Genomic DNA, 226,004 nt, shown 5'->3' on the forward strand with positions numbered 1-226,004 from the left:
CTGACATAGGGCTGCGGGAGAATGCCCGCATGCCCATCCTCAACGCCTTCTACGCCCAGTCGGGCGGCGTCACTTCGGTCATCAATGCGTCGGCCTGCGGCGTGATCGAGACGGCACGAAAACACCCGGACCGCATCGGCAAGCTCTACGCCGGACGCAACGGCATCATCGGCGCGCTGACCGAAGAGTTGATCGACACGGGCGCCGAATCGGCCGAAGCCATCGCGGCGCTGCGCACCACGCCTTCGGGCGCGTTCGGTTCGTGCCGCTACAAGCTCAAGTCCCTTGAAAAAAACCGGCGCGAATACGAGCGGCTCATCGAAGTGTTCAAGGCGCACGGCATCGGCTATTTCTTCTACAACGGCGGCGGCGATTCGGCCGACACCTGCTTCAAGGTGAGCCAGCTGTCGCAATCGCTCGGCTATCCGCTGCAGGCGATCCACGTGCCCAAGACCATCGACAACGACCTGCCGCTGACCGACTGCTGCCCGGGCTTCGGCTCGGTCGCGAAATACGTGGCGGTGTCCACGCTCGAAGCCTCGTTCGACGTGCGCTCGATGGCGGCCACCTCGACCAAGGTGTTCGTGCTCGAGGTGATGGGCCGGCATGCGGGATGGATCGCCGCGGCCGGCGGGCTCGCCGCGGACCAGGGCATTCCGGTGGTGGTGCTGTTCCCCGAGATCGAGTTCGACAAGGCGCGTTTTCTCGCGCGCGTCGATGCGCTGGTCAAGCAGCACGGCTACTGCTCGGTCGTGGTGTCCGAGGGGTGCCACTACCCCGACGGCACCTTCCTCGCGGAACAGGGCACGCGCGATGCGTTCGGCCATGCGCAGCTCGGCGGCGCCGCGCCGGTGGTGGCGCAGATGATCAAGGACGCGCACGGCCACAAGTTCCATTGGGCCGTGGCCGACTACCTGCAGCGCGCGGCGCGGCACATCGCCTCGGCCACCGACGTGAAGCAGGCCTACGAGCTGGGCCAGCGCGCGGTCGAGCTCGCGCTCGAAGGCCGCAACGCGGTGATGCCGACGATCGAGCGCACCTCCGACGTGCCCTACGCGTACACCCTCGGCAGCGCGCCGCTCGAATCGGTGGCCAATGTCGAGAAGCCGATGCCGCGCGATTTCATCTCGGACGACGGCTACGGCATCACCGAGAAATGCCGGCGCTACCTGCTGCCGCTGATCGAGGGCGAGGACTACCCCGCATACCGCGATGGCTTGCCGGTGTATGTGACGTTGCAGAACGTCGCGGTGGCCAAAAAGCTGCCGGCTTTCGAACTCGCATGACGACAGCCACCACCGCCGCGGTCATCGACGCCACACGCTGCCCGCTGTGCGGCGAATCGAACCGCTGCGCGATGGAAGTCGAACGCGAGACGGGCCAGGCGCAGCCGCCTTGCTGGTGCATGCAGGTCGACTTCAGCAACGCGCCGCTCGCCAAACTGCCGGAGGCGATGCGCGGCTTGGCTTGCATCTGCGCACGCTGCGCCGCGGGAACGCCGCCTCAGGACTGAACGCCGCCCTGGGATTGCGATTGCGATTGCGTTTGGGATTGCGACTGCCCCTGTTCGGGCGCAGTCTCGACCGGCTCGGCTGCCGCCACATCGCTGGCCACCACCATCGTCGGCGCCGATCCGGGCCGCTGCTCGGTGATCACGCGGTGGATGAACTGCAGCTTGCCCACCGCCGCGCGCGGCAGCACGAAGGGGTAGTAGTCGGGCTGCCCCATGCTGCGCGACAGTTCGTTGAGCACGTTGGTCAGCAGCACCCAGCCGTTGATGAAGTCCAGGAATTTCGCGGCATCGGGATGCTCGGGCTGCCAGAGGTCTTCGGCGGTGAAGAGGTCGCTCGTCAACTCGACGTTCGTCGCATCGACGCCGAAGCTCATCGCGGTATCCGCGGTGTCGGCCATGTGCAGGTAGTGGGCCCAGGTCTCGGCCCAGTCTTCCCACGGATGCGTGCTCGCGTAGCTGCTCACGAAACGGTCGGCCCAGTCGGGCGGCGGGCCCTGTTCGTAGTGGGTCTGCAGCGCGGCGGCGTAGTCGGCGCGGTCGTCGCCGAAGAGCGCGCGGAAGTCGTCGATCCATGGCGTGGGCAGCACCAGGAGGTCCCAGTAGTAGTGGCCGATCTCGTGGCGGAAGTGCCCCAGCAGCGTGCGGTAGGGCTCGCGCATCTCGGCGCGGATGCGTTCGCGCACGGCGTCTTCGGCCTCCTCGGCATTGAGCGTGATCACGCCGTGCTCGTGGCCGGTCATGACGTGCGGGCCGCCGGGCATGTTGCTCAAGAAATCGAACGCGAGGCCGTGCACCGGATCGGCATGGCGGCTCACCACCGGCAGGCCGAGCGCGAGCAATTGCGAGACGAGGCGGCGCTTGGCGGTCTCCAGCTTGCGCCAGAGTTCGCCGTTGCTCTCCACCGAGAGGTCGGGAATGGTGCGGGTGACGCTGCACGCGAGGCAGTAGCCGGGCGCGAGGCCCTGGTCGTCGGGGGGAATGGTCTCGCCTTCGCGCGGCACTTCGATCATCCAGCTGCAGGCGGCGGGCGTCATGAGGTTCGCGCAGCGGTGGTAGGTCTTGCCGTGCGGATCGCCGAAGACGGTGAAGGTGTCGGGCAGCGCCCCCTCGCCGTCGGCCGGCGCGAGCGGCATGACGCCCAGGCGATCGATCACGTAGCCGAGCGGCGTGTGGCAGGCCAGGCACTCGCTGTTGCGCAGGAACACGGGACGGCCGCACTGGCAGCGGTAGGCGCGGCTCACGGTCGGCGCGGCGAGCTCGGTCGCGAGCGTGGGCGCGGCTTCCGGCTCGCCGTTGGCGGGCTGTTCGTTGACGGGATCGTTGATCGGGGAGTCCATGTTGTTGTCTTCTTGGCGCTGACGCGGAGGGGACAGCCGCTGCATTGTGCGACCGCCCGTTGCGGCCTTCGCCGCGCAAACACCGATATGCTTGTAGGACGACGGACCCCGAGACATTCCGCCGCCCCATGACCGCCCCACCCACGCCCGAAACCGCGCCCACGCCGGCGCCGCCCTCCATGGGCATCCTGCGCGAACGCTACGGCGAGCGCTACCGCTGGTATCTGCTGATGTCGGTGATGGTGGGGACGATGGCCTCGATCATGTCCTCGACCATCGTGAACGTCGCGATCCCCGGCATGAGCCACCACTTCTCGCTCGGCCAGGAGCGTGCGCAGTGGGTGAGCTCGGGTTTCATGGTGGCGATGACGGTCTCGATGCTCACCACGCCGTGGCTGCTTTCGCGCTACGGCTACCGCCGCACCTACGTGGGCACGATGCTGCTGCTGCTCGTGGGCGGCATCGTGGGCGGGCTGGCCAACAACTTCTCGCTGGTGCTGTTCGCGCGCGTGGCCGAAGGGCTCGCGGCGGGCGTGGTGCAGCCCATTCCGGCCATCATCATCCTGCGCGCCTTCGAGCCGCACGAGCAGGGGCGCGCGAGCGGCATCTTCGGCATGGGCGTGGTGCTGGCGCCGGCCATCGGGCCGAGCATCGGCGGGGTGCTGGTCGACCTGTTCGGCTGGCGCTCGATCTTCTTCATGGTGGTGCCGTTCTGCCTGGCCTCGATCTGGCTGGCCTACAAGTTCGTGCCCAGGACGGCGCCGGGCGGCGTGGCCGCGGTGCGCGGCGGCGGGCTCGATGCGCGCGGCCTCGCGCTGGGCACGGTCGGCACGCTGTGCCTCCTGAACGGGCTGGTCGAGCTGCGCGGGGATTCGCCGCTGCAGGCCGCACTGCTGCTGGGCGGCGCGCTGGTGTCGTTCGCCGCCTTCGTCTGGTGGCAGCGCCGGCTCGCGGCCTCGGGCGGCACGCCGCTCATGAACCTCGCGCTCTTCAAGTACCGCCAGTTCGCGATGGGGAGCGTGGTGGCGTTCATCTACGGCACGGCGCTCTTCGGCTCGACCTACCTGTTGCCGGTGTACATGCAGGTGGGGCTGAGCCTGTCGGCGTCGCACGTGGGCACCATTCTTCTGCCGGCCGGCATCGTGCTGGCCGTGACCATCGCCGGCGTGGGCCGGCTGGCCGACCGGCAGCCGACGTGGGTGCTGGTGACCGTGGGCCTTGCGCTGCTGGCCGCCTCGTTCGCGCTGATGATGGTGCTCAGGCTGGACAGCGCGATGTGGCTCCTGGTGGCGTTCGCGATCATCGGGCGCATCGGGCTGGGGTTCATCCTGCCGTCGCTCAACCTGGGCTCGATGCGTCCGTTGGCCAAGCCGCTGATTCCGCAGGGCGCGAGCGCGATCAACTTCGTGCGCATGCTGGGCGGCGCGGCCGGCGTGAGCCTGTGCGCGATCGTGCTCGAGTGGCGCATTGCCGCGCATGGCGATTCGCTGGCCAATCCGGTGAGCAGCCCGGCGCGGCTGGCGGCGTTCGACGAGGTGTTCGCGATGCTGGCGGGGCTGTGCGCGCTGGCGATCTGCGCGGCGTGGCAGCTGCGCGAAGGACCGAAACAGGCCGACGGGACAGCACGCAACACGGGGTAAACACCGGCGGACCTGGAAGGCGCTTTCGCATTCAATTGTTATCAGTTGTATCTGATAACGAAACGGTTCCATGCATCGCAGAAATTTCATTGCCGCCTCGGCTGCGGCAGCGGCCGGACTCGGCCCTCTTTCCTTTTCGGCCCATGCCGCCGAGAGCGGCGTCACCGACGGCGAGATCGTCCTGGGCCACACCGGCATCCTGAGCGGTCCGCTCGGCGTGCCGGTCAAGGTGGTGATGGCCGGCGCCGGCCTGGCCTTCGATGCGGTCAATGCGCAGGGCGGGCTGTCGGGCCGCAAGATCCGGGTGGTTTCGCTCGACGACGAGCTCAAGCCCGAGAAGGCCCTGGCCAACTACGAGAAGCTGCTGGCGGAGCACCGCGTCTTCGCGTTCTTCGGCTGCGTGGGCTCGGGCACCACCGCCGCGGGCGCCAAGGTCGTGAACCAGAGCGGCGCGCCGACGGTGGGCGGCTATGCGGTGTCGGATTCGGCCCGCGAGAAGATGGGCGCCGCCGGCTATTTCGTGCGCGCCACCTTCGCGCGCGAAGCCCAGGCGCTGGTGCAGCACCTGACGACCATCGGCGTGTCGCGCATCGCCGTGGCCTACCTGGACAACCCCGGCGGTGCGGAAGTCGCCAAGCTGGTCGAAGCCGCGCTGGACACGCTCAAGCTCAAGCCCGAGGCCGCGGTGGCCGTCAAGGGCGACGGCTCGGGCAACGAGGCATCCGGCAAGGCGCTGGCGGACAGCAAGGCGCAGGCCGTGATCATGTACCTGGGCGGCGGCATCGGCGGCGAGGTGATGAAAGCCGCCTGGGCGGCCGGCGGGCGGCAGATGTTCTACGGCATGTCGATCGTGCCGGGCGACGTCACCGCCAAGCTCGTGGGCGACAAGACCAGCGGGCTGGCCATCTCGCAGATCGTGCCGTACCCGTGGAGCGAGGTCGATGCCACCGCGCGCGAATTCCGCCAGCTGGCCGAACGCGCCAAGGTGGACCTGGGCTACCTGAGCTACGAGGGCTATGTGAACGCGCTCGTGATGATCGAGGGCCTGCGCCGCACCGGCCGCGACCTGACGCGCGCCAAGCTGCACGCGGCGCTCAAGGCGATGAAGCTGCGCATCGGCGGCATGGAGATCGACTTCACCGGCGCGAGCAACACGGGCTCGCGCTTCATCGAGATGGTGCGCGTGACCAAGGAGGGCAAGTTCATCCGCTAGCTGCGCGCGAGGGCGGCGCGAATCGCGGTCTAATCGCCTGCATGTGTCAATTGCTAGGGATGAACTGCAACACGCCGACCGACGTGACCTTCAGCTTCACGGGGTTCGCGCAGCGCGGTGGCCGTACCGACCACCATGCCGACGGCTGGGGCATCGCGTTCTTCGAGGACCGGGGCCTGCGCCATTTCGTGGACCACCAGCCAGCCAGCGAATCGCCGGTGGCGGAGCTGATCCGGCGCTATCCGATCCAGAGCCGCAACGTCATCGCGCACATCCGCAAGGCCACGCAGGGCGAGGTCAACCTGCAGAACTGCCACCCGTTCGTGCGCGAGCTGTGGGGGCGCTACTGGGTGTTTGCGCACAACGGCGACCTGAAGGATTTCCGGCCGCGCCTGCATGGCAATTTCCATCCCGTGGGCAACACCGACAGCGAGCACGCCTTCTGCTGGCTGATGCAGGAGCTGGCCAAGTCGCACGCGGGCGTGCCGAGCATCGAGGAGCTGACGCTCACGCTGCGCGAACTGGCGCCGCAGCTCGCGAGCCACGGCACCTTCAACTTCATGCTGTCGAACGGGCAGGCGCTCTGGGCGCATGCGTCGACCAACCTCTGGTACGTGGAGCGGCGGCATCCGTTCGTGACGGCGCAGCTGTCCGACGAAGACCTGGAGATCGACTTCGCCCAGCACACCACGCCGACCGACCGTGTGGCCGTGGTGGTGACCACGCCGCTCACCACCAACGAGACGTGGACGCCCTTCGCGCCGGGCGAACTGCATGTGTTCGTGGACGGGCAGCGGGCGGTCCGCTGAAGACTTGACGAAGACTTTTTACTGACACTTTTTTGCAACAGTGCAAGAAAGTATCGATGGCGGGGCTGCGCGAGAGAATAATAACGGTTCTCATTTGCGCACATCCGACCCTCCATGCCCGCTCCATTTTTCCCTCTTCGCCCGACCGCGATCGCGTCGCTCCTCGCCCTCAATGCCCTGACGGCGATGGCCCAGACCCCCGCGGCCGAGCCTGCACCGAGCGCTGCCCTGGCCCCCATCACCGTCGAAGCCAGCGCCGACGCCTCGGCCGAAGGCCTCGCCAAACCCTTCGCCGGCGGCCAGGTGGCGCGCGGCGGGCGGGTAGGCATCCTCGGCAACCAGGACATGATGAGCACGCCGTTCTCCAGCACCAACTACACCAACGAGCTGATCCAGGACCAGCAGGCCAAGAGCGTGGCCGACGTGCTGCTCAACGATCCGTCGGTGCGACAGGCGCGCGGCTTCGGCAACTTCCAGGAGCTGTACGTGGTGCGCGGCTTCCCCGTGTATTCGGACGACGTCTCCTACAACGGCCTCTACGGCATGCTGCCGCGCCAGTACATCGCCTCTGAATTCTTCGAGCGCGTGGAAGTGTTCCGTGGCGCCAACACCTTCCTGAACGGTGCCGCGCCCGGCGGGAGTGGCATCGGCGGCGCGATCAACCTGCTGCCCAAGCGCGCGCCCAACGACCCGCTCACCCGTGTCGGCTTCGGCGTGCAGAGCGGCGGCCAGGGCTTCGTCAACCTCGACCTGGCGCGCCGCTTCGGTCCCGACGACAGCCTGGGCGTTCGCGTGAACGCCGTGCGCCGCGAAGGCGGCACCGGCGTCTTCAAGGAAAGCCAGCAGCTGAGCGCCTTCGGCGTCGGCCTGGACTGGCACAGCCGCAACGTGCGCCTGTCGGCCGACTTCGGCTACCAGGACTTCGACCTGAAGGACGGCCGCCCGAGCCTCACGCCCTCCTCGACGCTGCCGATCCCACGCGCGCCCGACGCGAAGAGCAACTTCGCCCAGCCCTGGACCTACTCGAAGGAAAAGGACAAGTTCGCCACCTTCCGCGGCGAGGTCGACATCACCGACAACATCACGGCCTGGGCCGCCGGCGGCGTGCGCCGCAGCGACGAAGACAACGTGCTGTCGAACCCGACGCTGGTCAATTCGTTCGGCAACACCAGCAACACGCGCTTCAGCAACACGCGCAAGGACCGCATCGGCACCGCCGAGATCGGCGTGCGCGGCAACTTCACCACCGGCCCGGTGAAGCACACCGTGGTGGCCTCGGCCGCCACGTACAGCAACGACCGCGACAACGCCTACACGATCTCGCGCGGCGCCGTTCTCAACAACATCTACGCGCCCTTCTTCTCGCCCTACCCGGTCGCCAACAACTTCACCGGCAACACGCTCGAAGACCCGCGCCTGACCGACAAGATCGACACCTCGAGCATCGCCGTCGCCGACACCATGTCCTTCATGGAAGACCGTCTGCTGGTCACGCTCGGCGCGCGCCGCCAGACCATCAAGCAGACGAGCTTTGCCTACAACACGATCACGGAATCGAGCGCCTACGACAAGAGCAAGACCACGCCGGTGGCCGGCGTCGTGTTCAAGATCACGCCGACCGTGTCGGCCTACGCCAACTACATCGAAGCCCTGGTCAAGGGCAACGTGGCACCCGGCACGGTGAACAACCGGCCGGTCACCAACGCCGGCGAGGTGTTCGCGCCGTACCAGGCCAAGCAGAAGGAAATCGGCGTGAAGTACGACGGCGGCACGCTGGGCGCGAGCGCCGCGTTCTTCACCACCGACCAGCCGGTCTACCAGTACTCGGGCCAGTCCTACGGCCTGTACGGCAAGCAGCGCAACCAGGGCCTGGAGTTCTCGGTGTTCGGCCAGCCGGCCAAGGGCCTGCGCCTCCTGGGCGGCCTGACGCTGCTCGATGCCAAGCAGAAGAACACGCAAGGCGGCGCCACCGACGGCCTCACCGCCATCGGCGTGGCCAAGCAGCAGGCCAACCTGGGCGCCGAGTGGGATGTGCCGGGCGTGCGCAACCTGTCGCTGAATGCGCGCCTGCTGTACACCTCCAAGCAGTACGCCAACGCCGCCAACACGCAGCAGATTCCGGGCTGGACGCGCTTCGACATCGGCGCGCGCTACCTGGTCGATCTGGGCAACGGCCGCGCGCTCACGCTGCGCGCGCGCATCGACAACCTGTTCAACAAGTCGTACTGGGGCTCGGTGGGCGGCACGCAGGGCTCCAACTACCTGGTGATGGGCGCACCGCGCACCGTCTCGGTGAGCGGCACCATCGACTTCTGATGCGTGCGTTCGCGACGGCCATTCACCGCTGGGCGGGCCTGGCGGTCGCGCTGTTCCTCATCGTCTCGGGCCTGACCGGCGCCGTCATCTCGTGGGACCACGAGATCGACGGCTGGCTCAACCGCAAGCTCTACGACACGCAGAGCCGCGGCCCTTTCAGGGACCCGTTCGCGCTGGCCGCCGCGGTCGAGGCGAATGACCCGCGCGCGCGGGTCGCCTACATGCCGCTCGGCTTCGAGGAAGGCCACACGGCCGGCTACTTCGTGCAGCCGCGAACCGATCCAGCCACGGGCAAGCCCTTCAAGCTCGGCTACAACCAGGTCTTCGTCGATTCGGTCACCGCCGAGGTGCGCGGGCGCCGCGACTCGACAGCGATCTCGCTCAAGCCCGAGACGCTGATGCCGTTCCTGCGCAAGCTGCACTACATGCTGCACGTGCCCGCGATGTGGGGCACCGACCGCATCGGCTGGTGGATCATGGGCACGGTGGCGCTGGTGTGGCTCATCGACAGCTTCGTTGCGCTCTACCTCACGATGCCCCGGCGCCTGCGCAAGACCGTGCAGCCGGCGCACCGGCCTGCAACCGCCTGGTGGCAGCGCTGGAAGCCGGCGTGGACGGTGCGCTGGGCCGCAGGCGGCTACAAGCTCAACTTCGACCTGCACCGCGCGGGCGGGCTGTGGATCTGGGGGCTGATCATCGTCGTGGCCTTCACCTCGTTCTCGCTGAACCTCTACAAGGAGGTGTTCCACCCGATGCTCTCGCTGGTCTCCAAGACCACGCCGGGCCCCTCGGCGCTGGTGCCGCTCGCACCGCTGGGCACGCGCATCGAGCCCACCATCGGCTTTCGCGAGATCGTGGCGCAGGCCGAGGCCGAGGCGCGCCGCCGCGGCTGGACGACGCCGCCGGGCGGCGCGTTCTACAACGCGCGCGGCGGCTTCTACAACATCTCTTTCTTCGACCACGCCACGCACGACGACAGCGACGGCATGGGCCTGTCGAACCTCTACCTGGACGGGCGCGACGGCCACCTCATCGGCAGCAACCGGCCATGGCACGGCACGGCGGCCGACGTGTTCGCGCAGCTGCAACTGCCGCTGCACGGCGGGCGCATCCTGGGCATGCCGGGCCGCATCATGATGTCGGCGCTCGGGCTGGTGGTGGCGATGCTGTCGATCACCGGCATCGTCATCTGGGCGCGCAAGCTGCGCTCACGGCGGCTGCAGGCCCGGCGCGAGCGCGAAGCCCGCGCGGCGGCGCCTGTGCTCGCGTCCGCCTCCGAGCTCAGGCAGGACGCAGCGCTTTCTCCAGCGCGTCGATGAACATCTTCGGCACATCGAAGCCGGTCTGTTCCGTGATTTCCTGAAAGCACGTCGGGCTGGTCACGTTGATCTCGGTGACCGCGTCGCCGATCACGTCCAGCCCGATCAGGAGCAGCCCGCGCGGTGCCAGCACCTTGCCGATCGCCTCGGCGATCTCGCGGTTGCGCGCGGTCAGCGGCTGCGCCACGCCCTTGCCGCCCGCGGCCAGGTTGCCGCGCACTTCGGTGCCCTGCGGAATGCGCGCCAGCACGAAGGGCGCCGGCTCGCCCGCGATGATCAGGATGCGCTTGTCGCCCTGCACCACCTCGGGCACGAAGCGCTGCACCATGATCGTCTCGGCGCCGTCCTTGTTGAGCGTCTCGACGATGGAGCCCAGGTTCAGCGCGTCCTGCTTCACGCGGAAGATGCCCATGCCGCCCATGCCGTCGAGGGGCTTCAAGATGATGTCGCCGTGCTCCGCATGGAAGTCGCGCACGGCCTGCGCGCTGCGCGTGACCAGCGTGGGCGTCACGAACTGCGGAAACTCCATGATCGCGAGCTTCTCGGGGTGGTCGCGCAGCGCGCGCGGCGAGTTGACCACCTGCGCGCCCTCGCGCTCGGCCTGCTGCAGGAGGTGCGTCGAATAGATGTACTCGGCGTCGAAAGGCGGGTCCTTGCGCATCAGCACCGCGTCGAAGTCCTTCAGCGCCTTCGACTCGGTGATGTCGACGGTGTACCAGTCCTTGGCGTCTCCCGTGAGCGTGATCTGCTGCACCGTGGCCGTGACCAGCCCGCCCGACTTCCACTGGATGTCCTGCGGCAGGCAGGCCGCAATGCGGTGGCCGCGCCGCTGGGCCTCGCGCATCATCGAGAAGGTGGTGTCCTTGTAGATCTTGAAGTGATCGAGCGGGTCGGCGACGAAGAGGATGTTTTTCACGGGACGTTCTTTCCGGCGCCGGGTGCGGCGGCCACATTGGTTTCTGGGGCGATGTTGCCGGAAGCGGCCATCTCTTTGCCGACAGGGGCTTTTTGCTGTCGCCCCACCTGCTGCACGGCCAGCGCCACCGCCCCGGCCACCACGCCCCAGAAGGCCGAGCCGATGCCTGCCAGCGTGATGCCCGAGAGCGTGACCAGGAAGGTGATCAGCGCCGCCTCGCGGTGTGTTTCGTCGCGCACCGCGGCCGCGAGCCCGCCGCCGATGGTGCCCAGCAGCGCGAGGCCCGCGATGGCCGCGACCAGCTCTTTCGGAAACGCCGTGAGCAGCCCCGTGACCGCCGCGCCGAAGAGCCCGATCACCACGTAGATCGCACCGCAGGTCACCGCCGCCGTATAGCGCCGCGCCGGGTCTTCGTGGGCTTCGCGGCCCATGCACATGGCGGCCGTGATCGCGCTCAGATTCAGCGCGAACGCGCCGAAGGGCGCGAGCACCAGCGTCGCGAGGCCGCTGAGGGTGATGAGCTTGCTGACCGGTAAATCGCTGTAGCCGCTCGCGCGGATCGCCGCCACGCCGGGCAGGTTCTGCGAGGCCATGGTCACGACGAAGAGCGGCAGCGCCAGGCTCACGACCGCCTGCCAGCTGAAGACCGGCATCGTGAACACCGGCCAGGTCAGCGAGAAATGCACCGACGACCACGCGAGTTCGCCGCGCGCCGCCACGAAGACGATGGCCACGAGCAGCGTCAGCGGCACCGCATAGCGCGGCAGCAGCCGCCTGCCGACCAGGTAGGTGCCCAGCATCAGCAGCACCAGCGGCAAGGCCGTCTGCGCCGCGACGAAGGCCGAGATGCCGAAGCGCGCCAGCACGCCGGCCAGGAGCGCCGAGGCGATCGCCATCGGAATCCGGTTCATCACGCGCTCGAACCATCCGGTGGCGCCGGCCAGCACGATCAGCACCGCGCAGACGATGAATGCGCCCACCGCCTCGCCCATGCTGTGGCCGACGCCCGCGACCGCCAGCACGGCGGCGCCCGGCGTGCTCCAGGCGATCATCACCGGCTTCTTCCACCAGAGCGAAGGCAGCACCGAGGCCAGCCCCATGCCGATGCCCAGCGCCCACATCCACGAGGCCGCCATCTCCGGCGTGGCGCCGAAGGCCTGCGCGGCCTGGAACACGATGGCCACCGAACTCGTGAAACCCACGAGCACGGCGACGAAGCCCGCGGTGAAGGCCGAAAGGCTCAGGTCCTTGAAAAATGACATCGCGCGATTGTGCCGGGCGCCCGAAGGCCCGGGCGAGGCCCGTTCGGCACAGGAATTGCGGAGGTTTCCACCATGCACCGCCACGCACTGCCATGCACCGCCGTGGCCTCAACGATGGAGAACCCCATGAACACTTCAGCTCCCCCCAACCCCGCCGCCCCCGCCGCGGTGGTCGACGAATTCCTCCGGCTCGTGATGATTCCCGACCCGCAATCGGCCTCGCGCTTCACCGCGCCCGACATCCGCATCCGCTTCACCGGCAACCGCGCGATGCACGCGCCCGGCGACACCTCGGCCTTCAACGCGAAGCGCTACGCCTGGGTGAAGAAGAAGATCGAACGCACCGAAACGGTGGCCGGCGGCACGCCCGAGGCCACCGTGGTCTACAGCCTGGGCACGCTCTACGGCGCCTGGCCCGACGGCACGGCCTTCGAAGGCAACCGGTACGTCGACCGCTATGTGGTGAGCCACGGGCTCATCGTGCAGATGGACGTGTGGAACGACAGCGCCGAATGGCTGCTGGTGCGCGCCGGCCTCGCGGTGCTGTGAGGCACAACGCATGACGACACGCTGGCCCGACCTCCTGCCCTCGCACGATCGCTTCGACTACCGCCCGATCACGCGGCGCCCCGACTACGCTTGGCCGAACGGCGCGCGGCTGGCTGTGTACCTGGGTTTCAACATCGAGCACTTCGTCTTCGGCGACGGCCTGGGCGCCTGCATCGGCCCGGCCTCGCCGCAGCCCGATGTGCTCAACCACGGCTGGCGCGAATACGGCAACCGCGTGGGTGCGTGGCGCTGCCTCGAGCTGTTCGATGCGCTGGCGCTGCCGACCGGCGCGCTCATCAACACCGCGCTCTACGACCACTGCCCGGAACTGGTCGAGGCCTGCGTGGCGCGCGGCGACGAACTCATCGGCCACGGCCACAGCAACGCGGAGCGCCAGGGCGCGCTCGACGAAGAAAACGAGCGCGCCCTGCTGCTGCGCTGCCGCGAACGCATGCTGCGCGAAAGCGGCCAGGCGCCCGCGGGCTGGCTGTCGCCGTGGATCTCGGAAAGCGCCACGACGCCCGACCTGCTCGGCGAAACCGGCTACGGCTACACGCTCAACTGGTGCCACGACGACCAGCCGGTGCGCATGCGAACGCGCGGCGGCTCGATCTGGTCGGTGCCGTATCCGCAGGAGCTCAACGACATCCCGATGATCGTGGGCCGCCTGATGGACGCGAAGGATTTCAGCGCGATGGTGGTCGACAACTTCGACGAGATGCTCGCGCAGTCGCGTGCCCAGCCGTTGGTGATGGGGCTGGCGCTGCACCCGTACATCGTGGGCCAGCCGTACCGGGTGCGCCACCTGCGCACGGCGCTCGCACACCTGGCGCGGGCGCGGGACCGGGGGGATATCTGGTTCACGACGCCGGGGGCGATCGCGGGGCACATGACGAAACTGGCGGCGGAGCGGCCGGAAGACTTCGGCTGAAGAGGCGGCGGCCCTTTCCTCCGCTTCAGATCTCGATCTTCGACCCCAACTCCACCACCGCATTGTTCGGCAGCCCCAGGAACGCCGCCGCCCCGCTCGCGTTGTGGTGCATCTGCGCGAAGAGCTTCTCGCGCCATGGCGCCATGCCGCTGCCCAGCGTCGGGATCACGACGTCGCGGGAGAGAAAGTAGCTCGTGGCCATCGGCTCCAGCTGGCAGCCGCGCAGGCGTGCATGTTCGAGCGCACGCGGCAGGTCGATGTCGTTCTTGAAGCCGTAGTGCACGATGACCTGCCAGCAGTGGTGGCCGAGCGCCTCGATCTCGATGCGCTTGTCCATCGGGATCCAGGGCACCTCGTGGTTGCGCACGGTGACGAACATGTTCTGCTCGTGCAGCACCTTGTTGTGCTTCAAGTTGTGCAGGAGCGCGTTGGGCACGACGCCCGGCTCCGCGGTGAGGAACACGGCCGTGCCGTCCACGCGCGCCGGCGGGCTCACGAACACGGAATCGAGGAACGACTTGAGGTCGATGGCGTCGGCGTGCTGCGCCTCGCCCATGAGGCGCCGGCCTTCCTTCCACGTGATCATCAGCGTGAACACGAAGCCGCCGATCAGCAGCGGGAACCAGCCGCCCTCGAACAGCTTGAGCAGGTTCGAGGCGAAGAACAGGAAGTCGACCACGAAGAAGACTGCGGTCGATGCAATGCACAGTGCCAGCGGCAGCTTCCACGCGTAGCGGATCACGAAGAAGGTGAGGATCGTGGTGATCAGCATGTCGGTCGTTACCGCGATGCCGTAGGCCGCGGCCAGGCTGCTCGAGGTGCGGAACATCACCACCGCCAGCACGATGGCCACGAACAAGCCCCAGTTGACCAGCGGGATGTAGATCTGCCCGGCCGTGCGCACGCTGGTGTGCTCGATGTTCAGGCGCGGCAGGTAGCCCAGCTGGATCACCTGGCGCGTCACGCTGAACGCGCCGGTGATGAGTGCCTGCGAGGCGATCACCGTGGACAGCGTGGCCAGCATCACCAGCGGAACGAGCGCCCACTCGGGCGCCATCATGAAGAAGGGGTTCTTCACCGCCTCGGGGTTCTCCAGCAGCAGCGCGCCCTGGCCGAGGTAGTTGAGCGTCAGCGCCGGCATCACGACCGAGAACCACGCGATGCGGATCGGCTTCTTGCCGAAGTGGCCGAGGTCGGCGTACAGCGCCTCGGCGCCGGTCACGCACAGCACCATCGCGCCCAGCAGGATGAAGCTGGTGCCCGGGTTGTCCCAGATGAACTTGAGCGCATACCAGGGGTTGAGCGCCTTGACGATTTCGGGGTGGTGCAGGATCTGCCACACGCCCAGCACCGCGATGGCCGCGAACCACGCCAGCGTGACCGGCCCGAAGAATTTGCCGATGCCCGCGGTGCCGCGCTTTTGCACGGCGAAGAGGCAGAACAGCACGACCAGGGTGATCGGGATCACGTAGTGCTTGAAGTGCGGCGACACCACCTCCAGGCCCTCGACCGCCGACAGCACCGAGATGGCCGGCGTGATGACGCCGTCGCCGTAGAAGAGCGAGGTGCCGAAGATGCCGATCACCAGGAGCACGTGGCGAAGGCGCGGCCTGTCGGCCACCGCCCGGGAGGCCAGCGCGAGCATGGCAACGAGGCCGCCCTCGCCTTCGTTGTCGGCGCGCAGCACCAGCACCACGTACTTGATCGAGACGATGACGGTGAGCGTCCAGAAGAACATCGACAGGATGCCGTAGACGTTCTGGACGGTGAACGGCACGTGCCCGTGGCCGAACACTTCCTTGACCGCGTACAGCACGCTGGTGCCGATGTCGCCATAGACGACGCCGATGGCGCCGACGATCAGGCCGGCAGAGATTGATTTGGGGGCTGACACGAAGTCGATGGGGAAAAGGGCTGGCCGTTGGGGATCGACGCGTCAGACACGCGGGGGCGTCGTGGCGGCGGAACATTCGTTCCACCACGCGCCGCCCCTCCCGCCCTTTTGTTTCCGTTGCTGTGGGGCCGCTATTTTGCCGTTGCCGGGTGACCCCGCAACCCGACAACCCCAATCATTCGTAGATTTCGGCGTCCGGGTCGGTCGCTTCCATCTCGTAGCTGGCCGCGACCATGGCCAGGCGGCCGACCACGCCATACATGTAAAAACGGTTCGGGGCGCTCGCGCCGGGCTTGGCGCCGGGCTGGGGCATGTGCGTGCTTTCCGAGAAAGCCAGCGGCACGTAGCTCGCGCCCGGCAGCTTCAGGTTCTCGTCGGCCGCCTGCTCGGCGTGCACCCGGTAGAAGCCGCCGACCACATAGCGGTCCATCATGTAGACGACCGGCTCGGCCACGCCGTTGTGCACGCGCTCGTTGGTCAGCACGCCTTCCTGGACGATCAGCTCGGTGGGTTCGCGCAGATCGCGCCCGGCGGAGGTCTTGGCCGCCGACGACGTGCTGGTGCGCGACTTGCCGATCAGCGCCTCGACCTCCTTGGCATCGCGCACCGTCACCACGCCCGGGCTGCCGCTGCCGCTGTGGCCGCCCTTGACGACGACGAACGGCTTCTCGTTGATGCCGTATTCCTTGTACTTGCGGCGCACCTTGGTGAGCACCGCATCGACGTGACTGGTCAGCACGTCGATGCCACGGCCCTCGGCGATGTCCACGCCTTCGGCGCGCGCGTAGATGGGGTTGATGAGCCAGGGGTCGATGCCCAGGAGCTTGCCCAAGCGCTTGGACAGCTCTTCATAGCTGTGCAGGTGATTGCTCTTGCGGCGCACCGACCAGCCGGCGTGCAGCGGCGGCAGCAGGTATTGCTCGTGCAAATCCTCGAGGATGCCGGGCGTTCCTGCAGAAAGCTCGTTGTTGAGCAAAATTGTGCAGGGATCGAAGTTTTTCAGGCCCAGCCGGCGCTTGCCGCGCACCACCGGCTCGAGGGTCACGGTCTCTCCGTTGGGCAGTTCGATCTTCTTGGGCGACTTGATGGCCGGATCGACGGAGCCGATTCGCACGTTCAGCCCCGCCATGTGGAAGATGCGCACAAGTTGCGCGATGTTGGCGAGATAAAAGGTGTTTTTGGAGTGATTTTCCGGAATGACGAGCAGGTTGCGCGCCTCTGGACAGATCTTCTCGATGGCCGCCTGCGCGGCCTGCACCGCCAGCGGCAGCATTTCCTTGGTGAGGTTGTTCCAGCCACCCGGGAACAGGTTGGTGTCGACCGGAGCGAGCTTGAAGCCCGCGTTGCGGATGTCGACCGAGCTGTAGAACGGCGGCGTGTGCTCCATCCATTCAAGGCGGAACCAGCGCTCGATGGCTGGCATCGAGTCGAGCACCCGCTGCTCCAATTCGTTGATCGGGCCGGTCAGGGCGGTGACGAGATGCGGAACCATGCGGCGGCCTTCTTCGATTTTTACTTAAAGGTGGAGCGGAATTGTAGGAATTGGGGGTGCATGCCCCGATGACAAGACCGCGGGAGCAGCACGCATCAGCTTCGCACTTCGCCCTGGCCGAGCACCACGTACTTGAGCGAAGTCAGCCCTTCGATGCCGACCGGGCCGCGCGCGTGGAACTTGTCGGTGCTGATGCCGATTTCGGCACCCAGCCCGAACTCGAAGCCATCGGCGAAGCGGGTGCTCGCATTGACCATGACGCTGGCCGAATCGACCTCGCGCAAAAAGCGCTGTGCATGCACGTGGTCGCGCGTGACGATGGCGTCGGTGTGGTGGCTCGAATAGCGGTTGATGTGCGCAATGGCCTCATCGACGCCGGCCACGACCTTGATGCTGATCACCGCGGCCAGGTATTCCTCGGACCAATCGGATTCGACCGCGTCGACCACCCTGGCGGCCGGATCGGCAGCGCCGCTGGCCCGCAGGATCTGCGCCGCGGCCGGATCGCAGCGCATCTCGACGCCCTTGGCGGCAAAGATGGCGGCAATCTGCGGCAGGAAGTCTTCCGCGACCGTCTCGGACACCAGCAGGCCTTCGGCCGCATTGCAGGGGCTGTACTTCTGGGTCTTGGCGTTGTCCACGATGCGCAGCGCCATGCCGAATTCGGCCGTGTCGTCCACATAGACGTGGCAGTTGCCGTCCAGGTGCTTGATGACCGGCACCTTGGCGTCGCGGCTGATGCGCTCGATCAGCCCCTTGCCGCCGCGCGGAATGATCACATCCACGAATTCGGGCATGGCGATGAGCTGGCCCACGGCCTCGCGGTCGGTGGTCTGCACCAGCTGCACCGCCTCGACCGGCAGGCCCGCTTCGGCCAGCGCCTCGGACACCAGCAGCGCCAGCGCCTTGTTCGACTCGATCGCTTCGGAGCCACCACGCAGGATGGCCGCGTTGCCGCTCTTGATCGCCAGGCTCGCGGCCTCGATGGTCACGTTGGGCCGGCTCTCGTAGATCATGCCGAAGACACCGATCGGCACCCGCATCTGGCCCACGCGAATGCCGCTGGGTTGCTGCTTCATGCCGATGATTTCGCCGATCACATCGGCCATGCCGGCCAGCTGCTCGCAGCCCAGGGCCACGGTCTCGATGACCTTCGGGGTGAGCTTGAGGCGATCGACCATCGGGGCCGAGAGGCCGGCGGCGGTGGCGCGTTCCAGGTCTTTCTCGTTGGCGACCGCCAGCACCGGGCCGGCTTCGCGCAGGCGCCGCGCGAGCGCCTTCAACGCTATGTTTTTGGTAGCTGCATCCGCACGGGCCATGAGGAAAGCAGCGGTCTTTGCCTGCAGCCCGAGGGCCTGCATGTGCTCGCTGACGTTGAACGCATTCATGTCGGCATTTTCCCACGCGGACCTGTAGCCCGGCTTACGCAAGCCTTTTGGTGCCTGGAGCCATCAAATCAGGCGCGGCGCGCGGCAGCCGGCGCACTGCTGCACGCGCGGCACAGCATCAGCGCCAGCCGTTGCAGCGCTTGCCAGCCGCTGGCGGGCCAGTCGGGTTGCTTCAGGCCCTTGCAGATGCCGTCCACCAGGTGGGCGGCGCGCAGCAGGCGCGCCAGCATGCGGTCGTCCAGCCGCGGCAGCACGCGCTCGAAGGCGCGCTCGCGCGGGCCCCAGATGCGGTTCTCGCGCAGCGCCATCGGCAACGGCCGGCCGGCGGCCATGGCGTCCTTCACGCGCTTCAATGCGCGGATGTCCTCGGCGATCGTGTAGTGCACCAGCACCTCGGCCTCGCCCTCGGCCTGCAGGCCGTCGAGCATGCGCGCCACGCGCTGCGGGTTGCCCGCCAGCACCGCTTCGGAGAGCTTGAACACGTCGTAGCGCGCCACGTTGTTGACCGCGCCCTCGACCTGCTCCCAGCTCAGCTCGCCCGCCGGGTGCAGCAGCGCGAGCTTCTGGATTTCCTGGTGCGCGGCCAGGAGATTGCCCTCGACGCGGTCGGCAAAGAACTGCAGCGTGCGCTGGCCTTCGTCGCCCGGCATCACGCGCTGGCCCTGGAGCCCCAGGCGCTGCGCGATCCACTGCGGCAGCGCGGCGCGCTCGATCGGGTCGACCTGCAGGCTCACGCCGTTGTTCTCCAGCGCCGAGAACCATGCGCCGGTGCGCGTGGCCTTGTCCAGGCGCGGCAGCATCACCAGCGTGAGCGTGCTGTCGTTGCCGGGCGCGGCCTCGGCCAGCTGCTGCAGGGCGGTGCTGCCGTCCTTGCCGGGCTTGCCCGAGGGGATGCGGATCTCCACGATCTGCTTGTCGGCGAAGAGCGAGAGCGAGCCGCCCGCCGCCAGCACCGCGCTCCAGTCGAAATGCGCGCCGGCCACGGTGTACGAGCTGCGCTCGGTGTAGCCCTGCGTGCGCGCGGCGGCGCGGATGGCATCGGCCGCCTCCTGCGCGAGCAGCGGCTCGTCGCCGTGGATCGTGTAGAGCGGCTTGAGCCCCTTCTGCAGGTGGGCCCCGAGTTGGGCGCTGGCAAGTTGCATGAAAAACGCTGGCGCGGGCGCCTAGAGTTCCTTGACGGCCGCCAGCCGGCGCATCAGCTGCTGCGCGATGTCGGACTGCATGTCGCGGAACAGCAGTTCGGCCTCGCCTTCCTTGGCGAGCGCATTGGTTTCGTTGAAGCTCAGGTCGCGCGTCTGCGACACCTCGGAGGCCGAGAGCAGCTCCTTGCCGCCGGGCGTCTTCAGGCTGAAGCGCACGCGCAGGCGCAGCTGCAATTCGCGCAGCGCGCCGGCCGAATTGGTCGAGATCACGAAGCGGTCACGGTCTTCGCCGAGCACCACCAGCACCGCGTCGGCGGTCTTGGCGTCTTCCTTGGGCACCAGCGTCACCGTGCCGGCCGCGCGCAGCTCGCGCCGCACCTGGTTGATCAGCGCGGAATTGCCCTCGACCGACAGCGTCTTGAACGCGAAGACCGGCGCCTTGCGCAGCTCGAAGCCGCAGCCGGCCAGGCCCACGCTGGCGCCCACGGCCGTCAAACCGAGGAGAAAGCCGCGGCGCGGCAACGAGGCATTGCGTTTGTTCATGCTTCTATCGTTCAAAGGACCACGTTGACCAGACGGCCGGGAACCACGATCACGCGCTTGGGCGGCGCGCCCTCGGCGAAGGCGACGAAGTCGTCGCAGGCGAGCGCGAGCTTCTCGATCTCGTCCTTGGAGGCGCCCGCCGGCACCAGCAGCTTGCCGCGCAGCTTGCCGTTGACCTGCAGCATGAGCTCGATCTCGTCCTGCACCAGCGCCTGCACGTCGACCGTCGGCCAGGCCGCGTCGAGCAGGCCGCCCAGGTCCTTGTCGTAGCCGAGCTCGCTCCACAACTGCTGGGCGATGTGCGGGGTGGCGGGGTACAGGCAGCGCAGCAGGATGCCGAAGCCCTCGCGCAGCGCGGCCGCATCGCCCGCGCTGCCGTCGGGCTTGAAGCCCTCGAGCGCGTTCAGGAGCTTCATTGCGCCCGACACCACGGTGTTGTATTGCATGCGCTGGTAGTCGTAGTCGACCTGGCGCAGCACCGTGTGCACCTCGCGGCGCAGCGCCTGGGCGCCCTTGCCGAACGTCTGCCCGCCCGCCTTGGCCGGCGCCACGTCCGCCTGCGCCACGCCGAAGTTCCACACCCGGCGCAGGAACCGGTAGCTGCCTTCGACGGCCGCGTCGTTCCACTCGAGCGTGGCCTCGGGCGGCGCGGTGAACATGGTGTACAGGCGCGCGGTGTCGGCGCCGTACTTCTCGATCAGGTCCTGCGGATCGACCCCGTTGCGTTCGCTCTTGCCCATCTTGCCGACGCCGCCGTATTCGACCTTCGTGCCGTCGGCCGTGGTGCCGCCGGTGATGCGGCCCTGCGCGTCGAGCACGGGCGTGACTTCCGACGGCGGGAAGTAGTCCTTGCCGCCCTTCTCGCTGCGCTTGTAGAAGATGTGGTTGAGCACCATCCCCTGCGTCAGCAGCTTGCTGAAAGGCTCGTCGGCCTTCACCAGGCCCATGTCGCGCATCACCTTGGTCCAGAAGCGCGCGTAGAGCAAATGCAGGATCGCGTGCTCGATGCCGCCGATGTACTGGTCCATCGGCATCCAGTAGTCCGCGCCCTCGGCGACCATGGCCTGGTCGTTCTTCGGGTCGCAGTAGCGCATGAAGTACCACGACGAATCCACGAAGGTGTCCATCGTGTCGGTCTCGCGGCGCGCCGCCTTGCCGCAGACCGGGCACACCACGCCGGCGTGAAAGCCCTCGTGCTTGTTCAGCGGGTTGCCGGAGCCGTCGGGCACGCAGTCGGTGGGCAGCACCACGGGCAGGTCCTTCTCGGGGACCGGCACCGCGCCGTGCTCGTCGCAATGGATGATCGGGATCGGCGTGCCCCAGTAGCGCTGGCGGCTCACGCCCCAGTCGCGCAGGCGCCAGGTGGTCTGCAGCTCGCCCAGGCCCTTCTGGCCCAGCGCATGCGCCACGGCGGCCACGGCCTCCTTGTAGGTCATGCCGCTGAAGTTGTCGGAGTTGATGGTCACGCCGCGTTGCTTGTCGCCGTACCAGTCCTGCCACTTGTGATAGTCGAAGTGCGGCTCGTCATCGACCAGCACGACCTGGATGATCTCGATGCCGTACTTGTTGGCGAAGGCGAAGTCGCGCTCGTCGTGCGCGGGCACGCCCATCACGGCGCCGTCGCCGTAGCCGATGAGCACGTAGTTGCCCACCCACACCGGCACCTGCTCCTCGGTGATCGGGTGCTTGACCGTGAGGCCCGTGGGCACGCCCTTCTTCTCCTGCGTGGCCAGTTCGGCCTCGGTGGTGCCGCCGTTCTTGCATTCCTCGATGAAGGCCGCGACCTTCGGATCGAGCGTGGCCGCGTGCGCGGCCAGCGGATGCTCGGGCGCCACGGCGCAGAAAGTGACGCCCATGATGGTGTCGGCGCGCGTGGTGAACACGTACATGCGCCCGTCCTGGATGAGCTTGCCGCTCGCGTCCTGGATGTCGTGGGTGAAGGCGAAGCGCACGCCTTCGCTCTTGCCGATCCAGTTCTCCTGCATGAGCTTCACGCGCTCGGGCCAGCCCGGCAGCTTGTGCTGGGTGTGATCGAGCAGCTCCTCGGCGTAGTCGCTGATCTTCAGGTAGTAGCCCGGGATCTCGCGGCGCTCGACCGTGGCGCCGGTGCGCCAGCCCTTGCCGTCGATCACCTGCTCGTTGGCCAGCACGGTCTGGTCGACCGGGTCCCAGTTCACCACCTGGGTCTTGCGGTAGGCGATGCCCTTCTCGAGCATCTTCAGGAACAGCCACTGGTTCCACTTGTAGTAGCTCGGATCGCAGGTGGCGATCTCGCGGCTCCAGTCGATCGCCAGGCCCATGGCCTGGAGCTGGCCGCGCATGTAGTCGATGTTCTCGTAGGTCCACTTGGCCGGCGGCACGCCGTTTTTCAGCGCCGCGTTCTCGGCCGGCAGGCCGAAGGCGTCCCAGCCCATGGGCATCAGCACGTTGTAGCCGCTCATGCGCAGGTACCGCGTGAGCATGTCGTTGATCGTGTAGTTGCGCACATGGCCCATGTGCAGCTTGCCGCTGGGGTACGGCAGCATGGAGCAGGCGTAGTACTTCTTGCGGCTCGCGTCCTCGGTGACGCGGTAGGCATCGGCGGCGCTCCATTGCGCCTGGGCAGCGGACTCGACGTCGCTGGGTTTGTAGCTGGGGTTCATAACGGCTCGGCAAGGCCCGGCGCGGGCTGGCCGGGGAAGGCGGATTATCGCGCCCGGCCGATGCCCTCCGCGCGGCAGACCCTAGACTTGGGGCACGCAACCTGCATGTTGCCTGGGTAACGTCTGCTTTCGTACTGCCTGAACGCCATGAAACTGCTCTGGAAACACCTCGCCCTGGGCCTCGCGGCCACCCTTGCCACCGCCACGCCGCTGTGGGCGCAACAGGCGAGCGACAAGCCCCTGCGCATGGTCGTGCCCTTCGCCCCGGGCGGCGCGCAGGACGTCATCGCCCGCTACCTGGGCGCCAAGCTCACCGACAGGCTCGGCACGCCGGTGATCATCGACAACAAGGCCGGCGCCGGCGGCATCGTCGCCGCCGACGCGGTGGCCAAGGCGACCGACGGGGCCACCGTGCTGCTGGCCACGGGCGGCGCGGTCACCATCGCGCCCCACCTGCAGTCCAAGCTCCCTTACGACCCGGTGCACGAACTGGTGCCCGTGGCGCTGGTCGCCGACACGCCGATGACGCTGTCCGTGCGCGCCGAAAGCCCCTACAAGACCATCGCCGACGTGCTGCGCGACGCCAAGGCGCGGCCGGGCCAGGTCACCTACGCCTCGACCGGCAACGGCACGGTGTCGCACCTCACCGGCGCACTGCTCGCGCAGGCGAGCGGCGTGAACCTGCTGCACGTGCCCTACCGCGGCGCGGCGCCGGCGCTGACCGACCTGCTGGGCGGGCAGGTGGCGACGATCGTCACCAGCGTCGCCTCGATCGAGCCCATGGTCGCGACCGGCAAGGCGCGCGTGCTCGGCACTTTCTCGCGCGCGGCGCTGGCCAGCATGGGCTCGGCGCCGACCGTCGGCGAGGCCACGGGCCTCGCGGGCATGGAAGTGCCGGTGTGGGTCGGCGTGATGGCCCCGGCGCGCATGCCGGCCGCGGGCATCGACAAGCTCTCCGCCGCGCTGGTCGAGGTGTGCAACCTGCCGGAGACGAAGCAGCGCTTCGCGCAGCTGGGTGCGGTCAACACCTGCGGCAACGCGGCGGCGCTCGGCAAGGTGGTGACGGAAGACAGCCAGCGCTGGGCGAAAGTGATCAAGCAAGGCGGAATCAAGGTTGACTGAGGCTTCCACGGAAAAGTACCGCGTCGGTATCGCGGGCACCGGCGCCATCGCGCTCGCCAGCGCCGCATGGCTGCGCCAGGCGGGCCACGGCGTCACGCTCTGGTCGCCGGGTGGCCGGGGCGCCGAGGCCCTGCGCACGCAGCCGCTCGAAGCTGGCGGCGTGCAGCCCTGCACCGTGACGGTCGAGGTGGCCGACGACGCGGCGCAGCTGTGTCACGCCTCCGACGTGCTGCTGCTCGCCCTGCCGGTCAACGGCCACAAGCAGGTGATGGACGCGCTCCTGCCCTCCTTGCGCGACGGCCAGACCGTGATCGTCAGCTCGATGGCCTCGCTGTCGTCTCTTTATCTTCACGAAGCCGCGCGGCGCGCCGGCAAGCAGGTGACTGTCGCGAGCTTCGGCACGACCGTGCTGACCGCGCGCCGCGAATCGGGCACGCAGGTCCGCGTGATGACGCGGCGCAAGGCCGTCGGCGTCTCGGCGCTGCCGGGCGCGAACGTCGCCGAGGCCGTGGCGCTTTGCACCGCGCTGTTCGGCGACAGCTTCTTCCCGCAGCACAGCGTGCTCGCGAGCGCGCTCGCCAACGTCAACCCGCAGTCGCACGGCCCGCTCGCGGTCTTCAACTGGACCCGCATCGAGCGCGCGGAAAACTGGCCGCAGTACCACTGCATGACGCCCGGCGTGTCGCGCGCGATCGAGGCGCTGGACCTGGAACGGCGCGCCGTGGCGCAGGCCTTCGGCATCGCGCTCGGCCCCATCGAGGAGCACTTCGCGCGCTCCTTCGGCACCGCGTCGGCGCGGCTCGAAGACATCGCGGCCGAACTGCATGCCCAGCGCGGCGGCCCGCCCGGGCCGATGCGCACCGACACCCGCTACGTGACCGAGGACATGCCCTACGGCCTGGCTTTCGTGGAGGCGCTGGGGCAGATCGCGGGCGTGCCCACGCCCGCGACCCGCACCATCGTCGATGCTGCCTCGCTGGTCAACGGCGTCGACTTTCGCGCGCAGAACGACCTGCTCGCGCCGCTGGGCCTCACGGGCGAAACCGTCGAAGGCCTGCTCGCGCGCCTATGACCCGTCCGCGGGAAAGACCGGCTCGCCCAGGTTGAGCATCAGCCGGTTGGCCCAGGCGAAGAGGGCCACCGAATGGACCAGGTCGAGGATCTCCAGTTCGTCCAGCCCGACCGCCTTCAGCGCGCGAACGTCCTCGGCCGAGACCGTGTCCGGCTCGGCGCCGAGCTTGATCGAGAACGCGACGATCGCCTTCTCGCGCGGCGTGGTACCGGCCGATGCGGGCGCCTCGAACACCTGTTCGATCACGTCGCTGCGCTTGGCCAGCTGCTCGAAGCGCTGCGCATGCACCGAGGCGCAGTACACGCAGCCGTTGACGCGCGACTCCACCGTGGCGCCCAGCTCGCGTTCGGCGCGCGGCATGCCGCCCGGCGCGAACATGATCGCGTTGAAGGCGATGGAGCGCTGCAGCAAGATCTCCGGCTGGTGCGCGAGCACGAGGAAATACGGCGAGCTGCGCGCCTGGGGGCTCATCTCGTCCAGCGCGGCCAGCTGGGCCGGCGTGGCGGTGTCGACGTTCACCATGTCGAGCCACGGCTTCCACTTCAGCACCTCGTTGGTGAAGCCCTGGATGCGGATCGGGAGCGTCATGCCGAAGCCTCCGCAGCGGCCAGCGCCTTGAGCCCCGCGACGACGCGGACCTGGTAGGAGAGAAAGGCGATCAACTGGCTCAACGCCACGAGCGCGGGCGTCGAGAGTCCGTGGGCCGCCAGCGCCTCGATGGCGGCGCGGTCGCCATCGATCGGGCGCGCGATGAGCTTGCCCGCGAAGTCCAGCATCGCGCGCAACCGCGCATCGGCGAGCGAGGCGATGTCGCCGCGCTCCACGGCGTCGGCCACCGCAGCGTCGGCGTTCTCGGCCGCCAGTTCCTCGCGGTAGTGCGCGGCGAGGTTCGGCGCGTTCGAGACGCGGCAGGCATGCAGCGCGACCAGCAGGCGCTCGGTGCGGGTCAGCCCCTCCACCGCGTGCGAGAACATCGCGTCGTGGCTGCTCTGGGTGGCGGCCACGATCTTGTCGCGGCGCTGGCGCAGCGCCCAGGTCGGCTGGTTCGGCGCGAGGGGCACGGCGTCATCGACCACGTCGATGGCCGGCAGCGCCACGGAAAGATTCGTCATGCGGGTCCTTGAAGAAGAAGGTTCAGCTGCGCTCGCCGGGCGGCGGCGCGGGCGTCCACTCGTCGCCGAACAATTCGGGCTCGCTGTAGGCCTCGAGATTCGCGAAGTGATGGTCGAAATCCTCGCGATAAAAGAGGCTCGCGATGCCGCTCGCCAGGCGCTTGGCGCCGTCGCTGATCGCGGGAATGTCACCCGACACCGTGCCGTGCGAGAGCGCCGCCGGGTAGCAGAAGCAGTGAATGCGATCGAGCCCCGGGCACTCGCCCGCCGTGCGCGCCTGGAATTCGAAGACGGGACCGAGGTCGGGCGAATCGGCCAGCTCCTGGTCTTCATCGCCGGGCGCGGGCACGAAGCGGTCCTTCCACGTGAGGATGTGGGGGGCGATGGCGTCGAACTCGGGCCGGTTCGGCCAATCGACCTTGAAGCCGGTCGAGACGATCAGGAAGTCGAATTCGAAATCGCCCTTGGGCGTCGTGACGCGCATCGCATCGCCCTGCGGCGCGACCGCAAGGACCGGGCAGCCGAAGTTGAAGAACGCGTTCGCAAATGCCGACACCCGCAGCGTGCTGCCATGCGGCGGCGGCACGTTCAGCGCGTTGATGTAGTGACGGATGCGCCACTTGCGTTCGTCGGACAGATCGAAATGCCCCTGCGTGAGCCCCGGCACGCCCGCGCCCTTGCCCTTGTTGACGCGTGGCAGGTCGGGCCGGCGGATCAGCAGTTCGACGCTGCGCGCGCCCGCCTCCAGCGCGGTGGCCGCGCTGTCCATCGCCGACGAGCCCGCGCCGATCACGCCGACACGCAGGCCCGCGAGCCGGCCGTAGTCCATCTCGTCGGACGAGTGCGCCCATTGCGAACGCGGCAGCGCATCGACGAACGCCGGCACCGCCGGGCCGCCGAGGCCGTCGCGGCCGGTGGCCAGCACGACGCGGCGCGCCAGCACGCTGCTGGCGCCGGCCGGCGTGCGCAGATCGAGCCGCACCGCCGTGCCATCGGGCAGCGGCTGGATGCGGGTGACCGCGGTGTCGTTGCGCACGTCCACGTTCATCACGCGGCGGTACCAGCCGAGGTAATCCATCCACTGCAGGCGCGGGATCTTGTCCAGCGCCGCCCACGCCCGGCGCCCGAACTGCGCCTCGAACCACGCGCGGAAGGTGAGCGCCGGCAGGCCCAGCGCGGGGCCGGTGAGCTCCTTGGGCGAGCGCAGCGTTTCCATGCGCGCGGTGGTGGCCCAGGGGCCTTCGCGGCCGGCGGGCGAGCGGTCGAACACCACGGCGCGAATGCCCTGCTGCGCGAGCGCCACCCAGGCCGCAAGGCCGGCCTGCCCGCCGCCGATCACGGCCACGTCGAGCAACGCCTGGCCGTCCTTCTGCCGCACGGGCATCCATTGCTTGCCGGGGAATCCAAGGTACTCGAGGTCCTGGGCGAGCCGCGCCTCGAGCACGGCGAGGGAGGAAACGGAATCTGATGTCATTTGGAGAGCCGGAAACAGCGCCCAGTGTAGAAAGCTTCGCGGCCTGCCGAATCGCGCACGGTCGCCCGCAAGCGCGTATGACTGGCCCGAATCTCGCATGCCACAATGAATTCCGACCACAGGGGCAGGCATGGGCAGCAGCATCGACAGCACTGACAACACCGACAACGCCGACGGAATCAAGGGCGAATGGTGGCGCGGCGCGGTGATCTACCAGATCTACCCGCGCAGCTTCATGGACAGCAACGGCGACGGCATCGGCGACCTGCCGGGCATCACCGCCCGGCTCGACCACGTGGCCAGCCTCGGGGTCGATGCGGTCTGGGTCTCGCCCTTCTTCCGCTCGCCGATGAAGGACTTCGGCTACGACGTCTCGGACTACCGCGCGGTCGATCCACTCTTCGGCACGCTCGCCGACTTCGACGCGATGCTCGCGCGCATGCATGCGCTGGACCTGAAGCTCATCATCGACCAGGTGCTCTCGCACACCTCCGACCAGCACGCGTGGTTCGCCGAAAGCCGCAGCTCCCGCGACAACCCCAAGGCCGACTGGTACGTCTGGGCCGACCCCAGGCCCGACGGCACGCCGCCCACCAACTGGCTCTCGGTCTTCGGCGGCTCGGCCTGGCAGTGGGATTCGCGCCGCAGGCAGTACTACCTGCACAGCTTTCTCGCCGAGCAGCCCGACCTCAACTTCCACTGCGCCGCCGTGCAGGACGCCCTGCTCGGCGAGGTGCGTTTCTGGTGCGAGCGCGGCGTGGACGGCTTTCGCTTCGACGCCTGCAACCACCAGTTCCACGACGCGCTGCTGCGCGACAACCCGCCGGCCTCGCTCGCGTCGATCGACGAGGTCAGCACGGTGCGCGCCGACAACCCCTATGCGATGCAGCAGCACCTGTACGACAAGAGCCAGCAGGAGAACCTCGTGTTCCTGGAGCGCCTGCGCCAGCTGCTCGACGGCTACGGCGCAGTCGCGCTGGGCGAGGTCGGCGACGAGAACGCGCCGCCCGTCATGGCGCAGTACACCGAGCTCGGCAAGCGCCTGCACCTGGCCTACAGCTTCAGCCTGCTGACGGCCGAGCACAGCGCCAGGCACCTGCGCCACCAGGTCGAGACGCTCGACCTCGCGCTCGCGCCCACGGGCGGCTGGGGCTGCTGGGCGGTGTCGAACCACGACGTGCCGCGCGTGGCCACGCGCTGGAGCGACGGCCGCGCGCCCGACACGCGGCGCGACCGGCTCTGGCTCGCCCTGCTGCTCACGCTGCGCGGCAGCGCCAGCATCTACCAGGGCGAAGAGCTCGGCCTGCCCGAAGCCGAGGTGCCCTTCGAACTGCTGCAGGACCCCTACGGCCGCGCCTTCTGGCCCGAGTTCAAGGGCCGCGACGGCTGCCGCACGCCGATCCCGTGGCAGGCCGATGCGCCGCAGGGCGGCTTCACCACCGGCACGCCATGGCTGCCGGTGTATGGCGCGCACCTGCCGCTGGCCATCGACAACCAGGCCGACGATCCGCACTCGATGCTGGCCTTCAGCCGTGCGCTGCTGCGCTGGCGGCGCACGCAGCCGCTGCTGCGCACCGGCGGCATCGTGTTCCTCGATGCGCCCGAGCCCGTGCTGTGGTTCGAGCGGCACGACGGAAAGCGATCGCTGCAGGCCGTCTTCAACATGGGGAGCGAGCCCGTTGCGATCCCGTTGCGCGAAGCGCTGTTGCCGCTGCCGGGCCATCCGCTGGCCGGCGCCGCCACCGTGCAGGGCGATGGCGATAAGCGCATGCTGGCCCTGGCGCCCTACGGCGTCTTTTTCGGAACACCCGCCGACGACGAAGGACAAAGCTGATCACCATGCCGCCGAACTCCCTGCCCGCCTCCGAAGTCCACGCGCTGATGCGCGCCGAACACGGCGATCCGTTCGCCGTGCTCGGGCCGCACGAAACGCGCGAGGGGCTGGAAGTGCGCGCGCTGATGCCCGGCGCACAGGGCGTGGCGGTGATGCATTCGCGCACCGGCTGGCCGCTGGCGATGCTCACGCGGCAGGAGGGCTCCGACCTGTTCAGCGGCCTGGTGCCGGCCGCGGAAGCGCGCCTGGGCTATTCGTTCCAGGTCGAGTGGGGCTCGCACACTTCGCGGCTGGAAGACCCGTACCGTTTTCCGTTCGTGCTCGGCGAGACCGACGTGTGGCTGCTGGCCGAAGGCACGCACCTGCGGCCCTGGGAGCAACTGGGCGCGCACCTGCGCGAGATCGACGGCGTCAAGGGCGTGGCCTTTGCGGTCTGGGCGCCGAATGCGCGGCGCGTGTCGGTGGTCGGCGACTTCAACAACTGGGACGGCCGGCGCCACATGATGCGGCTGCGCCGCGAATGCGGCGTGTGGGAAATCTTCGCGCCGCACGTGGCCACCGGCGACAGCTACGAGTTCGAGATTCTTTCGGCACAGGGCGAGGTGTTGCGCAAGGCCGACCCGTTCGCGTTCTCCTCGCGGCTGCGGCCCGAGACGGCCTGCGTGGTGGCGCCGCTGCCGGCCGCGGTGAAGCTGCCCGAGGGCCGCGCCGAGGCCAACGAGCGCCATGCGCCCATCAGCATCTACGAAGTGCACCTGGGCTCGTGGCGCCGCAAGAACAACGGCCACGAGTGGCTCGACTACCGCGAACTGGCCGACACGCTCGTGCCGTATGCGCGCGACATGGGCTTCACGCACATCGAGCTGCTGCCGATCAGCGAGCACCCGTTCGACGGCTCGTGGGGTTACCAGCCGATCGGCCTCTACGCACCGACCTCGCGCTTCGGAACGCCCGGCGACTTCCGCCATTTCGTGGAGGCCGCGCATGCGGCGGGCCTCGGGGTGATCCTGGACTGGGTGCCCGCGCACTTTCCGACCGATGCGCACGGCCTTGGAAATTTCGACGGAACGGCGCTGTACGAGTACGCCGATCCGCGCGAGGGCTTTCACAACGATTGGCAGACGCTGATCTTCAACTTCGCGCGCACGGAGGTGCGCAACTACCTCGTGGGCAATGCGCTGTACTGGCTGGAGCGCTATGGCGTCGATGGCCTGCGCGTGGACGCGGTGGCGTCGATGCTGTACCGCGACTACAGCCGCAAGGCCGGCGAGTGGGTGCCGAATGCGCAGGGCGGACGCGAGAACCTGGAGGCCATCGACTTCCTTCGCCGCATGAACCGCGTGGTGGGCATCGAGCGACCCGGCGCGGTGACGCTGGCCGAGGAATCGACGAGCTTTCCCGGCGTGACGCGGCCACCCGAGCACGGCGGCCTGGGCTTTCACTACAAGTGGAACATGGGCTGGATGAACGACACGCTCGCCTACGCGGGCACCGACCCGGTCTATCGCAAGCACCAACACCAGCAGATCACCTTCGGGCTGATGTACGCGCACACCGAGAACTTCGTGCTGCCGCTCTCGCACGACGAGGTGGTGCACGGCAAGGGCTCGATGATCGGGCGCATGCCGGGCGACGAGTGGCAGAAGTTCGCGGGCTTGCGCAACCTGTACGGCTACCTCTGGGGGTATCCGGGGAAGAAGCTGCTGTTCATGGGGGGCGAGTTCGCGCAGGTGGCCGAGTGGAATGCGGACCGCAGCCTGGACTGGCACCTGCTGGAACATGCGCCGCACCAGGGCATGCGGCGGCTGGTGCGCGATTTGAACAATGTGTACCGGCACTTTCCGGCGTTGCATGAGCTGGACAACGATGCGGGCGGGTTCGAGTGGATCGTGCATGACGATGCGGACCAGTCGGTGTTTGCCTTTGTGCGCAGGGCGCGGGATGGGGCGTTCGTTGTCGTCGTGTGCAACTTCACGCCGCTGCCTCGGCATTCGTACCGGCTGGGCGTGCCGGTTGCGGGGGCTTACCGCGAGATCATCAATACGGATGGTGCCGTGTATGGCGGGAGTGGTGTGGGGAACGGGATCGTCGAAAGCTCGCCTGTCTCCTGGCATGGGAAGGCGGACTCGGTTGTTGTCAGCGTGCCGCCACTGGCTACCGTGATGTGGGTGGTTGTTTGATGGGGCTTGAATCGTTTTGCTTTCCGAGGCCGGGTCTCGCCCCGGCGGGCGACTCACTTTCTTTTGCTTCGCCAAAAGAAAGTAAGCAAAGAAAAGGCGACCCTGCTGTCTGCGACCCTTCGCTTCGCTGCGGGCAACCTGCGGTGCTCGCGTTTCGCGGGGTCTCGCCCAAACTCGCTTCGCTCAAACAAGGGCGAGCCCTGATCCGCGAAACGCTCCGCTCCTCGGCGCATACAGAAGGGCTTTCGGGCGCGCCATCGCTGCGCTCGGCGTTCAAGACATCACGGGCCATCGCTTTGCTCGGCCTCGGTGCATCCAACAAATCACAACCCGAACTGCCGATGCATGGCGGACACGCTGCGCGTGTCCGCCCTTCGTGCCGAGCGGAGCAATGGCCCGTTGGTTGCCCCCTCCCCTCTGGCTGCGCCGAGGAGCGCAGCGTTTCGCGGATCAGGGCTCGCCGCTGTCTGAGCGAAGCGAGTTCGGCGAGACCCCGCGAAACGCGAGCACCGCAGGTTGCCCGTAGCGCAGCGAAGGGTCGCAGACAGTGGGGTCGCCTTTCTTTTGCCTACCTTTCTTTGGCGAAGCAAAGAAAAGTAGGTCGCCTGCCGGGGCGAGACCCGGCCTCGGGAAAAAAACCAATTCAAGGGCAACAAGAATGCTGAGCCCAGGCACGCCATTCCCCTTGGGCACAACCCCATCAAAAGAAGGCATCAACTTCGCCATCGCAGCCCCCACGGCCGAGTCCGTAGAACTCTGCCTTTTCGACAACACAGGGCAGAACGAACAGCAACGCCTGCAGCTACCTGCGTGCACCGATGGCGTCTGGCACGGCCTGCTGCCAAGCGGGCGCGAAGGCTTGGTCTACGGTTATCGGGTGCACGGCCCGTGGGCGCCGTGTGAAGGCCAGCGCTTCAATCCCGCAAAGCTGCTGCTCGATCCGTATGCGCGAGAGATCGTCGGGCGGTACGACGGCGGCGACCTGTTCCTAGGCCACGATCCGGCAAATCCCGATCGGCCCGACGGGCGCGACAACGGCGCGGTCGCGCTCAAGGCGCGCGTGACGGCGAACGCGAATGCCGCCGCATCGCCAGGCCACGTCCGCATCGCACCGGGCGACCGCGTGCTCTACGAACTGCACGTCCGCGGCCAGACCCACCTGCACCCCGGCGTCCCCGCCGCGCTGCGCGGCACCTACGCCGGCCTCGCCGAGCCCGCCGTGCTCGACCACCTGCAGCGCCTGGGCGTCACCACGCTGAGCCTCATGCCCGTGCAGCACCGCGCCGACGAACAGCGCCTGCTCGCCAGGGGCCTCACGAACTACTGGGGCTACAACACCATCGGCTGGTTCGCGCCCGAGGCGCGCTACTGGAGCGGCCGCCCCGGCACCACGCCCGCGAGCGAGTTCCGCGCGATGGCCGACGCGGTGCATGCGCGCGGCATGGAACTGGTGATCGACGTGGTCTACAACCACAGCGCCGAGAGCGACGAGGACGGCCCGACGCTCTCGATGCGCGGCATCGACAACGCCCTGTACTACCACCTGCGCGAAGACGACCGCGCGCTCTACGAGAACTGGACCGGCACCGGCAACTGCCTGAACCTCGGCGAGCCGCGCGTGCTGCAGCTGGTGATGGACAGCCTGCGCTTCTGGGCTTGCGAGATGGGCGTCGACGGCTTCCGCTTCGACCTCGCGCCGGTGCTCGGGCGCGATGCGAAGACGGGGTTCGACCCGCGCGCGCCCTTCTTCGCGGCCATCGCGCAGGACCCGGTGCTCTCGCGCACGCTCTTGATCGCCGAGCCGTGGGACATCGGCCCCGGCGGCTACCGCCTCGGTGAATTCCCGCCCGGCTGGCTCGAATGGAACGACCGCTACCGCGACACGCAGCGCGGTTTCTGGCTGCGGCAAGGGCGCGATGGCGCTGCGGGCCTGGGCGATTTCGCGCACCGCTTCACGGCCTCCAGCACGCAGTTCGCCCACCACGGCCGCGCGCCGGTGGCGAGCGTCAACTTCATCACCGCGCACGACGGCTTCACGCTGCGCGACCTCGTGAGCTACGAAGAGCGCCACAACCTCGCCAACGGCGAGAACAACCGCGACGGCCATGCCCACAACCTGAGCAACAACTGCGGCGCCGAAGGCCCGAGCGACGACGCGGCCGTGCTGGCGAAACGCAGCCGCCTGCAGCGCGCGCTGCTCGCGGTGCTGCTGCTCTCGCAGGGCACGCCGATGCTGCTGGCGGGCGACGAACTGGGCCACAGCCAGCAGGGCAACAACAACGCCTACTGCCAGGACAACGAGACCACCTGGCTCGCATGGATCGGCGCCTCCGACCCCACAAGCGACATGGCGCGCACGAGCGATTTCGTCGCGCGGCTCACGGCGTTGCGCCGCGAAGCGCCCGTGCTGCGCAGCACGCGCTGGTGGCCGGCCGATCCGTCCGGGGGTGCACCGTCCGTCCGCTGGCTGCGCCCCGACGGCCAGCCGATGACGCCGGACGACTGGCACGCGGGCACGGCCCTTGCGATCCACTTCTGCGAAGGCGCGGATGCATCGTCATGGCTCGTGCTGGTGAATTCGGGCGCGGAGACGGTGAATTTCGCGCTGCCCCCGGGCGCCTGGCGCAGTTGTCTCTCGACCGATCCCGCGCAGGACCACGGCGCCTCGCCACAGGCGCTCGGGTATGCGGCAGAAGTGCCTTTTTCGAGCATCCGGGTTGCAAGAACGTAGGAGCCACGCGCACGGCGCGGTGCTAGTCTCGATGCAGAAACTCTGACGGCGCATTCCAACAAACGAACGGAGACACAGGATGGACAACCAACCCGGCACGCCCGCCTCACCGGCACCCCTGCAGGCCCCTCTTCAGGCGCCTTTGCAAGCCCATCAACTGGTACGCCGCACCATCGCGCTGGTGCTGGCCGGCGGCCGGGGCTCACGCTTGAAGCAACTGACCGACCGGCGGGCCAAGCCGGCGGTGTACTTCGGCGGCAAGTTCCGCATCATCGATTTCGCGCTCTCCAATTGCCTCAATTCCGGCATCCGGCGCATGGCGGTGGTCACGCAGTACAAGTCGCATTCGCTCATGCGCCACCTGCAGCGCGGCTGGAGCTTCCTGCGCGCAGAGCTCAACGAGATGGTCGACGTGCTGCCCGCGCAGCAGCGCGTGGGCGACGAGCACTGGTACCGCGGCACGGCCGATGCGGTGTTCCAGAACCTGGACATCATCCAGACCCGCTCCACGCCGCACGACTACGTGGTGGTGCTGGCCGGCGACCACATCTACAAGATGGACTACTCGATCATGGTGAAGGACCATGCCGAGCGAGGCCTGGGCTGCACGGTCGGCTGCATCGAGGTGCCGCGCATGGAAGCCACCGCCTTCGGCGTGATGGCCATCGACGACGGGCGGCAGATCACCGCCTTTCTCGAGAAGCCCGCCGACCCGCCCGCCATGCCCGGCAACCCCGACGTGGCGCTGGCCAGCATGGGCATCTACGTGTTCGACTCCGCCTACCTCTACCAGCTGCTGGAGGAAGACAACGCCAACCCCGATTCGAGCCACGACTTCGGCAAGGACATCATTCCGCGCGCCGTGGCGCAGGGCCGGGCGCTGGCGCATCCCTTCGGCATGTCGTGCGTCACGCGGGCCTCGCGCGGGCCCGACGCCAAGGCCTACTGGCGCGACGTGGGCACGATTGATGCATTCTGGGCAGCCAACCTCGACCTGGCCTCGATCACCCCGGAGCTCGACATCTATGACACGGACTGGCCCATCTGGACCTACCAGCGGCAACTGCCCCCGGCCAAGTTCGTGCTCGACCGCCATGGGCAACACGGCATGACGGTCAACACCATCGTCTCGGGCGGCTGCATCGTCTCGGGCTCCAAGGTGAGCAGCTCGGTGCTGTTCTCGGGCGTGCGCATCCACTCCTTCTGCGAGATCAACGAGGCCGTGCTGCTGCCCGACGTGGAAGTGGGCCGCGGCGCCCGGCTCAACCGGGTGGTGATCGACCGCGCCTGCGTCATTCCCGACGAAATGGTGATCGGCGAAGATCCGGTCGCCGACGCCGCGCGCTTCGAGCGCACCGAGAATGGCGTGGTGCTGGTCACGCGCGAAATGCTGAAAAGGCTGGCCGCCTGAGGCCGCACCCCCCCACGATGCGAATCCTCCAGGTCAGCGCCGAACTCTTTCCCCTCCTGAAGACCGGCGGACTGGCGGACATCGCCGGCGCCCTGCCCCTGGCGCTCATGGCCGCGGGGCAGGACGCGCGCGTGCTGCTGCCGGGCTTTCCGGCCATCGTGGCCGGCGTGCGCGACCTGGCGCCGGTGGCCGATTTCAATGCGCCCTGGGGCGAGCGCTTCAGTCTCCGCGCAGGGCACATCGCCACCGAGGGTGCGCCGTCGATCCGCGCCTACGTGATCGACGCGCCGGCGCTGTACGACCGGCCCGGCAATCCTTATGAAGACACCGCGCGCCAGCCCTACGCCGACAACCACCGGCGCTTCGCGCTGCTCGGCTGGGCCGCGGCGCAGCTGGCGCAAGGGCTCGACCCGGCGTGGCGGCCCGAGGTCGTGCATGCGCACGACTGGCATGCGGCGCTGGCACCCGCTTACATCGCCTTTGCGCGCGAGGCTGGAGGGCCGCGCGTGGGCAGCGTGTTCACGGTGCACAACCTGGCCTACCAGGGCATCTTCGCGCCGTGGAATTTCACCGACCTGGGCTTGCCGGGTCCCGCCTTCCACATGAACGGGCTCGAGTACCACGGGCAGGTCTCGTTCATGAAGGCCGGCCTGTATTTCGCCGACCGGCTCACCACCGTGAGCCCGACCTACGCGCTGGAGATCCAGACGCCCGAGCAGGGCTGCGGCCTCGATGGCCTGCTGCGCCAGCGCAGCGGCGCGCTCACCGGCATCCTGAACGCGGTGGACGACAAGGTCTGGAACCCGGCCTCCGACGCCGCGCTGGTGCAGGGCTATCACACGCCCGAAGGCCGCCACATGGCGGGCAAGGCGCGCTGCAAGGCGGTGCTGCAGCACCAGCTGGGCTTGGCGGAGCGGCCCGATGCGCCGCTCTTCGTCCTGGTGAGCCGGCTCACCGAGCAGAAGGGCCTGCACCTCGTGCTCGGCAGCATCGACGCGCTGCTCGCCCAGGGCGGCCAGCTCGCGCTGCTGGGCAGCGGCGAGGCGTGGCTCGAAGAGGCCTTTCGCCAGCGCGCGGCGGCGGCGCCCGAATCGGTCAGCGTCACCATCGGCTACAACGAGACGCTCGCGCACCAGCTCTTCGGCGGCGGCGACGTGACGCTGGTGCCCTCGCTCTTCGAGCCCTGCGGCCTCACGCAGATGTATGGCCTCAAATACGGCTGCCTGCCGCTGGTGCGCAGCGTGGGCGGCCTCGCCGACACGGTGGTCGACAGCACGCTGGAAGACCTGGCCAGCGGCGAGGCCACCGGCTTCGTGTTCGACCGCTTCGACGCCCACGACTACGAACGCGCGCTGCGCCGCGCCTTCGCCCTCTACCAGCGCGCGCCCGACTGGCGGCGCGTGCGCGGCAACGCCATGCGGCGGCCGGCCGACTGGGCCACCGCGGCCGCGCAGTACATCGACGTCTACCAACAAGCATCGGCCCCCGCCTGACCCACGCACGGCCGACACCACACCACTCACCCGAGAGCGCCACAACCATGACGATCAAAGACTTCGCCTACGACCACCCCGACCGCGACGTCGCGGCCTTCAAGCGCGCCGTGGCCAACAAGCTGATCTACGCGGTCGGCAAGGACCCGGTCGCCGCCAGCCAGGACGACTGGCTCAACGCCACCTCGCAGGCCGTGCGCGACCAGCTGGTCGAGCGCTGGATGATGACCACGCGCGCCAACTACGCGCAGGACCTGAAGCGCGTCTACTACCTCTCGATGGAGTTCCTCATCGGGCGCACCTTCACCAACGCGCTGCTCGCGGTGGACCTGTACGACACGGTGCGCGAAGCCCTGGCCGACTTCGGTGTGGACATGGCGGCGCTCGCAGAGCGCGAGCCCGATGCGGCACTCGGCAACGGCGGCCTCGGGCGGCTCGCGGCCTGCTTCCTCGATTCGATGGCCACGCTCGGCGTGCCGGGCATGGGCTACGGCATCCGCTACGAGTACGGCATGTTCCGCCAGCGCATCGTCGACGGCCAGCAGGTGGAAACGCCCGACTACTGGCTCACGCGCGGCAACCCGTGGGAGTTCCAGCGGCCCGAGGTGAACTACCGCGTGCGCTTCGGCGGCCGCGTGCAAAAGCGCGAGGGCCTGAATGCACCCTACGGCGCGGCCGACTGGGTCGACACGCACGACGTGCTGGCCGTGGCCTACGACACCATCATTCCCGGCTACGGCACGCAGGCCACCAACACGCTCAGGCTCTGGTCGGCGCGCGCCACGGAGGAGATAGACCTCTCGGCCTTCAACCGCGGCAACTACATGGGCGCGGTGGAAAGCAAGAACCAGTCGGAGAACGTCTCGCGCGTGCTCTACCCCGACGACTCCACGCCCTCGGGCCGCGAGTTGCGGCTGCATCAGGAGTATTTTTTCTGCAGCGCGAGCGTGCAGGATTTGCTGCGCCGGTACCTGCGCAGCCACAAGACCTTCGACCAACTCTCCGAGAAGGTCAGCATCCACCTGAACGACACGCACCCGGTGCTCGCGGTGCCCGAGCTCATGCGCCTTCTGCTCGACGAGCACGGCCTTGCGTGGGACGAGGCCTGGGCGCACACGCAGAAGGTGTTCAGCTACACCAACCACACGCTGATGCACGAGGCGCTGGAGACCTGGCCGGTGGAGATGCTGGGGCGCATATTGCCGCGGCACCTGCAGATCATCTACGACATGAACGCGAAGTTCCTGGCCACCGTGACGCAGAAGGTGGGCAACGACGTGGAGCTGATGCGCCGGCTTTCGCTGGTGGACGAATCGGGCGAGCGGCGCGTGCGCATGGCGTACGTGGCGGTGCTCGCGAGCCACTCGATCAACGGCGTCTCGGGGCTGCATTCGGAGCTGATGAAGCAGTCGATCTTCGCGGACTTCGACAAGATCTTTCCCGAGCGCTTCAACAACAAGACCAACGGCGTCACGCCGCGCCGCTGGCTCGCGCAGGCCAACCCGCCGCTGGCCGGGCTGCTGGACCAGCGCATCGGCAAGGGCTGGCGGCGCGACCTGTCGCAGCTGGAGGCGCTGAAACCAATGACCGCGCAACCCGCCTTCGTGCGCGCGTTCCGCCACGCCAAGCGCGAGAACAAGCTGCGGCTGGCCAACTGGGTCGGCGAGCACCTGAAGATCGACCTGGACACCGACGCGATGTTCGACGTGCAGGTCAAGCGCATCCACGAATACAAGCGGCAACTGCTCAACGTGCTGCACGTGGTGGCGCGCTACCACCGCATCCTGGACGCGCAGGCCGCCGGTACGCCCATCGACATCGTGCCGCGCGTGGTGGTGTTCGCGGGCAAGGCGGCGTCGGCCTACGTGATGGCCAAGCTGGTGATCCGGCTCATCAACGATGTGGCCAGCACCATCAACGCCGATGCGCGCGTGGGCAAGCTGCTGAAGGTGGTGTTTTTGCCGAACTACAGCGTGAGCCTGGCGGAAATCATCATGCCGGCAGCGGACCTCTCGGAGCAGATTTCCACCGCGGGCACCGAGGCCTCGGGCACCGGCAACATGAAGTTTGCGCTGAACGGCGCGCTCACCATCGGCACGCTGGACGGCGCCAACGTGGAGATGCGCGAGAACGTGGGGCCGGAGAACATCTTCATCTTCGGCAACACGACGCCGGAGGTGGCGGACATTCGCGCCCGTGGCTACCAGCCGCGCGAGATCTACGAGGAGAACGCGGAATTGAAGCGCGTGCTCGACGCGATCCGCGACGGCGCGTTCTCGCCCGGGGAGCCCTCGCGCTTCCAGGGCATCTACGACGCGCTGGTGAACTGGGGCGACCACTACCTGCTGCTGGCGGACTACGCGAGCTATGTCGCCAAGCAAGCCGAGGTGGATGCGCTGTACCGCGATTCGGACGCGTGGACCCGGATGGCGATTCTCAATGTGGCGGGGATGGGGGCGTTTTCGTCGGACCGGACGATCGCGCAGTACGCGCACGAGATCTGGAACACGAAGCCCGTGGTCCTCGGCTGAGTCTTCGGTATTTCTCCCTCCCCTTCCGGGGGAGGGCCGGGGTGGGGGCACGCGGCGGCTGATGAAGCCTTGCGCTGAACGAACGCCGCTTGCCCCCATCCCAACCTTCCCCCAAAGGGGGAAGGAGCAAGACAAGTTCAGCGCGGCTTTTCGGGGGCCGCTTCAGCCTCTGTCACGAAGCCGATGCGGCTCAGCCCCGCCTTGTTCGCGATGCCCATGAGCGCCACCACCTTGCCGTAGGGCACGGTCTGGTCGGCGCGCAGCTGCACTTCGGTGTCCTTGCTGTCCGCGGCGGCCTTTTCGAGTTGGGCGGCCAGCTCTTCGTCGGTCACGGGCTTGTCGTTCAGGAAGACCTTGCCCGATGCATCGACCGAGAGGCTCACGAACTTGGGCGTGTCGTTGGGCTGGCCCGCATCGGTCTGCGGCAGGTCGAGCTTGATCGAGCTGGCCATCAGCGGCGCCGTGATGATGAAGATCACCAGCAGCACCAGCATCACGTCGACCAGCGGGGTGACGTTGATGTCCGAGAGCGGTCGCTGCCCGCCGGCACCCGTGGCGCGCCCGCCGCCTGCCGCGCTGCTGCCGAGCGAAGTGCGTCCGAAGGCCATGGTGCGTGCGCTCCCCGGTCAGACGGGCATCGGCCGCGCCGGCGGCGGCGCGGCGGGTGCCGGTGCGTCGCCGAAGCTGCCGAGCAGGTCGTGCGCGAAGCCTTCGAGCTCGGCCTCGATGCGGCCGATGACGCGGCCGAAGACGTTGTAGGCCAGCACGGCCGGAATCGCGACCGCGAGGCCGAATGCCGTCATGACGAGCGCCTCGCCGACGGGGCCGGCCACCTTGTCGATGGTGAAGCCGCCGGTCTGGCCCGCGATACCCGTGAGCGCACCATAGATGCCCCAGACCGTGCCCAAAAGGCCGACGAAGGGCGCAGTGGCGCCGACCGTCGCGAGAAGAATTTGCCCGGCCTGCAGGCGCCGCAGCGCGCCGTGCAAGGCATCGCGCAGCGCGCGCGTCAGGCGCTGGTTGCGGTCGCCCGTCGCACCGAGCGTGCCATTGACGTTGGCGGCCGCCGCGTTCTTGAGGGCAATGACCGCCGGCAGCACCAGCGTGGCCCGGTCGAAGGCCTTGAGCTTCTGCTCGGCATCGGCCAGCGTGGCCGACTGCCAGAACGCCGCGATGCCACGCAGCACGTCGCGTGTGCCGCCGCGCAAGAGCCACGCCTTCCAGAGGATCACCACCCAGCTGGCGATCGACATCGCCAGCAGCAGCGCCGCCACCGAACGGCTGACGCCGTCGCCCTGGGTCAGCAGTTGGAGCACGCTCATCGGCAGTCCTTAGCGCAGGCCGAGCACGTCGTACATGTCGAAGAGGCCGGACTTTTGACCGGCCAGGAAGCGCACCGCGCGCAGGGCGCCCTGTGCGTAGGTCACGCGGCTGGACGACTTGTGCGTGATCTCGATGCGCTCGCCGATGCCGGCGAAGAGCACCGTGTGGTCGCCCACGATGTCGCCGCCCCGGATGGCCGAGAAGCCGATGGTCGAGGGGTCGCGCTCGCCGGTGATGCCCTCGCGGGCATAGACGGCGCAGTCCTTCAGGTCGCGGCCGAGCGCATCGGCGATCACTTCGCCCATCTTGAGCGCGGTGCCCGAGGGCGCATCGACCTTGTGGCGGTGGTGGGCCTCGATGATCTCGATGTCGTAGCCGGTCGACATCGCCTTGGCGGCCATCTCGAGCAGCTTGAAGGTGACGTTGACGCCCACGCTCATGTTGGGGGCCAGCATGATCGCGACGTCCTTGGCGATCTCGGCGATCTCGGCCTTCTGCGCATCGCTGAAGCCGGTGGTGCCGATGACCGCCTGCACGCCGAGCTCGCGGCAGATCGCCAAGTGCGCGAGCGTGCCTTCGGGGCGGGTGAAGTCGATGACCACCTGCGCGTCCGCAAGGCCCGTGCGCAGGTCCGCCACGATGGGCACGCCGCTCGTGAAGCCCAGGAAGGCCGCGGCGTCGGCGCCGATGGCCTCGCTGCCGGCGATGTCCAGGGCGCCGGCCAGGCGGCAGTCGGGGGCGTTGCGCACGGCCTCGATCAGCATGTGGCCCATGCGGCCCGAGGCGCCGGCGATGGCGATGCGGCGCAGCGCGGGGGTGGCGGAAAGAGAGGAAGAGGTAGGTTCGGTCACGCGGATTCAGTCTTCAAGGTGGCCCGCAGGCCACTGGGAACCAAGAAGGGCACCGGACGGACGCCGCCTGACTCGGCGGGCGCCGCCCGCTCCTGCTGCGCTCAGCGCGCGGCTTCGAGCGGGGGGTAGGCGGCCGGCAGCGGCGGCACGGCGGCCGATGCTGCGGCGTCGGCTTTCTCGTCCTTGGCCGGCGCGAATTTCTTGAGCTCGTCTTCGCTGGCCTCCAGCGGGGGCACCTTGCCGGATTTCTTGCGGGTATCGAGCGTGGCGACGAATTCTTCTTCGCTGGGCATCTCGCCGCCTTCGAAGCGGTCCAGCAGCTCGCCGTTGAAGAACACCGTCAGGCGCCGTTCCTGGGGCTCGACGCCCTGGCGGCGGATGGTGAACACGTAGTCCCAGCGGTTGGCGTGGAACACGTCGCTCAGCAGCGAAGTGCCGAGGATTTCACGCACCTGCTGGCGGGACATGCCGGGCTTGAGCGCCGCGACCTGTTCCTTCGACACGAAATTGCCCTGGACCACTTCGACCTTGTAGGGCGTGATCGCGGACAGCGCGCCCCGCGTGCGATCGCTGAAACCGCTGCAGGCACCGAGGCAGAGCGTCGCGGCGACGGCAGCAGCCAGCAGCCAGGGACGGCGTTGGAGAATGGCAGGCATGGGAGGAAAAGGGGGTAGCGATATGATCGGCCATTGTAGCGGCTGACCTTTTCAGGACCTGACCGCAGCACAGGGCGCAGGAACCATCAATGGCCAATATCGACGAACTCAAGAATACCGGCCTCAAGGCCACCTTGCCACGCCTGAAGATTCTGGAAATCTTCCAGACCGGCAGCCAGCGGCACATGACGGCCGAAGACGTGTTTCGCGTGCTGCTCAACGAGCATTCCGACATCGGCCTGGCCACCGTCTACCGCGTGCTCACGCAGTTCGAGCAGGCCGGCATCCTGGAGCGCAGCCATTTCGAGAGCGGCAAGGCCGTCTACGAGCTCAACGAAGGCACCCACCACGACCACCTGATCTGCACCTCGTGCGGCAAGGTCGAGGAGTTCTACGACGCCGAGATCGAGCGCCGCCAGCAGATGATTTCCAAGGACAAGGGCTGGATCCTGCAGGACCACGCCATGTCGCTCTATGGCCTTTGCGGCGACTGCGTAGCGAAGCGCTGAACGGTCGACGAAAACGGCGTCAGTCGCCGTCGCGCCCGCTTTCCATCGCCTTGTGGTGGCGCGCCACGAAATCCGCATAGGTGTCGATGCCCCGCAGCTGCAGGATCGAATTGCGCACGGCCGCCTCGACCAGCACGGCGATGTTTCGCCCCGCCACCACCTGGATGATGACCTTGCGCACCGGAATGCCCAGCACGTCCTGCGTGAGGGGCGCCGAGGGCATGCGCTCGTAGTCGCGCTCGAAGCTGTCGCGCCGCACCAGGTGCACGATGAGCTTCAGGCGCATTTTCCGGCGCACCGCCGTCTCGCCGAAGATCGCACGGATGTCCAGGAGGCCGATGCCGCGCACTTCCAGCAGGTTCAGCAGCAGATCCGGGCAACGCCCTTCGATAGTGTTTTGGTTGATGCGGTAGAGGTCGACGGCATCGTCGGCCACCAGGCCGTTGCCGCGCGAAATCAACTCCAGGCCGAGCTCGCTTTTGCCGAGGCCCGACTCGCCCGTGATCATCACGCCCATGCCCAGGATGTCCATGAACACGCCGTGCATCGAGGTGCGCTCGGCGAAGTGCTTGGACAGGTACGCGCGCAGCAGGTCGATCACGAAGGCCGACGATTCGCGCGTGGCGAAGAGCGGCAGCTGCGCGCGCTCGCAGATCGACAGCAGTTCGTCCGGCGGCGCCTGGCCGTCGGCCAGCACCAGCATCGGCGGCTCCAGCGTGACGATGCGGGCGATGCGGCGCGCGCAGTCGTCGGGGCTTCCGCGCGTGAGGTAGGCCACCTCGCGGGCGCCCAGGATCTGCACGCGGTACGGGTGGATGTAGTTGAGGTAGCCGACCAGGTCGGCGGCCGACTGGGCGCGGCTGATGACTTCGGGATCGAACTGGCGCTCCGAAGCACCGAGCCCCGCGAGCCATTCCCAGCGGAGCGACCCGCGGAACTCCTCGAACATGGCATCGGCGCTGATGACGGTCGGCTTCATGCGTTCAGGAGGCGGCGCGGGGCGCCTAGTTGGAAGCAGGCCAGAATACCGCGGAACCGGCTTTGCCGGGCCGCTGGTATTGCCCCGGAAGGGGGTTGGCGAAGCGACACGAAGTGCGCGAAGCCTGGGGGCGAGTCACCTTTATGCGACTTGGGTCGACTGCCAGCCGGCGATCAGGCCGTGGAGCGCGGCTGCATCGGTGCTGGACTTGATCTGTTCGCGCAGGCTGGCATCGCTCAGCAGCTCGGCGATTTCAGAGAGGATTTCCAGGTGCTTCTGCGTGGCCGCTTCGGGCACCAGGAGGAAGATCAGGAGGGCGACGGGCTGCTCGTCAGGCGCATCGAAACCGATGGGGTTGGCCAACTGGAACACCGCGGCCATCGGCGCCTTCAGGCCCTTGATGCGGCCATGTGGAATCGCAACGCCGTGGCCCAGGCCGGTGGAGCCGAGGCGCTCGCGCGCAAAGAGGCTGTCGGTGATCAGGGCGCGTCCCAGGCCGTGAAGGCTTTCGAACAGAAGGCCAGCTTCTTCGAAAGCACGTTTCTTGCTGGTAGCGTCAACGCTCACAAGCACTTGGGCGGGCGGCAGGATGGACGCGAGGCGATTCATGGTGGGGGCAGAGCGGGGGCGATTATGCACCCGGTTGGTAAAAACCCCCAGTCGCCCTACCTACTTTCTGTTTACATGTTGCCCGGAGGCCTCGCTGCGCCTAGGCAGAAGCCAGAAAGAAACCCCAAAGTCCCACGGCCACAGTCGGAAAAGCAAAAGGCCGCCCGAAGGCGGCCTTTGGTGCGAGCGGCCCCAAGAAGGGCCTCGCCCGGTGCTCACATCACGCGCTTGGGCGCCATGTGATGGTGGTCCTGCAGGCGGTCCTTGTGGCGAACCACCTGGCGGTCGAGCTTGTCGACCAGTTCATCGACCGCAGCGTAGAGATCAGCGTGGCTCGACTCCGCGAACATGTCATTGCCCTTGACGTGAATGTTGCACTCCGCCCTTTGGCGGCGTTCCTTTTCCTTCTGCTTTTCCACCGTGAGGATCACCTTCACATCGACCACCTGGTCGAAATGCCGTGTGATCCGGTCCAGCTTGCTCGTGACGTAGGTGCGCAAGGCAGGGGTGACGTCGAGGTGATGACCGCTGATCGTCAAATTCATGAATGACCTCCTGAGAATTGACGGTTGGGGAAATGACCCCGCTCCAGGATGGAGCGTGGCCGGCGAAACGAGAGGTGTGGTGCGGGGGAGAGGGAGAGAAGAAGAGGAGAAAGAGGGGGCGTTCGATTCACTATGCCCAAGCTGTCACGGTATTGCAATACCTGGGTTCTCCGGGTGGCGAGCGTGCATGGAGCCTGCTTCAATCCGCTATGGATTCCATAGCTGCCCGCGCATGTTGGCCCGCCTTCGTGGCGCTTTGCCAGCAAGTGTTAACGAGCTTCTTGCCCGGTGACCCTGCCGGGCGAAGGGCCAGCCGCTTCAGCGCCAGGCCGCGCGCATGCGGTTGCGCAGGTCGATCACGGCGGTAGGCGGCGGCACGGCGGGCGCGCGCACCGGCGGTGGCGGCCAGGTCTGCTGCTCGAACCCCGCCAGATCCGATTCGGTGATGAAGCGCGTGCGGTTCGCATACAGGTGCCGGTCGCCCCGCACCGCCTGCTGCGTGATGTAGAAGCGCTGCGGCACCAAGAGGTGCAGGTGGTCGCGGGCCCGCGTCATCGCGACATAGAGCAGGCGCCGTTCTTCCTCCAGTTCGTGCGCGCTCTGCGCCACGTCGGCCGGCAGGCAGCCGTCGACCACGTTGATCACATGCACCGAGTTCCACTCCTGCCCCTTGGCCGAATGGATGGTGGAGAGGATCAGGTAGTCCTCGTCCAGGAGCGGCGGCCCGGGGCGATCGCTCGTGGCCTCGGGCGGATCGAGCGTGAGTTCGGTCAGGAAGCGCTCGCGCGAGCCGTAGCCCACGGCCAGGCGCACCAGTTGCTCCACGTCCTGGCGGCGCACGCCGGAGGTGTCGTCGTAGAGGCGCTCCAGATGCGGCAAATACCAGTCCATCGCCAGCTCGACATCGGCCGGCCACGCCAGCGACGGCGCGCGCAGCGCGGCATAAGTCTCGGCAAAGCCCACCCATTGCTCGCGCGCCGCGGACGGCGGCACGAAGTCGCGCACGGCCGCGGCCGGGTCGGCCGCCTGGTCCATCGCATCGAGCAACCGCGTGCCCGTGACGGGCCCGATGCCCGGAATCAACTGCGTGACGCGAAACCCCGCCATGCGCCCGCGCGGGTTCTCGGCGAAGCGCAGCACCGCGAGCAGGTCCTTCACATGCGACGCCTCGAGAAACTTGAGGCCGCCGAACTTCACGAACGGGATGTTGCGGCGCGCGAGCTCCAGCTCGAGCGCCGCGCTGTGCGACGAGGTGCGAAACAGCACCGCCTGCGACTTGAGCGCAAGCCCACCCTCGCGGTGCGCGAGCACCTTGTCGGCCACCCAGCGCGCCTGCCCCGCTTCGTCGGGCACCAGCACGATTTGCGGCTTGCCGGCGGAGGGCTTGTCGGTCCAGAGCGTCTTGGCGTGCCGCTCGGCCGCCTGCGCGATCACGCGGTTCGATACATCGAGGATCGGCTGCGTCGAGCGGTAGTTGCGCTCCAGCGTGACCACCCGCGCGGCCTGGCTGAACTGCGCCGGAAAGTCCAGGATGTTGCGCACCGTCGCGCCGCGGAACGAGTAGATCGACTGCGCGTCGTCCCCCACCACCGTGACGCCGCGCCCGTCGGGCTTCATCGCGAGAAGGATCGAGGCCTGCAGCAGGTTGGTGTCCTGGTACTCGTCGACCAGCACATGGTCGAAGCGCGCGCCCACGGCCTCGGCCAGCGCGGGCTCCGCGACCATCTCGGCCCAGTAGAGCAGCAGGTCGTCGTAGTCGAGCACGTTCTGCTGCTGCTTGGCCTCGACGTAGGCACTGAACAGCCTCTTGAGCTCGGCCTCCCATTCGCCGCACCACGGAAAGGCCTCCTTCAGCACCTCGGCCACCGAGGCGCGCGTGTTCACGCAGCGCGAGTAGATCGACAGGCACGTGCCCTTGCGCGGGAAGCGGTTCACCGTGGACGACAGGCCCAGCTCGTGGCGCACCAGCCCCATCAGGTCCTCGGCGTCGCCGCGGTCGTGGATCGTGAAGCTCTCGTCCAGGCCGATCTGCGGCGCGTACTCGCGCAAGAGGCGCGCTCCGATGCCATGGAAGGTGCCGGCCCACGGCAACGCGGGCGGCCGCTCCGACTTGAGGCCGAGCACGCGCGCCAGCACCTGGCCCGCGCGGCGTTCCATCTCCTGTGCGGCGCGGCGCGAGAAGGTCAGCAGCAGCAGCCGCTGCGGATCGACGCCGTCCGCGATCAGGTGCGCCACGCGGTGCGCCAGCGTGCTGGTCTTGCCGGAGCCGGCGCCGGCAATCACCAGCAGCGGGCGGTGATCGTCGGCCACCGCAGCGCCCACGCCGTGCTCAACCGCCGCGCGCTGGTCGTCGTTGAGCGTGGCCAACGCCGCGGCCAGGCGCTCGGCTTGCGTCTTTGGCGCAGCGGAAAAAACGGGGGTCGCAGCGGTCTGCATGGGACACGACTTTACTGTATGTCCGTCCAGTTCGGTCAGGTTTCCGCCTTGTGGCCGGTGACATAATCGCGCCTCGCTGCAACCGGAGACTCCCCATGGAAACCGCCCCGTCTCGGCAGCTTTCAACTCCCCTCTGACGCGCTCGCGCCGGGCCCGGGAATTGAAAGCGCCCCTCCCTCGCCCACCGTTCAGTCATCCCCGGGAGTGAGCCCATGCTCAATATCTTTACGCTCGCCAACGGCCGCCTCGTCCAGGAAGAGATCGAGTCGCTGGAAGAGCTCTCCAAGTTCCAGCCGATCTGGGTCGATCTCGAATCGCCCACGCTCGAAGAAAAGCGCTGGATCAAGCAGTACTACGGCCTCTCGATTCCCGAAGACGCGATGGACGAGGACATCGAGGAATCCGCCCGCTTCTACGAGGAAGACAACGGCGAGCTGCACATCCGCTCCGACTTTTTGATCGACGACGACGAAGACCCGCGCACGGTGCGCGTGGCGTTCATCCTCAACCAGCACAACACCGATTTGCGCAGCCGCGGCGTGCTGTTCTCGATCCACGACGAGGACGTGCCGGTGTTCCGTCTGCTGCGCATGCGCGCGCGTCGCGCGCCGGGGCTCATCGAAGACGCGAAGGAAGTGATGCTCAAGCTCTTCGACGCCGACGCCGAATACTCGGCCGACACGCTGGAGAACATCTACGACGAGCTCGAAGTGGCCGGCAAGAAAGTGCTCTCGGGCAACGTCACCGACGAGCTGGCCGGCGAAGTGCTCGGCCTCATCGCGCGGCAGGAAGACTTGAACGGCCGCATCCGCCGCAACGTGATGGACACGCGCCGCGCGGTCAGCTTCATGATGCGCAGCAAGATGCTCAACGCCGAGCAGTTCGAGGAAGCGCGGCAGATCCTGCGCGACATCGAATCGCTGGACAACCACACGGCGTTCCTTTTCGACAAGATCAACTTCCTGATGGATGCGACCGTTGGTTTCATCAACATCAACCAGAACAAGACCATCAAGATCTTCTCGGTGGCGAGCGTGGCGCTCTTGCCGCCCACGCTGATCGCGAGCATCTACGGCATGAACTTCAAGTTCATGCCCGAGCTCGACTGGGCCATGGGCTATCCGTACGCCATCGTGCTGATGGCCGCGAGCGCGCTGGTGCCGATGTGGTATTTCCGCCGGCGCGGCTGGCTCAAGTAGCCGGTTGCCGCGCGAGCCACGCGCCGACCAGCGCGAGGCTGTAGCGGCTCGCGACCTCGGCGACGAAGCGCGCGAAGTCGCCATGGGCTTCGTCGTCGGCGCGGTCTGAAATCGTCCGCATCGCCGCGAAGGGCACGCCGTAGTCGTGGCACACCTGCGCCACCGCGGCGCCTTCCATTTCCACGGCGAGCGCATCGGGCAGTTGGCGACGCAGCGCTTCGCTCTCGGCAGCGGTCGAGACGAAACGATCACCACTGATCAGCAAACCGCGATGCACCTTCGGTGAACGAAGGCCGAACTCATCGACGGCGCCCTGCCCCACCAACGCCACCGGATCGCGCAGCGCCTCTTCGGCCACGGCAACCAGCGAATCGCTGATCGCAGCGTCGGTCGCGAAACGCGAAAGGCCCATCAACGGCACTTCGTATTTCGGAAAGAGGGGCGAGGCGTCCATGTCGTGCTGAAGCAGTTCGGTCGCCACGACCACATCGCCCACATTCACGCCCGGCGCGAGCCCGCCCGCAACACCGCTGAACACGATGCCCCGCACGGCGAAGCGTTCGAGCAGCATCGTCGCCGTGACCGCCGCCGCCACCTTGCCGATGCGCGACAGCACCGCGACCACGGGCTGGCCATGCAGATGGCCCACCCAGAAGTCGCGCCCGGCGATGCGCACGCGTTGCTCGTCGGGCATCTGCGCGAGGAGCGCCTTCAGTTCCTCGTGCATCGCCGCGACGATGGCGATGGGCGCAGCCACCGTTTACTACTTGATATCCACGCCGTAGAAGGTGTGGCGCCCGAACGGGCTGAGCTTGAAGTCGATCACTTCCTTGCGCACGGGCTTGAGTTGCACCGCGTGCGCGATGGTGAACCACGGCGCCTGCTCCTTGAAGATGACCTGCGCCTTCTTGTAGAGCGCATCGCGGTCGGCCTGCTTGACCGTGCTCTTGGCCTTCACCACGAGGTCTTCGTAGGGCTGGTAGCAGAACTTGGAGATGTTGCTGCCGCTGGCCGACTTGGCCGAAGCGCAGCCCAGGAGCGTGTAGAGGAAGTTGTCCGGATCGCCGTTGTCGCCGGTCCAGCCCAGCATGCCCATCTGGTGCTCGCCGGCCTGCAGGCGCTTGCGGTACTCGCCCCATTCGAAGCTCTTGATCTCGGCCTTCACGTTGATCTTGGCCAGGTCCGCCTGCATCAGCTCGGCGATGCGCTTGGCGTTCGGGTTGTACGGGCGCTGCACCGGCATGGCCCACAGGTCGGTCGAGAAGCCGTCGGGGAAGCCCGCCTGCGCGAGCAGCTTCTTGGCGGCTTCGGGGTCGTACGGATCGTCCTTGATCGCGTCGTTGTAGGACCACATGGTCGGCGGGATCGGGTTCTTCGCGGCCACGCCGGTCGTGAGGTACACGCCGTCGATGATGGCCTTCTTGTTGATCGCCATGTTGATGGCCTTGCGCACGCGCACGTCGTCGAAGGGCTTCTTGGTCGTGTTGTACGAGAGGTAGCCCACATTCAGGCCCGGCTGCTCCAGCACCTGCACGTTCGGGTCCTTGCGGATCGCGTCCAGGTCGGCCGGGTTCGGGTACGGCATCACGTGGCACTCGCCCTTCTGCAGCTTGGCCCAGCGCACCGACGCATCGGGCGTGATCGCGAACACGAGGTCGTCGATCTTCGCCTTGCCGCCCCAGTACTGCGGGAAGGCCTTGAAGCGGATGATCGCGTCCTTCTGGTATTGCACGAGGTAGAAGGGGCCGGTGCCGATCGGGTCCTGGTCCACCTTCTCGGGCGTGCCGGCCTTGAGCATCGCGATCGCGTATTCCTTGGACTGGATGCCCGCGTACTGCATCGCCAGGTTGGCCAGGAACGGCGCCTCGGCCTGGTTGAGCGTGATCTTCACGGTGAAGTCGTCGATGCGGTCCACCGACTTCAGGAGCTTGGGCATGCCCATGTCGTTGAAGTACGAGTGGTTCTGGCTCGTCACCTTGAAGAACGGATCGCTCTCCTTCCACTGGCGCTCGAGCATGAAGATGAAGTCGTCGGCGTTGAAGTCGCGCGTGGGCTTGAAGCTCTTGCTCGTGGTGTGCCACTTCACGCCCTTGCGCAGGTGGAATGTGTAGACCGTGCCGTCGGCCGAGATGTCCCACTTTTCTGCGAGGCCCGGGGTGATCTTGGTGCCGCCGCGCTCGAACTCCACGATGGTGTTGTAGACCTGCGTGGTCACGTCGAACGACGTGCCGGTGGTGTTCATGCCCGGATAGAAATTCTCCGGGCTTCCTTCGGAGCAATACACCAGCGTCTTGGCCGACACCGCGCCCGCAGCCAGGGTAAGGGCCGCAAGCGCTGTCGGTGCCAGGAGCGCCAGCAGTCGTGAGCGGCGCGAAACGGAGGGTTGGGTCTTCATGAGGACTCCTTCAGACACGGTTGAAAAAAAGGGAAAACGAACTCAGGGATTCGCCGCCGCCGCAGCGGCGAGCACGGGACCATCGGCGCGCACGGGCGGCGCGCCATCGAGAAACTTCTCCGCGTAGTGGCAGGCCACGAGCCGCTCGTCGAGCGCGCGCAGCAGCGGACGCTCTTCGCGGCAGCGCTGCTGCACGTGCTGGCAGCGCGTGTTGAAGACGCAGCCCGTGGGCGGATTCAGCGGCGACGGCAGCTCGCCCTTGAGCACGATGCGCTGGCTGCTGAGCCCGGGCGTCGAGGCCAGCAGCGCCTGCGTGTACGGATGCAGCGGCCGCGCGAAGATGCGCCCCTTCGGGCCCTGCTCCACCGCGTGGCCCAGGTACATCACGAGCACGTCGTGCGCGATGTGGCGCACCACGCCCAGGTCGTGCGAGATGAAGAGGTACGCGAGCCCGAGCTCCGCCTGCAGGTCGGCCAGCAGGTTCAGCACCTGCGCCTGGATCGACACGTCCAGCGCCGACACCGGCTCGTCGGCCACCAAGAGGCGCGGCGACAGCATGAGCGCGCGCGCGATCGCGATGCGCTGGCGCTGGCCGCCCGAGAACATGTGCGGATAGCGGTTCGCGTACTCGGGGCGCAGGCCCACGCGCGCGAGCATTTCGCGCGCCTTGGCGGCACGCTCCGCCTTGCCCAGCGTGGTGTTGATCGCGAGCGGATCTTCGAGCACGGCCGAAATCTTCTTGCGCGGATTGAGCGAGCCGTAGGGGTTCTGGAACACCAGCTGCACGGCCTGGCGCAGCTCGCGCTTGCGCTCGGCCGGCGGGTTCACCGCATCGGCGCCGACGAGCGTGAGCTGCCCCGCCGTCGGCTTCTCGATCAGCGCGACCATGCGCGCGAGCGTCGATTTGCCGCAGCCCGATTCGCCGACCACCGCCAGCGTCCGGCCGCGCTCGAGGCGGAACGAGATGTCGCCCACCGCGCGCAGATGCGCCGGCGCGCGAAAGAGCCCGCGCCGCACGTCGTAGGTGCGCTGCAGGTTGGTGGCCTCGACCACGATGTCGCCGGGCGCGCCCTTGTCGTTGTTCATTGCAGCGCCTCCGCCGCGGGCACCTGCTGCGGCCGGTCCTGCTCGATGGCCACGATGCGGCCCGGCTCGCCGAGCGGATAGTGGCAGCGCACCTCCGCGCCCTGCCACTCGCGCAATGCGGGGCGCACGTTGCAGGCGCGCGTGGTGACGTAGCTGCAGCGCGGCGCGAACAGGCAGCCCGAGGGCCGGTCGTGCACGCCGGGCACCACGCCGCTGATGGTGGCAAGCCGCCCTTCAGGCGCGGCGCGTTCAGGCAATGCCGCGAGCAAGGCCTCGGTGTACGGGTGCTGCGGCGATGCGAAGAGCCGGTCGACGCGCTGGTGCTCCATCACCTGGCCCGCGTACATCACGGCGATGCGCTGCGCCATCTCGCTCACCACGCCCATGTTGTGCGTGATGAGCACCAGCGCCATGCCGCGCTCCTTCTGCAGGTCGCGCAGCAGGTCCAGGATCTGTGCCTGGATGGTCACGTCCAGCGCGGTGGTCGGCTCGTCGGCGATCAAAAGGCGCGGGTTGCAGGCGATGGCCATCGCGATCATCACGCGCTGGTTCATGCCGCCCGAGAGCTGGTGCGGATAGCTTGCGAGGCGCGACGATGCGGCGGGAATGCCCACCTGCTCCAGCAGCTCGGTCGCGCGTTTCTTCGCGGTGCGCTTGTCCAGGTTCAGATGGAGACGCAGCACTTCCATCAGCTGGAAGCCGATGGTGAAGCAGGGGTTCAGGCTGGTGGTCGGCTCCTGGAAGATCATCGCGACCTCCTTGCCGACCAGCGAGCGGCGCGCCTTGTCGGAGATGCCCAAGAGGTCCTTGCCCGCGAAGCGCATGTGGTCCGCGCGCACGCGGCCCGGAAAGCCGACCAGGCCCATGAGCGCCATCATCGTGACGCTCTTGCCCGAGCCCGATTCGCCGACGATGCCGAGCACCTCGCCTTCTTCGAGCGTGAGGCTCACGCCGTCGACGGCGTGCAGCACGCCACCTTGCGTGGGAAATTCCACGTGCAAATTCTTGATGTCCAGCAAAGGCATCGTTTCTCTCCTTTGCATTGAATCAGCGCTTGAGCTTGGGGTCCAGCGCATCGCGCAGACCGTCGCCCAGCAAATTGAAAGCCAGCACCGCCGCGAGGATCGCCAGACCCGGGAAGGTCACGACCCACCACGCGCGCAGCACGAACTCGCGCGCATCGGCCAGCATCGTTCCCCACTCGGGCGATGGCGGCTGCGCGCCGAGACCCAGGAACCCGAGCGCGGCCGCATCGAGGATGGCGGTGGAAATGCCGAGCGAGGCCTGCACGATCAGCGGTGCCGCGCAGTTGGGCAGCACCTCGCGGAACATGAGGCGCAGCGTACCGGCGCCGCTCACGCGGGCCGCGGTCACGTAGTCGCGCGAGACCTCGGCGATGACCGCGGCCCGCGTGATGCGCACATAGTGCGGCAGCACCACGATGGCCACTGCGAGCATCGCGTTGACGAGCCCCGGGCCGAGGATCGCGACGATCACGATGGCGAGCAAGAGGCTCGGCAGCGTGAGCACGATGTCCATGAGCCGCATGATCGCGATCTCGAGCACGCCGCGGAAAAATCCCGCGATGAGGCCGAGCACCACGCCCGCCACGACCGACAGCGCCACCACGGCCACGCCGATCGACAGCGAAAGCCGCGCGCCGTACATGAGGCGCGACAGGATGTCGCGGCCGATGGCGTCGGTGCCCAGCAGGTAGCGCCACGTTCCGCCCTGCTGCCATGCGGGCGGCTGCAGGAAAACGGCGCTGTTGGTTTCGTTGGGCGCGTGCGGTGCGATCCACGGCGCGAGGAGCGCGACGAGCAGCAGCACGACGATGGTCACGAGCCCGATGACCGCGCCGCGATTCGCCGAGAAGGCGGTCCAGAACTCGCGCCAGGGGCCGGGCGGCGCGGCGCCCGCGCCGGTCGTCGGAATGATGGGAGTCGAGGTAGTGTTCATCAGCGTCGGATACGGGGGTTGATGACGCCGTAGGCAACGTCGACCAGAAGATTCACGAGCATCACGATGCCGCCCAGCAGCAGCATGCCGCCCTGCAGCACCGGATAGTCGCGCCGGCCGATGGCCTCGATGAGCCACTTGCCGACACCGGGCCAGGAGAAGATCGTCTCGGTGAGGATCGCGCCGGTGAAGAGCACACCCACCTGCAGGCCGATCACGGTGACGACCGGGATCAGCGCATTGCGCAACGCATGCAGGCCCACCACGCGAAAGCGCGACAGGCCCTTGGCGCGCGCGGTGCGGATGTAGTCCTCGCCGAGCACCTCGAGCATGGCCGAGCGCGTCATGCGCGCGATCACCGCGAGCGGCACGGTGCCCAGCACGATGGCCGGAAGAATCAGGTGGTGCAGCGCCGACCAGAAGGCATCGGTGTCGCCGGCGCGCAGCGAGTCGATCAAGAGGAAGCCGGTCTCGGGCTCGATGAAGTACTGCACCGCGATGCGCCCGGAAACGGGCGTCCATCCGAGCTGCACCGAGAAGAACAGGATCAGCAGCAGCCCCCACCAGAAGATCGGCATCGAGTAGCCGGTGAGCGAGGTGGCCATCACGCCGTGGTCGAAGATGGAGTTGCGCCGCACGGCCGCGAGGATGCCGGCGGGCAGGCCGAGCAAGAGCGCGAAAAGAATCGCGCACACGCCGAGCTCGACCGTGGCCGGGAAGAGCGCGAGGAACTCGCTCATCACCTTGTCCTGCGTGATGATCGACTTGCCGAGATCGCCATGCAGCACGCGGCCGATGTAGATGCCGTACTGCACGAGGATCGGCTTGTCGAAGCCGTAGGCGGTGCGCAGTTCGGCATGGCGCGCAGGATCGATCCCGCGCTCGCCGGCCATGGTTTCAATGGGGTCGCCCGGCACCAGCCGGATGAGGAAGAAGGCCAGCAGCGTCATGCCGATGAAGGTCGGCACGAGCAAACTTAAACGAACGCAAATGAACTTAAACATCGACCCGCGAATATGCAAGATCGATGCCGCGGCCCTACCCGGGCCGAACCCTTACTTCTTGGCGTCGCGCAATTCGCGTCGGAGGATTTTTCCGACCGGTGTTTTCGGCAGGTCCGTACGAAACTCTACGATTCGCGGCTGCTTGTAACCCGTAAGGTTTGCTCTGCAGTATTCGCGCACCTGCGCCTCGGTGAGCGACTCGTCTTTCTTCACGATCACGAGCTTGACGGCCTCGCCGGTCTTGTCGTCCACCACGCCCACCGCCGCGCATTCGAGCACGCCCGGAATCTGTGCGACGACGTCTTCGATCTCGTTCGGATACACGTTGAAGCCCGACACCAGGATCATGTCCTTCTTGCGGTCGACCACCTTGAAGAAGCCGCGCTCGTCGACCACGCCGATGTCGCCGCTCTTGAAGTAGCCGTCGGGCGTCATGACCTTGGCGGTCTCGTCGGGGCGCTGCCAGTAGCCGGCCATCACCTGCGGGCCCTTGATGGCGATTTCGCCGGGCTGGCCCGGCGGCACTTCGTGGCCGTCGTCGTCGAGCAGCTTGAGCCAGGTGCTCGGAAGCGGCACGCCGATGGTGCCCGTATAGGCCTTGCTGTTCGTGGGGTTGCAGGTGGCCGAGGGCGAGGTCTCCGAGAGGCCATAGCCTTCGCAGATCGGACAGCCGGTTTTCTCGAGCCAGAGCTTCGCGACCGCGGCCTGCACCGCCATGCCGCCGCCCACCGAGACCTTGAGGTTCTTCCAGTTGACGGTGTTGAAGTCGGGGTGGTTCGCCAGGCCGTTGAAGAGCGTGTTGACCGCGGGGAAGCTGTGGATCGTGTGCTTGGACAACTCCTTGAGCACGCCCGCGAGATCGCGCGGATTCGGGATCAGGATCAGCTTGCCGCCCGTGCGCATGCCCAGCATCATGCCGACCGTGAACGCGAAGATGTGATAGAGCGGCAGCGCGCACACGCCGGTGGGCTGTTCGTTGGCCGGCACCTGCGCCATCACGGGCTCGTTCCAGGCCTCGGACTGCAGCACGTTGGCGATCACGTTGCGATGCAGCAGCACCGCGCCTTTCGAGACGCCCGTGGTGCCGCCCGTGTACTGCAACACGGCCACGTCGTCGGGGCCGATGGCCGGCGCCTGGAGCTTGCGGGCCGCGCCTTTTTCAAGCGCCTCGTTGAAGCGCACGGCGCCCGGCAAGCTGTAGTGCGGCACCATCTTCTTGACGTTGCGCACCACGTAGTTGACCAGCGCGCCCTTCAGGAATCCGAGGCGGTCGCCCATCGAGGTGAGCACGATGTGCTTGATCGGCGTGGCCGCGATGCATTGCTGCAGCGTGGTGCCGAAGTTCTCCATGATCACGATGGCCTTGGCGCCCGAGTCCTTCAACTGGTGCTCCAGTTCGCGCGGCGTGTAGAGCGGGTTCACATTCACCAGGATGAGGCCCGCGCGAAGGATGGCCGCCACCGCGATGGGGTACTGCGGGCAGTTGGGCATCATCGCGGCCACGCGGTCGCCCTTCACGAGGCCCAGGCCCTGCAGGTAGGCAGCGAACGCCTTGCTCTGCTTGTCGGTCTCTGCGTAGCTCACGTCCTTGCCCATGAAGCTGTAGGCCGTGCGGTCGGCGTACTTGGTGAAGCTCTCTTCCATGAGCCCGACCAGCGAGGAATAGTGCGAAGCGTCGATGTCGGCGGGCACGCCTTGCGGGTAGCTGCTGAGCCAGGGGCGGTCGGTCATGGATGTGTCTCCTCCAGGTCTTGGAACTTGCGGGTAACTGAAACGAAAACGGCGCTCGAATGGCGCCGCGATGATCTGGCCGCGCCTTGCAGCGCGGCCCGGGATCGTCGGCCTATTCGATGGCCTTGCCCATATCTTCCACTACTTTCTTCGCATCCCCAAAAACCATCATGGTCTTGTCCATGTAGAAGAGTTCGTTGTCCAGGCCCGCATAGCCCGCGGCCATGGAGCGCTTGTTCACGATCACCGTCTTGGCCTTGTAGGCTTCAAGAATGGGCATGCCGTAGATCGGGCTGCCCTTGGTGTGCGCGGCCGGGTTCACCACGTCGTTGGCGCCCAGGATGATCGCCACGTCGGCCTGGCCGAACTCGCCGTTGATGTCTTCCATCTCGAACACCTGGTCGTAGGGCACCTCGGCCTCGGCCAGCAGCACGTTCATGTGGCCGGGCATGCGGCCTGCGACCGGGTGGATCGCATACTTGACGGTGATGCCCTTCTCGGTGAGCTTGGCCGCGAGTTCCTTGACGGCGTGCTGCGCGCGCGCGACCGCCAGGCCGTAGCCCGGCACGATCACCACGGTCTCGGCATTGCCGAGCACGAAGGCCGCGTCGTCGGCGCTGCCGGTCTTCACCGGGCGCTGTTCCTTGGCTGCGCCGCCGGTGGTGGCCGCCTCGCCGCCGAAGCCGCCCAGGATCACGTTGAAGAACGAGCGGTTCATCGCCTTGCACATGATGTACGAGAGGATCGCGCCCGAGGAGCCCACCAGCGAACCGGCCACGATCAGCATCGCGTTGTTCAGGCTGAAGCCGATGCCCGCGGCCGCCCAGCCCGAGTAGCTGTTGAGCATCGACACCACCACCGGCATGTCGGCCCCGCCGATCGGGATGATGATGAGCACGCCCATGACGAACGCCAGCGCCAGCATCGCGAAGAACGCGGGCCAGCTCTCGGTGAAGACGAACACCAGGCCCAGCGCGACGGTCAGGAGACCCAGCACGAGGTTCAGCATGTGCTGGCCCTTGAACTGCACCGGCGCGCCCTGGAACAGGCGGAACTTGTACTTGCCCGAGAGCTTGCCGAAGGCGATGACCGAGCCGCTGAAGGTGATAGCGCCGATGGCCGCGCCCAGGAAAAGCTCCAGCCGGTTGCCCGCGGGAATGGCATAGCGCACGAAGCCGTCCAGGATGACGGCGCCGTCCGGCGTCTGCGCGCCGATGAGCGCGGCCACGGGCGCGGCGGTGATGCCGAAGGCCCAGGGCTCGGCCACCGCGGCCACGCCGATGAAGACCGCCGCCAGGCCGATCATGCTGTGCATGAAGGCGACCAGCTCGGGCATCTTGGTCATCTCGACCTTGTTGGCCATGAAGGCCCCCAGACCCCCGCCGACCACCACGGCCGCGAGCACGTAGGCGATGCCGGTGCCGAAGTCGACGTTGAGCGAGCGCGCCTGTCCGTGGATCAGCGCGATGGTCGTGAGCACGGCGATGGCCATGCCGGTCATGCCGAAGACGTTGCCGCGGATCGAGGTGGTGGGATGCGAGAGGCCCTTCAGGGCCTGGATGAAGCAGACGCTGGCAACCAGGTACAGCAGCGTGACGAGGTTCATGCTCACTTGGAAGCTCCCTCTTCAGCCTTGGGTGCGGCTGCTTTCTTCTCTTTCTTCTTGAACATCTCCAGCATCCGCCGCGTGACCAGGAAGCCGCCGAAGACGTTCACCGCGGCCAGGGCCACGGCCAGCACGCCCATGGTCTTGCCCAGCGGCGTGGTGGTGAGCGCGGCCGCCAGCATGGCGCCCACGATCACGATCGCCGAGATCGCGTTGGTCACGGCCATCAGCGGCGTGTGCAGCGCGGGCGTGACGGTCCAGACCACGTGGTAGCCCACGTAGATGGCCAGCACGAAGATGATCAGGTTGATGACTGTGTGGGAAACGGGATCCATGGCGCTTGTTCTCCTCGGCGGGTTCGCTGTTCGCTTATTTCTTCGTGACCTGGCCGTCCTGCGTCATGCGGCAGGCGGCGACGATGTCGTCTTCCAGGTCGATCTTGAGCGCACCTTCCTTCGTGACGATGAGCTTCAGGAAGTCGAGCACGTTGCGCGCATAGAGCGCCGATGCGTCGGCCGCCACGAGCGCCGCGAGGTTGGTTTCGCCCACGATGGTCACGCCGTGCTTGACCACCGTCTTGTCGGCTTCCGACAGCGGGCAGTTGCCGCCGATGCCACCATCGGGATTGACGGCACCCTTGCCAGCGGCGATGTCCACGATCACCGAGCCGGGCTTCATGGACTTGACCATGTCCTCGGTGATGAGCGTGGGCGCGGCGCGGCCGGGAATGAGCGCGGTGCTGATGACGATGTCGGCCAGCGCCACGCGCTTGGCCACCTCGACCTGCTGGCGCGCGAGCCAGCTCGGGGGCATCGGCTTGGCGTAGCCGCCCACGCCGACGGCGGCTTCCTTTTCTTCATCGGTGTCGTACGACACCTCGATGAACTTGCCGCCGAGCGATTCGATCTGTTCCTTCACGCTCGGGCGAACGTCGGAGGCTTCGATCACGGCGCCCAGGCGCTTGGCCGTGGCGATGGCCTGCAGGCCGGCCACGCCGACGCCCAGGATGACGACGCGCGCGGCCTTCACGGTGCCGGCGGCCGTCATGAGCATCGGGAAGAAGCGCTGGTAGCGGTCGGCCGCGATCATCACGGCCTTGTAGCCGGCGATGTTGGCTTGCGAGGAGAGCACGTCCATGCTCTGGGCGCGGGTGGTGCGCGGCGCCGCCTCGAGCGCGAAGCCGGTCACGCCGGCCGACGCCAGGCGCTGCAGGCCCGCGGCATCGAACGGGTTGAGCATGCCGATGACGACGGCGCCCGGCTTCATCAGCGAAGCCTCGGCATCGCTGGGCGTGCGCACCTTGAGCACCATGTCGGCGGACAGCGCGCCGGCCTGGTCGGTGATTTCCGCACCCGCGGTCTGGTAAGCCGCATCGGTGACGCTGGCTGCGACGCCGGCCCCCGACTGAACACGAACGATGTGCCCGGAAGCGACCAGTTTCTTCACCGTTTCGGGTGTCACGGCCACTCGGGTTTCGCCAGCCGCGGTTTCGGCAGGCACGCCTATCAGCATAGAGATCTCCTCAGGGGAAGGGGCAGCACGGAATGCGGGCAGAGCTTACAGCAAGATTACAGCGGCCCGTGTCGCAGGAATGTCGCAGCGAATTTGCCTGCCAAGCCCCATGCGTGCTATTGATATAGCTATCTAATTTATAGCGACTTCGGGTATTTGCCGGTCGGATGGGGGCAGTCTCTCCCGAAGACCGGATCGGCGTCTTGATCCCGATCAAGAACCCGCGGATCAGGGCTCGGACGTAAACGATGGTGGCCGGAATAACAGCATTTGTATTCAACTGTAGCTATCTCTCCCCGGTATTCCCCTGAAAAACGCAATATGCGTGCATTAGTTGGAATCTCCATTTTTTACGTCAGACGCAGATAGATACACTTCTGATCAATCGCCCGCTCACTGAGGTTGGCGAAGGGAGGAAAAAGGGGATGGAATGCGTATTGCCGTACTGGACAACGGGCCGGAACAGCTCAAGTTGATCAAACAGACCATGAAGCGGCTCGGGCACGAGCCGCACGTCTACACCGAAGGAAAAACGCTGCTGCAGTCCTTGCGCCGGCAGACTTTCGACCTGCTGATACTCGATTGGGGCCTGCCCGACATGAAGGGCCTGGACGTGGTGAAGACCATCCGGCACGCGCTCAAGAGCCGCCTGCCCATCCTCTTCGTGACCGACCGGCGCGACGAGGCCGACATGGTCGCGGGCCTCAACAGCGGCGCCGACGACTTCATGGCCAAGCCCATCCGGGCCGGCGAACTCGAGGCCCGCGTCAACGCGCTGCTGCGCCGCTCGTATCCGTCCAAGCACGAGGCGGAACTCATCTTCGGCCCCTACCATTTCTACCCGCCCGCGCGCATCCTGAAGGTCAAGGGCAAGCCGGTGGAGCTGAAGAACCGCGAGTACGAACTGGCGCTCTTCCTGTTCCAGAACCTCGGGCGCCTGCTCTCGCGCGAACACCTGCACGAAGCGGTGTGGGGGCTGGGCGTGGAGGCGCTCTCGCGCTCGCTCGACACCCACGTGTCACGCCTTCGGACCAAGCTCGACCTGCGACCCAAGAACGGTTTTTTGCTGCTGGCCATCTACGGGCTGGGCTACCGGCTCGAAACGATCGAGGCGAGCACCTTGCCCGCATCCGCGCGCTAGTGCGCCCACCCGACAGGCCGGGAATCTCCGCCGAGCTACAGTCTCCAACGGCGTCCCCGGCACCCAAAAAAGGAATGAGACGATGAACCGCACGACCCGGCTGCTGCTCGCCGCCACGCTGCTCTGGAGCAGCTTCACCGGCCTGGCGGCCGCACAGGACATCGTCGAGGCCAGCGACATGGTGCGCGGCGGCATGCAGGCGATCCAGATGATCGACCAAGGCAAGGCCGGCGAACTCTGGGACGGTGCCACGCCGGCCACCCGCAAGCGCGTGACCCGCGCCGACTTCACGGGCAAGGTCGCCAGCAACCGCGCGTCGCTCGGGGCGCCTCAGCAGCGCACCTGGGTGGCGGTCAACCGCCAGGTCGTGGCCGACGCCGATGCGGACACGGCCGGCCAGTACGTCAGCGTCGAATACGAGACCCGCTTCGCCAACAAGCCCGAGGGCACCCTGCGCGAGCTCGTGAGCTTCCACCTCGACCGCGACCGCACCTGGCGCTTCGCCGGCTACGTGCTGCGATAGCCGGGAGCCAGCCATGGCCACGCGCTGGAAGCCCAATGTCACCGTCGCCGCGGTGATCGAGCAGGACGGCCGGTTCCTGCTGGTCGAGGAGCATGCGGGCGACGGCCTCATGCTCAACACGCCCGCAGGCCACCTCGACCCCGGCGAATCGCCGGCCGAAGGCTGCGTCCGCGAAACACTTGAAGAGACCGCCCACCACTTCACCCCGACCGCGCTTGTCGGCGTCTACATGGCGCGCTCGCGTCCGAAGGCCGAGCAGGGAGAAGACGTGACCTACATGCGCTTCGCCTTTGCCGGCATGCTCGGCGCGAAGGAAGAAGGCCGCGCGCTCGACGAAGGCATCGTGCGCACGCTGTGGATGACGCCCGACGAAATCCGCGCGAGCGTCGCGCGGCATCGCAGCCCGCTGCTGCTGCAGTGCGTCGAAGACTACCTGGCCGGCCAGCGCCACCCGCTCGAGTTGATCCACATCGACGAATCGGTGCGGACCCCGCCGGTCAGACGATGACGCCGCCCCCCAGGCAGCGCTCGCCGTCGTAGAGCACGGCCGACTGCCCCGGCGTGACCGCCCATTGCGGCGCGCCGAAGCGCAGGCTGAAAGCGCCGCTCGCGCCATCGGTGCCATCTGCGCCATCTGACAGTTCGCACCCCGCATCCGCCTGCCGGTAGCGCGCCTTCGAGCCGTAGCTGCCCGCGGCGGGCGCCTCGCCGGACACCCAGCTCGCATCGTCCGCATTCAATGCCGACGACAGCAGCCACGGATGGTCGTGTCCCTGCACCACCCAGAGCGTGTTCTTCTCCACGTCCTTGCGCGCCACGAACCACGGCGAATGGTCGCCCGATCCGCGCTGCGCGCCCTTCTCCTTGACGCCGCCGATGCCCAGCCCCTGCCGCTGCCCCAGCGTGTAGAAGCTCAGCCCCTGGTGCTCGCCGAGCTTGCGACCGCGGTCGTCCTTGATCGGGCCCGGCTCCTTGGAGATGTAGCGGTTCAAAAAATCGCGGAACGGCCGCTCGCCGATGAAGCAGATGCCGGTCGAGTCCTTCTTCTTCGCGTTGGGCAGGCCGATTTCCTCGGCGATGCGGCGCACCTCGGTCTTGTGCAGCTCGCCGACCGGGAACAGCGTCTTCGAGAGCTGCGCCTGGTTCAGGCGGTGCAGGAAATAGCTCTGGTCCTTGGCGGGGTCGAGCCCCTTGAGCAGCTCGTGCCGGCCGGTGGCTTCGTTCAACCGCACGCGCGCGTAGTGGCCCGTGGCGATCTTCTCGGCGCCCAGGCGCATCGCGTGGTCCAGGAAGGCCTTGAACTTGATCTCCGCGTTGCACAGCACGTCGGGGTTGGGCGTGCGGCCGGCCTTGTATTCGCGCAGGAACTCGGCGAACACGCGGTCCTTGTAGTCGGCGGCGAAGTTGACGTGCTCGATCTCGATGCCCAGCACGTCGGCCACGCTGGCGGCGTCGATGAAGTCGATGTTCGACGAGCAGTATTCGCTGTCGTCGTCGTCTTCCCAGTTCTTCATGAAGATGCCGACCACCTCGTGCCCCTGCTGCTTGAGCAGGTGCGCGGTGACGGCGGAGTCCACTCCGCCGCTCAGTCCGACCACGATCCGTTGCTTTGCCATAAGCCCGCCATTGTCCCAGCCCCGGGGTAGCGGCTTGCGGCGTGGGGGAAATGCGCCCCCGGATGCCCCGAGGTGCGCCTTAGCGGATGCCGGCCAGCAGCTCGTAGGAGCGCAGCCGCGCCGCGTGGTCGAACACCTGCGAGGTGATCATCAGCTCGTCGGCCCCGGTGCGCGCGACGAAGGCCTCCACGCCCTGGCGCACCGTCTCGACCGAGCCGACCGCCGAGCACGAGAGCACCGAGTCGAGCAGCGCGTTCTCCGCCGGGCCCACCTTCTGGCGGTAGTTCTCCACCGGCGGCGGCAGGCGGCCGGGCCGGCCGCTGCGCAGGTTGACGAAGGCCTGCTGCCACGAGGTGGCGCGGAACTCGGCCTCCTCGTCGGTGTCGGCCGCGAACACGTTGAAGCCCAGCATCACGTACGGCTTCTTCAGCTGCGCCGAGGGCTTGAAGGTCTCGCGGTAGATCTGGATGGCCTGCATGATCTGCTGCGGCGCGAAGTGCGAGGCAAAGGCATAGGGCAGGCCCAGGTGCGCCGCCAGCTGCGCGCCGAAGGTGCTGGAGCCGAGAATCCACACCGGCACTTCCAGCCCCTCGCCGGGCACGGCCCGCACGGGCTGCTGCGGCGTCTTGGACATGAAATCCATCAGCTCGACCACGTCCTGCGGGAACTGGTCGGCGTCCGATTCGAGGTTGCGGCGCAGGGCGCGCGCGGTGCGCTGGTCGGAGCCCGGCGCGCGTCCGAGCCCCAGGTCGATGCGCCCCGGGTAGAGCGACGCCAGCGTGCCGAACTGCTCGGCGATCACCAGCGGCGAGTGGTTCGGCAGCATCACGCCGCCGGCGCCGATGCGGATGGACGTGGTGCCCGCCCCGATGTACGACAGGAGCACCGCGGTCGCCGCGCTCGCGATGCCCGGCATGCCGTGGTGCTCGGCGAGCCAGTAGCGCGTGTAGCCGAGCTTTTCGCCGTGCTGCGCCAGCGAGAGCGAGTTGCGGAACGACTGCGCGGCGTCGCTGCCCTCGGTGATGGGGGAGAGGTCGAGGATCGAGAACGGAATCATGGGCGCCATCATGGCGCGATCCGTACGCCGCCGCCACGGCAGGGGCTATTCGGTTTGGTATAGCGTCGTCACGCTCGCGAAGTCGCGGCCGTTCTGCTCCACGTTCACCTGGAACGGCACGCTCTCGCCCGGCGCGATGGCCGGCAGGTTGTCCACCAGCTTGAAGCCGGTGAGCTGCCCGTTGCGGTCGCGCAGGCTCACCCACAGCCGCACCTTGCCGAGGATCGCGTTGCCCGGGTTCTTCACGCTGCCCGTGACCTCCACGCTCTTGTAGGTGAAGCGCTGGCTGAAGTTCAGCAGCACGCTGCCCAGCTCGGCCTTGGTGCCGGTCACCTTCACCTCCAGCGGCTTGCGCGGCCCCGGCAGCGCGGCGCGGCGCATCGGCTTCCATTCGATGCGCGTCGATGTGAAGCGCTCCACGTCCTGCGACTCCAGGAAGATCGGAAAACGCTCGCCCGGGTACAGGTACGCGAGGCCCGTGATGTTCGTCGTGCCGTGCGCCTTGCTCCCGCTGAAGCGCGAGATCACGCCGCCCGGCGCGAGCACGATCGCGTCGGTGCTGCGGTTCACCAGTTCGCCGAGAAAGAGCCGCTGCTGGATGTTGTTGCGCCCATCGACCAGCGGCAGCAGTTCGAGGTCCTTCGGATCGAAGCGCTCGCTGTCCTCGGCCAGGAGGTCCTCGGTGCCCAGCCGCAGGTCGGGGTTGAAGCTCTCCGGCCCGGCCGCGGTGCGCACCACCCGTTCGGCGTTGAGCACCGGCGTGCGCGCGCCCGCGGCGTCGACGGTGTTGTAGCCGATGCGGTAGTCCCAGGCCGCGATCGCCGTCGCGCGGCCGAAGCGCGCGACGCTCACGTCCACCGAGGTCTGCGCGCCGGGCTTGAGCTCGCTCGCCTGCGCATAGCCGTGGCCGAAGCCGATCACCTGCCCCGCGTCGTCGTACAGCGTGGCCAGCACGTCGATGCCGCCGAGCGTGGCCGCGTCCTTGCGCGTGTTGTCGATGCGGCCCACCAGCCGCACGCGCTCGCCCTGCTGCACCAGCCGCACACGCGTGAACGCGAGGCGCGGGCCCTGCACCGCGTTGTACGGCGCGGAGAGCTTCTGCACCTGCAGCTCCTGGCGCGTGACGTTCTTTCCGTTCGGCATGTCGATCAGCGCGGGCGCGCTCTCGCCGGGCTCCAGCACGTAGATCGGCAGCGTCTCGGTGCGCTCGTCCACCTTGCTGTCGCCGTCGTAGTAGGTCGCGCGGATGCCCGCGCGCGACAGCGGTTTGCCGGTCTCGTTGCGCGCCACCACCAGCAGCTTGGGCTGCGCCGAACTGCCGCTGCCCACCAGCACCTGCCGCGGCTCGCCCAGCTTCAGGCCGTCGGTGGGAATGCTGCGGTCGACCACCGCGGCGACCACGGGCCGCCTGTCGTCCGGCCGGCGCGGCTCGACGAGCGCGGCGACGATGCGCCACACCAGCACCAGTCCGAGCACGCCGATGATCGCGATGCCGATGTTGCGCAGCACAAAGTTCTGCCGCAGCGCCTGCTCGGCCGCGAGCCGCCGGCCGGCTTCGTTCTTGACCTGGTTGAGCACGCGCTCGAGCCGGTCGGAGACGTTGTCTTCCACCAGCGTGACGGAGCCGCAGTGGTCGCAGGTGTATTCGTTCAGGCCCGTGCGCTTGAGCGCGCTGCTGCCGCATTCGCCGCACTTGAGCGTCTGGAGATCGATGGTCATGAAATGCTTTCGTCGTTCTTGTTGTCGTCCGCGCTGCAGGCATTCCTCAATGCCGCGCGCAGACCCTCCACATCGCCCGCTGAAACTTCGCGCACGCCGGGCAATCCGGCGAGGCCGCAGGCGCCCGATGCCACCACCGGCACGCCGGCCGCCAGGGCGCGCAGGAGCGCGCGCGGCGCGTGCTCGATGTGCGCGGGCAGCACCACCACGCGGGCGCCGCTCAACCCATCGCCCCGCCAGTGCATGTGCGCGACGCTGTCGATGCCGCGCCAGAGCTGCGCGTCGTCCGATGGCGAACCGAGCACGCGCAGGCGGCAGGGCCAGCCCTGCAATGCCGCCGCCAGTTCGCGCGCGCCCTTTCGCGCGAGCGCGCTCGCGGCGAAGACGATCAGCGGGGGCGCATGGCGTGCGGCATCGGCGGCGCGAACAGCAGGCAGCACCCAATCGAGTCGCACCGTTTTCGCCTGCGGCGCCATCGCCGCCAGATGGGTTGCGACCTCCTCATGCGGCGTGACCACCATCGCAACGCGCGCCAACGCCGCGGTCTCGGCGCGCACGAGCGCCGGGTCGGCGCGAAAGTCGCGCAGCGTCGCGTCGTCCGGCCAGCGCTGCGCGGCTGCATCGAGCCGGCGTTCGATCTCCGCCATCGGCAAGGCGCTGGCCAGCACAGTGACACGGCGCCCATCGAGCGCGCCGATCTGTTGCAGATGCGGCAGCAGCGCCTGGTCGATCACGAGCTGCGTGTGCTCGGGCTTCAGGCGCGCGGCGAAGGCGAGCGCCAGCCAGCGCTGGCCGTCGATCAGGCTGCCCTGCCGCTTGCCCGCATGGCGCGCCCAGAGACGCTGCCACACGGCACGGCGCAGGCTGGCCCACCACGGCGATCGAACATCTGCGACGGCTTCCCGATGCCAGCCCGTGGCCGGGCCGGCGCGCCAGAACGCGAGCCGCACCGGCGCGGGCTGCATGCGGTCGGCGCCGGCGTGGTGTTCGGCGAGATAGCGCGCGAACTCGGGCGTCCACGCATCGAGCAGGATGGCCGTGCGCCCCTGCTGCGCCACGGCGGGGCGTGCGCGATGCCGGAAGCAGGCGGTCTGGTCGCAGCTCAAACATCCGCGCGCCAGCGGCATCGGAGCACCCACGCCCTCCTCGCTCGCCCGCCGCAGTGCCATCGGCGTCACGGGCATCGCAAGCGGCGAGCGCGCGCGGATGCGCAATACCAGCTCGTCGGAAGTCAGCTCGACTTCAAGCCGCCAGGCATGCCTGGCGCGCACTTTCAGATCGACGTAGTTCCAGAACACCGTGGCATCCACCGCATCGCCCGCCGCGTCGGCGGCCTGTTCGATGCGTGCCGTGTGCCCATGGCGCTCCACCAGCTCCAGCCCGGCGCGGGCGGCCACGGTGGCGAGCGCGTTCGAGAGTTGGCACAGGCCCCCGGCCAGCGTCGGGACGACGCAACCGCCGCGCAGTTCGCGGCCCTGCACGAAGCCGCGCAACGCGCCCGGCCGGCCCAGCTGGCGCCAGAAGCTCAGCACCTCGCCGGCGGGCACCTCGATCGCATCGAAGGCGCGGCGCGCCACGCGCAGGTTCTGCACCTTGCCGGCCACGAGGGGGAATTCGTCCGCGCGCCCGTCGGACCAGAGCGCGGTGCGGTACTGCGCAAGCACCGGCGCATCGGCCAATGCGTGCGTGCCGCCCTGCCATCGCCGCGCCGAGGGCCGCAGCGCCTCGCGCAGCGAATGGGCGCTGGCCAGCAGCCGGGAGCGCAGCCAGAAATCGATGGCATCGATGCGGCGCGGCGGCAGCCAGGCCGGCGCGCTCACACCGAGGGGCCTCGCTTGCGCCATTGGCCGAGTTCGGCTTCGATGCGCTCGTTGATGTTGCCGCTCCAGTGCGCCTCGAAGCCGGCGGCGCGCAGCAGCTCGACGATGCGGTGGCCCACCACCACGGTGTTGGCCTCGCGCTGCTCGATCTCGGGGATCATGCCGCCGCTGAATGCCAGGTGCAGCCGGCCGGTGCGCACGGCCGTGTCCAGGTCCTGCGAGTGATAGAAGCAGCAGCCCCGGATGCCCGAGGCCAGGCGCCCCGCCGCACGCCAGTGTTCGCGCACGTCGTCGTGGCCGTCGGAGAGCGTGTTGCCCGCGCGGTGCAGCGCAATGATCTTTTCGTTGCGCAGTTGCGCGAATACGGCTTCGAGCCGGTCGTACTCCGTCTCGGCCGGCCACTCGGCCTCGGCCGCGCGCTTGGCAGCGCAGATGCCGGCCGCCTCGGCCTTGACCCAGGCCCGGTCTTCGCTCGTGAGTTCGTCGGGGTCCAGATACTCGTCGGTGACCATCCACTCGACATCGGCATCGGGATAGAAGCCGCACCACACGAGATCGTGAATGCGTCCGCGCGTATCTTCAGGGTCGAGAGTTAGAGCCATGCGTGTTGGGTTGTCGCATCGGGGGCGACGGATCATGCTTTCATTTTTCCTGGCGGAAACGTCGTCGTATTTTCGCGTGCCCGCACCACCCGTGGCGCAGTAATGCGAAAGCATGAAGTCGGGCGGTCGTCCCTTCCGCGCCGCCATCATGATTGATGCGCTGCGGCAAGGCAATGCGCCTTTTGGCGCAGCCAGGGCCTGTCGCGCAGCCTGTCCAGGCGTACTTTCGGCCGAGCGCCGCACCGGCGTGGTGCCGCCGGCGCCTCGGGCCGCATGGCTATGCTCGGTGGCTCCTCCCCCGTGCCCCGATGCCCCACCTTCATCCGTCCGTTGCACTGATCGCCCATCTGTCCGGACACGCGCCGGGGTACGGGTGCATCTCGCCCGACGGCCGCTACCAGGCGGTGGAAGCCGGCGGCGACACGCTGATCGTCGATGTGCGCGAGCGGCGGATGCACCGCGCGCCCGGCGTGTACCCGCGCGGCTTCGAGGCGGCGACGCCCGATGGCGCGACGGGCACCGCGCTGCGGGTGGAAGGCGAGGAAACCGCCACGGCCTACCTGCCGGCTTGGACCGATCTCCAATGGATCGCGCTGGAAAACGCGGCGGGCGATTTCTGGTCGCCGTGGCCCGACCCGCGAACGGCCGGCCTGCCGCCCGTCGACGAAACGCTGCCCGCCGAATGGACGTCCGAAGCGCCGCAGGCCACGGAGCGGGTGCGCAAATCCATCGGCGACTGGGCGGCGTGGCTCATCGCGCTCGCGGTGCTTGTCTTGTTCGCGGTCTTCGGCTTCAACGCGATGACCTGGGCGCTGGCCGGCGGATGGCAGTGGCTTTGGATGGCGGTCGGCCTGCCGGTGTTCGCGATGTTCTCGGTGCTGACGGTGGTCTTCGTCGCCACGGGCTGGCGCGAGCGGCGCCGCGTGCGCGTGGCGTTGAGCGGCCTCTCGCTGGAGCGCGGCGAAGGCTTTCGCGTCGGCGAGCCGCTCGACGTGCGCCTGCTCGCGACCGTGCCCGAGGCGCAGGACGGCGAGCGCACGGCGGCGCCGGAGCGCATCGCCGTGCGGCTGATGCGGCGGTCGGTGTGCCACGAAGCCGATGGCCGCTGGCGCGTGGTGGACGAATGCTGCGACGAGGCGGTGGCCGCGCGCGACGACACGACGCGTGCCGGCCGGGTGCTCTATGCGTGCGAGCTTTGCGCGCGCCCCACATCCGACGACGCGCGCTCGCAGTGGACGGTCGAATTGCACGAGACGGCCGCGCCGGACAGCGCGCCTTTCATCGTCGCCGGCCTGCGGCTGCTGGCCGCGCGCTGAGCAGTTTCAGTTCTTGCCGGCAACCGTGGCAATGGCGGCGAGGAATTCGTCCGTCGAGCGCACGCGCCCCATGCGCGGGAACAGTTCCTTGACCGTGAAGGCGTGCGGCTCGGCGGCCAGCGAAGTCATCGCGTCTTCCACGAACACCAGTTCATAGCCGCGGTCGAACGCCGCGCGCGCCGTCGATTCGACGCCGAAATTGGTCGCGATGCCGCTCATCACCAGCGTCCTGATGCCGCGGCGGCGCAGTTGCAGGTCCAGGTCCGTGCCGTAGAAGGCGCCCCATTGGCGCTTGATGATCCGCACGTCGCTCTCCTGCACCCGCACTTCGGGCACCAGTTCGGAGAGTTCGGGCGGCGGCACGGGCGAGCCGGGCGGGCGCAGCGGCGTGTCCGACGGCAGGCTCAGCAGTCCGGCGAGATCGACGCGCACCCACACCACGGTGCCGCCGGCCGCGCGCAGCGCATCGGCGATGCGGGTGCTGCGCTGGACCACGTCCGCCGGGGCGTGCGGCGCCAGCGGGCGGCCGACGTTGCTGCGCTGCAGGTCGATGGAGATGAGGGCGGTCTGGCGGGGGTCGAAGGCGAGGGGTTGCATATCAGGCGATGGTACGAAGGCAGTCTGACGGTGTCATGAGGACATGGCGCGGCAAAGAAAAAGCCGGCCCCGCTTTCGCAGGGCCGGCTTTTGCAAGAGCGGGACGCTCTCGGCGGATTACAGCGGCAGTGCGTCGCCACGAGCGGCAGCGCGGGCTGCGGCGCGGACGGCGTTGCGGTCCACGGTGCTGGCGACCAGCGGAGCCACGCCGGCCGATGCGCCTTCGGCGTACGGGTCGGCGCTGTGTGCAGCGGCGACAGCTTCGGCGCGGACAGCACCGCGGCTGACCGACGACACGAAGACCGGTGCGGGGCCTGCGTTGGCGCCGGTGGCGTACGGGTTGGCGCTGTGCGCGGCAACCACGGCCTGGCTGGCGACGTCGGCGCGGGCGGCGGCCGAGGTCAGTTGGTGCACGCCGTCATAGCTTTCAGCGTGGGCGGCACCGGCAACAGCCATCAGGGCAACAGCAACGGCGGAGAGGATCTTCGAGGCGGTCATTTGGATTTCCTTCAATTCAGTTCAATTTTTGCTTGGATGATTCGAACCGGTCTTGGGTGGGTCACCGTCCCTCCGGGGGGCGGCCACCTCGCTCGGGGCCCTGTTCACCCAGATCGGCTGTTCGTGTTGTTCGGCCGGTCTGTGGATGTATTGTGCGACGCCATCTAGGTAAAAACCCGTAGCAAAACGAACCGCGGCGTTCACAGAACGGAAACAATCAATGCCCAAAGGTCAGCGAACTTCCGTTTGACCTACAGTTCGCGCATGGAAACGACGCCCCTGCCGCCCCTCGCTTTCTGGGGCACGCCGGACACGGTCTTCGCCCGGCTCGAAGGCGCCTGGGACCTGGACCGCACCATCGAGAGCAAGGCCACGATGACTGGCACGGCCGGGTTCACGCGCCTGGAAACCGGCCAGCTGAAGTACCGCGAAGACGGACGCATCCGCCTGCCCGACGGCCAGTCGTTCGACGGGCACCGCGAATACGTCTACGAGCGCAGCCCGAGCGGGTTCTCGGTCTTCTTCGCCGAGACCCAGCTGCGCCTCTTCCACGACATCGCCATCGTGCGCGAAGGCAACGCGCTGGTCGGCGCGGCCGGCCACCTTTGCGTGGCCGACCAGTACGACAGCGTCTACCGCTTCCTGGCCGACGGCACCTTCGTCATCGAGCACCTCGTGAAGGGCCCGCGCAAGGACTACCTCTCGCGCACCGTGTTCAAGCGGCGCGGCACCTGAACGCGATCAGTCGCGATCGAGCCGCCAGCTCGGCATGCCGCGCATCACCGTCTGCACGAGCATCGCGCAGATGCCGCACTTGATGAGGTCGCCCGGAATGAACACCAGCATCGCGAGCGCCGCCTGCGAGAGCGACATGTGGGCGATCAGCGAGAGCCCCACGATGCCGAACGCATAGACCACCACGATCCCGCCGACCATCGACGCGAAGAACGCCGCGGCCAGCAGCCCCTTGCCCGTGGCGCCGGCCATGCGGCGCATCAGGAGCCCGCACACGAAAGCGCCGAACATCCAGCCGAACAGAAAGCCTCCGGCCGGCGCGACGAACACCGCCAACCCGCCGCGACCGCCCGGCAGCAGCGGCAGACCGAGCGCCACCGCGAGCAGGAACAGCGCGATCGCGAAAAAGCCGCGCCGCGGCCCGAGCAGGCAGCCGGCCAGCATCACGCCCAGCGACTGCAGCGTGATCGGCACGCCGAACGGCAGGTCGACCTTCGGGATGAGCCCGAACACCGCCATCAACGCCGCGAACAGCGCGATGTACGAGAGCGAGCGGGACGAGGTGAGGGAGCCGGTGGTGGTCATGTCGGGATTCGGGAGAGGGGTGTGGTCGGATTCTGCGCCGCGCTGCCTGGGCTATCGCCCAAGCCGCGCGGCCAGCGCATCGGCCACGCGCTCGGCGGTCTGCAGCGTGCGGATGGTCAGCGGCGCCAGCAGCCGAATGCCGCCGCCGTGGCCCGCGCGGGAGCGGTACGCGTCGTCCAATCGCTGCCACTGCACGTAGAAATTCTCGGCAAAGCGCAGCATGAGGCCGATGCCCAGCGCGATGCGCTCGGTCGGAACGCCCAGGCGCTGCAGCGGCTGCATCACGGTTTCGAGCACGGCCAGCAGGTCTTCGAAACGCGTGGTGAGCGTGAGCATCAGCGCGAGCACGGCCGCGCTCGCCAGGCGCAGCGCGCTCGCGACGCCGAGCGCGGTCGTGCCGAGGAACCAGTGAAAGCCCACGATCAGCGCGCAGCCGATCGCGATGCCCACCAGCATCCGTTTGCGCAGCCATGCGGTGCGCCCGAGCGATGCGAAAAGCAGCAGCACCACCGCGCATGCGATGCCCAAGTGCACGGGCCGCGCGACCAGCACCAGCAACGTGCCGCACACCGACAGCACTGCGAGCTTGACCCACGCGGGCACCGCATGCAGCCAAGTCGGATGCGACGAGTAAAGGCTACGCATGCCGCTCCGCTTCGGCGCGCCGGCGCACGTCTTCGGCATAGGCCTCGCAGACCTCGCGGCCCGGCCCGTCGGCGCGCACCCGGCCCTGCTCGAGCCACAGCACGCGCTCGAAGTCGTGGACGTGCTCGAGCAAATGCGTGGAAACGACGATCTGCTGCCCCGTCGCTTCGAGCTGCGCCGCGAGCCGCGCCTGGCTCAGCAGGTCGAGGCTCGCGAACGGTTCATCGAGCAGCAGCGTCGCGGGCTGGCTGATCTGCAGCGCGAGCAGGCACACCTGCTGGCGCTGGCCCTGGCTGAGTTCGCCGATCGCGCGGCCGGCCCACGCCGCGAGTCCGCGCTCCGCGAGGAATTCGCGCGCCCGCTCGCGCGCCGCATGCCGCGTCTGGCCGCGCGCGGTGAGGCTGAACGCGAGCTCTTCGGCCACGGTGGGAAAGATGATCTGGTCGTCGGGGTTCTGGAACATCAGGCCGACGTGCTGCGAGAGTTCGCGGCGGTCCGTCTGGGTATCGCACCCATGCACCACGACGCGCCCGTGCTGCGGCTGGTCGAGCCCGCTGATCAGGCGGAACAGGCTGCTCTTGCCCGCGCCGTTGTCGCCGACGAGCCCGATGCGCGCTTCGTCGAGACTGAGCGTGAGCCCGTCGAAGACGCGCTGCTCGCCGCGAACCAGCGTGACCGATTCAAGGCGGATGCTGTGCGGAACGGGAGGATCGGTGGGTGTGGGCTGCGGCAAGGGGTCGCCACTGTACCCCAGGCGTTTCGTCGCCCGAGGCGCGCGGGCATTGCGTCCGCGTCCCTGCGCAGGACGTGAAAAAAGGGGTCGGCTACGGCAAAGGGGCTCTGGGGCGCCCCCGTGCAGTTGCCGACCCCTTCAGGGTGGTTTGCCTGTGCCGCTCACGCCGCCGTTGCGGCGGGCGCTCTGCGGCACGGCGCTTCAGCCGCGAACGCTCAGAACACGCCGCTCACGCCCACGCGCACGCCGGCGCCGCCCGACGATGCGGCCGACACGCCGCCCGTGATGCTCCACTGGCCGTCGTCCGAGGTCTTGCGCAGCGACACGCCCACGGCCGATTCGCCCTGGTAGTGGCCCAGCGCAGCCGAGTACGACACCTTGCCCGGCACGTACGGCGCGCTTTCCATCGCCATGGCGGCGGCCACGCCGCCGTAGGCCTTCTTGGCGACGTCGCGCACGTGGTTGTCCAACTGGCGGTAGCGGTTTTCCGACGCGGCCGAGACGGCCGAGAGCTGGTTCACGTTCACGGCATCGGTGCCCACCACGCCCGGCGCGACGTTCGAGATGCGCGTGCCGCCCGGTGCCTGGCCGTTGCCCAGGGTCACCTGGTTGTAGTTGACCGAGCCGTCGGGGTTGGTGGCGTACTGCACGGCACCGGCCTTGACGTTCTCGGCGGCGGCCTTCAGCTGCGCGATGTTGGCTGCGTCGGTGTCGGCCGAGCCGGCTGCGACGCCGGTGATCTGGCGATAGAGGCCCGCGGCCTCGTCGCCGACCGATACCGCACCCACCGCATTACCGTCCAAGTCGACAGTGCTGGTCGTTGCCGCGATGGCAGCCCTTTGTGCCGCCGTGGCGCCCTCGGGCACATAGCCCGCCACGCCGCCAGCGCGGGAGGCCAACGAACCCGAGCCCAGCGCCACTCCACCTGCCGTGCTCGCCCAAGAATCCCAACCCAATGCCACGGCGCCAGTGCCCTGCGCAAGCGACTGTTGGCCAAGGGCCAGAGCATTGTCTCCCTGCGCCCAGGAGTCTGAGCCGAAGGCTGCGGCGGCCTTTCCCTCGGCAAGCGCATTGCTGCCGACGGCTGCAGCAGCTTCGCCGTTAGCCCCCGAGTTATAGCCAGCGGCCAACGAAGCCGACCCGTTGGAGATTGACGAATGGCCGATTGCCGTGGCGTTTAGCCCGGTAGCGGTTGCGGCACTACCCAGCGCCACGGCACGCTCCCCGTCTGCGGTGGAGGAATCGCCGATTGCCACAGATCTCATCCCTTTAGCCTCGGCGAGGTTACCCACAGCCACGGCGTTCTGTTGTGTTGCAGCTGCCTCGCGACCTACTGCAACCGTGTTGTCGCCGGTGGCATTTGCAAAATTACCGAAGGCTGCAGCACTTACGCCCTCGGCGATAGCTTGCGCGCCAATAGCTGATGTGCCCTCTCCATTTGCGAACGCTTGATCGCCAACGGCCGTGGATGCGAGTCCGACCGCGGCAGCCTCGGACCCGAGCGCCATAGCGCGCTCTCCATCGCCCTTTGCGCGCATACCGAAAGCCGAAGCTAGATCGCCCATAGCCAAGCTATAGGTGCCAACGACAGTCGATGCAAAGCCTTGGGCCTCGGCGCTATCGCCCACTGCCGTGGAAGACTCACTCTTGGCCAAGCTGTAAGCCCCCAGAGCAGTAGATGCGTAACCAGCAGCCAGGGTGCCAGCGCCGAAGGCCGAACTGCCGTTGTTCAAAGATGCAGCAAAAATGCCGGATGCGGTGGCGGACATAGTTGCCGCACGGGGAGCAGACTGAGCCTTCACTTGTGCCGGGCCATCTTTTGTTGCAAGCGCTGCTGCCCGGTTTTCTTCAAATTGACGGTCCGCGCTGTAAGCAGTCGGAACAGTTTGTTCTATGAGGCGTTGCCTGTCTTCTCGCAAACTACCCCCCTCAAGGCGATCAAAAGGCCGCTCCTGCGTGGTGGCAGCCGTGTCTTCGGACGCCGGAGCATCCTGTGCCGCGGCAGCCGTTTCCTCTGCCGCAGGAGCATCCTCCGCAAAAGCACTTCCCATCGAGGCACCCGCCAGAACCAGGCCCGCGAACGTGGCGGCCACCAGCCGGGCGGACTTGCTGCGCTTGCCGCGCGCCTTGGTGGTTTCGGAAGCGGCCACCCAGGCGCCGAGCGATTCATTCCATACCGAGCGATGTGATTTATTCATGTTGGTCAACAGTTTTAAAACTAACTAACGACGGGGGGGATGGACAAAAAAACGGATCGAGGGCCCCTCCCCACAGCCTCGATCGCGCGTGCGGCGCGGATGCGCCGACGGTTCGGTTCGGTTCAATTCGCCTCGAGCGTCAGGAAAGCTGCAGGCCCATGTCCGGGCCGAGCGGAGCGGCCGGCCCGAGGGCCAGTCCGTTGAGGGCGCCATCGGCGCGTGCGAAACCCGGCGGCCTGGATGCAGTCGCCGGCGCCAGCCCCGCATCGGTGCGGACGCGCGGCGGCGTTGTGCGCAGCTGGTAGCCGCGCTTGTAGACAGCGCGCAGCGTGAAGCCGTTTTCGGGCCGCAGATCGAGCTTGCGGCGCACGTTGGCCACGCACACGTCCAGGGCGCGCACGCCTTCGCGCGGCAGCACCGGGCCCCAGAACGAGTTCCACAGCCACTCGCGCGTAACGAGCCGGCCGACGTTGCGAAAGAGTTCGAGCGCCAGTTCGAACTGGCGCGGCTGCAGCATGATTTCGCGCCCCTTGTGCACCACGATCTGCGGGCCTTCGAGGAACTCGTAGCCGCCGATGGTGGTTTCGTGGACCTGGGCGTAGCGGCGTCCGTTGGCGTTGGCGCGGGCGCGCTGGATCAGGTTGCGCAGGCGCGCGTCCAGTTCGATGTCGGTGCTGTCGGAGGTCGCGAAGTCGAAGAGCGGCGCCAGCAGCACGTCGTGGTCGAGCTCGGTGCGGGTGCGCCAGCGGGCTTCGTAGGTCAGGAGCAGCGCCGGCATGCCGAGCACGCTGCACACCGCCGAGAGGCGGCCCCAGGCCGCGGTGCCGTCGTCCACCAGCAGCAGGGCCTCGAATTGCCGGCCGCTGGCCAGCGCGGCCAGCAGTTCGGACACGCCGGCAAACAGCATCGGGCAGTAGCCCCGCCGCTCCAGCCGGGTGGCCAAGCCCAGGCGCTGGACCTCGGCGCTGTCGACAAGGGCCACGGAAGATGGCGCCCGTGTTCCATTCATTGTTTACTCCAGAAATTGGGCACCCGGGGATGCCGTGTCTACCGATGGATTGCCCTTTGAAAGAGCAAATAACGAATTGCGCCAATTCAGAAATCATTCCCATGGCGCCGGAATGGAGCGCTGACCCGGTGTCATTGCGATCCGGGGCGGACTTTAGAAGGGCATTGCCCAACGAGCGAGCGCTAAATGGCTCGGAAAGTAATGTTTAAGACATTACCCGAGAAGCAATTGCGGCGAGTGCAAACAATTGCACACTCCGGAATTGGCAATCCCGCTTTCAACTCAATTCCATTGAAAAGTGATGTTCGCGACAATTGAGGGCAATGAGATTTGCATCGTGCAAATAAATGCACATTCGCCATCAATTCCAGGCGGCAAAACCGCCACAGGCGCTCAGGCGCCGCGCCCCAGCGCGCGCAGCGCGGCGAGGTTGCGCACGATCACGCTGCCGTACTCGGCGCTGAGGAGCCCGCGCTGCTCGAAGGCGCGCATCTCGCGGTTGATGGACTGGCGCGTGACCTGCAACATGGCCGCGAGGTCTTCCTGCGACAGGCGCAGGCGCAGCATCCGGGTGGTGTCGCTGCCGCCCAGGATCTGCGAGAACCGGGTTAGCGTGGCCGCCAGGCGCTGGCGCACCGGGCCGCTCAGCTGGTGCAGGAGAGTGGTGAGCACTGCCCGCTGCTGCCTCAGCAGGAAGGGCGCCATGCCCTTCCAGAGCGACGGCTCCGCATCGAGAATGCCGAGCAGGAGCGGGGCCGGCAGGTGCGCGACGAGCGTGCCGTCGTCGTGCGCGCGGTACGCATAGCGGGTTTCGTCATGCAATTCGGGTTCGCCGATGCCCGCCAGCGTACCCGGCCCGACCAGCGTGAGCGACAGGGGCTCGCCGGCGGGCCCGGACCAACCCATCATCAGGTAGCCCGACAGCACCACCAGCGCTTCGGGCCCGCCACGGCCTTCGCGATGGACCGATGCCCCCCGGTCATACCGGCCCAGACGGGCCGATTGCAGCAATTCCCGCAGCGCGGCGGCCGACCATGGCGCAAATGCCTGAACGGTGCCCAGCCCCTGGAGCAGGAGCGCCATGTCCTGCGCGGATTTTTCCGACGAATTCACGATGCCACCCTGTGCGGCGGTTCATTTCATGAATTCGGAATTGAATTGCTTTGAAAATGATCGCCAACATTTAATTTCAATCCGCAATTCACTGCGGATTGGCCGGCGGGCAATTTAATCGAGTTGAATTCGTAACTTAATAACGATTGAAAATTCAGGGTTGCGCTTCCTGTGCGCCCTGTTCGTCCTGCCCCTGCATCCCCAATTGCCGCAGGGCCGCAAGCTGGTGAACGCTGACCGCGCCGTATTCGCTCCCCACGAGCCCCTGCGCTTCGAGCACGCGCATCTCGCGGTTGATGGACTGGCGCGAGACCTGCAGCATGGTCGCCAGGTCGTCCTGCGAGAGCGCGAGCCGCAAGCCGGGGCTGCCGTCGCCCGCGCCGTACAGCTGCGCCAGCCGGGCGATGGTGGCGGCCAGGCGCTGGCGGGTGCTGCCGGTCTGGTAGTCCATCAGGGTCCTGCCGACGGCGCGCGCGCCCAGCAGCAGCGGGGGCGCCATGGCCCGCCAGAGCGCGGGCTGCGCATCGAGCCGCTCCACGATCGCGCGTCCCCCCAGGTGCACCACGACGAGCTCGTCGAGCGCCTCGTACATGTCGTGCAGGTGGTGCTGCGAATCCAGCACCTTGTACATGTTGGCGACCAGGCCGGGATGGAAAACGAACACCGGCGTGTACGACCCGTCCGCGTGCACGCGGCTGGCCAGCAGGTGGCCCGAGAGCACGACCAGCGCCTCGGGCTCGCCGTCGCTCCTTTCGATGCGCACGCGCGCGCCGCGCCGATAGCGGCCCAGCTGCGCCGAGGCCAACAGCGCCTCGATGGCCGCGGGCGGCCACGCGGCGAAGCGCGCGACGAGCGCCAGGCCCTGGCGCATGAGCGCGACGTCGGCCGGCGCATGGCCCGGCTGGCTTTCCGGCTCGAAGGGCGCGGGCCGGCTGGCGATGCCGCCGAGCGCGAGCAGCGCGGGCAGGTCGCGCACGGTCACGGTGCCGTAGTCGGCGCGCAGGAGCCCCAGCGCCTCGATCGCGCGCAGTTCCCTGTTGATGGCGCCGCGCGAGACCTGCAGCAGGCCGGCCATGTCTTCCTGCGAGAGGCGCAGCCGCAGCGTCATCGCGGCGCCGTCCACGCCGTAGACCTGCGCAAGGCGGGCGATGGTGGCGGCCAGCCGCCGGCGCAGGCTGCCGCCGAGCTGGTCGATCATGGCCGTGAGCATCTGGCGGTGCTGGCGCAGCAGCATGAGGGTCAGGTTCTTCCAGAGCGAAGGCTCGGCGTCCAGCACGTCGAGCATTTCCCGCGCGGGCAGACCGGCGATCACCGCGTCGCCGTGCGCACCGTAGATGCAGCGCGCCTCGCCCTTGGCGTCGAGCGCGCGCGGCACGCCGATGAGCGTTCCGGGCCCCATGAGGGACATGGGCACGCCCGGACCGCCGGCGGCCAGGCGGCTCATCAACAGATGGCCGGACACCACGAGCAGGACCACGGGTTCGCCCACGGCCTCGCTGTAGACCAGCTCGCCGCGTGCGCAGGTGCGCAGCCAGGCCACGCGCAGCAGCCTGTCCAGCAATGCCGCAGGCCAGGCGGCGAAGGCTTCGGTGGTGCCCAGTGCCTGGCGGATGAGCGCGGAGTCGTCGCGCGTGCTGTGTGGCGAATCCATGAGCCCTTTCGTTTCGCCAACCGGCTCCCCTTGCGCTTGGTGCGTTTCGAACGCTCCCGGGATTCTAGGTTTCGGCAACCGATCAGGACAGCGCGGAAAAGAGCGCGTTGACCTCGCCCGCCGCGAGCATGCCCTCGCCCATCGCGCGGAATTGCCCTGCATCGAAGGCCTCCCCGGCGATGCGACCGAGCAAGCCGAGCGCGGACTGCAACGGCCCGCAGCCCAGGCTGATGCGGCGCGCGCCGGCATCCGCGAGCACCTGCACCGGCGGCGCCTGCGTGGTGCCGGCATAGACGTTCACGGGCAGCGGCACCGCGGCCGCGAGGCCCGCGATTTCCGCAAGGCTCGCCATGCCCGGCACGAAGATGCCGTCGGCGCCCGCTGCCGCATAGAGCCGCGCGCGGCGCAGCGTGTCTTCGTAGCGGGCGGCGGGATCGTCGTTGGCGACGAAATAGGTGTCGGTGCGCGCATTGATGAAAAAGCGCGCATCGAGCCGGCGCAGCGCTTCGATGCGCTCGCACAGGATCTCCGGCGGCGCGAGGTCCCGCGTGCCGGGGAGCGTGCCGTCTTCGATATTGATGCCCACCGCGCCCATGTCGATGAGCGCGCGCACCACGTCGCACACCGCCCCGGTGCTGTCGCCGAAGCCGCGCTCGATGTCGACGGTGACCGGCACGCGGCTCACGCGGCAGATGCGCGCGGTGGCCGCGAGCATTTCATCGACGGGCATGCGCTCGCCGTCCGCGTAGCCGAGCGCCCAGGCGATGCCCGCGCTGGTGGTGGCGATGGCCGTCGCCCCGGCGCGCTCGACGATGCGCGCGCTGACCGCGTCCCACGAGTTCACGAGCACCAGCGGATCGGGGCCGGTGTGCAGCCCGTGAAAGGTTTCGGTTTGCCGTTGTCTTGTTTCGGTGGAGGGCATGGTGCGTCGTCTGTGTCGATGAGTGGAGGGAATGAGTCCAGCGTAGCGGCGCCCCGCCTCCGGAACTTGGAGAAAACTGCGGCCGCCCCTCGCGCTGCGGCTACAGTAGTCGCCCCGAATCGAAGGAACATCAGCCATGGGCGCACAGTGGAAAGCAAAGCACAAGGACCTGGCCGCCAATGCCAAGGGCCGCCTCTTCGGAAAACTGGCCAAGGAAATCATGATGGCCGCGCGCAACGGCGCCGACCCGGCCTCCAATTCGCGCCTGCGGCTGGTGGTGGAGCAGGCCCGCAAGGTCTCGATGCCCAAGGACACGCTGGACCGAGCCATCAAGAAGGGCGCGGGCTTGACGGGCGAGGCGGTGCATTTCGAGCACGTCATCTACGAAGGCTTTGCGCCGCACCGCGTGCCGGTGATGGTCGAGTGCCTCACCGACAACGTGAATCGCACCGCGCCTGAAATGCGCGTGCTGTTCCGCAAGGGGCAGCTGGGCACGTCGGGCTCGGTGTCGTGGGATTTCGACCACGTCGGCATGATCGAGGCGGAGCCCGCGAACGCCACGGCCGACCCCGAGGTCGCCGCCATCGAAGCCGGCGCGCAGGACTTCGAGCCCGCCGGCGAGAGCAACGCCACCGTGTTCCTGACCGACCCGACCGACCTGGACCTCGTGAGCCGCGCGCTGCCGGCGCAGGGCTTCACGGTGCTGTCGGCCAAGCTGGGCTACAAGCCGAAGAACCCGGTCGATCCGGCGAGCCTGAGCGCCGAGGATCTGGAGGAAGTCGAAGTGTTCCTCGCGGCCATCGACGCGAACGACGATGTGCAGAACGTTTTTGTCGGCCTCGCGGGCTGAGGCCCTTACCGCTTGCGGAAGGCCTCGGTGACGCACCCCGCCCGCAACCTCGCCGGCCGGTGCCTGTGCGGCGCCGTCCACTACACGGTGGCCGACGAATTCACCTATGCGTTGAACTGCCACTGCGCGGACTGCCGCCGCGCGACGGGCTCGGCCTTCAAGCCCTTTGCCGGCATCGAGCGGCACAAGCTGGCCCTCACGCAAGGCGACGACCAGCTGCTGATCCATGGCGAGCCGGACGCCGGCGACATCCACTGCGGCAAGTGCGGCTCGTTCCTTTATTCGGTGGTGCGCGACGGCCTGTTCGTGCACGTCACGCTGGGCACGCTGGTGGACGATCCGTCGATCCGGCCCAGCGCGCACATCTTCGTCGGCTCGAAGGCGCCGTGGTTCGCCATCCACGACGACCTGCCCCGGCACCAGGGGCACGCAGACGCCGGCTGAGCGCGGGCTTCAGGCCTTGCGCGGCTTGCGCTGCAGGGGCAGCCACAGCGTGAACAGCGTGCCGTCCGGCCCCGAGCGCCAGCTGACGCCCCCGCCGATGGCTTGCGCGCGGCGCAGCTGGTTCTGCATGCCGCGCCCGCCGGCCTCGGCCATCGCCTTGTCCACGTCGAAGCCCTGGCCGTTGTCCTGGATGTTCACGCGCACGCCCTCGCCCTCGGGCACGGTGGCCACGCGGATCTCGGTGGCGCGGGTGTGGCGCAGGATGTTGGCGATGCTCTCCTGCACGATGCGCAGGATGTGCAACGCGCTGGTCGGGTCGAGCCACTCGATCGGCGGGATCTCCTGCACCTCCCACCGCAGCGCGACGCCGGAACTCTCCAGCCGCGCGCCCAGGCGATAGCGCAGCGTGGCCAGCAGGAGCAGCAGGTCTTCCTCCAGCGGCTCCATCGAATCGATGGTGAGCTTCAGGTCGTCCAGGCAGCTCTTCAGGATGTGCGACACCTTCTCGCTGGTGAGGCGCCCGTTCTCCACCGAGCGGATCGCGCTGATGAGCGAGGAGCCCAGGCCGTCGTGCATGTCCTGCATCAGGCGCTGGCGCTCGTCGCCGATGGTCTGGCGCCGCTCCACTTCGCGCAGGCGCCGGTGGCTTTCGTCGAGCTCGGCCTCGCGCGAGCGCAGCCGCTCGGCCAGGCTCGCGTTGACCAGCTCCACCTCGGCGATGGCGTTGACGTAGCGCCGGTACATCAGCGTGCCGAAGACGCTGAAGGTGACCGCGTTGGTGTAGGCGCCCAGGTACCAGCCCTCGGGGCTCACGAAGTTGTTCTGCAGCAACCAGTCCGACAGGCCCAGCAGCACGCACACGCCGATGCCCACCGCCACCAGCCGCCCCTCGTTGGAGCGGCGCCAGGCGCTGATGCCGCCCACCAGCGCCACGGCACCGCCCATGAAGGCCGCGCCGACGTAGATGAGCGGCGTGACCTGCGGCGTGTTCGTGAGGATGCCCAGGCCCGGCAGCGTCAGCACGCCGGTGAGCACGGTCCACCCGACGACGCCAAATGTCAGCCACTTGAGCGGCCGGCCGTGCAGCTGCCGCAGCGCGAAGTGCACCACCGCGACCAGCCAGAACAGCGAATTGACCGTGAGCCAGGCGAACCAGTCGTTGGCCACCGGCAGGCCCACGTAGAAGTGCAGGCTGCGCAGGAACGACGTGGTCGCGAGGTTGAAGAAGAGCAGATAGCCCGTTTCATGCCGGCGCCGGAACCACACGAACAGCGCGAACAGGCCCACGGCCATGAAGGCCGCGCCGAGCATGGCCGGCAGGTCCTGCTGGAACCACAGGCGCTTGCTGTAGCGGTCTTTGAGCGCATCGACCGGCCCGAGCCAGAGCGGCGACACCGCCACCTGCGCATGGCGCGTGTGCTCCAGGCGGATGAGGATTTCTTTCAGCGGCACCGCGTCGGGCGTCTTCTCGATCACCACCCACAGCGGCGTGCGGGTGCTGTTCCACAGCGGCCCGTTCTCCTGCGCGCGGTGGACCAGCCGGCCGTCGGCGTACACCGCGATGGTGCCGTCGGTCTTGATGCGCACGCCGTACAGCGCGAGCGGGCCGGCATGCGTGGGCAGTTCGCGCACGGCCACGCGCAGCCAGGTGGTGCGCGTGGCGCTGTCGGAGACGCGGCCATCGGCCTGGCGCAGCAGCTCGATGGGCGGCGAGAGCGGCAGCTCGGCGGGGTGCCAGGCATCGGGCAGCGCGCGGCTGTCCATGGTGAGCGAGGGCTCGCGAAAGCCCGGCGCCTCGGTGGTCTGCCAGTCGGCGCGGGTGATCTGCGTGGCCGCGGCGCCCGGTGCGCCGGACGATCCGCCGAAGAAGACGATCATGACCGCCAGCAAGGCGAGCGAGACGGCCAGCACCACGTTGGCCCAGAGCGGCGCGGCGCGGTATTTCGAGAGGCCTTCGAAGAACCACGCATGCAGCTGGCGCACCAGGGGGATGTTCATCGGGGTGCGGGCTGCGGGGCGGGGTTCAGGGCATTGCCGGGGGGCGCGGAGGCCCCGGGCAGAACGCATGTCCGAAGCGGCGATGCTGCGGCTTCGGTCATGCAAGGGGAGACGTTCGGATCAGAACGGGATGTCGTCGTCCATGTCGTCGAAGCCCGACGACGACTTGGCCGGTGCCTGGCGCGGCGCGGCCGAGGGTGCGCGAGGTGCCGCTGCGGGCGCGCGAGGGGCGTAGCCGCCGCCGCCGCCACCACCGCCGTTGCCGCCCTGCGAGTAGCCACCGCCACCGCCGCCGCCTTGCGAATAACCGCCGTCGTCTTCCGGACCGCCCGACGGGCCGCCCTGGCCCTGGCGGCTGCCCAGCATCTGCATCTGGTCGGCGCGGATTTCGGTGGTGTATTTTTCGATGCCGTCCTTGTCGGTCCACTTGCGCGTGCGCAGGCTTCCTTCGACGTAGACCTGCGAGCCCTTGCGCAGGTACTGGCCGGCGATTTCGGCCAGGCGGCCGTTGAAGACGATGCGGTGCCATTCGGTGGCTTCGCGCATTTCGCCGCTTTGCTTGTCTTTCCAGCGATCGGTGGTGGCCACTGTGACGTTCGCGACCTGGTCGCCGCTCGGGAAGGTACGCATTTCGGGGTCGCGCCCCAGATTGCCGACGACGATGACTTTATTGACCGATGCCATATGCACTGCCCCTGATAAGTAGATGAAGGAGGAGGAAAAAGAACCGGAGATTGTGCCCCAAGGCAGCCGGCCGGAGCCTGCGCCATCGCGCCCGGATGCCAGAATGGACCGCACCGATGAACCGAGAACCTGACTTTTTCGAGCATCTGCGCGCCGAGTTGCGCGGCGGCCGCGTCTGGCTGGACCGGGCCATCGTGCTGGGCTACGCCATCGCGGCCGGGCTCTTCGTGGTGGGCTTCACCTTTGCGAGCGACTGGGTCTTCGGCCAGTTCCATCGCTTCTACCGCGCCTGGCCCTGGGCGGTGCTGCTGACCACGCCGCTCATCACCGCGGCCATCGTGTGGTTCACGCTGCGCTTTTTCCCCGGCGCGGGCGGCTCGGGCATTCCGCAGATCAAGGCGGCGCTGCACCCGGCGCTGCCCGAGGAGCGGCGCTTCGTCTTCGCGTCGCTGCGGCTCACGGTCGCCAAGATCGGGCTGGGCGTCGCGGGCTTCGCGGCGGGCCTGTCGATCGGGCGCGAAGGGCCGTCGGTGCAGGTCGCGGCAGGCGTGATGCAGCACGCGCGGCGCTGGCTTTCGCCCCACACCACCATCGACGGCCGCGCGCTGCTGGTGGCCGGCGGGGCGGCCGGCATCGCAGCCGCCTTCAATGCACCGCTGGCGGGCGTGGTGTTCGCCATCGAGGAGCTGTCGGGCCGGCTGGAGGCGCGCTCCAGCGGGCTCATCATCACGGCCATCGTGCTCGCGGGCCTGGTGGCGGTGTCGGCCTTCGGCAATACCAGCTATTTCGGCGTGATCCGGGTGCCTCATCTCGGCTGGGACGCGCTCTGGCCGGGCCTCCTGGTCACCGTGCTGAGCGGCGCGGCCGGCGGGCTGTTCGCCCGGCTGCTGATCGCTTCGCTGACCGGGGCGCCCGGGCGCCTGAACCGCTGGCGGGCGCGCTTTCCGGTGCGCTTCGCGGCTTGCGGGGGGCTGGCGGTGGCCGTCATCGGCCTCGCGACGGGCGGCGTCACCTTCGGCGCGGGCTCGGAGGCGGTCAAGCAGATGCTGCAGGGCCACGACGAGCTCACGCCGCTCTACACGGTGCTGAAATTCGTCGCCACCTGGCTCACGGCCTGGTGCGGCGTGCCGGGCGGCATCTTCGCGCCGTCGCTGTCGATCGGCGCGGGCATCGGCGACGCGGTGGCGCGCCTGGCCAGCAGCGACCTGGGGCCGGCGCTCATCGCCATGGGCATGGCCGGCTTCCTGGCCGCGGTGACGCAGGCGCCGCTCACCGCGTTCATCATCGTCATGGAGATGGTCGACGGCCACTCGATGGTGCTCAGCCTCATGGCCGCGGCGATGCTGGCCAGCCTGGTCTCGCGGATGATCAGCCGCCCGCTGTACGACACGCTGGCCGAGCATATGGTGGGCAAGGCGATCGGCAGCAGCGAGCCGGTGCATCCGCTGGCGGAAGCCCCCACGCCCGCACCGCCGGAAACCGCCCGCTCGCCATGAAATCCGCGGCGGTCTATCATGTCCGGTTGCCCTCGGACGATCGCCCCCTTGAATTCCAAAGCCACTGAAGACATCGCCGCCCACGAGGAAAGCGCACGCGACGCGCAACTCGAACGCGACACCTACCTCGGCGCGGTGCTGGCGCAGCAGCGCATCAGCATCCGCGGTGCGCGCACCCACAACCTGAAGAACGTCGACCTGGACATCCCGCGCAACAAGCTGGTGGTGATCACCGGCCTGTCGGGCTCGGGCAAGTCGAGCCTGGCGTTCGACACGCTGTATGCCGAGGGGCAGCGGCGCTACGTGGAGAGCCTCTCGGCCTATGCGCGGCAGTTTTTGCAGCTCATGGACAAGCCCGATGTGGACGTGATCGAGGGCCTCTCGCCCGCGATCAGCATCGAGCAGAAGGCCACCAGCCACAACCCGCGCTCCACCGTGGGCACGGTGACCGAGATCCACGACTACCTGCGCCTCCTGTATGCCCGCGCCGGCACGCCCTACTGCCCCGACCACCACCTGCCGCTGCAGGCGCAGACGGTCTCGCAGATGGTCGATGCGACGCTGGCCATTCCCGACGAGCCGCGCCTGCTGATCCTTGCGCCCGTGGCGCGCGAGAAGAAGGGCGAGTTCCTGGAGCTCTTCGCCGAGATGCAGGCCGCGGGCTACGTGCGCTTTCGCGTCGACGGGCAGACCTACGAATACAACGACCTTCCCAAGCTCAAGAAGACCGAGAAGCACGACATCGACGTGGTCATCGACCGCCTGCGCGCACGCCCCGACATGCAGCAGCGCCTGGCCGAGAGCTTCGAGGCGGCGCTGCGCCTGGCCGAAGGCCGCGCCATCGCGCTGGAGCTGGGCGCCGAAGGCGCAGCCGACAAGGAACACCTGTTCAACGCCAAGTTCGCCTGCCCGATCTGCCATTACTCGCTGTCGGAACTCGAGCCGCGCCTCTTCTCGTTCAACTCGCCCGTGGGCGCGTGCCCCAGCTGCGACGGCCTCGGCCACCGCGAGGTGTTCGATCCGGCGCGCGTGGTGGCCTTCCCGTCGCTCTCGATCGCCAGCGGCGCCATCAAGGGCTGGGACCGCCGCAACGGCTATTACTTCAGCATGATCGAGAGCGTCGCCAAGCACTACAAGTTCGACGTGGACGCGCCCTTCGAATCGCTGCCCGCGTCGGTACAGCAGGTGCTGCTCAACGGCTCGGCGGCCGAAGAGATCAAGTTCAACTACACCATGGAGTCGGGCAACTTCGCGGGCAAGAAGCTCACGAAGAAGCACCCCTTCGAGGGGATCATCCCCAACATGACGCGGCGCTACCGCGAGACCGATTCGGTGCTGGTGCGCGAAGACCTCGCGCGCTTTCGCAACCTCCAGCCCTGCCCCGATTGCGGCGGCTCGCGGCTTCGGCGTGAAGCGCGCAACGTGTTCCTGGTGGACGAGTCGGCCCGCCCGGCGGATGGCGGCGAGCCACCGCGCATGGCGATCTTCGAGCTGAGCCACCTCACGCTGCGCGATTCGCTCGCGTGGTTCCAGACGCTCAAGCTGCGGGGCGCCAAGGCCGACATCGCCGACAAGGTGGTGCGCGAGATCGGCCTGCGGCTGAAATTCCTCAACGACGTGGGCCTCAACTACCTGAGCCTGGACCGCAGCGCCGAGACGCTCTCGGGCGGCGAGGCGCAGCGCATCCGCCTGGCCTCGCAGATCGGCTCGGGGCTCACGGGCGTGATGTATGTGCTCGACGAGCCCAGCATCGGCCTGCACCAGCGCGACAACGACCGGCTCATCGGCACGCTCAAGCACCTGCGCGACATCGGCAACAGCGTGATCGTGGTCGAGCACGACGAGGACATGATCCACGCCGCCGACCACGTGATCGACATGGGCCCCGGCGCGGGCGTGCACGGCGGCCGCGTGATGGCGCAGGGCACCTATGCCGAGGTGTCGGCCAACCCCGATTCGCTCACCGGCCAGTACCTCTCGGGCACCAAGAAGATCGAGGTGCCCAGGCACCGCACCGCGTGGCTGCCGGTGGTGAAGAAGCCGGCCTTCAACGAAGGCAAGAAGCCCTCGCGCTTTCCGCAGAGCCCCGCCGCCGAACGGCGCGCCGCGCGCGAAGCGGCCCACATCGCCTCGCAGACCGACCTGCAGGAAATCCGCGTGATCGGCGCCACCGGCAACAACCTGAAGAACGTGAGCGTCGCCTTCCCGGTGGGCCTTCTGACCTGCGTGACCGGCGTCTCGGGTTCGGGCAAATCGACGCTGGTGAACGACACGCTCTACACCGCCGTGGCCCGCACGCTGTACCGCGCGCACGAGGAGCCGGCCGCGCACGAGTCGATCGAGGGCATCGAGTATTTCGACAAGGTCATCAACGTCGACCAGAGCCCCATCGGCCGCACGCCGCGCAGCAATCCGGCGACCTACACGGGCCTGTTCACGCCCATCCGCGAACTGATGGCCGAGACCAACACCGCGCGCGAGCGCGGCTACGGCCCGGGCCGCTTCAGCTTCAACGTGGCGGGCGGCCGCTGCGAGGCCTGCCAGGGCGACGGCGTGGTGAAGGTCGAGATGCACTTCCTGCCCGACGTGTACGTGCCCTGCGAGGTGTGCCACGGCCAGCGCTACAACCGCGAGACGCTCGAGGTCCAGTACAAGGGCCGGAACATCGCGCAGATCCTGGAGATGACGGTGGAGACCGCGCACGAGTTCCTGAAGGCCGTGCCGACCATCGAGCGCAAGCTGCGCACGCTGCTGGACGTGGGCCTCTCGTACATCAAGCTCGGCCAGTCGGCCACCACGCTCTCGGGCGGCGAGGCGCAGCGCGTGAAGCTCGCGCTCGAACTGAGCAAGCGCGACACGGGCCGCACGCTCTACATCCTGGACGAGCCGACCACGGGCCTGCACTTCGCCGACATCGAGTTGCTGCTGAAGGTGCTGCACCAGCTGCGCGACGCGGGCAACACGATCGTCGTGATCGAGCACAACCTGGACGTCATCAAGACGGCCGACTGGCTCATCGACATGGGCCCCGAAGGCGGCGCGGGCGGCGGCACGGTGGTGGGCGAAGGCACGCCCGAGGACATCGCGGCGAACGCGGCGAGCCACACGGGGCGGTACCTCAAGCGCCTGCTGTAAGCCCCAGGCCTGTTCATGCCTTCCTTCACCCCGCGCCAGTTCGTCCTGCTCGTCCTCCTGACCCTCGCATGGGGGTTCAACTGGCCGGTGATGAAGCTGGGCGTGGCCGACTATCCGCCGCTCGCGTTCCGCGCGATCTCGATCTGGCTGGGCCTGCCGGTGCTGGGCCTCGCGCTGGTGTGGATGAAGGTGCCGTTCCGCGTGCCGCGCAGCGCCTGGCCCGAGCTGGTGTGGCTGGGCGCGACCAACATGTTCGTGTGGCACGCCTGCATCATCCTTGCGGTGAAGGCGCTGTCGGGCGGGCGCGCGGCGATCCTGGGATACACGATGCCGGTGTTCTCGGCGGTGATCGGCGCGGTGCTGTTCTCGGCGGTGCTCACGCGGCGTTCATGGATCGGCGTGGGCGCCTGCGCGGTCGGCGTTGGCCTCCTGCTTTGGCACGAGCTCACCGACCTCGCGGGGCGCCCCGGCTACGTGGCCCTGGCGCTGGTGGCCGCGGCGACATGGGCGCTGGGCACGCAGCTCCTGCGCCACACGCGCATCGGTCTGCCGACGCTCACGCTCTCGTTCTGGATGACCGCGATGACGGCCGTTGTGATGACGGTGCTCTCGCTGCTCTTCGAGCGCGGCCCGTGGCAATGGCCGGGTCCGGTGACCTGGGGGTCGATCCTCTACAACGCGGTGCTGATCTTCGGCTTCGCGCATGCCGCGTGGTTCTACCTCGCGCGCGGGCTGCCGCCGGTGGCTTCGACCTTGAGCGTGATGTTCATTCCCGTGCTCGGCGTGTTCAGCGGCGCGGTGTGGCTCGGCGAGGTCGTGCACTGGCAGGACTGGGTCGCGGTCGCGCTGATGATGGTGGCCATCGCCTCGGTGCTGTGGCCTTCGCGCAGCAACACCGCCAAGGCCTGACGCAGAAACCTCAGGTCGTCGTCTGCACGTGCAGGCGGCTTTCCTTGCAGCGGTGCAGCGCGCGGTAGTGCTCCAGCGGCCGGCCGTTCGCGCCGTAGGCGATCGACTCGATGCGCAAGAGCGGCTCGGGCTGCGGCAGGTCGAGCAGCTTGCAGGTCGCGGCATCGGGCAGCACCGCATCGATCCAGCGCTCGGCGCGCACCAGGCGCAGGCCGTACTGGCGGCGCAGCACGTCGTAGAGCGAGCGGTCATCCAGCCGCGTGCGGTGCAGCCCGGGCGCGAGGTCCGCGGGCACCACCGTCTCGACCAGGAGGCGCAGTTCGCCATCGACACTGCGAAGGCGCTTGAGCGCCACGACCAGTGCCTCGGGCTCGGTGAGCCCCAGCGACGCGGCCTCCTGCTCGGTGGGCGCGCGCAGTTCCTGCGTGAGGATCTGCGTGCGCACCGAGCGGCCCTTGCGCTCCATTTCGTCGGAAAAGCCCAGCACGGTGGAGACGAAATCCTCGTCGCGCTCGCGCGCCGACACAAAGGCACCCCGGCCCTTGATCTTGTAGATGAGGTTGTTGCGCACCAGGTCGGCCAGGGCCTCGCGCACCACGATGCGCGAGATGCCGAACTGGTCGCCCAGCTCGGCTTCGGACGGCAGCTTGGCGCCGATGGGCAGCACGCCCTGCAGGATCTGCAGGCGGATCGCATCGCGGAACTGGGCCCACAGCGGGGACTCGGAGTTGCGGTCGAGCACGGTCGACATGTTGTCGTTGGGACTGTTCACTTTTAGGACTGGCCGAGGGCGGAGCTGGCCATCAATGATGCATCGAATGAGGGTTCCACGTCGGGCGCCACGGCCTGCAGGCGCACGTTGTGGCGCTCGCGCAGGGCGGTCGCGCAGGCGCTCAGTTCCTTGTGTGCGCGGTCTGTGTCCCAGCCCAGCGCCTCGGCCGCGATGCCCGAGATTTCGGCCAATGCGGCGTCGGTGACGAGGCCGCGAATCGCCAGCAGCGTGCGGCGGATGACGAGGTCGTCCAGGTGCACCACGCCGGTTTCCAGGCACAGGTACGAGAGCTCGGCGGCCGAGTAATCGGGCGCGTGTTGCAACGGCACGTCGCCCGAAGCCACGAGGCGCTGCGCGAGCGGCAGCGCCTTGGAGCCGTAGCGCGCGAGCAGCGTGAGCGCGCGCGTACGGCCCATGCCCGAGGCCGTCATCTTCTCGATGAAGCGTTCGGTCGCGGCCGCGTCGGCCGGCAGGTCCGCGCCGCCGCCGATGGGCAGCAGCTCGGTCGATGCGGTGCGCGAGCGCCCCAAGAGCTGCAGCACCTCGGTGGTCGCCTCTTCGGCGAGCGAGCGGAAGGTGGTCCACTTGCCGCCCACGAGGCCGACGATGGGAATGTCGCGCGTCGCGTTCGGCGGATCGATCACCACCGAGTGGTCGCGCGAAATCTGGCCCGGCTTGTCGGCATCGGAGCGCGCGAGCGGCCGCACGCCGACGTAGGTGTAGACCACGTTGTCGCGGCCGAAGGCCATGTTGGGGAACACCTCGCGCAACACGTCGATGAGGTAGTCGACCTCGGCGGGCTCGGTGACGATCTGGTCGGGGTCTTCCACCGGGATGTCGGTCGAGCCCACGAGCACGCGGTCCAGGAACGGATAGACGATGCACACGCGCCCGTCGACCGCCTCGAAATACGCCATGCGGCCGTCCAGCGCATCGCGCAGCGCGGGATGGTCGAGCACGAGGTGCGAGCCCTTGGTGCCCATCACGCGCGGACCCGCGCCGCCGAGCACCGCGGCGCTGCGGTCCAGCCACGCGCCGGTGGCGTTCACCACGGTGTCGGCCGTCACGCGCACCAATGCGCCGGTGAGCTCGTCGCGCAGTGTGAGGATGTTGCCCGCGCAGCCCATCACGCGGCAGTAGTTGGCGGCGGCCGAGCGCGGCTGGTCGCGGCAGGCGTCGCCGATGAGTTCGAGGATGAGCCATTCGGGATGGCTGATCCACGCATCGAAGAAGGTCGCGGTCCAGCGGATCGCCGCGCGAAAGAGGCTGCGGTCGTTCGTGGGCACGCGGCTGATGCGGTGCCCCGGCATCACGCGCTGGCGGCGGCCCAGGATGTCGTAGAGCCGCAGGCCCAGCGCTACCGCCAGGAGGCCGCGCGTGCGCTGCGGCGGCGTGCGGCCGAAGAACTTGAGCGCGCTGCTCATGAGGCCGCCGAAGAAGTTCGCGAGCGGCACCACCGTCTTGAGCGGGCGCACGAGGTGCGGCGCGTTGCGCAGCAGCAGGTTGCGCTCGCGCGTGGCCTCGGCCACGAGCGAGAAGCTGCCGTTCTCCAGGTAGCGCAGGCCGCCATGGATCATGCGCGAAGGCGCGCTGCTGGCGCCCGCGCCGAAGTCGCCCTTGTCGACGATGAGGCAATCCACGCGCTGCAATGAAAGATCACGAAAAACGCCGACGCCATTGATGCCGGCACCGACGATCACGGTCGAAAAATGGCGGTCCGCCAAAGAGGCCGGACGCACGAAGGGAAGTTGCCATGCGCTCACGAAGAAACCTCCGCGCTGCGCGCTGCGGTGCGAGCGCCTTCGGGCGGCCGTGCGGCGCTCTGCGCACCGCCCGCGATGTGGGTGAATACAGGTGACATGCTGTCGATCAGTTCGTTGAAATCGGCGTTGAAATCCGCATGGGCGCGCGCGTCCCTTGCATCGGGTTCGATGAGGTCGCACGGCGCGAGCAGCGCGCTGCCTTCGGCCGCGTCGTCCAGGCCCTGCGACAGGGCCGCGTAGAGCGCGGCGCCGCGCGCGCCGGTCTCGTCGTCGGCGCAGCGTTCGACCGGGCGGCCCAGGAGCGAGGCAAGCAGGCGCACGAGGCGCGCATCGCTCGCGCCGCCGCCCAGCACGGTCGAGGCGGAAACCGCGAGGCCGCCGGCTGCCAGGCGCGCCGTCTGGCGCACATGCAGCGCTGCCACGGCATCGACCACGGCGCGTGCCATGTCGGCGCGGGTGTGGTGGCTTTTGAGGCCCACGAAGCCCGCCGTCACGCCGCCGCCGCCATTGATGAAGGGCGCGAAGCGCAGGCCGTTGGCGCCGAGCGGCACGGTCATCGCGAGGTCGACCACCGCGCGCGCATCGGGCAGCGCGAGCACGCCGGCGAGCCACGCGATGTTGGCCATCGAGGACGGGCTGTTCTCCATGTAGAGCCGCTCGTGCGTGCGGCCGAAATTCACGATGGAGGCCACGGCGGGCTTGGGCGCGAGCACCGGTCCGATGACCGCGTTCACGCACCACGTGCCGAACACCTGCACCGCGCGGCCGCGGCGCTCGGCGCAGATCGCCGTCATCGAGGCGAGCAGGTCGATGGCGCCCATCGCGACCGGAATGCCGGCGGGCAGGCCGCACAGCGCGGCCTCTGCGGCGCGCAGCTTGCCGAGCACCGTGCCGCTCGGCAGGATCGGGCCGAAGTTGTGCGCACCCAGGTCCGTGAGGCCCGAGGCATCGAAGGCGATCTGCGACCAGCCGCCCGCGGCGAGCGACACGAGGCCGGCGGTGCTCGCGTCGCTGGCGTCGGTGGCGATCTCGCCGGTGAGCAGGAAGCCCAGGTAGTCCTTCGCGAAGAGGAGGCGGCGCAGTTCGCCGCGCTGCACGGCATCGGCGCCCAGCAGCTCGGCGGCGATCACCGTCGGCTGGCCGGGCCACGGACCGCAGCCCACGTCCTCGAAGAGCCGCGCGCCCTGGCTCCTGGCCAATGTCCGTGCGCGGGCGTCGGCGCGCTGGTCGGTCGATGCCACCGCGCGGCCGCCGACCAGTTCGTTGTTCGCATCGAGCGCATAGAGGCCGGCGCCGTGGCCGGTGCAGGCCATGGCGCGGACTTCTGCGGCGCGCGGCCCGAGCTGGTGGGCCACGTCGCGCAGCACGTGGGTGAGCGCGGCGCGGATGGCCGCGGCGCGCACTTCGCAGCCGCCGCCGGCGAGCCGGTCGTGCGGCAAAGGCATGCGGGACAGGGCCACGGCGCGGCCGCTTCCGGCTTCGAGGGCCAGGGCTTTCAGGCTGCTCGAGCCCATGTCCACGCCGATCAGTATGTTTGGCATCATGTCATAACAGCTTCGGCGGAATAAAAGCACATCGCCAGTAGCGTTTCCCCTAGTACTCCACCCAATCGGGCCGGGATTACATTCTAGCCTGTCATAACAACTGATGTGACATTGAGGTTCCAAAGACCTGCTCGAAAAGAGAGGTCGCAAGCTCTGCCAGTCAACGTGAGGAGACAAAGAATGAGGCGTAATTTCCTGAAGTCCGCAGCCGCCGCCGGTATCGGCTTGGCGGGTGCGAGCGCGTTCGCGCAACAGCAAGCAGCTGCCCCTGCCGCAGGCACGGGCCTGCGCGGCAATGCCAGCGACGTCTACGTGATGAACGTGATGGTCTCCGGCGTGGAGTACTGGTTTCCGGTCTACGAAATGATGAAGCAGCTCGGCCGCACGCTGGGCGTGAAGACGCGCTACACCGGCACGCCCGAGTACGACGTGAACAAGCAGCTCGCGTCGTTCGAGCAGGAACTGGCGCGCAAGCCCGCGGGCATCCTGCTGCACCCGATGAACCCGGACCCCTTCATCGAGCCGATCAACCGCGCCGCGGCGATGGGCATCCCGGTGGTCACCTTCGCGGCCGATTCGCCCAATTCGAAGCGCACCTCGTTCGTCACCTCCGACAACGACCGCGAAGGCACGCAGGCGGCCGACGCGATCGCCGCGTCGCTCAACGGCAAGGGCGAATACGCCGTGCTGGAGAACCCGGGCCAGGACAACCACGACCGCCGCATCGCCGCCTTCGTGAACCGCATGAAGACCAAGCACACGGGCATGAAGCTGGTGGGCCGCGCCGCCAGCAACCAGGACCCGAACAAGGCCTACCAGGCGGTGCTGAGTCTCGCGCAAGCCAACCCGAACCTGGGCGCGCTCTTCATGCCCGAGGCCAACTCGGCGCTCGGCGCGGCGCAGGCCAAGGTCGAGACCAAGAAGAACATCAAGGTGATGTGCTGCGACGTGAACGCCAAGATCCTGGACATGATCAAGTCCGGCGACGTGTTCGGCGCCATCAACCCGAACCAGGGCATGCAGGGCTACATGGGCATGATGATGTTGTTCCTGGCCAAGAACCCCTCGCTCATCGACCCGATGAACGACGCCAAGCGCAACGGCACCAACCCGATGGCCGTGCCGTTCCTGGACAACGGCCTGGCCGTGGTCAGCAAGGCCAACGCCGACGACTTCTACTGGGACAAGTACCTCGCGCGCCGCGGCACCAAGGGAATCGGCGAGTGAGCGCCTTGCTCGAACTGAAGGGGATCAGCAAGCGCTTCGGCGCTTCGCGCGCGCTCTCGGGCGTGGACTTCTCGCTGCACGCGGGCGAGATCCACGCCCTGTGCGGCGAGAACGGCGCGGGGAAGTCGACGTTGATGAACATCATCGACGGCATCCATCGCCCCGACGAGGGCGAGATCCTGCTGAACGGCCAGAAGGTCGTGATCGACGGCCCGGCGCACGCGATGCGCCTGGGCATCGGCCTCGTGCACCAGGAGATCGCGCTGTGCGCCGACGCGACCGTCGCCGAGAACATCTTCATGCCGGAAATCAACGCCGGAAAAGCGGCGTGGATGAACTACGCGAGCTTCAACGAACGCGCGGCCAAGGTGCTGCACCGGCTGGGGCAGGACATCGACCCCGCCATGCCGGTGCGCGACCTTTCCATCTCCAGCCAGCAGCTGGTGGAGATCGCCAAGGCGCTCACGCTCGACTGCAAGGTGCTGATCCTGGACGAGCCCACGGCCGCACTGACCGACAACGAATCGGCGGCGCTGTTCCGCGTGCTGCACGACCTGAAGGCGCAGGGCATCGGCATCATCTACATCAGCCATCGCATGGCCGAGATCTTCACGCACGGCGACCGCGTCACCGTGCTGCGCGACGGGCGCAACGTGCACTGCGGACCGCTGCACGAATTGACGCCCGACGAGCTGGTGCGCCGCATGGTCGGGCGCGACATGGGCAACTATTACCCGCCCAAGCAAGCGGTCGCCGAATCCTCCGGCCCCGTGCTCGAAGTGACCGACATCGCCGACGGCGAGCGCGTGCATGGCGTTTCTTTCACGCTCAAGCGCGGCGAGATCCTCGGCATCGCCGGCCTCATGGGCGCCGGCCGCAGCGAGCTCGCGGAAACCATCTGCGGCCTGCGCATTGCCAAGCGCGGCACGGTGCGCCTGAACGGCAAGACCCTCGCCATCCGCAAGTACAGCGACGCGCTGCGCGAAGGCATCGCGTACCTGAGCGAAGACCGCAAGGCGGCCGGCGTGTTCCTCGATCTCCCGATTGCGCAGAACGTCTCGTCGATGGCGCTCGGCCGCGTGAGCTCGGCCTGGGGCCTCTTGCAGCGCTCGGCCGAGCACAAGCTCGCCAAGACGCTCGGCGCCAAGCTGAACCTGAAATCGGACGGCGTCGCCATCGAGGTCTCCAGCCTCTCGGGCGGCAACCAGCAGAAGGTGGCCATCGCCAAGCTCTTGGCCACCAACCCGTCGGTGCTGCTGATGGACGAGCCCACGCGCGGCGTCGACGTGGGCGCGAAATCGGAGATCCACCACATCCTGCGCGAGCTCGCGACCCAGGGCGTGGGGGTGATCGTGATCTCGTCGGAGCTGCCCGAAATCATTGGCCTGTGCGACCGCGCATTGGTGATCCGCGACGGCCAGGTCGCGGGCGAACTCGAATCGAACGACATGACGGAAGAGGCCCTGCTGCGGCTGGCTTCCGGACTCTGCGAACAGGAAACAGCATGAACTACCCGGCACAACTCGATGCGGGCCTCCCTCCACGGCGTACCGGCCAGTCCGGCGGCGATCCGGGAAAGCCCGCCAACAAACTCACGAGCATGCGCGAAGCAGGGCTGCTGCTGATCATCGCGGTGCTGTGCATCGCGATGAGCTTCGCATCGCCCTACTTCCTCACCTGGGACAACGTGCGCGCGATGCTCTTGTCCTTCTCCATCGAAGGCATCGTGGTGGTGGGCATGACGATCCTCTTGATCGTCGGCGGCATCGACCTTTCGGTGGGCTCGGTGGTGTGCTTCGCGATGGTGGTGACGGGCAAGCTCTTCCTGATGGGCGTGGACCCGTGGCTCGCAAGCCTCGTGGCGATCGGCATGTGCGGGCTCATCGGCGCGATGATCGGCGGCTGCGTCACGCGCATCGGCCTCAACCACTTCATCGCCTCGCTGGCGTTCATGGTGATCGTGCGGGGCCTGTGCCTCGCGCTCACGCAGGGCACGCCGCAGTCGCTCTTCTCGCTGCCGGCGGAGTTCAAGTTCATCGGGCAGGGCACGCTCTTCGGCGTTCCGGCGGTCATCCTGATCTTCCTGGCGATCGTGGTGGTGAGCGACTTCGTGCTGCGCCGCTCGACCCTCTTGCGCCGCGTGTTCTACACGGGCAGCAACGAGAAGGCGGCGCTCTATTCGGGCATTCGCGTGGGACGCGTGAAGTTCTGGGTCACGGTGCTGTGCTCGGCTTCGGCCGGTCTTGCGGGCGTGATCTACACGGCGCGTTTCGGCGCCGCCACGCCGACCTTCGGCATGGGCATGGAGCTGAACGTGATCGCCGCCGCGGTGATCGGCGGCGCGAGCCTGAAGGGCGGCTCGGGCACGGTGCTCGGCGCGGTGCTGGGTCTGGCGCTCCTCTCGGTGGTGACCAGCTCGCTGATCCTTCTGGACGTCTCGCCCTACTGGCAGGACGTGATCAAGGGTCTCATCCTGCTGGCGGCCGTGACCATCGACCACATCATGAACACGAGAAAGAAAACGCGATGAGCCAAGTGCAGATGACGCAGATGACGCAGATGAAGAAGACAACGCTGGGCCCCTCGGGCATCGAATGCTCGGCCATCGGCCTGGGTACCTGGGCCATGGGCGGCTGGATGTGGGGCGGCGGGGACAACGCGGCCGCCGTCATCGCCATCCAGGCTTCGCTCGATGCGGGCGTGAACCTGATCGACACCGCGCCGGCCTACGGCCTCGGCCGCTCCGAGAGCATCGTGGGCACCGCGCTCAAGGGGCGCCGGCAGGACGCGGTGATCGCCACCAAATGCGGCCTCGTCTGGCACACCCAACAGGGAACGCACTTCTTCGAAGAAGACGGCCACCCGGTGTACCGCTTTCTCGGGCGCGAGTCGATCTTCCACGAGTGCGAAGAGAGCCTGAAGCGCCTGCAGACGGACTACATCGACCTCTACATCACGCACTGGCAGGACAGCACCACGCCCGTGGCCGAGACCATGGACGCGCTGCTCGAGTTGAAGAAGCAGGGAAAGATCCGCGCCATCGGCGTGAGCAACGTGAGCCCCGAGACGCTCGCCGAATACCTGCGCTACGGCCCGGTCGATGCGGCGCAGGAGCGCTACAGCCTCGTCGACCGCGAGATCGAGACGACGCTCGCGCCGCTGTGCAGCGAGCACGACGTCGCGGTGCTCGGCTACTCGTCGCTGGCGCTCGGCCTCCTCGCCGGCCCGATCGACCCCGAGCGCGAGTTCAAGGGCGACGACCAGCGCGCGAGCAACCCGCGCTTCAGCGCCGCCAACCGCGCGACGCTCAAGGCCTTCTTCGAAGAGCTCGAGCCCGTGCGCGCAAAGCTCGGCTGCTCGTTCGGCCAGATGATGATCGCGTGGACCGTCGCGCGCGGCACCGTGTCCGTCGCGCTCTGCGGCGCGCGCGTGCGCCAGCAGGCCATCGAGAACGCCGGTGCCGGCGCGGTCGCGCTGGGCGACGAAGCGTTGCGCCTGATCGACGCCGCGGCGAAGCGCCATCTCTCGGCGCTCGCCTGATACCTCCCCTCTTCATTTCCGACCCCCACAAGGAGTTCTTTCCCATGTCGAAAGACAAGACAGCACGGCTGAACCGCCTGCTCACCAACGGCCGCTGCCTGGACATCGCCCTGGACCACGGCGTGTGCAACGAGCCTTCGTTCCTCGACGGCCTGGAGGACATGCCCCAGGTCATCGACAAGCTCGTGGCCGCCGCGCCCGATGCGCTGCAACTGAACTACGGCCAGTCCGACCTGCTGCAGGACCGGCCCGGCCGCGACAAACCCGCGCTGGTGATGCGCATCGACATGGGCAATCCCTACAACGCCACGCTGCACCGCGTGATGTGGGCGCAGCTGCAGAACGAGCACGACCCGGTGCTGCCGGCCGTGCAGCGCGACGCGGCCTGCGTGGTCGTGAACCTCTTCATGCTGCCGAACGAGCCCGATCTCTTTCGCCAGTGCGTGCAGAACATCGCGCGCGTGCGTGCCGACTGCGACCGCTACGGCATGCCGCTGATGATCGAGCCGCTGGTGATGCAGTCGCCCACGCCCGGCAGCCGCTACATGGTCGATGGCGACGCCGAGAAGATCGTGACGCTCGTGCGCCTGGCGCGCGAGATGGGCGCCGACATCGTCAAGGCCGACCCGACCGGCGACCCCAAGGACTTCCACCGCGTGGTGCAGGCCGCGCGCTGCCCCGTGCTCGTGCGCGGCGGCGGGCGTGAGGAACTGCAGCAGGTGTTCGCGCGCTCGCGCGCGCTGCTGGACCAGGGCGCGGTCGGCATGGTGTACGGACGCAACGTGTACCAGCACGCGAATCCGTCGGCGGTGGTCAGTGCGCTGATGGCCATGATCCACCGCGATGCCAGCGCCGAGGCGGCCTGGGACATCTACGAATCGGGCGGCGCGAAGCCAGGCAGGTAACGCTGCTGTCAAAGGGAGAGGTTTTCACGGCAGGCGATCACCCGTCGCCTGCCGGGGTGCGTCCTGCGCGCGCACTTTGCAAGTCGAGCCAGAGAAGAAACGAGTCAGTGGGTCCCCCTGCGAACTTCTAACAACTTGGAGGCAACGATGAAGATCCGGTATTACGTGATGGCATTGATGGTGCCGTTCGTCACACTGCTGACGCACGCGGCAATCACCGGGGTCAGTCCGATGACGACCCTCGGCAACATGGCGACAGCGGTCTCCGCGGCCGTCGCCGATCCGCTCCCGCTGCAAGGGCCGGGTCTTGGCAACCTCACCTACACCTCGGCCGAACTGTTCAAGCCGGTGTCGATGATCACCAGCCCCGCGCACCCGCTCGATCCGGCGCACAGCAGCGCCTACGAGTCGCGCGAGGTGCCCGCCACCTACCCGGGCCGCAAGGACTACGGCATGAACGCCGGCATCATGGTCAACGGCTACTTCCTCACCTCCTTCGCGCCGGACAGCGGCCTCGGCCCGGGCGGCTTCCTGCTGTACGACGTGTCGAACCCGCGCCAGATCCAGCTCGTGAAGAAAATCTACGAACCGGAGGCGCGCACCAAGGAGTTTCGCGAGACGCACTCCTTCGGCACCGCCAAGATCGGCGGCAAGACCTACGTGGTGCTGCCCAGCATCAACGGCGTGGAGTTCTGGGACTTCAGCGACATCAACGACATCAAGCAGGTCAAGAAGCTCGCGCTGCCGGGCGTGAACGCCGGCGACTACGAGAACGTCGCCTGGCAGCTCTGGTGGCAGGCGCCCTACCTCTACGTGGCCTCGGCGGGCCGGGGCATCTTCATCGTCGACGCGAGGGACCCGGCGAACGCCGTGGTCGCCAACCGCGGCGCCGGCAAGCCCAACCCGGTGCCCACGGGCGAGCTCGGCGGTTTCCGCATCGGACCGATCTTCACCATGGGTAACCACATGGTGCTCACCGCGATGGAGAGCAACGGCGGCTTCGCGAGCCTGGACATCTCCGACCCGCTCAACCCCAAGGTGCTCGATTCCATCGTGGGCACCACGCCGTTCTATTACGCGACCTGCTTCGACGGCCGGAACCTGCACGTCTCCACGCGCAACAGCGGCGCGAAGATGTACAGCTACGACCTCTCGGACCGCTCGCGCTTCGTGGCGGAAGACAACCGTCTTGTCATCGACGAGCAGCTCTACTGCGCCACGCAGGACAACTACGTCATCCAGGGCGCGCAGACCCGCATCCACAAGGTGGACGTGAGCAATCCGCTGAACCACGTGGAGGTGGGCCGCGGCAGCATCCTGCGCGAGGACGACCCGAACTTCACGCACTCGGACAACGGCCAGGTCGCGATCTTCGGCAACCTCGTCTTCGTGGGCAACGACCACGGCTCGGGCAGCGGCTTCGTCGTGCATTCGGTGGACCCGGACATCGTCAAGCCCGAAGTGAAACAGGTCTCGCCCACCAACGGCGCCAGGCAGCAGGCGCTGACCTCGCGCATCGGCCTGGGCATGACGGACAACATCCGGCCCGAGAGCGTGAATTCCAACACCTTCATCGTGCGCCCGGTGGGCGGCAACACGCTGGCGGGTACCTACAGCGTGCAGCTGGGCATCGTCAACTTCCACCCCGAGCAGCCGCTGCTGCCGGGCACGAGCTATGAGGTGTTCCTGCCGGCCAACGGCCTGAAGGACTATGCGGGCAACGCGATCGGCGCGGACTACCGCTCCACCTTCAACACCGGCAACGCGACCGACATCAACCTGATGCACTACTGGACGCTGGCGGGCAACCTCTCCGACCAGATCGGCAACAACGGCGGCACGCCGGCCGCGGGCGATGCGTTCGAGAGCATCGGCATGAACTTCGCGAACCGCACCGCCGGTGTACCGCTGAAGAACGACAGCGTGGCCACCGTGCTCGGCGGCACCGCCTCGCTGAGCTTCTACATGAAGACCACGCAGGCGGGCGGGCCCAACTCGTGGACCGCACCGGGCATCTTCGGGCGCGACCAGTCGGGCGGCGCGGACGACGTGTTCTGGGGCTGGCTGGACAACAACGGGCGCATCAAGCTCTCGGTGGGCAACGACGGCGGCACGACCTCCAACGCGGTGGTGAACGACGGCAACTGGCACCACGTGGTGCTCACGCGCGATGCGGCCTCGGGCGCGCAGGCGGTGTACGTCGACGGCGTGAAGACCACCTCGGCGGGCCTCACGGGCACCAAGGGCCTCACGAACAAGTTCAACGTGCTGGGCCAGATCCAGGGCAACGCGGCGCTCTTCAAGGGCACGCTCGCGGAGGTGCGCGTCTACGGCCGCGTGCTCACCGACACCGAGGTGAACACGCTGCGCGGGCAGGCCATCATCGGCGACCCGGGCATCGGCGGCGGGCCCAAGCTCGTGAACGGCCAGCTGGTGTTCAACCCCGGCACGCTCGGCAGCGGCGGCGCGCAGTTCCGCTGGAACTTCGGCGACGGCACGCAGACCGCGTACTCCAACCAGCCGAACTACACCTACACCTACAACCGCCCCGGCCACTTCACGGTGACGCTGACGGTGAAGGATGCGTCGGGCCGCGAGACCTTCTACACCTACAACCTCACCGTGATCGTTCCGACCACGGCGCGGGCGCCCACGCACACCACCAACATCGCGGGCGATGCGAACTCGGTGTACTCGGTCAACCCCGACAGCGGCACGGTCGCCGCCATCGACGCGCAGACGCTGGCCAAGCGCTGGGAAGTGCGCGTGGGCGACGAGCCCAAGACGCTGGCGGTCGGCCCCGACGGCCGCATCTGGGTCACGGTACAGGGCGAGGACAAGCTGGTGGCGCTGAGCGCGGCCGACGGCAGCGTCTCGGCCACCGTGCCGCTCGCCTACGGCAGCGGCCCCTACGGCGTGGCCTTCACGCCCGATGGCGCCAGGGGCCTCCTGACGCTGGAGAGCAAGTCGGTGCTCATGAGCTTCGACCCGAGCAACGGCGCCACCACCGGCGCGGTCGCGCTCGCAGGCAACCTGCGCGGCATCGCAGTGAGCTCCGACGCGCAGGTGGCGTATGTCACTCGCTTCAAGTCGCAGATGACTGGCGGCCAGCTGCACAAGGTGAACCTGCAGAGCATGAGCGCCATGACCACCATCGCGCTGCCGGTGGACACCACCACGGTGGACACCGAGAGCCGCGCGCGCGGCGTGGCCAACTACCTGAGCCAGGTGATCATCTCGCCGGACGGCACGCGGGCGGTGCTGCCTTCGAAGAAGGACAACATCGTGCGCGGCAAGTTCAGGGACGGCAACAACCTGGTGCACGACCAGACGGTGCGCTCCATCCTTTCGCAAGTGAATCTGCAGACGGCCGCGGAAGTGTTCGGCGAGCAGATCGACTTCGACGACCGGGCCCCCGCGCGCGCCGCGCTGTACTCGCCGTCGGGCGATTACCTGTTCGTCGCGCAGATGGAAGGCAACCGCGTGGCCATCGTCGATCCGTACAGCCGCTCGGTGCGCGGCGAGATCAACGCCAGCAGCGCGCCGCACGGCCTGTACCTGGACGCGGCGAGGAAGCGCCTCTACGTGAACAACTTCCTCGCGCGCTCGGTGTCGGTGCACGACGTGGCCTCGGTGCTCGCCTCGGAGACGGCGGCGCCGATCTTCCTGCAGAACGTCTCGACGGTCGCGCAGGAGCCGATGTCGCCCGCGGCGCTGCGCGGCAAGCAGGTGTTCTACAACGCGTCGGACCGGCGCATGAGCAAGGACAACTACATCTCCTGCGCGAGCTGCCATGCGGATGCCGGCGACGACGGCATGGTGTGGGACTTCACCCAGCGCGGCGAGGGCCTGCGCCGCACCATCAGCCTCATGGGCAAGCGGGGCCTGGGCCACGGCAAGCTGCACTGGACGGCCAACTTCGACGAGGTGCAGGACTTCGAGAACGACATCCGCAACGAGTTCGGCGGCACCGGGTTCCTGAGCAACGCGGACTTCACGGCCACGCAGGACCCGCTGGGCGCACCCAAGGCCGGCAAGAACGCGCAGCTGGACGATCTGGCGGCCTACCTCACCTCGCTGAACAAGTACATGCGCAGCCCCGCGCGCAACGCCGACGGGAGCCTGAGCGTCGATGCGGCGCGAGGCCAGGCGCTGTTCGCCTCGGCGCAGTGCGTGACCTGCCACACCGGCGCGACATTCCGCGACGGACAGCGGCACGACGTGGGCACCATCCAGCTCTCGTCGGGCAAGGGCAGCAACCAGCCGCTGGCGGGCGTGGGCTTCGACACGCCGACGCTCGTGGGCACCTGGAACACCGCGGCCTTCTTCCACAACGGCCAGGCGGCCACGCTGCAGGACGTGCTCGCCGGCGGCCACGGCAACGCCAGCAGCCTGCCGGCGGCCGACGTGGTGGCGATCCGCGAGTACGTGCGGTCGCAGGACACGGACCCGACGCCCACGATCACGCGCATCCGCTCGAACCTGAGCAACCTGTGCGTGAACATCAAGGCCGTGTCGACCGCGAGCGGCGCGACGGCGGTGCAGTGGCCGTGCGGCAATGCGAACAACGAGCGGTTCACGGTGACGAGCCTTGCGGGCGGCTACGTGCAGTTCAAGGCCGAGCACAGCGGCCTGTGCCTGGCGCAGAGCGGCACGGCGACGACGAACGCTCCTGTCGTTCAACTGGCCTGCTCGGCCGGCGACACGACGCAGTGGAGCCTGGCGGGCGGTGCGATCAAGAACCGCGCCTCGGGTTCGTGCCTGGACGTGCCGAACAGCTCGACGACGCAGGACACGGCGCTCATCACCTGGACCTGCAACGGCGGCACCAACCAGACCTGGACGCAACTGCCCTGACCGTCTGACGCCCCTCCGAAAGCCGGCCGCCTCGCGCGGCCGGCTTTTTTTCGTCTGGCCCATGACCTCCCACGTCATGGACCGTGCGCACCCGTTGCGCGAAAGTACGTCCATCGATCAACCAACCCCCAGGAGAAAACACCATGTCCGGCTTCAACATCCTTCCCCTCGCAGTCGCCCTGCTGATCGGCATCGCAGCGCTCGGCTCGTGCCTGGGCATCGGGCTGGTCGGCCAGAAGTTCCTGGAGAGCACGGCGCGCCAGCCCGAGATGGTCGACGTGCTGCAGACCAAGTTCTTCCTGATCGCGGGCGTGACCGACGGCGCATTCATCATCGCCACCGGCATCGGCCTCTGGTTTGCGACGGCCAATCCCTTCGGCTGACCGAGTGCCGCGGCCCCTGAAAAACGGGGCCCGCGCACCAGGAAGTGACACGTTCCACTGGCACCATTCGTGCTAGCACCGTTGACACTGAATCGTTTATGGTTAAAGTATTTAGCTATCAACGGTTCGATGGTGCCGGTGCTGCATGGCGCAGCGCCAGTGCGTCGTTTCATCCTTCCTCCCTCGGAGAATCCATGAGCCACCTGTCCCCGAAGTCGCCCGCGCTGCCGCGCACCCTCGTCTCGCTGCTGCTGTGCGGCGCGGCCCTTGGTACCGCAGCAACGGCCATGGCCGCCCCCGTGAAGGTGGGCTTGGCCCTCGACATCTCGGGGCCTTTCGCGGCATTGGGCGCCGAGGCGCGCGACGGTTTCGCACTCGGCATCAAGCAGCTGAACGGCAAGCTCGGCGGGCAGGACGTGGAGTTCGTGCAGGCCGACATGGCCGGCAGCCCCGACCAGGCCAAGCAGCTGGTGGACCGCATGATCCAGCGCGACAAGATCGACATCTTCAGCGGCCCCATCGGCTCCAACGTGGCGCTGGCCGTGGGCCCCACGCTCTTCAACGCCAAGGTGCCCTACCTCTCGGCCAACGCCGGCCCGAGCCAGTTCGCCGGTGCCCAGTGCAATGCGTATTTCTTCGGCACCGCCTACCAGAACGACCAGTTCCACGAGGCGGCCGGCAAGTTCGCGCAGGACCGCGGCTTCAAGAAGACCGTGCTCATCGCCCCCAACTACCCGGCCGGCAAGGATGCGCTGGGCGGCTTCAAGCGCCAGTTCAAGGGCCAGGTGGCCGACGAGCTCTACACCAAGCTCGGCCAGATCGACTACGCCGCCGAGCTCGCGCAGCTGCGCGCGGCCAAGCCCGACTCGATCTACTTCTTTTTGCCCGGCGCGATGGGCATCAACTTCATCAAGCAGTTCGTGGGCGCGGGCCTGTCGAAAGACATCACGCTCGTCACGAGCGGCTTCTCGGCCGACGAGGACGTGATCGGCGCCGTCGGCGAGCCGATGCTCGGCCTCTTCAACACCTCGCACTGGGCGCACGACCTGGACAACCCCGCCAACAAGGCGTTCGTGGCCGCGTTCCGCAAGGAATACAACGGCCGCTACCCGTCGGTGTACGCGGCGCAGGCCTATGACGCGATCCTCGCGATGGACGCGGCCGTCAAGCAATCGGGCGGCAACGCGCAGAACCGCGAAGCCGTGGTCGCCGCGCTGAAGAAGGCCAACTACGCGTCGACGCGCGGCGCCTTCAAGTACGCGAACAACCACTACCCGATCGAGAACTTCTACCTGCGCGTGATCGGCAAGGATGCGCAGGGCAAGGTCACGAACAAGCTGATCAACACGGTGCTCACGAACTACGGCGACTCCTACGCCGACAAGTGCCCGCTCAAGTAGCTCGCCCCCAGGCTGCGCGGCACTTCGTGTCCGCTTCTCCTCCCCCTGCCGGGGGCAACACCAGCGGCCCGGCACAGCCGGTTCCGCGGTGTTTCTCGAATCAATGCGGGTCATCCTTTTGATGCTATGAGTGGAATTCTTGTTCTCGAGCAACTGCTCAACGGCCTGGGCTACGGCCTGATGCTGTTCCTGCTGGCTGCGGGCCTCACGCTGGTGTTCGGCATCATGGACGTGCTGAACCTCGCGCACGGTTCGCTGTTCATGGCGGGCGCCTACGTGGCGGCCGAGGCGCACACGCGGACCGGCTCATTCGCGGCGGCCATCGTCATCGCGGTGGTGGTCACCGTGGTGGTGGCGCTGCTGCTCGAAGTGCTCCTGATGCGCCGCCTCTACACACGCGACCACCTCGCGCAGGTGCTCGCCACCTTCGGCGTGATCCTGGTGGCCGACGACATCGTGACGATGGCCTGGGGCCCCTCGCCGGTGATGGCGCCGACACCCGCCGCGCTCTCGGGGCCGGTCAACCTGATGGAGGGCCTCCCCTACCCGGCCTACCGCCTCGTGATCCTCGTGGGCGGGCTGCTGGTGGCGCTCGCGCTCTACCTTTTGGTGAACCACACGCGCATCGGCATGCGGGTGCGCGCGGGCGCGTCCGACCGGCCGATGGCGGAGCTCATGGGCGTGCGCGTGGGCCGCATCTTCAACGGCGTGTTCCTGCTCGGCGCGGCGCTTGCGGCACTGGCCGGCGCGCTGATGGGGCCGATCGTCGCGGTGCAGGTGGGCATGGGCGAAGCCATCCTGATTCCGGCGCTCGTGGTGCTGGTGATCGGCGGCATCGGTTCGGTGCGCGGCGCCTTCGTGGCCGCACTGCTCGTGGGCGTGGTGGACACCGTCGGCCGCGCGTTCGTGCCGATGCTGCTGCGCGCAACGCTGCCGCCGGCCACCGCGGCCGACCTCGGGCCGCTCTTCGCCGAAGTCGCGATGTATGCGCTGATGGTGATCGTCTTGATCTTCCGGCCCTCGGGCCTCTTCTCGGCGCGCGCATGAAGACTCCTTCCTCATCCTCAGGCTACATCGGCCTCGGCCTGGTCTTCGTGCTGCTCGCGGCGTTTCCGCTGGTCGCGCCGCTCTTCGGGCTCGACTTCTACATCGGCTTCGTGCGCCGGGTGCTCATCGTGGCGCTGGCCGCGGCGAGCCTGAATTTCATCCTCGGCTTCGGCGGCATGGTGGCGCTCGGGCATGCGGGCTTCATCGGCATGGGCGCGTACACGGTGGTGGCGCTCAGCGACGCGGGCGTGATGTCTGCGTGGGTGATGTGGCCGCTGGCCGCGCTGGTCGCGGGCGTCGTCGCCGCGCTGATCGGCACGGTGGCGCTGCGCACGCGCGGCGTCTACTTCATCATGACCACGCTGGCCTTCGCGCAGATGCTGTACTTCGTGGTGGTGTCGCTGCGCCGCTATGGCGGCGACGACGGCTACACGCTCATGAGCCGGCCCACGCTGCTGCCCGGCCTGGACCTGGGCAACGAATCGAACTTCTACTGGGTCGTGCTGGTCATCGTGGCGCTCGCGCTCGGGTGGCTGCATCGCGCGACGCAATCGCGCTTCGGCCATGCGCTCATGGGCATCCGCGACAACGAGACGCGCATGCGCGCGCTGGGCTATCCGGTGTTCCGGCTGCAGCTGGTGGCCTTCGCGATCGCCGGCGCCATCGCCGGGCTGGCGGGTGCGCTTCTTGCAGGCGGCAACGGTTTCGTCAGTCCCGCGACGATGCACTGGACGCAGTCGGCCACGCTGCTGGTGATGGTGGTGATCGGCGGCCTCGGCCGCAGCTGGGGCGGGCCCGTGGGCGCCATCGTGTGGCTGCTGCTGGAGGAGTTCCTAAAGCAACACACCGAGCACTGGCACATGCCGCTGGGCCTGCTGCTGATCGCCGTCGCGTTGTGGGCACCCAAGGGACTGGCAGCACTCGCGCGCCGCCGCCGTGCGGCGCCACTCACCAAGGCAACACCATGAGCCTGTTCAGAATCGAAGGATTGGTCAAGCGCTTCGGCGGCCTCCTGGCGACCGACCATGTGAGCCTCACCGTCGAGCGCGGCGAGGTGCATGCGCTGATCGGCCCCAACGGCGCGGGCAAGACCACGCTGGTGAACCTGATCACCGGCCTTTTGAAGGCCGACGCGGGCCGCATCCTGCTCGACGAGATCGACATCACCAAGCTGCGCGACCACCAGCGCGTGGCGGCCGGCATGTCGCGCTGCTTCCAGGTGACGCGCGTGTTCGCCAAGGAAACCGTGCACGACAACCTGATGCTCGCGGCGCAGGCCCATGCGGGCAGCAGCCTGCGCTTCATGGCGCCGCGCGCGAGCGAGCGCGACCTGGTGCAGCGCGCCATCGCGCTGGCCGACCGCGTGGGCCTGGGCGGCGAACGCGACCGCATCGCGGGCACGCTGCCGCACGGCGCGCAGCGCGCGCTCGACGTGGCGCTCGCGCTCGCGGCCGAACCCAAGCTGCTGCTGCTGGACGAGCCGATGGCCGGCATGGGCCCCGACGAATCGGCGCGCATGGTGGACCTGATCGAATCGCTGCGCGAATCGATGGCCATCCTTCTCATCGAACACGACATGGACGCGGTGTTCCGCCTGGCCAACCGGCTCACGGTGCTGGTGCAGGGCCGCGTGCTGATGAGCGGCACGGCCGACGAAGTGCGCGGGCATCCCGACGTGCAGGCGGTGTACCTCGGAACGGAAGCGGAAGGACACGCATGAGCACCGCAACGACAACAAGGACTCTGCTCGAGGCGAAGTCCATCGAGGCCGGCTACGGCGCGAGCCAGGTGCTGTTCGGCATCGATCTGAAGATCGGCGCGGGCGAAGTGCTCGCGCTGCTGGGCCGCAACGGCATGGGCAAGAGCACGCTGCTGAAGGTGCTCACCGGCACGCTCTCGCCGATGCGCGGCGACGTGCATTTCGGCGGCGATGCCATCGGCGGTCCGAACAAGTCGATGCGGCCCGATGCGATCGCACGGCGCGGCGTGGCCATCGTGCCCGAAGGGCGCCACGTGTTCCCGAACCTCAGCGTGGACGAGCACCTGCGCGCCTTCGCGCGGCCACGCCCCGGCAGCGCGCCGCGCTGGACGGTCGAGGCGCTCTACGGCCTCTTTCCGCGCCTCGCGGAACGCAAGGCCAACGCGGGCAACCAGCTCTCGGGCGGCGAGCAGCAGATGCTCGCGATCGCGCGTGCGCTTTCGACGCACCCGCGCCTCCTGATCCTCGACGAAGCCACCGAAGGGCTCGCGCCGGTGATCCGCGAGGAGATCTGGCACTGCATCGCCACGCTCAAGTCCGAGGGCGAAGCGATCCTGGTGGTCGACAAGTACGTGCAGCGCCTGCTGCCGCTGGCCGACCGGCATGTGATCCTCGAACGCGGGCGCGTGGTGTGGCAAGGCGACTCGGCCGCGCTGGATGCCGACCGGTCGCTCTGGACGCGCTACCTGGGCGTTTAGGCCCGCGTCATTCCAGCGTTATTCCCGCGGACGGCACGCGAGGAAGCCGGCCCACGCCACGTCCTTGCGGCCGATCCACTGCGTGTCCCATTGCAGGCGCAGGCCGGCCGCTTCGAGCGCTTCGGCGAACCGGTCTTTCGCCCAGTACACGGTCTGGTAGTCGCCGTTCGTCTCGCCTTCGCCGATGCGCATGCCCGCCAAGAAGACGCCGCCGGGCTCGAGCGCATCGAACACCTTGCGCAAGACCGGTGCGACCTGCGCGCGATCGACATGGATCAGCACCGCCATCGCGAGGATCGCGCTGTAGGGCCCGCCCAGCGCGTCCGTGACGACGTTGAGCAGCTCGCCCTCCTTGCCGCGCTCGGCCTGCAGGTCGAGAAACGCCTGCGCCGCATCGGTGCGCCTGACGATGCCGCCGAGGGACTCGATGAAGTCGGCGTCCTGCCCCGATCCGGAACCGATCTCGAGCACGCTGCCGCCCGCGGGCACGAACTGCATCATCCGGCGCAGCGCGTCCACGATCTCGGGCGGGCGATGGCCTGCCACGATCGCGTTGTATTCGCGCGCGGACGCTTCGTAAGACGCGATGGTGCGGTGCATGTTCTCGCGCACCGGGGCGGGAATTTTCATGAGCGCCTTTCCGCCCCTCGGACATCCGACGGGACCGGAAAGGCTAGGTCCAACGCATCACCCGGTTCACGGGAAAACTACCTAGGACCCAAGCATTACTCGGGCGCGGCGTCCAGCTGCAGGATCAGGTCGCGGCTGGCCTGGTTGAGCCCGGTCACGTCCACCACGCTGCCGTGCTTGCGCAGCCGCTCGACCACCTTGGTCAGCGCGGCCACGGCGGTCACGTCCCAGAAATGCGCCTGCGCCACGTCGATGTGCACGGGCGCGCCGTCGATCTCGCGCACATCGAAGGCATCCACCAGCATGTCGGCCGAAGCGAAGAACACCTGGCCCGTGATGCGGTAGATGCGCAGGCCCCCCTCGCCCACCTCGGCATGCACATGCAGTAGCCGCGCCACCTTGAAGGTGAAGAACACGCCACTCAGCAGCACGCCGACGGCCACGCCCGCGGCCAGGTTGTCGGTGGCGACGGTGACCGCCACCGTCGCGAGCATCACCGCGCTGGACATGCGCGGATGGCGCACCAGCGTGCGCAGCGACCCCCAGTCGAAGGTCGATGCCGACACCATCACCATGATCGCGACCAGCGCGGCCACCGGCACCTGCGACACCCAGGGCTTCAGCAGCACCATGAGGATCAGCAGGAAGGCGCCCGCGAAGAGCGTGGACAGCCGCCCGCGCCCGCCGTAGCGCACGTTGCTCACCGTCTGGCCGATCATTCCGCAGCCCGCGATGCCGCCGAAGAAACTGGCCGCGACGTTCGCCACACCCAAGCCACTGCATTCGCGGTTCTTGGAGCTGGGCGTATCGGTGAGCTCGTCCACCACGCTCGCGGTCATCATCGATTCGAGCAGGCCGACCATCGCGATCGCGAACGCGGGCAGCGCGATGATGCGCAGCGTGTCGAGCGTGAACGGCACCGACGGGAACGCGAACGCGGGCAGCGCATCGGGCAGGTGCCCCAGGTCCGCCACGGTCTTGAGCGGCAGGTCGAGCCAGTGGCCGACCAGCGTCACCACCACGATGCACACCAGCGGCGAAGGCACCGCGCGCGTGATGCGCGGCAGCAGGTAGATGACCACGAGGCCCAGCCCCACCATCGCCCAGGTGGCCGTGTTGGCGCCGATGAAGTGCGGCATCTGCGCCGCGAAGATCAGGATGGCGAGCGCATTGACGAAGCCCGTGCGCACCGAGGTGGAGACGAAGCGCATCAGCACACCGAGCCGCAGCAGGCCGAACACGATCTGCATCGCGCCCGCGAGCACCCCGGCCGCCAGCAGGTACTGCAGCCCGTGCGCATGCACCAGCGGCGCGGCCACGAGCGCGACCGACCCCGCGGCGGCCGACACCATCGCCGGGCGCCCGCCGGTGAAGGCGATGACGATGCTGATCACGAACGACGCGAACAGCCCGACGGCCGGATCGACGCCCGCGACGAAAGAAAAGGCGATGACTTCGGGAATGAGCGCGAACGTGGCGACGGCGCCGGCCATCAGTTCGCGCGGAATGCTCGGGCACCACTCGGTGCGCAGGCGGCTGTGTGGGGAGGACATGGGGAAAAAGCAATGCGGCCCGCACACGCCGGCGAGGCGATGCGGGTCAGGGGCAAGGAGAGATGGCCGGCGCTGCGGCCTCAGGTGTCGCCGTGGGCAGAGCCACGGCGCGTCACTGCGCCGTCGTCAAGGAGGCGTCGGCCGCGAGCAGCCGGACTGCCTGCGGCGGATGGGAAAGCGGGGCATCCTCGGACACATGGGCGCGATTGTAGAGAGCGCCTCCGCGTCAGCCGTTACACCGAGCGCGTGATGCCGCCGTCCACGCGCAGGTTCTGCCCGGTGATGTAGCCCCCGCCTTCGGAGGCGAGGAAGCCGATCACCGCCGCGATCTCGCTCATCTTGCCGTAGCGCCCCATCGGAATGCGGCCACGGAACTCGGCCTTCTCGGGCAGGCTGTCGATGAAACCGGGCAGCACGTTGTTCATGCGCACGTTGTCGGCCGCGTACTTGTCGGCGAAGAGCTTGGTGAACGCGGCGAGACCGGCGCGAAACACGCCCGAGGTCGGGAACACCGGGTCGGGCTCGAATGCCGCGAAGGTGGAGATGTTGATGATCGTGCCGCCGCCTTGCTTGACCATCAGCGGCGCCACGAGGCGGCTGGGGCGCACGGCGCTCAGCAGGTAGACGTCCATGCCGCGGTGCCAGTCTTCGTCGGTGATCTCCAGGATCGGCGCGCGGGGGCCGTGGCCCGCGCTGTTGACCAGTACGTCGACGCGGCCCCATGTGTCCGTCACCTTGTCGACCAGGCGCTTGATGTCGTCGTTCGACTGGTTCGAGCCGGTCACGCCGATGCCGCCGAGCTCCTGGGCCAACGCTTCGCCCTTGCCCGATGACGAGAGGATCGCGACGCGGAAGCCGTCGTCCGCGAGCTTGCGCGCCGCCGCGGCGCCCATGCCGCTGCCGCCGGCGGTGACGATGGCTACTTTTTGCTGTGCTTCAGAAGACATGCGGGGGTCCTTGGTTGGAATTCATGCGAGGGGTGCATTTTTAGCCCAAGGTTCCAGGGCGTGTGCACAGGCCACCGGGTACTCCCCTCCGCGAATGTCCCCCGGGGCTTCGCCCCTCCTCCTTGATTTCGCTGCGGGGAGCACCCGATGCCCTGCGCACATGGGCACGCTCTGAGTAAACCGCGATCAACGACCGCTCTGAAAGCGCTCCCGCCGATGGTGGGCTCTGTTTCGCGAAATCAAGGAGGAGGCCGCAGGCCGGGGGACATTCGCGAAACAGAGCCCACCGTCGGCGGGAGTGCCGCCCCGAACGGACTCAGGCAGTCGGCGGCAGCGTCGCCTGCATCGAAGCCCGCTGATTGAACACCCCGAACCACTTCGCCGTGTCCGGCGCATCGCCACGCCAGTCGACCGAGGGAAAGCGAAAGTCCATGTAGCCCAGCGCACAACCGAAAGCGATGGTCCCGATATCGACGCGATCGCCGAACGATGGCGCCGCCGTCTCCAGCCATTCGAGACCGGTGCGCACCTTGGCCAGCTGCCCCTCGGTCCAGTCGTTCCAGCGCAGCGGCTCGGGGCGCAGCATGGTTTCGTAGCGCGCGAGCAGCGCGGCGGCCGTCATGCCATCGGCGAGGGCCAGTTCGGTGAGGCGGGCCCAGCGCTCGGTCCCGCTCTTGGGGAACAGCGCACCCGAATGCGTGGCATCGAGGTACTCGCAGATCACTCGGCTGTCGTACAGGACCTGCCCGTCATCGCACAGGAACGTCGGCACCTGGCCGAGCGGGTTCTTCGGGAGGATGGTGGCGTCGCGCTTCACCGGGCCGGCCGCGCTGGGCAGCTTCTCGATGCGGTCGGCAATGCCGAGCTCGTGCGCGACGACCATGCACTTGCGCACGAACGGCGAAGCGGGCGAGTGGAAGATCTTCATTCGGTGTGTCCTTGGGTTGCGGTTTTCAACGCACGATGCGCAGCATGCCTTCTTGTGCCGTGGAGGCCACGAGCCGCCCGTCGCGCGTGAAGAGGCTCCCGCGGCACAGGCCCCGCGCACCGCTCGCGCTGGGCGAATCGAGCACGTAGAGCAGCCAGTCGTCCATGCGGAAATCGCGGTGGAACCACATCGCGTGGTCCAGGCTCGCGGGGCGCACCTGCCCGCTCATGAAGCTCAGGCCGTGCGGCAGCATCGCGGCGCGCAAGAGGCCGTGGTCGGAGGCGTAGGCCAGCAGCGCGCGGTGCACCACCAGATCGTCGGGCAGCGGCGCGATGGCGCGCATCCAGATGGCGCTTTCCGAGGGCCGCACGATGGGCGTGAGCAGGTCGTCGGCCTCGACGCGGCGGTACTCGATGCCGTGCGGCTCCAGGCCCTTGATGCGCCAGCGCTCGGGCAGGCGCTCGCCCAGGGCCAGGCGCTGGTCGAGTTCGCTGACCAGGCCTTCGGGGCCTTCGACGGCGGGCATCGCGAGCTGGTGCTCGACGCCGTCGTCCACCGTCTGGAACGACGCCGACATTTCGAAGATGATCCGCTCCCCCTGGCGCGCCACCACGTGGCGGGTGGTGAAGCTGCGGCCATCGCGCACGCGGTCGACGCTGTACTCGATGGGCGCGTGCTCGCCCGGCAGCAGGAAGTAGGCGTGCATCGAATGCACCGGCCGGTCGGCACCGACCGTGAGGCTCGCGGCCGCGAGCGACTGGCCGAGCACCTGGCCGCCGAAGACGGCGGGGGTGCCGATGTCTTCGCTCTGGGCGAGAAAGCGGTCGCCGCCGAGCGGCTCCAGTTGCATGAGGGCGACGAGTTCGTCGACGAGGCGGGCAGCGGTGGCGGGATCGGTGGTCATCGGTCGGGGCGGTCAATGCAGAAAAAGCAGCCTTCGACCTTAGCAAAGGACGGGCCGGCGCGCTGTCGCGGCCCGGTCAGCCAGGCGCTGCTATTTGTAGAAGCAGATGTCCATGAAGCGGGCCCGGCAGCGGTAGTCCGTGCCACCCTGGACCAGGAACATGGGCGCGCCGGCCAGCAGCGGCTTGCCGTCGTCGTTGTAGATGAGCGGCGTGGGCGCGGGCCTGGCGGCGGCGCCGGTGGCGGTTTCCTGCTCGACGTAGTTGATGAAGAACGAACGGGAGAAGTCGAGCGTGTCGGCCGGCTTGAGCGGCGCGGCCGCGTAGCGCGTGCCGTAGACGGTGCCGAAGTAGCGCAGCGCCGGCCCGGTGCGGTCGCCGTATTTCATGTCGGTCTTGGCAAAACCGGTCTGGATCAGGAAAGTTCGGTCTTCGGGCGTCAGGTCGGCATCGAAGGCGACGAGCGTGTACGACCCTTCGAAGCTGTTGTTGCGCGCCACCTTGAGTTCGCCGTTGAGGCTGGGCGTGACCTTGGCGCGCCCGTCCCAGCGCAGCAGCGCGGCCACGGACGGGTCGCCGTCGAACACGTAGTGGTATTTCTCCGCGGCGATGACGACCTTGCGGCCGTCCTTGGCGGCCAGGAAGCTCACCACCTGGTCCTTGCCGTGGACGGGTTCGCCTTCGGGGGTGCTGGCACAGCCCCATTGCATCAGGCCGAGCGCGGCGCAGGAAAGGGCCAGGAGGATGCGACGCGCGGTGGTCGACAACGAAAGGAAGTGCACTTTTCGTCCGGGGTTGGAGTTCATCAAGCCCCGGACTCTAGCGTCATACCTGCGTTCCGGGCATTCAGCGGTCGAGATCCGCGCCGTCGGCCAGCAGCTTCTTCTGCAGCGCCGGCACGTCGACATCCGAGAAATTCGCGCCGCCCAGCGATGCCGCGGCCGTGCCCGCGGCCTGCCCCATGACGAAGCAGCCGCCGCTCGCGCGCGCGGCCGACTGGCCCTCGTGCGTCATCGCGGCGCAGCGGCCGGCCACCAGCAGGTTGTCGACCTTGCGCGGCACCAGCATGCGCCAGGGCAGCTGGTTGTAGGTGCGGTTGTCGTCGCGCGGGAAGGCCCACTCGATGCGGCCGTCGGCGTGCATCTCCATCGGCCAGGCGTTGATGCCGATGCTGTCGTCGAACTTCGCCGACGAGAGGATGTCCTCGCCCGCGAGCGCGTAGAGGCCCTCGATGCGGCGCGTTTCGCGGATGCCCACCTGCGGCGCGATCTCCACGATGGCCGAGTGCGCGAAGCCCGGCACCTCGGCCTTCATGAACTTGAAGTACTCGGCAATCTGGCGGCGGCCTTCGAGCTCGCCCTCGGTGAGCTCGCGCGCATCGACGCCGTTCATCGCGCGGCCGGCCGCGTTGCGGATCTGCGTGACGTTGGCGCGCCATTCGCGCGGGTCGATGTTGGGCCGCAGGATCGCGCCCTCGCGCGGGAACTTGTAGGTGCCGGGCTTGCGCTGCTGCACCTGGGCCATCAGGTCGTTGATGGCCTTGAACTCGCCCACGGCCGCGAGCGCGGGCTCGGCATCGACCTGGCCGACGCGGAACATCGTGGTCGGAAAGAGGCCGCTGCCGTGGCCGTCGCCCACCTCGAAGGGCACGCCCGCGAAAGCGGCCACGTCGGCGTCGCCGCTCGCGTCGATGAAGGCATTGGCGCGGATCGCCTGGCGGCCCGACTTGGTCTCGACCACGAGCGCCGCGATGCGGTCGCCCTCGCGGATCACCGCCGCCGCCCACGCATGGAACAGCAGGTGCACGCCCGCATCGAGCAGCAACTGGTCGGCCGCGATCTTGTAGGCCGAGGTGTCGTAGGAGCGCACGCGGATGCGGCCCTGCATGCCGTCCTGTGGCTTGTTCAGGCCGCCGAGCGCGCCGATGCGATCGAGCAGGTCGTCGGCCACGCCGCGCACCAGCAGCGTCATCTCGCCATTGCGCTTGCCGTAGAGGCCCGCGAAGTTGGTCACGCCGCCCGCGGTGCCCATGCCGCCGAGGAAGCCGTAGCGCTCCACCAGCAGCGTGTTGGCGCCATGGCGCGCGGCGCTCACGGCGGCGGCGATGCCGGCGGGGCCGCCGCCGACCACCACCACGTCGTATTCGCCGAAAACGGGCAGCTCGCGTGCCGGTTCGGTCAGGGTCTTTGGCTGGACTGTCATTACTGCAACTTGATGCCGCGGGTGGAAATGATCTTGCTCATGATGGCCGCCTCTTCGGTCACGCGCGTGCGCATGCCGTCCGGCGAGGTGCCCACAGCCTGCCAGCCCTGCTCGAAGAGCTTGCGGCGAACGTCCGGGTCCTTCATGACGATTTCGAGTTCGCGGCCGATGCGCGCCTGCGCGGTCTTCGACAGGTTCGCGGGCCCGAGCAGCGCCACCCACACCTCGAGGTTGAAGTCCTTCACGCCGGCTTCGGACAGCGGCGCAATTTCGGGCACCAGCGCGCTGCGCCCGCCCGTCAGGCCCACGGCCTTGAGCTTGCCGGCCTTGATCTGCGGCATGGCCACGCCCGGCGGGATCAGGCCCATCTGCACCTGGTCGCCCAGCATGCCGGTGATGACCTGCGGGTTGCCCTGGTAGGGCACGTGCTCGGGCTTGAAGCCGGCGACGCGGCTCTTGAGCAGTTCCATGCCCAGGTGGCCGACCGAGCCGATGCCCACCGAGCCGTAGTTCCACTTGTCGCCGGCCTTGCGCGCGGCGTCGAAGAAGGCGGTGCCCGTGGGCAGGTTGTTCTGCGCCACCAGCACGAGCGGCGCGGTCGCGATCAGCGAGAGGTAGGTGAAGTCCTTGACCGGGTCGTAGGGCAGCTTCGGGTACAGCATCTTCGACGAGGTGAGGTTGCCGTTGATGACGATGCCCAGCGTGTGGTCGTCGGTGGCCTTGGCCACCTGGTCGGCGGCGATGTTGCCCGAGGCGCCGGCCTTGTTGTCCACCACGATCGGCTGGCCCAGCGCCTTGCCCAGCGGCTCGGCGATGGTGCGTGCCGCGATGTCGGGGGTGGAGCCGCCCGGGAAGCCCACCAGGAGGCGGATGGGCTTGGTCGGCCAGGCGTTGTTCTGTGCACTGGCGGCGAGCGGCAGCATGGTGGCGGCTGCCAGGCCGCAAGCGATCAAAAGGGCTCTCTTGTTGGCGTGCATGACGAAAAGAAGTGAGAAAGTTAACAAAAACTGAAGAGGGCCAGCTTAACTGCCGAGGGGAACGCGGGGCAAGAAACGCTCCCGCCTATTCGAGGCTGATGTTGCCCCTGCGCACCAGTTCGCCGTACACCTTCGACTTGGCCTCGGCGTTGCGCTGGATCTCCTCGGGCGACCACGCGAGCGGCTCGAACGCGAAGGTGTCGAAGCGCGCGCGGATCTCGGGGTCGGCGATGACCTTGGCCACGTCGGCGTTGATCTTTGCCTTCACGGCCGCCGGCACGCCCTTGGGCGCGAGCAGCGAGACGAAGGAATTGACTTCGAGCGACGCCGGCCCGCCCGCCTCGGCCATGGTCGGCACGTCGGGCATCTGGGGAATGCGCTTGGGCGCGGCGACCGCGATGTAGCGCAGCTTGCCGGCCTTGTAGATGCCCTGGCTCGACGGAATGCTCGCGAAGGCCCACGGCACATCGCCCGTGCCGACGTTGGAGTACAGCTGCGACACCTCGCGGTACGGCGCGTGCCGCATGCGGATGCCGGTGAGCGCCTCCAGCTGCTGCGCGCCCAGGTGGCCGGGGCTGCCCACGCCCCACGAGCCGTACACCACGCCTTCGGGCTCGGCCTTGGCGGCGGCGATCAGGTCGCCCATGGTCTTCCACTTCGAATCGGTGCCCACCGCCACGAAGAAGGGCGTGCGAAAGAGCGAAGCCACCGGGTCGAAGTGCTGCAGTGTCACGAAGTTCTTCGACTTGTACAGGTGCGGCAGCGCGGCGACGTGCTCGCTGTCCAGCTGCAGCAGCGTGTAGCCGTCGGGCGCGGCGCGGCGGGCCTGGTCGATGGCGATGAAGCCGCCGCCGCCGGGCTTGTTGTCGATCACCACGCGCTGGTTCCACAGGCGCGAGAGCTTGTCGGACACGAGGCGCAGCACCGCGTCGGGGCCGCTGCCGGCGGCGAAGGGCGTGACCAGCGTCACGGGCCGGTTCGGGAAGTCGCCGGCCTGCGCCAGCGCGCCCGTGGCGGCGACGGTGGCGGTGAGGGCGAGAGCGCCCGTGAGCAATGCGCGCGAGAAATTCATGGTGCTTGTCTCCTGGGCCTTCGGCCTCGAATGGTGATGATGAAAGAAATTCGTTTCAATGCAACGAAAGCTCGGCGGCGGCAGGATGCAGCGAGGCCGGCGCATCGTCCAGGCAGTGCTCGGGCCGCCATGCATAGAGCCACTCGACGGCATCGTAGAAACGCTCCGGCGTGCGCCCCACCCAGAGGCTGTTGCGCACCAGCCGCTCGACGCCCTTCGCGTGGTACAGGCGCCCCATCTCGCGCACCGACAGCACCACGCGCGCCGTGCGGGCGATGCGCGCGGCTTCGTACAGCTTGAACGCGGCGGTCATGTCGAAATCGCAGGCCTTCACCGCGGCGCCCAGCGTCACCGCGTCTTCGAGCGCCATGCAGGCGCCCTGCGCGAGGTACTGCATCATCGGATGCGCCGCATCGCCCAGCAGCGTGGCCGGGCCGTCGCTCCAGCGGTCGACCGGGTCGCGGTCGGCGGTGCTCCAGCGGCGCCACGAGGTGGGGCGGTCGAGCAGCTGGCGCGGGCGCGCATGCACGCCCTCGAAGTACGACAGCACTTCCTCCTTGCTGCCGTCGGTGACGCCCCACTCTTCTTCATCGCGGCTGTGGAAGGTGACGACCAGGTTGTACTGCTCGCCGTGGCGCAGCGGGTAGTGCACCAGGTGGCAGTTCGGTCCGGCCCAGACGACAGGCGCGTTCCAGCGCAGGTCCGCCGGCATGTCGGCCGCGGGCACGACCGCGCGGTACACGACGTGGCCCGAGACGCGCGGCGCATCGCCGATGAGCCTGGCGCGCACCACCGACTTCACGCCGTCGCAGCCCACGATGGCATCGGCCTGGAAGCGCCGGCCATCGCGCGTGACCGCAGTGACGCCGTGCGCACCGCTGTCGATGGACTCGACCTGCGCCGAGGTGTGAAAGCGGATCAGCGGATGCTGCCTGACCGCCTCGTGGATCGCGCCATGCAGGTCGGCGCGGTGGCTCACCGCATACGGATTCTTGAAGCGTGCGCGGAAGGCTTCGCCCACGGGCACCGAGGCCACCTCGCCGCAATCGACCGCGTCCATCATCACCAGCCGGTCGGTGAACACCGAGCCCCGGCGCACCGCCTCGCCCACGCCCAGCGCGTCGAGCGCGGCGAAGGCGTTGGGGCCCAACTGCAGGCCCGCGCCGATCTCACCGATGGCCCCGCTCTGCTCGAGCAGGTCGATGGAAACACCGAGGCGCGCGAGCGCGAGCGCCGCGGCCATGCCGCCGATGCCGCCGCCGACGAGCAGCACAGTGGGCGGGTTCTTCGTGAGAGATGTGCTCATCGGGGTGGCCTTTGCACTTCGGTGGAAATCAGTCGATGCGAACGGTGAGCGAGGGCAGCCGCTCGATGCTCACCTTGATCGTCTGGCCCGCCTTCACCGCGCCCACGCCTTCGGGCGTGCCGGTGAAGATCAGGTCGCCGGGCTGCAGCGTGAAGAGCGTCGAGAGATTGGCGATCACTTCGTTGACCGACCAGATCAGGTGCGTGATGTCGCTGTTCTGGCGCACTTCGCCATCGACGGTGAGCGTGATCGCGCCTGCGTTGATCTCGCCCACGTCGGCCAGCGTGCGCAGCGGCGCGATGGGGGCCGAGAAGTCGAAGGCCTTGCCGATTTCCCACGGACGGCCTTGCTCCCGCATCTTCATCTGCAGGTCGCGGCGCGTCATGTCCAGGCCCACGGCGTAGCTGTGGATGTGGGCCGAGGCCTGGTCGATCGGAATGTCCTTGCCGCCCTTGCCGATGGCGACCACGAGTTCGGCTTCGTAGTGGTAGTTGCTGGTGAGCGGCGGGTAGGGAATCGCGGCGGTCTGCCCTTCGGCCACGGGCACCACCGAGGCGTCGTCGTTGGGCTTGCAGAAGAAGAAAGGCGGTTCGCGGTCAGGGTCGAACCCCATCTCGCGCGCATGCGCCGCGTAGTTGCGGCCGACGCAGTAGACGCGGCGCACGGGGAACAGCTTGTCGGAATCGGCGATAGGCAGGCCGACGATGGAAGGGGGTGTGAAAACGAAGGACATGAGGGGCTCCTGCCGCACGAAGCGGCACACGGTCAAACGATGAAATGAATAGAGATCGGCCGCCGCTCAGGCGTCTTCTAAAAAGGCTTCGCGCAGGACGCCCATGGCCTGCTGCACGGGGCGGTCGGAGAAGCTGAAGAGCACCACGTCGGCGATGGGCGAGAGCAGCCGCAGCGGCGCCCACGACGGCACGACAAAGGTGTCGCGCGGGCCGAACTCGAAGCGCTGGCCCGCGATCTCGGCGATGCCGTGGCCTTCGACCACGCTGTAGACCGCGCCGTCGGTCGCGCGGTGCGTCTTGCCCGCGAAGCCCTTGGGCAGCAGCTGCAGGTTGGTCGAGATGGTCGGCATCGGCGAGCCGCCCGTCAGCGGGTTGATGTAGCGCAGCTTGTGGCCCAGCCACGCATCGGGCGCTTCCTGTTTCTGCAGCTGCGCGAGCGCCTCGCGGCTGCGCGCATACGGGTAGTTGAAGATCGGCGAGGTGGCCGACGTGTGGTCATGCCGCACCGGCACCATGTTGTGGCCGAAGCGCGCGAGGCTGTGGCCCTCGGGACGCGCGACGTGCTGCACCTTGGCGTCGTCGTTCTCGGCGAAGCCCGCGTCGAAGAAGCGCAGCATCGGGATGTCCAGCCCGTCGAGCCAGACCACCGGCTCGCTCACGCCCTCGATGCCTTCATTGCCGTGGTCATGCCAGGCCCACGAAGGCGTGATGATGAAGTCGCCCGGGTACATGGTGGTGCGCTCGCCGCCCACCGTGGTGTAGGCGCCCTTGCCATCGACGATGAAGCGCAGCGCCGACTGCACATGGCGGTGCGAAGGCGCCACCTCGCCCGGCATGATGAGCTGCAGCCCGGCGTAGATCGACTGCGTGATCGACGAGTTGCCCGGCAGCGCCGGGTTCTCCAGCACCAGCACGCGGCGCACGGCCTCCTCGGCGGTGATGAGCTCGGCCGATTCCATCAGCAGCGGGCGGATCTCGTCGTAGCGCCAGAGCGCGGGCACGCACGGCGTCTGCGGCTCGCGCGGCACCAGGGCGTGCAGCGATTCCCACAGCGGGGTGAGGTTCAGCGGGCGAATGCGGGCGTAGTAGTCGCGGCGTTCGGCGGCGTTGGCCGAGGCGCTCTTTGCGGGGCTCTGGGAAGCGGGGTTCATGCGTGGTTGTCTCCGTTCGCGGGCATTGTTGAGCCGCCCCACTATTTCCTCAAGACCGGTAGCCAATACACGGAATTCGGAAATTCGATAATGGTGCCTTTCGCCCTAAGCAAAGACCGCCGGAAAGACACACCATGTCCAAGCTCGATCTCGAATGGCTCGCCGTGTTCGACGAGGTCTACAAGACCGGCAACGTCTCCAAGGCGGCCGAGCGGCTGGGCATGGCGCAGGCTGCGGCCAGCACCGCGCTGAACAAGCTGCGCGTGCACTTCGACGATCGCCTCTTCACCCGCACCGCGCAGGGCATGCAGCCCACGCCGCATGCCGAGCGCATCTACCCGAACCTGCGCGAGGTGCTGGCCCAGCTGTCGCAGGCCCGGGGCAACCGCAGCAGCTTCGAGCCCGCGGAGGCGCAGCGGCGCTTTCGCATCTGCATGACCGACATCAGCGAGGTGGTGCTGCTGCCCGGCCTGCTGGACCACCTGCGGCACGTGGCGCCGGGTGTGCACATCGAGACCGAGATCATCTCCACCAACAGCGGCCGCCGCCTGCAGGACGGCGAGGTCGACCTGGCCGTGGGCTTCATGCCGCAGCTGGACGCGGGCTTCTACCAGCAGACGCTCTTCATGCAGAACTTCGTGTGCCTGGCCGCGCAGAACCACCCGCGCATCGGCGCCCGGCTCACGCGCAAGCGCTTCGAGGCGGAGGCGCATGCGGTGGTGTCCACGTCCGGCACGGGGCATGCCATCGTCGACACGACCATCGCGCGGCTGGGCCTGAAGCGCGACGTGGTGGTGCGGCTCTCCAGCTTCCTGAGCGTGGCGCGGATCGTGGCGCACACCGAACTGCTGGTGGTGGTGCCGCGCATCCTGGGCAAGGTGCTGGCCACGCAGGAGCCGGTGAAGCTTCTGGAGCTGCCCTTCGCGCTGCCGGACTACGCGGTCAAGCAGCACTGGCACGAGCGCTTCCACGCCGACCCGGGCAACGCGTGGCTGCGGCGCACGCTGGCCCAGCTCTTCAGCGGCAGCTGAGCGTGCACGTCCGGGCGACGGGCGGCGCGGCTGGCAGCGGGCGCCCGCTCGCATAATCGCGGCTCCCCACCACAGCCCATCCAACAAAGGCGGCGCCCCATGTCTTCGATCACCCTGCGTTTTCTGGCCGAGCCCAGCACCGTCAACTTCGGCGGCAAGGTCCACGGCGGCACGGTCATGAAGTGGATCGACGAGGCCGGCTACGCCTGCGCCACCAGCTGGGCCAAGCGCTACTGCGTCACCGCCTTCATCGGCAGCATCCGCTTTCACCGGCCGATCATGATCGGCGACCTCGTCGAGGTCGAAGCCCGCCTCGCCTACACCGGCACCACCAGCATGAACATCTCGGTGGAGGTGCGCAGTGGCGACATGAAGGGCGGCATGATGGAGAAGACCACCGAGTGCCTGATCGTCTTCGTCTCGGTCGACTCGCACGGCCGGCCGCTTCCGGTGGAAGCCTTCGTGCCCGGCACGCCCGGCGAAATGGCACTGGCCGAGCGCGCGAAGGCGCACCTGGACGCGAGCCGCGCGGCCGGCGCCACGCCCTGAGCCGCCCCAGGTAGAGGCGAAGCTCTAACGGGAGCGATGCCCAGCGGCTAGAGTCAGCCGATTGTTTTCACAGGAACAGCGCGCATGGCGACTCAAGACGACGACAGCAACAACAAGTCCTCCGACCGCATCAAGGACTCCGCACAACAGATCTGGCTCGCAGGCCTGGGCGCCTTCGCCAAGATGCAGCAGGAAGGCAGCAAGGCCTTCGAGGCGCTGGTCAAGGACGGCGCCGGCATGCAGAAGAAGACCCAGACCGCCGCCGAAGAAACCCTCGCCCAGGCCCAGCAGCGCATGGCCGGCTTCGCCAGCGAGTTCGGCACCAAGGCCGCGGGCCAGTGGGGCAAGCTGGAGAACATCTTCGAAGAGCGCGTGGCGCGCGCCCTCGAAAAGCTCGGCGCCCCATCGGCCGCCGACATGGCCGCGCTGCAGGCGCGCGTCGAGGCCCTCGAAGCGCAACTGAAGGGCAGCGCGAAGACGGCAGCGACCGCCCGCAAAACCACCGCACGCAAGACCGCGGCAGCGCCCGCCGCCAAGAAGACGCTGCGCCGCCCCAAGGCCGGCTGACCTGCCTCTCCCCAATTGCGGCGCTGCACAAAAAAGTCGGCGCCGCAAAACATGTCCCGCACCGTTCATGGTGCAGTGCACATACGCTAGAGTGTTCCCAAGACCAAGAGACACACCGGGGGCACCGACATGGCAAAGAAGGCGCCACGCCGCACAGCGCAACGCATCCTCGAAGCCGCATTGGACCTGTTCAACCGCTTCGGGGAACCGAACGTCTCGACCACGCTGATCGCGGGCGAGCTCAACATCAGCCCGGGCAATCTCTACTACCACTACCCCGCCAAGGAAGAGCTGATCAACAAGCTCTACCAGGGCTACGAGGCCGAGCTCAACGAGCTGCTGCATGCGAGCGAAGGCGTGCACGACGTGGAGGACGCGTGGTTCTTCATGCACACGCTCTTCGAGCTGATCTGGCGCTACCGCTTTCTCTACCGCGACCTGAACGACCTGCTGAGCAAGAACCGGCACCTGGAAACCCAGTTCCAGCTGGTGCTGAAAAACAAGGCACGCGCCATCCGCCAGCTCATCGCCGGCCTCGGCCGCGCCGGCCACCTGGACATCGACGCGCACGAGATCGATCCGCTGGCCCAGAGCATGGTCGTGGTGCTGACTTACTGGCTGAGCTACGAATACGTGCGCAACCCGCGCGAAGCGCTGGAGCCGGCGCATGCGCAAGGCGCGCTGATGCGCGGCGGCCACCACACCCTGCACCTGCTCGCCCCCTACCTGGGACGCGAACAACGGCGGCATCTGCTGACACTGAGCAATGCCTACAACGGCGAAGATGCCACGCACCACGTGGTTCCGACTGTCGACATGGCGGCCTAGGGCCTGTTCAACCCATGCCCCACCCCGATTTCAAACCGCTCTCGCTGATGTCCGCCGGCCCGGTCGCCGCCAACGCGGAACCGTGGAAGCCGCTCCCCTACCCCGACGTGCCGCGCTTCGACGCGCGCAGCGTGCTGCCGCACTGGACGCGCCTGCACGCCGGCCATCACCTGCCCCCGCCGGACGCCGATGCGCCGCTGGCCGAGGGTTGGGCGCTGTACCACAGCGGCGAATTCGAACGCGCCGCCGCCATCGGCCTCCTGCACGGCTCCGAAGGCCTGGTGCTGGCCAACCAGGCCACCGCCATCTATGCCAATTACGTCGAGCCGCGCGAGGGCGCCCGGCTCGCGCTGTTCCGCCAGGTGATCGAGCGCGCCGGCGCGCAGGTCGCCGCCGAGCCCGACAACTGCCAGGCGCTCTACTGGCAGGCCTACGCGCTGGGCCGCTACAGCCAGGGCATCAGCGTGGCGCGCGCGCTGGCGCAGGGACTGGGCAGCAAGCTCAAGGGCGCGCTGGAGCATGTGATCGCGCTGCAGCCGAACCACGCCGACGCGCACGTCGCGCTGGCCGCGTTCCACGCCGAGGTGATCGACAAAGTGGGCGCGCTGGTCGGGCGCATGACCTACGGGGTGCGCGCCGAGACCTCGGTGGAACTCTTCGAGCGCGGCCTCGCACTGCATCCGCATTCGGCCGCGGGAATGATGGAATACGCCCGCGCCCTCCTGATGCTGCACGGCGATTCGCGCATGGGCGAGGCCACGCAGCTCTACGAAAAGGCCGCGGCGCTCAAGCCCGCGGATGCGCGGGAGCGGCTGGACGTGGAGCTGGCGCGGGCGGGGCTGTCGGACTGACCTGCGCGCGCGTCAGCGCGTCAGCGCGTCACCGCATCACCGTCTCTGGCGCGTCACCCCGACCTGCTCCAGGAACGCCCGCACGCGCGGCTGCCACACTTCGGGATAGCGCGAAAACAGCGCATGCCCGTCCTCGCCGTACGGCGGGAACTGCGTGAACTCGCCCTTGCCGCCCGCATCCCTGAAGGCCTTGAACCACTCCTGCGGATAGGTCGGCCCGAAGTACTGGTCGTTCTCGGTGTAGATCCACAGCGTGGGCATATGCGCCGTCTTGCCGTACTGGCCGAACAGGCGCTCCATGGCCTCCGGCGAACACGGGCGCTGCGGCTGGGTCTTCGGATTGCCACCACCGCCGCCCGCGAAGTTGATGGCCGCCACCACGCCCGCGGGGTTCTGGGCGGCGGCCGCGATGGCGATGGTTCCGCCGAACGACTGCCCGAGGATGACCGCGCGCGCCGGATCGACATCGGGCCGCGCGCGCATCAGCTGCAGCACCCGCAGCGTCTGCGCCAGCCCCGCCTCGTAGGCCGGCCCGTAGCGCCTGGCGCCGCACTGGCCGCTGGCTTCGACGTCTTCGCCGCCGGTCACGCCGTAGCCGATGCGGGTCGGCACCGCGACCACGAAGCCCTGCGCCACGAAAAAGCGCGACGCCACTGAATAACGCGCGCGCCCCATGGCCGCGCGCTCCGCGGCCTGCGCCGCCCGGCCGTGGTTGAGCACCATCAGCGGGGCCGGTACCGGGTTCGCGTCGTCCGAGAACACCGTCACCCGGATGGACTGCTCGACGCGCTTGCCGTAGATGTCGCTGACCTGCACCGGCACGTCGAGCTGTTCCTCGCGCAGCGCGCCATGCGCGCCCGTGGCCGCCAGCAGCGGCAGCAGCACTTGAAGCAGCGCGGCACACCAGCGTATGGATGTCTTCTTCATGAATGTCCCTTGCGCTCGCGGTTATTAAGATTGCCGTTTCGACTCATCTTCTTCCCACCCGCCATGTCCGACCTCAACGCCCAATTCGAAGCCGCCCAGGCCAACTCCAAGCTCTTGGCCGAGCGCCCCGACAACCCGACGCTGCTGAAGATCTACGGCCTCTTCAAGCAGGCCACCGAAGGCGACAACACGGCCAAGAAGCCCAGTTTCAGCGACATCGTCGCGCGTGCCAAGTGGGATGCGTGGACCGCCCAGAAGGGCGCGAGCGCCGATGAGGCGAAGCAGAAGTACATCGACCTCATCGAATCCCTGCGCGCCTGACCCCGCGCCAGGAACCGTTCGGGCTGAGCTTGTCGAAGCCCTGCGCGACGCGTCGACAAGCTCAGCGCGAACGGATTTGCCTTTTCAACCCACGATCCCGCGCGCGTGCAGCGCGGCGATCTGCCCGGCGCTCAGGCCGATCTCCCTCAACACCGCATCCGTGTCCGCGCCCAGCGCCGGCGCGTTGTGCCGGTGGCTCGCCGGCGTGAGGGAGAGCTTGGGCACGAAGCCGGGCACCGCGAGCGCGCTGCCGTCGGGCATTTGCACCTGCTGCAGCATGCCGCGCGCGGCGTAGTGCGGATCGGCCGCGATGTCGGCGATGGTGTAGATGCGGCCGGCCGGCACATGCGCGGCGTCGAGGGCGGCGAGCACCTCGTCCACGGTGCGCGCGGCCGCCCAGTCGCCGATGGCGGCATCGAGCATCTCCACCTGGGCCACGCGGCCCGCGTTGCCCACCAGCGCGGGATCGGCGGCCAGGTCAGGGCGGCCGATGCATTCCATGAGCCGGCGGAAGATGCTGTCGCCGTTGCCCGCGACGATCGCGTAGCCGCCGTCCGCACAGCGGTACGCGTTGGTCGGTGCAATGCCGGGCAGTGCGCTGCCGGCCGCCTCCCGCACCGCGCCGAACGCGCCGTACTCGGGCAGGAGGCTTTCCATGCAGTTGAAGACCGCTTCGTAAAGCGCCACGTCGATCACCTGCCCCTTGCCCTTCGGATATTCGGCGCTCACCGTCGCGTGGCGGTGCTGCATCGCCATCAGCACGCCGATCACGCCGTGCAATGAGGCCAGCGTGTCACCGATCGACACGCCCACGCGCACCGGCACGCGGCCGGGCTCGCCCGTGAGGTGGCGCAGCCCGCCCATCGCCTCGGCCACCACGCCGAAGCCGGGGCGGTCGCGGTAGGGGCCGGTCTGGCCGTAGCCGCTGATGCGCAGCATCACGAGGCCGGGGTTGGCCGCCAGCAGCGCGTCGGGCCCGAGGCCCCAGCCTTCCATCGCGCCGGGGCGGAAGTTCTCGATCAGCACGTCGGCCTCGGCCACGAGCTGCCGCACGATGGCCTGCGCCTCGGGCTCGCGCAGGTCCAGCGCCAGCGAGCGCTTGTTGCGCGACTGCACCTGCCACCAGACCGAGGTGCCGTCCTTCAGCAGCCGCCAGGTGCGCAACGGATCCCCCGCGCCGGGCGGCTCGATCTTCACCACCTCGGCGCCGAAATCGGCCAGCGTGCGTGCGGCGAAAGGCCCGGCGATCAACTGGCCGAGCTCGACGACCTTGAGGCCGGCCAGCGGGCCCGCGGCGGTCGGCGCGGCCTGGGAAGAAGCGGTATTCGTCATGGCGCCAGAGTGTGCCGTGTCGCGGCGCGCGCTCCGCGGGGCGGGAAAACACCTATGAATTCTTGACGCCGCACATCCGGCACTTTCCGCACCGCAGCAATCGCTTGCCGGTTGCACCTCTCTCCCGAGGAGAAAGGCGCTTGCTGCACCGCAATGCCTTTGCCAACCCGCTGGCGCCAAGGTCAAAAAAGTATCAACTTCGGACCCCGAGTCTGGTTGTTGACGTCCTGGGCGATTCGTACAGTCCGCTCCACTGTCACGCGTCGCAATCACAACAAAGAGACAAGGAAAGGGACCCGCTCATGCAGCCTGATCTGGAAATCGTCGAAGTCCGCAGCGATGAATCGTTCACCGCCTGGGCGCACGGCTATCCGTACCGCACGGTGCGCTGGCACTTCCATCCCGAGTACGAGATCCAGCTGATCGTCGAAACCCGGGGCGTCTACTTCGTGGGCGACCACGTCGGCCACTTCGAGCCCGGCAACCTCGTGCTCATGGGCCCGGACCTGCCGCACAACTGGATCAGCGACGTGCCCGCGGGCCAGAGCGTGGAGCGGCGCGGCATCGTGATCCAGTTCCCGGCCGGCCTCGTGAAGAACATGGCGGCCACCTTCCCCGAATTCGAGCGCATCGCGCCGCTGCTGGCCGAGTCGGGCTCGGGCCTCCTGTTCTCCGCCGAGACGGCGCTCGCGGCCAAGCCGGTCATGGAGTCGCTGCTCCAGGCGCGGGGCCTGCGCCGCGTGATCCTGCTGCTCTCGCTGCTCGAACTGCTGGTCGACAGCCACGACCGCCAGCGGCTCGCGAGCCCCGCGTTCAAGCCCGACCCGAAGGCCTTCATGTCGCACGCCATCAACAACGTGCTCGCGCACATCTCGGCCAACCTGGGCGACGAGCTGCGCGAACCGATGCTGGCCGAGCTCGTGGGCCAGAGCCCGAGCGCGTTCTCGCGGTCGTTCCGAAAGCACACGGGCCAGTCGTTCGTGCGCTACGTGAACCGGCTGCGCATCAGCCGCGCCTGCGAGCTGCTCACCAACAGCGAGAAGCCGGTGCTGGACGTCTGCATGGACGTGGGCTTCAACAACGTCTCGAACTTCAACCGGCAGTTCCTCTTGCACAAGCGCATGCCGCCGACCAAGTTCCGCAACTTCCATCGCATGCAGGCCGCGGCCTCGCGCGCCGCCAATTCGCCGTAGCCGGCGTTCGGTTTTTCGTTCCCCGCGTCGTTACCGGCGCGGCGCATCGGGCGCCGCGCGGGGCACGCCTTTGCCCGCGCTTTTTCGACAGTCCACACGAACCCAAGGAGACCGCAACCATGAAGAACCTTCTCAACGCCACCGCCCTCACCGCCGCACTGCTGTGCGCCGCTACCGCCGCCCAGGCGCAGGCGCCCAAGCAGCCGCTGCGCATCGGCATGACCTTCCAGGAGCTGAACAACCCCTACTTCGTGACGATGAAGCAGGCGCTGGAAGAAGCCGCGGCCACCATCGGCGCGACGGTCGTCACCACCGACGCGCGCCACGACGTGGCCAAGCAGATCGGCGACGTGGAAGACATGATCCAGAAGAAGGTCGACATCCTTCTGCTGAACCCGACCGACTCCACCGGCGTGCAGTCGGCGGTGCGCTCGGCCAAGAAGGCGGGGCTCGTCGTGGTGGCGGTCGATGCGAATGCGCAGGGCCCGGTCGACTCCTTCGTCGGCTCCAAGAACACCGACGCGGGGCGCCTGGCCTGCGAATACCTCGCCAAGAGCATCGGCGAGAAGGGCGACGTGGCGATCCTCGACGGCATCCCCGTCGTGCCGATCCTGGAGCGCGTGAAGGGCTGCCGCGAGGCGCTCGCCAAGTACCCCGGCATCAAGGTGGTGAGCACGCAGAACGGCAAGCAGGAGCGCGCCACCGCACTCACCGTGACCGAGAACATCCTGCAGGCCAACAAGAACCTGAAGGGCATCTTCAGCGTGAACGACGGCGGCTCGATGGGCGCGCTCGCGGCCATCGAGGCGAGCGGCAAGGACGTGAAGCTCACCAGCGTGGACGGCGCGCCCGAAGCCATCAAGGCGATGCAGAAGCCCGGCTCCAAGTTCATCGCCACCACAGCGCAGTACCCGCGCGACCAGATCCGCCTGGCCATCGGCATCGCGCTCGCCAAGAAGTGGGGCGCCAACGTACCCGCCGCGGTGCCGGTGGACGTGAAGCTGATCGACGCCGAGGGCGCGAAGACCTTCACCTGGTAACGGCGCAACGGCACGACGGCTCAGGACCAGGCCATGAACTCCGCAGAAGAAATGCTCCGGCTGGAAGGCGTCTCCAAGCGCTTTCCGGGTGTGAAGGCACTCTCGGGCATCGACCTCTCGATCCGTAAGGGCGAGGTGCACGCGCTGCTCGGCGAGAACGGCGCGGGCAAGTCGACGCTGATGAAGATCCTCGGCGGCATCTACCAGGCCGACGAGGGCCGCATCTTCATCGAAGGCAGCGAGCGCAAGTTCGCGGGCTACAACGACGCGATCGCCGCGGGCATCGGCATCATCTTCCAGGAGTTCAGCCTCATCCCGTACCTGAACGCGGTGGAGAACATCTTTCTCGGCCGCTATGCGAAGAACCGCTTCGGGCTGATGGACAAGGCGGCGATGAAGCGCTCGGCGCAGCAGCTCTTCGACGAGCTGGGCGTGCAGATCGACCTGGGCGTGCCGATCTGCCGGCTCTCGGTGGCGCAGCAGCAGTTCGTGGAAATCGGCAAGGCGCTGTCGCTGAAGGCGCGCCTGCTGGTGCTCGACGAGCCGACCGCGACGCTCACGCCGAACGAGGCCGGGCATCTCTTCAGGATCATGCGCGAGCTGCGTGCCAAGGGCGTGGCGATGATCTTCATCTCGCACCACCTGGACGAGATCTTCGAGGTGTGCGACCGCATCAGCGTGCTGCGCGACGGCGCCAACGCGGGGCATGCGGACGTGGGCGCGACCGATGTGGATGCGCTCGTCGAGATGATGGTGGGCCGCCGGATCGCGCACAACTTTCCACCCAAGCCGCAGCCCGCGCCGCGCGGCCGCAAGGTGCTGGAAGTGCCCGAGATCCAGCTGGCCAAGGGCGGCCCCGTCAACAGCTTCGAGCTGCACGAAGGCGAGATCCTCGGCTTCGCGGGGCTCGTGGGGTCGGGCCGCACCGAGCTCGCGCTCGGAATGATGGGCGCCGACCGCGTGCACCGGAAAACGGTGCTGCGCAACGGCCAACCCGTGCGCCTGAACGACCCGACCGAGGCGCTCGCGAACGGCATCGGCCTCCTGCCCGAGAGCCGCAAGATCGAAGGGCTGATCACCGACTTCACGATCCGCTTCAACATCTCGATGAACAACCTGGGCAAGCACAAGAGCGCGGGGCTCGTGAGCCAGAAGTCCGAGAAGCAATCGGCCGGCGAGCTCGCCAGGCGCGTCGGCGTGAAGGCGCCGAGCATCGAGACGCGCGTGGCCACGCTCTCGGGCGGCAACCAGCAGAAGGTGGTGATCGCGCGCTGGCTCGGCCACGCGAGCGAGGTGCTGATCTTCGACGAGCCCACGCGCGGCATCGACGTCGGCGCCAAGGCCGAGATCTACAGCCTGATGCGCGAACTCACGCGCCAGGGCAAAGCCATCGTGATGATCTCGAGCGAGCTGCCCGAGATCGTCGGCATGTGCGACCGCGTCGCCGTGTTCTCGGGCGGGTCCATCGTGGCCACGCTCGAAGGCGACTCCATCAACTCGGGCGACATCATGCGCCACGCAACCACAGGGGGTTCGCAATGAATGCCACCGCCAGCCATCCCACGCCGCCGGCTCCCACCGGGGGATTCTTCACGCAGCTGCGCCGCTCGACGGCCTTTCTCCCCCTGGTGGGGCTGATCGCGATCTCGGTCTTCATGATCGTGGCGACCGACAACTTCCTCTCGTGGGGCAACCTGCAGAACATCGCGCTGCAGTCGTCGATCAACGCGATCATCGCGGTGGGCATGACGGCCGCGATCCTCACCGGCGGCATCGACCTCTCGGTGGGCGCGGTGGTGGCGCTGTCGGGCACGCTGGCCTCGGGAATGATGGTGCAGTTCGGGCTGCCGCCGATGCTCGCCGTGCCGCTCGGGCTCGCGGTGGGCGTGGTGATCGGCCTCTTCAACGGCTACTGCGTGGCGTACCTGCGCATGCCGCCGATCATCGTGACGCTGGCCACCATGGGCATCGCGCGCGGCATTGCGCTGATCTACACCGGCGGCTATCCGATCGACGGGCTGCCCGACTCCTTCGCCTTCCTCGGCGGCGGCGTGCTCGCGGGCATCAAGGTGCCGATCCTCATCATGCTGGCGACGTACCTCGTGGCGTATGTGCTGCTGAACATGGCGCCGTTCGGCCGCTACGTGTATGCCATCGGCGGCAACGAGGAAGCGACGCGCCTGTCCGGTGTGCGCGTGTCCCGCTACAAGCTGCTCGTGTATGCGCTGAGCGGCCTCACCGCGTCCATCGCCGGCATCGTGCAGGCGGCGCGCGTCACGAGCGGGCAGCCCGGCGTGGGCGTGGGCTTCGAGCTCGATGCGATCGCGGCGGTGGTGATGGGCGGCACGTCCATCGCCGGCGGACGCGGCGCGATCGTCGGCACGCTGGTCGGTGCGCTGCTGCTGGGCGTGCTGAACAACGGTCTCAACATGATCGGCGTGTCGCCGTACCTGCAACTGATCATCAAGGGCGGCATCGTGCTCCTTGCGATCTTCATCAGCCGCGAAGCCAAGCGCTGACCCACCCCACCTTCCCTTCACACCTCCTGATCACAAGGAACCCATGTCTTATCAAAAGCTCCAGCCCGGCGCCTCGGGCGCCATCGGCGCACTCTCCGCAGTGCAGGCCGCCATGCAGGCCGTCGTGTGCCACGGCCCCAAGGACTACCGGCTCGAAACCGTCGCCATGCCGGCCATCGGCCGCAACGAACTGCTGATCTCCATCGCCGCCTGCGGCATCTGCGCCTCCGACTGCAAGTGCCACTCGGGCGCGAAGATGTTCTGGGGCGGCGACGGCCAGCCCTCGTGGGTGAAGGCGCCCGTGATCCCGGGCCACGAGTTCTTCGGCTACGTCGAGGCACTCGGCGAAGGCGCCGCCGAGCACTTCGGCGTGGAGAAAGGCGACCGCGTGATCGCCGAGCAGATCGTGCCCTGCGGCAAGTGCCGCTTCTGCACCACCGGCAAGTACTGGATGTGCGAGGTGCACAACATCTTCGGCTTCCAGCGCATCGTGGCCGACGGCGGCATGGCCGACTACATGCGGCTGCCGCCCACGTCGCGCGTGCACAGGATTCCCGACGGCATCTCGCTGGAAGACGCGGCCATCATCGAGCCGCTCTCGTGCGCGATCCACACGGTGAACCGCGGCGACATCCAGTTCGATGATGTGGTGGTGATCGCAGGCGCCGGTCCGCTCGGCCTGATGATGGTGCAGGCCGCGGCCCTGAAGACGCCGAAGAAGCTGATCGTGATCGACCTCGTGCCCGAGCGCCTCGCCCTCGCAAAACAGTTCGGCGCCGACGTGACGATCAACCCCAAGACCGAGAACGCCGACGCCATCGTCAAGGGCCTCACCGAAGGCTACGGCTGCGACGTGTACATCGAGACCACCGGCGCGCCGATCGGCGTGACGCAGGGGCTGGAGATGATCCGCAAGCTCGGCCGCTTCGTCGAGTTCAGCGTGTTCGGCTCGGAGACCAGCGCCGACTGGTCGATCATCGGCGACCGCAAGGAGCTCGACGTGCGCGGCGCGCACCTGGGGCCGTACTGCTACCCGATCGCCATCGACCTGCTGGCGCGCGGGCTCGTCACGTCCAAGGGCATCGTCACGCACGACTTTCCGCTCACGGAGTGGGAGCGCGCGTTCGCGCTGGCCAATTCACTGGACTCGATCAAGGTGCTGCTCAAGCCGCAGCCTCAGCAGCGGAACGCGGCGCCATGAAATACGTCATCGGCGTCGACATCGGCACGCAGAGCACCAAGTGCCTGCTGGTCGGCATCGACGGCAAGGTGCATGCGCAGGCGAGCGCGGCCTACCAGCCCGAGACGCCGAAGCCGTTGTGGGCGCAGCAGGACTGCGCGGTGTGGTTCGACGCAGTCTGCGAGAGCGTGCGCGCCTGCGTGGCCAAGAGCGGCGTCGCGCCCGCGGACATCGCCGCGATGTGCGTGAGCAGCCTCTACGGCGGCGCGGGCATCCCGGTCGATGAGGCCATGCAGCCGCTGCACCCGTGCCTCATCTGGATGGACCGCCGCGCCACCGCCGAGGTCGATGCGGTGAACGCGACGCTCGATGTGGCGCGCTTGCAGGCGATCACCGGCAACGGCGTCGACAGCTACTACGGCTTCACCAAGATGCTGTGGATTCGCGAGCACCTGCCCGAGGTGTGGGCGAAGACGCGCTGGTTCCTGCCGCCCAACAGCTACATCAACTGGCGGTTGACCGGCGAGCTTGCGGTCGACCACAGCTCGGCCGGCAACATCGGCGGCGTGTACGACGCGGCGCAGCGCCGCTGGTCGTTCGAAGCGCTCGGCATGCTGGGCATACCGGCGCGCATGATGCCGCCGCGCCTGCTCGAATCGAGCGATGTCGTCGGCGGCCTCGGTGCCGAATGGGCAACGAAGCTCGGCCTCGCCGAAGGCATGCCGCTCATGGCCGGCGGCGTCGATGCGGCCGTGGCCACGTTCTGCGCGGGCGTGACCGGCAGCGGCGACCACGTCGCGATGATCGGCACCAGCATGTGCTGGGGCTTCGTGAGCCCGGCGGTGGACGCGCGCCACCGGCTCATCACGATGCCGCACGTCTACCGCGGCGCGGACCGCAGCTATGTGTTCGGCGGCGCGATCACCGCGGGCGCGGCCGTCACCTGGTTTCGCGAAGCCTTCTGCCAGGCCGAAGTGGCCGAGGCCGCGCGCACCGGCGAAGACGCGCACGCGCTGATCGAGCGCAAGGCCGTCGACGTGCCGCCCGGCGCGGAAGGCTTGGTCTTCCTGCCCTACCTGATGGGCGAGCGCAGCCCGATCTGGGACGCGCAGGCCAAGGGTGCGTTCATCGGCCTCTCGCTCGCGCACAGCCGCGCGCACCTTTATCGCGCCGTGCTCGAAGGCGTGAGCTTCGCGCTGCAGCACAACATCGAAGCGGGCCGGCAGAGCGGCCAGCCGCTGGACGACCGCCTCATCGTGGTCGGCGGCGCGGCGCATTCGGACCTCTGGATGCAGATCGTCGCGGACATCACCGGCTACCCGGTGTTCACCATCGAGGAAGAGGTCGAGGCGGCCCTCGGCGCGGCGATGCTCGCGGCGCTCGGCGCGGGGCTGGTCGATGCGGCGACTGCGGAGCGCGGCTGGGTCACGCTGGTGGAACGCGCGCGGCCCGAGCCCGCGGCGCAGGCGATCTACCGCGAGCGCTTCGACATCTACAAATCCCTCTACCCCGCATTGCGCGATGCGATGCATCGGCTGAAATGAAATTCGCTTCCTGAGTCGACCGCAGGTTCAGGGCGACGCCCACGCCGACGGGGTACCTTGCTCCGCGAATGTCCCCCGGGGCTTCGCCCCTCCTCCTTGATTTCGCTGCGCAAGGCACCCCATCGGCGTGCTCGTTTTTCGGAGCACTGGTTGATCGGCCAGCACCACGACAGCGCTCTGTGTGCGCAGGGCATCGGGTGCTCCCCGCAGCGAAATCAAGGAGGAGGCGAAGCCGGGGGACATTCGCGGAGGGGAGTACCCGGTGGCCTGTGCACTCACCCTGAACACATGCCTCTCCAAACAAGACAACAGACCATGACAACAACCTTCGATTTCTCCGCCCGACGTGCCCTCGTGACCGGCGCCAGCAGCGGCATCGGCCGCGCGGTAGCGGTGCAGCTCGCCCAGTCAGGCGCAGCGGTAACGGCAATCGGCCGCAACATCGCAGCGCTCGACGCCCTGCACGCAGAAGCAGGCTGCACGCCTCTCGTGGTCGACGTGGGCGACGCGGCTGCGTTGGAACGCGCGCTCGCACTTTTGCCAGCGTTCGACCTCGTGGTGAACTGCGCCGGCATCGCATTGCTCGAATCCGCGCTCGACCTGCAGGCCGAAAGCTTCGATGCCGTGATGGCCGTGAACGCGCGCGCCGCGGCACTGGTCGCTTCGCGCTGCGGCAAGGCGATGATCGCGGCCAGCGTGCGCGGCAGCATCGTCAACGTGTCGAGCCAGGCCGCGCTGGTCGCGCTCGATGCGCACCTTTGCTACTGCGCATCGAAGGCCGCGATGGATGCGATCACGCGCTCGCTGTGTCTCGAATTCGGGCCGCACGGCATTCGCGTGAACAGCGTGAACCCGACCGTGACGCTCACGCCGATGGCCGCGCAGGCGTGGGCCGATCCGGCCAAGAGCGCGGCGGCCTTGAGGAACATTCCGATGGGAAGGTTTGCAGAGGTCCAGGAGGTGGTCTCACCGATCCTCTTCCTGCTCTCCGATGGCGCGTCGATGGTCAGCGGCGCGGCGCTGCCGGTCGACGGGGGCTACACGATCGTCTGACCCCGATCGATCAGGCGAAGCGCGTGCCGCCGTTCGGCGAATCGAGCAGCGCGTCGAGGTTGCGCGAGATCTTCTGCTCGATCTGCTCGCTGAAGCTACTGAACAGGAAGCCCAGCGTGGCTTCGAGCTTGAAGGTGTCGGCGGTCACCTCGACCGTGCCGTCGATGCCGGAGCGGCTGAACTGGGCGACGTCGCAGGTCTTGCCTTCGGTGTAGGTGCACTCCAGGCCGTAGTCCTGCTCGACCTGCTGCACCCATTGGCGCGCGACTTCGCGGGCGCCGGCAATGCCCAGCGTGTGGTTTCTCTCGATATGGATGTCAGGCACCGTGATCTCCGTTGTTGTTGTCGCTGGAATGCGTTTGCAGGATGCCCGTGGCGGCCTGCAGGGCACTTCGGCGTTCTTCCATGGTCGGCAGCGCGGCGATGCGCCGCACCTCAGTGTAGAAGCGCGGCCAGTCGCCGCCCTCGTGCGCGAACAGCGCCTCGAAGGCCGGCACCAGGTCGTCGTAGGCGCCCTGCGCGCCGAAGGCCGCGTTGTTGGCACGCGCCACCCAGCCATCGTAGGCGCCCTGGCGCGGGCCGGGCCAGCCTTTCTTCAGCTCGGCATAGCGTGCGCGGAAGTCGGCCATCGCGGCTTTCTTCATCGTCTCGACCGCGGTCCAGTCCCTGGCCTTGGCCTCGGGCGACTCGTACACCAGCGTGAGCGCGCGGCGCGTATTGAGCGCGAGCGCGCGGAATTCCTGGCGCTGGCCGTCGAACTGCGCGTACTCGCGGCGCGCCGCCTCGCCGGCTTCTCGCTGCAGCCACACGCCGCCGCCGATGCGCTCGACCGCAGTGGCGTACGACTCGTTGAACACCGTATCGCCCGGCACGTAGAGCACCTGGTGCGCGAGCTCGTGGAACACGATGCGCGCGAGCTCGCCCTCGGGGTAGCCGATGAAGGTGGAGAGCAGCGGATCGCCGCCGGCCCAGTTCATCCAGCCGAGCGTGGAGTACGCGGGCACGGGGTACACGGCCACTTCGAGGTCGAGTGCGCGCTGCGCCTCGGCTTCGGCCTTGGCCGCATCCTCGCTGTAGTAGCCGCGGTAGCCCACGCAGCCGGCCACCGGGAAGCACCAGCTCTTGAGCGTGAGCGAATACGGCGGCGCGGCCACCACGTTCCACACGGCTGCGGGGCGGTGCAGGTCGGCATACGACTTGTAGCTCGCGTTGTCGGGCAGGCCGAGTTCGCTCGAGGCGAAGCGGCGGATGCGCTGCGTGAGTTCGAGCTTGGCCTTCAGCGGCGCCGAGGTGGCCGGGTCCGCGAGCCATTCGGGCACCGGCTTGGCGGCCTGCATGATGCCGATGTGGCCCCTGGCGGACTGCCAGTAGTAGCCCAGGTCCGCGCAGCCCGTGAGGAACAGGGCGCCGGCCAGCGTCAGTACGGGAAGCGCTCTCACACGCGCTCTCACAAGGGTTCGACTTCGACGAGGCAGTCGTAGAAGGTCGGGCCGCGGCCGATGTCGGTCAGCCGCTGGCTCGTGAGCTGGTTGACGTTGGTGCCGTCGCCGCCGAACTTGCGCCACCAGATGCCCATGCCGTGCACCACGCCCTGGCGCGCGCGGCGCGAGACCTCGGCGCGGCAGCGGTGCTCGCCGCGCCCGTTGAACACGCGCACCATCGCGCCGTCCTCGATGCCGCGCGCGGCGGCATCGGCCGCGTGGATTTCGAGCAGCGGCTCGACCTCGATGGCGCGCAGGCTCGTCACGTTGACGAAGGTGGAATTCAGGAAATTGCGCGCGGGCGGCGAGATCATCGCGAGCGGAAACTCGGTCGAGCTGCCGGCCGGCTCCCAGTTGGGCACATGGTCGGGCAGGCCATCCATGCCCATGGCTTCGAGGCGCGCGCTGAAGAATTCGCAGCGGCCCGAGGGCGTGGGGAACTGGCCTTCGGCAAACGGCGCCTCGGGCAGCTTCACGCTGGTGAAGCCCTGCGTGAGCATCTGCGCGTAATCGATGGCGTTCGCGGCGAACGCGGTGCGGCACAGCGCCTCGTCGTCGTCCGAGAAGCAGGGCTCGTCGAAGCCCATGCGGCGCGCCAGTTCGCGGAACACCCAGGCGTTGCTGCGGGCCTCGCCGCGCGGCGCGACCGCGGGGCGGTTCAGCAGCACGTCGGTGTGGCCGTAGCTCGTGTGGATGTCCCAGTGCTCCAGCTGCGTGGTGGCGGGCAAGAGGTAGTCGGCGTAATCGGCGGTGTCGGTGCGGAACTGCTCCAGCACCACGGTGAAGAGGTCTTCGCGCGCGAAGCCCGCCACCACCTTGGCCGAATCGGGCGCCACCGCCACCGGGTTGCTGTTGTAGACGACGATGGCCTTCACCGGCTTCGCCGCGTCGAGCAGCGCATCGCCGATGGTGCTCATGTTGATGGTGCGCGGGCGGCGCCCTTCGAGGAGGTCGGGGCGCTGCAGTGCGGCGCGGTCGACCGGAAAGTGGCCCGAGCTGCTCAGCAGCAATCCGCCCGCCCGGTCGCGCCAGGCGCCCACGAGCGCCGACAGGCAGGCCACGGCGCGCGCCGCGTTGCCACCGCCGCGCACGCGCTGCATGCCGTAGTTCAGGCGGATGGCCGCGGGCTTGGTGGTGCCGTAGGCCTCGGCCAGCGCCACGATCTGCGCCTCGGGAATGCCGCAGACCTCGGCCGCGCGCGAAGGCGGCCACTGCAGCGCGCGCTCGCGCAGCTGTTCCCAGCCCAGCGTGTGACTGGCGATGTAGTTGTGGTCGAGCCAGTCGTGCACGATCAGCTCGTGCATCAGCGCCAGGGCCAGCGCGGCATCGGTGCCGGGCAGGAGCGCGATGTGCTCGTCGCACTTGTCGGCGGTCTCGGTCCTGCGCGGATCGATGCACACCAGCCGCGCGCCCGCGCGCTTGGCCGCCTGGGCGTGGCGCCAGAAATGCAGGTTGCTCGCGATGGAGTTGCTGCCCCAGATCAGGATCAGCTTCGCCTCGGCGAAGAACTCGATCCGCATGCCGACCTTGCCGCCCAGGGTGTGGACCATCGCCTCGCCGCCGGCCATCGAGCAGATGGTGCGGTCCAGCAGCGAGGCGCCCAGCTTGTGGAAGAAGCGCCGGTCCATCGATTCGCCCTGCACCAGCCCCATGGTGCCCGCATAAGAGTAGGGGACAATTGTTTCCGGATCGGTCTGCAATGACCGAAGATGCGCGGCGATGTCGTCCAGTGCGGCGTCCCACGAGACCGGCTCGAACTGGCCGCTGCCCTTGGGGCCGACGCGCTTCAGGGGCTGCACCAGCCGCTCGGCATGGTCGTTGCGTTCGATGTAGCGCGACACCTTGGTGCAGAGCACGCCGCCGGTGTGCGAATGGGCGGCATTGCCCTGCAGCTTCACGGCCACGCCGTCTTTGACGGTAGTGACCAGCGCGCAGGTGTCGGGGCAATCGTGCGGACAGGCGCCCAGCACGGTGACCGTCTGGGAGGCTGGTGGGGCGGAAGTCGTGGCTTCCAGGGCGTCCGGTGCGTGGGGCATCGGGCAAGTCTAATTTGAGTGCGGAAAAACGCGCAGAGGGAGTTTTTCACCATGGTGAATCGCAGGCATTTTTCCTTGGCCGTCGGCGCCGCCGCCACGCTGGGCAGCTTCCGGATCGCGCAGGCGCAGACCGAGGCTCCCCTCGTGCTGGGCCAGTCCGCGCCTTTCACCGGCCCGGCCGCGCAGCTGGGCATCCAGTTCCACCAGGGCGCCAAGGTGTTCCTGGACCAGTACAACGCCCAGGCCGGCCGCCGCAACGTGGTGATCAAGAACCTGGACGACGGCTACGAGCCCGACCGCTGCGCCGCGAACACGCAAAAACTCATCGAGGAAGACGTGTTCGCCCTCTTCGGCTACATCGGCACGCCGACCAGCTTGGCCGCGCTGCCGCTCGCGGTGAAGGACAAGGTGCCGTTCATCGCGCCGTTCACCGGCGCGATGTCGCTGCGCGAGCCCTTCCACAAGAACGTGTTCCACCTGCGCGCCTCGTACAACGACGAGACGGCGCTGATGGTCAAGCAGCTCACCCACCTGGGCCTGAAGAAGATCGCGGTCTTCTACCAGAACGACGCCTACGGCAAGGCCGGGCTCGACGGTGTGACGCTGGCGCTCTCGCAGCTGGACTTGAAGCCCATCGCCATGGCCACGGTGGAGCGCAATTCGGCCGACGTGGCGCAGGCGGTGAAGGCCATCGTGGGCGCGCGGCCCGATGCGGTGGTGCAGGTGGGCGCATACAAGGCGTGCGCCGCGTTCATCCGCGAGGCGCGCAAGGCGAGCTACGGCGGCACCTTCATCAACCTGTCGTTCGTCGGCACGCAGGCGCTGGCCGACGAGCTCGGCAAGGAGGCCGCGGGCGTGATGGTGACGCAGGTGGTGCCCTCGCCCTACAACCCGGCCAATGCGATCACGCGCGAATTCGTCGATGCAGTGCGCAAGGCGGGCGGCGGGGCCAGCGCGAACTTCTCGAGCATGGAGGGCTACCTGGCCGCCAAGGTGCTGACCGAGGGGCTGCGCAAGGCCTCGGGCAAGGTCACGCGCGAGAGTCTTGTCGGAGGGCTGGAGAGCATCGACCGGCAGCAGTTCGGTGGGTTCGAGGTGTCGTTCTCGGCGAAGAACCACGTGGGGTCCAAATTCGTCGAGCTGTCGATGCTGACTGGGGATGGGCGGGTTCGGACCTAGTTCTTGGCGCCGTTGTTCAGGGCGCGTGCACAGGCCACCGGGTACTCCCCTCCGCGAATGTCCCCCGGGGCTTCGCCCCTCCTCCTTGATTTCGCTGCGGGGAGCACCCGATGCCCTGCGCACATGGACACGCTGATGGTGTTCGGCGATCAACGACCGATCTGAAACACTCGCGCCGATGGTGGGCTCTGTTTCGCGAAATCAAGGGGGAGGCCGCAGGCCGGAGGACATTCGCGAAACAGAGCCCACCGTCGGCGGGAGTGCCGCCCTGAACAGCGGCAAACGACTCAACCGCTCAACCCATCCACTGCCTGGAACATCGCCTGCCGCGCCTGGCTGACGATCTGCCCGCGCCAGGCATCGGTGTCCGTATAGAACGCCTCGACCATCCGCGCGCGAATCCCGTCGGCCAGGTCGGCCGGCGCATCGGGGTGCTTGTGCAGCCAGTGGTCGGCGCGGAGGGCACCGGTCACTTCCAGGATCGGCAGCGTGCCGTATTCGAGCGCGATGCCGGTGTATTCGGCCTTTGGGCACTCCTCGTAGACGGCGTCCCACATCAGCCCGCGCAGCAGCGCCGACGTCGATGAACCGTCGTAGATCGAGGTGACGGGCGCAGCGGGCGTGCCCCACCAGGCGTTCGCGCGGGCATAGGCGGTCTTGTCGTCCTTGCCTGCGTAGATGCGCTCGCCCAGGCCATTGGGGCCGAGCCCCGTGTGCAGGTCGATCCAGGCGATGCGCCTGGCGTTGCCCGCATGGCGGCGCAGCACGCCGCGGATGGTCTTGTTGCTCCAGGTGGGCGCCTTGCCGCCGAAGAAGAGGCCATCGTCGAACTGGTACTGGCCGCTGGTGACCGCCGCCTGGTAGGCGGTGGCGCCGTGCTTCTCGATCCACTTCTCGACAGCCGCCTGGTTCTCGGGCGTGGGCGGCCAGGTGTCGGGCAAGAGCAGCGGATGCAGCTTGGCGTAGGGCTCGTTGACCGGCGCCGGCTGCGAAAAATCGATGAAGTTGCGGTTCAGGTCGACGTTTTCGTGCGTCACGCGCCGGCCGTAGGAAAAACCGTGCGGGTTGAGCGCGTGCACGTAGAGCACCGCCACGCCCTGCGCCTTGGCCTTGTCGCGCCACTCGGCATCGTGCAGCGCGAACACCTGCACGCCGCTGCCGCAATGGCCCTCGACGCCGTGGCAGGCGCTCGTGACGACCAGCAGGCGCTCGGCGTTCGCATCGCCATCGAGGGCCACGTCCATCGAGAGGTCTTCGCCGTCGCGGCCCTTGAGCGGATGCGCATGCGGCTCCACGGTGAGGCCCGCGGCGACGCAACCCTGCAGGAATTTCTGGCGCGCCTGGGCATAGCGCGGCGAAAAGGCCTCGCCGATGCCGATCATGAGACGTTGCCGCCGGGCTTGTTCAGGAACTGCTCGGCGATCTGCACCCAGCAGGTGGCGCCCAGCGGGATCAGGTCGTCATTGAAGTCGTAGCTCGCGTTGTGCAGCGTGCACGGGCCCTCGCCATGGTGCACGTCGCGGTGCGCGCCATCGCCGTTGCCGATGAAGGCATAGGCGCCGGGCTTGGCCTGCAGCATGAAGGCGAAGTCCTCGGAGGTCATGGCGGCCTCTTGCTTCAACACGTTCTCCGCGCCGACGATGCCGCTCATCACGCCGCGCGCGAAGTTGGCCTCGGCCTCGGTGTTGACGGTGGGCGGGTAGTAGCGATCGAAGCGGAAGTCGCAGGTCGCGTCGTGCGCCGCGCAGATGTGCTCGGCGATCTGCTTCATCTTCGCCTCGATCATGTCGAGCACCTCGATCGAGAAGGTGCGCACCGTGCCCGAGAGCTCGCAGTTGTCGGGGATCACGTTGTTGGTTTCGCCCGCATGGATGGTGGTGACCGAGATCACGGCCGAATCGGTCGGCTTCATCTTGCGGGTGAGGATGGTCTGGAAGGCCTGCACGATCTCGCAGGCGATCGGCACCGGGTCGATGCCCGTCTGCGGGAGCGCCGCATGGCCGCCCTTGCCGATCACGTTCACGTGGAACTTGTTGCCCGACGCCATCACCGGGCCGGGGCTCACGGCGAACTGGCCGGCCTTCATGCCGGGCCAGTTGTGCATGCCGAAGACGGCGTCCATGGGGAACTGCTCGAAGAGCCCTTCCTTGATCATTTCGCGGGCGCCGCCGCCGCCCTCTTCGGCCGGCTGGAAGATCAGGTAGACGGTGCCGTCGAAATTGCGGTTCTTCGCCAGGTGCTGGGCGGCTGCGAGCAGCATCGCGGTGTGGCCGTCGTGGCCGCAGGCGTGCATCTTGCCGTGGTGCTTGCTGGCGTGATCGAACGTGTTGAGCTCGGTGACGGGCAGTGCGTCCATGTCGGCGCGAAGGCCCACGGCGCGGCTGCTGGTGCCGTTCTTGACGATGCCCACGACACCGGTGGTGCCCAGGCCCCGGTGGATGGGAATGCCCCATTCGGTGAGCTTGCCTGCCACCACGTCGGCGGTGCGGACTTCCTGGAAACAGAGTTCGGGGTGGGCGTGGAGGTCACGTCGGACGGCGGCGATGCCGGCCGCCTGCGTGACGAGCGAATCGATGAGTTTCATGGGGCAAAGTCTAGGCAAAAAACACGCCCGCGGCTATGACTTCAGTTCAACCCCTGTTCGAGCCTGTGCGCCTGGAGGCTACGTAGGTAGCAGTTCAACGGCCATCGCGAGTCGCTGAGGTTGCGGCGGCAAACGGCGGTCACCCATGCTGCCTTGGTCTGGAAACCTGAATGCACGAGTCTGAGCGCCACGGACTCTGCAACTTACTTCACGCTCTTTTTTGGTTTGTTCGGTGATGACTGTCAGGCGACCATTGTTTGCAATGGTGCTGGGCACGCAGGCCTCAGACTTTTTGGAAGGTCATTCCTCAAGGTCCATCGCGTGTCTTTTTCTTCCCTCTTCAGCGCCTCGCGCACCGTCCGCGTCGACAGCCCCGCCATGCCCAGCCTGCTGGGCAGCCCCGCGCTGGAATTCAAGTCGCTCGACGGCACCGAGGCGCTGGGCGAACTCTTCGAATACACCGTCCGCCTGCAGACGCCCGACAGCCCGATGCTCACCGGGTACGTCACGGCCAACGTGCCGGTCAAGCAACTGGTCGGCAAGGAGTTCGGCATCCGCATTGAACTCGACGGCAAGGGCTTCGGCCCCACGGCGCGCACGGGCGCCGGCACCCGCGAGATCAACGGCCTGGTCACCAGCGCGCGCTTCGTGCAGCACGAGAACCGCCGGGGCCTCTACGAGATCGTGCTGCGGCCCTGGCTGATCCTTGCGACCCGCACCAGCGACCACCGGATCTTCCAGAACAGGACCCCGCTGGAGATCATCGAGGAGGTGCTCGCCGACTACAGCTTTCCGACGGAAAAGCGCGTCACCCACCGCTATCCCCAGCGCGTGTTCCAGGTGCAGTACGGCGAGACCGACTTCGAATTCATCACGCGGCTGATGCAGGAGTTCGGCATCTACTACTTCTTCGAGCACAGGGACGGCGCGCACCGGCTGGTGCTGGTGGACGACGCGGGGGCTCACCGGAAGTTCGAGAGCCAGGCGTACCACGCCATCAGCTATTACCCGCCGGGCCACAGGATCGACGAGGAGCACTGCAGCCACTTCCAGAGCATCGAGAACCTCGCATCGGGCCGATGGGTCACCGACGATTTCGACTTCACGAAGCCCCGCGCGAGGCTCCGGCAGACGGCCAGCATGCCGCGCAACACCGGCCACAACACGCAGGAGATGTACCAGTGGCCGGGCGACTACAGCGACCCCGACGAAGGCCGCGACCTGGCGCGCACCCGCATGGAAGCCACCGGCGCGCCCGGCAGCCGCGGCCGGGGCAGCGGCAACCTGCGCGCGGTGGTGACAGGCTGCACCTTCTCGCTGGTCAACTACCCGCAGGACGCGGCGAACCTCGACTACCTCGTCATCGCCAGCACGCTGCGGCTGCACGAGAGCGGTCAAGCGAGTGGCCAGGCCAGTGGCGAGGCCCGTAGCGAGGAAGCCTACGCCTGCCACACCGACTTCGAGGTCCAGCCCGCCAGCAAGATCTTTCGCTCGCCGCAGACGCAGCCCAAGCCCCGCACCACGGGGCCGCAGACGGCGATCGTCACGGGCCCTGCCAATCAGGAAATCTGGACCGACGAATACGGCCGCATCAAGGTCAGCTTCCACTGGAACCGGTACTGCACGAAGGACGAGAACGCCTCCTGCTGGATTCGCGTCGCCTCCCCGTGGGCTGGCTCGCAGTTCGGCGGCATGCAGGTGCCGCGCATCGGCCAGGAGGTGATCGTCGACTTCGAGAGCGGCGACCCCGACCGGCCGATCGTCACCGGCCGCGTCTACAACCGGCTGAACATGCCGCCGCGGCAACTGCCCGGCCAGAAGAATCTGTCGGGCTTTCGCAGCAGGGAGCTGAGTGCGGATGGCAGCGGGCTCGGCGCGCGCGGCAACCATCTCGAACTGGACGACCACCCCGGCAAGATCCAGGCGCAGCTCAAGAGCGATCACCTGAGCAGCAGCCTGAGCCTCGGGCACATCGGGCGCATCGAGGACACGGCGGGCCGCAAGGACGACCGCGGCCAGGGCGTGGAGTTGCGCACCGACGGGCATGGCGCCGTCCGCGCAGCCAAGGGCTTGCTGGTCACCACGGAGGGCCGGCCCAATGCGCAGGCGCACATCACCGATCTGGGAGAGACCGTCGCGCGGCTGACAGCCGCGCGCGATTTGCATGAAGGGCTGAGCGATACGGCACAGCAAGCAAAGGGGCACCTCACAGGCGATCAGGATGCTGTCACGACGAAACTGAAGGCGCACAACAGCGCGATCAAGGGCAAGGGCGGCAACGCGGCGCAAGGGCAGTTCCCGGAACTCGAGGAACCCCATCTGGTGCTTGCCAGCCCGGCAGGCATTCACAGCACCGCCGGCACGACAACGCACATCGCGAGCATCGAGCACACCGCGCTGAGCAGCGGCGGGCATACCAGCATCAGCGCGGGCAAGAGCCTGCTGGCCAGTGTCAGGGACGCTGTTCGCCTGTTTGCGTACAAAGCCATTCGCCTGACAGCGGCCACAGCCGGCATCGACATCGTGGCGCTGCAGGACAGCATCAATCTCATGGCCAAGCTCGACATCAAGCTGGAGGCCAACCGGATCAGCATCACCGCCAAGGAAGAGATCCTGATCAACGGGGCAAGCAGCTACACGCGGTGGAATGCCTCGGGGATCGTGCACGGCACCCAAGGCATCTGGCGCGAGCATGCGGCCACGCACAGCTTTGCAGGGCCCGACAGCCTGCCTGTGGCCATCGCCTCCTTCGACCTGCCCCAGGTGCTGCCGAAGAAAAACGGCAAGTTTCGTTTCTCTGTCTGAAGCTCGATCGACATGATCATCAGCCCCCCTTTTCTCTCGCTCAGCGACATCCCCGTCTACGACGGGCAGTGCGTCAAGGACGTCATGCCCGGTGGCATCGTTGGCAGCGGCGCGTATCCGGTCAGCCAGGCCATGGGCTGGCACGGCGGCCTTCACATCCATGCGCCGACCAACATGGAGCCCGTGCGCGCCATCGCCGACGGCATCGTGATTTTCAGGCGCGCCGCGGGCAACGCGCGCTACGACAACGAGGACCACTCGACCGGTTGCGTCGTGATCCGCCACGTGACCGAGATCGGCGCACAGGGCACCACGCCCGTCACCGTGACCTACTACTCCATCACCCAACACCTGCGGCAACTGGACCACGCTCTGCCCCCTGTCGGCAGGGCCATCTATCGCAAGGACAGGCTCGGGCTGGCTGGCACCATCCACGGCGAGAGCGACCGCATTCATCTGGAAATCATCGCGGGCGACGCCGACACCCTCAGGCTCGTCGGCCGCACCACGGGTGAGTTGGCCCTCGGTGGCAACGGCCGCACTGACGCGATCTACGGCCAGGCGTACGTGCTGGTGCCCGCCAAGAGCCCCTGCTACAGCGCGCAGCCAATCGGCGTCCACCTGCCGGCGACTGCAGGGGACAGCGGCAACGACGACTTGATCGTTGGCATTGCATATGAAGCAGGTAGCGCCACGCTCACCACTTACAAGCTCAACGGCGACATCGTGGGTACGGCGCCCCGAGAAACCGATGCCGAATACAACCTCTATGCCGAAGCAAGCGCGCGCCATCGCCGCTTGAGCACAGCCGACCAACTCGTCAGCAGCCCCAGCGGCTGGTACGAACTGCTGCGCTTCGGCCGCAATCTGGGCACCGACCCCTTACCTGCGAATGCAGCCCATTGGCGCAAGGTCGCCGTGCCGGGCCAGCCGGGCGGCGTCTGGATCAATCTGAATGCCGCCAATACCAGGAAATTCAGCGACGCCGATTTTCCGCATTGGGCAGGCTGGAAGCTGATCGATGACGACGTTGCCGACGACAACAGTCGCTGTGACTCAACGGCGATTGACGCGATGCTGACCTCGCCGCTTCAACCCGGCGCCACGGTGGTTCCGACACCAGCGCAGAAGGCAGCCGATCGGATGCAAAACCTGTGCAAATCCGACGTGCAGGAGAAATTGGCCAGGGCGATCTGCAAGTTTCCGACCGAATGGGCAAAGGATGAAGTGCGCAAGCGCTGGGCGTGGACAAGGGAGACCGGCAATCCGCACATGCCGTACCCGCTGGAAGACGAAACCGACTTCACGGAAATGGCGGACTTCGCGCAGAAGCTCTGCTTCTGGGAAGACCTGCCTGCCGAAGACAAGAACCGCCTGACGATCAAGCACTGGCACTTCCATCCAAGGGAGTTCATCAGCCACCTCAGGATGTGTGGGTGGTTGAGCACGGATGAGCTGGCCAGAGTCCTCGCCGCAGCGCCAGTTGAAGGTCGAGTGCGCGCCGAGGGATTGAGAATTCCCATGAATCGGGTGCTGCGGAAGTATTCGATTTCCGATAGCCGTTTGCGTCAAGCGCATTTTTTGGCCCAAGTCGGCCACGAAACTGGATGGTGGCTATACCGGAGGGAATTAGGTGAGCCGAACTACTGGAGGACGATGTATGAAATCATTACTCCCGCGGAAGCAGGCTCTGACTACGATCGCGCTGTTCAACGCGCCAGAAATCTTCCGTCCGGAGTCAATCCTTCAACAATAACTCGCACAGCATATATGTCAACGCGTCCCGCGCAGATTTTGACCAAGGCTGCGGGGATGGACAACGGTGCCGCAAATTCTGCAAATGGAGGATTGGCGGGTGACGGGGAGAGATTTCGGGGCCGTGGCTTTTTGCAAATAACAGGGCGAAGGAATTACAAAGGCTACGGCAATTATCGCGGCCAAGATTTCACGTCATCAAACACAAATGCAGATCTACTGGCCAGCAACGATGCCAATGCCTGTGACGCCTCTGGCTTTTACTGGACGCGAGAAAAAGTCAACAGGGAAGCAGATGCAGGGGCAACGCCAGGCCAAATAACTCGAGTTGGCGGCGCAATCAATCGAGGAAGTGCATCAAGAATACCGATTCATGATATGGACAGGCGAAATGTTTTCAACAGCATATGGCCAAGGTTAAACGATGCTTTATAAATGCGCTTTCCATTTAATGCTTTTGGCGCTCGCAACCTTATTTGCGCCCGAGGCATATGCAGGAAACGACACGTGCTCATCGAATGCATCTGTCCCGGGCATGGTCGAAAAAAACCATACATCAATTGATGGAATTGACATTACGATTTTTTCCGGGGACAAACCATACCCGAACTCCGAGGAAGAGGAGCGCCCCACGTTGGCAATTGCTTGCAGCCAAAATACCAAGCAGTTGCTTATGACAATTGGGGTCGGCAAAAATGGCAAGGGATATGAAACAAGACTCGTAGCTCCGCCGTTCTCCTTCATGATTGAGGAACGCCATCCATTATCTACGCAAGGAATTGAATTACTTGCGAAAAAAGGATGGAAAATATATGCGGAAGTTATTGGCTATCGAGGAAATAACGGGGCAGTCGGCCCGGATATTTTATGTGTGACAGCCGTTCAATTGAATCGGGGCAATGGCATTGCCGCATCAACGTGCTCTTCTTTTTCCGCCCAAGATACCGCGAATTTCAAATCAACTCTCGACTCTCTGTCGAGGTACCGGACGGCCTCGGATCCGAAGCGCGCACCCTCTTGATACCACGAGGGTGCGCACAAGACCGAAATCAGCGGCCGAGGCTCTTCAGATACTCAGCGCGCGCGGCGATCGCGGTGTCGGTGAAGTCGGTGAAAACGCCGTCCACGCCGAGCTTGTAGTAAATCGCGTACTCGTTCTTGCCGTCCTTGTTGTAGTCCGCTGCCAGCCGGCGCGACTCGTTGCGGAAGGTGAAGGGGTGCACGAACAGGCCCGCCTTGTGGGCGTCCGCGATCAGCGTGGTGGGCGAGACCGAGGTGGCGTCGGCGTCGTTGACCTTGCCGTCCTTGTTCACGTCGATCGGCTTGCCGTCCGCGCCGATGCTGCCCTTGATGGTCACGATGTAGCGCTTCCACGGACCGATGCCGTCGGCGTAGGTCTTGATCTCGGCCAGGCCCGCGGGCGTGACCATGACGTCGAAGTTGCGCTTGTCGCCGGCCTTGGTCCATTCGTAGGGGCGGTCCACCGGAATGGCGTACGTCATGGCGCCGGTCTTCATGTCGATGCCGTCGCCGTCGATCAGCTGGATGAGCTTGGTCTTCAGGCCCTTGCCCTTCATGTACTTGAGGCTGCCCGGCTCGAACGACTGCACGTAGATCGGCGCGGTCTTGCTGTTCCAGCCGGCTGCGTCGATGGCGGCGATCATCTTGTCTTCCAACGGCAGTCCGAGGTCGCGGAAATAGGTCGGATTCTTCGACTCCGGGTAGATCGCGATGGTGCGGCCGGTTTCCTTCGACTTGGCCTTGGCGAAATCGATGATCTCCTGGAAGGTCACGATCTTGAACTTGCCGTTGAATTCCTGCGGGCGCTCCGCGTCCGTGGAGATGCCGCCCAGCGTCTTGATCTCGGCCAGCGTGAAGTCGTTGCTGAACCAGCCGGTCTGGGTTTCGCCGTCGACCTTGATGGTCTTCTTGCGCGAGGCAAAGCGGGGGTGCTTGGCCACGTCGGTGCTGATGGCCAGGTTGGGGTCGTGGCGGGCGATGAGCACGCCGTCCTTGGTGGAGACCAGGTCCATCTCGATCACGTCGGCGCCCAGTTCGATGGCCTTCGTGTAGGCCTCCAGCGTCTGCTCCGGCAGGTAGCCCGAGGCGCCGCGGTGGGCAATGACCAGCGGCGGGTTGCCGTCCAGCGTCAGCAGCTTGGCTGGGCCCGAGGGGCCGGTGCCGCTGCAGGCCGCGATGCACAGGGCGGCGGTGGCGGTCAGTGCGATCTGAAGGGTGCGCATGGTCTTTTTCTCCATCCAAAAGAGGCGCAGGGTACCCGCTGCGGATGACAGTCGGAACAACCGCGGACGCGGGGCATCGACTTCTTGGACAATCTGTTGCATGCCCCATACGCTTTCCCCCCAAAGCCTCGCACTGGCCCAGTCGCTGGTGCGCATGAACACCGTCAGCGAGAACAGCAACCTGCAGCTGATCGACCTCGCGCAGAGCCACCTGGCCACCCTCGGCGTCAAAAGCCGCATCACTTACAACGCCGAGCGCACCAAGGCGAACCTGTTCGCCACGCTGGGCGAGGGCAAGCCGGCCGGGGTGATCATTTCGGGGCACACCGACACGGTGCCCTGGGACGGCCAGGACTGGAGCGTCGATCCGCTCTCGGCCGTGGTGCAGAACGAGCGCCTCTACGGCCGCGGCTCGGCCGACATGAAGAGCTTCATCGCGATTGCGCTCTCCAATGCCAAGCGGTTTCTTGAAAGCGACTCCCCTTTCGCGGTGCACTTCGCCTTCAGCTACGAGGAAGAAATCGGCTGCTTCGGCGTGAAGGAGCTGATCGCCGACATGCGCGACGCGGGCATCAAGCCGCTGGCCTGCATCGTGGGCGAGCCCACCAGCATGGTGCCGGCCATCGCCCACAAGGGCGTGTACCGCTACAAGTGCTGCGTGCGCGGCAAGGAGGCGCATTCGTCGCTCACGCCCAAGTCGGTCAACGCCATCGAGATGGCCGCGCGCGTGATCGGCAAGGTGCGCGACATGGCCGAGGACTTCGAGCGCAGCGAGCCGCGCTACGAGGGCTTCGACGTGCCCTTCAGCACCGCGAGCGTGGGCCAGTTCCACGGCGGCATCGCCGACAACGTGGTGCCGCGCGACGCCGAGTTCCGCTACGAATTCCGCGACCTCCCCACCGCCGACGCCAAGCGCATGCAGTCCGACGTGCTGGCCTATGCCGCGAGCATCGAGCCCGCGATGAAGAAGGTCGCGCCCGATGCGGGCTTCAGGTTCGAGACGATCTGCGAGATCCCGAGCTTCCTCGGCGCGGCGAGCGACCCGGTCACGCTGCTCGCGCAGCGCCTGGCGGGCGAGGACCGCACCACCTTGGTGGCCTTCGGCACCGAAGCGGGCCTGTTCAAGAACGCCGGCATCCCCACGGTGGTGTGCGGCCCGGGCAGCATCGAGCAGGCGCACCAGCCCGACGAGTTCGTGAGCCTCGAACAACTCGCGCGCTGCGAGCTGTTCATGGAGCGCCTCGCCACTTCGCACACCATTGGCTGAAGAAGACCCAAGCAGCGCCGCGCTGCGGCGCATGAAGCGCGTTGCGCTCGGCCTGCTGTGCGCGGCGGCGCTGCTCTATGCGGTGGCCAGCGCGCTGCATGCGCAGCATCCGGCCTGGGGCTACGTGGCCGCTTTCGCCGAGGCCGCGATGGTCGGCGCGATTGCCGACTGGTTCGCGGTGGTGGCGCTGTTTCGTCATCCGCTGGGCCTGCCGATTCCGCACACCGCGATCATCCCGAGCAACAAGGACCGCATTGGCGCCAAGCTCGCGGGCTTCATCTGCAACAACTTCCTGAGCACCGCGCAGGTGCTCGCGAAGCTGCGCGAGTTCGACACCGCCAGCCGCATCGCCGACTGGCTCGCGCGCCCCGCGAGTGGCGAAAAGCTGGGCGAATGGGGTGTGGCCGCCACGCGCTACGGCCTGGCCGCCTTCGACGACGACCGGGTGCGCGACTTCATGGGCCGCGCCGCCGCCGCGGGCCTGGCGAAGATCGACCTCTCGCGCCTGACCGGCCAAGCCCTCGATGCGCTCACCGCGGGCGGGCGCCACCAGGCGCTGCTGGACGACGTGCTGCAGCAGGTGGCGGGCCTCCTCGAAGGGGACGAGGTGCAGGCGCACATCACCGAAGCGATTGCGCGCGAGATCAAGACGCTGCGCTACGTGGGCCTGGACCAGGTCGCGGCCAAGCTCGCCACGCGCAAGATCGTGGCCGCCGTGGCGCACACCATCGGCGAGCTCGCGGCCGAGCCGGACCACCCGATGCGCAAGCGCTTCGACCACTTCGTCGACGACTTCGTGGTGCGGCTGAAACTCGACCCCGAGTTCCAGCAGCGCGGCGAACAGATCCGCGCCGAGCTGATGGCGCACCCGGCTCTCGGCGACTACCTGCACGGCCTGTGGGGCGAGCTGCTCGCGTGGCTGGACGGCGACCTGCGCCGCAGCGATTCGACGATCCGCCAGCGCATCGCGTCGATGGCCGGCGCGCTGGGCACGCGGCTGCAGGCCGACGAGGCGATCCGCCACTGGATCAACGAGCAGATCGAGGCGGCCGCGCCGCTGGCCATCGAGCGCTACCGCGAGGACATCCGCCGCTACATCGAGGAGCGGGTGGGCGAGTGGAACGCCGAGGAGATGACGGTGGAGCTGGAGCGCCACATCGGGCGCGACCTGCAGTTCATCCGCATCAACGGCACGCTGGTGGGCGGGCTGGTGGGGCTTGCGATCCACACCGTGACGCAACTGCTGCGCGGCTGATCCGGCCGATCCGTTGCTTCGGGTAATCCGCAGCGGATGAAAGTGCGCATGTCTCGCGAGAGACCGCGCCAACGCCCCCGCCTCCTTCTAGACTGCGCGCGCACCCACAAGAAGGAGAAGACATGCCCCGTCGCCCGCTGCGCACCGCCGCCGCGCTGATCGCCACGCTCGCCCTGCTGGGTGCCTGCAGCACCGTCGCGCCGCCTGCGTCCAGGCCCGTGCCTGCGCCCGCGCCGACGCCCTCACCGCCATCGGCACCGCTCACCACCCGGCCGGCTTCGTGGGCCGCGCCCGAGGCGCTGGTGCCGCCGTCGTCGTTCTCGGGCGTGCACGGCCTGGCCATCGACGCGAAGGGCCGGCTGCTCGCGGGCTCGGTGCTCGGCAACACGCTGTGGGAGGTCGACCGCACCACCGGCGCGGCGAAAGTGCTGATCGACGCGCCCGAAGGCCAGGCCGACGACATCGCGGTCGGCCCCAACGGCGAACTGGCCTGGACCAACTACCTCATGGGCATGCTGCGCTACCGCGAGAGCGACACCGCGCCGATGCGCGTGCTCGCCAAGGACCTGCCCGGCCTGAACTCGCTCGACTTCGACCGCAAGAGCGGCAAGCTCTACGCCTCGCAGGTGTTCCTGGGCGATGCGCTCTGGGAAATCGACCGCGCCGGCCAGAAGCCGCCGCGGCTCATCAAGAAGGACATGGGCGGCTTCAACGGCTTCGAGGTCGGGCCCGACGGCATGCTCTACGGGCCGCTGTGGTTCAAGGGCCAGGTCGTGAAGATCGACCCGGCCAACGGCCACATGACCGTGATCGCGGAAGGCTTCAAGATCCCGGCCGCGGCCAATCTGGACGGCAAGGGCAACCTCTGGGTGGTCGATGCGCGCAGCGGCGAACTGGTGCGGGTGGAACTGGCAACCGGTAACAAGACGGTCGCCAAACAGCTTCGGCCCTCGCTCGACAACCTGGCCATCGCGCCGGACGGGACGATCTATGTGTCGAACATGGCCAACAACGAGGTGCAGGCTTTCAACCCCGCCACCGGCGAGTTGCGCACCCTCACCACCGGCAAGGTGGCGGTGCCCGCGGGCCTGAAGATCGACGGCAACGACCTCTGGGTGGCCGATGTCTTCGGCTTCCGGCAGGTGGACGTGCGCACCGGCGAAGTGCGCGACGTGTTCCGCATGCAGCGCGAACCGGAGCTCGACTATCCCTTCGCGGTCGGCCTCTCGGCCACGCGCTTCGCGCTGGCCTCGTGGTTCACCGGCACGGTCCAACTGGTCGATCGCCAGACGCTCAAGACCGTCGACATCATCCACGGCTTGAAGGCGCCGTTCGACGCGATCCCCATGCCCGACGGCAGCGTGATCTACGCCGAGCTCGCCACCGGCAGCATCACGCGCGCCAGCGGGCCGAAGTTTGCGGAAAAGTCAGTGCTCGCTAGCGGATTGAACGGCCCGGTGCAGATGGTCATCGGCCAGGACGGTGCGCTCTACGTCACCGAGGCCGCGGGCAAGCTGCTGCGCATTCCGCTGGACGCCAGCGCGCCGCTGCGCACCATCGCCGACGGCCTCGCGCTGCCCGAGGGTGTGGCGCAAACGCCATGGGGCACTTTCGTCGTGGCCGAGAGCGCGGCGCAGCGGCTGGTGGAGATCGATCCGGTCAGCGGCACCCGCCGGACCATCGCCGACAACCTGCCGATCGGTCTTGCGCCCGGGCCCGGACTGCCGCCGCCCTACGTGGTCACGGGCGTGGCCGTGGGCCGCGACGGCACCGTTTACGTGAGCGCCGATCGCAACAATGCGATATATCGAATTCGCGCTGTAAGGTAGGGTAACGATAAGTACAGATTTCGATTTACTTTTAAAAACAAATATTACAAACTGGCCGGGACGCCGCGCGGTGTCCCGATCACATCCGGTTTTCGGGGCCTCCTGCGCGTTCTCTCTGAAAGGAAAAACGCATGACTCCCCTCGTCGTAGGCCAGTTGCTGTCGCCCGAGTACTCCCTGGGGCTGGTGGCGCTTTCGTTCCTCATCTCGTTCGCGGGATCGCTGGTCGCGCTGATCTGCGCGGGCCGCATGGTCAACGCGGACGGCAAACCCAACCTCGCCCTCGTGGCCTGCGCCGCGGTGGCGCTCGGGGGCATCGGCATCTGGTCAATGCACTTCATCGGCATGCTGGCGTACCGGTTGCCGGTGGCCATTTCGTACAACATGCCGCTGACCATCGTGTCGCTCGTGGCGGCCATCCTGATCTCGGGTATCGCCCTCTACCTGGCCGGCGGCCGGCGCAAGTTCAGCAAACCCGGCTGGGCGGCAGGCAGCCTGCTGGCCGGCATCGGCGTCTGCGTGATGCACTACATGGGCATGTTCGCGATGAACATGCGCGCCACGATGGAGTTCGACACGGGCACCGTCGCGCTGTCGGTGGTGATCGCGATCACCGCCGCCGCGGCCGCCTTGTGGCTGGCCTTCAACCTGCGAAAGCTCAGCCACCAGATCGGGGCCGCCGCGGTGATGGGCGTGGCGGTCTGCACGATGCACTACGTGGGCATGACCGCCGCCAGCATGATCTGCACGGCCGCGGCGCCGACCGATGCGCTCGCCATCGGCGGCAGCTACATGGGCCTGTCCGTGTTCGGCACGGCCGGTGCGGTGCTGATCTTCATCTACTGGGTGGCCACCGGCAGCAGCCTCGACGCGCCGACGCCGCAGCGCGTCCGCCCCCGCACCAGCTAGTTGGCGCAAGCGGGCGGAAGGCCCCGTCCCTAAAGTCTGTGCAGAGCGAAAAACCAGCGACCTGCACAGACCCCATGCCCGTCATCGAATCCAGGCTGTCCTCGGCCAGCGACACCTTCCAGGCCAACCGCGCCGCCATGCTCGCGCTGCTGGACGAGGTGCGTGCGCACGAGGCCCGCGCCGCGGCCGCATCGGGCGCCTCGGCCGAGCGATTCGCCCAACGCGGCCAGCTGCTGCCGCGCGAACGCATCGCGCTGCTGCTGGACACCGGCGCGCCCTTCCTGCCGCTGGCTTCGCTCGCAGGCCTCGGTCATGACAACCCCGATCTCTCGAAGAGCGTGCCCGGCGGCGGCCTGATCTCCGGCATCGGCCAGGTCGCGGGCGTGCGCTGCATGGTGAGCGCCTCCGATTCCGGCATCGACGCCGGCGCGCTGCAGCCCATGGGCCTGGACAAGCAGCTGCGCGTGCAGGAGATCGCTCTTGAGAACAAGCTGCCCTACGTACAGCTGGTCGAGAGCGCCGGCGCCAACCTCATGCAGTACCGCGTGCAGGACTTCGTGCGCGGCGGCAACATCTTTCGCAACCTCGCGCGCCTCTCGGCCGCGGGGCTGCCGGTGGTGACGGTGACGCACGGCTCCTCGACCGCGGGCGGCGCCTACCAGACGGGCCTGTCGGACTACATCGTGATGGTGCGCGACCGCACGCGCGCCTTCCTCGCCGGCCCGCCGCTGCTGAAAGCCGCCACCGGCGAGATCGCCACCGAAGAAGAACTCGGCGGCGCAGTCATGCACACCCACGTCTCGGGCCTGGGCGACTACCTGGCCGAAGACGACCGCGACGCCATCCGCATCGCGCGCGCGATCCTCGGCGGCATCGACTGGCCCCGCGACGAAGCGCCGCGCGCCTTCGCGCCGCCGCGCTGCGACGCACAAGACCTCCTGGGCATCATGCCCAGCGACGGCCGCCGGCCGGTGGACATGCGCGAAGTCATCGCGCGCATCGCCGACGGCTCGGAGTTCCTCGAATTCAGCGAGCACTACGGCGGCGCCACCGTCTGCGGCCACATCCGGCTCGAAGGGCATGCGGTGGGCATCGTCACCAACAACGGCCCGATCGATTCCGACGGCGCGACCAAGGCCACGCACTTCATCCAGGCCTGCTGCCAGTCGCGCACGCCGATCGTCTACCTGCAGAACATCACCGGCTACATGGTGGGCCGCGCGCACGAGGAGGCCGGCATCATCAAGCACGGCGCCAAGATGATCCAGGCCGTGACCAACGCGACCGTGCCGCAGATCACGCTGCACTGCGGCGCCTCGTACGGCGCGGGCAACTACGGCATGTGCGGCCGCGGCTTCGCGCCGCGCTTCTGCTTCTCGTGGCCCAACGCGCGCACCGCTGTCATGGGCGGCGAGCAGGCCGCCAAGACCATGGCCATCGTCATGGAGGCGGGCATGGCCCGCAAGGGCGCGGTCGACCACGCGAAGATCGACGCGATGCAGCAGCAGATCGTGGAGCGCTTCGACCGGCAGATGAGCGTGTTCACCACCAGCGCGCTGCTGCTGGACGACGGCGTGATCGATCCGCGCGACACGCGCGCGGTGCTGGCCGAGGTGCTCTCGGTGTGCCGCGACGCCGATGCGCGCGTGCCGCAGGCGATGCAGTTTTCAGTAGCACGGCCATGAGCATCTTCGACAAGATCCTCATTGCCAACCGCGGCGAGATCGCCGTCCGCGTGATGCGCACCGCGCGCGCCATGGGCCATCGCACCGTGGCGGTCTATTCGAGCGCCGACGCTGATGCAGAGCATGTGCGGCAAGCCGACCAAGCCGTGTGGATCGGCGAATCGCTGCCCGCGCAGAGCTACCTGAACATCGCCGCGATCATCGAGGCCGCGCGTTCGAGCGGCGCGCAGGCCGTGCATCCGGGCTACGGATTTCTCGCCGAGAACGCCGGGTTCGCACAGGCTTGCCGCGATGCCGGCCTCGTCTTCATCGGCCCCTCGCCCGAAGCCATTCGCGCAATGGGCGACAAGGCCGGCGCGAAGCGATTGATGCAAGCGGCCGGCGTGCCATGCATTCCCGGCTACCAGGGCGAAGACCAGCGCCCGGCCACGCTGGCCGCCGAAGCCGCGCGCATCGGCTGGCCCGTGATGATCAAGGCGACCGCCGGCGGCGGCGGGCGCGGCATGCGGCTCGTGCCATCGGCCGCGGCCTTTGCCGAACTGCTGCAGAGCGCGCAGTCCGAAGCGCTCAACGCCTTTGGCGATGCGACCGTGATCCTGGAGCGCGCGATCGTCGCGCCGCGCCACATCGAGATCCAGGTGTTCGCCGACCGCCACGGCAACGCCATCCACCTCGGCGAGCGCGACTGCTCGGTGCAGCGGCGCCACCAGAAGGTGATCGAGGAATCGCCCTCGCCGGCCGTGTCCGTCGACCTCCGCGAACGCATGGGCGCGACGGCCGTTGCCGCGGCGAAAGCCATCGCCTACCAAGGCGCGGGCACGCTCGAATTTCTGCTCGATGCGGAGGGCCGGTACTGGTTCATGGAAATGAACACGCGGCTGCAGGTGGAGCATCCGGTGACCGAGGCGGTGACGGGGCTCGACCTGGTCGAACTGCAGTTGCGCGTCGCGGCCGGCGAGCCGCTGCCGCTCACGCAGTCGGACGTGCGCATGCGCGGCCACGCGATCGAAGTGCGCCTGTGTGCCGAAGACCCGCGGCAGGGATTCATGCCGCAGAGCGGCACGCTCGCCGCGTGGCGGCCGTCGCCGGCGCTGCGCACCGAACATGCGTTGCGCGATGGCGCCGCCGTGCCGCCGTTCTACGACTCGATGATCGCCAAGCTGGTGTCGCACGGCCGCACCCGCGATGAAGCGAGGCAACGCTTGATTGCAGGCTTGCAAGACACGGTGGCACTCGGCATCGCGACCAACCAGCAGTTTCTGCAGCGCGCGCTGTCACACCCGGTGTTTTCCAAGGGCGACGCGACGACGGCGTTCATCACCGAGCACGCCGATACGCTGCTCGCATCCCACGCCGCGACGGAAGGCCACGCTGCATTGCTGGCCGCACTGCTGCTCCAACTCGGCGAACGCGGTTGGCCTTCGCCGCTCGCGCACACGTTGCCCAATGCCCTGCGCTTCGCACTCAATGGCAAGGTGCATGCGGCGCGCGTGACGCCGCGGGGCGCGGGCCGTTTCGAAGTCGCGCTCGATGCAACCGCGCCTGCACGCATCGAACTGCTCGCGCTGCCCGGTGACGGCGTCGTGCGCTTCTCGTGCAGCGGTGTTTCCGAGCAAGCCATGTCGGTGCGCGAAGCCTGCAATCGCTTGTGGATTCACTTCCGTGGCCAGGCCTTCGAACTCGAAGATCTCAAGCACGTGGCAGTACCCCGCGTTGGTGCCACGGGCGGCGACGGCCTGCTGCGCGCCTCGATGAACGGCCGCGTCATCGCGCTGCTGGCCGCAGAGGGCGACACGGTTGCCGCCGGCCAGCCGCTCGTCACGCTCGAAGCGATGAAGATGGAGCACGTGCATTGCGCACCGCGCGCCGGCCGCGTCGCCGCGCTGCATGTCGCGGTGGGCGCGCAGGTGGCTGCGCGCCATGTCGTCGCGGAGATTACCGACGTCCCGATTTCCTGAAAGCCTTTCGCATGAACGCCCCTTCCCACTACCGCTCCGTGTTCTCGCCCGGCCTGTTCGACGGGCAGGTGATCGTCGTCACCGGCGGCGGATCCGGCATCGGCCGCTGCACCGCGCACGAGCTCGCATCGCTCGGCGCGCAGGTCGTGCTCGTCGGCCGCAATACCGAGAAGCTGCAGCAAGTGCAGAGCGAAATCGCAGCGACTGGCGGCAGGGCCGGCACGCAGGCCTTCGACATCCGGCACGAAGACGCCGTGCGTGCCGCGATCGCCGAGGTCGTCGCGGCGCACGGCCGCATCGACGGCCTCGTCAACAACGCCGGCGGCCAGTACATCACGCCGCTCGCGGCCATCTCGGCCAAGGGCTGGGAGGCGGTGATCCACACCAACCTCACCGGCGGCTTCCTCGTCGCGCGCGAATGCTTCGTGCAAAGCATGCAGGCCAACGGCGGCGCCATCGTCAACATCGTGGCCGACATGTGGGGCTCGATGCCCCACATGGGCCACAGCGGCGCGGCGCGCGCGGGCATGGTGAGCTTCACCGAGACCGCCGCGCTCGAATGGGCCGCGAGCGGCGTGCGCGTGAACGCGGTGGCGCCCGGCTACATCGCCTCGAGCGGCATGGACCACTACCCGCCCGAGGCCGGCGACATGCTGCGCGCCATGCGCAAGACCGTGCCCGCGGGCCGCTTCGGCAACGAGGCCGAGACCTCCGCGGCCATCGCCTTCTTGTTGAGCCCCGCGGCGAGCTTCATCAGCGGCAGCGTGTTACGCGTGGACGGCGCGCGGCCGCAGGTGCGCATGGGCTGGCCGATGGCGCTGCCCGATGCAGCCGCGCAGCAGCGCCCGGCGGTGCGGCCCTTCGAGGGCTTTCACCTCGCGCAGACGCCGCGCGTGTTCCAGGACAAAGAAACGAACGACTGACCGGAGACAAGGCGACATGCAGTACACCCACGAACACCTCGAGATCCAGAAGACGCTGCGCCGCTTCATCGACGAGGAGATCAACCCGCACGTCGACGCATGGGAAGAGGCCGAGATCTTCCCCGCGCACGAGGTCTTCAAGAAGCTCGGCAACCTGGGCATGCTGGGCCTGAACAAGCCCGAAGCCTTCGGCGGCGCCGGCCTGGACTACTCGTATGCGATGGCGATGGCCGAGGCGCTCGGCCACGTGAGCTGCGGCGGCGTGCCGATGGCCATCGGCGTGCAGACCGACATGTGCACGCCCGCGCTCGCGCGTTTCGGCAGCGACGAGTTGCGCCGCGAATTCCTCGCGCCCGCCATCGCGGGCGACATGGTCGGCTGCATCGGCGTGAGCGAGCCCGGCGCGGGCAGCGACGTCGCGGGCCTGAAGAGTCACGCGCGCAAGGACGGCGACGACTACCTCATCAGCGGCCAGAAGATGTGGATCACCAACAGCCTGCAGGCCGACTGGATGTGCATGCTGGTCAACACCAGCGACGGCCCCGTGCACCGCAACAAGTCGCTCGTGATGGTGCCGATGAACCTGCCGGGCATCGAGAAGGCGAAGAAGATCCGCAAGATCGGCATGAACTCGAGCGACACGGGGCTCATCTACTTCGACAACGTGCGCGTGCCGCAGCGCTACCGCATCGGCGAGGAGGGCCAGGGCTTCATCTACCAGATGCAGCAGTTCCAGGAAGAGCGCCTCTGGGCCGCGGCCAGTTCGCTCGAACCGATGGAAGACTGCATCGCGCAGACCATCGAATGGGCGCAGCAGCGCCACATGTTCGGCGGCACGCTGGCCGACCAGCAGTGGGTGCAGTTCAAGCTGGCCGAACTGAAGACCGAGGTGGAAGCGCTGCGCGCCCTCACCTACCGCGCCTGCGACCTGCATGTGCAGGGCCAGGACGTGCTCGAACTCGCCTCGATGGCCAAGCTCAAGACCGGGCGCCTCACGCGTCAGGTGTCCGACACCTGCCTGCAGTTCTGGGGCGGCATGGGCTTCACGCTGGAGAACCGCGTGGCGCGCCTGTACCGCGATGGCCGGCTCGGCTCGATCGGCGGCGGCGCGGACGAGGTGATGCTGGGCATCCTCGCCAAGACGATGGGCATCGCCAAGCGGCCTCCACGGGGCTGAACGTGGTTGAACGCGGCTGAGGTGCACATGGACCCCGAACTGCAGTCCGATCGCGCAGCGCTCGCCGACACGGTGCGGCGATTCGCCGAGAGCGAGATCGCGCCGAATGTCCAGGCGTGGGACGACGCGGGCGAATTTCCGCGCGCGCTCTACACGCGCGCCGCGGCACTCGGGCTGCTCGGTCTCGGCTATCCCGAGGCGCTCGGCGGCACGCCGGCTTCGTATTCGCTCAAGCTCCCCGCATGGATCGCGCTCGCGCGGCACGGCAAGAGCGGCGGCGTGCTCGCGAGCCTGTTCTCGCACAACATCGGCCTGCCACCGGTGGTGCTGCATGCGAGCGACGACGTGCGCCAAGAGGTCGTGCCCGCCGTGCTGCGCGGCGAGAAGATCGCGGCGCTCGCGATCACCGAACCCGGCGGCGGCTCCGACGTCGCGGCACTTCGCACAACCGCAAGGCGCGACGGCGATCACTACGTGCTGAACGGCGAGAAGACCTTCATCACCTCGGGCATGCGCGCCGACTGGATCACGGTCGCCGTGCGCACCGGCGAAGGTCGCGGCGCGAGTGGCATCTCGATGCTGCTGGTGCCCGGCGATGCGCCCGGCCTCGCGCGCACGCGGCTCACGAAGATGGGCTGGTGGTGCTCGGACACCGCGACGCTGCACTTGGACAACGTGCGCGTGCCGGCGCGCTACCTGTTGGGCGAAGAAGGTGCGGGCTTTCGCATGGTCATGGGCAACTTCAACGGCGAGCGCATCGGCCTCGCGGCTGGCGCGCTCGGCTTCGCGCAGGCATGCCTGGACGAAGCGCTGGCCTGGTCGCGCGAGCGCAAGACCTTCGGCGCGGCGCTCATCGAACACCAGGCGGTGCGCCACAAGCTGGTGGACATGCAGATGCGCATCGCGTCCACCGAGGCATGGCTGGAGGCGGTGAGCGCCGAAGGCGATGCGCTCGAAGCGGCCGGCCACATCAACGCGCCCGAATGGGTCGCGCAGGTCTGCATGCTCAAGAACCATGCGACGCAGACCATGCAGTTCTGCGCCGACCAGGCGGTGCAGATCCTCGGCGGCATGGGCTTCATGCGCGGCACGGTGAGCGAGCGCGTCTACCGCGAGGTCAAGGTGATGATGATCGGCGGCGGCGCCGAGGAAATCATGAAGGAGCTGGCGGCGCGGCAGCTGGGTTGGCTCTAGCGCACCGCCTCACCACGCCTCGCATTTTCTCCAGCGGAAAACTGTTCTTCACCGGCGAGGCATGCGGCGCATGGCCTTTCGCGCGGGGCCTGCTTACCATCGGCCGCACACCGGGGCTGCTTCCGCGCCCTTTCAACCGCATGAAGCCGGAGCCGCCGTGATCCTTGTTTTCCATCTCTTCGACAAACCCGGTTCCGCCGAATGATCGCGCCCCGCACCATGTTCAAGCACATCGTGATGTGGGACCTGCGCGGCGAATCGCCCGAAGAGAAAGCGCAGGCCACGCAGTTGCTCAAGCGCAAGTTCGAATCGCTGCGCGGGCAGATTCCCGGGCTGCTGCACATCGAAGTGGGCGTCGATTCGAGCCGCATCGCCTACGCCTGCGACGTGGTGCTCTACAGCGAGTTCGACAGCCAGGCATCGCTCGACGGCTATGCGACGCACCCCGCGCATCTGCGGGTGCGCGAGGAGCTGGGCGACCTCAGGATCGCGCGGCACCAGGTCGACTACGCGGCGGATTGACCGCCGCCGGTCAGTCGTTCTTTTCCGATTCGCTCCGCGGCGCGGCCTGCGCTGCGGCACGCAGCTTGTCCTTCTTGCTCGGCCGCTTGCCCTTGATGCCGCCGGTGCCCGATGCGTCGACAAGCGGCACGGCCGCCTCGGTTGGCTCGAACCCTTCGATGCGCTCGCGCGGCAAGCTCAGGCCCTGGCGCTTTTCGATCACGCGGAAGTGCGCCTCGGTCGATGCGCTCACGAAGCTGATCGCCAGGCCGCTCTCGCCCGCGCGGCCGGTGCGGCCGATGCGGTGGATGTAGTCGGTGGGCGAACGCGGCAGGTCGTAGTTGATGACCACCGGCAGCTGCGCGATGTCGATGCCGCGCGCCGCGAGATCGGTGGCGATCACCACGTCCCACCGGCTCTCCTTGAATTGCGCCAGGATGCCGGTGCGCGTGCCCTGCGCGATGTCACCGTGGAAGGGCACCGCGTAGACACCGTTCTTGTAGAGCTTCTCGGCCACGGTCTGCGCCGCGTGCTGCGTGGCGACGAACACCAGCACGCGCTCCCACTCGTTCTCTTTCAGCAGATGACGCAGGAGCTGCGTGCGGCGGTTCGCATCGACCTCGATCACGCGCTGCACGATGTTCGGCTCGGTGCCCGGCTCGCCCTGCACGTCGATGACCGCAGGGTCGCGCAGCATGCCGTCGGCCAGTGACTGGATGGCGGGCGGGAATGTGGCCGAGAAGAGCAGGTTCTGTCGCTGCGCCGGCAGCAGCGCCAGGATGCGGCCGAGCTCTTCGGCAAAGCCGAGATCGAAGAGGCGATCGGCCTCGTCGAGCACCAGCATCGAGACCGCGCCCAGCTTGAGCGCGTTGTGCTCGACCAGGTCGAGCAGCCGGCCGGGCGTGGCGACGACGATGTCGGCGCCGCCGCGCAGGCTCATCATCTGCGGGTTGATCGAGACGCCGCCGAAGGCGATGGCGATCTTCAGGCGCTCGGGCAGGTGCTGCGCGAGGCTGCGCATCGTCTCGCCGACCTGCGCCGCGAGTTCACGAGTGGGCACGAGCACCAAGGCGCGCACGCGGCGCGGCGATGACACGGCTTCGGCGGCCAGGCGCTGCAGCAGCGGCAGGGAGAATGCGGCGGTCTTGCCGGAGCCGGTCTGCGCCGAGCCCCGCACGTCGCGGCCCTGCAGAATTGCGGGAATGGCCGCGGCCTGGATGGCGGTCGGCGCGGCATAGCCGCTTTCGGCGGCAGCCTGCACGAGCGCGGGGGCCAGGCCCAGTGAGTCGAATGGCATGTGAGCAGACAGAGAGAGAAACCCGGATATAGAGAAGAGATGGATCGAATGGCGACGACGAAAAGCAATCAGGCCAGCGCGCTGGTGTATTCCACCGAGGCGGGCGGCCGCATGTGCCCCGATTGCGGCGCGCCGATGGCGCAATGCCGCTGCAAGGAACTGAAGGCGCGCGCGCCGGCCACTGACGGCATTGTGCGTGTATCGCACGAGACCAAGGGCCGCAAAGGCAAGGGCGTGACGGTCGTCAAGGGCCTCGCGCTCGACGCCGCGGCGCTCTCGGCGGTGGGCAAGCAGCTGAAAACAGCCTGCGGCTCGGGCGGCACGGTGAAGGACGGCATCATCGAGATCCAGGGCGATCACCGCGAACTGGTGATCGCGGCCCTCGTGAAGCAGGGCCACACGGTCAAGCGCGCGGGAGGCTGAATCGCATGAAGCCCGAAGACCTGCAGCGCCTCGTCACCCTGGAGATGCCTTTCGGCAAGCACAAGGGCACGCTGATCGCCGATTTGCCCGGAAATTACCTGACCTGGTTCGCACGCGAGGGTTTTCCCTCGGGAGAAATCGGCCGGCTGCTCCATTTGATGCATGAAATAGACCACAACGGGCTGTCGGACCTGCTCAAACCGTTGCGAAACCGCCCGTCGCGCCGGGATGTTTCTCAATAACACACGATTTCCCACGCTTTTTTGCAAAGGACCGGGATAATTCCCCCCACGTGTCTGTGAGCTTGTCTCCCGTGCACGTAATTCGGTGATCGGTCAGTTTCGCGCCACAGCGCACTTGTTTGTTGTGATTCTGGGACTCCATCGCTTTGTTTTGTTGGTTTGAATTAGGAGTCCCTCCATGGGCAAGAAACTCTACGTAGGCAACCTCGCCTACTCTGTGCGTGACAACGACCTGGAACAGGCTTTCGGCGAGTTCGGCTCGATCGTCAGCGCCAAGGTCATGATGGAACGCGATACCGGCCGTTCGAAGGGCTTCGGCTTCGTCGAAATGGGTTCGGATGCTGAAGCACTCGCAGCCATCGAAGCCATGAACGGCCATTCGCTCCAGGGCCGTGCCCTGACGGTGAACGAAGCTCGTCCGATGGAAGCTCGTCCCCCGCACCGGCGGTGGTGGCGGCTACGGCGGCGGCGCTGGCGGTGGTGGCGGCGGCTACGGTGGTGGTGGCGGCGGCGGCGGTTACGGCGGCGGCGGCGGTGGCCGTAGCGGCGGTGGCGGCGGCGGTTACGGCGGCGGCGGCGGTGGTCGCGGCGGCTACTAAGCCCTCATCCACAGTCAGGGAGCTCCGGCTCTCTGAATGAATGAAAAGCTCCTTCGGGAGCTTTTTTCGTTTCCGGCCGTTCCTTTTCCTCTGTTGCAGGAAGCCCGAAAAACCGGCTCCACGGGCCAAAAAAACGTCGCTCCGGGGAGAACCCTAATCCTGGCCTAAGCATTTGTCCTTACCGGAGCGGTCAGCCAACGGTCAGCCGCCCAAGACGACCCTCACCTCTCCAAAACAGAGGGTCGAGGCGATGAAGATCAAGAGTCAGGCGGACTTCTTTTCAGGGGTCATGTTCACCACCGTGGGGGGCGCCTTCGCGATAGGCGCCACCACCTACACCGTCGGCAACGGCGCCCGCATGGGCCCCGGCTATTTCCCGCTCATGCTGGGCATCCTCCTGGCCATCCTCGGGGTGGTCATCATGTTCCAGGCCATGGTGGTGGAGACCACCGACGGCGACAAGATCGGCAAATGGGCCTGGAAGCCGCTGGCCTTCGTGCTCGGCGCCAACCTCGCGTTCGGCATCCTGCTAGGGGGCCTGCCGAGCATCGGCCTGCCGGCGATGGGCATGATCATCGCGATCTACGCGCTCACGATCATCTCCAGCATGGCGGGCACGCAGTTCAAGCTGCGCGACGTGCTGGTGCTCTCCACCATCCTGGCGGCCGGCAGCTACGTGGCCTTCATCTGGGCGCTCAAGCTCCAGATCCAGGTCTGGCCCACTTTCATCTCGGGCTGAGGAGCACGCACCATGGACCTGATCCACAACCTTTCCATCGGTTTCGGCGTTGCCTTCACCTTCACCAACCTGCTGTACTGCCTCCTGGGCTGCATCCTGGGCACGCTGATCGGCGTGCTCCCGGGCATCGGCCCCGTCGCGACCATCGCGATGCTGCTGCCCGCCACGTACGCGCTGCCGCCCGTCTCGGCGCTGATCATGCTGGCCGGCATCTACTACGGCGCGCAGTACGGCGGCTCGACCACCGCCATCCTGGTGAACCTGCCGGGCGAATCGTCCTCGGTGGTCACCTGCATCGACGGCTACCAGATGGCCAGGCAGGGTCGCGCGGGCCCCGCGCTCGCGGCGGCGGGCCTCGGCTCGTTTTTCGCGGGCTGCGTCGGCACGCTGATCCTGGCCGCCTTCGCGCCGCCGCTGACCGAGCTGGCCTTCAAGTTCGGCCCGGCCGAGTACTTCTCGCTGATGACCCTGGGCCTGATCGGCGCCGTGGTGCTGGCTTCGGGCTCGCTCCTGAAGGCGGTGGCGATGATCGTGCTGGGCCTGCTGCTGGGCATCGTGGGCACCGACGTCAATTCGGGCGTCGCCCGCTTCAGCTTCGACATCCCCGAGCTCACCGACGGCATCGGCTTCGTGGTGATCGCCATGGGCGTGTTCGGCTACGGCGAAATCATCGGCAACCTCTCGCAGCCCGACGACGAGCGCGAAGTCTTCACGCACAAGGTCAAGGGCCTGTGGCCCACCAAGGACGACTTCAAGCGCATGACGCCCGCGGTGCTGCGCGGCACGGCGCTGGGTTCGGCACTGGGCATCCTGCCCGGCGGCGGCGCGTTGCTGGCGGCCTTCGCGGCCTACGCGCTGGAGAAGAAGATCAAGATGCGCCCGGGCGAAGTGCCCTTCGGCAAGGGCAACATCCGCGGCGTGGCCTCGCCCGAATCGGCCAACAACGCCGGCGCGCAGACTTCCTTCATTCCGCTGCTGACGCTGGGCATTCCGCCCAACGCGGTGATGGCGCTGATGGTGGGCGCGATGACCATCCACAACATCCAGCCCGGCCCGCAGGTGATGACCAGCAACCCCGAGCTCTTCTGGGGCCTGATCGCCTCGATGTGGATCGGCAACGCGATGCTGATCATCCTGAACCTGCCGCTGATCGGCATGTGGATCAAGCTCCTGACGGTGCCCTACAAGTTCCTGTTCCCCGCCATCGTTCTCTTCTGCGCGATCGGCGTGTACTCGACCAACAACAACACCTTCGACGTGTGGATGGTCGCGATCTTCGGCTTCATCGGCTACCTGTTCCTGAAGCTCAAGACCGAGCCGGCGCCGCTGCTGCTGGGCTTCATCCTCGGGCCGATGATGGAAGAGAACCTGCGGCGCGCGCTGCTGCTGTCGCGCGGTGCGTGGAGCGTGTTCGTCACGCGGCCGCTGTCGGCGGGGCTGCTGGTGGCTGCGGCGGCGCTGTTGTGCATCGTGCTGCTGCCCTCGATCAAGGCCAAGCGCGAAGAGGCCTTCGTCGAGGAATAGGCTCGTCCCGGCGTTCCCTGAACGAGCCCCTGCACGAAAGCGCGGGGGCTTTTTTCATTCCAGGACGCCACGGCGGTGGCCGCGCCCCATATCGACGCGCTCTTGTTGGTGCCAGGCAGCGTCGCCGGTGGTGCGCCCGAAAAGATGCAAAGCGCGACGGTTCCACGATCGATCCGCGTCCGTGTCGATCGATTCGACAAATCCCGCGAGCAGCAAGGTGCCCATAGTTACCGCATTGCAATGAGGAGATTGCTTGACCCAGATTGCTACTGAAAAGCTAGCAATGAAGTACCGCGGTATATGGGCGACCCAGGAGATTTGATCAGAAGAAAAAACCTGCCAACGCCCTTCGCGCGGGCATAAAAAAGGCGCCGACCAGCGGCGCCTTTCAAGTTCAAACCGGCATCTCGTACGGAGCCTTGAAGGATTTTTCTTTTTGAAGGGGAAATTGTCTCCTCGGACCCTCGGCAGCACGAGCAGGGCCCGTTCGCGAGTGCGCAGACTTTATGTGCTGCACCGCACCAGTGCATTGGGAATTACCCGCTTTGCCTTACTGCGAACGGCCGATTCGCAAACCAAAGTGTTTCTGGTAGTTAACGACGTGGCACGACTCGTGCACGTAAGGCCACACCCTACAACTCGAAGAAGCGCACCGCCATGGCCTTGGTCCCGCAAGCCTCCATCAACGCGGCCGACACCGCCTGGATGATGACCTCGACCGCCCTCGTGCTGCTGATGACGCTGCCCGGCATCGCGCTCTTCTACGCCGGCATGGTGCGGCGCAAGAACGTGCTGGCCACCATGGCGGCCGTCGTGGCGATCGCCGCGGCGGTCTCGCTCACCTGGTTCGCGCTGGGCTATTCGCTGGCCTTCACCGCCGGCTGGCCGTGGCTCGGCGGCACCGGGCGCTTCTGGTTCTCGGGCTTCGAGTACCTGAAGGAAGCCGGGCAGGTCGCCGTGAGCCACATCGCGCCCAACGTGCCCGAATCGGTCTATGCGATGTTCCAGCTGACCTTCGCGATCATCACGACCGCGCTGGTGCTGGGCGCCTTCGTCGAGCGCATGCGCTTCTCGGCGGTGCTGTGGTTCGCGCTGCTGTGGAGCGTGCTGGTGTATGCGCCCATCGCGCACTGGGTGTGGGAGCCGGGCGGCTGGCTCGCGCAGATGGGCGCGCTCGATTTCGCGGGCGGCTCGGTCGTGCACGTCAACGCGGGCATCGCGGGGCTGGTGTGCGCCTATGCGCTCGGCCCGCGCAAGGGCTACGGGCGCGAGGCCTTCGAGCCCTACAGCCTGGCCATGACGATGATGGGCGCGGGCCTCCTCTGGGTCGGCTGGTTCGGCTTCAATGCGGGCTCGGCGGTGGCAGCCGACGGGCGCGCGGGCCTGGCGATGCTGGTCACGCACATCGCTGCCGCGGCCGGCGCGATGAGCTGGATGATCGGCGAGTGGATCGTGCGGCGCAGCCCTTCGCTCCTGGGCCTGTGCTCGGGCCTCGTGGGGGGGCTGGTGGCGATCACGCCGGCCGCCGGCTTCGTCACGCCGCTCTCGGCGCTGGCCATCGGCGCCATCGCGGGCCTGGCCTGCTACTGGGGCGCCACGGGCCTGAAGCACATGCTCGGCGCGGACGATTCGCTCGACGTGTTCGGCGTGCACGGCATCGGCGGCATCGTGGGGGCGCTCCTCACGGGCGTGTTCGCCGATGCACGCATCTCGGGCGCGGCGGGCAATGTGCTGACGCAGGCGATCGCGGTCGGCAGCGTGGCGATCTACAGCGCGGCGGGGACGGCGATCGTGCTGTTCCTGGTGCACGTGCTGGTCGGGTTGCGCGTCGACCCCGAAAGCGAACAGCTGGGCCTCGATCTTGCTCAGCACCGTGAACACCTGGGAGCCTGACCACCGAGGGAGACGCCATGCCATCCATGTCCGAAAGCGAACGCATCGCGCTTGCAGCCCGCCTTCACGTGGCACTGCGGCGAAAGCACGGGCGCGTGACCGACACCGAATGGATGGCCACCAATGCCGAGTACGCCGCCGAGATCGTGCGCATGACGCGCTTGCATGCCGCCGAGACCAAGGACGAGGAGCTCGACCAGCTCGCGACGCGGCTGGAGCTGGCGATGGAGCCTCTTGCTCGGGCGGCGCGGCTCGCGGCGCGGCAACCCGATGGGACGCCGCCTACGCCGCCGCCTCGCTATGTCGGCGGGTTGCGCTGACGTTTTTAGTTGGCGTTCAGGGCGGGTGCACAGGCCACCGGGTGCTCCCCTCCGCGAATGTCCTCCGGGCTTCGCCCTCCCCCTTTATTTCGCTGCGGGGAGCACCCGATGCCCTGCGCACTGGTGGGCGCTGCCAATGAGCGGCCGATAACGACCGCTCTGATGACGCCTCAGTTCGCGGCCAGCGCGGCCTTGCGAATCGACTGCAGCGTGCTGGCCGGCGTGATCGCCTCGGGGTCCAGCAGGCAGTGCAGGATCGCCGGCTTGCCGCTGGCCCGTGCACGCGCGAGTGCGGGGCCGAATTCTTCCGTCGTGGTCACGCGCTCGCCGTGGCCGCCGAACACCTCGGCGTAGCCGCGGAAGTCGGGGTTCTTCAACTGCGTGGCGCTGATGCGGCCGGGGTAGTGCTTTTCCTGGTGCATGCGGATCGTGCCGTACATGCCGTTGTCCAGCAGCACCACGAGGATCGGCAGGCCGTACTGCACGGCGGTCGCGAACTCCTGGCCATGCATCATGAAATCGCCGTCGCCCGCGAACACGACCACCTCGCGTTCGGGCCACAGGCGCTTGGCGCCGACGCCGGCCGGCAGGCCGTAGCCCATCGAACCGCTGGTGGGCGCGAGCTGGCTCGCGAACGCGCGGAACGGCCAGAAGCGGTGCACCCAGGTCGCGAAGTTGCCCGCACCGTTGCAGAAGATGGTGTCGGCCGGCAGCACCTCGCGCAGGTGCTGCATGACCTCGCCCATCTGCAGCGGACCGGGAATGCGGATGGGCGCCGGGTCGCTCCAGCGCAGAAACTCTTCGCGCGCGGTCTTCGTCTCGGCCTGCCACGCGGGCGGTGACGCGGGCGGTGACGCGGGGCGCAGCGTGGACACGGCTTCAGCGAAGGCCTGCGGCGTGGCATGAATGCCCTGCGCCGGGCGGTAGAGCTTGCCGAGCTCGTCGGCATCCGCGTGCACATGCACCAGCGCCTGCTTCGGTTGCGGGATCGCGAACAGCTCATAGCCCTGCGACGGCACTTCCGACAGACGCCCGCCCACCAGCAGCACGAGGTCCGCATCGCGGACGCGCGCCAGCATGCGCGGGTTCGCGCCGAGCCCCAGGTCGCCCGCGTAGCAGGGGTGCTCGGCGGACATCAGCATCTGGCGGCGGAACGAGCAGTAGACGGGCAGCGCATAGGCCTCGGCGAACTGCGCGAACTGCTGCGTCGCGGCTTCGGACCAGCGGCTGCCGCCCAGGATGACGACGGGCCGTTGCGCTTGCGACAGGCGCTGCTGCAGCTCGGCCAGTTGTGCCGCGCCGGGATGGGTTTCGGTCACGGCATAGGGCAACGCATCGGCCACCACGGCGGCTTCGGTCAGCATGTCTTCCGGCAGCGCGATCACCACCGGACCGGGCCGGCCCGAGGTCGCGACATGGAAAGCGCGCGAGACGAGTTCGGGCACGCGCGCCGGGTCGTCGATCTGCACGACCCACTTGGCCATCGTGCCGAACACCGCGCTGTAGTCCAGCTCCTGGAAGGCTTCGCGGCCCATCGCGTCGCGCGCGACCTGGCCGACGAACAGCAGGAGCGGCGTCGAGTCCTGGTGCGCGATGTGCACGCCCGCCGCCGCGTTGGTGGCGCCGGGGCCGCGCGTGACGAAGCAGACGCCCGGCTTGCCCGTGAGCTTGCCCTGCGCCTCGGCCATCATCGTGGCGCCGCCCTCCTGCCGGCACACCGTCACGTCGATCGATGCATCGTGCAGCGCGTCGAGCACGGCCAGGAAGCTTTCGCCGGGCACGCAGAAGAGCTGCTTGACGCCGTGGGTGATGAGCTGGTCGACCAGGATCTGGCCGCCGGTGCGGGAGGAAGTCATGTGGGTTCCAGTGGAATGAAGATGTTCAGGAGAGCGCGGCGCAGGCAGCGGCGATCCGCGCACAGGCCTCTTCCAGCTGCGCCATCGACGTCGCATACGAGATGCGGAAATACGGCGCGAGCCCGAACACGCTGCCCGGCACCACGGCCACGTCGAAGTCCTGCAGCAGGTAGCGGCAGAAGTCGCTGTCGGTCTGCAGCAGCGCGCCGCCAGCGGTGCGTTTGCCGAGCACGCCGGCACAGCTCGCGAATGTGTAGAAGGCACCCTCGGGCACGCGGCAATGCAGGCCCGGCGTGCGGTTGAGTGCGGCCACGACGAAGTCGCGGCGCTGTTGAAACGATGCGCAGCGCTCTGCCACGATGCCCTGCGGTCCGGTGAGCGCCTCGATCGCCGCGGCCTGGCTCACCGACGACGGGCACGAGGTCGACTGGCTCTGCACCACGGCCATCGCCGCGATCAATGCGCGCGGCCCGGCGCCGTAGCCCACGCGCCAGCCGGTCATCGCATAGGCCTTGGACACGCCGTTCACCGTGAGCGTGCGTTCGCACAGGCGCGGCTCGACCGCCACCGGCGTCGCGAAGGCGAGGCCGTCGTAGAGGATGTGTTCGTAGATGTCGTCCGCCAGCACCCAGACGCCCGGGTGATCGAGCAGCACGTCGGTGATCGGCTTGAGCTGCTCGGCGCTGTAGGCCGCGCCGCTCGGGTTCGAGGGCGAGTTGAGAAACAGCCAGCGCGTGCGCGGCGTGATGGCCGCCTGCAGCTGCGCCGCGGTCAGCCGAAAGCCGTTCTCCTCGCCGCACGCCACCGACACCGGCACGCCGCCGCAGATCTGCACGATGTCCGCGTACGAGGTCCAGTACGGCGCGGGCAGGATCACTTCGTCGCCCGGGTCGAGGCTCGCCATCAGCGCATTGAAGATCACCTGCTTGGCGCCCGCGCTCACGCTGATCTGGTCGAGCGCAAATTCGAGCGCGTTGTCGCGCTTGAACTTCAGCTGCACCGCCGCCTTCATCGCCGGGCTGCCGTCGAGCACCGTGTAGCGCGTGTCGCCGCGCGCAATCGCCTGCGAGGCCGCATGCCGGATGTTCTCGGGCGTGTCGAAGTCGGGCTCGCCCGCGCCCAGCACGATCACCGGGCGGCCGGCGCGCTTGAGCGCCTGTGCATGGTCGGTGATGCGCAGGATCTCCGAGACATGGATGGCGCGCACGCGTTGCGCCGGCGAGAACACGGCGGCGTCTGTCACTTCGCGTAGGCTTCCAATGGCTTGTCGTTGGGTTCGAGCAGCAGTTGCTTCAGGGCCGGGCTCATCGGCAGGTTGAGGCTCGTGTTCTTCGGCGGAATCGCGGCCACGAACCACTTGGTGTAGATCTTCTCGAGCTCGCCGCTCTTCATGAGCTTGCGCAGCGACTCGTCCACCGCGGTCTTGAAGGCCGGATCGTCCTTGCGGAACAGGAGCGCGATCGGCTCCGAGCCCAGCGCATCGCCCACGATGCGGTAGGCCGCCGGGTTCTTGGAGTTCGCGATGATGCCGGCGAGCAGGTTGTCGTCGAGCACGAAGGCATCGGCGCGGCCCGACTCCATGAGCAGGAAGCTCTCCAGGTGGTCCTTGCCGAGCATCGTGTTGTACGAGACGTTCTGCGCGCGCTCGCGCTTGCGCAGCAACTGCACGGCGGTGGTGCCGGTCGATGCCGACACGTTGCGGCCCGCGAGCTGGTCCAGCGTGGTGATGCCCGAATCGACCTTGGTGGCCATGCGCACTTCGCTCACATACGTGGTGAGTGCAAAAGCCACCTGCTGCTGGCGCGCGGTGTTGTTGGTGGTGGGGCCGCAGCCGATATCGAGCGTGCCGTTCTGGACCAGCGGGATGGTGTTCTGCGCGGTCACGGCCATGTATTCGAGCTTGGCGTTGGGCGTGATGTCCTTGAGCACACGCTCGCAGAGTTCGACGTGGTAGCCCACGTACTTCTCGCCCGCGCCCAGCATGTAGGCCATCGGCGGCGAGGCCTCGCGCACGCCGAGCACGACCTTGCCGCTCGCCTTGATCTTGTCGAGCGTGCCGCCCGTGGGCGCCTGCTGCGCGGTGGCGCCGCCGAATGCGAGCGCGAGCAGCGCGGCGGTGGCGAGGGTCTTCTTCATTTGCTTTTTCATCTTCTCTGTCTCCTGGTAGTTTTTCTTGGATGCGCGCGGCCGCCGCCTTGCCGCTGCGGCGAAGTGCTGCGCGGCAAGACCAACGGGCCGGGGTCGATCAGTCGCCGATATCGAAGGTCACGCCCTGGGCGAGGGGCAATGCCGTCGAGTAATTGATGGTGTTGGTCGCACGGCGCATGTACGCCTTCCAGCTGTCCGAGCCCGCTTCGCGCCCGCCGCCGGTTTCCTTTTCGCCGCCGAAGGCGCCGCCGATTTCGGCACCGCTCGGGCCGATGTTGACGTTGGCGATGCCGCAGTCAGAACCCGCGCTGGACATGAAGCGCTCGGCCTCGCGCACGTTGAGCGTGAAGATCGACGACGACAGGCCCGCACCGACGGCGTTGTGCCATTCGATGGCTTCATCCAGCGTGCTGTAGCGCACCACGTAGAGGATGGGCGCGAAGGTCTCGCGCAGCACCGGGCCGTCGTGCGACTTGAGTTCCACCAGCGCGGGCCGCACGTAGTAGGCCTCCTGCGTGCCGATGCCGTCCACGCGCTGGCCGCCGTGCACCTTGGCGCCGAGCTCGCGGCTTTCGCCCAAGGCCTTCTGCATGCCCTCGAAGGCCGCGCGGTCGATCAGCGGACCGACCAGCGTGCCAGCCTCGCGCGGATCGCCCACCTGCACATTGCCGTAGACCTTCGCGAGCTTGGGCACCAGCTGGTCGTACACGCTGTCGTGCACGAACAGGCGCCGCAGCGTGGTGCAGCGCTGGCCGGCCGTGCCCATCGCCGAGAACGCGATGCCGCGCAGCGTGAGATCCAGGTCGGCCGAGGGCGTGACGATGGCGGCGTTGTTGCCGCCCAGTTCAAGAATGGCGCGGGCAAAGCGCGCAGCGAGCTTGGGCCCGACCTGCCGGCCCATCGCCGTGGAACCGGTGGCCGAGAGGATCGGCACGCGGTGGTCGTCCACCAGCACTTCGCCGATGTCGCGCTGGCCCAGCAGCAAGCCCAGCAGGCCTTCGGGCGCATCGCCGAAACGCTCGATGGCGCGCTGCGCGATGGCGTGCACGGCCAGTGCGGTGAGCGGCGTTTTCTCAGACGGCTTCCACACCACCGAGTCGCCGCACACCAGCGCGAGCGCCGCGTTCCACGACCACACGGCCACCGGAAAGTTGAAGGCCGAGATCACGCCGCACACGCCCAGCGGATGCCAGGTTTCCATCATCCGGTGCTCGGCGCGCTCGGTGGCCAGCGTGAGGCCGTAGAGCTGGCGCGAGAGGCCGACCGCGAAGTCGCAGATGTCGATCATCTCCTGCACCTCGCCCGCGCCTTCGGACGGAATCTTGCCGGCCTCCAGCGTGACGAGGCGCCCGAGGTCGCGCTTGGCGGCGCGCAACTCTTCGCCCAGGAGGCGCACCAGCTCGCCGCGGCGCGGCGCCGGCACGTTGCGCCAGGCCTTGAAGGCTTCGTGCGCGCGGCCGATGGCGGCGGTGGCCTCCGCGGCCGTGGTCTGCGGCACCTGCGCGATCACCTCGCCGGAGACCGGCGAGCGCACCGTCAACTCGCCGCCGGTGTGGGCGGCGCGGGGCACGCCCAGGCGCTGCAGCAGTTGTTCGACTTCGGTGGGGAGGGAAACGGGGGTCTGGGCTTCTGACATGGACGCTCCGGGGTGGAGGAAGGAGAAGAAGAGAGAGGAAATGGAACGGCGGAACCGGGCCAATATGTGCGAATCCCGCGCCGTTGCATAGTGAAAAATTGGAAGGACTTGATGCGTTTGCGGAATGAACTCGGCGTCCGCTCCCCGCGCGTCGGGCTGCGCGCCTACGCACGACGCCGCCGTGGGCGCCGAAGATTCCGCACCTTCACTTCCCGCCCCGAACGCGCCATGAAGCTCATCCACTCCCTCTATGCCGCGATCCACGCGCTGATGGCGCTCGCCTTCGCGGTGGCCTCGATCGTCCTGGTCGTGATCGCGGCGCGCGCGGGCTGGGGTGCGGTCATGCACGGCCTGGACCTGCCGGCGGCCGAGGCGATCATCGAAGCGGTGGGCCTGCTTGCGGCCGGCGTGGTGGCGCTGCAGATCTCGCAGACCGTGCTCGAGGAAGAAGTGGTGCGCGACGCGCACATCGGCGCACCGACGCGCGTGCGCCGCTTCCTCTCCCGCTTCATGGTGGTGATCGTGGTGGCCGTCGCGGTCGAAGGGTTGGTCGCCACCTTCAAGGCGCGCGAGGCGCCCGAGCTGATGCTGCACGCCGCCGCGATGCTGGGCGCCGTGGGCCTCCTGATGGCGGGCTGGGGCCTCTTCATCCGCCTGAACCGCTATGCCGAGGAGCTGGAGCCCGAGGCGATGGAAGAGGCCAAGAGCGAAGACCGGAAGCTGAAGTGATCAGCCCGGCGCGGGCGCGTCGGGCAGCGAGATCTTCTGGCCTGCCGGTGAGCCCGCGAGGCTCTGCGCCGGCCGCCTGAGCGTCGCATCAAAGGGATTGATCTTCGGCCCGATGGCCGCCGCTTCCCGCTTGAGCAACTCGACCACCGTGGGCATGCGGTCCACATTGAGCCGGTCGGCGATCGTGCCCACGCTCAGCGCCGCCACCGCGCGCCCTTCGCGATCGAGGATGGGCACCGCCACGCCCGCCATGCCTTCGAGCAGCCCGGTGTTGCGCCCCGCGTAGCCGGCCTGGCGCACGCGCTCGATCTCGGTGCGCAGATAGACCTCGTCGTACACGCCGTACTCGCGCACCCGCGAAAGATTGAAGCGGATCACTTCTTCCCGCTCCGCCTCCGGCAAAAACGCCAGGATCGCGAGCGCCCCCTGCCCCACGCCGAGCGCGATGCGCCCGCCGATGTCGCCCGTGAACGAGCGGATCGGAAACGGCCCTTCGCTGCGGTCCAGGCACACCGCGTCGAAGCCGCTCCGCACCAGGAGAAAGATGCTGTCCCCCAGGCTCGCGCACAAACGCAGCAGCACCGGCCGGCAGATCGCGCGCAGGTCGCCGGGGTTGCCGGCGTTGGCCGCGAGCGCGAAAAAATCGATGCCCAGGCGGTAGAGCTTGGTGCGCTCGTCCTGCTCGACCATGCCCTCGGCCATCAGCGCCTGCAGCAAACGGTGCGTGGTGGCTTGCGTGAGGCCCACGGACCGTGCGATCTGCGTCACGCGGCCGCCTTCGGCCTGCACCGCGCCGAGCGCGCGGATCACCGAAAAGACGCGCGGCACGCCGCCGCTGGATGCGGTCGATGCCGAAGCGGCCTCCGAAGGGGTTTCCATACCTTGCTCCTGTGGAATTTTCTGCATTGATTTTAGGTTCGATATTCCAATGAATGGAATAAATCAGAGAAAGATTCTGATTAATGGAATACCCGAGGCGTTCTGGCGCAATCGTTGCAATAGAGTGAATTGAAAGTACTCAGCGGTCCATGGCCTGCACCAAGGTGTCGCACGCCATCTTCCGGTCCCCACGAAAGGCGCTTCCATGTCATTCCTACGGCTTACCGACGTGACCAAGTTCTACGGCAGCACCCGCGCGGTGTCGGCGATGAACCTCACGGTCGAAAAGGGCGAGTTCGTCTCGCTGCTCGGCCCCTCGGGCTGCGGCAAGACCACGACGCTGCAGATGATCGCGGGCTTCGAGGCGGTCTCCAGCGGCCGCATCGAACTCGCGGGCAAGGACATCACCAACGCCAAGGCCAACACCCGGGGCCTGGGGATCGTGTTCCAGAGCTACGCGCTCTTTCCGCACATGACGGTGACCGACAACGTGAGCTTCGGCCTGGAGATGCGCAAGATGCCCAAGGCCGAGCGCGCCGAACGCGTGAAGCAGGCGCTCGCGCTGGTGCACCTGGAGCCGCACGCCACGCGCTACCCGCGCGAGCTCTCGGGCGGCCAGCGCCAGCGCGTGGCGCTCGCCCGCGCGCTGGTCATCGAGCCGCCGGTGCTGCTGCTCGATGAGCCGCTCTCCAACCTGGACGCCAAGCTGCGCGAGGAGATGCAGTTCGAGCTGCGCCAGATCCAGCGCAAGGTCGGCACCACCACGGTGATGGTCACGCACGACCAGAGCGAGGCCATGTCGATCAGCGACCGCGTGGTGGTGATGGAAGGCGGCTGCGCCACGCAGATCGACCATCCGCACCGCGTGTACGAACACCCGAGCACGCGCTTCATCTCCACCTTCGTGGGCAAGGCGAACCTGCTGAACGGACGCGTGACCACCTGCAGCACCGGCAGCTGCAGCGTCGAGGTCGGCCCGCTCGCGGTGCAGGTCGACGAAGACGGCTTCAAGGCCGGCGCCGCGGTGCTCATGAGCGTGCGGCCCGAAAAGCTCCAGCTCGTCACCACGGGCCGCGGCCGGCTCGACGGCACGGTGCAGGAGCGCTTCTTCCTCGGCAGCCAGTGGCTCTACCGCATCGCCACACCCGCCGGCGACCTGATGGTGCTGAGCCCCAACGACGGCCGCGATGCGCTCGACGAGGGCAACGCGGTCGGCATCGACTGGCCCGCGCACTGCACGCGCCTCTTGCCGGCCGAGGAGGCGGTCGCGGCATGAGCGGCATCCGGAACAGGGCGGCGCCCTGGTGGCTCTCGGGCCCCGCGCTGCTGCTCTTCACCGCGCTGCTGCTGGTGCCGCTGCTGCTCACCGCCGTGCTGTCGTTCAACGTGTACGACCCGGCCACCGGTCCGAAGGCCGGCGAATTCACGCTCGCGCATTACGCGCAGGTGTTCACCGACTCGTACTACCACGGCATCTTCTGGCGCACCTTCTGGATCTCGGCGCTGGTCACGCTGATCTGCGTGGTCATCGGCGCGCCCGAGGCCTATGTGCTCAGCCGCATGCGCAACCCGTGGCGCTCGATCCTGCTCCTGGTGGTGCTCGCGCCGCTGCTCGTGTCGGTGGTGGTGCGCGCCTTCGGCTGGAGCATGCTGCTCGGGCCCGAGGGTGCCGTGAATTCGCTGCTGGGCCTCGTGGGCCTCGGGCCGGTGAAGATGCTCTACACCGAGATCGCAGTGATCGTCGCGCTGGTGCACGTGATGCTGCCGTTCATGGTCATTCCGGTGTGGACTTCGCTGCAGAAGCTGGACCCGGGCGTGGAGAACGCCGCGCTCTCGCTCAAGGCCTCGCCCTTCACCACGCTGCGCCGCATCGTGCTGCCGCAGGTGATGCCCGGCATCCTCTCGGGCAGCCTGATCGTCTTCGGCCTCGCCGCGAGTTCGTTCGCGATTCCGGGGCTGCTCGGTGGGCGTCGCCTAAAGATGGTCGCAACGGTCGTCTACGACGAGTACCTGAGCGAACTCAACTGGCCCTTGGGCGCGGCCATCGCGCTCACGCTGCTCGCCGCGAATTTGATCGTGACGCTGAGCTACAACCGCCTGGTCGAAGGCCGCTACAAGAAAGCGCTGGGCTGAAGCCATGAGCAAGAACGGCCCCTTCGCCCTCGCGTTCAACGCGCTCGTCATCACCTTCATGCTGGCACCGCTGCTGGTGGTGTGCATCGTCGCCTTCACGCCCGAGAACACGCTGACCATTCCGACCACCAGCTTCTCGCTGCGTTGGTTCGCCGCGGTGTTCGCGCACCCCGACTTCATGCAGTCGTTCTGGAACAGCCTGTGGCTCGCGCTGGCCTCGGCCACCATCGCGACGCTGCTGGCGGTGCCGGCCGGCATGGCGATCACGCGCTACGAGTTTCCGGGGCGCGATTTCTTGAACGGCCTTTTTCTCTCGCCGCTGATCATTCCGCACCTGGTGCTGGGCGTGGCGCTCTTGCGCCTGTTCGCGCTGGTGGGCGGCACGGGCAGTTTCGGCTGGCTGGTGATGGCGCATGCGCTCATCGTCACGCCCTACACGCTGCGGCTCGTGGTGGCCGCGCTCGTGGGTTTCGACCGCAGCGCGGAGCAGGCCGCGCTCTCGCTCGGCGCGAGCCAGGCGACGGTGTTCCGGCGCATCACGCTGCCGATGATCCTGCCGGGCGTCACGGGCGGCTGGATGCTGGCCTTCATCAACAGCTTCGACGAAGTGACGATGTCGATCTTCGTGACCTCGCCGAGCACGGTGACGCTGCCGGTGCGCATGTACATGTATGCGACCGAGTCGATCGATCCGCTGATGGCGGCGGTCTCGGCGCTGATGGTGGCGGTGACCGCCATCGCGATGGTGATCCTGGACCGGCTCTACGGGCTGGACCGCGTGCTGGTGGGGCGCAAGTAGATGGCATCGACCGCATCGCACGCGCTGCTGCATCGCGTGGCCGAGACCGGCCGCGCGGCCGTGGCCTTCACGCTCGATGGCGAGCCCGCTTCGGCGCTCGCCGGCGACACGGTGCTCACGGCCGTGCTCACGCAGGGCAGTCAACTTCGTCGCAACGAATTCAGCGACACGCCGCGCGCCGGCTTCTGCATGATGGGCGCCTGCCAGGACTGCTGGATCGCGACCGCCGAAGGCGAGCGCCTGCGCGCCTGCTCCACCTTCATCGCGCCGGGCATGGCGCTCGTGACCGGGCGGAGCGGCGCATGACGAATGCAGAACTTCAACCCGTGATTGTCGGCGCCGGACCGGCCGGCGTGCGCGCAGCACAAGCGTTGGTCGCGCACGGCTTGCGCCCCCTCGTGATCGACGAGGCCGCCCGTGCCGGTGGACAGATCTACCGCCGCCCGCCCGCCAACTTCATCCAGCGCACCGCGGCCACGCTCTACGGCTTCGAAGCCTCGCGCGCGAACGCGGTGCATGCCGCCTTCGATGCATTGCGCGATCGCATCGACTACCGCCCCGACAGCCTCGTGTGGAACGCACAGGCCGGCGTGCTCGACGTGCTGCACAACCCGACGCGCACCACGACGCGCGTGCCGCATGGCGCGTTGATCGTCGCGACGGGCGCCACCGACCGCGTGCTGCCCGTGCCGGGTTGGACCTTGCCCGGCGTCTACACGCTCGGCGGCGCGCAGGTCGCGCTCAAGTTCCAGGGCTGCGCAATTGGGCAGCGCGTGGTGTTCATGGGCACGGGGCCGCTGCTGTACCTCGTGGCCTACCAGTATGCGAAGGCCGGCGCGAAGGTCGCGGCCGTGCTCGACACCGCGCGCCTCTCGGACCAGATCGCCGCGACGCCCGCGATGCTGCGCCAACCGGCGGTGTTCGCGAAGGGCGTGTACTTCGTCGCGTGGCTGCGCGCGCACGGCGTGCCGCTGCACAGCGGCGTGCGTCCGTTGCGCGTGACCGGCGATGCCGACGCACGCCGCGTCACCGGCGTCGCGTGGCACGACGGCCGCGAGGAGCGCACGCTCGATTGCGACGCCGTCGGCTTCGGCTACGCACTGCGCTCCGAAACGCAGCTCGCGGACCTGCTCGGCTGCCGCTTCGAGTTCGCGCCGATGCACCGCGCCCACCTGCCGGTGCGCGATGCGGCAGGCCGCGCGAGCGCCCCCGGCGTGTACGTCGCGGGCGATGGCGCCGGCATCATGGGCGCCGATGCGGCCGAGTGGGCGGGCGAACGTGCCGCGCTCGCGCTGCTCGCAGATCGCGGTGTGGCCGTCGATGCCGGGCGCGCCGAAGCGCTCGAACGCAAGCTCGAAGGATTGACGGGCTTTCGCCGCGGACTGGAACGCGCCTTTCCGCTGCCGCAGGACTGGGCCGCGAACGCGCCCGACGACCTCGTCGTCTGCCGCTGCGAGAACGTCACCGCCGGCACGCTGCGCCAGACGGTCTCGTCCAACGGCGCCGACGAGATGAACCGCCTCAAGGCGCTGTCGCGCGTCGGCATGGGCCGTTGCCAGGGCCGCATGTGCGGCGTGGCAGCGGCAGAGATCCTCGCGCATGCGACGGGCCAGCCGCTGCAGCAGGTGGGCCGGCTGCGCGGGCAGGCGCCGATCAAGCCGATTCCGATCCATCTCGCCGTGCACGCATCGGCCGAAGGAGCCGGCGCATGAGTTCGATTCGGACGCTGCGCACCGACGTGGCCATCGTCGGTGGCGGCATCGTCGGCTCGTCGGCCGCGCTCGCGCTGCGGCAAATGGGCATCGGCGTCGCGCTGCTGGAGCGCGACCTCTGCGGCTCGCGCTCCAGCGGCGTGAACTTCGGCGGCGTGCGGCGCCAGGGGCGGCCGCTGAGCCAACTGCCGCTCGCGCAGCGCGCGCACCAGATATGGGGCCGCCTGCCCTCGCTGCTCGGCACCGACGGCGAGTACCTGCGCTCGGGCCATTTCAAGATCGCGCGCAGCGAATCGGACATGGCCTCGCTCGAGCGCTACCGCGCGCAGAGCCTCGATTTCGACCTCGGGCTCGAGCTGATTTCCGCGGCGCGCCTGCGTGAGCGCTGCCCGTGGCTCGGCCCGCGCGCGGTCGGCGGCTCGCTGTGCGTGGAAGACGGGCAGGCCAATCCGCGTCTCGTGTCGCCCGCGTTCGCGCTCGCGGCGCAGCGCGCGGGCGCGCAGATCTTCGAGCGCCACCCGGTCGACGAAGTCGCGCACGACGGCGCGATGTTCATGCTGCGCTCGGGCAATGCGCTCCAGGTGCATGCGCCGGTGCTGCTCAACTGCGCGGGCGCGTGGGCCGCGCCGTTCGCCGCCCAGTTCGGCGAGGTCGTTCCGCTGCGCGCGAGCCATCCCGTGATGGCGGTGACCGAGCCGATGCCGCACTTCATGGACTGGAGCCTCGGTGTCGAGGGCGGTGGCATCTACGGCCGGCAGGTGGCGCGCGGCAACCTCGTGCTCGGCGGCGGCCGCGGCTTCGCGCTCGATGCCGACCGCGCCCGTGTCGATCGCGACGCCATCGCCACGCTCGCGATGCAGGCCATCGAGCTGCTGCCCGCGCTGCGCCATGCGCATTTCATCCGCACCTGGAGCGGCACCGAGGGCAACATGCCCGACCGCCAGCCGGTGCTCGGGCCCAGCCGCACGACGCCCGGCCTCTTTCATGGCTTCGGCTTCTCGGGCGCGGGCTTCCAGATCGGCCCCGCCGCGGGCGAGGTGCTGGCCGAGCTGGTGCGCGATGGCCGCAGCAGCACGCCGATCGATGCGTTCGCGGTCGACCGCTCCTTTCCCGACGAAGAGGGAGAAGGCGCGGACGAAGAACAAAGCCCTTCCTCATCCGTCTCCAGTTCCACTTCCGTCCCCACCCTCCCCTGAAAGGCAACCACCATGTCCCGCACCATGTCCTGTTCCCAGAAGACCTTTTCCCTTCGCCGGACCCTGCTCGGGGCGGCGGCGGTGTCCTTGCTCGCGGCCACCGGCGCGGCCAGCGCGCAGACCAAGACGCTCTACATCGGCATGAACGGCGGCACCATGGAGAAGGCGTACACGCAGTACGTGTTCCCGGCCTTCGAGAAGCTGTACGGCGCGAAGGTGGTGGTGGTGCCGGGCACCTCGTCGGACATCCTCGCGAAGGCGCAGGCCAACAAGGACCGTCCGCAGATGCACGTGATGTTCCTGGACGACGGCATCATGGTGCGCGCCATCGGCATGGGCCTGTGCCAGAAGCAAAAGCCCAACCCCTCGCTCGCCGAGATCTACCCGGCCGCGCGCTTCAAGGACGACATGGCCAGCGGCGTGAGCCTGGGCATGACGGGCCTGGCCTACAACGCCAAGATGTTCAAGGAAAAGGGCTGGGCCGCGCCCACCTCGTGGATGGACCTGGCCGACCCGAAGTTCAAGGGCAAGGTGGTGTTCCAGTCGATGTCCTCGTCGTCGTTCGGGCTGCACGGCTTCCTGATGTTCAACCGCATCCAGGGCGGCAACGACAAGAACGTGGAGCCCGGCTTCAAGGCCTGGCCCACCACCGTCGGCCCCAACGTGCTGGAGTACATCCCCAGTTCGGCCAAGCTCTCGGAGATGGTGCAGACCGGCGAGGCGGCGATCTTCCCGCTCACGCCCACGGCCGTGGCCGCGCTCAAGACCAAGGGCATTCCGGTGGAGTACGCGCCGCCCAAGGAAGGCGCGGTGGTGCTGATGGTGGGCCAGTGCGTGATCGCCAACAACAGCGAGCCCGAGCTCTCGCAGAAGCTCGCCGAGTTTTTGCTCAGCCCGCTCGCGCAGGCCAACGTGCTCCAGTACGGCGCGCAGATCCCGACCAACCCGAAGGCGCCCGCCGTGGGCGAAGGCGCGACGCAGGTGGCGGACATCAACAAGTGGATGAAGACCGCGATCACCATCGACTGGGAGAGCATCAACGCGAACCGGCCCGCCTGGAATTCGCGCTGGAACAAGACCATTGAAAAATAGGCTCGCCCCCAGGCTGCGCGCACTTCGTGTCGCTTCGCCAACCCCCTACCGGGGGCAACACCTGAGGCCCGGCGAAGCCGGTTCCTCGGTGTTCTCGAAGGGGCGAGCCCGCGCAACTATGCCTTCGCCTTGCGCATCAGCACCGGCAGACACAGCAGATAGAGCACGGCGCCGGCCAGCCACACGATGCCCGGGAAGCGCACCCGGAACGCGAAGTAGAGCGAGCTGATCATGAGCGGGCCGGCCACCGATGCCAGGCTGGAGATGCTCGCGAGCACGCCTTGCAGCCGCCCCTGGTCGGCCTCGCCCACGCGCCGTGAGAGCATGGCCTGCAGCGCGGGCTGGCCGACGCCCCCCATGCACAGGAACGGCAGCAGCGCGAGCGCCATCCAGCCCTGCGAGGCGAAGGCGATCAACGCGTAGGCCGTGCAGTCCGAGAGCGTGCCGACCGCGATCGCCGCGCGCTCGCCCCAGCGCTCCACCAGCGGGCCCGCCAGGACGCCCTGCACCAGCGCATGGATGAGGCCGAAGCCCGCGAGCGAAAGGCCGACCGTGGTGCCGTTCCAGGCGTAGCGGTCTTCGCCGTGGATCACCCAGGTCGTGCCGGCCACTTCGCCCACCAGCACGAGCACCAGGAATACACCGAGGATCGGCAGCAGCGCGGGAAAGCCTGCGGCCCAGCGCAGCGGTGCGAGCGGATGCAGCACGCCGCGGTCGAAGGGCTTGGACGCGAGCGCGGGCGGACGCGATTCGCGCAGCACCAGCAGGCCGACGAGAAAGGTGATGCCGTTGAGCACCGCCGCCGCCACAAACGGCAGCCGCACGCCGTGGTCGCCGAGCACGCCGCCGATCGCCGGACCGGCGATGAAGCCCAGGCCGAAGCACGCGCCCATGCGGCCGAACCAGCGCGCGCGCTGGTGCTCGGGCGTGAGGTCGGCGATGGCCGCCGAGGCCACCGCCATGCTCGCACCCGTCATGCCCGCGATCGCGCGGCCCACGAACAGCATCCACAGCGAGGGCGCGAAGGCCATGAAGAGCGCATCGATCGCCGCGCCGGCCACCGAGACCAGCAGCACCGGCCGACGGCCGAAGCGGTCGCTGAGCGCGCCGAGCACGGGGGCGCAGAGGAATTGCATCAGCGCGTAGAGCGAGAGAAAGGCGCCGAAGTGCCAGCCGAGGTCGCCGGTGTGGCCGACCTCGCGCAGCAGGCTCGGCAGGATGGGCATGACCAGGCTGATGCCGATGGCGTCGAGCGTGACGATCGCCAGGATCACCCCCTGCGCGTGGCGGCTGCCCGCGGCGACAACCGAAAAAGATGTGTTGGAATTTATCATTGATAAGGAATTATCAGCGATAAATTCCTGGCTGGGAAGTCCCCGTACCATCGGTCCGGAAACAGGCTTGGATCACAGGCACGGACATCGGCATGAAACTGGATAGCGAAACGATCCTCGAGGCGGCGCTCGCGCTGCTCGACGAGGTCGGCATGGACAAGCTCAGCACGCGGCTCCTGGCCGAGCGCCTGGGCGTGCAGCAGCCCGCGCTGTACTGGCATTTCAAGAACAAGCGCGCGCTGCTCGATGCGATGAGCGGCCAGATCCTGCGCCGCGCGCACGAGCGCCGGCTGCCGCTCGAAGGCGAATCGTGGGAGGCGTTCCTGCTGGAGAACGCGCGCAGCTTCCGGCGCGCGCTGCTCGCGCGGCGCGACGGCGCGCGACTGCACGCGGGCACCGAGCCCGATCCGGGCGACCTCGAAATGGTGGAGGCCCAGCTCGCCGGCGTGGTCAGCCGGGGCCTGCCTGCGGCGCAGGCGATGACGCTGATGATTGCGCTGGGCCGCTACACCGTGGGCTGCGTACTCGAGGAACAGGCCACGCCCGACGACGCGCCAGTGCGGCAGCAGACGCTCGATGCCGCCGCGGCCTCGCGCCCCCTGCTGGCCGAGGCGTTCGCCAGCTACCGCAAGGCCGGGCCCGATGCGATGTTCGATGTCGGCGTGGAGCTCATGCTCGAAGGCGCGAAGGCGCGCCTGGCCAGCAAGAAAACCAAAGAGGAAAAAAAGCCGAAGGCCGCGCCGCGCAAGCCGGCGGCGCGCCGCTGAGAGCGCCGAAAAGAGCGCCGTTTCAGCGGTTGGCTTCGACGATCCAGCCCGCAGCCTTCTCGGCCATCATCAACGTGGGGCTGTTGGTGTTGCCGCTCGTGATGGTCGGCATCGCGCCCGCATCCACCACGCGCAGGCCCTGGATGCCGCGCACGCGCAGCTTCGCATCGAGCACCGCCATCGCATCGCCGTCGGCGCCCATCTTGGTGGTGCCCACCGGATGGAAGATGGTGGTGGCAATGTCGCCGGCCAGGCGCGCGAGGTCTTCGTCGCTCTGGTACTGCACGCCGGGCTTCCACTCCTCGGGCTTGTACTTGGCGAGCGCGGGTTGCGAGGCGATGCGGCGCGTCACGCGCAGCGAGTCGGCGGCCACCTTGCGGTCTTCGTCGGTGCTCAGGTAGTTGGGGGCGATGGCCGGTGCGTCCTCGAAGCGCTTGCTCTTGATGCGCACCGAGCCCCGGCTCGTCGGGTTGAGGTTGCACACGCTCGCGGTGAAGGCCGGAAAGCTGTGCAGCGGATCGCCGAAGGCATCGAGCGAGAGCGGCTGCACGTGGTACTCCAGGTTCGGCCACTCGTAGGCATCGGAGCTGCGCGTGAAGGCGCCCAGTTGCGAGGGCGCCATGCTCATCGGGCCGCTGCGCTTGAGCAGGTATTCCAGGCCGATCTTCGCCTTGCCGACCATCGACGAGGCGAGCACGTTGAGCGTGGGCGCGCCGTCGATCTTGTAGACCGCGCGGATCTGCAGGTGGTCCTGCAGGTTGGCGCCGACGCCGGGCGCATCGAGCACCACGTCGATGCCATGCTGGCGCAGGAGCTCTGCCGGGCCGATGCCCGAAAGCTGCAGGATCTGCGGCGAGCCGATGGCGCCCGCGGAGAGGATCACTTCGCGCTCGGCGCGCGCGGTGCTCATCTCGCTGCCGTTCCACACCTCGGCGCCGGTGCAGCGCTGAGTGCCGTCGTCGTTTTTCTCGAAGAGGAGGCGCGAGACCTGTGCGCCCGTCCACAGCTCGAAGTTGGGCCGGCCGTAGCAGGTGGGCCTGAGGAACGCCTTGGCCGTGTTCCAGCGCCAGCCGTTCTTCTGGTTGACCTGGAAATAGCCCACGCCTTCGTTGCTGCCGCGGTTGAAGTCGGTGGTGTGCGGCACGCCGGCCTCGACCGCGGCTTCGGCGAACGCATCGAGGATGTCCCAGCGCAGGCGCTGCTTCTCCACGCGCCACTCGCCGCCGGCGCCGTGCAGTTCGTCGGCGCCCAGGTAGAAGTCCTCGTGCTTCTTGAAGGCCGGCAGCACGTTCTGCCAGCGCCAGCTGTCGTCGCCGGTGAGGTCGGCCCACTGGTCGTAGTCGCGCGACTGGCCGCGCATGTAGATCATCCCGTTGATGCTGGAGCACCCGCCCAGCGTCTTGCCACGCGGATAGCGCAGCGCCCGGCCGTTGAGGCCCGCGTCGGGCTCGGTGTTGTAGAGCCAGTCGGTGCGCGGGTTGCCGATGCAGTAGAGATAACCGACCGGAATGTGGATCCAGTGGTAGTCGTCCTTGCGGCCGGCCTCGATGAGCAGCACGCGCTTGGTCTTGTCGGCGCTCAGGCGGTTGGCGATGAGCGAGCCGGCGGTGCCGGCGCCGATGATGATGTAGTCGAAGGTGTTGTCGTTGTCTCGCATGGTTCTTGTTGGTTGCTCAGGGTTGCACGGTCATCGATCTCTTGTTGCGGTCGGCCGCCATGCGCGCCGCTCAGGATTCCAGCATCGGGAACATCTCCGCCCAATTGCCGTGCGCCCCTTGTACCAGTGCGTTCAGCCGGGCCTGCAGCGCGCGTGCCACGTCGGCGACCTCGCGGCCCGGCGGCAGGGGTGTGTCGCCCGAGACGATGGCGATCTGTGCCTCGATGTCTTCCTGGCCATCGGCTGTTGCCGGCATGCCGTCTCCCGCAGCCACGAGCAGGTCGCACGGCAGCATGTCGAGCGCGAACTCGTACACGACGCGGTTCTCCCTGATCGCCAGCGCGAGCTTCGACACGCCCGCGACGAGCCGCATGCGAGTCAGCGCGCGGTCGGGCGGGTCCGGTCGCAGGTCGGAGGCGTTCTCGGACCACGTCACCAACTCCGCCCAGAAGGCCTCGTCCTTCGGTCCCGTCTTGCCGAGCAACCCGAACAGGCGCCCGGGAAAAATCGCCTGCATGTGACGGCTGGCGAAGCGCGCCATCGCCGCGGCGTCGTCGATCGCCGGCGACAGCACCCGCCCTTGCTTGTGGTCGTAGCCGAAATAGAAGCGTTGGCGGTCGAGCGTGAACGACTCGATGCCGCCCGCAAGACCGGTGCGGCCGGCGATCGGTTCGGGTGCGTCGATATTTCCAGTATTCATGGACATGATGAGGGCTTCAGACCAGGATTTAGCCCGCGCTCCGAATGAAAGGCCAATGATTTCGGCGCTAGTGGCTTATAAATCGGTCTTATATGACTGCCGCCGCCATCGACCTGCAGATTTTGCGCGCCTTCGTTCTCGCGGCGAAGGAAGGCAGCGTCTCGCGCGCCGCCGAGCGGCTGCACCTCACGCAGCCCGCGGTGAGCCTGCAGCTCAAGCGCTTGGCCGAGGAAACCGGGCTCGCGCTCTTCACGCGCACGCCGCACGGCCTGGCGCTCACGGCCGACGGCGCGGCGATGCTGCCGCAGGCCGAGCGGGTGCTGGCCGCCGTGGGCGACCTGCAGCAGGCCGCGCGCAAGCTCCAGGGCACGGTGCGCGGGGCGCTGCGCATCGGCACGATCCTCGATCCGGAATTCACCCGGCTGGGCGTGTTCCTGCGGGAGCTCGTCGAGGCCGCGCCGCAGATCGAGACCGAGCTGCGCCACGGCATGAGCGGCAGCGTGCTCGCGCAGGTGCTGCGCGGGGACCTGGACGTGGGGTTTCACCTGGACCCGGACGAAGACAGCCAGGCGGCGGCAACGCCCTCGCTCGCGGTCCGCACCCTCACCCGCTTCACCTACCGCGTGGTCGCGCCCGCCGGCTGGGGCCCGCAGGTGCAGGGCCGCGACTGGAAGGCGCTGGCCGCGCTGCCCTGGCTCGGGACGCCGCCCGAGTCGGCGCACCATCGGCTGCTGGAGCGCGTGTTCGCGCCGCTGGGCCTTTCGCCGCGGCGCGTGGCGCTGGTCGACCAGGAGGCGTCGATGCTCGACCTCTTGAAGTCCGGCATCGGCCTGAGCCTCGTGCGCGACTCGATCGCGATCCGCGAATGCCAGGCCCACGGCCTCGCGATGGCCGACCGCGTGCAACTGGACTGCGCGCTGAATTTCGTGTCGCTGGCATCGCGGCGCGACGAGCCGGTGATCGCCAGCGCCTGGGACGCGCTGGGCAAGGCCTGGGGCTGAAGAAAAACTGAAGAAAACGGGGCGCCGCCCTACGTGAATGAGGGGTCTGGAGCACATGGGTGCCGGATGCACCCGGTTACGATGCGCGCATCCCCCGAACCCGGTTTTTGTTTACTTTCCTGCTCATCCGTCCCATGCCTTCCGCCACCCCGACTGCCGACGCCCGAGCCGCCGACAGCGCGTTGCCGCGTGTCGCGCAGCAGGAGCAGGACGGCCGCTCCTGGACCGTGGCCAGCGGCCGCTGGACCGCGCTGGGCATGTCGTCGTTTCCCGCCTGGCAGGCGCTCTCCAAAAGCCTGGAAGCCGCGCCGCCCGCGGACGATCGCGCGTGGGACCTGCGTCCGATCGAGCAGCTCGACCACATCGGCGCGCAACTCCTGTGGGAGCACTGGCGCCATGAATGGCCCGCCACGCTGGAGATGGAAGCGCAGCACAAGGCGGTGCTCGACCAGGTGGCGCAGTACACCGTCGCCACGCCGGACGAGCCGCCCAAGACGCTGGCCGACCGCATCCGCACCTTCTCGCACAACGGGCCGCGCGCGATGTACGTGGCGCGCGATTTCATCGGGCTGATCGGCCAGCTCGCCATCGACGTCGGCACGCTCATCCGCGCGCCGCACCGCGCGCCGTGGCGCGATTTCTCGGGGCACCTCTACCAGTTCGGCGCGACGGCGCTGCACATCACGGCGCTGGTGGGCCTTTTGATCGGCGTGGTGCTGGCCTACCTGATCTCGCAGCAGCTGCGCAACTACGGCGCCGAGGCCTTCGTGGTCAACATCCTGGGGCTCTCGCTGGTGCGCGAGCTCGGGCCGGTGCTGGCCGCGGTGCTCATTGCCGGGCGCTCGGGCTCGGCCATCACCGCGCAGATCGGCGTGATGCGGGTGACCGAGGAGCTCGACGCGATGCGCGTCATGGGCATCCCGCACGGCTTTCGCCTGGTGATGCCGCGCGTGCTGGCGCTGGCGATCGCGATGCCGCTCATCAGCCTCTGGACCTCGATGGCGGCGCTCCTGGGCGGCATGCTCGCGGCCGATGCGGCGCTCGATATTTCGCCGGCGTACTTTCTCTCGGCATTGCCGCGCGCGGTGCCGATTTCGAACCTCTGGCTCGCGATGGCCAAGTCGGCGGTGTTCGGCATTTTGATCGCGCTGATCGGCTGCTACTTCGGCATGAAGGTCAAGCCCAACACCGAGAGCCTCGGGCGCGGCACCACCTCCTCGGTGGTGACATCGATCACTGCGGTGATCCTGGTGGACGCGCTCTTCGCGGTGCTGTTCAAAGGCATAGGGTTCCGCGGATGAACGCAGCGACGAACACCCGCGACGACCCGACCGTGGTCGACATCCGCAAGCTCTGGACGGTGTTCAAGAGCGCCGACGGCGAGCAGGTGGTGCATCGCAACCTGGACATGCACATCGACCGCGGCGAGGTGCTCTCGCTGGTGGGCGGCTCGGGCACCGGCAAGACGGTGCTCCTGCGCCAGATCCTCGGGCTGGAGAAGCCGACGCAGGGCGTGGTCGAGGTGCTGGGCCAGCAGCCGGGCGAGCTCAGCGCCTCGGGCGCGGCCAACGTGGGCATGCTGTTCCAGCACGGCGCGCTGTTCTCGGCCTTCAGCGTGCTGGAGAACATCGCCTTTCCGCTGCGGGAGCTCAAGCTCCTGCCCGACGAGCTGATCCGCCACGCCGCGCTCGTGAAGCTGCAGATGGTGGGCCTGGAGCCGCAGCATGCGAACAAGAGCCCGTCGGACCTCTCGGGCGGCATGATCAAGCGCGTGGCGCTGGCGCGCGCGCTCATCATGGACCCGCCGCTGCTGCTGCTGGACGAGCCCACCGCGGGCCTGGACCCCGAGGCCTCGGACAGCTTCTGCAATCTCCTGCGCGGCCTGCACCGGGAACTCGGCCTCACGGTGGTGATGGTCACGCACGACCTGGACACGCTGTTCGACCTGAGCACCCGCATCGCGGTGCTGGCCGACCAGAAGGTCATCGTGAGCGGCACGGCGCGCGAGGTCATCGCCTACCCGCATCCGTTCATCCACGAATACTTTCTAGGGGGGCGCGGCCAGCGCGCCCTGGAAGCGCTGCATGACAAGCCAGCCACAGAACAACATGCGCCGCGGCCCGAAGCCGCGCGCGCCGAAAGGTAGGTAGCCACCATGGAAAACAAGGCCCATGCCCTCGCCGCCGGCGCCTTCGTGCTCGGCCTCCTGGCCGTGCTCGTGGGCCTGGTGATCTGGTTCACGCGCGACGACACCGTGCGCAACGTGTACGAGCTGTCCACCCGCGACGCCGTGAGCGGCCTGCAGCCGCAGGCCATGGTGCGCTACCGTGGCATCGCGGTGGGCAAGGTGGTGCTGATCGACTTCGACCCGAAGGTCAAGGGCAATGTGCGCGTGCGCATCACGGTGGACGAGCGCGTGCCGCTCACCACCTCCAGCTTCGCCACGCTGAGCTACCAGGGCGTGACGGGCCTGGCCTTCATCGCGCTGGACGACAAGGGCGAATCGAAGGTCTCGCTCAAGCCCAACAACGACGATCCACCGCGCATTCCGCTCAAGCCCTCGATGCTCGCGCAGTTGCAGGACCGCGGCGAAGCCATCATCAACCAGGTCGAGGAAGTGACCAAGCGCGCCAACCAGCTGCTCAGCGACCCGAACCAGAAGCGCGCGGCCGATGCGCTGGAGAACATCGCCGCCGCCTCGGCCAGCGCCAACACGCTGCTCAAGACGCTGGACAACACCGTGAAGACGGGCCTGAACCCGGCGCTGGAGAAGCTGCCCGACACGCTGGGCACGGTGAAGAAGGCGGCCAGCGACGTCTCGCGCGTGGCCAACAACTTCAACACCACCGTGGGCCGGCTGAACGCGCCCGACGGCCCGGTCGAGCGGCTGAGCGACGGCACCAAGGCGCTCGCGCAGGCGGTCGATTCGTTCAACGCGGCCACGCTGCCGCGCGTGAACCGCGTGGCCGACGACACCTCGCACGCCGTGCGGCGCCTCGGCCGCGCGGCGGACAGCATCAACGACAACCCGCAGTCGCTCTTGTTCGGCAACGGCGGCGCCGCGGCAGGGCCGGGCGAGCCGGGTTTCTCCGCGCCGGCCGCGCGTCCTTGATCGAAGGTGATGAGCATGAAGACAACCACCCATTCCCTTGCCGCTGCCTTCGCAGGCATGGCGCTGCTGGTCGCCGGCTGCGGCGCGCTGCCCGACAAGCCCGCGCGCGCGACGCTGTACGACTTCGGCCCCGGGCTCACCGCCACGGCGGCCGCTGCGGCCGCCGCACCCACTGCCGCGGCGCTGCCGACATTGGCGCTGGCCGAGTTCGAGAGCAACACGCGCCTGGACGGCACGCAGATCCTCTACCGCCTGGGCTACGCGGACGTCAACGAACTGCGCCCCTACGGCCAGTCGCGCTGGAGCCAGCCGCCCGCGCAACTGCTGCGCCAGCGGCTGCGCGACAGCCTCGCCGAGCGCCGCATGGTGCTCGGCCCGGAAGAGAGCGCGACCATCGCGCGCAGCAAGGGCGAGGTGCCCGACACGCTGCGCATTTCGCTGGACGAATTCAGCCACTACTTCGATTCGCCCACGGCGAGCGTGGGTCTCGTGCGGCTGCGCGCCACGCTGATCCGCGGCACCACCGGCGGCGACCGCGTGCTGGGCCAGAAGACCATCACCGTGCGCCGCCCCGCGCCGAGCGCCGACGCGCCCGGCGGCGTGAAGGCGCTCGCCGCCGCCAGCGATGCGGCCGTGGCCGAGGTCACGCAGTGGATGGATGCGCTGCAGCGGCAGCCGCGGCAGTAAGCTGCGGCACCCACACACGAGGAGACCCGCCCCATGAACGCGACACGCATCGTCGGCATCCTGTTGATCGTGGCGGGCATCGCCGCGCTGGGCATGGGCAGCTTCAGCTTCACCAAGGAAACCCATCAGGCCAAGCTCGGGCCGCTGGAGTTCTCGGTGAAGGAAAAGCAGACCGTCAACTTCCCCGCCTGGGCCGGCGTGGCCGCCATCGTGGTGGGCGGCGCGCTGGTGCTGCTGGGCGGCAAGAAGGGCTGAGCGCCCAGCGCACCGCGAGCCCCAGGCAATACGTCACGCCGCGCGTGGCGCAATGGTTGCCGGATCATTTCCCGCGTTTTTTCGCCGCGAGCGCCCTCCCATAATCCGCCGCGACTCCCGATCCACGGGAGCGGGTTCACGGGAGGAACACATGTCCGCATTCCATGCCGCGCGAGCGCGCACCATCGCAACCAGCACCACGGTGATGCCGTCGGTTGCACACGGAAGGGCCACCGCATGAGCGCCCTTCAGATCATCCAGAACCACGACAAATGGCGCAAAGGCATCGGGGGCGCGCCGGCGGGCCTTGCAGGCGAGAGCGACGGCAATGCCTATGCCGGCCTCGATCTCAACCTGATCACCTTCGCGTCCAGCACGTTCAGCGGCAGCAGCTTCACATCGACCACTTTCCTGGATGCTGCCTTGACTTCGTGCCAGTTCAGCGCCTGCACATTCAGCCAGTGCGACATGCAGCGAATCAGCATCAGCGGCTGCGCCTTCGTGGGCTGCACCTTCGATGCATCGCTCCTGAAAGCCAGCACGCTCAGCCACTGCACCTTCACCCGATGCAACTGGACCGCGCTGAATTTCGACGCGAGCCACTGGTCGCAGGTGAAGCTGCTCGACTGCAGAGGCCGGCAAGTGAGCGCGACCGACCTGCAGGGCGAACAGGTCGACTTCACCGGCAGCCAGTTCGAGGACATGCAGCTCACCAACGCGCGCATCAACTGACTGAAGGGGCTGAAGGCGCGCGAAGCTAGGCGGCCATCATCCCCGCCAGCAATTGCGGCAGCAGGTCTTCCGAAGCGCCGCGCAACACCACCGCCGCCGCATCGTCCAGGTGCGGCAGCGGCTCCAGGTTCAGCGTGACGAGGCGGCTGCCGCGCGCCATTGCCAGCTCGGGCAACTCGGCCGCCGGATAGACGATGGCCGTGCTGCCCACCACCAGGAAGAGGTCCGACTCCTGCGCCGCCACCTGCGCTTCGAGCAGCACGCCGGGGTTGAGCATCTCGCCGAACATCACCACGTCGGGCCGCGCGTGCGAGCCGCAGCGCAGGCACCGGTGAAAGGGCCACGGGCCGCTGCGGTTGCCGCAGTGGTCGCAGCGCCAGCGGCGCAGCGACCCGTGCAGCTCGAGCACGTCGAGCCCGCCCGCCTGGGTGAGGAGGCCGTCGACGTTCTGCGTGATGAGGCGCGTCGCCGGGCGCAGCCGCTGCAACTGCGCGAGCGCCCGGTGGCCCGGGTTGGGCGCGGCCGATTCGACGACCGCCATGCGCCGGGCCCAGAACTTCGTGAAACCCGCCGGGTCGCGCTTCAAGTCTTCGGCGTGGGCGAACTGCAGGGCGTTCTGGCTTTTCCAGAGCCCGTCCGCGTCGCGGTAGGTCGGGATGCCGGAGGCGCGCGACAGGCCCGCGCCCGAGAAGACGCCGATGCGCCGGGCGCCCCGCAGCAGCGCGATGGCGGCGTCCAGCGGGGAAGAAGAGGTGGCGTCGGTTGCGTCGGGTCGCGTCATCGCTCGGGTTTAGACGATCCGGAGGCCCCCGCGGCGGGCGCGCCGAGGCGCTGCGACACGGTGCCCGCGCAGGCCTTGAGTGCGCGCGAGAGCTCGCCGTCCCACGCGGTCTCGAAGACGCCGGCCGGGCCGATGGCGGTCACGGCCAGCACGATGGCGCCGGTGTGGTCGAACACCGGCGCGGCCATGGCGCTCACGCCCTCGATCACCTCGCCGTCGGAGCGGCTGATGCCGTGCGCGCGCACCTCCTTGAGCTGGCGTTCGAAGTCGCTCCACGAGGGCAGCGGCTGTACCGGCGGCATGCCGGCGCGTGCGGCGGGCTCGGCGGCGCCCTTGCGCGGCTTCTGGCGCTGGCGCTCTTCCTCGAGCAGTTGCCGCACCGCGTCGGCAGCCAGGTAGGCCGCGAAGATGCGGCCCGAGGCCGTGTTGGTCAGCGAGAACACCGTGCCGTGCCGCATGGTCACGTGCACCGGCGAGGGCGACTCGGCCGTGCGCACGATGGTCGCGCCGCGCGCGCCCCACACCGCCAGCGCGACCGTGTGCCCGATCTGCTGCGCCAGCGGGCTGAGCAGCGGGGTGGCCAGGTGCACCGGGTCGGCCTGCTGCAGGCTGATGAGCCCCAGTTGCAAGGCCAGCGGACCGAGCAGATAGTGGCCGCTGGCGCGGTCCTGCTCGATGAGCCCGAGCCGCCCGAAGCTCACCATGTAGGGGTGGGCCTTGGCGGGCGTCATGTCGGCTTCGCGCGCCAGGTCCTTCAGCGCCATCGGCCGGCCGTGGTGCACCAGCGCGCGCAGCAGCTGGCCGCCGACCTCGATGCTCTGGATGCCGCGCTGGGCGGCGCGGTCGGTGTCCGGAGCCTCGCTGCTGTCGCTGTTGTGGCTGGAGTCCTTGGTCACAGGGCTGCCGATCGTTCGTTCATGAAGAAGGGATTAGACATTAACTGATCTGCGACTTACACTCCGAAAATTCGTTAACCGCAAATTCGTTCGCCTTAGACGAATCCAATTTCCACCCACACCCGACGGAGACAACACGATGAGCCAAGCCAAGAAGTTCGCCAGCCAGGCCGACATGGAAGAAAAGAAGATCACCTTCAGCCAGATCTCCGAGCACGCCTGGGCCTACACCGCCGAGGGCGACCCGAACACCGGCATCGTGATCGGCGACGACTGCGTGTTGGTCGCCGATACGCAAGCCACCCCCGCCATGGCGGCCGACGTGGTGCGCCGCATCCGCGAGGTGACCGACAAGCCCATCAAGTACGTGGTGCTCACCCACTACCACGCGGTGCGCGTGCTGGGCGCGGCAGGGTACTTTGAGAAGGGCGCCGGACACATCCTCGCGAGCCAGGACACCCGCGACCTGATCGTGGAGCGCGGCGAGGCCGACAAGGCCAGCGAAATCGGCCGCTTCCCTCGCCTTTTCCAGAACGTGGAAACCGTGCCCCCGGGCCTGACCTGGCCGACCATGACCTTCACCGGCAAGATGACGCTGTGGCTGGGCAAGCTCGAGGTCCAGCTGATCCAGCTGGGCCGCGGCCACACCAAGGGCGACACGGTCGTCTGGCTGCCGGCGGAGCGCACGCTGCTCTCGGGCGACCTGGTGGAATTCGGCGCCACGCCGTATGCCGGCGACGCCTACTTCCAGGACTGGCCGCAGACGCTGGACAACATCGCCGCGCTCAAGCCCGCCGCGCTGGTGCCGGGCCGCGGCGCCGCGCTCACCACGCCGGCCGAGGTGGCCGAGGGCCTCACGGGCACGCGCAACTTCATCTCCGACGTGTATGCCAGCGTGCAAGAAGGCGTGAAGGCCGGGCGCGACCTGAACACGGTCTACAAGGACACCTACGCGAAGCTCAAGCCCAAGTACAGCCAGTGGGTGATCTTCGACCACTGCATGCCGTTCGACGTGAGCCGCGCGTACGACGAGGCCTCGGGCCATGCCGATCCGCGCGTGTGGACGGCCGAGCGGGACATCGAGATGTGGAAGGCGCTCGAAGGCTGAGGCATTTGCTTCCCGCGCCGCCCATCGGCGCAGGAAAGACAAAGACACGGAGACAACACGTGATCGACTATCAAAGTCTGCGCTTCGACTACCGCCGCCACGCCGACCAGGACGCCGCGGCGCCCGCCCATCACCCCGTGGTGATCGTGGGCGCCGGCCCGGTCGGCCTCACGCTGGCCATCGACCTCGCGCTGCGCCAGGTGCCCGTCGTGCTGCTGGACAACGACAACACCCTCTCCAGCGGATCGCGCGCGATCTGCTTTGCCAAGCGCACGCTGGAGGTGTTCGACCGCCTGGGCTGCGGCGACCGCATGGTGGACAAGGGCGTCTCGTGGAACGTGGGCAAGGTGTTCTTCCACGACGAGCAGGTCTACCGCTTCGACCTGCTGCCCGAGCCCGGCCACGAGCGGCCGGCCTTCATCAACCTGCAGCAGTACTACGTCGAGGGATACCTCGTGGAGCGCGCCGCGGCGCTGCCGCTCATCGACCTGCGCTGGAACCACAAGGTGACGGGCATCGCGCAGCGCGACAACGGCGCGGTGCTGACCGTGGAGACGCCCGAGGGCGACTACCCGCTGTCGGCCGCCTATGTCGCGGCTTGCGACGGCTCGCGCTCCAACCTGCGCCAGTTGCTGGGCCAGGAGGCCAAGGGCCGCACCTTTCGCGACCGCTTCCTCATCGCCGACATCACGATGGATGCGCAGCTGCCGACCGAGCGCCGCTTCTGGTTCGACCCCTCGTTCCACCCCGGCCAGAGCGTGCTCCTGCACAAGCAGGCCGACGGCATGTGGCGCGTCGATTTCCAGCTCGGCTGGGACGCCGAACCGGTCGAAGAACGCAAGCCCGAGAACATCACGCCGCGCGTGCGCGCGCTGCTGGACAGCATCGGCTTTGCGGACGTGCAGTTCCAGATCGGCTGGGCCAGCGTCTACACCTTTGCGTGCCAGCGCATGGCGCGCTTTCGCCACGGCCGCGTGCTGTTCGCGGGCGACTCGGCGCACGGCGTGTCGCCCTTCGGCGCGCGCGGCGCCAACTCGGGCGTGCAGGACGCGGACAACCTCGCGTGGAAACTCGCCGCGGTGCTGCAGGGCGACGCGCCCGACGCGCTCATCGACAGCTACGCGAGCGAGCGCGAATTCGCGGCCGACGAGAACATCCGCCACTCCACGCGCGCGACCGACTTCATCACACCCAAGAGCGACGTGAGCCGCCTGTTCCGCGACGCGGTGCTCGAGCTGACGAAGTACCACGCGTTCGCGCGCACGCTGGTCAACAGCGGCCGGCTCTCGGTGCCGGCGGTGCTGCGCGATTCGCCGCTGAACACGCCCGATGCCGACGCGTTCAAGGGCGCGATGGTGCCCGGTGCGGCAGCTGCCGACGCACCTACGGTGCGCGCTGACGGCAGCACCGGCTGGCTGCTGCGCGAATGCCACGTGGCGCAGTTCACCGCGCTGGTGTTCGGCGCGGGCGAAGCCGCCGAGCGCAGCGCAGCGGCGCTGAAGGCGAGCGACCGCGCGCTGCACATGGTGCGCGTGCAGGACGCGACACCTGCGGGCGAGCTCGCCACCCAGCGCTACGACGCGCAGCCCGGCACCGTCTACCTGCTGCGCCCCGACCAGCACGTGTGCGCCCGGTGGCGGCAACCCACGGCCGCGGACATCCGCACCGCCATCGACCACGCCCGCGCAAAAGCATGAACATGCAACACCTGAACACCGCGCCAAACCTGGAGGCGCCCGACGATTTCTACGAGGCGCTCATCGAGGCGCACCAAGGGCTTTCGACAGAAGAGAGCCACGCCTTCAACGCGCGCCTGGTGCTCGTGCTGGCCAACCACATCGGCTCGCTCGCCGTGCTGCGCGAGGCCTTCGAGGCGGCGCGCGGCTGAGCCGGGCACGCATTCCAAATCTCATCGCGATTTTCGAAAGAGAACACCATGACCGACATTCACGCCACCGAACGGCGCTACCTGGGCGGCTTCGGCAACGAGCATGCCTCCGAGGCCGTGCTCGGTGCGTTGCCGCAAGGCCGCAACAACCCGCAGCGCGGACCGTTCGACCTCTACACCGAATTGCTCTCGGGCACCGCCTTCACCGCGCCGCGCCATGAGAACCGCCGCACCTGGCTCTACCGCCGCCAGCCCTCGGTGGTGTCCGGCCGCTACCAGCCCTATGCGCAGCCGCACTGGACGACCGGCGGCGACCGCGAAATCGCGCTGCCGCCTGAGCCGATGCGCTGGCACCCGATGCCGCTGGACGGCGCGGCCGAAGCGGACTTCGTCGACGGCATGCGCACGGTGGCGGCAAACGGCGATGCCGAATCGCAGGTCGGCATCGGCTCGCTGATGTACCTGGCCGGCCGCTCGATGGAGAAGCGCGCCTTCGTCAACGCCGACGGCGAAATGCTGGTGGTGCCGCAACAAGGCCGCCTCATCATCACGACCGAGCTCGGCGTGCTCGACGTGAAGCCCGGCGAAATCGCGGTGCTGCCGCGCGGCATGGTCTTCAAGGTGGCGTTGCCCGATGGTCTCTCGCGCGGCTACGTCTGCGAGAACTACGGTGCGCATTTCCGCCTGCCCGAGCTGGGCCCGATCGGCTCGAACGGCCTGGCGAACGCGCGCGATTTCCAGGCGCCCGTGGCGGCGTTCGAAGAAGACGGCGGCGCCTACGAGCTGGTCAAGAAATTCGCCGGCCGCTTCTGGAAGGCGCCGACGAAGCAGTCGCCCTTCAACGTGGTCGCCTGGCACGGCAACCTCGCGCCGGTGAAGTACGACACGGCGCACTTCATGGCGATCGGCTCGATCAGCTTCGACCATCCCGATCCGTCGATCTTCACGGTGCTGACCTCGCCGAGCGACACGCCGGGCACCGCGAACTGCGACTTCGTGATCTTCCCGCCGCGCTGGATGGTGATGGAGAACACCTTCCGCCCGCCCTGGTTCCACCGCAACCTCATGAGCGAATTCATGGGCCTGGTGCTGGGCGAATACGACGCGAAGCCAGGCGGCTTCAAGCCCGGCGGTGCAAGCCTGCACAACTGCATGGTGCCGCACGGGCCCGACGAGGAAGCCTTCGACAAAGCCACGCACGCGGACTTGAAGCCGCACAAGCTGGACAACACGCTGGCCTTCATGTTCGAGAGCCGCTACCGCTTCATTCCAACCAACTTCGCGCTGAAGAGCCCGGCGCTCGACACCGACTACGCCGACTGCTGGGCCGGCCTGAAAGATCAATTCAAGCCATGATGAAGAACGCCTTCGCCTTCGCCCTCACCCGCCGCGCGGCGGCCATCGCCCTGCTCGCCGCGCCGTTCCTCGCGCACGCGGCGGACTTTCCGTCCAAGCCGATCCGCTTCATCGTGCCCTACACGCCCGGCGGTACCACCGACCTGGTGGCGCGCACCGTCGGCCAGAAGGTGTCGGAAAAGCTCGGCCAGCCGGTGCTCATCGACAACCGCGGCGGCGCGGGCGGCAACATCGGCATGGACGCCGTGGCCAAGGCCGCGCCCGACGGCTACACGATCGGCTTCGGCGCGATCTCGACCAATGCGCTGAACCCGCACATCTACAAGTCGATGGCCTTCGATCCGCGGAAGGACTTCACCGCGATCAGCCTGCTGGGCACCTCGACCATCGTGCTCGAAGTGCCGGCGGCATCGCCGATCAAGTCGGTGCCCGACCTGATCGCCGCTGCCAAGAAGAACCCGGGCCTGCCCTACGCCACCGCAGGCGCGGGCACGTCGATGAACCTGGCGGGCGTGATGTTCGCGCAGATGACCGGCACCGAGCTCACCCACGTCGCCTACAAGGGCAGCGGCCCGGCCATCACCGACATGCTGGGCAACACCATCGGCGTGATGTTCGACAACCTGCCCGCGTCGCTGCCGCACATCCAGGCCGGCAAGCTGCGCGCGCTGGCGGTCGCCGGGCCGACACGTTCGCCGTCATTGCCCGACGTGCCGACGATGGCCGAGGCGGGCCTGAAGGGCTATGCGCTCGATCCATGGTTCGGCGTGTACGGGCCGGCGAACCTGCCGGCACCCATCGTGAAGGCGCTGAACGAAGCCTTCATCGAAGCGCTTGCGATGCCCGACGTGAAGGCCAAGCTGCAGCAGGCCGGCTTCTCGCCGCGCGGCTCGAGCGCGCAGGAGCTGGCGACGCTCACGCAGACCGAGTACCAGCGCCTGGGCGATGTGGCGAAAAAAGCGGGCATGACCGCGGACTGAAGCACACCCCCAACAACCGTTCACGCTGAGCTTGTCGAAGCGCCGCGCAAGACTTCGACAAGCTCAGTCCGAACGGTTTCGCCACCGAACCGAACACAGAAACGAAAGCCACACATGACCATCGCACTGAACGCCACCCACGACCCGAAGCTGCGCAGCTGGGTCGCATCGGCCAACGACGCCGGCACCGACTTCCCGATCCAGAACCTGCCCTTCGGGCGCTTTCGCAGCGCGGGCAGCAGCGAGGCCTTTCGCATCGGCGTCGCCATCGGCGACCAGGTGCTCGACCTGAAGGCCGCGGGCCTTGTCGAGACCGACGACATGAACACGCTGATGAGCGCGAGCGCGAAGGATCGCCAGGCCCTGCGCGCTGCGATCTCCGCCGGCCTCGCAGAAGGCAGCGGCAAGGAGGCCGCGTGGTCGAAGGCGCTGCTCGCGCAGGGCAAGGCCGAGCTCACCGTGCCCTGCCGCATCGGCGACTACACCGACTTCTACACGGGCATCCACCACGCGACCACCATCGGCAAGCTCTTTCGCCCCGACCAGCCGCTGATGCCCAACTACAAGTGGGTGCCCATCGGCTACCACGGCCGCGCCTCGTCCATCGGTGTGAGCGGCCAGGTCTTCAAGCGCCCGCAGGGCCAGACCAAGGCGCTCGATGCGGCCGAGCCGAGCTTCGGGCCTTCGAAGCGCCTGGACTACGAACTGGAGCTGGGCTTTCTGGTCGGCCGCGGCAACGCGCTGGGCGAGCCGATCGCCATCGGCGAGGCCGAAGACCACCTCTTCGGCGTGACGCTGCTCAACGACTGGTCCGCGCGCGACCTGCAGGCCTGGGAATACCAGCCGCTCGGCCCATTCCTCGCGAAGAACTTCGCGAGCACGCTGTCGCCGTGGATCGTGACGATGGAGGCGCTCGCGCCGTTCCGCGCGAAGTTCGAGCGGCCCGCAGGCGATCCGCAACCGCTCGCGTACCTGGATGCGCCATCGAACCGCGAGGCCGGCGCGCTCGACATCACGCTCGAAGTGCTGCTGCAGACCGCGAAGATGCGCGCGGCCGGCGAAGCGCCCGCGCGCCTCACGCGCGGCAATACCACCGAGGCCGCCTACTGGACCGCCGCGCAACTGGTCACGCACCACACGGTGAACGGCTGCAACCTGCAGCCGGGCGACCTGCTGGGCTCGGGCACGCTCTCGGGGCCGAAGCCCGACGAGGCCGGCTCGCTGATCGAACTCACGCTGGGTGGCAAGCAGCAGATCACGCTGCCGAACGGCGAGAAGCGCACGTTCCTGGAAGACGGCGACACGCTGGTCATGCGCGGCTACTGCGAGCGCGCGGGGACGGTGCGCATCGGCCTGGGGGAGGTCAGCGGCACCGTGGTGGCCTGAGGCTTTGTGTTGTCCCCTCTCCCTCCGGAGAGGGAGCAAGAGGTTCAGGGTGCCGGAGCGGCAATCGTCGCCGCCACCGGCCACGCCACTTCGCTCGCCACGCGAGGCTTGCCCATCGGCGCGGTGGCCTTGCCGATCTTGATGGCGGCCATGTCCGCTTCGCTCGGGTACTGGTCCATGAGCCAGTAGTCGAACACGCGGCGCGCGATGGGAGCGGCGGCGCCGGCGCCCCAGCCGGCGTTCTCCACGATCACCGCGATGGCGATCTTCGGGTTGTTGACCGGCGCGAAGGCCATGAAGAGGGCGTGATCCCGTTGATGCTCTTCGAGCGCGCGGGCGTTGTACTTGGTGTTCTGCGCCTGCGTCACGGCCTGCGCCGTGCCGGTCTTGCCGGCGGCCTGGTAGCCCGCGCCCGCGAACACGCCGCGCGCGGTGCCGCTGGTGACCACGCTGGTGAGTCCCTCGCGCACCACCGCGACGTTGGCCGCGGTGAAGCCGAGGTTTTCCGCCGGCGGCTGCGGCAGCGGCACCACCTGCCCGCTCACCGTGTTGCGCGTGGCCAGCACGAGGTGCGGCTTGTGCTTGATGCCGCCGTCGGCCACGATGGCCGTGGCCTGCGCGAGCTGCAGCATCGTGAAGGCGTTGTAGCCCTGGCCGATGCCCAGCGAAATGGTCTCGCCCGCATACCACTTCTTGGCCTCGGGCCGCTTGTAGGCATTGCGCTTCCACTCGGTGCTGGGCAGCACGCCGCGCACCTCGCCGCCCAGGTCGATGCCGGTGATCTGACCGAAGCCCAGCGGCTTCATGAAGTCGTGGATCAGGTCCACGCCCATTTCGTTGGCCAGCGAGTAGTAGTAGATGTTGCTCGACAGCTGGATCGAGCGCCGCATGTCCACGCCGCCCAGGTTGCCCTCGGGGCTGCCGAAACGGTGGCCGCCGAAATTGAAGTAGCCGGGGTCGTTCACCACCACGCTGGCGCCGCGCTTGCCGGTCTGCAGCGCGGCCATGGCCATGAAAGGCTTGTAGGTGGAGCCGGGCGGGTAGGTGCCGCGCAGCGCGCGGTTCAGGAGCGGCTTGTCGAGCGATTCGCTCAGCTCTTTCCAGCTCTCGGTGTCGATGCCTTCGACGAAGAGGTTGGGGTCGAACGTGGGCTTGCTCACGAAGGCCAGCACCTCGCCGGTCTTGGGGTCGATGGCCACCAGCGCGCCGCGGCGGTCGCCGAACATGTCTTCCACCAGCTTCTGCAGCTTGATGTCCAGCGACAGCATCACGGTGTTGCCGGGCGTGGCCGGGTGGCTGGCGAGCCGGCGGATGGCGCGCCCGCCGGCGGAGGTTTCCATCTGCTCCACGCCGGTCTGGCCGTGCAGCGTTTTCTCGTAGCTCTGCTCGATGCCCAGCTTGCCGATGTAGTCGGTGCCCTTGTAGTTGGCCTGCTCTTCTTCTTCCCAGTCTTCCATCGCGGTCTTCTCGCGCTGGTTGATGCGGCCGATGTAGCCGAGCACGTGCGAGCCGGTCTCGCCGTTGGGGTAGTTGCGGAACAGGCGCGCCTTGATCTCCACGCCCGGGAAGCGGTAGCGCTGGGCCGCGAAGCGCGCGACCTCTTCGTCGCTCAGGCGGGTGCGGATCGGGATGGAGTCGAAGCTGCGGGAGTCCTCGCGCAGGCGCTTGAAGCGGCGGCGGTCGCGCGGCGAGACTTCGAGCACCTGGGTGAGGTTGTCGATGGTTTCCTCGACATCGTTCACCTTCGACGGCGTGATCTCCAGCGTGTAGGCCGAGTAGTTCGAGGCCAGCACGATGCCGTTGCGGTCGAGGATCAGCCCCCGGTTGGGCACCACCGGCACGATGGCCGTGCGGTTGCTCTCGGCCTGCTCGGCCAGGTCTTCATGCCGCGTGACCTGCAGGTAGATCAGCCGCGCGCTCAGCAGGCTGAACGCGAACAGCACCGCCAGCCCGATCACGATCACGCGGCGCTTGAAGCGCGCGAGGTCGGCGGCGACGTTGCGGATTTCGGTCATGGCGGTGGGAGCTTAGGCGCGTGCTAGTGCAAGTCAAGTGCAATGGCGGATGCGCGAAGGACTCGGCTTAGAGGGGGCGGTTCTCGTCCGGTTCCGGGGTGCGGCGCTGGGGCGCGAGCAGAAGGGCCGAGGCCAAGGGCCACAGCGCAGCCTCCACGCCCGGCGAGATCAGCACCGTCCAGCCCGGGAACACGCCGCCGCCGATCATCCGCGTGATGACCTCGATCAGCTGCGACAGCGCAAAGAGCGGCAGCACCTGCAGCGCCTGCGACAGCACCGGATACCAGAGCAGCCGCCGGTGGATCGTGATCGCGAAGAAGCCCAGCGTCGTGTAGGACAGCGCATGCTGGCCGAGCATGGAGGCCTGGTGCACGTCCATGCAGAGGCCAAACACGAAGGCCGCGCCGATGCCCACGCGCGAGGGCTGGTGCACGCCCCAGAACACGATCACCAGCGCCAGGAGGTCGGGCATCCAGGCGGCACGGCCGATGGGGATCATGTTGACCAGGAGCGCCACGATGAGGCTGGTCCACATGAAGAGCGGGCTGACGGGCAGCAGGAGCTGCTGCTGGCCGGGGCGCTTGATCATCGGCCACCTCCTGCGGATGCTGCGGGTGCGGCGGGTTTCTTCTCGTTCTTGCCGGCACCCGGCTTGCCTTCTGCACGCTTTCTCTGCGTGGTCGCGGGAGCGGCGGGCGGCGCGGTCGGGGCGCCGGTGGGCTCGAGCACCAGCACGTAGCGCGCGGCGGTCACGCTGGCCAGCGGCACGCAGTAGATGCGGGCAAAGGCCGAATCGGCGCGGCGCTCGATGCGCTCGATCCTGGCGACCGGCAGGCCCGCCGGGTAGATGCCGTCGACGCCGCTGGTGGAGAGCAGGTCGCCCTCCTGCAGGTCGGCATTGGCGGCCATGAAACGCAGTTCCAGCCCGCCGCCGTGCGCCGAGGCGTCGCCGAAGGCCACGCTGCGCACGCCCGTGCGGGTGTTCTGCACGGGGATGGCCAGGTCGCGGTCGATCACCAGCGTGACCTCGCTCGTGAAGGGCAGCACCTGCGTGACCTGGCCGAGCACGCCGCGCGCATCGATCACCGGCGAGCCGGCCGCCACGCCCTGCGTGAGGCCCTGGTCGATGACGATCTTGCGGGTGTAGGGGTCGGCCGCGTCGTAGAGCACCTCGGCCGCGCGGCCCGGCGTCTGCGTGGTCTGGCGCAGCTCGAGGAGCTCCCGAAGGCGCGCGTTGTCCTGCGCCAGCGTGTCGGCCTGGCTCGCGCGCTCGGCCTGCATCATGAGCGCCTTGCGGGCGTCGGCCTCGTTGCGCTGGGCGGTCTGCAGGTCTTCGAGGTAGCGCCCGCCGCCCATCATGATCTGCACGGGCTTGAGCGCCACCCATTGCACCGGATAGAGCACCGCGCCCAGGGTCGCGCGGATCGGCTGGACGATGTGAAAGCGTGCGTCGGCCACCATGAGGAACAGGGAGAGCGCGCCGAAGAAGATCAGCTTGCTGAGTGCCGACTGCCCCTGGTTGAACAGGGGTGGCGCTGTGCGATCGAGCGTGCCCAGAGGCATGAATTCAGACCCGGCGGTGGTGCGGAATCAAATAACAAAAAGCCGGCCTATGCAAGCAGAGGCCGGCCGATGATGGCTTTCGCCTTTTACTCGCTCGTGAAGATGCTGCCCAGACGGTCCATGCGCTCCAGGGCGATGCCGCAGCCGCGCACCACGCAGGTCAGCGGATCTTCGGCCACGAGCACGGGCAGGCCCGTTTCCTCGGCCAGCAGGCGGTCCAGGTCACGCAGCAGGGCGCCGCCGCCGGTGAGCATCATGCCGCGGTCGGCAATGTCGGCGCCCAGTTCGGGCGGCGTTTGCTCCAGCGCGTTCTTCACGGCCGAGACGATGTTGTTGAGCGGATCGGTCAGGGCTTCCAGCACTTCGTTGCTGCTGATGGTGAAGCTGCGCGGCACGCCTTCGGAGAGGTTGCGGCCCTTGACTTCCATCTCCTTGACTTCGGAGCCCGGGAAGGCAGAGCCGATGGTCTTCTTGATGACTTCGGCCGTCGGCTCGCCGATCAGCATGCCGTAGTTGCGGCGGATGTAGTTGATGATGGCTTCGTCGAAGCGGTCGCCGCCCACGCGCACCGAGCCCTTGTAGACCATGCCGCCCAGCGAGATGACGCCCACTTCGGTGGTGCCGCCGCCGATGTCCACCACCATGGAGCCGGAGGCTTCGCTCACGGGCAGGCCCGCGCCGATGGCCGCGGCCATGGGTTCTTCGATGAGGTAGACGGACGTGGCGCCGGCCGCTTCGGCCGCGTCCTTGATGGCGCGGCGCTCGACCTGCGTGGAGCCGCAGGGCACGCAGATGATGATGCGCGGGCTCGGCGTGAGCAGCGTGCGCGGGTGCACCATCTTGATGAACTGCTTGATCATCTGCTCGGTGATCACGAAGTCGGCGATGACGCCGTCCTTCATCGGGCGGATCGCCTCGATGTTGCCGGGCACCTTGCCCAGCATGGCCTTGGCCTCGCGGCCGACGGCCTGGATCACCTTCTTGCCGTGCGGGCCGCCTTCGTGGCGGATCGCGACCACCGAGGGCTCGTCCAGCACGATGCCCTTGTTGCGGGCGAATATCAGGGTGTTGGCGGTGCCGAGGTCGATCGCAAGGTCGGTGGAAAAGTACCGACGGAAAGCTCCAAACATGTGCGGAATCCTCTGAGCACGGCCTGCGCATCGGCAGGTCGTCGCTCTATTTTTGGGTCGTTTGACGGGGTGAATTGATCGTTTTTGGCGCAAAAGCCGGCGCGTTCGCGGGGGTTGCGGCAAAGGCGGGATAATACCCGAATCCCCTCTGATTCCCGTGTTAGCACCCTCTTCGGCGTGCGATTACCTTCGGTTTTTTGACCGGTCCGACCCATGTCCCTTGACGCTTCAGATATCGCCCGTATCGCCTCCCTGGCGCGGCTGCAACTCGCTTGCGACGAAAGCGAGCGCATGCTCAGCCAGATCAATGGCTTCTTCGACCTGGTCGAACGCATGCGTTCGGTCGACACCACGGGCATCGAGCCCCTGGCCCATCCGGTGGCCGCGATCGAGGACATCACGCTGCGCCTGCGCGACGACGTGGTGAGCGAACCCAACAACCGCGAGGCCAACCAGAAGAGCGCCCCGGCCGTCGAAGCCGGCCTTTTCCTCGTGCCCAAGGTGATCGAGCAATGAGCGGCGAACTGCACCAGATGGGCGTGGTCGCCCTGGCCAAGGCATTGGCCGAACGCAAGGTCTCGGCCGTCGAAGCCTCCGAGGCGTTCCTCGGCCGCATGAAGGCCCACGAATCGCTGGGCACCTTCGTCGACGTGAACGAAGAAGTCACCCTCGCCCAGGCTCGCAAGGCCGACGCGCTCCTCGCAGCAGGCAATGCCCCGGCATTGGCCGGCGTGCCGATCGCGCACAAGGACATCTTCGTCACCACCGATTTCGCCACCACCGCCGGCTCCAGGATGCTCGCGGGCTACCGCTCGCCCTTCGACGCCACCGTGGTGCGCCGCCTGGCCGGGGCCGGCGCGGTCACGCTGGGCAAGTTGAGCTGCGACGAGTTCGCGATGGGCTCGGCCAACGAGAACGTCGCCGTGCCCGCCGTGGGCCACGACAAGGCCGTGCCGGTGCAGAACCCGTGGAACCGCGAGCGCATTCCGGGCGGCTCCTCGGGCGCGAGCGCCGCGGCCGTCGCCGCACGCCTGGCCCCCGCGGCCACGGGCACCGACACCGGCGGCTCGATTCGCCAGCCCGCGTCGTTCTGCGGTGTGACCGGCATCAAGCCGACCTACGGCCGCGCCTCGCGCTACGGCATGGTGGCCTTCGCATCGAGCCTCGATCAGGCCGGCCCGATGGCGCGCTCGGCGGAAGACTGCGCGCTGCTGCTGTCGGCCTTCTGCGGCCCCGATCTCGACCGCGACTCGACCTCCATCGACAAGCCCGCCGAAGACTTCGGCCGCTCGCTGAACGACTCGCTCGAGGGCCTGCGCATCGGCGTGCCCAAGGAGTTCTTCGGCGAAGGCGTGGCACCCGGCGTGCGCGCAGCGATCGACGCGGCGCTCGCGCAGTACGAGAAGCTCGGCGCCAGGCGCGTCGAGGTGTCGCTGCCGCGCACCGAGCTGTCGATTCCCGTGTACTACATCCTCGCGGCCGCAGAAGCGTCGAGCAACCTGAGCCGCTTCGACGGCGTGAAGTTCGGCCATCGCGCCAAGCAGTACAAGGACCTGTCCGACATGTACGAACGCACGCGCGCCGAAGGCTTCGGCGACGAAGTCAAGCGCCGCATCATGATCGGCACCTACGTGCTCTCGCACGGCTACTACGACGCCTACTACCTGCAGGCGCAGAAGGTGCGCCGCATGATCGCCGACGACTTCCAGCAGGCTTTGAAGCAATGCGACGTGATCGCCGGCCCCGCCGCGCCGACCACCGCATGGAAGATCGGCGAACACGGCGACGACCCGGTGGCCGACTACCTCGCCGACATCTTCACGCTGCCCGCATCTTTGGCCGGCTTGCCCGGCATGAGCGTGCCTGCCGGCTTCGATGCCGGCATGCCCGTGGGCCTGCAACTGATCGGCAATTACTTCGGCGAAGTCAAGCTGCTCAACGCAGCCCACCGCTTCCAGCAAGCCACCGACTGGCACACGCGCACGCCGGAGGGCTTCTGAAATGAGCGAGACCGTGAACACCTTCGAAGCACAGCAACAAGGCCGCCCGACCGGCCCGCTCGTGCGCGGCTATGAAGTCATCATCGGCTTCGAGACGCACGCGCAACTCTCGACCGCGAGCAAGATCTTCAGCCGCGCCTCCACCGCCTTCGGCGCCGAGCCCAACACGCAGGCCTGCGCGGTGGACCTCGCGCTCCCCGGCACGCTGCCGGTGATGAACAAGGGCGCGGTCGAACGCGCCATCAAGCTGGGCCTGGCGCTCGGCTCGCACGTCGCGCCGCGCAGCGTGTTCGCGCGCAAGAACTACTTCTACCCCGACCTGCCCAAGGGCTACCAGATCAGCCAGTTCGAGATTCCGGTCGTGCAAGGCGGCTCGGTGTCGTTCTTCCTCGGCGAGGAGAAGAAGACCGTGCGCCTCGTGCGCGCGCACCTCGAGGAAGACGCGGGCAAGTCGCTGCACGAGGACTTCATCGGCCAGAGCGGCATCGACCTGAACCGCGCGGGCACGCCGCTGCTTGAAATCGTGACCGAGCCCGACATGCGCTCCACCGCCGAGGCCGTGGCCTATGCGAAGGAGCTGCACAAGATCGTGACGTGGATCGGCATCTGCGACGGCAACATGCAGGAAGGCAGCTTTCGCTGCGACGCCAACGTGTCGGTGCGCAAGCCCGGCGAGAAGCTCGGGACGCGGCGCGAGATCAAGAACCTCAACAGCTTCAAGTTCATGCAGCAGGCGATCGACTACGAGATCCGCTGGCAGATCGAAGAAATCGAAGACGGCCGCCAGATCGAACAGGCCACGGTGCTTTTCAACCCCGACACCGGCGAGACGCGCGCGATGCGTGCCAAGGAAGACTCGGCCGACTACCGCTACTTTCCCGATCCGGACCTGCCGCCGCTGGTGATTGCGGCCGACTGGATCGAGCGCGTGCGCAGCGAGATGCCCGAGCTGCCGCGCGCGATGGCCGAGCGCTACGTGGGCGACCACGGCCTCTCGGAATACGACGCGGCGCAGCTCACGCAGAGCACGGCGCTTGCACGCTACTTCGACGACGCGGTGAAGGCCGGCGCCACGCCCAAGCTCGCGAGCAACTGGATCACCGGCGAGATGGCGCGCCGCCTCAACGCACAAGAGATCGGCATCGAGGCCGCGCCGGTCGGCGCGCTGCAGCTGGGCCAGCTGATCAAGCGCATTGCCGACGGCACGCTGCCGAACAACGCCGCGCGCCAGGTGTTCGACGCACTCTGGACCGGCGAAGGCAGCGATGTCGACGCGATCATCGAAGCCAAGGACCTGAAGCCGATGGCCGACACGGGCGCGCTCGACGCGATCCTGGACGAGGTCATCGCCAAGAACCAGAAGAACGTCGACGAGTACCGCGCCGGCAAGGAAAAGGCGCTGAACGGGCTCGTGGGCCAGGTGATGAAGGCCAGCGGCGGCAAGGCCAACCCGGCGCAGGTCACCGAACTGCTCAAAGCCAAGCTGGGCTGATGATCGATGAACCCCCGGGGCCAGCGCGGCCCCGGCGGATCAGCGCGGCGCCGCGGCGGCCGTGCTCGGGGCCGGACCCCAGAGCGGCTTCAAACGCGCACGCTCTTCATCGAAGCGCGCATTCACGCGCTTCTTCTCTTCTTCCTGCTCGGCGATGAAACGGTTCTGCACCGTCATGCTCTGCGTGTTGTCTTCGAGCTTGCGGCGCGTGGCGCCCGGCGCCTTGCTCGTGTCGGCCTTGTAGAACTCGAGCTCCTCGTCGATCTTCTTGCGGTCGTCGGCCAATTCCGCAATGCGCTTTTGCGCCGCCTGGATCACCGCATCGACCTGCGACAGCGCCTGGTTGCGCTCGCGGTCATGCGAGGCGGCGCTCGGGTAGCGCACGAGCAGCGCGCGCTCGCGGCGGCGCTCGTCGGTCGCCTTGGCCGCCTGCACGGCGGCTTCGCGGGCGCGGTCTTCGCGCTCGGCCATCTCGCGCGCCGAGTAGGTGGGTTCGATCTTGCGGCGCGTGAGGCCGCTCGGGCTCAGTTCGCGCTGCTCGCGGTCGCTGCAGGCGGCGATCGGGCGGTCCGCCGTGAGCGTGCGGCCTTGCGCGTCGGTGCAGGTGTAGATGCCGCCGGCGGGCGCATCCTTGCCCTGTGCATGCACGGCGCCGCAGAGGGCGAGGCTCGCCAGGAGAAACGATGCCACCGCCAGCAGGCGAGTGGGCTTGCCGTGATCGCGTATACGCATTGCTGCGATCCTCAGTGGGCGCCGTAGCGCGCGCGGTAGGCCAGCACGCGCTCGCGGTGCGCGCCCAGGTCGGCGGCGGCATTCCCCGAGAGGAAGCTCAGCAGGTCATCGAGCGTGGCAATCGCGATCACCGAAAGGCCCAGTTGGTTGCGCACGTACTGCACCGCGCTGTGGTCCACATCGACGCCGTTCTCGGTGGCCTTTTCCTGCCGGTCGAGGGCGATGGCCACGGCGTGCGGCGTGGCGCCCGCGGCCTCGATCGCGGCGATCGATTCGCGCACCGCGGTGCCGGCGGACATCACGTCATCCACGATCAGCACGCGGCCCTTGAGCGGCGCGCCCACCAGGTTGCCGCCCTCGCCGTGCGCCTTGGCTTCCTTGCGGTTGTAGGCAAAGGGGTAGTTGCGGCCGCGCCGGGCCAGCTCGGCGGCCACCGTGGCGCCCAGCGGGATGCCCTTGTAGGCGGGGCCGAAGATCATGTCGAATTCCAGGCCGCTCTCGACGAGCCGGTCTGCATAGAATCCCGCGAGCCGCGCGATCTTGGCGCCGTCGTCGAAGAGCCCCGAATTGAAGAAGTAAGGGCTCATCCGCCCGGCCTTGGTCTTGAACTCGCCGAAGCGCAGCACGCCGGCGTCGAGCGCGAACTGGACGAAGTCCTGCGCCACCGCGCTGCTTTTTTCACCATCTACAGCCATCGGGAAATTCCTTGTGTTCAAACTGACCAGTCTCAATCTCAATGGCCTGCGTTCGGCGGCCACCAAGGGCGTCGCCGATTGGGTGGCCGAACTTGCGCCGGATTGTATTTGCATGCAGGAGATCCGGGTCCAGGCGAGCGACATCGAAGGCCGCTTCGAGGAAATGGCGGGCCTGAAGGGTCACTTCCACTTCGCCGAAAAGAAAGGTTACGCCGGCACCGCGATCTACACCAAGCATGCGCCGAGCCAGGTCATCGTGGGCTGGGGCGATGCCGAGTTCGACGCCGAGGGCCGCTACCTCGAACTGCGCTTCGACACGCCGGAGCGCAAGTTCTCGGTCATCAGCTGCTACTTCCCGAGCGGCAGCTCGGGCGAGGAGCGGCAGCAGGCCAAGTTCCGCTTCCTCAAGGGCTTCTTTCCGTACCTCATCGCACTCAAGAAAGAGCGCGAGTTCGTGCTGTGCGGCGACATCAACATCGCCCACAAGGAGATCGACCTGAAGAACTGGCGCGGCAACCAGAAGAACAGCGGCTTCCTGCCCGAGGAGCGCGCCTGGATGACGAAGCTGCTGGACGCCGGCGCCGAGGGCGCGGGCCTGGTGGACGTCTACCGCATGCTCAAGCCCGACACCACCGCCGAGGCCTACACCTGGTGGAGCAACCGCGGCCAAGCCTATGCGAACAACGTGGGGTGGCGGCTGGACTATCACCTGGCCACGCCGAAGACCGCCGCGCTCGCGCGCACCGAAGCGATCTACAAGACCATCAAGTTCAGCGACCACGCGCCGATCACGGTGGACTACGACTTCACGCTGTAGAGGAAAGCCAGCCGCGCTAGCCGCAGCAGCCGCCGATGCGCCCGCTGCGGTAGAACGGCCCGAGGTCGTCAGCCAGCGCCTTGACGGTCTCGCGCCACGACAGGGCGCCGCCGGCATCGGCCGCCAGCGCTGCGCGCATGCGCGCCAGCAGCTCGGCGCGCAGCGCTGGCTCGTCGATCCCCAGCACGCGGCCCCCGTCGACCACCATGCGCCCGCCGACCAGCACTTTGGCGATATGGCCGCCGTTGCCGCGCGCCAGCAGCAGGTCGAGCGGGTCGGTCTCCGCAAAGAGCGCGTCGTCGTCGAGCGCGTCCCAGTCCAGCAGCACCATGTCGGCCAGCGCACCGGGCTCGATGCGCCCGCCCCGGGCCAGCCCACCGCGCACGCTGCGCGGGCCGTTGCCCGAGGCGAAGGCCCAGAGCTGCTCGCGTGTCATCGTGGTGTCGTAGCCCCAGCCGCGGTGCAGCGAATAGGCCAGCCGCATCTCGCGCAGCGCGTCGTCGTCTTCGTCGAAGGCCATGCCGTCCAGGCCCATGGCCACGCGGCAACCGTGCTTGAGCATCTCGGGCACCGGCGCGATGCCCGACTTCAGGCCCAGGTTGGAGCTGGTGTTGACCGCGATGGCCGCGCCGCGCTCGGCGATCAGCGCCAGCTCTTCCGGCCGCGCCCAGGCGCAATGCGCGAGCGTGAGGCGCGGCGTGAGCAGGCCGATGTCGTCGAGAAAACGAACGATGCCGCCGGGGTGGTTGGCATCGGCCCAAGCGCGCTGGTAGCGCGTCTCGAGCAGGTGCATGTGGACCGGGCGGCCCGTGTCGGCAGAGGCCTGCGCGATGGCTTCGAGCAGCGGCGTGCTGCACCACTGCACCCCGGTCGGTCCGTATTGCACGGTCACATGCTCGCCGTGGCCGGCCTCTTCCATCCTGCGCGCGACCTCCTCGACCAGCGCGAGCTGCTGCGCGGGCGCCACCGGCTTCACCGCGAGCCGTTCGGCCACCGCGTCGCGAATGTCCGGGCGCAGGGCCGACAGCACGCTCGCGTCGTCGCAGTAGGCGATGCCGTGGCGGTCGCGCATCGCGATCGCGAAGCCGATGCGCACGCCGACATCGCGTGCCGCGCGCGCCACCGCCTCGGCTTCGTCGGCATAGGCCATGCCGCCCTGCACGCGCGTGTAGTGGACCATCAGGTTCGCGACGCCGTGCCGCGCCGAACGCGCGAACGAAGTCGCGGCGCACAGGTAAGGGTCCATGCCCGGCACCACGCCGAGAAACGGCAACCAGCTTTCCAGCGGCTGGCCGAAGGCGCCGAGCGTGGCGCTGCGAAAGGTGCGTGCATGGTCGTGCGCGTTGGCCAGCGCCGGCAGCGCGAGCAGGCGCGGCCCGCCGGTGCCGATGGCGGCTTTGTGCGCCAGTGGAGCGATCGACCCGATGCGGTCGCCCGCCAGTTCGATGCGCATGTCGGGCTGCGCAGGCTCAGCGCCGGGATCAGCCAGCAGCCATGCGCAGTCGATCGGGCCTTCGTGCATCGCAGCGGGCATGGCGTTTCCTTCGTCGTCGGGTTGCGTGTGTCTGTTCCTGGGCCTACGGCGCGGCGATTCTGCGCTCCGCCAGCGGCGGCAGGAAGCGCCGGTCGAACACCTCGCCGGCGGCTGGCGCGCTCGCGAGGTCGAACGCCTCCTTCACCTGTCGGATCGCGCGCGCCATGCGCGCGTCGTTCACGTCGCCCAGGCCGGCGGCGGCGACCTCGGGCGTCAGCATCACGGTGCGCAGCGTGTAGAGCAGGCGCCGCTTCTCCAGCGCCGCGTTGAGCAGCGGCTCGCGCTTCATGAGCGCGGCAATGGCGGCGTCGGGGTCCGCCACGGTGTCGCGCACCGCCTTGTTGACGGCACGCACCAGCCCGGCCACGGCCTGCGGCTTGTCCTTCAGGAGCTGGCGCGACACCACCACGCCGTTGCCGTACAGGTCGACGCCGTGGTCCGCGTAGTGGAACCAGCGGATGTCCTTGTCCGGGTCCACGCCCTGCGCCACCAGGTTCATGTAGCTGGTCACCGAAAACACGGCCGAGCCTTCGACATGGTCCTTCAGCAGCATCTGCTCCTGCAGGTTGGGCGCCATGTTCGTCCACTTGACCTTGCTCGCGTCCACGCCGCTCCTGGCCGCCATCAGCGGGAACATGCGCAGTGCGGCGCCACCCGCAGGCGACCCCAGCGTGCGGCCCTCCAGGTCCTTCAGCGTCCTGATCGGGCTGCCGGACTTGACGATGAGGGCGAAGGGCGCGCGGTTGTAGACCATGTAGACCATCACGGGCGCGGCGCCGGGCCTGGCGGCCGCGCTCTGCACGATCGCGTTGACGTCGCCGAAGCCCGCGTCGTAGGCGCCGGCCATCACCTTGGTCACGGTGGCCGCGGAACCGTCGCCCTGGTCGATCGCCACCGCGAGCTTCTCGGCCGCGAAGTAGCCCCGGTCTTCTGCGAGGTAGTACCAGGCGTGGATGCCCTGCAGCTTCCAGTCGAGGACGAACTTGATGGGCGTGAGCGGCTGCTGCTGCTGCGCGCGCGCTTCGCGCACCGCGAGCGACGCGAGCGATGCGCCCAATGCGGCGGACACCGCGACCACCGCCGCGCGGCGGGACACTGGAGAAGAAGACATGCGAGGCTCCCTTGGGTGGATCAGATGGTTTCGAAGAGAACGTCCTGCGCGCCTTCCCACAGCACCTTGGTGCCGAGCGCGCGCAGGTGCTCCCGTCCTTCGACGATGGTGAGGAAGTGGTTGCCCGCCAGCGTGCCCATCTTGCTGGCGAAGCTGCAGGCGCCGTAGGCCAGGATGATCTCGGTCTCGCTGTAGCCGCCCGGGTAGAACAGGATGTCGCCCACCGAGGGGTGGCTGGTGTGGTTCTCGAAACCCACGCCCAGCTGGAAATCGCCCAGCGGCACCCAGCAGCCTTCGCCGCTCCAGCGCACGTGGATGAGCTTCTGGCGGTAAGGCAGCAACTGGCGAAATGCCGCCACGGTGAGCGGCGCGTCGGGGTTCGTCTGCGCCACGAAGCAGAGGCCCCCGGCGGTGATGCGGATGAGGTCGTTCGTCATGCCATCGCCATGTCGGTCTTGCGCTGCGCCCAGCCCGTCATCCGCCGCTCGACCAGCGAGGAAACGGCATACAGCGCCACGCCCATCGCCGCCAGCAGGAAGAGCCCCGCGAACACCATCGGCACGTCGAAGTTGCCGCTGGCGATCATCATCACCGTGCCGATGCCCTGATTGGCCGCTACGGTCTCGCTCAGCACCGTGCCCACGAAAGCCAGCGTGATCGCGATCTTGAGCGAAGCGAAGAGATAAGGCAGTGCGCGCGGCAGGCCCACGTTCCAGAGGATGTCGCGCTTCCTCGCGCCGAGCACGCGCAGCACGTCTTCCAGTTCGGGCTCGGTGCTCGCAAGGCCGGTGGCCACGTTCACCACCACCGGAAAGACGCTGATCACCATCGAGGTCAGGATCGCCGGCACCGTGCCCGCGCCGAACCACACCACGAACAGCGGCACCACCGCGACCTTCGGAATGCTGGAGAAACCCACCAGCAGCGGATAGGTCACGTCGTAGGCCAGCTTCGACGAGCCGATCACCACGCCGATGACGATGCCCGCGCCCACGCCGAGCACGAAGCCCGCGAGCGTGGTGTAGAGCGTCTGCACGGTGTGCGGCCACAGGAGCGGCATCTTCTGCAGGAGCACCAGCGCGATCTGGCTCGGGCGCGGCAGGATCAGGTCGGACACGCCGAAGGCCAGGCAGACCACCTCCCACAGCACGAAGAAGCCGATGAGCGCGCTGGCGGAAAGAAGGCGCTGCCGTGCGAGCGGCGCGATCATGCGGCCACCTCTTCGAGCGAGCGCGTCCGAGCCTGTACGGGCGCCACAGGCACGGCATCGCTCTCGCGACGCGCCTGTGCAATGCGCATGCGCAGCTGCTGCACCAGCGCCGCGAACTCGGGTGCGTAGCTGCTCTCCAGCGTGCGCGGCCGCGCGAAGCCCACGTCGCGCGTCTCCAGGATGCGCCCCGGCCGCGCGCTCATCACGCAGATGCGGTTGGCCAGGTAGGCCGATTCGCGCAGGTCGTGCGTCACCAGCAGCACGGTCGGGCGCTTGGCGATCCACAGCGTCTGCATGATGTCCCAGAGCTCCTCGCGCGTGAACTGGTCCAGCGCTCCGAAGGGTTCGTCCAGCAGCAGCAGCTCGGGCTCGTGCACCAGCGCGCGGCAGAGCGATGCGCGCTGCAGCATGCCGCCCGACAGCTGCCACGGCCGCTTGTCGCCGAAGCCCTTGAGGCCCACCTGCGCGAGCAGCGCGTCGGCGCGCTCGGCGTATTCGCCGCGCTTCTTGCTGCGGTAGTGCTGACGAAAGGGCTCGACGATCTTCAGCGGGATCATCACGTTCTCGCGGATCGTGAGCCACGGCAGCATGGTCGGGTTCTGGAACGCCAGGCCGATGCGAAGCCGCGGCGCGGGCGATGCATGCGCGCCCGCCGCCACCGCGGTGCCGGCCGCGCCCACCTCGCGCCCGCCGGCGATCACCGCGCCCGCGCTCGGCCGCAAGAGGCCCGCCACCAGCTTCAGGATGGTCGACTTGCCGCAGCCGCTCGGGCCCACGAGCGCGACGAAGTCGCCCTTCTCGATGTCCAGCGTCGTGTGGTCCAGGGCGATGGTGCCGCCGCCGTAGCGCAGCATCACGTCGGACAGTTGGATGAATGCGTTGCCCATGGGGTCCTTCAGGAAAAGACGGGTGAAGTGGAAGAAGCCGTGTCGTCGTCCATCCGCAGGATCGCGGCCACCGGCCCGCCGCCCGCGGGCCCCTGGTGCTCGGCGCCGCCCGACACGTACAGCGCGGTGTGGCCGGCCACCGAGGCCAGCACGCCGCCCACCACGGCGCGCGCATGGCGCGTCGAGTGGATGTCGGAGTCGTTGAGCATCGTGTGGCGGGCGTCGCGCACGCGGCCGTCCGGGCTGGCCTCGGCCTTCGCGAGCAGGTTCACCAGGCGCGCGGCGAGCGCCTGCGCATCGCGTTCCGCATCGAGGCCGAAGGCATCGCGCAGCAGCGCGCGCACGCTCGCGGCGTCGATCGCATCGCGCATCACCGTGTGGGCGATGCGAAACGCGGACGCGCTGCCCTCCGCCTCGCCGAGCACGATGACGACATTGCCCTCCAGCTCGATGCCGGCCGACGCCGAGGCGCGCGCGGAGAACAGCCGCCAGTCGCTCATCACGCTCGCGTCGCCGATCTCTTCACGCGCGACCTCTCCCAACGCAACCGCCACGCCGAGCGCCGATGCGCCGCGCGAATAGCCCATCGACTCGTAGCTGTCGTGGGTGGCCGGCGAAGCACCGCGCGCCAGCGCCGCCGACACCTTGGCCGAGGTGAGCAGCGGGCACTTGACCTGCACGAAGTGCACATCGCTCGCACTCTGGATGCCGGCATCGCGCATGGCCTTTGCAACCGCGTCGGCCGTGGCGTCGATTTGCGCGGCGCGGCCCATTTCTTCCGGCAGGAAATCGCGCGTCTGCGCGATGCCGACCACGAGGCGCTTGCCCCGGACGGCCGATGCACCGGACACCCAGCGCCGCGCGAACACGGTGAAGTGCGGCGACAGCACGCCCTCGGTGCCGCCCGACATCACCAGCGCCACGCGCCCATGCACCGCTTCGGGCGCACAGCCCAGCGCGGGGGCGAGCAAGTGGCACCACGCTGTCGATGCGTACTCGCGCGTGAAGTCGTTGACGCAGCCGTTGCCTTCGGTCTTGCCCATCACGGCCACGATGTCGGCCGCTACGATCTCGCCCGCATCGATCAGCGCCTTCACGCCGCCGAGGTCGCCCGGCCCGCTGCACGGAATGCGCCAGACCTGCACCTGCTGCACGCGCGCGGCGGTGCTCATGCCGCGTCCCAATCCACCGCGCCGACGGGCACGGCCGTCGCGGGCACCCCGGGCGGCGTCTGCAGGATCGCGCGGCTGTAGTGCTCGGTGTTGCGCGGCTTCGGGGCGGGCATCTTCTGCACGCCCTTCACCGACCGGCCCCAGCCGACCGCGTCGACCACCAGCTTGCCCTCGCGCATCACGAAGCGCCCGCGCAACAGCGTGTGCAGCGGATAGCCCTGCACCGCGCGGCCGTTCCACGGCGAGATCTTGCTGATGCTCTGCAGCTTGTTCTGCGACAGCGTGCCCGCGCGCTGCATGTCGACGATCGCGATGTCCGCGTGCGCGCCGGGTGCGATCACGCCCTTGGTGCCGTACAGGCCCCAGGCCTTGGCGGGGTTCACCGCGCTCCAGCGCACGTAGTCCATCAAGGTGGCGCGCGCGCGGTTCACCTCGGTCAGCATCAGCGGCATCTGGGTTTCCACGCCCGGGAAGCCGCAGTCGCAGTCCCAGATGCTCTCGCGGGTTTTCTCCTCCGGCGTGTGCGGCGCGTGGTCGGTGGCGATCATGTCGAGCGTGCCGTCCAGCAGCGCGTCCCACAACGGCTGGTTGTGGCGCGCCTCGCGGATCGGCGGGTTCAGCCGCATCACGCCGCCGAGCTTGAGCATGTGGCCGGTGTTCAACAGCAGGTACTGCGGACAGGTCTCGGCCGTCACGTCGACGCCGCGGCGCTTGGCTTCGCGCAGCAGGAACAGCGAATCGGCCGCGCTGTGGTGCGCGATGTGCACGCGCGCACCGGTCCACTCGGCCAGCGTGAGCACGCGGCCGATGGCCTCGATCTCGGCCACGGCGGGCCGCGCATCCAGGTGGGCCATGGCATCGATGCGGCCGGCCGCCTGCATCTTCTTCTGGCGGCGCTGCAGGATCGACGAATTCTCCGCATGCACCACCGTGCGAATGCCCAGCGGCGCGAGCGTCTCGAAGCCTTCGAGCAGCGCACCGTCCGTGGGCGCGGGCAAATTGCCGAAGGTGTTGCCGACGAAGGCCTTGAAGCTGGTGACGCCCGCATCGAGCAGCTCTTCGAGCCGATCGACCGTGTCGTCGCCCAGCAGGCCGTGGATGCCGAAATCGCAGTACGACGACTCGGCCGCCTTCTGCTTGATGCGCAATGCCTCGACGGTGCCGGTCGACGGGTTGGTGTTGGGCATCTCGAACACCGTGGTCACGCCGCCCATCGCGGCGGCGGCCGAGCCGGTCTTCCAGGTTTCCTTGTTGGGATAGCCGGGGTCGCGAAAGTGCACGTGGCTGTCGATGGCGCCCGGCAGCAGGTAGAGGCCGTCGGCACGCATCTCCTGGCGCGCGGGCGGCATGGTGTCGTCGTGGCCGACGGCCACGATGTGCTCGCCGGCGATGGCCACGCTGGCTTCGATGATCTGGTCCGCGGAGACCACGCGGGCGCCGCGGATGACAAGGTCGACTTCTTTATGCATCGTGGCCTCCTCAGAGCATTGCCCAGCCGCCATCGACGGGCAGGTCGACGCCGGTGATCTGGCGCGACACGTCGCTGGCCATGAAGAGGCAGGCGTTGGCCACGTCCGCATCGGTGGAGACGCGGCGCAGCGCGTAGTCGGCCGCGTGCCGCGTCATCGCTTCTTCCAGCGTGATGCCGAGTTTTTCGGCCATGTTGGCGCACACCTTCTCGCGAAAGCGCGGCCCGTCGACCATGCCGGGCGCCACGCAATTCACATTGATGCCGTGCGGCCCTGCCTCCAGCGCAAAGCTCTTGGTGATGCCGCGCAGGCCCCACTTGGAGGCCGAGTAGGCCATGCGGCCGGCGCGCCCGCGCATGCCGAAGGTGCCGCCCACGTTCACCACCTTGCCGCTCTGGCGCGCGACCATGCCGGGCAGCACGGCGCGCATGGTGTTGAAGCAGCCGGTCATGTTGAGCTGCACGATCTCGTCGAACTCCTCGGTGGTGGTTTCCCAGCCGGTCTTGCCGATGGGTCCCGAGCCGCCGGCCACGTTCACCAGCACGTCGATGCGGCCGAAGGCTTCCAGCGCATGCGCCGCCAGTGCCTCGGTCTGCGCGCCCACGGTCAGGTCGCAGGGCACGACGATCGCCTGGACGCCGAGCGCGCGGGCTTCCGCCGCCACAGGCTCGATGGCGCCGGTGTCGCGCCCGGCCAGCACGAGCCTGGCGCCTTCGCGCGCGAAGGCCAGCGTCACGGCGCGGCCCATGCCCTTGGCCGGGCCGGTGATGAGCGTCACCTTGTCTTTGAGTTGCAGGTCCATGTCGTTTCTCGCTTTCAGTTCGATGCGTTCAATGTCTTGGAGGGGCGCTCGGCGCGCGCGGGCAGGAAGCCGCGGTCGAACACCTCGGCCGGTGCCGGCGTGCGCGGCAGCTGGTTGGCGTCCACCACGATGTCGATGGACTTCTTCAGCCGCGCGTCGTCCACGTCGCCCAGGCCGATGCGCGCCACTTCGGGGTGGCTCATGTCGTTGCGCAGCGTGGCGAAGAGCTTTTCCTTCTCGACCTCGCGCTTGAGCAGCGGCTCGCGCTTCATGACGTGGTCGATGCCCATGTCCGGATCGGCGATGACTTCCTTGACGGCCCGGTTCAGCGCCTTCACGAAGCCTTGCACCGCCTTGGGGTTCTCCTTGGCGAAGGTGCGCGAGAAGAACACGGCGTTGGAGTACAGGTCCATGCCGTTGTCGCCGTAGCGGATGAAGCGCAGGTCCTTCGCGGGATCGAGCCCCATCGCCTTGGCGCTGAAGCTCACGGTGGTCACGTAGCCGAAGGCGGCGTCGATCTGCCCACGGGTGAGCATCTGCTCGCGCAGGTTGGGCGCCATGTTGGTGATGGTCACCTTGGCCGCATCGACCTTTGCGAGCTTGGCGAAGGCCGGGAACAGCTTCAGCGCGCCGTCGTTGGCCGGACCGCCGACGGTCTTTCCTTCCAGGTCCCTGGGCGATTTGATCGGGCTGTCCTGCTTCACCACGATCGTGAAGGGCGGCGTGTTGTAGAGCATGTAGACCGCCACCGGCGCGTCGGCCGGGCGCTTGGATGCGAGATCGATCAGCGCGTTGAGGTCGCCGAAGCCGGCCTGGTAGGCGCCGGCCGCGACCTTCGGGATCGAGGCGGCGGAGCCCTCGCCCTGGTCGATCTGCACGTCCAGGCCTTCGGCCTTGAAGTAGCCCTTGTCCTGGGCCACGAAAAACCAGGCCTGCGGGCCTTCGTACTTCCAGTTGAGCACGAGCTTGAGCGGCACCTGCGCGGCGGCGCAAGTGGCCGCCAAGGCCAGGCCGGCGGCGCCCAGCGAAGCGAGCGCGCGAGCGAGGCGCGGCTTGGAAAAGAAAGATAACGGCATGCGAAGGACTCCTAGCGTTTCTTGGAGGGAGAGGACAAAGAAGAAAGCGAATCGAGCAGCGACTCGGCGGTCGCAACGAACCCGTGCAGCTGCTGCACGATGAAATGAATGCCGCGCGTGACATAGGCGGGCGACGAGGTGCCGCACGCATCCTTCAGCAGCACGCAGTCGTAGCCGAGGAAGTTCGCGTCCTGCAACGTCGAGAACACGCAGCGGTCGGTGTTGATGCCCGCGAACAGCAGCGTGGTGATGCCCTGCTGGCGCAGGATGCTGTCGAGCTCGTTGTCCCAGAAGCCGCTCAGGCGGTGCTTGTGGACGGTGATGTCGCCGGGCGCGCCGGCCAACTCGTCGATCACCTGCGCGCCCCACTCGCCCTGCACCAGCGAAGGCCCGTGGTCGATGGGCGAATGCTCGGCGTAGCCGACGCCATCGGCGCTGCGCTTGCCCTTGAACTGCACCGTGGGCGACAGGTTGAGGCGGTCCGCGCGGATGCCCCAGTTGAGCCACACCACCGCGCCGCCGGCCGCGCGCCACGCCGGCAGCAGGCGGGCGATGGCCGCGATCGGCTTGCGCGCCGCGCGGATGCCGATGCCCTTCTGGGCGAACCAGCCCTCGGGGTGGCAGAAGTCGTTCTGCATGTCGATCACGACGAGCGCGCTGCGCGCGAGGTCGAACTCGATCGGCTGCGGCTCGGCGGGCATCTGCACCGGCAGCGGCCGTTTCGGTGCGCGCACCAGGCTGACGCGGCCACCGGCCAGCGTCCATGCGTTGTGGGGCACCGGGCCGAAGCGGGCGGACGGTTGCTCGGTGTTGGTGCGCGAAGGTGCGGATCGGCGTGTCATGCGATGCGGGCACGCAGCCGACGTGCCAGAAGGTGCTCTCGATCCGTACCGAATCACGTACTGTGCGTTGCCGTTGCGGCAACACGCAGCGCGGCATTCGTGGCGCGCTTCGTGCAACTGCAGCGGGCATGAACCACCTTCGCTTCCTGCGCTACGCAGACGAGGTCGCCCGCGCCGGCTCCATCCGCCAGGCGGCCGAGCGCTTGCATGTCGCGCCCTCGGCCGTCAACCGCCGCATCCAGGACCTGGAGGAAGAGCTGGGCACGCCGCTCTTCGAGCGATTGCCGCGCGGCATGCGGCTCACCGCGGCGGGCGAGCTGTTCGTGCGCTACATCCGCGGCCGCGCGTCGGAACTGGACCGCGTGCGCTCCGAGATCGAGGAGCTGCAGGGCTTGCGGCGCGGCGCGGTGCGGCTGGTGGCGAGCCAGGCGCTCGCGCCGCGCTTCCTGCCGGCTGCCATCAACGACTTCGGCCGGACGCATCCGCTGGTGGGTTTCGATGCGCGCATCGGCGATCACGTGCAGGCCGCGAGCGCGCTGCGCAGTTTCGAGACCGACCTCGCGCTGGTGTTCAATCTCGCGCCGGAGGCCGACATCGAACGCGTGTGCGCGGTCGAGCAAAAGCTCATGGCGATCATGCACAGGCGCCATCCGTTGGCGAAGGCCAAGACCCTGCGCCTGCGCGACTGCGCCGACTTCCCGGTGGTGCTGCCGAACCGCGACACGGGTGGACGCCAATTGCTCGAGCGCTTTCTCGCGCGCAGCTCCACCTCGATCCGCGCCATGGTGGAGAGCAACAGCTTCGAATTTTTGCGCGGCTGCTTGTACGACGGCCAATCGATCTCGTTCCAGATGGCCATCGGCACCTGGACCGACGACCCCAACATCGTGGCCCGTGATATCGAGGACCGCGGCTTTCCGCGCGGCGAACTGGTGCTGGCCAGCCTGCGCGGGCGGCAGCTGCCGGTGATCGCCTATGCGTTCGCGGAGTTCCTGCGCAAGCGGCTGGTCGAACCCTCCGGCGAGGATTAACGCGAGAGCGCGGGCAGCGCCTTCTCCAGCGTCGCCACGAAAGCCTGCATCGCCTCCGTCTCGTGCGCGCCGCGCTTGGCGATGCGGTAGAAGTCCAGCCCCACCTTCGGCTTGACCAGCACGTCGGTGCGCACGCGGTGCCGCCTGCAGGCCGCGAGCGCGAAGGTCGGCATCACCGCGGTGCCGAAGCCAGCCTCCACCATCGAGATCAGCGTGCCGAAGAAATTGAAGGTGGGCCGCTGCGCATCGGCGCGGCCGATGGTGGCCACCAGGTGCTGGTCGATCACCTTCTGGA

General features: G+C 68.0%; 199 protein-coding genes and 3 pseudogenes (1 of these 202 cut by a window edge). 102 read left to right on the plus strand and 100 right to left on the minus strand.

Annotated elements, in window-relative coordinates; all coding sequences use genetic code 11:
- The first annotated feature begins 29 nt into the window (after positions 1-29).
- Together ACZYRS_RS30685 and ACZYRS_RS30690 are read left to right on the plus strand one after the other, a co-directional pair.
- Positions 30-1,286 (plus strand): 6-phosphofructokinase, encoded by a 1,257-nt coding sequence (locus tag ACZYRS_RS30685; RefSeq protein ID WP_257862751.1) that lies wholly within the window; start codon positions 30-32, stop codon positions 1,284-1,286.
- Positions 1,283-1,513, plus strand: a complete 231-nt coding sequence (locus ACZYRS_RS30690; RefSeq protein WP_198787138.1) for a cysteine-rich CWC family protein — start codon at positions 1,283-1,285, stop codon at positions 1,511-1,513. The genes ACZYRS_RS30685 and ACZYRS_RS30690 overlap by 4 nt, the downstream gene beginning before the upstream one ends.
- Here ACZYRS_RS30690 and ACZYRS_RS30695 read toward each other — a convergent pair.
- On the minus strand, positions 1,504-2,850 hold the full coding sequence (locus ACZYRS_RS30695; RefSeq protein WP_463422224.1) for a zinc-binding metallopeptidase family protein: 1,347 nt from the start codon (positions 2,848-2,850) through the stop codon (positions 1,504-1,506). The two genes, ACZYRS_RS30690 and ACZYRS_RS30695, sit on opposite strands and share 10 nt — an antisense overlap.
- 128 nt (positions 2,851-2,978) lie before the next feature.
- Here ACZYRS_RS30695 and ACZYRS_RS30700 point away from each other — a divergent pair, with 128 nt between their 5' ends.
- The 5 genes from ACZYRS_RS30700 (at position 2,979) to ACZYRS_RS30720 (ending at position 10,147) form a co-directional block, all read left to right on the plus strand.
- Positions 2,979-4,490: a DHA2 family efflux MFS transporter permease subunit gene (locus tag ACZYRS_RS30700; protein WP_463422225.1), complete on the plus strand. Its 1,512-nt coding sequence runs from the start codon at positions 2,979-2,981 to the stop codon at positions 4,488-4,490.
- A gap of 70 nt (positions 4,491-4,560) precedes the next feature.
- Positions 4,561-5,703 (plus strand): ABC transporter substrate-binding protein, encoded by a 1,143-nt coding sequence (locus tag ACZYRS_RS30705; RefSeq protein WP_463422226.1) that lies wholly within the window; start codon positions 4,561-4,563, stop codon positions 5,701-5,703.
- A 41-nt stretch (positions 5,704-5,744) separates the two neighbouring features.
- Complete coding sequence (locus tag ACZYRS_RS30710; protein WP_463422227.1) at positions 5,745-6,512, plus strand: class II glutamine amidotransferase; 768 nt, start codon at positions 5,745-5,747, stop codon at positions 6,510-6,512.
- A 114-nt stretch (positions 6,513-6,626) separates the two neighbouring features.
- Positions 6,627-8,828: a TonB-dependent receptor gene (locus tag ACZYRS_RS30715; RefSeq protein WP_463422228.1), complete on the plus strand. Its 2,202-nt coding sequence runs from the start codon at positions 6,627-6,629 to the stop codon at positions 8,826-8,828.
- Positions 8,828-10,147 (plus strand): PepSY-associated TM helix domain-containing protein, encoded by a 1,320-nt coding sequence (locus ACZYRS_RS30720; RefSeq protein ID WP_463422229.1) that lies wholly within the window; start codon positions 8,828-8,830, stop codon positions 10,145-10,147. Before ACZYRS_RS30715 ends, ACZYRS_RS30720 begins: the two co-directional genes overlap by 1 nt.
- On the opposite strand, the gene gshB is transcribed toward ACZYRS_RS30720, so the two are convergent.
- Positions 10,110-11,063: a glutathione synthase gene (gene gshB, locus ACZYRS_RS30725; RefSeq protein WP_198787131.1), complete on the minus strand. Its 954-nt coding sequence runs from the start codon at positions 11,061-11,063 to the stop codon at positions 10,110-10,112. The two genes, ACZYRS_RS30720 and gshB, sit on opposite strands and share 38 nt — an antisense overlap.
- A complete protein-coding gene (locus ACZYRS_RS30730) occupies positions 11,060-12,325 on the minus strand; it encodes a benzoate/H(+) symporter BenE family transporter (RefSeq protein WP_463422230.1) in 1,266 nt (421 codons plus the stop codon). The genes gshB and ACZYRS_RS30730 overlap by 4 nt, the downstream gene beginning before the upstream one ends.
- 126 nt (positions 12,326-12,451) lie before the next feature.
- Here ACZYRS_RS30730 and ACZYRS_RS30735 point away from each other — a divergent pair, with 126 nt between their 5' ends.
- Together ACZYRS_RS30735 and ACZYRS_RS30740 are read left to right on the plus strand one after the other, a co-directional pair.
- A complete protein-coding gene (locus tag ACZYRS_RS30735; protein WP_463422231.1) occupies positions 12,452-12,874 on the plus strand; it encodes a nuclear transport factor 2 family protein in 423 nt (140 codons plus the stop codon).
- Between the two features lie 10 nt (positions 12,875-12,884).
- Positions 12,885-13,805, plus strand: a complete 921-nt coding sequence (locus ACZYRS_RS30740; RefSeq protein WP_463422232.1) for a polysaccharide deacetylase family protein — start codon at positions 12,885-12,887, stop codon at positions 13,803-13,805.
- 25 nt (positions 13,806-13,830) lie between these two features.
- On the opposite strand, the gene ACZYRS_RS30745 is transcribed toward ACZYRS_RS30740, so the two are convergent.
- The 6 genes from ACZYRS_RS30745 to leuS all read right to left on the minus strand — a co-directional run bounded on the left by ACZYRS_RS30745 (position 13,831) and on the right by leuS (position 22,906).
- Positions 13,831-15,699 (minus strand): potassium transporter Kup, encoded by a 1,869-nt coding sequence (locus ACZYRS_RS30745; RefSeq protein WP_463422233.1) that lies wholly within the window; start codon positions 15,697-15,699, stop codon positions 13,831-13,833.
- 175 nt (positions 15,700-15,874) lie between these two features.
- Positions 15,875-17,191, minus strand: a complete 1,317-nt coding sequence (gene gshA / locus ACZYRS_RS30750) for a glutamate--cysteine ligase (RefSeq protein ID WP_013538918.1) — start codon at positions 17,189-17,191, stop codon at positions 15,875-15,877.
- Between the two features lie 95 nt (positions 17,192-17,286).
- Positions 17,287-18,579 (minus strand): glutamate-5-semialdehyde dehydrogenase, encoded by a 1,293-nt coding sequence (locus ACZYRS_RS30755; protein ID WP_463422234.1) that lies wholly within the window; start codon positions 18,577-18,579, stop codon positions 17,287-17,289.
- 68 nt (positions 18,580-18,647) lie between these two features.
- Entirely contained in the window at positions 18,648-19,721 is a 1,074-nt protein-coding gene (gene holA, locus ACZYRS_RS30760) for a DNA polymerase III subunit delta (protein WP_463422235.1), read from the minus strand.
- A 21-nt stretch (positions 19,722-19,742) separates the two neighbouring features.
- Positions 19,743-20,264, minus strand: a complete 522-nt coding sequence (locus ACZYRS_RS30765; protein WP_198787124.1) for an LPS-assembly lipoprotein LptE — start codon at positions 20,262-20,264, stop codon at positions 19,743-19,745.
- A gap of 11 nt (positions 20,265-20,275) precedes the next feature.
- The gene (gene leuS / locus ACZYRS_RS30770) at positions 20,276-22,906 is read right to left on the minus strand and encodes a leucine--tRNA ligase (protein ID WP_463422236.1); all 2,631 of its coding nucleotides are present in this window, start codon (positions 22,904-22,906) and stop codon (positions 20,276-20,278) included.
- A gap of 147 nt (positions 22,907-23,053) precedes the next feature.
- Between leuS and ACZYRS_RS30775 the strand changes: the two genes are divergently transcribed.
- A complete protein-coding gene (locus ACZYRS_RS30775) occupies positions 23,054-24,028 on the plus strand; it encodes a Bug family tripartite tricarboxylate transporter substrate binding protein (RefSeq protein ID WP_463422237.1) in 975 nt (324 codons plus the stop codon).
- Positions 24,021-25,100 (plus strand): NAD/NADP octopine/nopaline dehydrogenase family protein, encoded by a 1,080-nt coding sequence (locus ACZYRS_RS30780; protein ID WP_463422238.1) that lies wholly within the window; start codon positions 24,021-24,023, stop codon positions 25,098-25,100. Before ACZYRS_RS30775 ends, ACZYRS_RS30780 begins: the two co-directional genes overlap by 8 nt.
- On the opposite strand, the gene ACZYRS_RS30785 is transcribed toward ACZYRS_RS30780, so the two are convergent.
- From ACZYRS_RS30785 to ACZYRS_RS30795, 3 genes are read right to left on the minus strand one after another with little or no spacing between them, the layout of a single operon-like run.
- Positions 25,095-25,688, minus strand: a complete 594-nt coding sequence (locus ACZYRS_RS30785) for a peroxidase-related enzyme (RefSeq protein ID WP_463422239.1) — start codon at positions 25,686-25,688, stop codon at positions 25,095-25,097. The two genes, ACZYRS_RS30780 and ACZYRS_RS30785, sit on opposite strands and share 6 nt — an antisense overlap.
- Entirely contained in the window at positions 25,685-26,212 is a 528-nt protein-coding gene (locus ACZYRS_RS30790) for a CMD domain-containing protein (protein ID WP_463422240.1), read from the minus strand. Before ACZYRS_RS30790 ends, ACZYRS_RS30785 begins: the two co-directional genes overlap by 4 nt.
- Before the next feature lie 22 nt (positions 26,213-26,234).
- Positions 26,235-27,686: an NAD(P)-binding domain-containing protein gene (locus ACZYRS_RS30795; protein WP_463422241.1), complete on the minus strand. Its 1,452-nt coding sequence runs from the start codon at positions 27,684-27,686 to the stop codon at positions 26,235-26,237.
- 130 nt (positions 27,687-27,816) lie between these two features.
- On the opposite strand from ACZYRS_RS30795, the gene ACZYRS_RS30800 reads away from it, so the two are divergent.
- The 6 genes from ACZYRS_RS30800 (at position 27,817) to ACZYRS_RS30825 (ending at position 39,866) form a co-directional block, all read left to right on the plus strand.
- Positions 27,817-29,520 carry an alpha-amylase family glycosyl hydrolase gene (locus tag ACZYRS_RS30800; protein WP_463422242.1) on the plus strand — a complete coding sequence of 568 codons (1,704 nt, stop codon included), beginning with the start codon at positions 27,817-27,819 and terminating at the stop codon, positions 29,518-29,520.
- A 5-nt stretch (positions 29,521-29,525) separates the two neighbouring features.
- Entirely contained in the window at positions 29,526-31,700 is a 2,175-nt protein-coding gene (gene glgB / locus ACZYRS_RS30805) for a 1,4-alpha-glucan branching protein GlgB (RefSeq protein ID WP_463422243.1), read from the plus strand.
- Between the two features lie 658 nt (positions 31,701-32,358).
- Complete coding sequence (gene glgX / locus ACZYRS_RS30810; protein WP_463422244.1) at positions 32,359-34,431, plus strand: glycogen debranching protein GlgX; 2,073 nt, start codon at positions 32,359-32,361, stop codon at positions 34,429-34,431.
- A gap of 79 nt (positions 34,432-34,510) precedes the next feature.
- The gene (glgC, locus tag ACZYRS_RS30815; RefSeq protein WP_463422245.1) at positions 34,511-35,842 is read left to right on the plus strand and encodes a glucose-1-phosphate adenylyltransferase; all 1,332 of its coding nucleotides are present in this window, start codon (positions 34,511-34,513) and stop codon (positions 35,840-35,842) included.
- 17 nt (positions 35,843-35,859) lie between these two features.
- Positions 35,860-37,335: a glycogen synthase GlgA gene (gene glgA, locus ACZYRS_RS30820; protein WP_463422246.1), complete on the plus strand. Its 1,476-nt coding sequence runs from the start codon at positions 35,860-35,862 to the stop codon at positions 37,333-37,335.
- A 47-nt stretch (positions 37,336-37,382) separates the two neighbouring features.
- Positions 37,383-39,866, plus strand: a complete 2,484-nt coding sequence (locus tag ACZYRS_RS30825; protein ID WP_198787112.1) for a glycogen/starch/alpha-glucan phosphorylase — start codon at positions 37,383-37,385, stop codon at positions 39,864-39,866.
- Between the two features lie 137 nt (positions 39,867-40,003).
- Here ACZYRS_RS30825 and ACZYRS_RS30830 read toward each other — a convergent pair whose 3' ends face one another.
- The 4 genes from ACZYRS_RS30830 to ACZYRS_RS30845 all read right to left on the minus strand — a co-directional run bounded on the left by ACZYRS_RS30830 (position 40,004) and on the right by ACZYRS_RS30845 (position 42,696).
- Positions 40,004-40,474, minus strand: a complete 471-nt coding sequence (locus tag ACZYRS_RS30830) for an ExbD/TolR family protein (RefSeq protein WP_463422247.1) — start codon at positions 40,472-40,474, stop codon at positions 40,004-40,006.
- Between the two features lie 18 nt (positions 40,475-40,492).
- A complete protein-coding gene (locus tag ACZYRS_RS30835) occupies positions 40,493-41,188 on the minus strand; it encodes a MotA/TolQ/ExbB proton channel family protein (RefSeq protein WP_463422248.1) in 696 nt (231 codons plus the stop codon).
- 9 nt (positions 41,189-41,197) lie between these two features.
- A complete protein-coding gene (dapB, locus tag ACZYRS_RS30840; RefSeq protein WP_463422562.1) occupies positions 41,198-41,998 on the minus strand; it encodes a 4-hydroxy-tetrahydrodipicolinate reductase in 801 nt (266 codons plus the stop codon).
- Between the two features lie 143 nt (positions 41,999-42,141).
- Complete coding sequence (locus tag ACZYRS_RS30845; RefSeq protein WP_463422249.1) at positions 42,142-42,696, minus strand: outer membrane protein assembly factor BamE; 555 nt, start codon at positions 42,694-42,696, stop codon at positions 42,142-42,144.
- Positions 42,697-42,785: 89 nt separating this feature from the next.
- Between ACZYRS_RS30845 and fur the strand changes: the two genes are divergently transcribed.
- Complete coding sequence (gene fur, locus ACZYRS_RS30850; protein ID WP_042581320.1) at positions 42,786-43,205, plus strand: ferric iron uptake transcriptional regulator; 420 nt, start codon at positions 42,786-42,788, stop codon at positions 43,203-43,205.
- A 19-nt stretch (positions 43,206-43,224) separates the two neighbouring features.
- Here fur and hprK read toward each other — a convergent pair whose 3' ends face one another.
- The 4 genes from hprK to ACZYRS_RS30870 all read right to left on the minus strand — a co-directional run bounded on the left by hprK (position 43,225) and on the right by ACZYRS_RS30870 (position 47,774).
- On the minus strand, positions 43,225-44,184 hold the full coding sequence (gene hprK, locus ACZYRS_RS30855) for an HPr(Ser) kinase/phosphatase (protein WP_093436676.1): 960 nt from the start codon (positions 44,182-44,184) through the stop codon (positions 43,225-43,227).
- A gap of 141 nt (positions 44,185-44,325) precedes the next feature.
- Entirely contained in the window at positions 44,326-44,793 is a 468-nt protein-coding gene (locus ACZYRS_RS30860) for a PTS sugar transporter subunit IIA (RefSeq protein WP_093127334.1), read from the minus strand.
- Positions 44,794-45,008: 215 nt separating this feature from the next.
- Positions 45,009-45,338 carry a ribosome hibernation-promoting factor, HPF/YfiA family gene (hpf, locus tag ACZYRS_RS30865; protein ID WP_093436673.1) on the minus strand — a complete coding sequence of 110 codons (330 nt, stop codon included), beginning with the start codon at positions 45,336-45,338 and terminating at the stop codon, positions 45,009-45,011.
- Between the two features lie 318 nt (positions 45,339-45,656).
- On the minus strand, positions 45,657-47,774 hold the full coding sequence (locus ACZYRS_RS30870) for an ATP-dependent helicase (RefSeq protein ID WP_463422250.1): 2,118 nt from the start codon (positions 47,772-47,774) through the stop codon (positions 45,657-45,659).
- Between the two features lie 212 nt (positions 47,775-47,986).
- On the opposite strand from ACZYRS_RS30870, the gene corA reads away from it, so the two are divergent.
- Entirely contained in the window at positions 47,987-48,973 is a 987-nt protein-coding gene (corA, locus tag ACZYRS_RS30875; RefSeq protein ID WP_013538896.1) for a magnesium/cobalt transporter CorA, read from the plus strand.
- On the opposite strand, the gene ACZYRS_RS30880 is transcribed toward corA, so the two are convergent.
- The 10 genes from ACZYRS_RS30880 to ACZYRS_RS30925 form a co-directional block, all read right to left on the minus strand.
- Positions 48,966-49,730 carry a 5'-methylthioadenosine/adenosylhomocysteine nucleosidase gene (locus ACZYRS_RS30880; RefSeq protein ID WP_463422251.1) on the minus strand — a complete coding sequence of 255 codons (765 nt, stop codon included), beginning with the start codon at positions 49,728-49,730 and terminating at the stop codon, positions 48,966-48,968. The two genes, corA and ACZYRS_RS30880, sit on opposite strands and share 8 nt — an antisense overlap.
- A gap of 6 nt (positions 49,731-49,736) precedes the next feature.
- Entirely contained in the window at positions 49,737-51,368 is a 1,632-nt protein-coding gene (locus ACZYRS_RS30885; RefSeq protein WP_198787107.1) for an ABC transporter substrate-binding protein, read from the minus strand.
- Between the two features lie 42 nt (positions 51,369-51,410).
- Positions 51,411-52,454, minus strand: a complete 1,044-nt coding sequence (locus ACZYRS_RS30890; RefSeq protein ID WP_198787106.1) for a peptide ABC transporter ATP-binding protein — start codon at positions 52,452-52,454, stop codon at positions 51,411-51,413.
- Positions 52,451-53,479 carry an ABC transporter ATP-binding protein gene (locus ACZYRS_RS30895; RefSeq protein WP_463422252.1) on the minus strand — a complete coding sequence of 343 codons (1,029 nt, stop codon included), beginning with the start codon at positions 53,477-53,479 and terminating at the stop codon, positions 52,451-52,453. Before ACZYRS_RS30895 ends, ACZYRS_RS30890 begins: the two co-directional genes overlap by 4 nt.
- Positions 53,480-53,501: 22 nt before the next feature.
- Positions 53,502-54,413, minus strand: coding sequence for an ABC transporter permease subunit (locus tag ACZYRS_RS30900; protein WP_463422253.1), 912 nt, complete (start codon positions 54,411-54,413; stop codon positions 53,502-53,504).
- On the minus strand, positions 54,413-55,417 hold the full coding sequence (locus tag ACZYRS_RS30905; protein WP_013538889.1) for an ABC transporter permease subunit: 1,005 nt from the start codon (positions 55,415-55,417) through the stop codon (positions 54,413-54,415). Before ACZYRS_RS30905 ends, ACZYRS_RS30900 begins: the two co-directional genes overlap by 1 nt.
- 51 nt (positions 55,418-55,468) lie before the next feature.
- Positions 55,469-57,148, minus strand: coding sequence for a long-chain-fatty-acid--CoA ligase (locus tag ACZYRS_RS30910; RefSeq protein WP_463422254.1), 1,680 nt, complete (start codon positions 57,146-57,148; stop codon positions 55,469-55,471).
- A gap of 112 nt (positions 57,149-57,260) precedes the next feature.
- A complete protein-coding gene (locus tag ACZYRS_RS30915) occupies positions 57,261-58,760 on the minus strand; it encodes an NAD(P)(+) transhydrogenase (Re/Si-specific) subunit beta (RefSeq protein ID WP_463422255.1) in 1,500 nt (499 codons plus the stop codon).
- On the minus strand, positions 58,757-59,089 hold the full coding sequence (locus ACZYRS_RS30920; RefSeq protein WP_198787101.1) for an NAD(P) transhydrogenase subunit alpha part 2: 333 nt from the start codon (positions 59,087-59,089) through the stop codon (positions 58,757-58,759). The genes ACZYRS_RS30915 and ACZYRS_RS30920 overlap by 4 nt, the downstream gene beginning before the upstream one ends.
- 34 nt (positions 59,090-59,123) lie before the next feature.
- A complete protein-coding gene (locus ACZYRS_RS30925; RefSeq protein WP_463422256.1) occupies positions 59,124-60,266 on the minus strand; it encodes a Re/Si-specific NAD(P)(+) transhydrogenase subunit alpha in 1,143 nt (380 codons plus the stop codon).
- 430 nt (positions 60,267-60,696) lie between these two features.
- Here ACZYRS_RS30925 and ACZYRS_RS30930 point away from each other — a divergent pair, with 430 nt between their 5' ends.
- The 3 genes from ACZYRS_RS30930 (at position 60,697) to ACZYRS_RS30940 (ending at position 62,438) form a co-directional block, all read left to right on the plus strand.
- Positions 60,697-61,407, plus strand: a complete 711-nt coding sequence (locus ACZYRS_RS30930; RefSeq protein WP_198787099.1) for a response regulator transcription factor — start codon at positions 60,697-60,699, stop codon at positions 61,405-61,407.
- Positions 61,408-61,489: 82 nt separating this feature from the next.
- The gene (locus tag ACZYRS_RS30935) at positions 61,490-61,930 is read left to right on the plus strand and encodes a DUF4019 domain-containing protein (RefSeq protein ID WP_198787098.1); all 441 of its coding nucleotides are present in this window, start codon (positions 61,490-61,492) and stop codon (positions 61,928-61,930) included.
- Between the two features lie 13 nt (positions 61,931-61,943).
- Positions 61,944-62,438, plus strand: a complete 495-nt coding sequence (locus ACZYRS_RS30940) for an NUDIX hydrolase (protein ID WP_463422257.1) — start codon at positions 61,944-61,946, stop codon at positions 62,436-62,438.
- Here ACZYRS_RS30940 and mnmA read toward each other — a convergent pair.
- From mnmA to ACZYRS_RS30965, 5 genes are all read right to left on the minus strand, one after another.
- Positions 62,428-63,546, minus strand: coding sequence for a tRNA 2-thiouridine(34) synthase MnmA (gene mnmA, locus ACZYRS_RS30945; protein ID WP_463422258.1), 1,119 nt, complete (start codon positions 63,544-63,546; stop codon positions 62,428-62,430). The genes ACZYRS_RS30940 and mnmA overlap by 11 nt on opposite strands.
- A gap of 79 nt (positions 63,547-63,625) precedes the next feature.
- Positions 63,626-64,603 (minus strand): LLM class flavin-dependent oxidoreductase, encoded by a 978-nt coding sequence (locus ACZYRS_RS30950; RefSeq protein ID WP_093437121.1) that lies wholly within the window; start codon positions 64,601-64,603, stop codon positions 63,626-63,628.
- A gap of 45 nt (positions 64,604-64,648) precedes the next feature.
- Positions 64,649-66,322 carry an FxLYD domain-containing protein gene (locus ACZYRS_RS30955; RefSeq protein ID WP_463422259.1) on the minus strand — a complete coding sequence of 558 codons (1,674 nt, stop codon included), beginning with the start codon at positions 66,320-66,322 and terminating at the stop codon, positions 64,649-64,651.
- Positions 66,319-68,166 carry a VanW family protein gene (locus tag ACZYRS_RS30960; protein WP_463422260.1) on the minus strand — a complete coding sequence of 616 codons (1,848 nt, stop codon included), beginning with the start codon at positions 68,164-68,166 and terminating at the stop codon, positions 66,319-66,321. Before ACZYRS_RS30960 ends, ACZYRS_RS30955 begins: the two co-directional genes overlap by 4 nt.
- Complete coding sequence (locus tag ACZYRS_RS30965; RefSeq protein ID WP_198787093.1) at positions 68,139-68,744, minus strand: DUF6891 domain-containing protein; 606 nt, start codon at positions 68,742-68,744, stop codon at positions 68,139-68,141. Before ACZYRS_RS30965 ends, ACZYRS_RS30960 begins: the two co-directional genes overlap by 28 nt.
- A gap of 308 nt (positions 68,745-69,052) precedes the next feature.
- Between ACZYRS_RS30965 and ACZYRS_RS30970 the strand changes: the two genes are divergently transcribed.
- Positions 69,053-70,060: a LapA family protein gene (locus tag ACZYRS_RS30970; protein WP_463422261.1), complete on the plus strand. Its 1,008-nt coding sequence runs from the start codon at positions 69,053-69,055 to the stop codon at positions 70,058-70,060.
- 6 nt (positions 70,061-70,066) lie between these two features.
- On the opposite strand, the gene ACZYRS_RS30975 is transcribed toward ACZYRS_RS30970, so the two are convergent.
- Entirely contained in the window at positions 70,067-70,657 is a 591-nt protein-coding gene (locus ACZYRS_RS30975; RefSeq protein WP_463422262.1) for an isochorismatase family protein, read from the minus strand.
- Between the two features lie 117 nt (positions 70,658-70,774).
- Positions 70,775-71,155: a helicase SNF2 gene (locus ACZYRS_RS30980; RefSeq protein WP_463422263.1), complete on the minus strand. Its 381-nt coding sequence runs from the start codon at positions 71,153-71,155 to the stop codon at positions 70,775-70,777.
- 264 nt (positions 71,156-71,419) lie between these two features.
- Here ACZYRS_RS30980 and ACZYRS_RS30985 point away from each other — a divergent pair, with 264 nt between their 5' ends.
- Entirely contained in the window at positions 71,420-71,890 is a 471-nt protein-coding gene (locus ACZYRS_RS30985) for a DUF6314 family protein (RefSeq protein ID WP_463422264.1), read from the plus strand.
- A 6-nt stretch (positions 71,891-71,896) separates the two neighbouring features.
- On the opposite strand, the gene ACZYRS_RS30990 is transcribed toward ACZYRS_RS30985, so the two are convergent.
- The 9 genes and pseudogenes from ACZYRS_RS30990 to ACZYRS_RS31030 form a co-directional block, all read right to left on the minus strand.
- Positions 71,897-72,475 carry a biotin transporter BioY gene (locus ACZYRS_RS30990; RefSeq protein ID WP_463422265.1) on the minus strand — a complete coding sequence of 193 codons (579 nt, stop codon included), beginning with the start codon at positions 72,473-72,475 and terminating at the stop codon, positions 71,897-71,899.
- A gap of 51 nt (positions 72,476-72,526) precedes the next feature.
- Positions 72,527-73,120 (minus strand): energy-coupling factor transporter transmembrane component T family protein, encoded by a 594-nt coding sequence (locus ACZYRS_RS30995; protein WP_463422266.1) that lies wholly within the window; start codon positions 73,118-73,120, stop codon positions 72,527-72,529.
- Positions 73,113-73,853: an energy-coupling factor ABC transporter ATP-binding protein gene (locus tag ACZYRS_RS31000; RefSeq protein WP_463422267.1), complete on the minus strand. Its 741-nt coding sequence runs from the start codon at positions 73,851-73,853 to the stop codon at positions 73,113-73,115. The genes ACZYRS_RS30995 and ACZYRS_RS31000 overlap by 8 nt, the downstream gene beginning before the upstream one ends.
- A gap of 215 nt (positions 73,854-74,068) precedes the next feature.
- Positions 74,069-74,752, minus strand: a complete 684-nt coding sequence (locus ACZYRS_RS31005; RefSeq protein ID WP_463422563.1) for a YadA-like family protein — start codon at positions 74,750-74,752, stop codon at positions 74,069-74,071.
- Between the two features lie 12 nt (positions 74,753-74,764).
- Positions 74,765-76,051, minus strand: a pseudogene (locus ACZYRS_RS31010) (ESPR-type extended signal peptide-containing protein); the annotation flags it as partial.
- A gap of 139 nt (positions 76,052-76,190) precedes the next feature.
- Positions 76,191-77,033 (minus strand): winged helix-turn-helix domain-containing protein, encoded by an 843-nt coding sequence (locus ACZYRS_RS31015; RefSeq protein WP_463422268.1) that lies wholly within the window; start codon positions 77,031-77,033, stop codon positions 76,191-76,193.
- A gap of 420 nt (positions 77,034-77,453) precedes the next feature.
- Complete coding sequence (locus tag ACZYRS_RS31020) at positions 77,454-78,173, minus strand: Crp/Fnr family transcriptional regulator (protein WP_463422269.1); 720 nt, start codon at positions 78,171-78,173, stop codon at positions 77,454-77,456.
- Positions 78,174-78,327: 154 nt separating this feature from the next.
- Complete coding sequence (locus tag ACZYRS_RS31025; RefSeq protein ID WP_463422270.1) at positions 78,328-79,824, minus strand: Crp/Fnr family transcriptional regulator; 1,497 nt, start codon at positions 79,822-79,824, stop codon at positions 78,328-78,330.
- Between the two features lie 82 nt (positions 79,825-79,906).
- Positions 79,907-80,746: an isocitrate lyase/PEP mutase family protein gene (locus tag ACZYRS_RS31030; RefSeq protein WP_463422271.1), complete on the minus strand. Its 840-nt coding sequence runs from the start codon at positions 80,744-80,746 to the stop codon at positions 79,907-79,909.
- 136 nt (positions 80,747-80,882) lie between these two features.
- Here ACZYRS_RS31030 and ACZYRS_RS31035 point away from each other — a divergent pair, with 136 nt between their 5' ends.
- Together ACZYRS_RS31035 and ACZYRS_RS31040 are read left to right on the plus strand one after the other, a co-directional pair.
- Positions 80,883-81,596 carry a YebC/PmpR family DNA-binding transcriptional regulator gene (locus ACZYRS_RS31035; RefSeq protein ID WP_198787081.1) on the plus strand — a complete coding sequence of 238 codons (714 nt, stop codon included), beginning with the start codon at positions 80,883-80,885 and terminating at the stop codon, positions 81,594-81,596.
- Positions 81,597-81,623: 27 nt separating this feature from the next.
- The gene (locus ACZYRS_RS31040) at positions 81,624-82,040 is read left to right on the plus strand and encodes a GFA family protein (RefSeq protein ID WP_463422272.1); all 417 of its coding nucleotides are present in this window, start codon (positions 81,624-81,626) and stop codon (positions 82,038-82,040) included.
- A gap of 9 nt (positions 82,041-82,049) precedes the next feature.
- On the opposite strand, the gene ACZYRS_RS31045 is transcribed toward ACZYRS_RS31040, so the two are convergent.
- On the minus strand, positions 82,050-84,038 hold the full coding sequence (locus ACZYRS_RS31045) for a sensor histidine kinase (protein WP_198787079.1): 1,989 nt from the start codon (positions 84,036-84,038) through the stop codon (positions 82,050-82,052).
- A gap of 120 nt (positions 84,039-84,158) precedes the next feature.
- Positions 84,159-84,722, minus strand: a complete 564-nt coding sequence (gene ssb, locus ACZYRS_RS31050) for a single-stranded DNA-binding protein (RefSeq protein ID WP_463422273.1) — start codon at positions 84,720-84,722, stop codon at positions 84,159-84,161.
- A 116-nt stretch (positions 84,723-84,838) separates the two neighbouring features.
- Here ssb and ACZYRS_RS31055 point away from each other — a divergent pair, with 116 nt between their 5' ends.
- From ACZYRS_RS31055 to ACZYRS_RS31065, 3 genes are read left to right on the plus strand one after another with little or no spacing between them, the layout of a single operon-like run.
- Positions 84,839-86,218, plus strand: a complete 1,380-nt coding sequence (locus ACZYRS_RS31055; protein WP_463422274.1) for a chloride channel protein — start codon at positions 84,839-84,841, stop codon at positions 86,216-86,218.
- 18 nt (positions 86,219-86,236) lie between these two features.
- Positions 86,237-89,353: an excinuclease ABC subunit UvrA gene (gene uvrA, locus ACZYRS_RS31060; protein ID WP_198787072.1), complete on the plus strand. Its 3,117-nt coding sequence runs from the start codon at positions 86,237-86,239 to the stop codon at positions 89,351-89,353.
- A 15-nt stretch (positions 89,354-89,368) separates the two neighbouring features.
- A complete protein-coding gene (locus ACZYRS_RS31065) occupies positions 89,369-90,262 on the plus strand; it encodes a DMT family transporter (RefSeq protein ID WP_463422275.1) in 894 nt (297 codons plus the stop codon).
- 10 nt (positions 90,263-90,272) lie between these two features.
- Here ACZYRS_RS31065 and ACZYRS_RS31070 read toward each other — a convergent pair whose 3' ends face one another.
- The 3 genes from ACZYRS_RS31070 to ACZYRS_RS31080 are packed head-to-tail and all read right to left on the minus strand — an operon-like array spanning position 90,273 to position 94,341.
- Positions 90,273-91,013, minus strand: a complete 741-nt coding sequence (locus ACZYRS_RS31070; protein ID WP_233101868.1) for a GntR family transcriptional regulator — start codon at positions 91,011-91,013, stop codon at positions 90,273-90,275.
- A gap of 23 nt (positions 91,014-91,036) precedes the next feature.
- On the minus strand, positions 91,037-92,797 hold the full coding sequence (locus ACZYRS_RS31075) for a glycerol-3-phosphate dehydrogenase/oxidase (RefSeq protein WP_463422276.1): 1,761 nt from the start codon (positions 92,795-92,797) through the stop codon (positions 91,037-91,039).
- Entirely contained in the window at positions 92,794-94,341 is a 1,548-nt protein-coding gene (locus ACZYRS_RS31080) for an FGGY family carbohydrate kinase (RefSeq protein ID WP_463422277.1), read from the minus strand. Before ACZYRS_RS31080 ends, ACZYRS_RS31075 begins: the two co-directional genes overlap by 4 nt.
- Positions 94,342-94,521: 180 nt before the next feature.
- Between ACZYRS_RS31080 and ACZYRS_RS31085 the strand changes: the two genes are divergently transcribed.
- The 12 genes from ACZYRS_RS31085 (at position 94,522) to ACZYRS_RS31140 (ending at position 110,157) form a co-directional block, all read left to right on the plus strand.
- Positions 94,522-95,568 carry a substrate-binding domain-containing protein gene (locus ACZYRS_RS31085; RefSeq protein WP_013538860.1) on the plus strand — a complete coding sequence of 349 codons (1,047 nt, stop codon included), beginning with the start codon at positions 94,522-94,524 and terminating at the stop codon, positions 95,566-95,568.
- The gene (locus ACZYRS_RS31090) at positions 95,565-97,076 is read left to right on the plus strand and encodes a sugar ABC transporter ATP-binding protein (protein ID WP_463422278.1); all 1,512 of its coding nucleotides are present in this window, start codon (positions 95,565-95,567) and stop codon (positions 97,074-97,076) included. Before ACZYRS_RS31085 ends, ACZYRS_RS31090 begins: the two co-directional genes overlap by 4 nt.
- A complete protein-coding gene (locus tag ACZYRS_RS31095; protein ID WP_198787066.1) occupies positions 97,073-98,098 on the plus strand; it encodes an ABC transporter permease in 1,026 nt (341 codons plus the stop codon). Before ACZYRS_RS31090 ends, ACZYRS_RS31095 begins: the two co-directional genes overlap by 4 nt.
- A 29-nt stretch (positions 98,099-98,127) precedes the next feature.
- The gene (locus ACZYRS_RS31100; protein ID WP_198787177.1) at positions 98,128-99,108 is read left to right on the plus strand and encodes an aldo/keto reductase; all 981 of its coding nucleotides are present in this window, start codon (positions 98,128-98,130) and stop codon (positions 99,106-99,108) included.
- A 44-nt stretch (positions 99,109-99,152) separates the two neighbouring features.
- Entirely contained in the window at positions 99,153-100,013 is an 861-nt protein-coding gene (locus tag ACZYRS_RS31105) for a class I fructose-bisphosphate aldolase (RefSeq protein WP_463422279.1), read from the plus strand.
- Positions 100,014-100,160: 147 nt separating this feature from the next.
- Positions 100,161-104,870 carry an RICIN domain-containing protein gene (locus ACZYRS_RS31110; RefSeq protein WP_463422280.1) on the plus strand — a complete coding sequence of 1,570 codons (4,710 nt, stop codon included), beginning with the start codon at positions 100,161-100,163 and terminating at the stop codon, positions 104,868-104,870.
- A 143-nt stretch (positions 104,871-105,013) separates the two neighbouring features.
- Positions 105,014-105,253, plus strand: a complete 240-nt coding sequence (gene atpE / locus ACZYRS_RS31115; protein WP_463422281.1) for a F0F1 ATP synthase subunit C — start codon at positions 105,014-105,016, stop codon at positions 105,251-105,253.
- A 194-nt stretch (positions 105,254-105,447) separates the two neighbouring features.
- Positions 105,448-106,653 carry an ABC transporter substrate-binding protein gene (locus ACZYRS_RS31120; RefSeq protein ID WP_198787063.1) on the plus strand — a complete coding sequence of 402 codons (1,206 nt, stop codon included), beginning with the start codon at positions 105,448-105,450 and terminating at the stop codon, positions 106,651-106,653.
- Between the two features lie 126 nt (positions 106,654-106,779).
- Positions 106,780-107,700, plus strand: a complete 921-nt coding sequence (locus tag ACZYRS_RS31125; RefSeq protein WP_463422282.1) for a branched-chain amino acid ABC transporter permease — start codon at positions 106,780-106,782, stop codon at positions 107,698-107,700.
- Positions 107,697-108,668: a branched-chain amino acid ABC transporter permease gene (locus tag ACZYRS_RS31130; protein ID WP_463422283.1), complete on the plus strand. Its 972-nt coding sequence runs from the start codon at positions 107,697-107,699 to the stop codon at positions 108,666-108,668. Before ACZYRS_RS31125 ends, ACZYRS_RS31130 begins: the two co-directional genes overlap by 4 nt.
- Positions 108,665-109,420, plus strand: coding sequence for an ABC transporter ATP-binding protein (locus tag ACZYRS_RS31135; RefSeq protein ID WP_198787060.1), 756 nt, complete (start codon positions 108,665-108,667; stop codon positions 109,418-109,420). The genes ACZYRS_RS31130 and ACZYRS_RS31135 overlap by 4 nt, the downstream gene beginning before the upstream one ends.
- Positions 109,417-110,157 (plus strand): ABC transporter ATP-binding protein, encoded by a 741-nt coding sequence (locus ACZYRS_RS31140; RefSeq protein ID WP_463422284.1) that lies wholly within the window; start codon positions 109,417-109,419, stop codon positions 110,155-110,157. Before ACZYRS_RS31135 ends, ACZYRS_RS31140 begins: the two co-directional genes overlap by 4 nt.
- A gap of 18 nt (positions 110,158-110,175) precedes the next feature.
- Here ACZYRS_RS31140 and ACZYRS_RS31145 read toward each other — a convergent pair whose 3' ends face one another.
- From ACZYRS_RS31145 to gtdA, 12 genes are all read right to left on the minus strand, one after another.
- Positions 110,176-110,787 carry a class I SAM-dependent methyltransferase gene (locus tag ACZYRS_RS31145; protein WP_463422285.1) on the minus strand — a complete coding sequence of 204 codons (612 nt, stop codon included), beginning with the start codon at positions 110,785-110,787 and terminating at the stop codon, positions 110,176-110,178.
- A gap of 95 nt (positions 110,788-110,882) precedes the next feature.
- Entirely contained in the window at positions 110,883-112,340 is a 1,458-nt protein-coding gene (locus ACZYRS_RS31150) for a SulP family inorganic anion transporter (protein ID WP_463422286.1), read from the minus strand.
- Positions 112,341-112,573: 233 nt separating this feature from the next.
- Positions 112,574-113,287, minus strand: a complete 714-nt coding sequence (locus ACZYRS_RS31155; RefSeq protein ID WP_463422287.1) for an SDR family oxidoreductase — start codon at positions 113,285-113,287, stop codon at positions 112,574-112,576.
- 316 nt (positions 113,288-113,603) lie between these two features.
- Entirely contained in the window at positions 113,604-114,215 is a 612-nt protein-coding gene (locus tag ACZYRS_RS31160) for a glutathione S-transferase (protein WP_463422288.1), read from the minus strand.
- 25 nt (positions 114,216-114,240) lie between these two features.
- Positions 114,241-115,119, minus strand: a complete 879-nt coding sequence (locus ACZYRS_RS31165; protein ID WP_463422289.1) for an acyl-CoA thioesterase — start codon at positions 115,117-115,119, stop codon at positions 114,241-114,243.
- Between the two features lie 90 nt (positions 115,120-115,209).
- Positions 115,210-115,899 (minus strand): hypothetical protein, encoded by a 690-nt coding sequence (locus ACZYRS_RS31170; RefSeq protein ID WP_463422290.1) that lies wholly within the window; start codon positions 115,897-115,899, stop codon positions 115,210-115,212.
- 64 nt (positions 115,900-115,963) lie between these two features.
- Entirely contained in the window at positions 115,964-117,319 is a 1,356-nt protein-coding gene (locus tag ACZYRS_RS31175) for an FAD-dependent oxidoreductase (protein ID WP_463422291.1), read from the minus strand.
- The gene (locus ACZYRS_RS31180) at positions 117,319-118,296 is read right to left on the minus strand and encodes a Bug family tripartite tricarboxylate transporter substrate binding protein (RefSeq protein ID WP_463422292.1); all 978 of its coding nucleotides are present in this window, start codon (positions 118,294-118,296) and stop codon (positions 117,319-117,321) included. The genes ACZYRS_RS31175 and ACZYRS_RS31180 overlap by 1 nt, the downstream gene beginning before the upstream one ends.
- An 85-nt stretch (positions 118,297-118,381) precedes the next feature.
- Positions 118,382-119,368, minus strand: coding sequence for a Bug family tripartite tricarboxylate transporter substrate binding protein (locus ACZYRS_RS31185; protein WP_463422293.1), 987 nt, complete (start codon positions 119,366-119,368; stop codon positions 118,382-118,384).
- A gap of 55 nt (positions 119,369-119,423) precedes the next feature.
- Positions 119,424-120,674 carry a 3-hydroxybenzoate 6-monooxygenase gene (locus ACZYRS_RS31190; RefSeq protein WP_463422294.1) on the minus strand — a complete coding sequence of 417 codons (1,251 nt, stop codon included), beginning with the start codon at positions 120,672-120,674 and terminating at the stop codon, positions 119,424-119,426.
- A 28-nt stretch (positions 120,675-120,702) separates the two neighbouring features.
- Positions 120,703-121,407 (minus strand): fumarylacetoacetate hydrolase family protein, encoded by a 705-nt coding sequence (locus ACZYRS_RS31195; protein WP_463422295.1) that lies wholly within the window; start codon positions 121,405-121,407, stop codon positions 120,703-120,705.
- 66 nt (positions 121,408-121,473) lie between these two features.
- The gene (gene gtdA / locus ACZYRS_RS31200; RefSeq protein WP_463422296.1) at positions 121,474-122,559 is read right to left on the minus strand and encodes a gentisate 1,2-dioxygenase; all 1,086 of its coding nucleotides are present in this window, start codon (positions 122,557-122,559) and stop codon (positions 121,474-121,476) included.
- Positions 122,560-122,693: 134 nt separating this feature from the next.
- Between gtdA and ACZYRS_RS31205 the strand changes: the two genes are divergently transcribed.
- The 5 genes from ACZYRS_RS31205 (at position 122,694) to ACZYRS_RS31225 (ending at position 126,385) form a co-directional block, all read left to right on the plus strand.
- Positions 122,694-123,590 (plus strand): LysR family transcriptional regulator, encoded by an 897-nt coding sequence (locus ACZYRS_RS31205; protein WP_463422297.1) that lies wholly within the window; start codon positions 122,694-122,696, stop codon positions 123,588-123,590.
- A gap of 99 nt (positions 123,591-123,689) precedes the next feature.
- Positions 123,690-124,139 carry an acyl-CoA thioesterase gene (locus tag ACZYRS_RS31210; RefSeq protein WP_042580045.1) on the plus strand — a complete coding sequence of 150 codons (450 nt, stop codon included), beginning with the start codon at positions 123,690-123,692 and terminating at the stop codon, positions 124,137-124,139.
- An 84-nt stretch (positions 124,140-124,223) separates the two neighbouring features.
- Positions 124,224-124,706: a phasin family protein gene (locus tag ACZYRS_RS31215; protein ID WP_463422298.1), complete on the plus strand. Its 483-nt coding sequence runs from the start codon at positions 124,224-124,226 to the stop codon at positions 124,704-124,706.
- Positions 124,707-124,835: 129 nt separating this feature from the next.
- Positions 124,836-125,534 carry a TetR/AcrR family transcriptional regulator gene (locus ACZYRS_RS31220; protein WP_198787044.1) on the plus strand — a complete coding sequence of 233 codons (699 nt, stop codon included), beginning with the start codon at positions 124,836-124,838 and terminating at the stop codon, positions 125,532-125,534.
- Positions 125,535-125,548: 14 nt separating this feature from the next.
- Positions 125,549-126,385 (plus strand): tetratricopeptide repeat protein, encoded by an 837-nt coding sequence (locus ACZYRS_RS31225; protein ID WP_198787043.1) that lies wholly within the window; start codon positions 125,549-125,551, stop codon positions 126,383-126,385.
- A gap of 36 nt (positions 126,386-126,421) precedes the next feature.
- On the opposite strand, the gene ACZYRS_RS31230 is transcribed toward ACZYRS_RS31225, so the two are convergent.
- A complete protein-coding gene (locus tag ACZYRS_RS31230; protein ID WP_198787042.1) occupies positions 126,422-127,312 on the minus strand; it encodes a dienelactone hydrolase family protein in 891 nt (296 codons plus the stop codon).
- Between the two features lie 63 nt (positions 127,313-127,375).
- Between ACZYRS_RS31230 and ACZYRS_RS31235 the strand changes: the two genes are divergently transcribed.
- The gene (locus ACZYRS_RS31235; protein WP_198787041.1) at positions 127,376-127,633 is read left to right on the plus strand and encodes an acyl-CoA-binding protein; all 258 of its coding nucleotides are present in this window, start codon (positions 127,376-127,378) and stop codon (positions 127,631-127,633) included.
- Positions 127,634-127,717: 84 nt separating this feature from the next.
- Here the strand turns inward: ACZYRS_RS31235 and ACZYRS_RS31240 are convergent, their stop codons facing one another.
- A complete protein-coding gene (locus ACZYRS_RS31240) occupies positions 127,718-128,965 on the minus strand; it encodes a CaiB/BaiF CoA transferase family protein (RefSeq protein WP_198787040.1) in 1,248 nt (415 codons plus the stop codon).
- Between the two features lie 302 nt (positions 128,966-129,267).
- Between ACZYRS_RS31240 and ACZYRS_RS31245 the strand changes: the two genes are divergently transcribed.
- From ACZYRS_RS31245 to ACZYRS_RS31275, 7 genes are all read left to right on the plus strand, one after another.
- Positions 129,268-130,158 carry a helix-turn-helix domain-containing protein gene (locus tag ACZYRS_RS31245; protein WP_198787039.1) on the plus strand — a complete coding sequence of 297 codons (891 nt, stop codon included), beginning with the start codon at positions 129,268-129,270 and terminating at the stop codon, positions 130,156-130,158.
- A gap of 119 nt (positions 130,159-130,277) precedes the next feature.
- A complete protein-coding gene (locus ACZYRS_RS31250; RefSeq protein WP_463422299.1) occupies positions 130,278-131,198 on the plus strand; it encodes an ABC transporter substrate-binding protein in 921 nt (306 codons plus the stop codon).
- A gap of 33 nt (positions 131,199-131,231) precedes the next feature.
- Positions 131,232-132,740 carry a sugar ABC transporter ATP-binding protein gene (locus ACZYRS_RS31255; protein WP_463422300.1) on the plus strand — a complete coding sequence of 503 codons (1,509 nt, stop codon included), beginning with the start codon at positions 131,232-131,234 and terminating at the stop codon, positions 132,738-132,740.
- Positions 132,737-133,717 (plus strand): ABC transporter permease, encoded by a 981-nt coding sequence (locus tag ACZYRS_RS31260; protein WP_463422301.1) that lies wholly within the window; start codon positions 132,737-132,739, stop codon positions 133,715-133,717. Before ACZYRS_RS31255 ends, ACZYRS_RS31260 begins: the two co-directional genes overlap by 4 nt.
- A 43-nt stretch (positions 133,718-133,760) precedes the next feature.
- Positions 133,761-134,918, plus strand: a complete 1,158-nt coding sequence (locus ACZYRS_RS31265) for an alcohol dehydrogenase catalytic domain-containing protein (protein WP_463422302.1) — start codon at positions 133,761-133,763, stop codon at positions 134,916-134,918.
- Positions 134,915-136,441 carry an FGGY-family carbohydrate kinase gene (locus ACZYRS_RS31270; protein ID WP_463422303.1) on the plus strand — a complete coding sequence of 509 codons (1,527 nt, stop codon included), beginning with the start codon at positions 134,915-134,917 and terminating at the stop codon, positions 136,439-136,441. Before ACZYRS_RS31265 ends, ACZYRS_RS31270 begins: the two co-directional genes overlap by 4 nt.
- Positions 136,442-136,756: 315 nt before the next feature.
- Positions 136,757-137,494 (plus strand): SDR family oxidoreductase, encoded by a 738-nt coding sequence (locus tag ACZYRS_RS31275; RefSeq protein ID WP_463422304.1) that lies wholly within the window; start codon positions 136,757-136,759, stop codon positions 137,492-137,494.
- 10 nt (positions 137,495-137,504) lie between these two features.
- Here the strand turns inward: ACZYRS_RS31275 and ACZYRS_RS31280 are convergent, their stop codons facing one another.
- Genes ACZYRS_RS31280 through ACZYRS_RS31290 form a run of 3 tightly spaced genes read right to left on the minus strand, consistent with a single transcriptional unit; the run spans position 137,505 to position 141,011 of the window.
- A complete protein-coding gene (locus tag ACZYRS_RS31280) occupies positions 137,505-137,819 on the minus strand; it encodes a polyhydroxyalkanoic acid system family protein (RefSeq protein WP_463422305.1) in 315 nt (104 codons plus the stop codon).
- On the minus strand, positions 137,812-138,933 hold the full coding sequence (locus tag ACZYRS_RS31285; RefSeq protein WP_463422306.1) for an aminopeptidase: 1,122 nt from the start codon (positions 138,931-138,933) through the stop codon (positions 137,812-137,814). Before ACZYRS_RS31285 ends, ACZYRS_RS31280 begins: the two co-directional genes overlap by 8 nt.
- Before the next feature lie 8 nt (positions 138,934-138,941).
- Positions 138,942-141,011, minus strand: a complete 2,070-nt coding sequence (locus ACZYRS_RS31290) for a molybdopterin-containing oxidoreductase family protein (protein ID WP_463422307.1) — start codon at positions 141,009-141,011, stop codon at positions 138,942-138,944.
- 51 nt (positions 141,012-141,062) lie between these two features.
- On the opposite strand from ACZYRS_RS31290, the gene ACZYRS_RS31295 reads away from it, so the two are divergent.
- Positions 141,063-142,190: an ABC transporter substrate-binding protein gene (locus tag ACZYRS_RS31295; RefSeq protein WP_463422308.1), complete on the plus strand. Its 1,128-nt coding sequence runs from the start codon at positions 141,063-141,065 to the stop codon at positions 142,188-142,190.
- A 287-nt stretch (positions 142,191-142,477) separates the two neighbouring features.
- Here the strand turns inward: ACZYRS_RS31295 and ACZYRS_RS31300 are convergent, their stop codons facing one another.
- Together ACZYRS_RS31300 and ACZYRS_RS31305 are read right to left on the minus strand one after the other, a co-directional pair.
- Positions 142,478-143,572, minus strand: coding sequence for a M14 family metallopeptidase (locus ACZYRS_RS31300; protein WP_198787029.1), 1,095 nt, complete (start codon positions 143,570-143,572; stop codon positions 142,478-142,480).
- The gene (locus tag ACZYRS_RS31305) at positions 143,569-144,774 is read right to left on the minus strand and encodes a M20 aminoacylase family protein (RefSeq protein ID WP_463422309.1); all 1,206 of its coding nucleotides are present in this window, start codon (positions 144,772-144,774) and stop codon (positions 143,569-143,571) included. Before ACZYRS_RS31305 ends, ACZYRS_RS31300 begins: the two co-directional genes overlap by 4 nt.
- 321 nt (positions 144,775-145,095) lie before the next feature.
- Between ACZYRS_RS31305 and ACZYRS_RS31310 the strand changes: the two genes are divergently transcribed.
- From ACZYRS_RS31310 to ACZYRS_RS31320, 3 genes are all read left to right on the plus strand, one after another.
- Positions 145,096-147,579: a type VI secretion system Vgr family protein gene (locus ACZYRS_RS31310; RefSeq protein WP_463422310.1), complete on the plus strand. Its 2,484-nt coding sequence runs from the start codon at positions 145,096-145,098 to the stop codon at positions 147,577-147,579.
- Between the two features lie 12 nt (positions 147,580-147,591).
- Positions 147,592-149,769, plus strand: coding sequence for a hypothetical protein (locus ACZYRS_RS31315; RefSeq protein WP_463422311.1), 2,178 nt, complete (start codon positions 147,592-147,594; stop codon positions 149,767-149,769).
- A 100-nt stretch (positions 149,770-149,869) separates the two neighbouring features.
- The gene (locus ACZYRS_RS31320) at positions 149,870-150,355 is read left to right on the plus strand and encodes a hypothetical protein (protein ID WP_463422312.1); all 486 of its coding nucleotides are present in this window, start codon (positions 149,870-149,872) and stop codon (positions 150,353-150,355) included.
- Positions 150,356-150,383: 28 nt separating this feature from the next.
- On the opposite strand, the gene ACZYRS_RS31325 is transcribed toward ACZYRS_RS31320, so the two are convergent.
- Positions 150,384-151,577 (minus strand): glycerophosphodiester phosphodiesterase, encoded by a 1,194-nt coding sequence (locus tag ACZYRS_RS31325; RefSeq protein WP_463422313.1) that lies wholly within the window; start codon positions 151,575-151,577, stop codon positions 150,384-150,386.
- Positions 151,578-151,677: 100 nt separating this feature from the next.
- Here ACZYRS_RS31325 and argE point away from each other — a divergent pair, with 100 nt between their 5' ends.
- From argE to ACZYRS_RS31375, 10 genes are all read left to right on the plus strand, one after another.
- A complete protein-coding gene (gene argE, locus ACZYRS_RS31330; RefSeq protein WP_198787026.1) occupies positions 151,678-152,844 on the plus strand; it encodes an acetylornithine deacetylase in 1,167 nt (388 codons plus the stop codon).
- Complete coding sequence (locus ACZYRS_RS31335; RefSeq protein WP_463422314.1) at positions 152,837-154,099, plus strand: DUF445 domain-containing protein; 1,263 nt, start codon at positions 152,837-152,839, stop codon at positions 154,097-154,099. Before argE ends, ACZYRS_RS31335 begins: the two co-directional genes overlap by 8 nt.
- Positions 154,100-154,221: 122 nt before the next feature.
- A complete protein-coding gene (locus ACZYRS_RS31340) occupies positions 154,222-155,928 on the plus strand; it encodes a Vgb family protein (RefSeq protein WP_463422315.1) in 1,707 nt (568 codons plus the stop codon).
- 131 nt (positions 155,929-156,059) lie between these two features.
- Positions 156,060-156,836 carry an MHYT domain-containing protein gene (locus tag ACZYRS_RS31345; RefSeq protein ID WP_198787024.1) on the plus strand — a complete coding sequence of 259 codons (777 nt, stop codon included), beginning with the start codon at positions 156,060-156,062 and terminating at the stop codon, positions 156,834-156,836.
- Positions 156,837-156,910: 74 nt separating this feature from the next.
- Complete coding sequence (locus ACZYRS_RS31350; RefSeq protein WP_463422316.1) at positions 156,911-158,521, plus strand: acyl-CoA carboxylase subunit beta; 1,611 nt, start codon at positions 156,911-156,913, stop codon at positions 158,519-158,521.
- Positions 158,518-160,479 carry an acetyl/propionyl/methylcrotonyl-CoA carboxylase subunit alpha gene (locus tag ACZYRS_RS31355; protein ID WP_463422317.1) on the plus strand — a complete coding sequence of 654 codons (1,962 nt, stop codon included), beginning with the start codon at positions 158,518-158,520 and terminating at the stop codon, positions 160,477-160,479. The genes ACZYRS_RS31350 and ACZYRS_RS31355 overlap by 4 nt, the downstream gene beginning before the upstream one ends.
- Before the next feature lie 11 nt (positions 160,480-160,490).
- The gene (locus tag ACZYRS_RS31360; RefSeq protein ID WP_463422318.1) at positions 160,491-161,402 is read left to right on the plus strand and encodes an SDR family oxidoreductase; all 912 of its coding nucleotides are present in this window, start codon (positions 160,491-160,493) and stop codon (positions 161,400-161,402) included.
- A 16-nt stretch (positions 161,403-161,418) separates the two neighbouring features.
- Positions 161,419-162,579 (plus strand): acyl-CoA dehydrogenase family protein, encoded by a 1,161-nt coding sequence (locus ACZYRS_RS31365; protein ID WP_463422319.1) that lies wholly within the window; start codon positions 161,419-161,421, stop codon positions 162,577-162,579.
- 27 nt (positions 162,580-162,606) lie between these two features.
- A complete protein-coding gene (locus ACZYRS_RS31370; RefSeq protein ID WP_463422320.1) occupies positions 162,607-163,773 on the plus strand; it encodes an acyl-CoA dehydrogenase family protein in 1,167 nt (388 codons plus the stop codon).
- Between the two features lie 201 nt (positions 163,774-163,974).
- Complete coding sequence (locus ACZYRS_RS31375; RefSeq protein WP_463422321.1) at positions 163,975-164,295, plus strand: Dabb family protein; 321 nt, start codon at positions 163,975-163,977, stop codon at positions 164,293-164,295.
- Between the two features lie 10 nt (positions 164,296-164,305).
- Here the strand turns inward: ACZYRS_RS31375 and ACZYRS_RS31380 are convergent, their stop codons facing one another.
- A complete protein-coding gene (locus ACZYRS_RS31380; RefSeq protein ID WP_463422322.1) occupies positions 164,306-165,571 on the minus strand; it encodes a DEAD/DEAH box helicase in 1,266 nt (421 codons plus the stop codon).
- A 48-nt stretch (positions 165,572-165,619) separates the two neighbouring features.
- On the opposite strand from ACZYRS_RS31380, the gene ACZYRS_RS31385 reads away from it, so the two are divergent.
- The 5 genes and pseudogenes from ACZYRS_RS31385 to ACZYRS_RS31405 all read left to right on the plus strand — a co-directional run bounded on the left by ACZYRS_RS31385 (position 165,620) and on the right by ACZYRS_RS31405 (position 169,098).
- On the plus strand, positions 165,620-165,994 hold the full coding sequence (locus ACZYRS_RS31385) for a translation initiation factor Sui1 (RefSeq protein WP_463422323.1): 375 nt from the start codon (positions 165,620-165,622) through the stop codon (positions 165,992-165,994).
- A gap of 5 nt (positions 165,995-165,999) precedes the next feature.
- Positions 166,000-166,236 carry a DUF3820 family protein gene (locus ACZYRS_RS31390; protein WP_093053658.1) on the plus strand — a complete coding sequence of 79 codons (237 nt, stop codon included), beginning with the start codon at positions 166,000-166,002 and terminating at the stop codon, positions 166,234-166,236.
- A 178-nt stretch (positions 166,237-166,414) separates the two neighbouring features.
- A pseudogene (locus ACZYRS_RS31395) lies at positions 166,415-166,835 on the plus strand (RNA recognition motif domain-containing protein).
- Between the two features lie 250 nt (positions 166,836-167,085).
- A complete protein-coding gene (locus ACZYRS_RS31400; protein ID WP_013538813.1) occupies positions 167,086-167,574 on the plus strand; it encodes a tripartite tricarboxylate transporter TctB family protein in 489 nt (162 codons plus the stop codon).
- A 12-nt stretch (positions 167,575-167,586) separates the two neighbouring features.
- A complete protein-coding gene (locus ACZYRS_RS31405; RefSeq protein ID WP_013538814.1) occupies positions 167,587-169,098 on the plus strand; it encodes a tripartite tricarboxylate transporter permease in 1,512 nt (503 codons plus the stop codon).
- A gap of 59 nt (positions 169,099-169,157) precedes the next feature.
- Here ACZYRS_RS31405 and ACZYRS_RS31410 read toward each other — a convergent pair.
- Positions 169,158-169,323: pseudogene (locus ACZYRS_RS31410) on the minus strand (sulfite exporter TauE/SafE family protein); the annotation flags it as partial.
- A gap of 432 nt (positions 169,324-169,755) precedes the next feature.
- Here ACZYRS_RS31410 and ACZYRS_RS31415 point away from each other — a divergent pair.
- Together ACZYRS_RS31415 and ACZYRS_RS31420 are read left to right on the plus strand one after the other, a co-directional pair.
- Positions 169,756-170,991, plus strand: coding sequence for an ammonium transporter (locus ACZYRS_RS31415; protein ID WP_463422324.1), 1,236 nt, complete (start codon positions 169,756-169,758; stop codon positions 170,989-170,991).
- 17 nt (positions 170,992-171,008) lie between these two features.
- On the plus strand, positions 171,009-171,311 hold the full coding sequence (locus ACZYRS_RS31420; RefSeq protein WP_198787013.1) for a hypothetical protein: 303 nt from the start codon (positions 171,009-171,011) through the stop codon (positions 171,309-171,311).
- Between the two features lie 170 nt (positions 171,312-171,481).
- Here the strand turns inward: ACZYRS_RS31420 and ACZYRS_RS31425 are convergent, their stop codons facing one another.
- The 4 genes from ACZYRS_RS31425 to amaB form a co-directional block, all read right to left on the minus strand.
- A complete protein-coding gene (locus ACZYRS_RS31425; protein ID WP_463422325.1) occupies positions 171,482-173,167 on the minus strand; it encodes a thiamine pyrophosphate-binding protein in 1,686 nt (561 codons plus the stop codon).
- A gap of 25 nt (positions 173,168-173,192) precedes the next feature.
- Positions 173,193-174,410, minus strand: a complete 1,218-nt coding sequence (locus ACZYRS_RS31430; protein WP_463422326.1) for a pyridoxal phosphate-dependent aminotransferase — start codon at positions 174,408-174,410, stop codon at positions 173,193-173,195.
- Positions 174,407-175,303, minus strand: coding sequence for an amino acid ABC transporter substrate-binding protein (locus tag ACZYRS_RS31435; protein WP_463422327.1), 897 nt, complete (start codon positions 175,301-175,303; stop codon positions 174,407-174,409). The genes ACZYRS_RS31430 and ACZYRS_RS31435 overlap by 4 nt, the downstream gene beginning before the upstream one ends.
- Positions 175,304-175,412: 109 nt before the next feature.
- Positions 175,413-176,951 (minus strand): L-piperidine-6-carboxylate dehydrogenase, encoded by a 1,539-nt coding sequence (gene amaB / locus ACZYRS_RS31440; RefSeq protein WP_463422328.1) that lies wholly within the window; start codon positions 176,949-176,951, stop codon positions 175,413-175,415.
- Positions 176,952-177,179: 228 nt separating this feature from the next.
- Here amaB and ACZYRS_RS31445 point away from each other — a divergent pair, with 228 nt between their 5' ends.
- Positions 177,180-177,680: a hypothetical protein gene (locus tag ACZYRS_RS31445; protein WP_463422329.1), complete on the plus strand. Its 501-nt coding sequence runs from the start codon at positions 177,180-177,182 to the stop codon at positions 177,678-177,680.
- Here ACZYRS_RS31445 and ACZYRS_RS31450 read toward each other — a convergent pair whose 3' ends face one another.
- Complete coding sequence (locus tag ACZYRS_RS31450; protein ID WP_198787007.1) at positions 177,681-178,559, minus strand: IclR family transcriptional regulator; 879 nt, start codon at positions 178,557-178,559, stop codon at positions 177,681-177,683.
- Between the two features lie 205 nt (positions 178,560-178,764).
- On the opposite strand from ACZYRS_RS31450, the gene ACZYRS_RS31455 reads away from it, so the two are divergent.
- Genes ACZYRS_RS31455 through ACZYRS_RS31485 form a run of 7 tightly spaced genes read left to right on the plus strand, consistent with a single transcriptional unit; the run spans position 178,765 to position 185,491 of the window.
- Positions 178,765-179,835, plus strand: coding sequence for an ABC transporter ATP-binding protein (locus ACZYRS_RS31455; protein ID WP_463422330.1), 1,071 nt, complete (start codon positions 178,765-178,767; stop codon positions 179,833-179,835).
- The gene (locus ACZYRS_RS31460; protein ID WP_463422331.1) at positions 179,832-180,692 is read left to right on the plus strand and encodes an ABC transporter permease; all 861 of its coding nucleotides are present in this window, start codon (positions 179,832-179,834) and stop codon (positions 180,690-180,692) included. Before ACZYRS_RS31455 ends, ACZYRS_RS31460 begins: the two co-directional genes overlap by 4 nt.
- Before the next feature lie 4 nt (positions 180,693-180,696).
- The gene (locus ACZYRS_RS31465; RefSeq protein ID WP_463422332.1) at positions 180,697-181,491 is read left to right on the plus strand and encodes an ABC transporter permease; all 795 of its coding nucleotides are present in this window, start codon (positions 180,697-180,699) and stop codon (positions 181,489-181,491) included.
- A complete protein-coding gene (locus ACZYRS_RS31470; protein ID WP_198787003.1) occupies positions 181,492-181,797 on the plus strand; it encodes a (2Fe-2S)-binding protein in 306 nt (101 codons plus the stop codon).
- On the plus strand, positions 181,794-183,203 hold the full coding sequence (locus tag ACZYRS_RS31475; RefSeq protein WP_463422333.1) for an FAD/NAD(P)-dependent oxidoreductase: 1,410 nt from the start codon (positions 181,794-181,796) through the stop codon (positions 183,201-183,203). The genes ACZYRS_RS31470 and ACZYRS_RS31475 overlap by 4 nt, the downstream gene beginning before the upstream one ends.
- Positions 183,200-184,399, plus strand: coding sequence for an NAD(P)/FAD-dependent oxidoreductase (locus ACZYRS_RS31480; protein ID WP_463422334.1), 1,200 nt, complete (start codon positions 183,200-183,202; stop codon positions 184,397-184,399). Before ACZYRS_RS31475 ends, ACZYRS_RS31480 begins: the two co-directional genes overlap by 4 nt.
- Before the next feature lie 24 nt (positions 184,400-184,423).
- On the plus strand, positions 184,424-185,491 hold the full coding sequence (locus tag ACZYRS_RS31485; protein ID WP_198787000.1) for an ABC transporter substrate-binding protein: 1,068 nt from the start codon (positions 184,424-184,426) through the stop codon (positions 185,489-185,491).
- Positions 185,492-185,607: 116 nt separating this feature from the next.
- Here ACZYRS_RS31485 and tet read toward each other — a convergent pair whose 3' ends face one another.
- Positions 185,608-186,825, minus strand: a complete 1,218-nt coding sequence (gene tet, locus ACZYRS_RS31490; RefSeq protein ID WP_463422335.1) for a Tet(A)/Tet(B)/Tet(C) family tetracycline efflux MFS transporter — start codon at positions 186,823-186,825, stop codon at positions 185,608-185,610.
- Between the two features lie 92 nt (positions 186,826-186,917).
- Between tet and tetR the strand changes: the two genes are divergently transcribed.
- A complete protein-coding gene (gene tetR / locus ACZYRS_RS31495) occupies positions 186,918-187,592 on the plus strand; it encodes a tetracycline resistance transcriptional repressor TetR (RefSeq protein WP_463422336.1) in 675 nt (224 codons plus the stop codon).
- Positions 187,593-187,614: 22 nt separating this feature from the next.
- Here the strand turns inward: tetR and ACZYRS_RS31500 are convergent, their stop codons facing one another.
- Together ACZYRS_RS31500 and ACZYRS_RS31505 are read right to left on the minus strand one after the other, a co-directional pair.
- Positions 187,615-189,249, minus strand: coding sequence for a GMC family oxidoreductase (locus ACZYRS_RS31500; protein WP_463422337.1), 1,635 nt, complete (start codon positions 189,247-189,249; stop codon positions 187,615-187,617).
- A gap of 70 nt (positions 189,250-189,319) precedes the next feature.
- Positions 189,320-189,955, minus strand: a complete 636-nt coding sequence (locus ACZYRS_RS31505) for a hypothetical protein (RefSeq protein ID WP_463422338.1) — start codon at positions 189,953-189,955, stop codon at positions 189,320-189,322.
- Positions 189,956-190,041: 86 nt separating this feature from the next.
- Between ACZYRS_RS31505 and ACZYRS_RS31510 the strand changes: the two genes are divergently transcribed.
- The 7 genes from ACZYRS_RS31510 to ACZYRS_RS31540 all read left to right on the plus strand — a co-directional run bounded on the left by ACZYRS_RS31510 (position 190,042) and on the right by ACZYRS_RS31540 (position 195,736).
- Entirely contained in the window at positions 190,042-190,950 is a 909-nt protein-coding gene (locus tag ACZYRS_RS31510; protein WP_463422339.1) for a LysR family transcriptional regulator, read from the plus strand.
- Between the two features lie 134 nt (positions 190,951-191,084).
- Positions 191,085-192,251 carry an MlaE family ABC transporter permease gene (locus tag ACZYRS_RS31515; protein WP_198786994.1) on the plus strand — a complete coding sequence of 389 codons (1,167 nt, stop codon included), beginning with the start codon at positions 191,085-191,087 and terminating at the stop codon, positions 192,249-192,251.
- On the plus strand, positions 192,248-193,096 hold the full coding sequence (locus ACZYRS_RS31520; RefSeq protein WP_198786993.1) for an ABC transporter ATP-binding protein: 849 nt from the start codon (positions 192,248-192,250) through the stop codon (positions 193,094-193,096). The genes ACZYRS_RS31515 and ACZYRS_RS31520 overlap by 4 nt, the downstream gene beginning before the upstream one ends.
- A gap of 9 nt (positions 193,097-193,105) precedes the next feature.
- On the plus strand, positions 193,106-194,062 hold the full coding sequence (locus ACZYRS_RS31525; RefSeq protein ID WP_463422340.1) for an MlaD family protein: 957 nt from the start codon (positions 193,106-193,108) through the stop codon (positions 194,060-194,062).
- A gap of 15 nt (positions 194,063-194,077) precedes the next feature.
- Positions 194,078-194,749: an ABC-type transport auxiliary lipoprotein family protein gene (locus tag ACZYRS_RS31530; RefSeq protein WP_463422341.1), complete on the plus strand. Its 672-nt coding sequence runs from the start codon at positions 194,078-194,080 to the stop codon at positions 194,747-194,749.
- A gap of 33 nt (positions 194,750-194,782) precedes the next feature.
- Entirely contained in the window at positions 194,783-195,004 is a 222-nt protein-coding gene (locus ACZYRS_RS31535; protein ID WP_198786990.1) for a hypothetical protein, read from the plus strand.
- A 237-nt stretch (positions 195,005-195,241) separates the two neighbouring features.
- Positions 195,242-195,736 (plus strand): pentapeptide repeat-containing protein, encoded by a 495-nt coding sequence (locus tag ACZYRS_RS31540; RefSeq protein WP_463422342.1) that lies wholly within the window; start codon positions 195,242-195,244, stop codon positions 195,734-195,736.
- 25 nt (positions 195,737-195,761) lie between these two features.
- Here ACZYRS_RS31540 and ACZYRS_RS31545 read toward each other — a convergent pair whose 3' ends face one another.
- Together ACZYRS_RS31545 and ACZYRS_RS31550 are read right to left on the minus strand one after the other, a co-directional pair.
- Entirely contained in the window at positions 195,762-196,517 is a 756-nt protein-coding gene (locus tag ACZYRS_RS31545) for an SIR2 family NAD-dependent protein deacylase (protein ID WP_463422343.1), read from the minus strand.
- Positions 196,514-197,413: an IclR family transcriptional regulator gene (locus ACZYRS_RS31550; RefSeq protein ID WP_463422344.1), complete on the minus strand. Its 900-nt coding sequence runs from the start codon at positions 197,411-197,413 to the stop codon at positions 196,514-196,516. Before ACZYRS_RS31550 ends, ACZYRS_RS31545 begins: the two co-directional genes overlap by 4 nt.
- A 139-nt stretch (positions 197,414-197,552) precedes the next feature.
- On the opposite strand from ACZYRS_RS31550, the gene ACZYRS_RS31555 reads away from it, so the two are divergent.
- The 6 genes from ACZYRS_RS31555 to fahA all read left to right on the plus strand — a co-directional run bounded on the left by ACZYRS_RS31555 (position 197,553) and on the right by fahA (position 204,131).
- Complete coding sequence (locus ACZYRS_RS31555) at positions 197,553-198,521, plus strand: MBL fold metallo-hydrolase (protein WP_463422345.1); 969 nt, start codon at positions 197,553-197,555, stop codon at positions 198,519-198,521.
- 59 nt (positions 198,522-198,580) lie between these two features.
- Positions 198,581-200,218: an FAD-dependent oxidoreductase gene (locus tag ACZYRS_RS31560; protein ID WP_463422346.1), complete on the plus strand. Its 1,638-nt coding sequence runs from the start codon at positions 198,581-198,583 to the stop codon at positions 200,216-200,218.
- On the plus strand, positions 200,215-200,409 hold the full coding sequence (locus ACZYRS_RS31565) for a DUF2783 domain-containing protein (RefSeq protein ID WP_463422347.1): 195 nt from the start codon (positions 200,215-200,217) through the stop codon (positions 200,407-200,409). Before ACZYRS_RS31560 ends, ACZYRS_RS31565 begins: the two co-directional genes overlap by 4 nt.
- 48 nt (positions 200,410-200,457) lie before the next feature.
- Complete coding sequence (gene hmgA / locus ACZYRS_RS31570) at positions 200,458-201,765, plus strand: homogentisate 1,2-dioxygenase (RefSeq protein WP_463422348.1); 1,308 nt, start codon at positions 200,458-200,460, stop codon at positions 201,763-201,765.
- The gene (locus ACZYRS_RS31575) at positions 201,765-202,745 is read left to right on the plus strand and encodes a Bug family tripartite tricarboxylate transporter substrate binding protein (protein ID WP_463422564.1); all 981 of its coding nucleotides are present in this window, start codon (positions 201,765-201,767) and stop codon (positions 202,743-202,745) included. The genes hmgA and ACZYRS_RS31575 overlap by 1 nt, the downstream gene beginning before the upstream one ends.
- 114 nt (positions 202,746-202,859) lie before the next feature.
- On the plus strand, positions 202,860-204,131 hold the full coding sequence (fahA, locus tag ACZYRS_RS31580; protein ID WP_463422349.1) for a fumarylacetoacetase: 1,272 nt from the start codon (positions 202,860-202,862) through the stop codon (positions 204,129-204,131).
- A 44-nt stretch (positions 204,132-204,175) separates the two neighbouring features.
- On the opposite strand, the gene mrdA is transcribed toward fahA, so the two are convergent.
- From mrdA to ACZYRS_RS31600, 4 genes are all read right to left on the minus strand, one after another.
- The gene (mrdA, locus tag ACZYRS_RS31585; protein WP_198786980.1) at positions 204,176-206,146 is read right to left on the minus strand and encodes a penicillin-binding protein 2; all 1,971 of its coding nucleotides are present in this window, start codon (positions 206,144-206,146) and stop codon (positions 204,176-204,178) included.
- A 67-nt stretch (positions 206,147-206,213) separates the two neighbouring features.
- Positions 206,214-206,735, minus strand: a complete 522-nt coding sequence (gene mreD / locus ACZYRS_RS31590; protein ID WP_198786979.1) for a rod shape-determining protein MreD — start codon at positions 206,733-206,735, stop codon at positions 206,214-206,216.
- A complete protein-coding gene (gene mreC, locus ACZYRS_RS31595) occupies positions 206,732-207,709 on the minus strand; it encodes a rod shape-determining protein MreC (protein ID WP_198786978.1) in 978 nt (325 codons plus the stop codon). The genes mreD and mreC overlap by 4 nt, the downstream gene beginning before the upstream one ends.
- Positions 207,710-207,795: 86 nt before the next feature.
- Positions 207,796-208,839: a rod shape-determining protein gene (locus tag ACZYRS_RS31600; protein WP_013538761.1), complete on the minus strand. Its 1,044-nt coding sequence runs from the start codon at positions 208,837-208,839 to the stop codon at positions 207,796-207,798.
- Between the two features lie 213 nt (positions 208,840-209,052).
- Between ACZYRS_RS31600 and gatC the strand changes: the two genes are divergently transcribed.
- From gatC to gatB, 3 genes are read left to right on the plus strand one after another with little or no spacing between them, the layout of a single operon-like run.
- Positions 209,053-209,355 carry an Asp-tRNA(Asn)/Glu-tRNA(Gln) amidotransferase subunit GatC gene (gene gatC / locus ACZYRS_RS31605; protein WP_463422350.1) on the plus strand — a complete coding sequence of 101 codons (303 nt, stop codon included), beginning with the start codon at positions 209,053-209,055 and terminating at the stop codon, positions 209,353-209,355.
- The gene (gene gatA, locus ACZYRS_RS31610; RefSeq protein WP_463422351.1) at positions 209,352-210,839 is read left to right on the plus strand and encodes an Asp-tRNA(Asn)/Glu-tRNA(Gln) amidotransferase subunit GatA; all 1,488 of its coding nucleotides are present in this window, start codon (positions 209,352-209,354) and stop codon (positions 210,837-210,839) included. Before gatC ends, gatA begins: the two co-directional genes overlap by 4 nt.
- A 1-nt stretch (position 210,840) precedes the next feature.
- Entirely contained in the window at positions 210,841-212,331 is a 1,491-nt protein-coding gene (gene gatB / locus ACZYRS_RS31615; protein ID WP_463422352.1) for an Asp-tRNA(Asn)/Glu-tRNA(Gln) amidotransferase subunit GatB, read from the plus strand.
- Positions 212,332-212,370: 39 nt separating this feature from the next.
- Here the strand turns inward: gatB and ACZYRS_RS31620 are convergent, their stop codons facing one another.
- Both ACZYRS_RS31620 and pyrE read right to left on the minus strand, forming a co-directional pair.
- A complete protein-coding gene (locus ACZYRS_RS31620) occupies positions 212,371-213,063 on the minus strand; it encodes a DUF4124 domain-containing protein (RefSeq protein WP_463422353.1) in 693 nt (230 codons plus the stop codon).
- 11 nt (positions 213,064-213,074) lie between these two features.
- Positions 213,075-213,758: an orotate phosphoribosyltransferase gene (pyrE, locus tag ACZYRS_RS31625; RefSeq protein ID WP_198786973.1), complete on the minus strand. Its 684-nt coding sequence runs from the start codon at positions 213,756-213,758 to the stop codon at positions 213,075-213,077.
- Positions 213,759-213,771: 13 nt separating this feature from the next.
- Here pyrE and ACZYRS_RS31630 point away from each other — a divergent pair, with 13 nt between their 5' ends.
- Positions 213,772-214,575, plus strand: a complete 804-nt coding sequence (locus ACZYRS_RS31630; RefSeq protein ID WP_198786972.1) for an exodeoxyribonuclease III — start codon at positions 213,772-213,774, stop codon at positions 214,573-214,575.
- Positions 214,576-214,591: 16 nt separating this feature from the next.
- On the opposite strand, the gene ACZYRS_RS31635 is transcribed toward ACZYRS_RS31630, so the two are convergent.
- Genes ACZYRS_RS31635 through ACZYRS_RS31680 form a run of 10 tightly spaced genes read right to left on the minus strand, consistent with a single transcriptional unit; the run spans position 214,592 to position 224,678 of the window.
- Positions 214,592-216,109, minus strand: a complete 1,518-nt coding sequence (locus ACZYRS_RS31635; protein WP_463422354.1) for an amidohydrolase family protein — start codon at positions 216,107-216,109, stop codon at positions 214,592-214,594.
- 43 nt (positions 216,110-216,152) lie between these two features.
- Entirely contained in the window at positions 216,153-217,220 is a 1,068-nt protein-coding gene (locus ACZYRS_RS31640) for an ABC transporter substrate-binding protein (protein ID WP_463422355.1), read from the minus strand.
- Positions 217,221-217,240: 20 nt separating this feature from the next.
- The gene (locus ACZYRS_RS31645) at positions 217,241-217,657 is read right to left on the minus strand and encodes a DUF3830 family protein (RefSeq protein ID WP_463422356.1); all 417 of its coding nucleotides are present in this window, start codon (positions 217,655-217,657) and stop codon (positions 217,241-217,243) included.
- Complete coding sequence (locus ACZYRS_RS31650; protein WP_463422357.1) at positions 217,654-218,430, minus strand: ABC transporter permease; 777 nt, start codon at positions 218,428-218,430, stop codon at positions 217,654-217,656. Before ACZYRS_RS31650 ends, ACZYRS_RS31645 begins: the two co-directional genes overlap by 4 nt.
- Positions 218,427-219,317, minus strand: a complete 891-nt coding sequence (locus tag ACZYRS_RS31655) for an ABC transporter ATP-binding protein (protein WP_463422358.1) — start codon at positions 219,315-219,317, stop codon at positions 218,427-218,429. Before ACZYRS_RS31655 ends, ACZYRS_RS31650 begins: the two co-directional genes overlap by 4 nt.
- An 8-nt stretch (positions 219,318-219,325) precedes the next feature.
- Positions 219,326-220,489 (minus strand): cyanuric acid amidohydrolase, encoded by a 1,164-nt coding sequence (gene atzD, locus ACZYRS_RS31660; protein ID WP_463422359.1) that lies wholly within the window; start codon positions 220,487-220,489, stop codon positions 219,326-219,328.
- Positions 220,486-221,958: an allantoinase AllB gene (gene allB, locus ACZYRS_RS31665; protein WP_463422360.1), complete on the minus strand. Its 1,473-nt coding sequence runs from the start codon at positions 221,956-221,958 to the stop codon at positions 220,486-220,488. Before allB ends, atzD begins: the two co-directional genes overlap by 4 nt.
- A gap of 10 nt (positions 221,959-221,968) precedes the next feature.
- Complete coding sequence (locus ACZYRS_RS31670) at positions 221,969-222,760, minus strand: SDR family NAD(P)-dependent oxidoreductase (protein WP_463422361.1); 792 nt, start codon at positions 222,758-222,760, stop codon at positions 221,969-221,971.
- A 14-nt stretch (positions 222,761-222,774) separates the two neighbouring features.
- A complete protein-coding gene (locus ACZYRS_RS31675) occupies positions 222,775-223,836 on the minus strand; it encodes an ABC transporter substrate-binding protein (RefSeq protein WP_463422362.1) in 1,062 nt (353 codons plus the stop codon).
- 11 nt (positions 223,837-223,847) lie between these two features.
- Positions 223,848-224,678, minus strand: a complete 831-nt coding sequence (locus ACZYRS_RS31680; protein ID WP_198786964.1) for a cysteine hydrolase family protein — start codon at positions 224,676-224,678, stop codon at positions 223,848-223,850.
- 128 nt (positions 224,679-224,806) lie between these two features.
- On the opposite strand from ACZYRS_RS31680, the gene ACZYRS_RS31685 reads away from it, so the two are divergent.
- Entirely contained in the window at positions 224,807-225,709 is a 903-nt protein-coding gene (locus ACZYRS_RS31685) for a LysR family transcriptional regulator (RefSeq protein WP_463422363.1), read from the plus strand.
- On the opposite strand, the gene ACZYRS_RS31690 is transcribed toward ACZYRS_RS31685, so the two are convergent.
- Positions 225,706-226,004: the end of a LysR family transcriptional regulator gene (locus ACZYRS_RS31690; RefSeq protein ID WP_198786962.1), read on the minus strand. Its footprint extends 613 nt past the window's final position; the window shows 299 of its 912 coding nt (coding positions 614-912); its start codon lies off the right edge, out of view; it ends in the stop codon at positions 225,706-225,708. The genes ACZYRS_RS31685 and ACZYRS_RS31690 overlap by 4 nt on opposite strands.

It is taken from the genome of Variovorax sp. AC194 (assembly GCF_979257995.1).

What these genes read in the sequence shown, in the direction of transcription:
- fahA (WP_463422349.1), top strand. Translation starts at nt 202,860, where the DNA reads ATGACCATCGCACTGAACGCCACCCACGACCCGAAGCTGCGCAGCTGG.
- atpE (WP_463422281.1), top strand. Translation starts at nt 105,014, where the DNA reads ATGTCCGGCTTCAACATCCTTCCCCTCGCAGTCGCCCTGCTGATCGGC.
- ACZYRS_RS30775 (WP_463422237.1), top strand. Translation starts at nt 23,054, where the DNA reads ATGAAACTGCTCTGGAAACACCTCGCCCTGGGCCTCGCGGCCACCCTT.
- pyrE (WP_198786973.1), bottom strand. Translation starts at nt 213,758, where the DNA reads ATGGCTGTAGATGGTGAAAAAAGCAGCGCGGTGGCGCAGGACTTCGTC.
- ACZYRS_RS31540 (WP_463422342.1), top strand. Translation starts at nt 195,242, where the DNA reads ATGAGCGCCCTTCAGATCATCCAGAACCACGACAAATGGCGCAAAGGC.
- ACZYRS_RS31350 (WP_463422316.1), top strand. Translation starts at nt 156,911, where the DNA reads ATGCCCGTCATCGAATCCAGGCTGTCCTCGGCCAGCGACACCTTCCAG.
- ACZYRS_RS30715 (WP_463422228.1), top strand. Translation starts at nt 6,627, where the DNA reads ATGCCCGCTCCATTTTTCCCTCTTCGCCCGACCGCGATCGCGTCGCTC.
- holA (WP_463422235.1), bottom strand. Translation starts at nt 19,721, where the DNA reads ATGCAACTTGCCAGCGCCCAACTCGGGGCCCACCTGCAGAAGGGGCTC.
- glgC (WP_463422245.1), top strand. Translation starts at nt 34,511, where the DNA reads ATGGACAACCAACCCGGCACGCCCGCCTCACCGGCACCCCTGCAGGCC.
- ACZYRS_RS31455 (WP_463422330.1), top strand. Translation starts at nt 178,765, where the DNA reads ATGTCATTCCTACGGCTTACCGACGTGACCAAGTTCTACGGCAGCACC.
- ACZYRS_RS31110 (WP_463422280.1), top strand. Translation starts at nt 100,161, where the DNA reads ATGAAGATCCGGTATTACGTGATGGCATTGATGGTGCCGTTCGTCACA.
- ACZYRS_RS31025 (WP_463422270.1), bottom strand. Translation starts at nt 79,824, where the DNA reads ATGGATTCGCCACACAGCACGCGCGACGACTCCGCGCTCATCCGCCAG.
- ACZYRS_RS30765 (WP_198787124.1), bottom strand. Translation starts at nt 20,264, where the DNA reads ATGAACAAACGCAATGCCTCGTTGCCGCGCCGCGGCTTTCTCCTCGGT.
- ACZYRS_RS31380 (WP_463422322.1), bottom strand. Translation starts at nt 165,571, where the DNA reads ATGCCATTCGACTCACTGGGCCTGGCCCCCGCGCTCGTGCAGGCTGCC.
- ACZYRS_RS31180 (WP_463422292.1), bottom strand. Translation starts at nt 118,296, where the DNA reads ATGCACGCCAACAAGAGAGCCCTTTTGATCGCTTGCGGCCTGGCAGCC.
- ACZYRS_RS30700 (WP_463422225.1), top strand. Translation starts at nt 2,979, where the DNA reads ATGACCGCCCCACCCACGCCCGAAACCGCGCCCACGCCGGCGCCGCCC.
- ACZYRS_RS31475 (WP_463422333.1), top strand. Translation starts at nt 181,794, where the DNA reads ATGACGAATGCAGAACTTCAACCCGTGATTGTCGGCGCCGGACCGGCC.
- ACZYRS_RS30940 (WP_463422257.1), top strand. Translation starts at nt 61,944, where the DNA reads ATGGCCACGCGCTGGAAGCCCAATGTCACCGTCGCCGCGGTGATCGAG.
- gatC (WP_463422350.1), top strand. Translation starts at nt 209,053, where the DNA reads ATGTCCCTTGACGCTTCAGATATCGCCCGTATCGCCTCCCTGGCGCGG.
- ACZYRS_RS30785 (WP_463422239.1), bottom strand. Translation starts at nt 25,688, where the DNA reads ATGACGCTCCCGATCCGCATCCAGGGCTTCACCAACGAGGTGCTGAAG.
- ACZYRS_RS30950 (WP_093437121.1), bottom strand. Translation starts at nt 64,603, where the DNA reads ATGATTCCGTTCTCGATCCTCGACCTCTCCCCCATCACCGAGGGCAGC.
- ACZYRS_RS30835 (WP_463422248.1), bottom strand. Translation starts at nt 41,188, where the DNA reads ATGAGCGTGCTCCAACTGCTGACCCAGGGCGACGGCGTCAGCCGTTCG.
- ACZYRS_RS30910 (WP_463422254.1), bottom strand. Translation starts at nt 57,148, where the DNA reads ATGACCGACCGCCCCTGGCTCAGCAGCTACCCGCAAGGCGTGCCCGCC.
- ACZYRS_RS31140 (WP_463422284.1), top strand. Translation starts at nt 109,417, where the DNA reads ATGAGCACCGCAACGACAACAAGGACTCTGCTCGAGGCGAAGTCCATC.
- ACZYRS_RS31520 (WP_198786993.1), top strand. Translation starts at nt 192,248, where the DNA reads ATGAACGCAGCGACGAACACCCGCGACGACCCGACCGTGGTCGACATC.
- ACZYRS_RS31670 (WP_463422361.1), bottom strand. Translation starts at nt 222,760, where the DNA reads ATGGACCTGCAACTCAAAGACAAGGTGACGCTCATCACCGGCCCGGCC.
- ACZYRS_RS31260 (WP_463422301.1), top strand. Translation starts at nt 132,737, where the DNA reads ATGAATGCCACCGCCAGCCATCCCACGCCGCCGGCTCCCACCGGGGGA.
- glgB (WP_463422243.1), top strand. Translation starts at nt 29,526, where the DNA reads ATGCCGCCGAACTCCCTGCCCGCCTCCGAAGTCCACGCGCTGATGCGC.
- ACZYRS_RS31105 (WP_463422279.1), top strand. Translation starts at nt 99,153, where the DNA reads ATGTCGAAAGACAAGACAGCACGGCTGAACCGCCTGCTCACCAACGGC.
- ACZYRS_RS31190 (WP_463422294.1), bottom strand. Translation starts at nt 120,674, where the DNA reads ATGAGCACATCTCTCACGAAGAACCCGCCCACTGTGCTGCTCGTCGGC.
- ACZYRS_RS31135 (WP_198787060.1), top strand. Translation starts at nt 108,665, where the DNA reads ATGAGCCTGTTCAGAATCGAAGGATTGGTCAAGCGCTTCGGCGGCCTC.
- ACZYRS_RS31225 (WP_198787043.1), top strand. Translation starts at nt 125,549, where the DNA reads ATGCCCCACCCCGATTTCAAACCGCTCTCGCTGATGTCCGCCGGCCCG.
- ACZYRS_RS30905 (WP_013538889.1), bottom strand. Translation starts at nt 55,417, where the DNA reads ATGTTTAAGTTCATTTGCGTTCGTTTAAGTTTGCTCGTGCCGACCTTC.
- ACZYRS_RS31575 (WP_463422564.1), top strand. Translation starts at nt 201,765, where the DNA reads ATGAAGAACGCCTTCGCCTTCGCCCTCACCCGCCGCGCGGCGGCCATC.
- ACZYRS_RS30895 (WP_463422252.1), bottom strand. Translation starts at nt 53,479, where the DNA reads ATGCCTTTGCTGGACATCAAGAATTTGCACGTGGAATTTCCCACGCAA.
- ACZYRS_RS31535 (WP_198786990.1), top strand. Translation starts at nt 194,783, where the DNA reads ATGAACGCGACACGCATCGTCGGCATCCTGTTGATCGTGGCGGGCATC.
- ACZYRS_RS30720 (WP_463422229.1), top strand. Translation starts at nt 8,828, where the DNA reads ATGCGTGCGTTCGCGACGGCCATTCACCGCTGGGCGGGCCTGGCGGTC.
- ACZYRS_RS31340 (WP_463422315.1), top strand. Translation starts at nt 154,222, where the DNA reads ATGCCCCGTCGCCCGCTGCGCACCGCCGCCGCGCTGATCGCCACGCTC.
- ACZYRS_RS31405 (WP_013538814.1), top strand. Translation starts at nt 167,587, where the DNA reads ATGGACCTGATCCACAACCTTTCCATCGGTTTCGGCGTTGCCTTCACC.
- leuS (WP_463422236.1), bottom strand. Translation starts at nt 22,906, where the DNA reads ATGAACCCCAGCTACAAACCCAGCGACGTCGAGTCCGCTGCCCAGGCG.
- ACZYRS_RS31385 (WP_463422323.1), top strand. Translation starts at nt 165,620, where the DNA reads ATGGCGACGACGAAAAGCAATCAGGCCAGCGCGCTGGTGTATTCCACC.
- ACZYRS_RS31145 (WP_463422285.1), bottom strand. Translation starts at nt 110,787, where the DNA reads ATGAAAATTCCCGCCCCGGTGCGCGAGAACATGCACCGCACCATCGCG.
- ACZYRS_RS31650 (WP_463422357.1), bottom strand. Translation starts at nt 218,430, where the DNA reads ATGATCGCGCCGCTCGCACGGCAGCGCCTTCTTTCCGCCAGCGCGCTC.
- ACZYRS_RS31210 (WP_042580045.1), top strand. Translation starts at nt 123,690, where the DNA reads ATGTCTTCGATCACCCTGCGTTTTCTGGCCGAGCCCAGCACCGTCAAC.
- ACZYRS_RS31415 (WP_463422324.1), top strand. Translation starts at nt 169,756, where the DNA reads ATGGCCTTGGTCCCGCAAGCCTCCATCAACGCGGCCGACACCGCCTGG.
- mrdA (WP_198786980.1), bottom strand. Translation starts at nt 206,146, where the DNA reads ATGACCGAAATCCGCAACGTCGCCGCCGACCTCGCGCGCTTCAAGCGC.
- ACZYRS_RS31545 (WP_463422343.1), bottom strand. Translation starts at nt 196,517, where the DNA reads ATGACGCGACCCGACGCAACCGACGCCACCTCTTCTTCCCCGCTGGAC.
- ACZYRS_RS31305 (WP_463422309.1), bottom strand. Translation starts at nt 144,774, where the DNA reads ATGAAACTCATCGATTCGCTCGTCACGCAGGCGGCCGGCATCGCCGCC.
- ACZYRS_RS30740 (WP_463422232.1), top strand. Translation starts at nt 12,885, where the DNA reads ATGACGACACGCTGGCCCGACCTCCTGCCCTCGCACGATCGCTTCGAC.
- ACZYRS_RS31460 (WP_463422331.1), top strand. Translation starts at nt 179,832, where the DNA reads ATGAGCGGCATCCGGAACAGGGCGGCGCCCTGGTGGCTCTCGGGCCCC.
- amaB (WP_463422328.1), bottom strand. Translation starts at nt 176,951, where the DNA reads ATGTCAGAAGCCCAGACCCCCGTTTCCCTCCCCACCGAAGTCGAACAA.
- atzD (WP_463422359.1), bottom strand. Translation starts at nt 220,489, where the DNA reads ATGAGCACCGCCGCGCGCGTGCAGCAGGTGCAGGTCTGGCGCATTCCG.
- ACZYRS_RS31375 (WP_463422321.1), top strand. Translation starts at nt 163,975, where the DNA reads ATGATCGCGCCCCGCACCATGTTCAAGCACATCGTGATGTGGGACCTG.
- ACZYRS_RS30970 (WP_463422261.1), top strand. Translation starts at nt 69,053, where the DNA reads ATGCCCCACCTTCATCCGTCCGTTGCACTGATCGCCCATCTGTCCGGA.
- ACZYRS_RS31095 (WP_198787066.1), top strand. Translation starts at nt 97,073, where the DNA reads ATGAACTACCCGGCACAACTCGATGCGGGCCTCCCTCCACGGCGTACC.
- hpf (WP_093436673.1), bottom strand. Translation starts at nt 45,338, where the DNA reads ATGAATTTGACGATCAGCGGTCATCACCTCGACGTCACCCCTGCCTTG.
- ACZYRS_RS31275 (WP_463422304.1), top strand. Translation starts at nt 136,757, where the DNA reads ATGACAACAACCTTCGATTTCTCCGCCCGACGTGCCCTCGTGACCGGC.
- ACZYRS_RS31640 (WP_463422355.1), bottom strand. Translation starts at nt 217,220, where the DNA reads ATGTCTTCTTCTCCAGTGTCCCGCCGCGCGGCGGTGGTCGCGGTGTCC.
- ACZYRS_RS31470 (WP_198787003.1), top strand. Translation starts at nt 181,492, where the DNA reads ATGGCATCGACCGCATCGCACGCGCTGCTGCATCGCGTGGCCGAGACC.
- ACZYRS_RS30730 (WP_463422230.1), bottom strand. Translation starts at nt 12,325, where the DNA reads ATGTCATTTTTCAAGGACCTGAGCCTTTCGGCCTTCACCGCGGGCTTC.
- ACZYRS_RS30845 (WP_463422249.1), bottom strand. Translation starts at nt 42,696, where the DNA reads ATGCCTGCCATTCTCCAACGCCGTCCCTGGCTGCTGGCTGCTGCCGTC.
- ACZYRS_RS31100 (WP_198787177.1), top strand. Translation starts at nt 98,128, where the DNA reads ATGAAGAAGACAACGCTGGGCCCCTCGGGCATCGAATGCTCGGCCATC.
- ACZYRS_RS31270 (WP_463422303.1), top strand. Translation starts at nt 134,915, where the DNA reads ATGAAATACGTCATCGGCGTCGACATCGGCACGCAGAGCACCAAGTGC.
- glgA (WP_463422246.1), top strand. Translation starts at nt 35,860, where the DNA reads ATGCGAATCCTCCAGGTCAGCGCCGAACTCTTTCCCCTCCTGAAGACC.
- ACZYRS_RS30830 (WP_463422247.1), bottom strand. Translation starts at nt 40,474, where the DNA reads ATGGCCTTCGGACGCACTTCGCTCGGCAGCAGCGCGGCAGGCGGCGGG.
- ACZYRS_RS31510 (WP_463422339.1), top strand. Translation starts at nt 190,042, where the DNA reads ATGACTGCCGCCGCCATCGACCTGCAGATTTTGCGCGCCTTCGTTCTC.
- ACZYRS_RS31370 (WP_463422320.1), top strand. Translation starts at nt 162,607, where the DNA reads ATGGACCCCGAACTGCAGTCCGATCGCGCAGCGCTCGCCGACACGGTG.
- ACZYRS_RS31485 (WP_198787000.1), top strand. Translation starts at nt 184,424, where the DNA reads ATGTCCTGTTCCCAGAAGACCTTTTCCCTTCGCCGGACCCTGCTCGGG.
- ACZYRS_RS30990 (WP_463422265.1), bottom strand. Translation starts at nt 72,475, where the DNA reads ATGACCACCACCGGCTCCCTCACCTCGTCCCGCTCGCTCTCGTACATC.
- ACZYRS_RS31390 (WP_093053658.1), top strand. Translation starts at nt 166,000, where the DNA reads ATGAAGCCCGAAGACCTGCAGCGCCTCGTCACCCTGGAGATGCCTTTC.
- ACZYRS_RS30960 (WP_463422260.1), bottom strand. Translation starts at nt 68,166, where the DNA reads ATGGCGCAAGCGAGGCCCCTCGGTGTGAGCGCGCCGGCCTGGCTGCCG.
- ACZYRS_RS31530 (WP_463422341.1), top strand. Translation starts at nt 194,078, where the DNA reads ATGAAGACAACCACCCATTCCCTTGCCGCTGCCTTCGCAGGCATGGCG.
- ACZYRS_RS31045 (WP_198787079.1), bottom strand. Translation starts at nt 84,038, where the DNA reads ATGAACATCCCCCTGGTGCGCCAGCTGCATGCGTGGTTCTTCGAAGGC.
- ACZYRS_RS30925 (WP_463422256.1), bottom strand. Translation starts at nt 60,266, where the DNA reads ATGCTGATAGGCGTGCCTGCCGAAACCGCGGCTGGCGAAACCCGAGTG.
- ACZYRS_RS31300 (WP_198787029.1), bottom strand. Translation starts at nt 143,572, where the DNA reads ATGATCGGCATCGGCGAGGCCTTTTCGCCGCGCTATGCCCAGGCGCGC.
- tet (WP_463422335.1), bottom strand. Translation starts at nt 186,825, where the DNA reads ATGATAAATTCCAACACATCTTTTTCGGTTGTCGCCGCGGGCAGCCGC.
- ACZYRS_RS31185 (WP_463422293.1), bottom strand. Translation starts at nt 119,368, where the DNA reads ATGAATTTCTCGCGCGCATTGCTCACGGGCGCTCTCGCCCTCACCGCC.
- ACZYRS_RS31265 (WP_463422302.1), top strand. Translation starts at nt 133,761, where the DNA reads ATGTCTTATCAAAAGCTCCAGCCCGGCGCCTCGGGCGCCATCGGCGCA.
- gatA (WP_463422351.1), top strand. Translation starts at nt 209,352, where the DNA reads ATGAGCGGCGAACTGCACCAGATGGGCGTGGTCGCCCTGGCCAAGGCA.
- ACZYRS_RS31230 (WP_198787042.1), bottom strand. Translation starts at nt 127,312, where the DNA reads ATGAAGAAGACATCCATACGCTGGTGTGCCGCGCTGCTTCAAGTGCTG.
- allB (WP_463422360.1), bottom strand. Translation starts at nt 221,958, where the DNA reads ATGCATAAAGAAGTCGACCTTGTCATCCGCGGCGCCCGCGTGGTCTCC.
- ACZYRS_RS30935 (WP_198787098.1), top strand. Translation starts at nt 61,490, where the DNA reads ATGAACCGCACGACCCGGCTGCTGCTCGCCGCCACGCTGCTCTGGAGC.
- argE (WP_198787026.1), top strand. Translation starts at nt 151,678, where the DNA reads ATGCCCCATACGCTTTCCCCCCAAAGCCTCGCACTGGCCCAGTCGCTG.
- ACZYRS_RS31620 (WP_463422353.1), bottom strand. Translation starts at nt 213,063, where the DNA reads ATGCGTATACGCGATCACGGCAAGCCCACTCGCCTGCTGGCGGTGGCA.
- ACZYRS_RS31445 (WP_463422329.1), top strand. Translation starts at nt 177,180, where the DNA reads ATGAAGCTCATCCACTCCCTCTATGCCGCGATCCACGCGCTGATGGCG.
- ACZYRS_RS31220 (WP_198787044.1), top strand. Translation starts at nt 124,836, where the DNA reads ATGGCAAAGAAGGCGCCACGCCGCACAGCGCAACGCATCCTCGAAGCC.
- ACZYRS_RS31195 (WP_463422295.1), bottom strand. Translation starts at nt 121,407, where the DNA reads ATGTCCTTCGTTTTCACACCCCCTTCCATCGTCGGCCTGCCTATCGCC.
- hmgA (WP_463422348.1), top strand. Translation starts at nt 200,458, where the DNA reads ATGACCGACATTCACGCCACCGAACGGCGCTACCTGGGCGGCTTCGGC.
- ACZYRS_RS31675 (WP_463422362.1), bottom strand. Translation starts at nt 223,836, where the DNA reads ATGCCGTTATCTTTCTTTTCCAAGCCGCGCCTCGCTCGCGCGCTCGCT.
- ACZYRS_RS31255 (WP_463422300.1), top strand. Translation starts at nt 131,232, where the DNA reads ATGAACTCCGCAGAAGAAATGCTCCGGCTGGAAGGCGTCTCCAAGCGC.
- ACZYRS_RS31120 (WP_198787063.1), top strand. Translation starts at nt 105,448, where the DNA reads ATGAGCCACCTGTCCCCGAAGTCGCCCGCGCTGCCGCGCACCCTCGTC.
- ACZYRS_RS31360 (WP_463422318.1), top strand. Translation starts at nt 160,491, where the DNA reads ATGAACGCCCCTTCCCACTACCGCTCCGTGTTCTCGCCCGGCCTGTTC.
- ACZYRS_RS31480 (WP_463422334.1), top strand. Translation starts at nt 183,200, where the DNA reads ATGAGTTCGATTCGGACGCTGCGCACCGACGTGGCCATCGTCGGTGGC.
- mnmA (WP_463422258.1), bottom strand. Translation starts at nt 63,546, where the DNA reads ATGGCAAAGCAACGGATCGTGGTCGGACTGAGCGGCGGAGTGGACTCC.
- ACZYRS_RS31030 (WP_463422271.1), bottom strand. Translation starts at nt 80,746, where the DNA reads ATGCCCTCCACCGAAACAAGACAACGGCAAACCGAAACCTTTCACGGG.
- ACZYRS_RS31035 (WP_198787081.1), top strand. Translation starts at nt 80,883, where the DNA reads ATGGGCGCACAGTGGAAAGCAAAGCACAAGGACCTGGCCGCCAATGCC.
- ACZYRS_RS30790 (WP_463422240.1), bottom strand. Translation starts at nt 26,212, where the DNA reads ATGACGAATCTTTCCGTGGCGCTGCCGGCCATCGACGTGGTCGATGAC.
- ACZYRS_RS31450 (WP_198787007.1), bottom strand. Translation starts at nt 178,559, where the DNA reads ATGGAAACCCCTTCGGAGGCCGCTTCGGCATCGACCGCATCCAGCGGC.
- ACZYRS_RS31555 (WP_463422345.1), top strand. Translation starts at nt 197,553, where the DNA reads ATGAGCCAAGCCAAGAAGTTCGCCAGCCAGGCCGACATGGAAGAAAAG.
- ACZYRS_RS30985 (WP_463422264.1), top strand. Translation starts at nt 71,420, where the DNA reads ATGGAAACGACGCCCCTGCCGCCCCTCGCTTTCTGGGGCACGCCGGAC.
- ACZYRS_RS31235 (WP_198787041.1), top strand. Translation starts at nt 127,376, where the DNA reads ATGTCCGACCTCAACGCCCAATTCGAAGCCGCCCAGGCCAACTCCAAG.
- ACZYRS_RS31565 (WP_463422347.1), top strand. Translation starts at nt 200,215, where the DNA reads ATGAACATGCAACACCTGAACACCGCGCCAAACCTGGAGGCGCCCGAC.
- ACZYRS_RS31205 (WP_463422297.1), top strand. Translation starts at nt 122,694, where the DNA reads ATGTCCAAGCTCGATCTCGAATGGCTCGCCGTGTTCGACGAGGTCTAC.
- gtdA (WP_463422296.1), bottom strand. Translation starts at nt 122,559, where the DNA reads ATGAACCCCGCTTCCCAGAGCCCCGCAAAGAGCGCCTCGGCCAACGCC.
- hprK (WP_093436676.1), bottom strand. Translation starts at nt 44,184, where the DNA reads ATGAAGCCGACCGTCATCAGCGCCGATGCCATGTTCGAGGAGTTCCGC.
- ACZYRS_RS31130 (WP_463422283.1), top strand. Translation starts at nt 107,697, where the DNA reads ATGAAGACTCCTTCCTCATCCTCAGGCTACATCGGCCTCGGCCTGGTC.
- corA (WP_013538896.1), top strand. Translation starts at nt 47,987, where the DNA reads ATGCTCAATATCTTTACGCTCGCCAACGGCCGCCTCGTCCAGGAAGAG.
- gshA (WP_013538918.1), bottom strand. Translation starts at nt 17,191, where the DNA reads ATGGTTCCGCATCTCGTCACCGCCCTGACCGGCCCGATCAACGAATTG.
- ACZYRS_RS31345 (WP_198787024.1), top strand. Translation starts at nt 156,060, where the DNA reads ATGACTCCCCTCGTCGTAGGCCAGTTGCTGTCGCCCGAGTACTCCCTG.
- ACZYRS_RS31320 (WP_463422312.1), top strand. Translation starts at nt 149,870, where the DNA reads ATGGTCGAAAAAAACCATACATCAATTGATGGAATTGACATTACGATT.
- ACZYRS_RS31070 (WP_233101868.1), bottom strand. Translation starts at nt 91,013, where the DNA reads ATGTCGACCGTGCTCGACCGCAACTCCGAGTCCCCGCTGTGGGCCCAG.
- ACZYRS_RS31435 (WP_463422327.1), bottom strand. Translation starts at nt 175,303, where the DNA reads ATGAAGAAGACCCTCGCCACCGCCGCGCTGCTCGCGCTCGCATTCGGC.
- uvrA (WP_198787072.1), top strand. Translation starts at nt 86,237, where the DNA reads ATGTCCGGTTGCCCTCGGACGATCGCCCCCTTGAATTCCAAAGCCACT.
- mreD (WP_198786979.1), bottom strand. Translation starts at nt 206,735, where the DNA reads ATGATCAAGCGCCCCGGCCAGCAGCAGCTCCTGCTGCCCGTCAGCCCG.
- ACZYRS_RS30975 (WP_463422262.1), bottom strand. Translation starts at nt 70,657, where the DNA reads ATGCAACCCCTCGCCTTCGACCCCCGCCAGACCGCCCTCATCTCCATC.
- tetR (WP_463422336.1), top strand. Translation starts at nt 186,918, where the DNA reads ATGAAACTGGATAGCGAAACGATCCTCGAGGCGGCGCTCGCGCTGCTC.
- ACZYRS_RS31085 (WP_013538860.1), top strand. Translation starts at nt 94,522, where the DNA reads ATGAGGCGTAATTTCCTGAAGTCCGCAGCCGCCGCCGGTATCGGCTTG.
- glgX (WP_463422244.1), top strand. Translation starts at nt 32,359, where the DNA reads ATGCTGAGCCCAGGCACGCCATTCCCCTTGGGCACAACCCCATCAAAA.
- ACZYRS_RS31150 (WP_463422286.1), bottom strand. Translation starts at nt 112,340, where the DNA reads ATGTCCTCCCCACACAGCCGCCTGCGCACCGAGTGGTGCCCGAGCATT.
- ACZYRS_RS31215 (WP_463422298.1), top strand. Translation starts at nt 124,224, where the DNA reads ATGGCGACTCAAGACGACGACAGCAACAACAAGTCCTCCGACCGCATC.
- ACZYRS_RS31465 (WP_463422332.1), top strand. Translation starts at nt 180,697, where the DNA reads ATGAGCAAGAACGGCCCCTTCGCCCTCGCGTTCAACGCGCTCGTCATC.
- ACZYRS_RS31400 (WP_013538813.1), top strand. Translation starts at nt 167,086, where the DNA reads ATGAAGATCAAGAGTCAGGCGGACTTCTTTTCAGGGGTCATGTTCACC.
- ACZYRS_RS30685 (WP_257862751.1), top strand. Translation starts at nt 30, where the DNA reads ATGCCCATCCTCAACGCCTTCTACGCCCAGTCGGGCGGCGTCACTTCG.
- ACZYRS_RS31055 (WP_463422274.1), top strand. Translation starts at nt 84,839, where the DNA reads ATGAACCGAGAACCTGACTTTTTCGAGCATCTGCGCGCCGAGTTGCGC.
- ACZYRS_RS31425 (WP_463422325.1), bottom strand. Translation starts at nt 173,167, where the DNA reads ATGACTTCCTCCCGCACCGGCGGCCAGATCCTGGTCGACCAGCTCATC.
- ACZYRS_RS30690 (WP_198787138.1), top strand. Translation starts at nt 1,283, where the DNA reads ATGACGACAGCCACCACCGCCGCGGTCATCGACGCCACACGCTGCCCG.
- gatB (WP_463422352.1), top strand. Translation starts at nt 210,841, where the DNA reads ATGAGCGAGACCGTGAACACCTTCGAAGCACAGCAACAAGGCCGCCCG.
- ACZYRS_RS30735 (WP_463422231.1), top strand. Translation starts at nt 12,452, where the DNA reads ATGAACACTTCAGCTCCCCCCAACCCCGCCGCCCCCGCCGCGGTGGTC.
- ACZYRS_RS31685 (WP_463422363.1), top strand. Translation starts at nt 224,807, where the DNA reads ATGAACCACCTTCGCTTCCTGCGCTACGCAGACGAGGTCGCCCGCGCC.
- ACZYRS_RS31325 (WP_463422313.1), bottom strand. Translation starts at nt 151,577, where the DNA reads ATGCGCACCCTTCAGATCGCACTGACCGCCACCGCCGCCCTGTGCATC.
- ACZYRS_RS31125 (WP_463422282.1), top strand. Translation starts at nt 106,780, where the DNA reads ATGAGTGGAATTCTTGTTCTCGAGCAACTGCTCAACGGCCTGGGCTAC.
- ACZYRS_RS31600 (WP_013538761.1), bottom strand. Translation starts at nt 208,839, where the DNA reads ATGTTTGGAGCTTTCCGTCGGTACTTTTCCACCGACCTTGCGATCGAC.
- ACZYRS_RS31355 (WP_463422317.1), top strand. Translation starts at nt 158,518, where the DNA reads ATGAGCATCTTCGACAAGATCCTCATTGCCAACCGCGGCGAGATCGCC.
- ACZYRS_RS31315 (WP_463422311.1), top strand. Translation starts at nt 147,592, where the DNA reads ATGATCATCAGCCCCCCTTTTCTCTCGCTCAGCGACATCCCCGTCTAC.
- ACZYRS_RS31290 (WP_463422307.1), bottom strand. Translation starts at nt 141,011, where the DNA reads ATGCCCCACGCACCGGACGCCCTGGAAGCCACGACTTCCGCCCCACCA.
- ACZYRS_RS31245 (WP_198787039.1), top strand. Translation starts at nt 129,268, where the DNA reads ATGCAGCCTGATCTGGAAATCGTCGAAGTCCGCAGCGATGAATCGTTC.
- ACZYRS_RS30705 (WP_463422226.1), top strand. Translation starts at nt 4,561, where the DNA reads ATGCATCGCAGAAATTTCATTGCCGCCTCGGCTGCGGCAGCGGCCGGA.
- ACZYRS_RS31165 (WP_463422289.1), bottom strand. Translation starts at nt 115,119, where the DNA reads ATGACCACCGATCCCGCCACCGCTGCCCGCCTCGTCGACGAACTCGTC.
- ACZYRS_RS31080 (WP_463422277.1), bottom strand. Translation starts at nt 94,341, where the DNA reads ATGATGCCAAACATACTGATCGGCGTGGACATGGGCTCGAGCAGCCTG.
- ACZYRS_RS31505 (WP_463422338.1), bottom strand. Translation starts at nt 189,955, where the DNA reads ATGTCCATGAATACTGGAAATATCGACGCACCCGAACCGATCGCCGGC.
- ACZYRS_RS31500 (WP_463422337.1), bottom strand. Translation starts at nt 189,249, where the DNA reads ATGCGAGACAACGACAACACCTTCGACTACATCATCATCGGCGCCGGC.
- ACZYRS_RS31160 (WP_463422288.1), bottom strand. Translation starts at nt 114,215, where the DNA reads ATGAAGATCTTCCACTCGCCCGCTTCGCCGTTCGTGCGCAAGTGCATG.
- ACZYRS_RS30965 (WP_198787093.1), bottom strand. Translation starts at nt 68,744, where the DNA reads ATGGCTCTAACTCTCGACCCTGAAGATACGCGCGGACGCATTCACGAT.
- mreC (WP_198786978.1), bottom strand. Translation starts at nt 207,709, where the DNA reads ATGCCTCTGGGCACGCTCGATCGCACAGCGCCACCCCTGTTCAACCAG.
- ACZYRS_RS31175 (WP_463422291.1), bottom strand. Translation starts at nt 117,319, where the DNA reads ATGACAGTCCAGCCAAAGACCCTGACCGAACCGGCACGCGAGCTGCCC.
- ACZYRS_RS30885 (WP_198787107.1), bottom strand. Translation starts at nt 51,368, where the DNA reads ATGAAGACCCAACCCTCCGTTTCGCGCCGCTCACGACTGCTGGCGCTC.
- ACZYRS_RS30920 (WP_198787101.1), bottom strand. Translation starts at nt 59,089, where the DNA reads ATGGATCCCGTTTCCCACACAGTCATCAACCTGATCATCTTCGTGCTG.
- ACZYRS_RS31680 (WP_198786964.1), bottom strand. Translation starts at nt 224,678, where the DNA reads ATGACACGCCGATCCGCACCTTCGCGCACCAACACCGAGCAACCGTCC.
- ACZYRS_RS30955 (WP_463422259.1), bottom strand. Translation starts at nt 66,322, where the DNA reads ATGACCATCGATCTCCAGACGCTCAAGTGCGGCGAATGCGGCAGCAGC.
- ACZYRS_RS31250 (WP_463422299.1), top strand. Translation starts at nt 130,278, where the DNA reads ATGAAGAACCTTCTCAACGCCACCGCCCTCACCGCCGCACTGCTGTGC.
- ACZYRS_RS30695 (WP_463422224.1), bottom strand. Translation starts at nt 2,850, where the DNA reads ATGGACTCCCCGATCAACGATCCCGTCAACGAACAGCCCGCCAACGGC.
- ACZYRS_RS30800 (WP_463422242.1), top strand. Translation starts at nt 27,817, where the DNA reads ATGGGCAGCAGCATCGACAGCACTGACAACACCGACAACGCCGACGGA.
- ACZYRS_RS31515 (WP_198786994.1), top strand. Translation starts at nt 191,085, where the DNA reads ATGCCTTCCGCCACCCCGACTGCCGACGCCCGAGCCGCCGACAGCGCG.
- ACZYRS_RS30825 (WP_198787112.1), top strand. Translation starts at nt 37,383, where the DNA reads ATGACGATCAAAGACTTCGCCTACGACCACCCCGACCGCGACGTCGCG.
- ACZYRS_RS31155 (WP_463422287.1), bottom strand. Translation starts at nt 113,287, where the DNA reads ATGTCTTCTGAAGCACAGCAAAAAGTAGCCATCGTCACCGCCGGCGGC.
- ACZYRS_RS31295 (WP_463422308.1), top strand. Translation starts at nt 141,063, where the DNA reads ATGGTGAATCGCAGGCATTTTTCCTTGGCCGTCGGCGCCGCCGCCACG.
- ACZYRS_RS31655 (WP_463422358.1), bottom strand. Translation starts at nt 219,317, where the DNA reads ATGGGCAACGCATTCATCCAACTGTCCGACGTGATGCTGCGCTACGGC.
- ACZYRS_RS31525 (WP_463422340.1), top strand. Translation starts at nt 193,106, where the DNA reads ATGGAAAACAAGGCCCATGCCCTCGCCGCCGGCGCCTTCGTGCTCGGC.
- ACZYRS_RS30930 (WP_198787099.1), top strand. Translation starts at nt 60,697, where the DNA reads ATGCGTATTGCCGTACTGGACAACGGGCCGGAACAGCTCAAGTTGATC.
- ACZYRS_RS30980 (WP_463422263.1), bottom strand. Translation starts at nt 71,155, where the DNA reads ATGACCGCCTCGAAGATCCTCTCCGCCGTTGCTGTTGCCCTGATGGCT.
- ACZYRS_RS31645 (WP_463422356.1), bottom strand. Translation starts at nt 217,657, where the DNA reads ATGACGAACGACCTCATCCGCATCACCGCCGGGGGCCTCTGCTTCGTG.
- ACZYRS_RS30995 (WP_463422266.1), bottom strand. Translation starts at nt 73,120, where the DNA reads ATGCGTAGCCTTTACTCGTCGCATCCGACTTGGCTGCATGCGGTGCCC.
- ACZYRS_RS30900 (WP_463422253.1), bottom strand. Translation starts at nt 54,413, where the DNA reads ATGAACACTACCTCGACTCCCATCATTCCGACGACCGGCGCGGGCGCC.
- ACZYRS_RS30860 (WP_093127334.1), bottom strand. Translation starts at nt 44,793, where the DNA reads ATGAATCGCCTCGCGTCCATCCTGCCGCCCGCCCAAGTGCTTGTGAGC.
- ACZYRS_RS31240 (WP_198787040.1), bottom strand. Translation starts at nt 128,965, where the DNA reads ATGACGAATACCGCTTCTTCCCAGGCCGCGCCGACCGCCGCGGGCCCG.
- ACZYRS_RS30890 (WP_198787106.1), bottom strand. Translation starts at nt 52,454, where the DNA reads ATGAACAACGACAAGGGCGCGCCCGGCGACATCGTGGTCGAGGCCACC.
- ACZYRS_RS30755 (WP_463422234.1), bottom strand. Translation starts at nt 18,579, where the DNA reads ATGAATGCGTTCAACGTCAGCGAGCACATGCAGGCCCTCGGGCTGCAG.
- ACZYRS_RS31420 (WP_198787013.1), top strand. Translation starts at nt 171,009, where the DNA reads ATGCCATCCATGTCCGAAAGCGAACGCATCGCGCTTGCAGCCCGCCTT.
- fur (WP_042581320.1), top strand. Translation starts at nt 42,786, where the DNA reads ATGGCCAATATCGACGAACTCAAGAATACCGGCCTCAAGGCCACCTTG.
- ACZYRS_RS30870 (WP_463422250.1), bottom strand. Translation starts at nt 47,774, where the DNA reads ATGCAGACCGCTGCGACCCCCGTTTTTTCCGCTGCGCCAAAGACGCAA.
- ACZYRS_RS30795 (WP_463422241.1), bottom strand. Translation starts at nt 27,686, where the DNA reads ATGACATCAGATTCCGTTTCCTCCCTCGCCGTGCTCGAGGCGCGGCTC.
- ACZYRS_RS31635 (WP_463422354.1), bottom strand. Translation starts at nt 216,109, where the DNA reads ATGCCCGCTGCGATGCACGAAGGCCCGATCGACTGCGCATGGCTGCTG.
- ACZYRS_RS31065 (WP_463422275.1), top strand. Translation starts at nt 89,369, where the DNA reads ATGCCTTCCTTCACCCCGCGCCAGTTCGTCCTGCTCGTCCTCCTGACC.
- ssb (WP_463422273.1), bottom strand. Translation starts at nt 84,722, where the DNA reads ATGGCATCGGTCAATAAAGTCATCGTCGTCGGCAATCTGGGGCGCGAC.
- ACZYRS_RS30710 (WP_463422227.1), top strand. Translation starts at nt 5,745, where the DNA reads ATGTGTCAATTGCTAGGGATGAACTGCAACACGCCGACCGACGTGACC.
- ACZYRS_RS31365 (WP_463422319.1), top strand. Translation starts at nt 161,419, where the DNA reads ATGCAGTACACCCACGAACACCTCGAGATCCAGAAGACGCTGCGCCGC.